Annotated in this window: 208 protein-coding genes, 2 tRNA genes and 1 pseudogene (2 of these 211 cut by a window edge); 142 read left to right on the forward strand and 69 right to left on the reverse strand. The window is 73.0% G+C overall.

Annotated elements, in window-relative coordinates; all coding sequences use genetic code 11:
* The 21 genes from K330_RS22445 to K330_RS0103785 all read right to left on the reverse strand — a co-directional run.
* Window positions 1-198 carry the start of a phage tail protein gene (locus K330_RS22445; RefSeq protein WP_022920509.1) on the reverse strand. It extends 1,116 nt beyond the left edge of the window, so only the first 198 of its 1,314 coding nucleotides appear in the window; its start codon is at window positions 196-198; its stop codon lies beyond the left edge, outside the window.
* Window positions 195-1,130 carry a hypothetical protein gene (locus tag K330_RS0103690; protein ID WP_022920510.1) on the reverse strand — a complete coding sequence of 312 codons (936 nt, stop codon included), beginning with the start codon at window positions 1,128-1,130 and terminating at the stop codon, window positions 195-197. The genes K330_RS22445 and K330_RS0103690 overlap by 4 nt, the downstream gene beginning before the upstream one ends.
* Window positions 1,127-1,909 carry a hypothetical protein gene (locus K330_RS0103695; RefSeq protein WP_022920511.1) on the reverse strand — a complete coding sequence of 261 codons (783 nt, stop codon included), beginning with the start codon at window positions 1,907-1,909 and terminating at the stop codon, window positions 1,127-1,129. The genes K330_RS0103690 and K330_RS0103695 overlap by 4 nt, the downstream gene beginning before the upstream one ends.
* Entirely contained in the window at window positions 1,906-4,152 is a 2,247-nt protein-coding gene (locus K330_RS0103700) for a baseplate J/gp47 family protein (RefSeq protein ID WP_022920512.1), read from the reverse strand. Before K330_RS0103700 ends, K330_RS0103695 begins: the two co-directional genes overlap by 4 nt.
* A 1-nt stretch (window position 4,153) precedes the next feature.
* Entirely contained in the window at window positions 4,154-8,410 is a 4,257-nt protein-coding gene (locus K330_RS0103705) for a hypothetical protein (RefSeq protein WP_022920513.1), read from the reverse strand.
* The gene (locus K330_RS0103710) at window positions 8,407-8,808 is read right to left on the reverse strand and encodes a GPW/gp25 family protein (protein WP_029202282.1); all 402 of its coding nucleotides are present in this window, start codon (window positions 8,806-8,808) and stop codon (window positions 8,407-8,409) included. Before K330_RS0103710 ends, K330_RS0103705 begins: the two co-directional genes overlap by 4 nt.
* Window position 8,809: 1 nt before the next feature.
* Window positions 8,810-9,088: a PAAR domain-containing protein gene (locus K330_RS0103715; protein WP_022920515.1), complete on the reverse strand. Its 279-nt coding sequence runs from the start codon at window positions 9,086-9,088 to the stop codon at window positions 8,810-8,812.
* A 34-nt stretch (window positions 9,089-9,122) separates the two neighbouring features.
* Entirely contained in the window at window positions 9,123-9,770 is a 648-nt protein-coding gene (locus tag K330_RS0103720; RefSeq protein ID WP_022920516.1) for a phage baseplate assembly protein V, read from the reverse strand.
* 10 nt (window positions 9,771-9,780) lie between these two features.
* A complete protein-coding gene (locus K330_RS0103725; RefSeq protein ID WP_022920517.1) occupies window positions 9,781-11,004 on the reverse strand; it encodes a phage late control D family protein in 1,224 nt (407 codons plus the stop codon).
* Entirely contained in the window at window positions 11,001-11,696 is a 696-nt protein-coding gene (locus K330_RS0103730) for a CIS tube protein (RefSeq protein ID WP_040657709.1), read from the reverse strand. Before K330_RS0103730 ends, K330_RS0103725 begins: the two co-directional genes overlap by 4 nt.
* Window positions 11,693-12,439, reverse strand: coding sequence for a hypothetical protein (locus tag K330_RS0103735; RefSeq protein ID WP_022920519.1), 747 nt, complete (start codon window positions 12,437-12,439; stop codon window positions 11,693-11,695). The genes K330_RS0103730 and K330_RS0103735 overlap by 4 nt, the downstream gene beginning before the upstream one ends.
* Complete coding sequence (locus tag K330_RS24470; protein WP_268238269.1) at window positions 12,439-12,567, reverse strand: DUF6760 family protein; 129 nt, start codon at window positions 12,565-12,567, stop codon at window positions 12,439-12,441. The genes K330_RS0103735 and K330_RS24470 overlap by 1 nt, the downstream gene beginning before the upstream one ends.
* Before the next feature lie 8 nt (window positions 12,568-12,575).
* Entirely contained in the window at window positions 12,576-12,962 is a 387-nt protein-coding gene (locus K330_RS0103745) for a hypothetical protein (RefSeq protein WP_022920521.1), read from the reverse strand.
* Window position 12,963: 1 nt separating this feature from the next.
* Window positions 12,964-13,398 carry a phage tail protein gene (locus K330_RS0103750; protein WP_022920522.1) on the reverse strand — a complete coding sequence of 145 codons (435 nt, stop codon included), beginning with the start codon at window positions 13,396-13,398 and terminating at the stop codon, window positions 12,964-12,966.
* Between the two features lie 18 nt (window positions 13,399-13,416).
* A complete protein-coding gene (locus K330_RS0103755) occupies window positions 13,417-15,381 on the reverse strand; it encodes a phage tail sheath subtilisin-like domain-containing protein (RefSeq protein WP_022920523.1) in 1,965 nt (654 codons plus the stop codon).
* Window positions 15,382-15,410: 29 nt separating this feature from the next.
* Complete coding sequence (locus K330_RS22450; RefSeq protein WP_022920524.1) at window positions 15,411-16,319, reverse strand: Pvc16 family protein; 909 nt, start codon at window positions 16,317-16,319, stop codon at window positions 15,411-15,413.
* Entirely contained in the window at window positions 16,316-20,524 is a 4,209-nt protein-coding gene (locus K330_RS22455; protein ID WP_022920525.1) for an eCIS core domain-containing protein, read from the reverse strand. The genes K330_RS22450 and K330_RS22455 overlap by 4 nt, the downstream gene beginning before the upstream one ends.
* Window positions 20,521-22,344, reverse strand: a complete 1,824-nt coding sequence (locus K330_RS22460; protein WP_022920526.1) for an ATP-binding protein — start codon at window positions 22,342-22,344, stop codon at window positions 20,521-20,523. Before K330_RS22460 ends, K330_RS22455 begins: the two co-directional genes overlap by 4 nt.
* A gap of 260 nt (window positions 22,345-22,604) precedes the next feature.
* Window positions 22,605-23,291, reverse strand: a complete 687-nt coding sequence (locus K330_RS22465; protein ID WP_051145445.1) for a LuxR C-terminal-related transcriptional regulator — start codon at window positions 23,289-23,291, stop codon at window positions 22,605-22,607.
* Window positions 23,292-23,950: 659 nt separating this feature from the next.
* Complete coding sequence (locus K330_RS0103780; protein ID WP_156875677.1) at window positions 23,951-24,574, reverse strand: hypothetical protein; 624 nt, start codon at window positions 24,572-24,574, stop codon at window positions 23,951-23,953.
* 151 nt (window positions 24,575-24,725) lie between these two features.
* Window positions 24,726-25,622 carry an SIR2 family NAD-dependent protein deacylase gene (locus K330_RS0103785; RefSeq protein WP_029202285.1) on the reverse strand — a complete coding sequence of 299 codons (897 nt, stop codon included), beginning with the start codon at window positions 25,620-25,622 and terminating at the stop codon, window positions 24,726-24,728.
* A 557-nt stretch (window positions 25,623-26,179) separates the two neighbouring features.
* Here K330_RS0103785 and K330_RS24475 point away from each other — a divergent pair.
* The 5 genes from K330_RS24475 (at window position 26,180) to K330_RS18985 (ending at window position 38,004) form a co-directional block, all read left to right on the forward strand.
* Entirely contained in the window at window positions 26,180-26,308 is a 129-nt protein-coding gene (locus K330_RS24475; RefSeq protein ID WP_022920528.1) for a hypothetical protein, read from the forward strand.
* 199 nt (window positions 26,309-26,507) lie between these two features.
* Window positions 26,508-29,081 carry a caspase family protein gene (locus K330_RS0103795; RefSeq protein WP_022920529.1) on the forward strand — a complete coding sequence of 858 codons (2,574 nt, stop codon included), beginning with the start codon at window positions 26,508-26,510 and terminating at the stop codon, window positions 29,079-29,081.
* Window positions 29,078-32,746 carry a caspase family protein gene (locus tag K330_RS0103800; protein ID WP_022920530.1) on the forward strand — a complete coding sequence of 1,223 codons (3,669 nt, stop codon included), beginning with the start codon at window positions 29,078-29,080 and terminating at the stop codon, window positions 32,744-32,746. Before K330_RS0103795 ends, K330_RS0103800 begins: the two co-directional genes overlap by 4 nt.
* 11 nt (window positions 32,747-32,757) lie before the next feature.
* A complete protein-coding gene (locus K330_RS0103805) occupies window positions 32,758-36,210 on the forward strand; it encodes a CHAT domain-containing protein (RefSeq protein WP_022920531.1) in 3,453 nt (1,150 codons plus the stop codon).
* A gap of 478 nt (window positions 36,211-36,688) precedes the next feature.
* A protein-coding gene (locus tag K330_RS18985; RefSeq protein ID WP_229665756.1) for an IS3 family transposase occupies window positions 36,689-38,004 on the forward strand; the annotation gives its coding sequence in 2 pieces (ribosomal slippage) (window positions 36,689-36,971 and window positions 36,971-38,004; 1,317 coding nt in all).
* A gap of 987 nt (window positions 38,005-38,991) precedes the next feature.
* Here K330_RS18985 and K330_RS0103820 read toward each other — a convergent pair.
* Window positions 38,992-39,546 carry a cysteine hydrolase family protein gene (locus tag K330_RS0103820; RefSeq protein WP_202804494.1) on the reverse strand — a complete coding sequence of 185 codons (555 nt, stop codon included), beginning with the start codon at window positions 39,544-39,546 and terminating at the stop codon, window positions 38,992-38,994.
* A gap of 258 nt (window positions 39,547-39,804) precedes the next feature.
* On the opposite strand from K330_RS0103820, the gene K330_RS23845 reads away from it, so the two are divergent.
* Window positions 39,805-39,951 (forward strand): hypothetical protein, encoded by a 147-nt coding sequence (locus tag K330_RS23845; RefSeq protein ID WP_169448457.1) that lies wholly within the window; start codon window positions 39,805-39,807, stop codon window positions 39,949-39,951.
* Here the strand turns inward: K330_RS23845 and K330_RS18990 are convergent.
* A complete protein-coding gene (locus K330_RS18990; protein WP_022920535.1) occupies window positions 39,929-42,691 on the reverse strand; it encodes a helix-turn-helix transcriptional regulator in 2,763 nt (920 codons plus the stop codon). The two genes, K330_RS23845 and K330_RS18990, sit on opposite strands and share 23 nt — an antisense overlap.
* A gap of 144 nt (window positions 42,692-42,835) precedes the next feature.
* On the opposite strand from K330_RS18990, the gene K330_RS0103830 reads away from it, so the two are divergent.
* From K330_RS0103830 to K330_RS19005, 5 genes are all read left to right on the forward strand, one after another.
* The gene (locus tag K330_RS0103830; RefSeq protein WP_022920536.1) at window positions 42,836-43,072 is read left to right on the forward strand and encodes a heavy-metal-associated domain-containing protein; all 237 of its coding nucleotides are present in this window, start codon (window positions 42,836-42,838) and stop codon (window positions 43,070-43,072) included.
* Between the two features lie 35 nt (window positions 43,073-43,107).
* A complete protein-coding gene (locus K330_RS18995) occupies window positions 43,108-43,905 on the forward strand; it encodes an ABC transporter ATP-binding protein (RefSeq protein WP_022920537.1) in 798 nt (265 codons plus the stop codon).
* Between the two features lie 5 nt (window positions 43,906-43,910).
* Window positions 43,911-46,451, forward strand: coding sequence for an FtsX-like permease family protein (locus K330_RS0103840; RefSeq protein WP_022920538.1), 2,541 nt, complete (start codon window positions 43,911-43,913; stop codon window positions 46,449-46,451).
* 125 nt (window positions 46,452-46,576) lie between these two features.
* Window positions 46,577-47,104 carry a GNAT family N-acetyltransferase gene (locus K330_RS19000; protein WP_022920539.1) on the forward strand — a complete coding sequence of 176 codons (528 nt, stop codon included), beginning with the start codon at window positions 46,577-46,579 and terminating at the stop codon, window positions 47,102-47,104.
* 107 nt (window positions 47,105-47,211) lie between these two features.
* Window positions 47,212-48,555, forward strand: coding sequence for an MFS transporter (locus K330_RS19005; protein ID WP_156875678.1), 1,344 nt, complete (start codon window positions 47,212-47,214; stop codon window positions 48,553-48,555).
* Window positions 48,556-48,607: 52 nt separating this feature from the next.
* Here K330_RS19005 and K330_RS19010 read toward each other — a convergent pair whose 3' ends face one another.
* Window positions 48,608-49,243 carry a GNAT family N-acetyltransferase gene (locus tag K330_RS19010; RefSeq protein ID WP_022920541.1) on the reverse strand — a complete coding sequence of 212 codons (636 nt, stop codon included), beginning with the start codon at window positions 49,241-49,243 and terminating at the stop codon, window positions 48,608-48,610.
* Window positions 49,244-49,637: 394 nt separating this feature from the next.
* Between K330_RS19010 and K330_RS0103860 the strand changes: the two genes are divergently transcribed.
* The 16 genes from K330_RS0103860 to K330_RS0103940 all read left to right on the forward strand — a co-directional run bounded on the left by K330_RS0103860 (window position 49,638) and on the right by K330_RS0103940 (window position 62,847).
* Window positions 49,638-50,144 carry a DUF2975 domain-containing protein gene (locus K330_RS0103860; RefSeq protein ID WP_022920542.1) on the forward strand — a complete coding sequence of 169 codons (507 nt, stop codon included), beginning with the start codon at window positions 49,638-49,640 and terminating at the stop codon, window positions 50,142-50,144.
* Window positions 50,144-50,374 carry a helix-turn-helix domain-containing protein gene (locus tag K330_RS0103865; RefSeq protein ID WP_022920543.1) on the forward strand — a complete coding sequence of 77 codons (231 nt, stop codon included), beginning with the start codon at window positions 50,144-50,146 and terminating at the stop codon, window positions 50,372-50,374. Before K330_RS0103860 ends, K330_RS0103865 begins: the two co-directional genes overlap by 1 nt.
* 9 nt (window positions 50,375-50,383) lie before the next feature.
* Window positions 50,384-51,610 carry an NAD(P)/FAD-dependent oxidoreductase gene (locus K330_RS19015; protein WP_084617146.1) on the forward strand — a complete coding sequence of 409 codons (1,227 nt, stop codon included), beginning with the start codon at window positions 50,384-50,386 and terminating at the stop codon, window positions 51,608-51,610.
* A 77-nt stretch (window positions 51,611-51,687) separates the two neighbouring features.
* On the forward strand, window positions 51,688-52,149 hold the full coding sequence (locus K330_RS0103875) for a MerR family transcriptional regulator (protein ID WP_022920544.1): 462 nt from the start codon (window positions 51,688-51,690) through the stop codon (window positions 52,147-52,149).
* Between the two features lie 144 nt (window positions 52,150-52,293).
* A complete protein-coding gene (locus tag K330_RS0103880; protein ID WP_156875694.1) occupies window positions 52,294-53,337 on the forward strand; it encodes an NAD(P)-dependent alcohol dehydrogenase in 1,044 nt (347 codons plus the stop codon).
* Between the two features lie 66 nt (window positions 53,338-53,403).
* Window positions 53,404-53,982: a DapH/DapD/GlmU-related protein gene (locus tag K330_RS0103885; protein WP_022920546.1), complete on the forward strand. Its 579-nt coding sequence runs from the start codon at window positions 53,404-53,406 to the stop codon at window positions 53,980-53,982.
* Between the two features lie 519 nt (window positions 53,983-54,501).
* Window positions 54,502-54,858, forward strand: coding sequence for a YciI family protein (locus tag K330_RS0103895; protein ID WP_022920548.1), 357 nt, complete (start codon window positions 54,502-54,504; stop codon window positions 54,856-54,858).
* Window positions 54,851-56,119, forward strand: a complete 1,269-nt coding sequence (locus K330_RS0103900; protein ID WP_202804495.1) for an RNA polymerase sigma factor — start codon at window positions 54,851-54,853, stop codon at window positions 56,117-56,119. The genes K330_RS0103895 and K330_RS0103900 overlap by 8 nt, the downstream gene beginning before the upstream one ends.
* A 159-nt stretch (window positions 56,120-56,278) precedes the next feature.
* Window positions 56,279-56,626, forward strand: coding sequence for a YciI family protein (locus K330_RS0103905; RefSeq protein WP_169448479.1), 348 nt, complete (start codon window positions 56,279-56,281; stop codon window positions 56,624-56,626).
* Between the two features lie 247 nt (window positions 56,627-56,873).
* The gene (locus K330_RS24585; protein ID WP_022920552.1) at window positions 56,874-57,068 is read left to right on the forward strand and encodes a YciI family protein; all 195 of its coding nucleotides are present in this window, start codon (window positions 56,874-56,876) and stop codon (window positions 57,066-57,068) included.
* A gap of 81 nt (window positions 57,069-57,149) precedes the next feature.
* Entirely contained in the window at window positions 57,150-58,403 is a 1,254-nt protein-coding gene (locus K330_RS19020) for a multidrug effflux MFS transporter (RefSeq protein ID WP_022920553.1), read from the forward strand.
* Window positions 58,404-58,491: 88 nt separating this feature from the next.
* Window positions 58,492-58,812, forward strand: a complete 321-nt coding sequence (locus tag K330_RS19025) for a UPF0158 family protein (RefSeq protein WP_022920554.1) — start codon at window positions 58,492-58,494, stop codon at window positions 58,810-58,812.
* A 62-nt stretch (window positions 58,813-58,874) separates the two neighbouring features.
* Window positions 58,875-59,090 (forward strand): ribbon-helix-helix protein, CopG family, encoded by a 216-nt coding sequence (locus tag K330_RS0103925; RefSeq protein WP_029202289.1) that lies wholly within the window; start codon window positions 58,875-58,877, stop codon window positions 59,088-59,090.
* A gap of 266 nt (window positions 59,091-59,356) precedes the next feature.
* The gene (locus K330_RS0103930; protein WP_022920556.1) at window positions 59,357-61,240 is read left to right on the forward strand and encodes a phage tail sheath family protein; all 1,884 of its coding nucleotides are present in this window, start codon (window positions 59,357-59,359) and stop codon (window positions 61,238-61,240) included.
* Between the two features lie 303 nt (window positions 61,241-61,543).
* On the forward strand, window positions 61,544-62,593 hold the full coding sequence (locus K330_RS0103935; RefSeq protein WP_022920557.1) for a permease: 1,050 nt from the start codon (window positions 61,544-61,546) through the stop codon (window positions 62,591-62,593).
* A 20-nt stretch (window positions 62,594-62,613) separates the two neighbouring features.
* Window positions 62,614-62,847: a thioredoxin family protein gene (locus K330_RS0103940; protein WP_022920558.1), complete on the forward strand. Its 234-nt coding sequence runs from the start codon at window positions 62,614-62,616 to the stop codon at window positions 62,845-62,847.
* Here K330_RS0103940 and K330_RS19030 read toward each other — a convergent pair.
* Both K330_RS19030 and K330_RS0103950 read right to left on the reverse strand, forming a co-directional pair.
* Complete coding sequence (locus K330_RS19030; RefSeq protein WP_202804496.1) at window positions 62,796-64,076, reverse strand: MFS transporter; 1,281 nt, start codon at window positions 64,074-64,076, stop codon at window positions 62,796-62,798. The genes K330_RS0103940 and K330_RS19030 overlap by 52 nt on opposite strands.
* Window positions 64,077-64,159: 83 nt before the next feature.
* Window positions 64,160-65,626: an NAD(P)-binding domain-containing protein gene (locus tag K330_RS0103950; protein WP_022920560.1), complete on the reverse strand. Its 1,467-nt coding sequence runs from the start codon at window positions 65,624-65,626 to the stop codon at window positions 64,160-64,162.
* A gap of 113 nt (window positions 65,627-65,739) precedes the next feature.
* Between K330_RS0103950 and K330_RS0103955 the strand changes: the two genes are divergently transcribed.
* From K330_RS0103955 to K330_RS0103980, 6 genes are all read left to right on the forward strand, one after another.
* On the forward strand, window positions 65,740-66,108 hold the full coding sequence (locus K330_RS0103955) for an ArsR/SmtB family transcription factor (protein ID WP_022920561.1): 369 nt from the start codon (window positions 65,740-65,742) through the stop codon (window positions 66,106-66,108).
* Window positions 66,109-66,222: 114 nt separating this feature from the next.
* Window positions 66,223-67,332: an ACR3 family arsenite efflux transporter gene (arsB, locus tag K330_RS0103960; protein ID WP_022920562.1), complete on the forward strand. Its 1,110-nt coding sequence runs from the start codon at window positions 66,223-66,225 to the stop codon at window positions 67,330-67,332.
* Window positions 67,313-67,960, forward strand: coding sequence for an arsenate reductase ArsC (locus K330_RS0103965; RefSeq protein WP_022920563.1), 648 nt, complete (start codon window positions 67,313-67,315; stop codon window positions 67,958-67,960). The genes arsB and K330_RS0103965 overlap by 20 nt, the downstream gene beginning before the upstream one ends.
* The gene (locus K330_RS0103970; RefSeq protein ID WP_229665754.1) at window positions 67,957-68,418 is read left to right on the forward strand and encodes an arsenate-mycothiol transferase ArsC; all 462 of its coding nucleotides are present in this window, start codon (window positions 67,957-67,959) and stop codon (window positions 68,416-68,418) included. Before K330_RS0103965 ends, K330_RS0103970 begins: the two co-directional genes overlap by 4 nt.
* Window positions 68,415-69,488, forward strand: a complete 1,074-nt coding sequence (locus tag K330_RS19035; RefSeq protein WP_022920565.1) for an ArsO family NAD(P)H-dependent flavin-containing monooxygenase — start codon at window positions 68,415-68,417, stop codon at window positions 69,486-69,488. The genes K330_RS0103970 and K330_RS19035 overlap by 4 nt, the downstream gene beginning before the upstream one ends.
* 4 nt (window positions 69,489-69,492) lie before the next feature.
* Window positions 69,493-69,903 carry an arsenate reductase ArsC gene (locus K330_RS0103980; RefSeq protein ID WP_022920566.1) on the forward strand — a complete coding sequence of 137 codons (411 nt, stop codon included), beginning with the start codon at window positions 69,493-69,495 and terminating at the stop codon, window positions 69,901-69,903.
* Between the two features lie 96 nt (window positions 69,904-69,999).
* Here the strand turns inward: K330_RS0103980 and K330_RS19040 are convergent, their stop codons facing one another.
* On the reverse strand, window positions 70,000-71,418 hold the full coding sequence (locus tag K330_RS19040; protein ID WP_022920567.1) for an MFS transporter: 1,419 nt from the start codon (window positions 71,416-71,418) through the stop codon (window positions 70,000-70,002).
* A gap of 143 nt (window positions 71,419-71,561) precedes the next feature.
* On the reverse strand, window positions 71,562-71,948 hold the full coding sequence (gene trxA, locus K330_RS0103990; protein ID WP_022920568.1) for a thioredoxin: 387 nt from the start codon (window positions 71,946-71,948) through the stop codon (window positions 71,562-71,564).
* A gap of 75 nt (window positions 71,949-72,023) precedes the next feature.
* Between trxA and K330_RS0103995 the strand changes: the two genes are divergently transcribed.
* The 7 genes from K330_RS0103995 (at window position 72,024) to K330_RS19055 (ending at window position 79,178) form a co-directional block, all read left to right on the forward strand.
* Window positions 72,024-73,442 (forward strand): NAD-dependent malic enzyme, encoded by a 1,419-nt coding sequence (locus K330_RS0103995; RefSeq protein WP_029202293.1) that lies wholly within the window; start codon window positions 72,024-72,026, stop codon window positions 73,440-73,442.
* 71 nt (window positions 73,443-73,513) lie between these two features.
* A complete protein-coding gene (locus K330_RS0104000) occupies window positions 73,514-73,852 on the forward strand; it encodes a hypothetical protein (RefSeq protein WP_022920570.1) in 339 nt (112 codons plus the stop codon).
* 19 nt (window positions 73,853-73,871) lie between these two features.
* On the forward strand, window positions 73,872-74,432 hold the full coding sequence (locus K330_RS0104005) for a YqgE/AlgH family protein (protein WP_022920571.1): 561 nt from the start codon (window positions 73,872-73,874) through the stop codon (window positions 74,430-74,432).
* A gap of 56 nt (window positions 74,433-74,488) precedes the next feature.
* Complete coding sequence (locus K330_RS19045) at window positions 74,489-74,827, forward strand: DUF3039 domain-containing protein (RefSeq protein ID WP_040657728.1); 339 nt, start codon at window positions 74,489-74,491, stop codon at window positions 74,825-74,827.
* 109 nt (window positions 74,828-74,936) lie between these two features.
* Window positions 74,937-76,688, forward strand: a complete 1,752-nt coding sequence (locus tag K330_RS0104015; RefSeq protein WP_022920573.1) for a DEAD/DEAH box helicase — start codon at window positions 74,937-74,939, stop codon at window positions 76,686-76,688.
* 73 nt (window positions 76,689-76,761) lie between these two features.
* Entirely contained in the window at window positions 76,762-77,439 is a 678-nt protein-coding gene (locus tag K330_RS19050) for an IclR family transcriptional regulator (RefSeq protein WP_051145473.1), read from the forward strand.
* 53 nt (window positions 77,440-77,492) lie between these two features.
* Window positions 77,493-79,178 (forward strand): ABC1 kinase family protein, encoded by a 1,686-nt coding sequence (locus K330_RS19055; RefSeq protein WP_022920575.1) that lies wholly within the window; start codon window positions 77,493-77,495, stop codon window positions 79,176-79,178.
* Between the two features lie 6 nt (window positions 79,179-79,184).
* Here K330_RS19055 and K330_RS0104030 read toward each other — a convergent pair whose 3' ends face one another.
* A complete protein-coding gene (locus K330_RS0104030; protein WP_022920576.1) occupies window positions 79,185-79,646 on the reverse strand; it encodes an Lrp/AsnC family transcriptional regulator in 462 nt (153 codons plus the stop codon).
* A 107-nt stretch (window positions 79,647-79,753) separates the two neighbouring features.
* Here K330_RS0104030 and hppD point away from each other — a divergent pair, with 107 nt between their 5' ends.
* Together hppD and K330_RS0104040 are read left to right on the forward strand one after the other, a co-directional pair.
* Window positions 79,754-80,974, forward strand: coding sequence for a 4-hydroxyphenylpyruvate dioxygenase (gene hppD, locus K330_RS0104035; protein WP_022920577.1), 1,221 nt, complete (start codon window positions 79,754-79,756; stop codon window positions 80,972-80,974).
* A 149-nt stretch (window positions 80,975-81,123) separates the two neighbouring features.
* Window positions 81,124-81,966 (forward strand): RDD family protein, encoded by an 843-nt coding sequence (locus tag K330_RS0104040; RefSeq protein WP_040657635.1) that lies wholly within the window; start codon window positions 81,124-81,126, stop codon window positions 81,964-81,966.
* A 28-nt stretch (window positions 81,967-81,994) separates the two neighbouring features.
* Here the strand turns inward: K330_RS0104040 and fahA are convergent, their stop codons facing one another.
* Window positions 81,995-83,206, reverse strand: a complete 1,212-nt coding sequence (gene fahA, locus K330_RS0104045) for a fumarylacetoacetase (RefSeq protein ID WP_022920579.1) — start codon at window positions 83,204-83,206, stop codon at window positions 81,995-81,997.
* A gap of 44 nt (window positions 83,207-83,250) precedes the next feature.
* On the reverse strand, window positions 83,251-84,153 hold the full coding sequence (locus tag K330_RS0104050; RefSeq protein WP_022920580.1) for a hypothetical protein: 903 nt from the start codon (window positions 84,151-84,153) through the stop codon (window positions 83,251-83,253).
* 103 nt (window positions 84,154-84,256) lie between these two features.
* Here K330_RS0104050 and K330_RS0104055 point away from each other — a divergent pair, with 103 nt between their 5' ends.
* Window positions 84,257-85,576, forward strand: a complete 1,320-nt coding sequence (locus K330_RS0104055) for a homogentisate 1,2-dioxygenase (RefSeq protein ID WP_022920581.1) — start codon at window positions 84,257-84,259, stop codon at window positions 85,574-85,576.
* Window positions 85,577-85,585: 9 nt separating this feature from the next.
* On the opposite strand, the gene K330_RS0104060 is transcribed toward K330_RS0104055, so the two are convergent.
* Window positions 85,586-86,161 (reverse strand): nicotinamidase, encoded by a 576-nt coding sequence (locus K330_RS0104060; protein ID WP_022920582.1) that lies wholly within the window; start codon window positions 86,159-86,161, stop codon window positions 85,586-85,588.
* Window positions 86,162-86,209: 48 nt separating this feature from the next.
* The gene (locus K330_RS0104065; RefSeq protein ID WP_022920583.1) at window positions 86,210-87,511 is read right to left on the reverse strand and encodes a nicotinate phosphoribosyltransferase; all 1,302 of its coding nucleotides are present in this window, start codon (window positions 87,509-87,511) and stop codon (window positions 86,210-86,212) included.
* A 38-nt stretch (window positions 87,512-87,549) separates the two neighbouring features.
* On the opposite strand from K330_RS0104065, the gene clpS reads away from it, so the two are divergent.
* The 7 genes from clpS (at window position 87,550) to K330_RS23170 (ending at window position 92,226) form a co-directional block, all read left to right on the forward strand.
* Entirely contained in the window at window positions 87,550-87,882 is a 333-nt protein-coding gene (clpS, locus tag K330_RS0104070) for an ATP-dependent Clp protease adapter ClpS (RefSeq protein WP_022920584.1), read from the forward strand.
* A 2-nt stretch (window positions 87,883-87,884) separates the two neighbouring features.
* A complete protein-coding gene (locus K330_RS0104075; protein ID WP_022920585.1) occupies window positions 87,885-88,469 on the forward strand; it encodes a DUF2017 family protein in 585 nt (194 codons plus the stop codon).
* A gap of 77 nt (window positions 88,470-88,546) precedes the next feature.
* A complete protein-coding gene (gene gltX / locus K330_RS0104080; RefSeq protein ID WP_022920586.1) occupies window positions 88,547-90,100 on the forward strand; it encodes a glutamate--tRNA ligase in 1,554 nt (517 codons plus the stop codon).
* A 7-nt stretch (window positions 90,101-90,107) separates the two neighbouring features.
* Entirely contained in the window at window positions 90,108-90,866 is a 759-nt protein-coding gene (locus K330_RS19060; protein WP_022920587.1) for an HAD family hydrolase, read from the forward strand.
* 88 nt (window positions 90,867-90,954) lie between these two features.
* Window positions 90,955-91,026, forward strand: a tRNA-Gln gene (locus K330_RS0104090).
* A 96-nt stretch (window positions 91,027-91,122) separates the two neighbouring features.
* A tRNA-Glu gene (locus K330_RS0104095) sits at window positions 91,123-91,195 on the forward strand.
* Between the two features lie 161 nt (window positions 91,196-91,356).
* Window positions 91,357-92,226 carry an HU family DNA-binding protein gene (locus tag K330_RS23170; RefSeq protein WP_022920588.1) on the forward strand — a complete coding sequence of 290 codons (870 nt, stop codon included), beginning with the start codon at window positions 91,357-91,359 and terminating at the stop codon, window positions 92,224-92,226.
* 8 nt (window positions 92,227-92,234) lie between these two features.
* Here K330_RS23170 and K330_RS0104105 read toward each other — a convergent pair whose 3' ends face one another.
* Both K330_RS0104105 and cofC read right to left on the reverse strand, forming a co-directional pair.
* Window positions 92,235-92,468, reverse strand: a complete 234-nt coding sequence (locus K330_RS0104105) for a hypothetical protein (protein WP_029202295.1) — start codon at window positions 92,466-92,468, stop codon at window positions 92,235-92,237.
* Window positions 92,469-92,478: 10 nt separating this feature from the next.
* Window positions 92,479-93,162, reverse strand: coding sequence for a 2-phospho-L-lactate guanylyltransferase (gene cofC / locus K330_RS0104110; protein WP_084617149.1), 684 nt, complete (start codon window positions 93,160-93,162; stop codon window positions 92,479-92,481).
* Between the two features lie 38 nt (window positions 93,163-93,200).
* Between cofC and K330_RS19070 the strand changes: the two genes are divergently transcribed.
* The 3 genes from K330_RS19070 (at window position 93,201) to K330_RS0104125 (ending at window position 96,187) form a co-directional block, all read left to right on the forward strand.
* Window positions 93,201-93,971 carry a lysophospholipid acyltransferase family protein gene (locus K330_RS19070; RefSeq protein WP_051145449.1) on the forward strand — a complete coding sequence of 257 codons (771 nt, stop codon included), beginning with the start codon at window positions 93,201-93,203 and terminating at the stop codon, window positions 93,969-93,971.
* On the forward strand, window positions 93,968-94,969 hold the full coding sequence (locus tag K330_RS0104120; RefSeq protein ID WP_022920590.1) for an NAD(P)H-dependent glycerol-3-phosphate dehydrogenase: 1,002 nt from the start codon (window positions 93,968-93,970) through the stop codon (window positions 94,967-94,969). The genes K330_RS19070 and K330_RS0104120 overlap by 4 nt, the downstream gene beginning before the upstream one ends.
* A 66-nt stretch (window positions 94,970-95,035) precedes the next feature.
* Window positions 95,036-96,187, forward strand: coding sequence for a D-alanine--D-alanine ligase family protein (locus tag K330_RS0104125; RefSeq protein ID WP_022920591.1), 1,152 nt, complete (start codon window positions 95,036-95,038; stop codon window positions 96,185-96,187).
* Between the two features lie 22 nt (window positions 96,188-96,209).
* Here K330_RS0104125 and K330_RS19075 read toward each other — a convergent pair whose 3' ends face one another.
* Both K330_RS19075 and K330_RS0104135 read right to left on the reverse strand, forming a co-directional pair.
* Window positions 96,210-96,632, reverse strand: coding sequence for a DUF3515 family protein (locus tag K330_RS19075; RefSeq protein ID WP_022920592.1), 423 nt, complete (start codon window positions 96,630-96,632; stop codon window positions 96,210-96,212).
* 38 nt (window positions 96,633-96,670) lie between these two features.
* Window positions 96,671-96,904 (reverse strand): Lrp/AsnC ligand binding domain-containing protein, encoded by a 234-nt coding sequence (locus tag K330_RS0104135; protein WP_022920593.1) that lies wholly within the window; start codon window positions 96,902-96,904, stop codon window positions 96,671-96,673.
* A 78-nt stretch (window positions 96,905-96,982) separates the two neighbouring features.
* Between K330_RS0104135 and thiL the strand changes: the two genes are divergently transcribed.
* Window positions 96,983-97,996, forward strand: a complete 1,014-nt coding sequence (gene thiL / locus K330_RS0104140) for a thiamine-phosphate kinase (protein WP_022920594.1) — start codon at window positions 96,983-96,985, stop codon at window positions 97,994-97,996.
* Between the two features lie 117 nt (window positions 97,997-98,113).
* Here thiL and rpmB read toward each other — a convergent pair whose 3' ends face one another.
* Window positions 98,114-98,299 carry a 50S ribosomal protein L28 gene (gene rpmB / locus K330_RS23175; protein ID WP_084617151.1) on the reverse strand — a complete coding sequence of 62 codons (186 nt, stop codon included), beginning with the start codon at window positions 98,297-98,299 and terminating at the stop codon, window positions 98,114-98,116.
* A 220-nt stretch (window positions 98,300-98,519) separates the two neighbouring features.
* On the opposite strand from rpmB, the gene K330_RS0104150 reads away from it, so the two are divergent.
* From K330_RS0104150 to K330_RS0104195, 10 genes are all read left to right on the forward strand, one after another.
* On the forward strand, window positions 98,520-100,295 hold the full coding sequence (locus K330_RS0104150) for a DAK2 domain-containing protein (protein ID WP_022920596.1): 1,776 nt from the start codon (window positions 98,520-98,522) through the stop codon (window positions 100,293-100,295).
* Window positions 100,295-102,568, forward strand: a complete 2,274-nt coding sequence (locus K330_RS0104155; RefSeq protein WP_022920597.1) for an ATP-dependent DNA helicase RecG — start codon at window positions 100,295-100,297, stop codon at window positions 102,566-102,568. Before K330_RS0104150 ends, K330_RS0104155 begins: the two co-directional genes overlap by 1 nt.
* Before the next feature lie 7 nt (window positions 102,569-102,575).
* Window positions 102,576-103,163, forward strand: a complete 588-nt coding sequence (gene rsmD / locus K330_RS0104160) for a 16S rRNA (guanine(966)-N(2))-methyltransferase RsmD (protein ID WP_022920598.1) — start codon at window positions 102,576-102,578, stop codon at window positions 103,161-103,163.
* Window positions 103,164-103,230: 67 nt separating this feature from the next.
* The gene (locus K330_RS0104165) at window positions 103,231-103,785 is read left to right on the forward strand and encodes a hemerythrin domain-containing protein (protein ID WP_022920599.1); all 555 of its coding nucleotides are present in this window, start codon (window positions 103,231-103,233) and stop codon (window positions 103,783-103,785) included.
* Between the two features lie 34 nt (window positions 103,786-103,819).
* A complete protein-coding gene (gene coaD, locus K330_RS0104170) occupies window positions 103,820-104,308 on the forward strand; it encodes a pantetheine-phosphate adenylyltransferase (RefSeq protein ID WP_022920600.1) in 489 nt (162 codons plus the stop codon).
* A 165-nt stretch (window positions 104,309-104,473) separates the two neighbouring features.
* Window positions 104,474-105,082 carry a YceD family protein gene (locus K330_RS0104175; RefSeq protein WP_022920601.1) on the forward strand — a complete coding sequence of 203 codons (609 nt, stop codon included), beginning with the start codon at window positions 104,474-104,476 and terminating at the stop codon, window positions 105,080-105,082.
* A gap of 1 nt (window position 105,083) precedes the next feature.
* A complete protein-coding gene (gene rpmF / locus K330_RS0104180; protein ID WP_022920602.1) occupies window positions 105,084-105,278 on the forward strand; it encodes a 50S ribosomal protein L32 in 195 nt (64 codons plus the stop codon).
* Between the two features lie 16 nt (window positions 105,279-105,294).
* Window positions 105,295-106,065 (forward strand): ribonuclease III, encoded by a 771-nt coding sequence (gene rnc / locus K330_RS0104185; protein WP_022920603.1) that lies wholly within the window; start codon window positions 105,295-105,297, stop codon window positions 106,063-106,065.
* Entirely contained in the window at window positions 106,058-106,951 is an 894-nt protein-coding gene (gene mutM / locus K330_RS0104190) for a bifunctional DNA-formamidopyrimidine glycosylase/DNA-(apurinic or apyrimidinic site) lyase (protein WP_022920604.1), read from the forward strand. Before rnc ends, mutM begins: the two co-directional genes overlap by 8 nt.
* Before the next feature lie 29 nt (window positions 106,952-106,980).
* Window positions 106,981-107,355, forward strand: a complete 375-nt coding sequence (locus K330_RS0104195; protein WP_022920605.1) for a VOC family protein — start codon at window positions 106,981-106,983, stop codon at window positions 107,353-107,355.
* A 12-nt stretch (window positions 107,356-107,367) separates the two neighbouring features.
* Here the strand turns inward: K330_RS0104195 and K330_RS19085 are convergent, their stop codons facing one another.
* A complete protein-coding gene (locus tag K330_RS19085; protein ID WP_022920606.1) occupies window positions 107,368-108,387 on the reverse strand; it encodes a Gfo/Idh/MocA family protein in 1,020 nt (339 codons plus the stop codon).
* Between the two features lie 23 nt (window positions 108,388-108,410).
* On the opposite strand from K330_RS19085, the gene K330_RS0104205 reads away from it, so the two are divergent.
* The 6 genes from K330_RS0104205 to ftsY all read left to right on the forward strand — a co-directional run bounded on the left by K330_RS0104205 (window position 108,411) and on the right by ftsY (window position 115,612).
* Entirely contained in the window at window positions 108,411-108,692 is a 282-nt protein-coding gene (locus tag K330_RS0104205) for an acylphosphatase (protein ID WP_022920607.1), read from the forward strand.
* A 277-nt stretch (window positions 108,693-108,969) separates the two neighbouring features.
* Window positions 108,970-112,698 carry a chromosome segregation protein SMC gene (gene smc, locus K330_RS19090; protein WP_022920608.1) on the forward strand — a complete coding sequence of 1,243 codons (3,729 nt, stop codon included), beginning with the start codon at window positions 108,970-108,972 and terminating at the stop codon, window positions 112,696-112,698.
* Window positions 112,695-113,237, forward strand: a complete 543-nt coding sequence (locus K330_RS19095) for a tetratricopeptide repeat protein (protein ID WP_022920609.1) — start codon at window positions 112,695-112,697, stop codon at window positions 113,235-113,237. The genes smc and K330_RS19095 overlap by 4 nt, the downstream gene beginning before the upstream one ends.
* Window positions 113,234-113,881: a pyridoxamine 5'-phosphate oxidase family protein gene (locus K330_RS0104220; protein ID WP_022920610.1), complete on the forward strand. Its 648-nt coding sequence runs from the start codon at window positions 113,234-113,236 to the stop codon at window positions 113,879-113,881. The genes K330_RS19095 and K330_RS0104220 overlap by 4 nt, the downstream gene beginning before the upstream one ends.
* An 84-nt stretch (window positions 113,882-113,965) precedes the next feature.
* Window positions 113,966-114,334: a hypothetical protein gene (locus K330_RS0104225; protein ID WP_022920611.1), complete on the forward strand. Its 369-nt coding sequence runs from the start codon at window positions 113,966-113,968 to the stop codon at window positions 114,332-114,334.
* 87 nt (window positions 114,335-114,421) lie between these two features.
* Window positions 114,422-115,612, forward strand: coding sequence for a signal recognition particle-docking protein FtsY (gene ftsY, locus K330_RS0104230; RefSeq protein WP_022920612.1), 1,191 nt, complete (start codon window positions 114,422-114,424; stop codon window positions 115,610-115,612).
* 71 nt (window positions 115,613-115,683) lie between these two features.
* Here ftsY and K330_RS0104235 read toward each other — a convergent pair whose 3' ends face one another.
* Complete coding sequence (locus tag K330_RS0104235; RefSeq protein WP_022920613.1) at window positions 115,684-116,607, reverse strand: oxygenase MpaB family protein; 924 nt, start codon at window positions 116,605-116,607, stop codon at window positions 115,684-115,686.
* Between the two features lie 82 nt (window positions 116,608-116,689).
* Between K330_RS0104235 and ffh the strand changes: the two genes are divergently transcribed.
* The 4 genes from ffh to K330_RS0104260 all read left to right on the forward strand — a co-directional run bounded on the left by ffh (window position 116,690) and on the right by K330_RS0104260 (window position 121,362).
* Window positions 116,690-118,330, forward strand: coding sequence for a signal recognition particle protein (ffh, locus tag K330_RS0104240; RefSeq protein WP_022920614.1), 1,641 nt, complete (start codon window positions 116,690-116,692; stop codon window positions 118,328-118,330).
* A 99-nt stretch (window positions 118,331-118,429) separates the two neighbouring features.
* The gene (locus tag K330_RS0104245) at window positions 118,430-119,461 is read left to right on the forward strand and encodes an LLM class flavin-dependent oxidoreductase (RefSeq protein WP_022920615.1); all 1,032 of its coding nucleotides are present in this window, start codon (window positions 118,430-118,432) and stop codon (window positions 119,459-119,461) included.
* 70 nt (window positions 119,462-119,531) lie between these two features.
* Window positions 119,532-120,761 carry a M4 family metallopeptidase gene (locus K330_RS19100; protein ID WP_022920616.1) on the forward strand — a complete coding sequence of 410 codons (1,230 nt, stop codon included), beginning with the start codon at window positions 119,532-119,534 and terminating at the stop codon, window positions 120,759-120,761.
* Window positions 120,754-121,362, forward strand: coding sequence for a mismatch-specific DNA-glycosylase (locus K330_RS0104260; protein ID WP_029202344.1), 609 nt, complete (start codon window positions 120,754-120,756; stop codon window positions 121,360-121,362). Before K330_RS19100 ends, K330_RS0104260 begins: the two co-directional genes overlap by 8 nt.
* On the opposite strand, the gene K330_RS19105 is transcribed toward K330_RS0104260, so the two are convergent.
* Window positions 121,323-122,015 carry an N-acetyltransferase gene (locus K330_RS19105; protein WP_156875681.1) on the reverse strand — a complete coding sequence of 231 codons (693 nt, stop codon included), beginning with the start codon at window positions 122,013-122,015 and terminating at the stop codon, window positions 121,323-121,325. The genes K330_RS0104260 and K330_RS19105 overlap by 40 nt on opposite strands.
* Window positions 122,016-122,104: 89 nt before the next feature.
* Between K330_RS19105 and K330_RS0104270 the strand changes: the two genes are divergently transcribed.
* Window positions 122,105-123,208 (forward strand): amidohydrolase family protein, encoded by a 1,104-nt coding sequence (locus K330_RS0104270; protein WP_022920618.1) that lies wholly within the window; start codon window positions 122,105-122,107, stop codon window positions 123,206-123,208.
* A gap of 62 nt (window positions 123,209-123,270) precedes the next feature.
* Here K330_RS0104270 and K330_RS19110 read toward each other — a convergent pair whose 3' ends face one another.
* Window positions 123,271-124,866: an aldolase/citrate lyase/malate synthase family protein gene (locus K330_RS19110; protein ID WP_169448485.1), complete on the reverse strand. Its 1,596-nt coding sequence runs from the start codon at window positions 124,864-124,866 to the stop codon at window positions 123,271-123,273.
* 62 nt (window positions 124,867-124,928) lie between these two features.
* A complete protein-coding gene (aceA, locus tag K330_RS0104280; protein WP_022920620.1) occupies window positions 124,929-126,245 on the reverse strand; it encodes an isocitrate lyase in 1,317 nt (438 codons plus the stop codon).
* A 119-nt stretch (window positions 126,246-126,364) separates the two neighbouring features.
* Here aceA and K330_RS0104285 point away from each other — a divergent pair, with 119 nt between their 5' ends.
* The 5 genes and pseudogenes from K330_RS0104285 to trmD all read left to right on the forward strand — a co-directional run.
* On the forward strand, window positions 126,365-127,858 hold the full coding sequence (locus K330_RS0104285; protein ID WP_022920621.1) for a helix-turn-helix domain-containing protein: 1,494 nt from the start codon (window positions 126,365-126,367) through the stop codon (window positions 127,856-127,858).
* Window positions 127,859-128,045: 187 nt separating this feature from the next.
* On the forward strand, window positions 128,046-128,543 hold the full coding sequence (rpsP, locus tag K330_RS0104290) for a 30S ribosomal protein S16 (RefSeq protein ID WP_029202300.1): 498 nt from the start codon (window positions 128,046-128,048) through the stop codon (window positions 128,541-128,543).
* 2 nt (window positions 128,544-128,545) lie between these two features.
* Entirely contained in the window at window positions 128,546-128,788 is a 243-nt protein-coding gene (locus tag K330_RS0104295) for an RNA-binding protein (protein WP_022920623.1), read from the forward strand.
* Window positions 128,789-128,909: 121 nt separating this feature from the next.
* Window positions 128,910-129,446: a ribosome maturation factor RimM gene (gene rimM, locus K330_RS0104300; RefSeq protein ID WP_040657739.1), complete on the forward strand. Its 537-nt coding sequence runs from the start codon at window positions 128,910-128,912 to the stop codon at window positions 129,444-129,446.
* Between the two features lie 2 nt (window positions 129,447-129,448).
* Window positions 129,449-130,147, forward strand: a pseudogene (trmD, locus tag K330_RS19115) (tRNA (guanosine(37)-N1)-methyltransferase TrmD); the annotation flags it as partial.
* A gap of 62 nt (window positions 130,148-130,209) precedes the next feature.
* Here trmD and serB read toward each other — a convergent pair.
* Window positions 130,210-131,088 (reverse strand): phosphoserine phosphatase SerB, encoded by an 879-nt coding sequence (gene serB / locus K330_RS0104310; RefSeq protein ID WP_022920626.1) that lies wholly within the window; start codon window positions 131,086-131,088, stop codon window positions 130,210-130,212.
* Window positions 131,089-131,346: 258 nt separating this feature from the next.
* On the opposite strand from serB, the gene rplS reads away from it, so the two are divergent.
* The 9 genes from rplS (at window position 131,347) to K330_RS24590 (ending at window position 138,497) form a co-directional block, all read left to right on the forward strand.
* Entirely contained in the window at window positions 131,347-131,712 is a 366-nt protein-coding gene (rplS, locus tag K330_RS0104315) for a 50S ribosomal protein L19 (RefSeq protein ID WP_029202302.1), read from the forward strand.
* 118 nt (window positions 131,713-131,830) lie between these two features.
* Window positions 131,831-132,598 (forward strand): signal peptidase I, encoded by a 768-nt coding sequence (gene lepB / locus K330_RS19120; RefSeq protein ID WP_022920627.1) that lies wholly within the window; start codon window positions 131,831-131,833, stop codon window positions 132,596-132,598.
* Window positions 132,595-133,323: a ribonuclease HII gene (locus K330_RS0104325; RefSeq protein ID WP_022920628.1), complete on the forward strand. Its 729-nt coding sequence runs from the start codon at window positions 132,595-132,597 to the stop codon at window positions 133,321-133,323. Before lepB ends, K330_RS0104325 begins: the two co-directional genes overlap by 4 nt.
* The gene (locus K330_RS0104330; protein ID WP_022920629.1) at window positions 133,320-133,640 is read left to right on the forward strand and encodes a DUF2469 domain-containing protein; all 321 of its coding nucleotides are present in this window, start codon (window positions 133,320-133,322) and stop codon (window positions 133,638-133,640) included. Before K330_RS0104325 ends, K330_RS0104330 begins: the two co-directional genes overlap by 4 nt.
* Before the next feature lie 136 nt (window positions 133,641-133,776).
* Window positions 133,777-134,154 (forward strand): YraN family protein, encoded by a 378-nt coding sequence (locus K330_RS0104335; RefSeq protein ID WP_156875682.1) that lies wholly within the window; start codon window positions 133,777-133,779, stop codon window positions 134,152-134,154.
* Window positions 134,154-135,683, forward strand: a complete 1,530-nt coding sequence (locus K330_RS0104340) for a YifB family Mg chelatase-like AAA ATPase (RefSeq protein WP_022920631.1) — start codon at window positions 134,154-134,156, stop codon at window positions 135,681-135,683. Before K330_RS0104335 ends, K330_RS0104340 begins: the two co-directional genes overlap by 1 nt.
* Entirely contained in the window at window positions 135,680-136,798 is a 1,119-nt protein-coding gene (gene dprA / locus K330_RS19125) for a DNA-processing protein DprA (protein ID WP_040657636.1), read from the forward strand. The genes K330_RS0104340 and dprA overlap by 4 nt, the downstream gene beginning before the upstream one ends.
* Entirely contained in the window at window positions 136,795-137,424 is a 630-nt protein-coding gene (locus tag K330_RS0104350) for a M23 family metallopeptidase (RefSeq protein WP_029202304.1), read from the forward strand. The genes dprA and K330_RS0104350 overlap by 4 nt, the downstream gene beginning before the upstream one ends.
* A gap of 17 nt (window positions 137,425-137,441) precedes the next feature.
* Window positions 137,442-138,497 carry a DinB family protein gene (locus K330_RS24590; protein WP_084617153.1) on the forward strand — a complete coding sequence of 352 codons (1,056 nt, stop codon included), beginning with the start codon at window positions 137,442-137,444 and terminating at the stop codon, window positions 138,495-138,497.
* 84 nt (window positions 138,498-138,581) lie between these two features.
* Here the strand turns inward: K330_RS24590 and K330_RS0104365 are convergent, their stop codons facing one another.
* The 3 genes from K330_RS0104365 to K330_RS0104375 are packed head-to-tail and all read right to left on the reverse strand — an operon-like array spanning window position 138,582 to window position 141,233.
* Window positions 138,582-139,490, reverse strand: coding sequence for a tyrosine recombinase XerC (locus K330_RS0104365; protein WP_022920633.1), 909 nt, complete (start codon window positions 139,488-139,490; stop codon window positions 138,582-138,584).
* Window positions 139,487-140,053, reverse strand: coding sequence for an RDD family protein (locus tag K330_RS0104370; protein WP_022920634.1), 567 nt, complete (start codon window positions 140,051-140,053; stop codon window positions 139,487-139,489). Before K330_RS0104370 ends, K330_RS0104365 begins: the two co-directional genes overlap by 4 nt.
* A 13-nt stretch (window positions 140,054-140,066) precedes the next feature.
* On the reverse strand, window positions 140,067-141,233 hold the full coding sequence (locus tag K330_RS0104375; RefSeq protein ID WP_022920635.1) for a pyridoxal phosphate-dependent aminotransferase: 1,167 nt from the start codon (window positions 141,231-141,233) through the stop codon (window positions 140,067-140,069).
* A gap of 245 nt (window positions 141,234-141,478) precedes the next feature.
* Between K330_RS0104375 and rpsB the strand changes: the two genes are divergently transcribed.
* Window positions 141,479-142,456 (forward strand): 30S ribosomal protein S2, encoded by a 978-nt coding sequence (gene rpsB / locus K330_RS0104380; protein WP_022920636.1) that lies wholly within the window; start codon window positions 141,479-141,481, stop codon window positions 142,454-142,456.
* A gap of 36 nt (window positions 142,457-142,492) precedes the next feature.
* Window positions 142,493-143,320, forward strand: a complete 828-nt coding sequence (tsf, locus tag K330_RS0104385; protein WP_022920637.1) for a translation elongation factor Ts — start codon at window positions 142,493-142,495, stop codon at window positions 143,318-143,320.
* Between the two features lie 227 nt (window positions 143,321-143,547).
* Here tsf and K330_RS0104390 read toward each other — a convergent pair whose 3' ends face one another.
* Entirely contained in the window at window positions 143,548-144,486 is a 939-nt protein-coding gene (locus K330_RS0104390) for an NUDIX hydrolase (RefSeq protein ID WP_022920638.1), read from the reverse strand.
* Window positions 144,487-144,625: 139 nt separating this feature from the next.
* Between K330_RS0104390 and pyrH the strand changes: the two genes are divergently transcribed.
* From pyrH to rlmN, 4 genes are read left to right on the forward strand one after another with little or no spacing between them, the layout of a single operon-like run.
* On the forward strand, window positions 144,626-145,363 hold the full coding sequence (gene pyrH, locus K330_RS0104395; RefSeq protein ID WP_022920639.1) for a UMP kinase: 738 nt from the start codon (window positions 144,626-144,628) through the stop codon (window positions 145,361-145,363).
* Window positions 145,364-145,411: 48 nt separating this feature from the next.
* A complete protein-coding gene (gene frr / locus K330_RS0104400; RefSeq protein WP_022920640.1) occupies window positions 145,412-145,978 on the forward strand; it encodes a ribosome recycling factor in 567 nt (188 codons plus the stop codon).
* Window positions 145,979-146,010: 32 nt separating this feature from the next.
* On the forward strand, window positions 146,011-146,892 hold the full coding sequence (locus K330_RS19135) for a phosphatidate cytidylyltransferase (RefSeq protein WP_040657743.1): 882 nt from the start codon (window positions 146,011-146,013) through the stop codon (window positions 146,890-146,892).
* 46 nt (window positions 146,893-146,938) lie between these two features.
* Complete coding sequence (rlmN, locus tag K330_RS0104410) at window positions 146,939-148,132, forward strand: 23S rRNA (adenine(2503)-C(2))-methyltransferase RlmN (RefSeq protein ID WP_022920642.1); 1,194 nt, start codon at window positions 146,939-146,941, stop codon at window positions 148,130-148,132.
* Here rlmN and K330_RS19140 read toward each other — a convergent pair.
* The gene (locus K330_RS19140) at window positions 148,129-148,710 is read right to left on the reverse strand and encodes a mycothiol transferase (protein WP_022920643.1); all 582 of its coding nucleotides are present in this window, start codon (window positions 148,708-148,710) and stop codon (window positions 148,129-148,131) included. The two genes, rlmN and K330_RS19140, sit on opposite strands and share 4 nt — an antisense overlap.
* A gap of 222 nt (window positions 148,711-148,932) precedes the next feature.
* Window positions 148,933-150,150 (reverse strand): LOG family protein, encoded by a 1,218-nt coding sequence (locus tag K330_RS0104420; RefSeq protein WP_022920644.1) that lies wholly within the window; start codon window positions 150,148-150,150, stop codon window positions 148,933-148,935.
* A 131-nt stretch (window positions 150,151-150,281) separates the two neighbouring features.
* Here K330_RS0104420 and K330_RS0104425 point away from each other — a divergent pair, with 131 nt between their 5' ends.
* The 9 genes from K330_RS0104425 to K330_RS19155 all read left to right on the forward strand — a co-directional run bounded on the left by K330_RS0104425 (window position 150,282) and on the right by K330_RS19155 (window position 160,096).
* The gene (locus tag K330_RS0104425) at window positions 150,282-152,198 is read left to right on the forward strand and encodes a propionyl-CoA synthetase (protein WP_022920645.1); all 1,917 of its coding nucleotides are present in this window, start codon (window positions 150,282-150,284) and stop codon (window positions 152,196-152,198) included.
* A gap of 111 nt (window positions 152,199-152,309) precedes the next feature.
* Complete coding sequence (locus tag K330_RS0104430; RefSeq protein ID WP_022920646.1) at window positions 152,310-152,615, forward strand: hypothetical protein; 306 nt, start codon at window positions 152,310-152,312, stop codon at window positions 152,613-152,615.
* Complete coding sequence (locus K330_RS0104435; protein WP_022920647.1) at window positions 152,612-153,751, forward strand: hypothetical protein; 1,140 nt, start codon at window positions 152,612-152,614, stop codon at window positions 153,749-153,751. Before K330_RS0104430 ends, K330_RS0104435 begins: the two co-directional genes overlap by 4 nt.
* Complete coding sequence (locus K330_RS24155; RefSeq protein ID WP_022920648.1) at window positions 153,748-154,638, forward strand: hypothetical protein; 891 nt, start codon at window positions 153,748-153,750, stop codon at window positions 154,636-154,638. The genes K330_RS0104435 and K330_RS24155 overlap by 4 nt, the downstream gene beginning before the upstream one ends.
* Window positions 154,635-155,876: a 1-deoxy-D-xylulose-5-phosphate reductoisomerase gene (gene dxr, locus K330_RS19145; RefSeq protein WP_022920649.1), complete on the forward strand. Its 1,242-nt coding sequence runs from the start codon at window positions 154,635-154,637 to the stop codon at window positions 155,874-155,876. The genes K330_RS24155 and dxr overlap by 4 nt, the downstream gene beginning before the upstream one ends.
* A complete protein-coding gene (locus tag K330_RS0104450; RefSeq protein ID WP_040657637.1) occupies window positions 155,876-157,195 on the forward strand; it encodes a M50 family metallopeptidase in 1,320 nt (439 codons plus the stop codon). The genes dxr and K330_RS0104450 overlap by 1 nt, the downstream gene beginning before the upstream one ends.
* 31 nt (window positions 157,196-157,226) lie before the next feature.
* Window positions 157,227-158,402: a flavodoxin-dependent (E)-4-hydroxy-3-methylbut-2-enyl-diphosphate synthase gene (ispG, locus tag K330_RS0104455; protein ID WP_022920651.1), complete on the forward strand. Its 1,176-nt coding sequence runs from the start codon at window positions 157,227-157,229 to the stop codon at window positions 158,400-158,402.
* A gap of 59 nt (window positions 158,403-158,461) precedes the next feature.
* Window positions 158,462-159,310, forward strand: coding sequence for a GNAT family N-acetyltransferase (locus K330_RS23850; protein ID WP_022920652.1), 849 nt, complete (start codon window positions 158,462-158,464; stop codon window positions 159,308-159,310).
* Window positions 159,311-159,379: 69 nt separating this feature from the next.
* On the forward strand, window positions 159,380-160,096 hold the full coding sequence (locus K330_RS19155; protein WP_022920653.1) for a nucleoside/nucleotide kinase family protein: 717 nt from the start codon (window positions 159,380-159,382) through the stop codon (window positions 160,094-160,096).
* A 9-nt stretch (window positions 160,097-160,105) separates the two neighbouring features.
* Here K330_RS19155 and glpK read toward each other — a convergent pair whose 3' ends face one another.
* Together glpK and K330_RS19160 are read right to left on the reverse strand one after the other, a co-directional pair.
* On the reverse strand, window positions 160,106-161,650 hold the full coding sequence (glpK, locus tag K330_RS0104470; RefSeq protein ID WP_022920654.1) for a glycerol kinase GlpK: 1,545 nt from the start codon (window positions 161,648-161,650) through the stop codon (window positions 160,106-160,108).
* Window positions 161,647-163,449, reverse strand: a complete 1,803-nt coding sequence (locus K330_RS19160; RefSeq protein ID WP_022920655.1) for a glycerol-3-phosphate dehydrogenase/oxidase — start codon at window positions 163,447-163,449, stop codon at window positions 161,647-161,649. Before K330_RS19160 ends, glpK begins: the two co-directional genes overlap by 4 nt.
* 145 nt (window positions 163,450-163,594) lie before the next feature.
* On the opposite strand from K330_RS19160, the gene K330_RS0104480 reads away from it, so the two are divergent.
* Window positions 163,595-164,440 (forward strand): GNAT family N-acetyltransferase, encoded by an 846-nt coding sequence (locus K330_RS0104480; RefSeq protein WP_022920656.1) that lies wholly within the window; start codon window positions 163,595-163,597, stop codon window positions 164,438-164,440.
* A 24-nt stretch (window positions 164,441-164,464) separates the two neighbouring features.
* On the opposite strand, the gene K330_RS0104485 is transcribed toward K330_RS0104480, so the two are convergent.
* A complete protein-coding gene (locus K330_RS0104485; RefSeq protein ID WP_022920657.1) occupies window positions 164,465-166,534 on the reverse strand; it encodes a prolyl oligopeptidase family serine peptidase in 2,070 nt (689 codons plus the stop codon).
* A 126-nt stretch (window positions 166,535-166,660) separates the two neighbouring features.
* On the opposite strand from K330_RS0104485, the gene K330_RS19165 reads away from it, so the two are divergent.
* The 6 genes from K330_RS19165 to K330_RS0104515 all read left to right on the forward strand — a co-directional run bounded on the left by K330_RS19165 (window position 166,661) and on the right by K330_RS0104515 (window position 174,210).
* On the forward strand, window positions 166,661-167,923 hold the full coding sequence (locus tag K330_RS19165) for an alpha-hydroxy acid oxidase (protein WP_022920658.1): 1,263 nt from the start codon (window positions 166,661-166,663) through the stop codon (window positions 167,921-167,923).
* A gap of 57 nt (window positions 167,924-167,980) precedes the next feature.
* Window positions 167,981-169,150: an ABC transporter substrate-binding protein gene (locus tag K330_RS0104495; protein WP_022920659.1), complete on the forward strand. Its 1,170-nt coding sequence runs from the start codon at window positions 167,981-167,983 to the stop codon at window positions 169,148-169,150.
* A gap of 4 nt (window positions 169,151-169,154) precedes the next feature.
* Window positions 169,155-170,030, forward strand: a complete 876-nt coding sequence (locus K330_RS0104500; RefSeq protein WP_022920660.1) for a branched-chain amino acid ABC transporter permease — start codon at window positions 169,155-169,157, stop codon at window positions 170,028-170,030.
* Window positions 170,030-171,733, forward strand: coding sequence for a branched-chain amino acid ABC transporter ATP-binding protein/permease (locus tag K330_RS0104505; RefSeq protein WP_229665753.1), 1,704 nt, complete (start codon window positions 170,030-170,032; stop codon window positions 171,731-171,733). Before K330_RS0104500 ends, K330_RS0104505 begins: the two co-directional genes overlap by 1 nt.
* Window positions 171,730-172,440 (forward strand): ABC transporter ATP-binding protein, encoded by a 711-nt coding sequence (locus K330_RS0104510; protein ID WP_022920662.1) that lies wholly within the window; start codon window positions 171,730-171,732, stop codon window positions 172,438-172,440. The genes K330_RS0104505 and K330_RS0104510 overlap by 4 nt, the downstream gene beginning before the upstream one ends.
* A 186-nt stretch (window positions 172,441-172,626) precedes the next feature.
* Window positions 172,627-174,210 carry a M20/M25/M40 family metallo-hydrolase gene (locus tag K330_RS0104515; protein ID WP_022920663.1) on the forward strand — a complete coding sequence of 528 codons (1,584 nt, stop codon included), beginning with the start codon at window positions 172,627-172,629 and terminating at the stop codon, window positions 174,208-174,210.
* Between the two features lie 86 nt (window positions 174,211-174,296).
* On the opposite strand, the gene K330_RS23855 is transcribed toward K330_RS0104515, so the two are convergent.
* Entirely contained in the window at window positions 174,297-175,283 is a 987-nt protein-coding gene (locus tag K330_RS23855) for a DMT family transporter (RefSeq protein WP_022920664.1), read from the reverse strand.
* Window positions 175,280-176,191 (reverse strand): alpha/beta hydrolase, encoded by a 912-nt coding sequence (locus tag K330_RS19170; RefSeq protein WP_051145450.1) that lies wholly within the window; start codon window positions 176,189-176,191, stop codon window positions 175,280-175,282. The genes K330_RS23855 and K330_RS19170 overlap by 4 nt, the downstream gene beginning before the upstream one ends.
* 59 nt (window positions 176,192-176,250) lie before the next feature.
* Here K330_RS19170 and larC point away from each other — a divergent pair, with 59 nt between their 5' ends.
* A complete protein-coding gene (gene larC, locus K330_RS0104530) occupies window positions 176,251-177,453 on the forward strand; it encodes a nickel pincer cofactor biosynthesis protein LarC (RefSeq protein ID WP_029202310.1) in 1,203 nt (400 codons plus the stop codon).
* Here the strand turns inward: larC and larB are convergent.
* From larB to gndA, 3 genes are read right to left on the reverse strand one after another with little or no spacing between them, the layout of a single operon-like run.
* Entirely contained in the window at window positions 177,417-178,118 is a 702-nt protein-coding gene (gene larB, locus K330_RS0104535) for a nickel pincer cofactor biosynthesis protein LarB (protein ID WP_022920667.1), read from the reverse strand. The two genes, larC and larB, sit on opposite strands and share 37 nt — an antisense overlap.
* Window positions 178,115-178,996 (reverse strand): ATP-dependent sacrificial sulfur transferase LarE, encoded by an 882-nt coding sequence (gene larE, locus K330_RS19175; protein ID WP_022920668.1) that lies wholly within the window; start codon window positions 178,994-178,996, stop codon window positions 178,115-178,117. The genes larB and larE overlap by 4 nt, the downstream gene beginning before the upstream one ends.
* A complete protein-coding gene (gene gndA / locus K330_RS0104545) occupies window positions 178,989-180,548 on the reverse strand; it encodes an NADP-dependent phosphogluconate dehydrogenase (protein ID WP_022920669.1) in 1,560 nt (519 codons plus the stop codon). The genes larE and gndA overlap by 8 nt, the downstream gene beginning before the upstream one ends.
* Before the next feature lie 94 nt (window positions 180,549-180,642).
* Between gndA and K330_RS19180 the strand changes: the two genes are divergently transcribed.
* Complete coding sequence (locus tag K330_RS19180; protein ID WP_022920670.1) at window positions 180,643-181,680, forward strand: LacI family DNA-binding transcriptional regulator; 1,038 nt, start codon at window positions 180,643-180,645, stop codon at window positions 181,678-181,680.
* Here the strand turns inward: K330_RS19180 and K330_RS0104555 are convergent.
* Window positions 181,629-182,960, reverse strand: a complete 1,332-nt coding sequence (locus tag K330_RS0104555) for a lactate racemase domain-containing protein (protein ID WP_022920671.1) — start codon at window positions 182,958-182,960, stop codon at window positions 181,629-181,631. The genes K330_RS19180 and K330_RS0104555 overlap by 52 nt on opposite strands.
* 169 nt (window positions 182,961-183,129) lie before the next feature.
* Here K330_RS0104555 and K330_RS0104560 point away from each other — a divergent pair, with 169 nt between their 5' ends.
* The 9 genes from K330_RS0104560 (at window position 183,130) to K330_RS19195 (ending at window position 194,320) form a co-directional block, all read left to right on the forward strand.
* Window positions 183,130-184,149 carry a TRAP transporter substrate-binding protein gene (locus K330_RS0104560; RefSeq protein ID WP_022920672.1) on the forward strand — a complete coding sequence of 340 codons (1,020 nt, stop codon included), beginning with the start codon at window positions 183,130-183,132 and terminating at the stop codon, window positions 184,147-184,149.
* A gap of 21 nt (window positions 184,150-184,170) precedes the next feature.
* Window positions 184,171-184,689, forward strand: a complete 519-nt coding sequence (locus tag K330_RS19185; RefSeq protein WP_022920673.1) for a TRAP transporter small permease — start codon at window positions 184,171-184,173, stop codon at window positions 184,687-184,689.
* A gap of 2 nt (window positions 184,690-184,691) precedes the next feature.
* Window positions 184,692-185,996, forward strand: coding sequence for a TRAP transporter large permease (locus tag K330_RS0104570; RefSeq protein WP_029202313.1), 1,305 nt, complete (start codon window positions 184,692-184,694; stop codon window positions 185,994-185,996).
* Complete coding sequence (uxaC, locus tag K330_RS0104575) at window positions 185,997-187,424, forward strand: glucuronate isomerase (protein ID WP_022920675.1); 1,428 nt, start codon at window positions 185,997-185,999, stop codon at window positions 187,422-187,424. It begins immediately after the preceding gene.
* Entirely contained in the window at window positions 187,421-188,803 is a 1,383-nt protein-coding gene (locus tag K330_RS19190; RefSeq protein WP_022920676.1) for a mannitol dehydrogenase family protein, read from the forward strand. Before uxaC ends, K330_RS19190 begins: the two co-directional genes overlap by 4 nt.
* Before the next feature lie 2 nt (window positions 188,804-188,805).
* Window positions 188,806-190,293, forward strand: coding sequence for an FGGY family carbohydrate kinase (locus K330_RS23575; protein WP_022920677.1), 1,488 nt, complete (start codon window positions 188,806-188,808; stop codon window positions 190,291-190,293).
* A gap of 55 nt (window positions 190,294-190,348) precedes the next feature.
* Entirely contained in the window at window positions 190,349-191,593 is a 1,245-nt protein-coding gene (locus K330_RS0104590) for a cysteine desulfurase-like protein (protein WP_022920678.1), read from the forward strand.
* Between the two features lie 104 nt (window positions 191,594-191,697).
* Window positions 191,698-193,494, forward strand: coding sequence for a proline--tRNA ligase (locus K330_RS0104595; protein WP_040657752.1), 1,797 nt, complete (start codon window positions 191,698-191,700; stop codon window positions 193,492-193,494).
* A gap of 13 nt (window positions 193,495-193,507) precedes the next feature.
* Complete coding sequence (locus K330_RS19195) at window positions 193,508-194,320, forward strand: TSUP family transporter (protein WP_022920680.1); 813 nt, start codon at window positions 193,508-193,510, stop codon at window positions 194,318-194,320.
* A gap of 75 nt (window positions 194,321-194,395) precedes the next feature.
* On the opposite strand, the gene K330_RS19200 is transcribed toward K330_RS19195, so the two are convergent.
* Window positions 194,396-195,700, reverse strand: coding sequence for a CapA family protein (locus K330_RS19200; RefSeq protein ID WP_084617159.1), 1,305 nt, complete (start codon window positions 195,698-195,700; stop codon window positions 194,396-194,398).
* A gap of 11 nt (window positions 195,701-195,711) precedes the next feature.
* A complete protein-coding gene (locus K330_RS0104610; RefSeq protein WP_022920682.1) occupies window positions 195,712-197,685 on the reverse strand; it encodes a thioredoxin domain-containing protein in 1,974 nt (657 codons plus the stop codon).
* A 102-nt stretch (window positions 197,686-197,787) separates the two neighbouring features.
* On the opposite strand from K330_RS0104610, the gene K330_RS0104615 reads away from it, so the two are divergent.
* Entirely contained in the window at window positions 197,788-198,168 is a 381-nt protein-coding gene (locus K330_RS0104615; protein WP_022920683.1) for a hypothetical protein, read from the forward strand.
* Between the two features lie 67 nt (window positions 198,169-198,235).
* Here the strand turns inward: K330_RS0104615 and K330_RS0104620 are convergent, their stop codons facing one another.
* Both K330_RS0104620 and K330_RS0104625 read right to left on the reverse strand, forming a co-directional pair.
* Window positions 198,236-199,204, reverse strand: a complete 969-nt coding sequence (locus tag K330_RS0104620) for an aminoglycoside phosphotransferase family protein (RefSeq protein ID WP_022920684.1) — start codon at window positions 199,202-199,204, stop codon at window positions 198,236-198,238.
* On the reverse strand, window positions 199,201-200,238 hold the full coding sequence (locus K330_RS0104625) for a ferritin family protein (protein ID WP_022920685.1): 1,038 nt from the start codon (window positions 200,236-200,238) through the stop codon (window positions 199,201-199,203). The genes K330_RS0104620 and K330_RS0104625 overlap by 4 nt, the downstream gene beginning before the upstream one ends.
* 94 nt (window positions 200,239-200,332) lie before the next feature.
* Between K330_RS0104625 and K330_RS19205 the strand changes: the two genes are divergently transcribed.
* The 10 genes from K330_RS19205 to K330_RS0104675 all read left to right on the forward strand — a co-directional run bounded on the left by K330_RS19205 (window position 200,333) and on the right by K330_RS0104675 (window position 213,103).
* The gene (locus K330_RS19205; RefSeq protein ID WP_022920686.1) at window positions 200,333-200,887 is read left to right on the forward strand and encodes a ribosome maturation factor RimP; all 555 of its coding nucleotides are present in this window, start codon (window positions 200,333-200,335) and stop codon (window positions 200,885-200,887) included.
* Complete coding sequence (nusA, locus tag K330_RS0104635; RefSeq protein ID WP_022920687.1) at window positions 200,887-201,918, forward strand: transcription termination factor NusA; 1,032 nt, start codon at window positions 200,887-200,889, stop codon at window positions 201,916-201,918. Before K330_RS19205 ends, nusA begins: the two co-directional genes overlap by 1 nt.
* Before the next feature lie 64 nt (window positions 201,919-201,982).
* The gene (locus K330_RS19210) at window positions 201,983-202,252 is read left to right on the forward strand and encodes a YlxR family protein (RefSeq protein ID WP_229665752.1); all 270 of its coding nucleotides are present in this window, start codon (window positions 201,983-201,985) and stop codon (window positions 202,250-202,252) included.
* A gap of 189 nt (window positions 202,253-202,441) precedes the next feature.
* Entirely contained in the window at window positions 202,442-205,375 is a 2,934-nt protein-coding gene (infB, locus tag K330_RS0104645; protein ID WP_022920689.1) for a translation initiation factor IF-2, read from the forward strand.
* A gap of 106 nt (window positions 205,376-205,481) precedes the next feature.
* On the forward strand, window positions 205,482-205,964 hold the full coding sequence (rbfA, locus tag K330_RS0104650) for a 30S ribosome-binding factor RbfA (protein ID WP_022920690.1): 483 nt from the start codon (window positions 205,482-205,484) through the stop codon (window positions 205,962-205,964).
* Window positions 205,951-206,919 (forward strand): tRNA pseudouridine(55) synthase TruB, encoded by a 969-nt coding sequence (truB, locus tag K330_RS0104655; RefSeq protein WP_022920691.1) that lies wholly within the window; start codon window positions 205,951-205,953, stop codon window positions 206,917-206,919. The genes rbfA and truB overlap by 14 nt, the downstream gene beginning before the upstream one ends.
* 10 nt (window positions 206,920-206,929) lie before the next feature.
* Window positions 206,930-207,889, forward strand: coding sequence for a bifunctional riboflavin kinase/FAD synthetase (locus tag K330_RS0104660; RefSeq protein ID WP_029202315.1), 960 nt, complete (start codon window positions 206,930-206,932; stop codon window positions 207,887-207,889).
* Window positions 207,890-207,951: 62 nt separating this feature from the next.
* A complete protein-coding gene (rodA, locus tag K330_RS19215; RefSeq protein ID WP_051145451.1) occupies window positions 207,952-209,133 on the forward strand; it encodes a rod shape-determining protein RodA in 1,182 nt (393 codons plus the stop codon).
* Window positions 209,134-209,150: 17 nt separating this feature from the next.
* Window positions 209,151-210,998 (forward strand): AMP-dependent synthetase/ligase, encoded by a 1,848-nt coding sequence (locus K330_RS0104670; RefSeq protein ID WP_022920694.1) that lies wholly within the window; start codon window positions 209,151-209,153, stop codon window positions 210,996-210,998.
* A gap of 131 nt (window positions 210,999-211,129) precedes the next feature.
* Window positions 211,130-213,103: a TIGR03960 family B12-binding radical SAM protein gene (locus tag K330_RS0104675; RefSeq protein WP_051145452.1), complete on the forward strand. Its 1,974-nt coding sequence runs from the start codon at window positions 211,130-211,132 to the stop codon at window positions 213,101-213,103.
* Window positions 213,104-213,125: 22 nt separating this feature from the next.
* Here K330_RS0104675 and K330_RS22470 read toward each other — a convergent pair whose 3' ends face one another.
* The 5 genes from K330_RS22470 to serC all read right to left on the reverse strand — a co-directional run bounded on the left by K330_RS22470 (window position 213,126) and on the right by serC (window position 218,711).
* Window positions 213,126-214,697: an HNH endonuclease gene (locus K330_RS22470; protein WP_022920696.1), complete on the reverse strand. Its 1,572-nt coding sequence runs from the start codon at window positions 214,695-214,697 to the stop codon at window positions 213,126-213,128.
* 164 nt (window positions 214,698-214,861) lie between these two features.
* Window positions 214,862-216,022: an MFS transporter gene (locus K330_RS0104685; protein ID WP_040657757.1), complete on the reverse strand. Its 1,161-nt coding sequence runs from the start codon at window positions 216,020-216,022 to the stop codon at window positions 214,862-214,864.
* Window positions 216,023-216,132: 110 nt separating this feature from the next.
* Window positions 216,133-216,342, reverse strand: a complete 210-nt coding sequence (locus K330_RS0104690; RefSeq protein ID WP_022920698.1) for a dodecin — start codon at window positions 216,340-216,342, stop codon at window positions 216,133-216,135.
* Between the two features lie 89 nt (window positions 216,343-216,431).
* Complete coding sequence (locus tag K330_RS0104695) at window positions 216,432-217,622, reverse strand: phosphoglycerate dehydrogenase (protein ID WP_022920699.1); 1,191 nt, start codon at window positions 217,620-217,622, stop codon at window positions 216,432-216,434.
* Between the two features lie 9 nt (window positions 217,623-217,631).
* Window positions 217,632-218,711, reverse strand: a complete 1,080-nt coding sequence (serC, locus tag K330_RS0104700; RefSeq protein WP_022920700.1) for a 3-phosphoserine/phosphohydroxythreonine transaminase — start codon at window positions 218,709-218,711, stop codon at window positions 217,632-217,634.
* A 178-nt stretch (window positions 218,712-218,889) separates the two neighbouring features.
* Between serC and K330_RS0104705 the strand changes: the two genes are divergently transcribed.
* The 7 genes from K330_RS0104705 to K330_RS0104735 all read left to right on the forward strand — a co-directional run bounded on the left by K330_RS0104705 (window position 218,890) and on the right by K330_RS0104735 (window position 228,107).
* Window positions 218,890-219,651, forward strand: a complete 762-nt coding sequence (locus K330_RS0104705) for a TIGR03936 family radical SAM-associated protein (protein ID WP_029202317.1) — start codon at window positions 218,890-218,892, stop codon at window positions 219,649-219,651.
* Between the two features lie 333 nt (window positions 219,652-219,984).
* Complete coding sequence (locus K330_RS19225; RefSeq protein ID WP_051145453.1) at window positions 219,985-223,098, forward strand: ribonuclease E/G; 3,114 nt, start codon at window positions 219,985-219,987, stop codon at window positions 223,096-223,098.
* A gap of 180 nt (window positions 223,099-223,278) precedes the next feature.
* Window positions 223,279-223,593 (forward strand): 50S ribosomal protein L21, encoded by a 315-nt coding sequence (rplU, locus tag K330_RS0104715; protein ID WP_022920702.1) that lies wholly within the window; start codon window positions 223,279-223,281, stop codon window positions 223,591-223,593.
* Window positions 223,594-223,623: 30 nt separating this feature from the next.
* Window positions 223,624-223,896 (forward strand): 50S ribosomal protein L27, encoded by a 273-nt coding sequence (gene rpmA, locus K330_RS0104720; RefSeq protein ID WP_022920703.1) that lies wholly within the window; start codon window positions 223,624-223,626, stop codon window positions 223,894-223,896.
* A 140-nt stretch (window positions 223,897-224,036) separates the two neighbouring features.
* Window positions 224,037-225,542, forward strand: a complete 1,506-nt coding sequence (gene obgE / locus K330_RS0104725) for a GTPase ObgE (protein ID WP_022920704.1) — start codon at window positions 224,037-224,039, stop codon at window positions 225,540-225,542.
* A gap of 61 nt (window positions 225,543-225,603) precedes the next feature.
* The gene (gene proB / locus K330_RS0104730; RefSeq protein WP_022920705.1) at window positions 225,604-226,734 is read left to right on the forward strand and encodes a glutamate 5-kinase; all 1,131 of its coding nucleotides are present in this window, start codon (window positions 225,604-225,606) and stop codon (window positions 226,732-226,734) included.
* An 89-nt stretch (window positions 226,735-226,823) separates the two neighbouring features.
* The gene (locus K330_RS0104735) at window positions 226,824-228,107 is read left to right on the forward strand and encodes a glutamate-5-semialdehyde dehydrogenase (RefSeq protein WP_022920706.1); all 1,284 of its coding nucleotides are present in this window, start codon (window positions 226,824-226,826) and stop codon (window positions 228,105-228,107) included.
* Here the strand turns inward: K330_RS0104735 and K330_RS0104740 are convergent.
* Complete coding sequence (locus tag K330_RS0104740; protein ID WP_022920707.1) at window positions 228,095-229,072, reverse strand: glycosyltransferase family 2 protein; 978 nt, start codon at window positions 229,070-229,072, stop codon at window positions 228,095-228,097. The two genes, K330_RS0104735 and K330_RS0104740, sit on opposite strands and share 13 nt — an antisense overlap.
* A 43-nt stretch (window positions 229,073-229,115) precedes the next feature.
* Here K330_RS0104740 and K330_RS0104745 point away from each other — a divergent pair, with 43 nt between their 5' ends.
* Together K330_RS0104745 and nadD are read left to right on the forward strand one after the other, a co-directional pair.
* Complete coding sequence (locus K330_RS0104745) at window positions 229,116-229,349, forward strand: hypothetical protein (protein WP_022920708.1); 234 nt, start codon at window positions 229,116-229,118, stop codon at window positions 229,347-229,349.
* Window positions 229,349-229,747 carry the 5' portion of a nicotinate-nucleotide adenylyltransferase gene (gene nadD / locus K330_RS0104750; protein WP_022920709.1) on the forward strand. The gene runs 189 nt beyond the window's last position, so 399 of the gene's 588 nt are visible here — the first part of the coding sequence; the start codon lies at window positions 229,349-229,351; its stop codon lies off the right edge, out of view. Before K330_RS0104745 ends, nadD begins: the two co-directional genes overlap by 1 nt.

The raw sequence follows: 229,747 nt of genomic DNA on the forward strand, positions 1-229,747 counted from the left end.
GACCACGACCCGGCGCCACCGGTCCGCCGTCGTCGTGTCGACCTGTGCCGGGTCGGGGCGGCCCGCCCGCAGCACCGCGACCCCGTGCCGCCCGTACCCGCCGTCGTGCTCCGCCAGGGCGAGCGCGCCCTCCTCCACGGCCGTGCCGTAGTGCTCGGCCCCTGCCCATTCGCGCGCGAGCCACCGGTAGGCGCTCATCGCTGGACCCCGATCCACTGGACCGACCACGCCAGGGTGGTCGCGACGACGTCGAGCAGGTCGCCGTGGCCGACGACGGCCGGCGGGTTGACGTCGACGGCGGCCGTCCCCGCCACGGAGACACCGGCGGGCAGCGGCACCAGAACCCGGAACCGGCCCGCCTCCGGCGCCTCCACGTGGGGCACGCCGTCGAGGACGCAGGACGCGCCGGTCGGCGACGCGGCGGCGCTGAGCAGGCGATCACCGCCGAGGTTGACGAGGTAGACCGGGACGTCTCCGAAGCCGGCCTCGGCGGTGTCGACCTCCGTCTCGACGGCCCACACTCGGCCGGCGTCGTCCTGCCTGGCCTGCCACGGCGTGTAGCCGGGCCACGTCGCCCCGCTCGCCGCGTAGGGGGTCGGCGGCGGGTTGAGCAGGCGGCGCGCCGCGGGGTCCGGCGGCTGGCTGAGCCGGCAGCCGTGCACCGCGACCTCGGCGAGGACGACGTCGAGGCCCTCGCGGACGGGGCCGTCGAGCCACCCGACGGTCGGGACGTCGGACCGGCGCACGGCGCCGCGCGTGCCGCAGGCGCCCGCACGGTCGACGACGACGGCCTCCTCGTCCTCGGTCCAGCGCACGACGAGCGCGAAGGGCACCGGGTCCCCGGCGGGGCCGGAGGCGACCGGCGGGACGGGCACGGTGAGCGGGTCGTCGACGACGAGCTCACGGCCCTCGGCGTCGAGCGCGTACCCCGCGCCGAGGGCGACCTCGGTCCCACCGCGCCACCCGGTCACGGTGAGGCCGCTCGCGATGCCCCAGCCGTGGAGCATCCGGTGGTGCAGCCGCCGCAGGCCGGTGTCGACGTCCTGCCCGGCGGACAGGTCCTCGGCAGTGAGCAGCTGGCCGGGGAAGAACTGCGGGCGGTAGGCCGGGAACAGCGGGTCGAACGTCATCGGAACCATTCCTCGGTGGGCAGGGTGGGACGGGGGGCCGGGACCAGCGCCAGCCACGACACGGCGTGCGGCGCGGTGTGGAGCGCGGCCGCCGCCGTCGTGCTCTGCGCGGGGTAGCGAGACCGGACGGCGAGGACGAACCCGGCCGCGTCCGCGTCCCGGACCTCGACCGTCGTGCCGAGCGTCCCGGCGGGCGCCGGCCCTGCGGGGGTGCCGACGACGACGGGGTCCGCCGGCAGGCGGTGCTCGCCGAGGTCGACCTCGACCTTCCACGCGGCCGCGCTGCCGGTGGCCGGCGCGCCCCGCGGGACGGTCCCGGCCAGCCGGCGGATCGGGCCGGGGCGGCGCAGCCACTGGCGGTGCCCGTCACCGTCCTCGACCTGCCACCAGTCGTCCTCGCTGTCGTCGTGCGGGGTGACGGTCGCCAGCGGGATGTCGAGGTGCGCGAGCCGGCCCGCCTCACGCACGGCGACGAGGCCCTGCGGTCCCTGCCCACGAGCGTGCAGCACGACGGCCAGCGGCCCGGTCGCCCTCACCGGGACCGAGTGGGTGGCCGCGAGGACGACGACGCGACCGCAGCGGTCGATCCCGAATCCCCGGGTGACAGTCACCCGCCCACCCCGCGCCACGACCTCGAGCCCGGCCGAGCAGCCCCAAGTCCGGTGGGCGGCGACCTGGTGCTGGGCCAGACGGGCCGCGGGCAGGTCGGGCGCGTCCCGCAGGTCCATGCTCAGCAGCCAGGCACCGGTCACGTGGCGCAGCCGGGTTGGGGCGGTCATCGTGGTCCTCCGGCGGTGAGGTCGAGCCGCCCGGCCACGACGAGGTGGGTGCCGCTCACGGGGATGTCCCCGCAGCCGTCCGGGCATCCCGGGGTACTGAGCGCGAGGTGCTCGACCCGGTCGACGGCGGCCAGCGCGTCGAGCAGCTGGAGCACCTCGGTGCGCCGCACGGTGCGGCCGAAGGGCCACCCGAGCCCGGCGGGGCCGCCCGTCACGGGGTCGAGGAAGGTCTCGAGCGCGCGGGTGGCCTCGGTGACCACCGCCGCGGCGCTCCTGCCGGGGCGGGTGACGAGGTGGGCACGCACCCCGACCTCCACGTAGTCCGGCCCGACGACGAAGACGCGGGTGCCGAGCGTGCGCGCGGCGGCGAGTCGGCCGCGGACCCGGGCGAGCAGGCCGGCGGACGGGGTGGGCCGGCCGACCGGGAGCCCGGGGACGACGACGACGGTGACGCACCCGTCGGCGCGCACACCCGGCAGCCGGGGGTCCACCTCCGGCAGGGCCCGGGCCCGGCGCAGTGCGGTGCCGGCGGTGGCCAGGGCGATCCGTTCGAGGTCGAGGGCGGTGACGCCGCGCTCGGGGACCCCGAGCTGCCGCACCGCCGCGAGGGGCAGGTCGTCCAGGCTGCGTCCGCCGGTGAGCTCGACCGCCGCGCGGAGCCGGTCGTGGACCATGAGCGTGGCCTCGGCGCGGGCGGCGGCCTGGCGGGTGCCCTCCGCCGGTGCCCCGGACTCCCGCCCGGCGACGAGGGCGGCGTGGGTGGCGCCGACGTGGCCGCCGAGGAGCACGGCGGTCCGGTCGTCGTCCGTGAGCCGCACGCCCGTCGGCGGGGTGAGCCCGCCCAGGCCGGGGGCCGTCGTCCACCGTCCGGTCGCCAGCACCGTCGCGCCCGGCGTGAGCGTGGCGCCCTGGCGGCCGTCCCCGAAGCGCAGGCTCAGCCCGTCGGGATCCGGCGCGGCGGCGTACTCGGTGGCGTGCGCGACCGCGAGGTCGGGCAGGACGCGGACCGGGGACGTCGTCCCGTCCGGCTCGGTCACCCAGAGCGCCGGCGGCTGCCCGCACCACGGATGCGGCAGCCGGAACGTCTCCTCCGGCACGCCGGTGGCGACGCCGAGGACGGCGAGGTCGGCGACGAGTCGTCCCGAGGTGCCGGCCGTCGGGGCCACCCAGCGGACGACGTCGACCACCGGCAGCCCCTCCGTGCCGCCCGGCGGGTCGAGGCTCAGCGCGAGGACCCGGCCGTCGGCCGAGCAGACGAGCCCGACCACGGCCCGCGGGAACGGCTGGCCGGCGGAGGGCGCCCCCGAGACGGTGGCGTCCGAGGGCACGGTCACGCTCGTGCTGTACGGCGCGGTCGCGACCGCCTCGCCCACGTCGACGTGGAGCGCCGCGAGCGCGGGGGCGACGTCGTGCCGGCCGGCGTCGATCCGGCACCGTACCCACGCGCACGAGTGCCCGGCGAGGACGCCGGTGGCCTGGTCCCCGAGCACCGTCACGGGCACCATTGGCAGCTCGAGGCGGACCCGTCCGGGAGCGGTGAGCGCGGCGGTGTCGTCCTCGGCGTCGAGCGCCTCCCACGCGGTGCCGTCCCACGCCTCCCACCCGGTGCGCGCGTCGTGGTGGCCCGGGCCGGCGGCGGCGCGCTCGGGGCCGCAGAGCCCGGCCTCCGGGACGAGCCACAGGTCGAGCGTGCCGGACAGGGACCCGCCCGGGGGGAGCAGCCCGAGGACGACGGCGTCCCCGGGCCGGGGGTCGGTGCCGAACGGGTGCACGGTGCGGCCCGCCGTCAGCGCGCGCGTGAGGTCGGTGGCACCGCTGCGGTACTCCTCGTCCCCTGCGCCCGGGGCCGCGTGGGCGACGACCGCGAGCGTGGCCCCGGTGAGCGCCACGTCGTCGAGCAGGGTGAGCGGCGTCTCCTCCTCCTCGAGCAGGCCGGAGAGGCCCAGACCCGCCGGGATGCGCGCCGCGGTCGAGGAGAGCCCGAGCAGGCAGGTGGCCGGCCGCGGTGCCCGGGGTGGCATGCCGACGAGGGAGAGCAGCAGCCGCCGCTCGCGGTCGGTCACGGCGCTGGAGCGGTAGCTGTCGGCCTCGACCGACCACGCGAGGAGCTCGAGCGCGGCGATGCCGGGGTCGCTGACGTTCTGGTCGGTCCACGCCGGTGCGACGATCGGCAGCTGGGCACGTCCCTGCCGGACGAGGTCGCGCCAGCGCAGCGTGTCGGTGACGGGCGGGAAGAGCGGCATGTCAGCGCTCTCTTCCGAGGCGCACGGTGAGCGGTCCGGCGCAGGCGACGTGGTCGGGCGGCACCGGGACGACGTCGCCCGTCGGCGTGCCGTCGCGCGCGAGGACGAGGTCGGTGACGGCGTCGACGCCAGGCACCCCCTCGAGGACGCGCGCTAGGTCGGATACGTGGACGTCGGTTCCGAAGTCCCACCCCGTCCCGGAGTCACCCCCGTGGAGCGGGTGGAGGAAGGTCTCGAGGGCGCGGACGACGCGCTCGCGCACCTCGCCCGCCTCCCGGGCCTCCCGCGGCAGGACGCTCACCGCGACCCCCACCGGCACGTAGACGGTCCCCTCGACCGTGACGCGGGCGGCGGCGACGGCCGGTGAGGCGCCCGCGACCGCGGCCCGGACGGTGGTGAGGAGCACCGGACCGGGCTGGGGCTGGGCCGCGGTGTCCCTGGGGACGACGACGACGCGGACCGCGCCGGGCAACGGGCGCCCGTACCGGTCGACGGCCCCCAGGGCCCTGGCCCGGACGACGGCCGGGGAGGCCTCGAGTGCGATGGCCTCGACGTCCTGCTCGGTGAGGGCAAGGCGGCGGTGACGCAGCAGCCCCGGCCCCCGGGTGAGCGCGTCGGGGAAGGCCTCGACGTCGGCTCCGCCGGAGGCCGCCTCGGGGTTGGTCACCTCGCTCACGGCGACCGCGCTGAGCAGGGAGGTGATGGTGTGCGGGCCGACGTTCCCGGCGGAGCCGGCGCTCGTCCGGTAGGTCCGCAGCCGGACGTTGTCCCGGCCCTCGGGCAGCGGGCGGCCGTGGCCGCCGCCGCCGAAGATCACCCGCCCGCTGGCGTTGTCGAGCACGAACACGCGGTCGGTGGGGCCGGCCGAGCCGAGGGAGGTGACCGACCGCCACGGCACCCACACGGCGGTCACCTGCCCGGTCCGCGCGTCGCGCTCGACGCGGACCGCCTGCGGGTCCACGTCCTGCGTGCGCAGGGTGCGGGTGAGGACGTCGGCGTCGAGGTCGGCGCGCCGCCCCTCGAGCTCGCGGACCTCGAGCGAGACGTCCCCGGCGACGGGGAACCGGCGGGTCTGGAGCACCTGGTCCGGCGACCCGTCCCCGGAGCCGAGCACCTCGTCGTGCAGGGTCTCCACCTGCGCCACCTCGACGGCGTGCGCGGCGAGGCCGGTGATGCCGACCCGGGGCAGGGGCTGCGTCGCGTCGAAGACCGCCCGCAGCCACGTCCGGGGCCGGCCGAAGCGGGCCGGGGGCGCCGCCGCGAGCCGCGCCCCCGAGTAGGCCCGGGTCAGGGGGGCGCGCACCGTGACGGTCTCGGCGGTGACGGCGTCGACGACGACCGGCTCCTGGCTCTGGACGTCGGTGAGCATGAGCAGCTCTCCAGGCCGGTACCGCAGGCCGGCGCCCCGGCCCTGGAGGGTGATCGTGCGGCCGAGAGCCCCGCGGACGGCGGCCCCGGCGTACTCCTCCGTGCCGGGCCACACCACGCCGACGACGCCGCTGCGGCGCAGCCCGTCCGTGCCGTCGTCGGTGGTGAGGTGCACCCACTCCCGCCCGGTGAAGCCCTCCCACACCGGCCGGTGGGGCTCGGCCCAGGGCGAGGGGTCGGTGAGCTGCAGCCACAGCCCGACGCGGTCCGCCGGCAACGGGCCGTCGAGCCCGAGGTAGAGCGTCGGTGCCTGCTCGGTCATGGGGGTGAACGGTGTGCCGCCGGGACCTGGCCAGGTGACGGCCGCGGTGAGGTCGCGCCATGCGTGGTTGTCGTGCGCGACGACGGCGCCGGCGTCCCGGGGCGTCGACTCGTGCCGGTAGAAGACCTCGATCCGGTCGACCATCGGCGCGCGCGGCTCGACGACGGGGAGGTAGTTGATCCCGCCCTTGGTGTCGGTCCAGCTGACGAAGCGCAGGTTGGAGAACGAGCCCTCGGCCAGCCGTGCGCGCAGCCACCGGCGCACGTCCCCGTCGACGTCGACGTCGGCGATGTCGTCCGGCACGGTGAAGCGGATGGAGCCCGACGCCGACAGGGACAGCACCTGGGGGTCGCCCTCGGCGCCGAGAGCGCGCCACCGGTCGCCGTCGTGGTACTCCCAGGCGACGACCGGCTGGACCAGCCGCGTCGAGGCCTCGGGCACGATCGCCGCGACGAGGTTGGCCGCGTTGATGTCCTTGAGCGTGCCGACGGCGGTGGCCAGCCGGGTGCTCGCGGCGGCGACCGAGCCCTTCGCGGCGGTGAGCCGGCTCGTCACGGTCGCCACGTAGGAGGAGGGGTCGGTGTCGAAGATGGGCGGCAGCGAGCCCGCCGGCAGCCAGGGCTGGGCCGTGGCGAGCAGCGCCGTCAGGGCGGTGCGCAGCACGGTCTCCGCCGCGGCGACGGCGACCGGGTCGCCGCCCTGGACCGCCGCCGCGAGGCCGGCGCGGGGCCCGGCGAGGGAGGAGGGGTCCTGCGCGAGCTGGCCGACGGCGTCGGCGATGTCGACGAGCACGGAGGCGAGGGTGGGCCGCGCCTGGCGGAGGTGGGTGCCGGCCTGCGCGACGTTCGTCGCGTTCCCGCCGCTCTGGAAGGCGGCTATCTGGCCCCGGGCAGCGTCGACCTGGGCCGCCGTCGTGCCGTGGGACGCGACGGCTGTCCGCAGCTCCTGGAGGGTGGCGGAGATGCGCGACCGGACGCCGGGGTACCACCCGGCGGCGGCCGGGCTCAGCAGGGTGGGCAGGCTCTGCGCGAGCGTCGCGTCCGCCTGGGACAGTGCCGTCGAGACGCCTCCCGCGCCCTCGAGGGTCGTGAGGGCGGTGGCGAGGAGCTCGGCGGCCAGCTGGACGGCGCCCGCCTGCGACCCGCCGAGCTGGTCGGCCTCCTCGGCGGCGGTGACCGGGCGTTCGATGGTGAGTGTGACGCGGGTGCCCGGTCGCGCGGTCGCGGTTGCCGAGGCGAAGAGGAACGTCGTCCCGCGCACCGGCGAGGGGCCCAGCGGCGCGAACGCCTTGGACAGGTCCGCGGCTCGCTGGTCGGCGATCGCCTTGTCCAGGACCAGGCCCCGCTGGACGCTGACGTCGAGGTGGGTGCCGGTGTCGGCGAGGACCGGCGCGGTGAGGTTGTCCGGGTGGTCGTGTGCCACCGGCTGCGGGTGCCCCTTGGCGGGGGGCGTCGACCCCTCGGCGCGCGCGCCCTTCGGGCTGACCCCGATGCGGATGCTGTGGCCGGTGTAGGCCGTGAGCGACTGGGCCGCGGCGAGGGGGGCGGGCCCGGTGCCTGAGGTGCCGCTCGTCTCGTCGACGAGGTGGCGGTCCGCCTGCCCGCCCGGCGCCTCGGGCCACCACACCCGCAGCGTCGGGCCGCCGCTCGTCGTCGTGCGGCGCACGCGCAGCCGGCCGTGCTCGTTGACGACGACGAGCCGGAGCCGGTCGATGGTCGGCAGCGGCGCCGCCGGGGGAAGGTCGAGCGGCGCCGTCAGCCGCCCGCGGACCCAGTGGGTGCTCCGGCCGTCGAGCTCGAGGGGTGCGGAGGTCGCGCACGGGGCGACGAGGCGCACGGTGCCCGACCGGGTGAGGCCAGACGTCGCGTCGTAGGAGTCGTCGTCCCCGGCCGCGAGGGCCGAGTCGGCGAGGGGCGCGAAGGCCCGCCAGCCGGTGCCGTCCCACCACGACCACTCCAGGACGAGCGGCCACGGCGCCGGGACACCGACGCCGAGCTCGAGCTGGACGACGGCCCGCCCGTCGAAGGCGAGCAGCTCGTCGTGGCCCACGTACAGCTCGCGGTCCGCCGCTCGCAGGTCGCCGAAGAGGGTGAGGGGCCGGGAGGCGAGCACGTCGGTGGAGTGGTCCTGCTCGCTGTCGGCCTCGGGGTGGACGCTGTGGACCTCGACGATCGCGGCCGGTGAGATGGCGACGGGGTCGACGGTCTCGAAGACGACCGGGTCGTCCCGCCCCGCGACGGTGGCGCCGATGCGGGTGCCGGCCGGGACGCGGCCGCCCGGTGACCGGGGCACGGCGGTGAGCACGACGTGCGTGCGGGCGCCCTGGGCCGGACGCAGGGAGACCCCGAGCAGGTCGAGGAGGACTGCCAGGCGGTGCGCCGGCACCTGCGCGAGGCGGGCCTGGAGCAGCTCGAGGTGCCCGGCGACGATGTCCGCCAGGCCGTGCCCGGCGCCGCCCCGCGCGGGCAACCAGTCGGGCGCGTAGGCGGTCCGCGTCGCGAGGATCTCCGCGAGGATCGCGGCGCGGTCCCGGCCGAGGAGGCGGTCCGATGCCGGAGGCAGGGTCATGTCGCTCGCCCCTCCTGGAGGAAGAACGGGTAGACGAGGTTGTAGAAGGTGTTGGTGGCGCGGACGCGGTAGGAGATGGTGATGTGCAGCCGGCCGCTGCGGCGGTCGGCGACGTCGACGGCGACCTCGTGGACGTCGATGCGCGGCTCCCACACGATGAGCGCGGTCTCCACGCGCTGACGGATGAGGGCCGACGTCGTCGTCCCGACCGGCTCGAAGAGGAAGTCCTCCAGCCCGGCGCCGAAGTCGGGTCGCATGACGCGCTCCCCCCGGCGCGTGTCGAGGATGAGCCGGATCGCCTGCCGCACCTTCTCCGCCCCGGCCTCCAGACGCACCTCGCCCTGCGCGTCCAGGGTCACCGGGGTGGCCCACCCCTGGCCCAGCACCTGCTCGCTCACCTCACCCACCCACCATCACGGTCATGCACCCGACGACGATCGGTGCCCCGCACCCGGCCATGTCACCCATCCGCACGGCCGGCCGGCCGCCGATGAGCACGGTGGCGCTGCCCTTGGTGAACGGCGTCGGGGGGTGGCTGGCCGGCGGTGGGAAGGCGCACGCGTGCATGTCGCCCATGACGACGGCGGGCATGCCGCCGATGAGGACGGTCGTGACACCGGGGCCGGTGACCGTGCCGGGGTGACCGGTCGTGTCACCGACGCGGGCTGCGGGTGGCATGGGCTTCCTCCTTCGGGTGCTGGCGGGTGGCGGGTCAGTTGATCGTCACGAGGCCGCCCGTGACCTTGCAGGTGGTGTCGCCGGTGAGGCTCGTCGTCGTGCCGGACAGGTCGAGGGTGGCGTCGCCCTTGACGCTCGTCCTGCCCGCCTTGACGTCCGCCGACACCTTCGCCGAGACCTCCGCCCGGCCGGGCAGCGACAGCGTGACCGAGCCGACCCCGCCCTTGAGCTCGATGCTCACCTCGTCGACCGACATCGTGATGGTGTGCCCGGCGACGTGCGTGATCGTCACCGTCGCCTCGAGGTCGTCGAGCACGAGCTCGTGCCCCATCGGCGTGCGCAGCACGCGCTTGGTCACCGCGTCGGTGGGCAGGTCGACCGGCGGCCGGTTGCTCGAGTCCCACACGCTGCCGACGACCAGCGGCCAGTTGAGGTCGCCGTTCTCGAAGGCGACGACGACGACGTCCCCGACCTGCGGCATGCACCACAGCCCGTAGCCGTCACCGGCGAACGGGGCGCAGACGCTGGCCCACGGCTCGATACCCGGGATGGTGGGGAACTTGACGCGCACGCGCCCCTGCATGGTGAGGTCGGTGTTCTCGGTGACCTCGCCACGGACGACGCCGAGGCGGCGGCTGTCGGTGGCGCGGTCGTCGTCGCCGAGCAGGTCCAGCAGTCCCATGACGTCCTCCTCATCCTCCGGCGGGCAGCGAGAGCAGCCCGCCCTGTACTCGCACCGCGCCCTGGGAGGCGGGTGGGACTGACCCGAACCAGATCTCCTTGCGGAGCTCGACGTCGGTGCGCCAGCCACCGCTGTCGATGCGCTGGGTGACGGAGGTGACCCGCCACAGCCCGCCGTAGGTCTCCCCGACACCCTCGATGCGCAGGACGTGGCCCGCGCGGATCGCGGTGGTGCCGACGCAGGTGGCGCGGGCCGTCAGCCGCTTGTTGAGGACCGGCAGCAGCTTGCCGAGGACGACGCGGGCGGCGTTGGCGGGGGAGAGGGGCTCGTCGACCAGCGTGACGGCGGTCCCGCCGCCGACGGGGATGCCGAAGCCGGGCGTGACCTCGAGCTCGAGGGACTGGCGGTCCCAGTCGTAGCCGACGGTGATGGTGAGCTCGAGCCTGATGGACGGCTGCCACACGCGGGCGCTGACCTTGGCGACCTGGCCGACCGAGCTCACCCGCGGCTGGAACTCGATGAGCGAGTGTCCGTAGCGCAGGGTGACCTCCGGGGCGATGTGCGCCGCCGGGGACATGAGGCGCAGGACGAGCCCGCCGGGGCTGGCCTCGTGGTCGATGACGATCTCCCAGGCGTTCTCGGCCGCGATGCGCTTGAGGAGGTCGAGGGAGGTCTCGTCGGCCTGCTTGCGCACGATCCGCTGCCGCAGGGTGGGATCGTCGATGGACAGCACGGCCTCGACGGCGCCGAGGGCCGCCGAGAGGAGGCCGCCGAGCGGGTCGATGCTGGGCAGCAGCCCGTGCTCGAGGGCGAGCAGCGGCGCGACGGCGATGTCGGGCAGGGGCATGATGCCCAGCGTCGGCACCGGGATCCCGAACCACCGGGAGGGTTGCGCGGCCGCGAGCCGGGTGCGCCGGTCCTGGGCGACGACCGTGAGTGTCGGCATGCCGCTGCTCGGGAAGGTCGCCTCGCTGCCGACCACCTCGCCGGCGAAGATCCGCTCGGGCTGGTCGGGGGAGTATCCGAGCCACAGCTCGGCCGTGGTGTCCAGGCGCAGCAGGTCGTGGTCGAGCCAGCGCAGCGCCTCGTTGGCCAGCGCGACCTCCAGCCGGTCGGCGTCGCCGAAGCCGCACGTCGCGCTCACCGACGTGATGGACGCGCGCAGCGTCGCCGGCACCGGCCGGCCGTCGAGCAGCAGCCGGATCTCGGGGGCGTAGCTCGGGGTCGCACTCACGACTCCTCCCGTCGCGCGTCGGCGGTGTGCACGACGCCGCTCGGGTCGGTGTAGGGCAGCCGGGGGACGGACAGGACGGCGGCGGTGGCCAGCCGCCGCGGGTCGGTGATCCCGTTGCGGATGGCGATGGCGCGCCACGCCGTCGGGTCGGCGAGCTCGCGGTACGCGACGAGCGGCAGGGTCTCGCCCTCGGCGACGACGTGGACCTTGGTGTAGTCGACCGTCTGCCGCTTGACCTGCTTGGCCTCGAGCTCGGCGTTGCGGTACTCGCTGAGCCCGACGGTGAGCCGGGCGCGGACGGGGGTCCCGTCGGCCCGGAAGAGGACGTACTTCTGGGCGACCCGGGTGACGACGCAGGTGAAGGTGAACTTGCCCCAGGCGAAGATCACCGGTGGCGGGGCGTGCAGGCCGGGGTCGATGTCCATGAGCGCGGTGACCTGGCCGACGAGCGCGCGCACGTCGGAGCCCGGCCCCCCGGCCGGGGAGTCCACGGTGGTGTCGACGAGCAGCTCGAGCTCGACGGTCTGCGCGTTCCCCGCGACGAACTGCACGATCGGTGCGGACAGCCCGGGCACGGTGAGCTGGGCGAAGGAGGACTCCCGGTTGAGCGTGTACTCCTCGGGGTTGAACTGCACCGTGGTCCGCCTGCCGGTGACGGTGTTGGTCAGGGTGGCGCGCTCGAGCCCGGTCATGCCGTCCACCCCTTGCGCTCGCGGGCGGCGGCGACCCGCCGGTCGATCTCGGTGACGACCCGCTCGACGACCCCGGGCAGGTCGGCGAGCGTCATCGGGGTCGCGCCGGGCGCCGGCGGGGTGGGGGCCCTCGTGCCGGTCGGGTCGGCCCAGTGGACCGAGAGCCCGGGTGGCGCCGGCTCGACGCGTGGCGCGGGGGAGGCCGACGACGGCGTGGGGGCGCGGTGGACCATCGCCACCGGCCGGGCGCCGGGGGCCGACGACGGGACGTGCCCGCGCGGTGGCTGACCGCTCACGGCAGTCACCCGAGCCCGCGTCCGCCGCACCGGGTCGCTCGGCCGGCTGTTCTGAGCGCGGGCGAGCGGCTGCCCGGCACCGGCGGGGGAGCCGCGCAGCGAGCGGAGCACGAGCCGCGTCGTCGGCACGGGCCGGGCGGGCGCCGGAACGGCGTGGCCCGCCTGGCCGGGGCGCGTGGTCCCACGGGCCCCACCCGCCGCCGGCGCGGTGGCCAGGGTGAGCGCGAGGCCGACCCGCACGTCCCAGCGCCGCGCGGCAGCGGTGTGCCAGTGGTGACGTTCCCTCGTCCCCGGGTGGCGCCGGAGGACGAGGTCGGCCGAGGGGGGCGCGTCGGTCGCCCGGGCCGGGCCGGGCGCGCGGCGGTCCGGCCGGTGGCGCCGCCGGACCGCGGCCGCGAACCTCGCGGCACGCTCGACCGGCGACCTCCGGGGCCGGGACTGGCGCATCACGCCTCCTGGGCGTTGAGGGTGGTGTTGATCGCGGAGACCTCGTGGACCCAGGCGCGGCGCTCGCGGTGCGGCAGGTCGAGCAGCTCGGCCAGGGGCCAGTGCAGGTGGTAGGCGAGGAAGGCCATCTCGGCCCTCAGCTCGCCGACGGGGTAGGCACGCGTTCCCCCAGGCGTTCGAGGTCGTCGGCCAGCTCCTCCCCGCACGAGGGGCACCGGCCGCGGGGGGCGGGGTCCTCGACGTCGTTGATCCGGTCGTAGAGGCGCTGCAGGTGGGTGAGGTCCGCGGCGAAGAGCGACTCGATGGTCGCCGGCGTCACGCGCTCGACGCCGTCGAGGGCGGTGACGACCCGGCTGAGCAGGATGACCGTGAGGTAGGCCGGGTTGCGCTGCACGCGGGGGTCCTGGAGCGGCAGGATCTCGTCGGCCGCCGTCGCAAGCCGCATGGTGCCCTGCCGGTGGAGCCCGCCGTCCTGTCCGAGGAGGCCGACGGGGAGCGTGAAGTCGTGCTCGATCTGGAGCATGTCAGCTCACCCTGTCCAGACCCTCGTGGACGAGCTCGACTGACTCGATCGCGACGTCGGAGCCCTCGGCCGAGAGCGTGGGAGCCGTGTACTTCGTCGGCCACGCACGCACGAAGTTCCAGCGGGCCACCTCGGTGCCCCGGCGGTCGAGCAGGACCACCGAGCCGTTGCGGCGGTCGATGGAGCCGTCGACGACGCTGCGGTGCCACTGGAAGAGCTGGTTGTCCAGCGTCATGCCCCAGCGAAGGACGATGTTGCTGTACTTCGTCTGGCCGGCGAGCTTGTGCGGGGTCGCGTTGGCCCCGCCCTCACGGTGCTCGATGACGTCGATGGTCGAGTCCAGGCCGCTGACCTCCTGGAAGGCCCCGCGGGCGATGCCGTCGATCTCGACGAGGTAGTTGTAGTTGACGAACGGGTCTGGCGTGGCGGCGGTCATGGTGCTTCCTTCCTATGGTCAGGACTCGGCGGCCTCGGCGCCGCCGTCCCAGATCCCGATGCGGACGATGATGAACTCGGCCGGGTAGACCGGCTGGACGCCGATCTCGATGTAGAGCCGGCCGAGCTTGCGCGTCGCCGGCGGGTTGAGCACGTCGTCGATGCGGACGAAGAACGCGTCCTTGGCCGTCTCACCGAACAGCGCCCCGTCCCGCCACGTGCGGGTGAGGAACTCGGTGACCGTGCGCTTGACCCGCTCCCACAGCCCCGTGTCGTTGGGCTCGAAGACGCTGCCGCGCAGACCCTCCTGGATGGACTCCTCGAGGTAGAGGAAGAGTCTGCGGATGTTTACGTACTGCCAGTTGCGGTTGCCCGCCGTCGTCCGTGCGCCCCAGACGACCGGTTGCCCGCGCCCGGGAAGGACGCGGATCGCGTTGGTGCCGTCGAGGTTGATGACGCCCTGGTCGGTGTCGGTGAGGCGACGCTCGACCCCCGAGGCCCCGGCGACGCCGACGTTGGCCGGGGCCTTGTGGACGCCCCGGCGCGCGTCGGTCTGGGCGTAGATCCCGGCGATGTGACCCGACGGCGGCTGGAGCACCTGGTCCTTGCGGGAGGGGTCGAACACCGAGATCCACGGGTAGTACAGGGCCGCGAAGCCCTTGTCGAGGGTGCCGGTGAGGGCGGCTCGCTGGGTCTTGACGGTTATGAGGTCGCTGCCCTTGGCGGCGTCGAGGACGGCGACCCTGTCGAAGAGCAGCTCGCAGTGCTCGACGACCGCCTGCTGGGCAGGGATGTCGGTGAGGCCGGGGACGGTGACGATGCTGATCTCGTCGATCGGGGCGAGGAGGGCGAGGTGGGCGGTGATGTCGGTACGCACCTTGGTCCAGGACGCCGCGGGCTGGTCGAGGACCGCCCCGGTGACGGACGTCGTCCCCGCCGCGGGTCGCGGGTCTCCGGTGGGGAAGACGTCCGGGATGACTGTGAGCCGGGCGTAGGGGTTCTCGACGGCCGAGCCCCACCAGGCCTGGTGGAGACGCGACGTCGACAGGCCGGGGTAGCTGCGGGTGGTGCCGCCCGGGTCGGCGATGTCGAGGGTGAGCTCCGCCGTCGCCACGGTCGTCTGGGTGATGTCGTAGGACTTGGTGAGCGGCTGCGCCAGGGTGATGCCGTCGGCGCGGACCTCGGTGACCGTTCCCCACTCGGTGTCCGTCCCGTCGGTGATCATGACGACGGATCCACCGGGGACCTGGGCACGGAGGCTGACGGCCGGGGGGACGGTCAGTCGCACGACGGTGGTGCCGGGCTGGAGGTCCGCGGTCGTGAGCGAACCGCCGTTGAAGTCGACGATCCCCGCGGCCGAGGAGGTGAACCGGACGATGCCGGGTGTCACGCTCGCGACCGTGAGTGACGCGGTCTTGGTGGGGTCGGCCGCGTCGGTGAGGACGACGGCGTCACCGGGCTGGAAGCCGCTGGAGTCGTTGACCTGGACCTGGCGACGGGTGGCGTCGATCTTGGCCTTGACCGTGGTGCTGGCACGGTGCGCCTTCGCGGCGGTGCCCGCGCCGGCCGCGGTGAACGCGTCCGCCAGGGCACTCGTGTGGGTGACCGTGACGGAGCCACCCTCACCGGCGGGGCCCTCCTCGACGGCGTGGAGCCTGGCGAGGAGCGTTCCGGGGGCCCCGGCGGTGGACAGCTCGGCCTTCGCGGGGCTGCCGGTGCCCACCCGCAGGACGAACGCCGTGGTGCCGCCGTTGCGGAAGAAGCCCTCGACGGCGAGCGGCATGAAGTAGGGCGTGGCTGCGGCGACCGGCCCGCCGAACAGCGCGGTGAAGGCGTCCAGACTGGTGACCAGCCGGGGTTCGCCGATGGGGCCGCGCTCGGCGATCCCGATGAAGGCGGCGATGCTGGTGGAGACGCCCTCGATCGGTGCTGCCGGTTCGTACTCGTCGATGTAGACGCCGGGATAAGAGACCTGGATCGCCATGGTGGACTGTCCTTTCGGGGCTGGGCCGGTCAGGTGAACGTGAGCGTGACCGGCCCGTCGAGCTGGGCCGGAACGGTGAGCGTGCTGCGGGAGAGCGCCGGCAGGCCGGCTGCCCGCGCCGTCAGGCGGACGGTGCCGGGCGGGACTCCGGCGAAGACGAAGCGGCCGTCCCGGCCCGTGGTGCTGTGTGCCAGGAGGTGGCCCGCGCCGTCGGAGAGCGTGACGGTGGCCTCGGGGACGGCCAGGGGTGAGGCGGCGTGCGTGCCCGTGGCGTCCAGGACGACGCCGCCGACGTCGAGGAGCGTCTCCGTCGGTGCGTGTGGTGGGCGGGTGCTGCCGAGGAAGGAGCCGACGATGCTCGTGACGACGCCGTCGACGGTGGTGGGGGCGGGGCTGACGGGGACGGTGACCGCCAGCCACGCGACCGGGCGCCAGGGTGACGTGCGGCCCATGGTTCCCCAGTACTCGGCGATCTTGGGGAACCCTTCGGGTGGCAGCAGCTCGGTGTCGAAGGAGGTCTCTCGCCACGCCACCGGCAGCGTGGCGAGGTCCCCGGGCAGGAGCACCTCGGCGGGCGTCAGGGGCGAGCGGTCGAGGAGGGCGGCGATGACGCGGCCCAGCAGCGCGTGCTCCTGCACGCTCGCCTCGACCGCGTCGGAGTCCTTGGCGCTGTTCCAGGCGCTGAGGAGGTAGTGGCACTGGAGGAGGAACGGTGGACGCACCCGGCGGACCGGGTCGCGTTCGACCCTGACCCCCGTGGTGCGCCGCTCCCTGTTCTCGCGGAGGTCGACGAGGGCGCAGTTGAGCCAGACCCCGGTGCCCGCGCCGACGCGTTGGCGCCAGGCGTCGTCGGGCGGCTGGAACCCGACCTTGCCGGACAGCTGCGGGAGCTCGGCGACGACGGTGGCGCGGATGACGGCGTCGAGGTGCTCGATCACGGGGACACCTGCTGGAGGTTCTCGATGTACTCCCGCAGAGCGTCCTGCTCGGCGTCGGTACGCGACATGTGCAGCTGGTGGAACTGGGTGACGTCCCGCGGGGTGAGGCTCGGGGCGTCCGCCTCGTTCAGCACCTGGAAGCGAAGCTCGGTCAGCCGCCGACGCTCGGCGGCGGCCGTGTCGAGGAGCCCGCCCGGGCCGTGGCACTGCTCGCAGAACGGGTTGCGCCCCGCGTCGAGCGCCTGCTTGGTAAGAGCCGGGTTCTGCGGGAAGCCGCCGCGCGGGGCCGTGAGGTCCCACACGGTCGTGACGATCGCACCCGCCAGGGTGAGGCTGACGACGTCCTTGGCGACGGCCCCGGCGATCTCGAAGCCGTCGGCGCCGCGCAGGATGGCGTCCGCGGTGTTGGCGGCGGGGTTGAGCGTCTGGAGGGCGGCACCGACGTCGCCCGTCGCGGCGTAGGTCCCGCCGGCGATCAGCGCGGCCAGCTTGCCACCGCCCTTGCCCCGGCCGCCCTTCGTCGGGTGCGGACCGTGCGGCGAGGGCACGTCGAGGCGCGGGTGCGGCGTGTGCGAACCGGTCGGGACCGGGACGTCAGCCACTTTCGGGACCGCTGCGGTGGGGAGGTCCGGGGCGAGCGCACCGGTCTTCGTCGGGACGGACGCAGCGCCTGTCTTCGGGACGGCGGGCAGGTCGGTCGCGAGCGCACCGGTCTTCGTCGGGACGGACGCAGCGCCTGTCTTCGGGACGGCGGGGAGGTCCATGGCCGCGGGTGCGACGTGGCCGTGGCCGTGGGTCGGCGCGGGCGAGGGAGCCGCGCCCGACGGTGGTGCCGGCGTGGGGTCGGGGCCCTTCCAGCGGTCCTGGGCATCCTTCACCCACCCGCTCAGCTTCTTCCCCGCCTCGCTGTCGAGGTCGACACCGGGCTTCTTCAGGGCCGCCTCGATCGCCGCGAGCTCCTCCTTGGTGGCGCTGCCGAGCGGCAGGCGCTTGCGCTCGTCGAGGACGTCGTAGGGCCCCTTCTTCTTCGCGTACTGGTCGACGACGGCGTGGAACTCGCGGTGGGTGGGCAGGAGGTTGCTCTTGTCGGTGAGCTTGCTCAGGCGGATGGCGTCCTGGACGGGGACGCCCGCCTTGACGAGCTCCTTGGCGACGCGTTGCGGGATGCGCGCGTGCTCGATCTGCGCCTCGAGCCGCTTGGGCATCTTCCCGGTCTTGGCGACCTTCGCCAGCTCCTTGGGGCTGAGGTCCTTGATCGGGTCGACGAGGTCCTGGGGAAGCTTGGGCTTGCCGAAGTCCTGCCACGGCTTGGGGTTGGTCTTGTCCCAGTCCTGCGGCCCGGGCACCCACCCCTCCGGCGGCTTGACGGTCTTCGGCTTCGGCGCGGGGGTCTTCTTCGCCGCCGCGCTTGGTTTGGGCGGTTGTGGCGTCTTCTGTCGCAGCGCCAGCTCCTCGAGGGCCTTCTGCTTCCAGATCGTGGCCCGCTCCTTCGCGAACGCGTACTCCAGCTGGCCCAGTGCCTTGGCCACCCCGGTGCGCTTCACCCGGGGCTTCTTCGGCGACGTCGACTTGGGCTTGCTGGGCGCCTTCGGCTTGCTCGCCGGCTTCGGCTTCGTCGTCGCCTTGGGCTTGGTCGCCGCCTTGGGCTTGCTGGATGCTGTCGATGTGCCCGGCGCCTTGGGTGCGGCCGTCGCCTTCGCCGCCGGAGCACCTGCCGTGGACGCCGCCTTGGACGCGGTCTTGGGCTTGCCGGCGGTCTTGGGCTTCGTCGCCGGCTTCGGGCTCGCCGCGGTCTTCGGCTTGGCCGCCGCCTTGGGCTTCGCGGGCGCCTTGGAGCCCACCGTCGCCTTCGGCTTGGTCGCGGCCTTGGGCTTGGCCGGCGTCTTGGGCTTGCCCGGGGCTGCGGGCTTGACCGCGGTCGTGGGCTTGGCGGGGCCCGCGGGCTTGGCGGCCGTGCTGGGTTTGGCGGCGATCGTGGGCGGGCTCGGCGTCTTGGGCTTGGAGGCCGGCTTCGGCTTGGTCGTCGTCGTGGGCTTGGCCGCGGGGGCTGTCGGCGTCGTGGGCCGGGCTGCGCCCTTCTTCGTGGTCGCGCCCGTCGCCGGCTCCGCGGCCGGCGCGGTGGACGTCCCCGGCTTCGCGGGTGCCCTCGTCTTGCCGGCCGGGCGCGCCGGAGCCGTGGGCTTGGTGACGGGAGTGCCCGCGGCCGTCGGCTTGGAACCGCCCTTCCCGGCATCACCCACCTTCGGCCGCGCCGGTGCTCCCGACTGCCGACGCGGCTCGGCCGGCTTGGTGCTGGTGCGTCGTCTCGTCTTCGCCCCACCCGGCTTCCGGGCGGCTGCCGCGGCAGGCTCCGGTATGGATGCGCTGGGCGGTGGGCCCTGCGGCAGGGCGGTGACCGGGGGCGTCGCCGTCGCAGGCGCCGGCTTCGCGGTGGACTTCGCCGGCGCGGCGGGCTCGACGAGCGCGGCTGCGGGCGTGGGCGTGGGCGTGGGCGTGGGCGTGGGCGTGGTCGTGGTGGACGCTGCGCGCTTGGCTGCCGGCTTGGCGGCGGCGGGCTCGGCGACAGCAACTGCGGGCGCGGCAGCCGGCTTCGGAGCCGCGGACTCCGCGACCGTGACTGCCGGCGCGGCGGCGGGCTTGGCTGCGGTGGGCTCAGCGGTGGTCGGCTTCCCGGGCGCGGGCTTCGCTGCGGCGGGCTCTACGAGTGCGGGTTTGAGCGTCACGGCCGGCGCCGGGGCAGCGATGGCTCCGGGAGGCGAGGATGCTGCGGTGTCTGTCGTCGGCGCGGGTGCCTTCGGGACCATCGCCTCCGGCGTGGTGCCCGGCACCTTGGGGGCGTTCGCGTCTGGCCCGGTGGCCGGCGTCTTCTGCGGCGTCCCCCCGCTCGGCGGCGTGTTGCCGCCCTTCTGGGCGTGGTGGCTGATGGCGTCCTGGACGGCGCTGGCGAGCGCCTTGACCAGCCCGGCCACCGCCTGCTTGACCGCCGCGTCGCGCGCCTCCCCGGCGGGCAGCGCCAGAGCCGTCCGCAGGTCGGCGATCTGCGACCCCGTCGACAGGACGTTGGTGCCGATGGTCACCGCGAGGGCGAGGAGCTTCTGCCCCGACGTGGCGGCCTTGAGGCCGATGAGGTGGAGTGCGCCCTGACCGACAGCCACCCAGAAGTCCTTGCTGAGCGCGAAGCCCTCGGGGTTGCGTTCGTAGGCGTCGGTGATGGCCTTGACCGCACCCGCGCTGCCGAGCACCTTGAGGAGGGCCTTGACCTCGGTGACCCCCACGGTCGCGAGGGCGGCCTGGGTGCCGATCGAGCCCTCGATCTGACCGAGCTCTCGCTCGGTGAGGAACCCGGTCTCGGCCGGCGCGTCGGCGAACACCGATGCCTTCGCCTTCTTCTCCACGGCGGTGAACGCGTCGGTCACGGCCGAGGAGACGGTGATCGCTCCCGTGTCGGGGTCGACCATGCCCTTCTCGGCCGCCGCCGCCCGGAGCCGCTTGTAGTCCGACCCCTGGAAGGACTTGACGGCCGCCGTCGTCGACTTGTCCAGGCCGACGACGTCACCCGCGTAGTCGATGCCCTTGTCGATTAGGTCGACCTTCTTGCCCTCCAGCCAGAGCAGCGTGTCGACGATCTGCCCGCCCTCCAGGGCGACTCCCTCGACCGTACCGAGGGCGCGCATGGTCTTGTCGCGGGCGACCGTCAGCGCCTGCTCCTTGACCCTCTGGTACCAGGACTTCTCCTCGGCCTTGTCCTGGCGTGCCACACCGACGGCCGCCACCCCCGACACCGGGGCCGCGTGCCCGAGAGCTGCCTTGCCCGCGCTGTCGTTCGCGTGCGTCTCTGCCGGCCATGTGTGCTGGGGAAGGGCGCCGGCCGGAAGACGCTCGCCCGCGTCGGGGTCGCCACCTCCCCGGCGCTGCTGGATGACGTGCGCGAGCTCGTGCGCGAGCAGGGTCCGCCCTCGCAGGGACGCGGGGTCATACCCGCCCGGCCCGAAGACGACGTGCCGGCCGACCGTGAAGGCCGCCGCTCCCAGCTGCCCGGCGGCGGCACCGCTCGCCGTCCCGGCATGGACGACGACGTCGCCGAAGGAGCCCCCGAGCGCCGCCTCCATCTCGGTGCGCACGTGCGGTTCGAGGTGGCGGCGCTCCTCCCGGAGCGGGTCGAGGAATGCGACGTCACCGCCGCTGCTGCGCTGCGAGCCGCTCATGGGACCGGCTCCGGGACCACGTCGGGGAGCTGGCCGAGCTTGGCGTACTCGCGGTCGATGGCCTCGAGCAGGCAGGTGGTGTCGACGACTCCCAGGCGACCGTGGGCCAGATGCGTCGAGGCGAGCGCGACGTTGCGGATGTGCCCGCCCGAGAACGGGTGCCGGGCGGCGATCTCGTCGAAGTCGATGGCGTCGTCGAGCTCCACCTGCGGTGGCCAGACGGCCCGCCAGATCCGTGCCCGCTGCGCCTCGTCGGGGTAGGGGAAGTGGAGGCAGAAGGACAGCCGGCGCGCGAAGGCGTCGTCGAAATGCCCTAGGAGGTTGGTCGCGAGGATCGCCACGCCCTCGTACCGCTCCATGCGCTGGAGCAGGAAGGATATCTCGAGGTTGGCGTACCGGTCCCGGGCGTCCTGCACCTCGCTCCGCTTGCCGAACAGGGACTCCGCCTCGTCGAAGAGCAGCACCGCGTCGGTCTTCTCCGCGGCAGCGAACAGGGCGTCGAGGTTTCGTTCGGTCTCCCCGATGTACTTCGACACGGTGGCCGCGAGGTCGACGGCGTAGAGCGGGAGACCGAGGTCGCCGGCCACCAGCCGCGACGCGAGGGTCTTGCCCGAGCCGCTCGGCCCGGCGAAGACGGCCGTGACGCCACGCGGTTGCCCGGGCAGGTCACCGAAACCGCACTCGTCCAGGACCGCGGCGCGGCTCGCCGCCTGCTCCACGAGCGCGGTGAGCTCGCGTCGCAACGGCGCAGGCAGGACCAGCTGGCTCCAGTCGCGCGAGGTCTCCAGCGGCGTGGCGAGGCGCGCGAGGTCGTTGCCCACGACGCGGACCGCGACGTCGCTGAGGTCGTCGGCGGTCACGGCCAGGGCGTCGTCCGTCGGCCCCCGCCCGGCGGCGCGGGCGCTGAGCGTGGCCACGAGGTGGCCGATGTCCTCGTGGCGCAGGTGCCGCCAGCCGCCGATGCGGCGCGCCTCCGGCGCGGAAACACTCAATCCGTGGTCCCGGAGCACGTCGACGAGATGGCCGCCGAGCGAGGTGGACGCGGGACGCTCCAGCGTCAGGGAGCTCACGAGTCGCGAGGTGTGGTCCCCCAGGACGGGGTGGGACCCGACGACCACCACCGTCGCCAGGGTCTCCCACCGCGAGGGTGGCACTGTAGTGGTGTCGCCGGTGACGACGACGACGGCGTCGCGCAGGAGGGATTCCGTCGCTACACGGGCCGCGAGGCTGGCGTCGACGAGCGCGTCGGCGGTGGTGGATAGCACTACCCGGCCGGACCGTGCGGCCGCGTACAGGGCGGTGGCCTGAGCGTCGCCCGGCCGGCCACCGACGAGCGATATGAGGCTGGGGACAGGGTCGGACAACACACTCGTGAGCGCCTCGGCGACGCGGGCGTCTGGCGGGTGCTGCGGGGCTAGGAGGTCGTCCCGTACCCGGGGGAACAGCGCGGGGTCGAGCCGGGTGACCCCGAAGGTCCACCGCAGCAAGCCCGCGCTGGGGGCGCAGGTGGCGACCAGAGATGGTCCTCTTGGGACACCGCCGGGGCAGAGCGGTGACATGACGTGGAGCAGGCCGAGGCGCGCCAATGGCCCCGCGTCGCACAGGCGCACCGCTAACTCCACCCGCTGCGTGCCGTGCGCCCCGACGAGGTCTCCGATGAGGGCGGCCGTCGGGTAGGGGGTCCCGAGTCCGACGGTCAGGGCGGTAAGGGCCTGCGCGAGGACTGGGTCGAGCTCGGGCGCGAGCGCGAGCGCGATGATCGTCTCGTCCAGAGCATCGAAGCCGCCGCGCCGCAGGGGTGTGCGCAGGTGCTGGGGCATCGGTGGTCCGGCGGCCACGGCGCCCTCACGGTTTCCGTGGACCGCTCGGTGCAGGGCTTCTCCGCACCAGACGGCGAGGGGGTCCAGGTTCAGGCTGTCGGGCGACCACCGGTGACCCGAGGCGCGACCCGGTTCGGCCGCCGACGAGTCGGCACTGCAGCGCTCTGCGCCCTCCACCTCTCCACGATCTCGACCAGGGTGGGAGAGGCGCCTCCACCGTGGCGAGTGACGCGGGATGGAGGTAGGGGGCGGAGCAGTGTCTACATCTCCACTCCACCGGGTGAGGTCGTCCCGCCAAGTAGGAGGGCACCGCTGAGGACGATCTCGTCTCGGCTCCGCAGCCCAAGCTTCGCGAGGATGGAATGGACGTGGGTCTTTACTGTCGACTCACCAAGAACGAGGCGGGCTGCGATCTGACGGTTCGTCAGGCCGCAGGCTGCCAGCTCTGCCACGACTTGCTCGCGTGGGGTTAGGGCGGGTGTCTTGTTCGCCATTGCTAGCGGCCACGCTGGGGGCGCCGGCCGACGCTGAAGTGCTTGGAGCAGCAACGCAGCGATGCGTGGGCTGCACGACGACTGTCCTCGCACGACGAGCCTCACGGAGGTGACCACGTCGCTCAGTGGCTGGTCGGCATCGACGAATCCGCAGACGCCCGCCTCGGCCACCCGCACGACGGCCTCCGCCTGCGTGGCTTCGAACCCTATGCCGAAGCACACTAGCCGCATCGTGGGCGCTGTGCGGCGCAACGCGGGCACCAGACGAACGAGGTCGTCGACTCCGAAGTCGAGCAAGGCTACAGCGGGTTGGCATGGCGTGACGCAAGCCAAGGCCTCTGCGCCCGAGCCTGCATGAGCCACAACCGAGACTTCTTGGTCTGCGCTCATTGCCGTGGCGAGAGCATCGCGGTAGGCGCGCACCGGCGCGACAAGCACAACGTCGATCCCCAAGGCGACCTCCCCTCCACCAGCCTGGGTGAGGTGGACGAAGTCGGTGTGTGGTGAGCCTGATCTTGACTTATCCCGATGCCCGACCCCCAGGATTGCCGACTTGGGGTCCGGTGTCCAGGGCGAAGCCAGTGGAGTGGTGGGCGAACGCGAGCGGCCGGCGAGCGCTTGGAAGGCCATCTTGGCGCGTCTCTGCGCCGTTTCGCACGTCTATCGCAAAGAAGAGGGTCTGGGACCTGTCGACGGCGGTTGAGATTGGACAGTGACGGCGCGGCGGAGCTGTTGAGTTTCCGAGCGCCAGCGACGGGCCCGACGCGTCAGGGCCGCAACCCGGGTATGAGTGCCTCGCGTCAAGATGCCGGCAAGGGCCGGGCCACGCTTTGCGATGGGTAGGAACAGTTCCGATGCGGCCCGGTCCGCGACTCAATCTGGACAGCGAGGAGCCCACGGCGTTCTTGCGCCTGCCGCCTACCACCAGCTGGTACGTCAGGGTCCGCAGTGGCCTGACGGAGGAACGCTGGTGGCGAAGACGCGGTGATGCACTCGTCTCGGTTAGTGGACGACCCGACGAAGAGGGACCTGCGCGTCTGGTTGGGTCGCCGGGGGTGCGCAACCGCAAGTTCCTCTCAACAATTCGCCTGCGTCCGAGCACGGCGGGGCAGCTACGGGATCCCATACCTTCTGCGGACCACATCGGCCAGGGCGGACGAAGTGTGGTTCAGGTGGTTCTGGGGAACCGACTGCACCGCCTCCTGTGGTGCATCCGGGGTGTGGCCCTCGGCGAGGCGATGCTGCAGGAGCTCATGACGCAAACCGACTGCGTCGATGACCACTTGGTAATCAGCGCCGAAGTGGTCCCGTAAGCGCGCCATGACCCCCCCGGTGGGGCTGCTCGGTACTGCGGTTGGCAGATCCTCCCTCCTCAGGTCGTGCTCGAGCAGAGCCAGGCAGGTGAGCAGAAGGTCGGCATACTTGTCCTGCTCGGTCAGGCACCGCAAGTGTTCTCCCACCTCGTGCGAACTCGGCCGGAGGGACAGTGCACTGATCCGGGAGATCAACGGCTCGACGAAGCCTTCGGGCCATAGCGACATGTCCGCGGGACGGATCACAGACTGCATGCCGTTTCCCAGTGGTCTGTCGAGCTGTGCCCGTGCTGGAGGAGCTTCGACGATGACAACGGGACCGACGCCTCGGATGGTGAGGACATAGTCTAGGGGGAGGCGGCTGCCGAAGCTGCGGTCGTAGACCACGACTGCAGCCTTTCGGAGGGTGATGTCGTTGGCCATGGGGGAGCTTTGTGACAGTCCAGCCCTGATGTCGTCCAAACCACTGGGCAGCAGTCCCGTGCGAGCCGGCACGGACGGGAAAACGAACTCACGGTACAGCGCCAGCTCGGCTCGCCCTGCGACGAAGAGAGCTAGTTGGGGGGCGAAATTTTCAGCCACGGCGCAGTTCCGCCGTCGAAGCATCGGTCCTGAGGCTGACGTGCCGGGCCGCTCGCCGCTCCCACTCGGTGAGGAGCTCCGTGAAGAAGACTTCCAAGACCTCGCCCCGGTCTGCGTCGGGATTGTCGTCCAGAACTATGGCCCGCAGGCCACGGCGAGCGAACTTCGCACTGGTGCGGCCATCGGCGTCGACGGGCAGGATGGCCCAGCCAGCCCGTGTCATGCGGCCGAGCCGGTCACGTAGGACAGCGAGTACCTCACGCAGGTCCACGTCGTCGAGGCTATAGCCGAACAGCACCGGTTCGCGGGTAAGAAGCCACCATGAGATGTAGGTTGTGAGCAGTGGCTTTCGACGCAAGAAACCGTCATAGTCCTCCTCAGTCATGATGAGGTCGCCGGGGTGGCGAAGGTCCCCGTGGAACTTGAGCAGCTGTGTGGCCTCCGGGCGACGGGCGAGCGATAGCTGGGACTCACCCAACAGCGGGACATACGGACGGCGCTGACGCTCATATGCTCGTTCCAGGAGGAAGTCGGCGTTCGTCGTCAGCACAATGTCGAAGGGCATTCGGGTGAAAGCCAAATGTGCCTGGCTGGGCTCCAGTGCATCGATGAGCAGGAGCTCACTGAGTCGCTCGACCAGGGCCGAACGGCCATATACGTCCGCGAAGGCGGAGATCGCATCGATGGGGGAGGTCGCGTCTGCCGCAGGCGTATCGACCGCGAGGAGTCGCCCCAGCTCACCCCACAAAGGAGCCCGACGTCCATCGTCTGTGACGGCGTTCCGGCTGAAGCCCGCACCAATGACGGGCAGCCACCGGCCAGCGAAAAGCGAGCGAAGTAGCCCGCCAGGCAGGCGGTCGACGTACCTACGCCCAGAGGGCTGCACCACGAGTGTCCTCCGCCCGGCGGCCAATGGCTGGCTAGGTCAAGGATGCACCCGCCAAGGCGGAGAGACAAGAGCTGTCAGCGCATCTCACGTCGGGTGTGTGCGGAGACGTAGTGAATCGCCCCGGGTTTCGTGGAGGCTCGGTTAGTTGGTTCCGGCCCCCGCCGGAGCCGGAGTTGTCAGGGTAGTGCTCTGGCGTGGTGGTTGCCCAGTGGTGGTCCTCGTACTCAGCGGGTGGGACTTGGCCGATCCCGCCGTGAAGCCGTCGGTGGTTCAACCAGGCGACGTACTCGGACTTGCACGAGCCTCTGCTGCAGTTGGAGTTGCGACCTGGAGCGATGACACCACTCGGAGCGTTGTAATAAGGGCCGCGGCCGGCCGCCTGAATAGCACTGCCTCTGACTAGCGGCCGATCGCTGCGCGCCGATCCTGCGCCGCCGGCGACCCTGTCGCTGGAGCACGGGGGAGACGCCCGCGCCGCGGCCGACGACCTTGCTGCCACCGTCGCGACGGCGGCGGAGCAGGGCGCCGTCGTCTAGCGGCTACGGGCAGCCGTCGCCATGGCCGACCTGCCCGCCGAGCACCGACCCGCCGCGTGGCTGGACGGGTTGCGGGAGGCCCGGCTGGCCGTGCCCCCGTCCCTCGCCGCACACGAGACGGCGGCCGTCGACCGGCTCCTGCGCGGATGAGCGGCCGGGACCGCGTCGTAGTCCTCGCGTACGAGTCTCATCGCGGCACCGCGCTGGGCTCGATCGGCCCCGTAGTTACATACTCGGTACAGGGATATGAACCGCGAGCGTCGGGTTCTGGCTCGTCCCGCCACGTGTTCTCCGGTGGGGTGGCGCGACCGACGGAGCTGCAATAGCCTACGGTCTCAGATGCGGTGAGGTGGCCGACACGATGACAAAGCGCGCTCTGCTGATCGGAAGTCAGACCTTCGGTCTGACCGGGGTGAACGCCGACGTGGAGCTGATGGCGGAGAGCCTTTCCGGGCGTGGATTCCAGGTGACGGTGAAGCTCGACGGCGGGGCGACGCGAGCGGGGATCCTCGACGCCTACGAACAGCTGATCACGGACACGCGGCGGGGCTCGACCGACCCCGTCGTCGTCTACTACTCCGGTCATGGTGGCCGCGACCCGTTCGACGACTGGGCGGACCGGCAGCGTCGCGGGGAGCAGTCCCACCTCCACTACATCGTTCCGTTCGACATGGCGGCGACTACCGAGTCCGACTACCGAGGCCTTCTCGCCCAAGAGCTGAGCGCGCTGCAAGCCCGCCTCACCGAGCGGACGCACAACGTCACGACAATCCTCGACTGCTGCCACTCAGCCACGATGTCGCGCGGCGCGACCCTGACGCCCAAGGCTGCGCCCCGCGGCTTCCCGACGGCAGGTGCCCTGTCGGTACTCGAGCGCCTCGCTCCCTCGCACGACGGCTGGGACACGTCCAACCGCCTCGCCGTCCGGATCGTCGCTTGCGACCCGACTCAGTCCGCCTACGAGCGCGACAGCGTGCTCGGCGGCCGGCACGGCGCGCTGACGGAGCAGCTCGTCATCGCCCTGCGCGACCTCGGCGATCGTCCAGTGAGCTGGCATTGGATTGGCGACCGCGTGCGCACGAGGGTGAGCGCCGAGCTTCCGATGCAGCGCCCCGAGGTCGAAGGGCCGAGCGACCGTGTGGCCTTCTCCCTCGACAGCCGTCCGCGCGCCGGTGCCGTGCCGGTATCAAGACAGGGCGCGGCCCTCACGATCGAGCCCGCGGGCCTCTTCGGGGCGTCGCAGGGCGACACCTACCATCTCGTCGAGGCCGGCGGCGCCACGGTGGCAGGGGCCACGGTTACTGAGGTCGCGGACGACCGTGCGAAGCTGACAACGAAGCCACCGCTCCCCGATGGCGTCTCCGCAGAACTGATTGCGATCCCGGTTCGCACGTCGTCGCCGCGCCCCGTGCGTCTGGCTGTTGCCGAGAATGTCGCCGAACCGCTGGCAGAGAAGATTGCCGCATCGCCCCTGCTCCGTGTGCTTGACGACGGCGACCAGGGCGACGGCAAAGACGAGGGCGAACCGCCGGCTGTCGCGATAGTCGGCGAGGCGAAGCTCGTCATTCACGACGGAAGCGGATTGTCGATCAACCGTGACGCACTGCCGACCGACGAGGCGGGCCAGAAGACGGCCATCGCGCTCGCCGAGCGCGTCGTGAAGGCCGAACGCCTTCGTCGTCTGCGTTCAGCCAGCGCAGACGGCCAGCGGGACAGGCTCATCTCCATCGAGTTCTTTCAGCACGACGACACCGGGCGGTCCCCGAGGGATCTCGCGGGAGTTCGACTTTATCCCGGAGACAAGATAAGCGTCGCGATCACCAACACCACGGACACGCCCGTCTACGTCGGACTCTTCGACATCGAGCTCGCCTCAAAGATTGTGCTGCTGAGCCGGGATCAGCCGTCCGGATGGCGGCTGGAACCCGGCGAAACAAAGGTGGCCGGCGGCACCGACGGCGTCGCCCTGTCCTGGGACGACACGGTTCCCGATAACGAGGAGCGCCTCGAAACGCTGGTCGTCATCGCCGCGACGGAGCCGCAGGAGTTCTTGCTGCTCGAAACGGCGAGGGACGTGGTCACGCGACGCGGCGTGCCCTCATCCGAGCTCGAGTCGCTCCTCACCGAGGCAGTCACGGGAACCCGCAACTGGAACGCGGGCTCATCCACGACCGGCGCGCCGCCTCGCTACTCGGTCGACACCATCGATTTTTTCCTCTCGCAGGGCTCGAAGATCGATCTGCATGAGCCCGCGTTCGCGATCACAGAGCTGCCGCCGCTATCCGTGCGCACCGCGCAGCCGCGAGGGTCGATCGACGCACCCTCACGCGCGGCTGTCCGGCTGGTCGCGCTCAAGGTGCAAAACAACAAGGCGCTGTTCCGGGCGACGGTGCGCGTCGATGCGCTCGTCATGACCCTGCAGAGCGACGGCCAGGTCGTCGCCCAGCCGTTCACCTTCCGATTCCCCGGCATCCAGGACGGCGACCTGCTGCCCATGGACAAGCTGCAGCTGTACCTCGGCGACGTCAACGAGTTCGTCGACATCGCAATCTGGGTGAACCGCGATGACACGAACGGCGTGGACCTCGCGAAGCTGTTTGAAGAGGCTGTAAATGACAACGTGACGCAGGGCGCCCTCACCGTGATCGGCGGACTGGTGCTCGCGGCACCACAGGTCGCCGTCGCCATAGGCACAGTCGCAGCCGCGGCGACCGTGATCCGGGTCGGCAACCAGCTCGTGCAGGCGGCCGTCGGCAAAGAGATCGGGCTGTACCGTACTAGCTTCCTCGCGTTCGAGGACTTCGGCGTGGGGCGCCAGCCCGCGGAGGGGCTGCGCCAGGCGCAGGGGATCGAGTTCGCGTACGAGATCGTCGATATCTCGGGCGACGGCAGGGAAAGGCAGAGGTCGGGCGGCAAGCTATGACGAGGGCTCCGGGTCGCAAGGCACCGGATCGGGAGCGCAACGTCGGCCCGCTGCCGGTCGGCAAGCAATACGGGGCTCACGCGAACCGGTGGGCGATCCTGGTCGGCATCTCGAACTACGCGGATCCCCGCTTGAACCTGAGGTGGGCGAACCGTGACGCGCAGGAGCTGTACGAACTCATCCAAACGCCTGCGGGTGGCGGCTTCGAGTCCGAGCGCATCCAGCTGCTCATCGATGGCGAGGCGACGACCGCCGCGGTCACCAAGGCGCTGCGCAGCTTCTTGAAAAAACCCGCCCGTGAGGACGTGGTGCTGCTCTACTTCGCCTGTCACGGCACGCCCGACGTCGACCGACCCAGCATCACGTACCTGCTGACACACGACACGGATCCCGACGACGTGTCGGGCACCGCCCTCCCGATGCGCGAGATCGACCTGTCGCTGCAGGAAAACCTGCTTGCGGAAAAGGTCGTCCTGATCGCGGACACTTGCCACAGCGCCGCGATCGGCAACCGTGTCGGGCGACGCGATGGTGGCGACGATGCCACCGCGATCAACGCCTACCTCGAGCAGGTGAGCCGGTCGAAGGGGGGAGTCGCGCTTCTCACCTCGGCCGAGTCGAACGAGACCGCCCGTGAGGGGAAGGAGTGGGGCGATGGGCACGGTGTATTCACGCACTTCCTCCTGCGTGGGCTGAAGGGCGAGGCCGATGGATACGGCCGCCCCAAGGACGGTGTGGTGAGCGTCGGCGAGCTGTTCGACTATGTGCGCGACAACGTCAAGCGAGAGACCGGCGACCAACAGCACCCCGCGATCGGGACCACCCCATTCGACCGCAACCTGCCGATGGCGATCACGGGGGGAGTGAACGCTCGTGAGCACCTCGACCTCGGTACCCGGCTCCTGACCCTCGCGCGTCGCCTGGACGAGCGCGAGCGCTACCTGGCGGCGGCAGGTCGCTTCACCGAGGCTCTCTCGCTCTCGAACATGGCACGCGCGGATCTTCCGCAGGCGGCCGTCGGACTCGGCTACGCGCTGCTCGGAGCCGGGGAGATCGCAGGGTGCCTCGCGGCCGTACAGCCGCTGGCGAGTCAGACGCCACCGCCGGCAGATGCGACCGAGGCGCTCTTGCTGCACGGTGTCGGCTCCGCCAAAGTCGGCGATCCCGACGCGGCCCGCAGCTCGCTGCGACGATTCGTCGAGCTCGATCCGGAGCACGAGTACGCCGGGTGGGCGCGAAGCTACCTCGGCCGCCCGTCGCGGGCGGTGGGGCGACGACGGGCGCTGGTGATCGGTATCGACACCTATCTCCATGGAGGCTGGGGCAACCTCAGCGGCTGCGTGACCGATGCCGAAATCATGGCGACCGAGCTGACACGGCTGGCCGGGTTCGACGCGGTCACCCTTACCGATTCGTACGCCACGAAGCTCGGCGTGCGGGAGGCTTTCATCGACCTCGCCGAGTGGACGGAGCCCGACGACACCGTCATCGTGCACTACAGCGGCCACGCGGTGGGGGATTCGGAGGAGGCGTCGAGCGACGCGGACGAGCTCTACCTCGTCGTCCACGACACGACCGAGGCGCAGCCCGGCATAACGGCACAGGAGCTGCACGACTGGCTCACCGCGATTCCCAGCCGCCACAAGACGCTCATCATCGACAGCCACACGCGCCGCGCGTTCATGGACCTGGCCCAGCAAGGCGGCGACTACAACGTGCTGTTCGCCTCGGACTCCGCCCAGATGGCCCAGGAGACCCGGATCGAACGCGATGGGTTCCTCGTGGCCGCGGGCCTCTTCACCACCGCTCTGGTGTCGCAGCTCGCCGATTCCAACCCAGAGACGCTCACTCTGGGAGAACTCCTCGATGCCGCAATCCGAAAAATCGTCGAAGACCGAGCATCAGTGGGCTCCCTTGCGGCACAGGTCCCGGTGCTCGTCGGCGACCGTGACGAACTCGTGTTCGGCGCCATCGACCGCCACCTGTGGGCGTTCGAATTCTCGCTGCGTCGCACTTACCCCCGGGAGTCGCACGAGACTCTGCGCGCTCACCTGCGCCGGCTACCGGGTGGCCTCGACCTGTCGTTCGCGCCGCTCTCGCTGAGCTTTGGGTGCGCCTTCCTCGCGCACGGCGCGTACGACGACGCGGTGTCGGTGCTCGCACCGCTCGCGACCAAGGAGGGTCTTCGGCGTCGAGAGGTGCTGCGGCTGCTCTCTGCAGCGCGGCTCGGCAGCGGGTCGCCACAAGACGCGGCAGCGGACATCACGTCGCTGGCCGGGCTCGTCGATGATCCGCTGCGGGCGACCCTCGAAAAGCAGGCCGCGCACATCACCTCCGCACGACGCTTCGCGCTGGTGGTCGGCGTCGATCGTTATCAGCACGAGAGGATGCTGCAGCCCCAGGGCGCGGTTGAAGACGCGCGTCTATTTCAGACCGCTCTCACCGAACGGTGCGGTTTCGCCGCAGAAGACGTCGTGGTCCTCGTCGACGAAACGGCGACAAGGGCGGCGATCGTCGATACCTTCCGCGCGCTCGCGGAACGGTCGCGCACCGACTCGACCGTCTTCTACTTCGCTGGAACCGGATCGCGAACCCTCGACGGTGCTCCCACGATCGTAAGCGCGAACGGGCGCACCGGTGATGTGCCGGACATCACCCTTGCCGAGCTCGACGCGATCGCACGCAGCTGCGACGCCCAGAATCTCGTGACCATCCTCGACAGCAGGTTCACCGCGAGCTCCGAAACGGGGAGCAGGTCCGCGTTCGGGGGTACCGGAGATGGATCCGGTCTGCGTGCCCTTCTGCCGCTCAGTCCTGACGCCGTCGGGCCCCACGCCGCGGGCGTCAGCCCGGTCACGCTCATCAATGAGATGGGTCTGGGCGGTGCCGGGTCACGCAGCTATCAGGGTTCCGAGATCGAGCGTGAGCACGACGCGGTTCTGGGGGCGGCCGCGGGAGTCCGCGGCGACCTGACCCACGGACTGGTGCAGGCGCTCGTGGTGGCGGACACCGCGGGCATGACTTATCGCTCGTGGCGCGACCGCGCTCGCGAGGCAGGCGCGCCCGTGCAAGTCATTGCGGACGAACAGCGCCTTGAAGAGCCGATCTTCAGCAACCACCGGCTTCGCATGAGCGTGAAAGCCGTACTGCAGCAGGTGTACTTGGAACCGATCACCGAGGCGGTGAACACCCTAAAGCGCCTGATCGCGCAACGGCATGACCAGGGCGACCCCGACCCGGCGGACCGGCTCGACCTCGGCGTCGCGCTCGCCGAAACAGCGGACTTCACCGCGGCGATCGAGGCGCTCGACAGCGCGACCTCGCGGTACCACGACCCCTCAGTCATGACGCGTGAGCGTGAACGCGATCCCCGTGCTGACGACCGCCTGAAGGAAGCTCACTACCAGTTCGGCCGCGTGCTGTACCAGAGCGGGACCGACTACTCCAGGGCCGTGAGCGAGCTTGACCGGGCGGCGCAGCTCGACCCCGAGAACGGGCGCATCCGCTACTACCTCGGACAATCGATCCGGGAGATGGTCGAGCGCGAGACGCTCGCCAAAGCGACAGACGCCCTACATGCCTACTTGACGCTGGGCGCGCCGCTCGGCGACGAGGACAGGATCCGCGAGTTCCTCGCCGTGCGGCGCGCACGGCAGACGAAGTGAGGGGAGAACCGATGGAGTCGGTGGCTTTGATGCTCCCGTTCGTGACGAGCGGGCAATGGCTGGGCGTCTCTCTCGGCTTTGACGCAGAGTCTGCCGGCGTTCCCCAAAGCGAAGCACCGTTCGTCGCTGCTGCCGCCGCGCTCGCCGCGGGCGAGCCCAAGCGCGCGCTTTCCATCCTGGATGACATTGCTGCGGCCGGTTATGACGACGGCGATCGCGCAGCGGTCGAACGCACCCTCCGGCGGCTCGCCCTCACGCTGGAGCACAACTGGTTCCCTGGCGGCGCCGCCGCGGTGCTGGATCCGGGCGAGACCGCCCAATTCGCGCTTTCCCCTTTGCAGGCGTCGTCGAGCAGCGTCGCCATCTTCGTTGACATCGTGGACTTCTTCTCGTCCCTGTCGACTCTGCGCACCGTCGCCGCGGGCACGCGACGCGGTTTCGCGGTGCCTGCGGAGCAAGACCCGGTGGTGATCGCCGAGTCCCTGGTCGGGCGCCTCCGAGAGATGCAGCCCTCGGTGGCGCTGGGCGCGGTGGCACTAGCAACGGCGGACCTTTACGTCCGCTCAGGCCGGATCTTCCAGGCCGGCATGCCGTTGGGGTTGGCGTTGGAATCGGCGGGAGCTCTCCAGGACGTCGCCGGCGTCGCGTCCTGTGCGCTGGTCCAAGGAGACTTCTCGGCGCAGCCCCTGTCGACCCCCGAGCTGCTCGGAGAAGACCTCGAAGGCTCCGCGCCGGGACCGCCGATGGCCGAGCCCGACGTCGGCTTCGCGGCACAGCGTTACCAAGAGGCTCGAGTGCGCTTCAGCGCCGCAGGCTCCGCGCGCGGCCTCGCGGCGCTGGAGCTCCGGACGGCGGGCCTGGCGGCAGCATCCGGCGACTTCACCGCAGCGCAAGAGATGCTCAGGCGCTGCGGCGACCTGGCTGCCGACGCGGGTGACGGGGCGCTGACGCAACTCGCCCTCGTGCACGATGCGCTGATCCGCATCGAGGCGGGCGCATCCGCCAACCTTGGGGTCGTCGCCGGGCGGATCGTAGAGTGGGGCACGACCGTCGGCAGCCGGAGCTACGTCCGCGGGCTCGCCCGCCTGTGTCATGCTCGTGCCCAGCGGTTGCGGAACGACGCCCTCCGCGCACGGCGGGCGCTTCTCCTCGCGGAGGCCCTCAACGACGGGATCGGCGCGATCACCGAACCCGCCCTCGTGCGTCGCGAACTGGCGGAGCAGTACGCGTCCGCGAACTACCGGCGCGCGGCATTCGTGCTCGGTGCGCTCGACCTGCGGGAAGCCGAGTCGGCGAGCGCGCCGACCGGGATGGAATGGATGCGGCTCGCCGACCTCGCGTTGCGGCTGTACTCCGACGCCAACGCGCTCAAGGACTCGGATGCGATCGAGCGCACGCTGCAGCACATGAAGAGGGTGCTCGAACTCGAGCCTGCGGAGGATCCGGCCACAGCAATGTTCCGCCTGATGCTCCAGCGGTCCACGGAGGAATCCGCCGTTCTGGCCGAGCTGTATCGCGGAGTCGAGGCGCGCGCCGCCGGCGACGACGAAGCCGCGGAGACCCACTTCGAGGAGGCGTTGACCCGGAGCGGTGCGTTGGGCGCCGACGGTGCGCTCGTACGTGCTGTCGTCCTCGGCACCGCGCGCCGCACCTCCGCCGCGCGCGACCTCGTCGAAGACCTGGTGGCGGCCGGACGGCTCTCGCCCGACCTCGCGGCGAACTTCTTCTCCCGCCTCGGGGCGTACCACCTCGCCGAACAGCAGCTCGACCAGTTCGAGGCGATCGCCCTGGAGCCTCCATCGAATGAACGACCGTGGGAACGCCCGGCCCTGCGCGCCGAGATCCTCGCGGGCAGTGGCCGTGCGCGCGAGGCGGTGGGCGTCGCGGAAACTGCGCTGGCGTCGTTCGAGGAGCATCTGGCCAACCTGTCGCGCGATGTGCTTCGGACGATGGCGAGCGACAGCCCGGTCGCGGCCGGCCTCTACACGACGGCCGTGCGCGCGCACTCCGACCTCGCACAAGAAGCGAATGCCGTCGCCCACGTCGGCGCCAGCTTTGTGCTATCCGATCGCAGCCGGGGTGTGGCGCTGACCGACCTCATCGACCTTGATCGTGCTGCTGGCGACGATCGCACAACGGTCAGGGCGGTCAGGGCCTGGCTGAAAGCCGGGGCCTCATTGGCTCAGACGATCGAAGTGGTCGGACGGGACGACTCGAGCAGCGGCGATACCGACGTCCGGGCGCGGATTCGGGCGGCCGAGTGGGAGCTCGACAACTCCGAAGCTGCCCTCGCGGCCACAGCACCGGCGCTCCTCGCCGGGCGTCGCCGCCTTCCCGCCTCGCGATCGATGGCGGAGACGCGCGAGCAGCTGGATCCCGACACCGTGCTCATCCAGTACCACGCATACGACGACCGGCTGGTCCTATGGGCGATCACTGCAGACTCGGCCAGGGTCTTCAGTCGTGAGAGCATCACGCCGGTGCTGGGATCCCAGGTGCGTCGATACCACCGCGGGATCTCCGATCCCGGCTCGCCTGAGTCCGTCCGCAGCGAGTTGGCGGACCCCCTCGCTGCGTTGCTCCTCGCTCCTGTCGCCGACGAGCTGTCGGCGCATCGCCGTGTGGTGTTCGTGCCGCACGGCCCGCTCGCGGTGTTGCCATTTCACGTGCTGCCCTTCGCCGGCTCCGACCTTGCCGCAACGCACGAGGTGTCGTATCTGCCCGCGGTCAGCGCCGCGCGCCCAACGGCCCCCCGGCGGATCGGTCACGACGCGCGTACGCTCATTGTCGGAGATCCCGACTACGGCCCGGCCAGCCCGTTCCGACCGTTGCCCGGAGCCAGAATTGAAGCGATGGCCGTTGGTGGCCTGCGGAAGACCGCGCCACTGATCGGCGCTGCCGCAAACCATGCCGACGTGCTTCGCGAGCTTGAAGAGGCCGACGTCGTGCACTTCGCCACGCACGGTGTGCTCGTTGAGGGTTCACCCTTCAGCGCGGAGCTCGCGCTGGCGCAGGGAGTCGGGCTGACCGTTCCGGACCTCATGGGTCTCGACACGTCGATCTCGCTGGCGGTGCTGAGCGCCTGCGACAGCGGCCGTGGGCGGTCAACGGCGGCAGGCGACGTCATTGGGCTGACACGCTCCCTTATTGCGGCCGGCGCTGCCGAGATGGTGGTTTCGCTGTGGCCCGTCGATGACATGGCGGCGTGCCTGACGATGGTGCGGTTCCACGCTGCACTCCTCGCTGACGAGAGCCCTGCTCGCGCCTTGCGCACCGCGACCGGCGCTACCCGGACGTTGTCTAAGTCGGCCGCGGTCGAGGCCTACCAAGACTTGACCGCCGGTGGCGCTGCAGTCGACACCATACGGACCGCGCGCAACGTCACGCTTTCGCACGCCAGCGCGCCAAACACGGACCTCAGCCACCCGTTCTACTGGGCACCCTTCGTTCACGTCGGTCTCTGACTCAGCAGTCAGAAAACCGGAGCGCCGAGTCTCACCGCCACCCACCCATGTTCAGCGGACAGTGTCCAAGCCTGCGTCGGAGTCTTGACAGTCGTGTGCTGGCGGTGCCGTACTGGCACCAGGTGATCTCACTGGTTGCCCTATGGGTGCGGGTCCAGGGGTGTCGCGTGTGGAGGGTGCCGTGACGGTGGTCGACGATCGTCGGGTTCGGCTTCGGGTGACGCACACTCAGGGATTGAGCGTCGCGATCGAGCAGCCGAGCGTGCGCGTGCCGTTGGGTCGTCGGCACGTGCAGGTGCACGTCATCGACGGGCCGTCACTGCAACTGCGTGGACGGTTGTGTACCGAAACTCATCCGCAACACACTGAACAGGCTCCGTGCCAACGAGTGGTCTTCGGGGCGGCCAACGGAGAACCCTCCTGGGTCTGAGCCCTCCCGGGATGTCCGGAGACCTGATCCGTTGGGAGGATGCAGGTCATGGCACGACCGTCGAAGTACAACCAGGAGTTCCGCGAGCGGGCGGTCCGGCTGGTGCTGGAGCAGCGTGAGGAGTACGCCTCGGAGTTCGAGGCGATCAAGTCGATCGCGGCCAAGCTGGGTGTTGGCTCAGCCGAGACGTTGCGCAAGTGGGTCCGCCGCGCAGAGATCGACTCCGGCGCCCGGCCCGGGCTGACGTCCGCCGAGCACGAGCAGATCATGGCGCTGAAGCGGGAGAACGCCGAGCTGCGCCGCGCGAACGAGATGTTGAAGGCCGCAGCGGCTTTCTTCGGGGCCGAGCTCGACCGGCCCGGGCGCAAGTGATCGCCTTTATCACCGAGCACAAGGACCACCGCGTGGGCGACGGGCTGCGGTGGGGCGTCGAGCCCTTGTGCGCCGTGCTGACCGAGCACGGCATCCCGATCAGTCCCTCGACCTACTACGAGTGGGTGACGCGCAAGCCCTCGGCACGGGCGCTGCGTGACGAGCAGGTCACCGAGCTCATCCGGGCCGAGCGGGCCTCCTCGAAGCTGGTCGCCGGCCTCGGGTCCCCCAAGATGTGGTTGCGGCTGCGCGGCAAGGGTCACGACGTGGCCCGTTGCACCGTCGAGCGGCTCTACCGGGCCAACGGCTGGGAAGGCGCCCGGTACGGACGCAAGCCGCGCACCAAGATCCCGGACGAGCGGGCGGCCCGGGCGGCGGACCTGGTCAACCGCGACTTCGACCCGGTCGCGCCGAACCGGCTGTGGGTAGCGGACTTCACCTACGTGCCGACCTGGCTGGGCATGGTCTACGTCGCGTTCGTGATCGACGCGTTCTCCCGGCGGGTGATCGGCTGGCGCGCGGCCACGTCGATGAGCACGCCGCTGGTGCTGGACGCCCTGGAGCACGCGCTGTTCACCCGCGCCCAGGAGGGCGTCACCGACCTGACCGGGCTCGTGGCGCACTCGGACGCGGGCTCGCAATACACCTCGATCGCCTTCACCAGCAGGTTGCTCGAGGCTGGCGTCGACGCCTCGGTCGGGTCCGTCGGGGACGCCTACGACAACGCCCTGGCGGAGAGCACGATCGGCTCGTTCAAGACCGAGCAGATCAACCGCAACGGTCCGTGGCGGGACGTCAACCACGTCGAGGTCGCCACCTTCGAGTGGGTGGACTTCTTCAACACCCAGCGCCCGCACGAGTCCCTCGACGACCTCACCCCGGCAGTCGTCGAGCAGATCCACTACGCTCACCGAACCCCCTCACCCGGGCTGGGTGAGACACATAACCGAGTCTCCGGACATCCCGGGAGGTCTCAATTTGCCATTACGTGACGACTCCGAGGTTTCGATAAGCGATGACACCGTGCAGAAGTGAGCAGAAGCACCCACTGGACCTGTCACAAAACTGGCACACGCCGCGGGGTAGCCGCATCGCCGCTGGTCAGAAGCGTGGCGGTGCGTTTCCCGCCGCCTCCACGATCGTATCTCACGCTGTGCAGTGCCCCTTGAGTAGGGCCGAGATCCGCGCAACGGCGCGGATGTAGCCATGTGTCTAGGTCAGCGGTGGCTGACGCAGAATCGACGAAGATGTCCGGTTCCACCTGACGCACCTGGCACACAGCTGTCACGAGATGCTGGGCTTCGGCCAGTGGGTAACCTGCGCGCCAAAGAACACGGCGGACCGCCGTGCAAGGCACTGCCGGTATGGCTCGCACCAACGGCAGGGTGCCCTCGCCCACCCACGGCGGCAGCTGCGGTTTCCAGAGGGCGGCGGATGCTGGCGGTGGGGGATTAGCCCCCTTGAGGCGGCGGGCGGGTGCCGCTCGTCGCTCCAGGTCACTGTCGCAAGGGCGCCAAAGCGCAGCGTCTCCCACTCGTGGTCGATCACCTCGTCGTGGCGGCCGCCATCGCGCCGCGGATGACTGCTGCCTGGGGGTCGTGACATCACGACTCCGCCGACGATTGCGCAGTCATCAGGGATATGTCGGTGATCGGCGCGCGCCGAGGTGCGGTACATCGCTGTACCGCCGAGAGTCGGAAGAGCCGCTATGGCCCTGGCGCAGGCCGGGTCACCGAAGCGGTCCGAGGTCGCTCGTGGCGGCGACACGCACTTCGTGCTCGACCTCCAGGGCTCACGTGAACCCTGGAGGTCGGACGGACCGGGCGAGTCGCGACCGATAGAGCCCGGAAGCACGCGGATCTGCGGCACCAGGCGTGTGAAAGCTGGAGCTGAGGGGTGTTCGTTGGGGGACCCGATGAGCTGAACAGCATCCCAGCCTGATGACCGTTCGCCCCCGACCCTAGGGTGGCAAAGTCCCGCTACGACGAAGATGCGAGCCCGCGCAGGCCTGTGATCGCTTCGGCTGTAGTCATGACGCGGGCGAACTCCCCGTCCAGGCTTGCGAGGGCAGTCCGGTGCATCGTCTCGGCGTCGAAGCCGGCCCGGGCGTGGGTCGCAGTGGCGTCTGCGACGAACCATGTCTCAAACCCGAGGTTGCTGGCCATTCGGGCCGTCGTTGAGCAGCAGTGGTCGGTTGTCAGGCCGACGATGACGACGTGGTCGGCCTCTGCGTTCCGCAGATGCTTCTGGAGGCCGGTGCCGATGAACGCGCTGTTGACCCGCTTGTCGAGGACCATCTCGCCCGGTAACGGTCGGGCTTCTGGCTTGAACTCGAATGCTGCTGTGCCGCGGCGGAAAAGCCCGGCGGGCGAGGCGCTTTCGTGGCGCACGTGTACGACGGGTGCGCCGAGCTCCCGCCATACGGCCAAGAGCTCACCAACGTGGGTCTCGGCATCAGGGTTGTTGCGTTCACCCCACGCGGAGTCGTCGAAAGCCTGCTGCACGTCGATCACGAGCAGGGTTGGAAGCGGCACGTCCCTGATCGTACGTGGCGGCAGCACCAAGCAGTCGCGTTCTCGTTCATGGGCGGCTGTGTTCAGTTCTTCTCCGTGTGGCGGTAGGGGCGCGCCAGCAGGGTGTGGCGTGTTTTCGCCGAAGGAGCCGCGTGGGAGTTTGGTTCTGGGCGTGGGCGGGCGAACCCGGCGGTCCTGCCGGCGCGAACGACGGTTGGTGCGGGCGACCGTAAGAGGACGGCCGGAACCCTCCGGGCGTGTGCCCATCAAGGAGTGACCATGCACGTTCTGGACCACCTGGCCCTGCAGCACGCCGAGCACGAGCGGCTCGTACTGGAGACCCACCGTTCCCGTCAGGCCGGGCGCGGCGGGCGAGGTCAGCCTCAAAATCGCCCGCGCATGATCACCTTGAAGTTGTGGCGCTGACCGGGTCGTCGGCGACCGCTGTCTTCTGGCTCGAGAAGACGTGAGCGAGCTCGGCCCGGGAGGTGAGGCCGAGCTTGGCGAACACGTTCCGCAAATGGAAGTCGACGGTTCGCGGGCTCACGAACAGCGTGGTGGCCACGTCACGTGTCGGCATGCCCCGCGCCACGAGAGTGGCGACCCGCAGCTCGGTCGGGGTGAGGTGGACGCCTGGGTGATCGCCCGAGGAGCGCGCGCGGGCTCGTTCGCCGGTGCCACGCAGCTCGCCGGCGGCCAGCTCGGCCCAGCGGCGGGCACCGATGTCCTCGAACGTGTGCAGCGCTGTGCGCAGGTGCGGTCGGGCGTCGACCCGGCGTCGTGCTCGGCGCAGCCATTGACCGTAGGCCAGGTGGGTGCGGGCAGCGTCCACGCGGCGTGGGGACTGCTCGTGCAGGGAGAGCGCCCGGGCGAAGTGTGCCTCCACCTCACCGGGGCTGTCTGACAGCAGGGCTCGTGCGTGCTCCGTCACGGCACCGGCCCAGGGTGAGCCGGTGCCGGTCGCGAAGCGGGCCAGGTGGAATAGCCATTTTTCGGCGAGGTCACGCCGGTCGGCGTTGATAGCCGTCTCGATGCGTTCCAGGGCGACCAGGCGCTCGGCGAAGCCGTGGCCCATCTGCTCGTAGTGGTGGAGTGCCGCGGCGGGTGTGTCCGCCAGGACGGCCCGGGCCCACGACACCTGGTCGATAACCGAGGCCCCGGTGGACCCGAGGGGCCCGGTCGCGACCACTTGCTCCAGCTCACGGAGCCGGAGGTCTGCGTCGTCCTCGCCTCGCAGGGCACCGACGAGTGCCACCCAGGCCCGGGGCATCGCCTCCAGTGCCGGTCGACCTGTGGCCTGGGCGAGGTCGAGAGCTTCCCGGGCGCCCGCGGCGAGCATGCCCCATCGGCCCAGGGCGAGGTCCAGACCACCCCGTCGAGTCAGGGCGTAGAGGGTCATGATGAGCGATCCCTGCTCCCGTGCCCGCTCCAGCAGATGCTCATGCAGGGGAAGGGCGACGTCGTCGACCGCCAGGTGCATCGCGGCGAGGGCCAGGTTGGGCAGCGGCCCGTCCAGGGACGCCTCGATGTCGCCGGCGTCGGACCCGGCGGACCTGACCGCCTCGACCGCCTCGCCCCACTCCTGCCGGGAGATGTGCACGAAGGCCTTCAGGACGTCGGCGATGCACTGTTGCTGCGGGTCGTCGGGTGTGCCGACGAGAGCCAGCGGGTCGGTGTAGGGCTCGACGTGCCCCATGGCCTGCAGGGACGCGGCGAACATCGCCATCCGCCTGGCTCGGGCGGGGTCGTGGACGGCGACGGCGGCCGCCTCGTCGAGCAGACCGCGGTGTGCCAGGCCCACGGATCCGGTGTTCCATTCCACCCGTGCGCGCAGCAGCGCGGCGTCGGCCCGCTCGAGCGGGTCAGGCAGGGACAGGAGCGCGCCCTCGACCAGGCTGGCCGCACGGTCGGGGCGTCCGGCGGTCCACGCCTCGGCTGCCGCCCGGTGCAGGCGCCGTCCGCGTTGGGTCGGGTCCAGCGTCAGCTCGGCGGCACGTTCCCAGGCGGCGCAGGCGGCTTCGTGACCACCGACGGCGACCGAGCGTTTCGCCGCGGCCTCCAGCTCGGCCACGACTGTCTCGTCGGGGCGGTCGGCCGCAGCGGCGAGGTGCCAGGCGCGGCGGTCCGCGTCCTGCGGGGGGAGCTGGGCGGCCAGGGCAGCGTGGGCCTGGCGGCGTTCGGTCGTCGTCGCGCCGGTGTAGACGGCCGAGCGCACCAGGGGGTGGCGAAGCTCGACCCGGGGGCCGTCCCGGTGGAGCAGTCCGGAGCGCTCGACGGCGTCGAAGGCCGCGTCGTCGGCTCCGAGGCGGCGGGCCGTGTCACGGATGAGCGTGAGGTCTCCGGAGTCGTCCGTGGCCGCGACGAGCAGGACGGTGCGGGCTGGGGGGTCCAGGAGGCGGTAGCGGCTCAGGAAGGCTGACTCCACGCCGTGGGTCAGCGGTAGGGGACTGGGGACGGGTGCGCCACCGCCCAGCACGTCTGCGCCGAGGCTTGAGGCCAACTCGGCCAGGGCGAGGGCGTTGCCGGCCGTCGCGGTGTGCAGGTGGTCGGCCACGCCGGGCTCGACCGGGACGCCGGACAGGCGCTCGAGCAGCGAGCGCGTCTGATCTCGAGTGAGGCCGCCCACGTCCACCGAGGGCAAGTCCTCGGGCTCGGCAAGGTCGTCCTTGCGTGCGGCCAGCAGCACGACCAGGCGCTCACCCGGTGTGCGGCGAGCGAGGAACAGCAGCGCCTCCCGGGAGGCGGTGTCCACCCAGTGCAGGTCGTCCACCACGATGAGCGTCGGTGCCGCGGTCGCTGCCTCGGACAGCAAGGTCAGGACTCCCAGGTACACCAGGAACCGGTCTGCGGTGCCGGGGCCGGACTCCTCGGTGAGGCCGAGCGCGTGGCGCAGCGCCTGGCCCTGGCGGGCCGGCACGGTATGCAGCTCGCGCAGCAGCGGGCGCAGCAGCCGGTGCAGGGCGGCGAAGGCCAACGGTGACTCTGACTCAACCCCCCGCACCCTGAGCACGCGCATGTCCGCGGCCAGGCTCACCGCGTGCTCCAGCAGCACGCTCTTGCCTGCCCCCGGCTCCCCGCGCAGCAGCAGTGCGGCGCCCTCGCCGACCCGGGCAGCCTCCAGCGCCGCGGCGAGTCTTTTCTGCTCGGCGCCCCGTCCGACGATCACGCGTCGAAGCATAGGGGCCCGGCGTCGTGCCTGGTGGGGAAGCGGCGCTGCGTGATCCCGGTGGTTTTGCCGGCGCGACCCCGGCAGCGGGCCGAGCACTCTCGAGAGACCAGCACCACCGCCTACCTCGAGGAGCAACCAGTGATGTCGTCCACCCCGCGGAGCTTCGTCGGCGCCGCCACCGTCCGCGTCGCCGGTGCCGTCTGCGGCCACTGCCTGGACGCGGTCCAGGCGTCCGTGCGTCAGGTCCCCGGCGTCCGCTCGGTGACCGTCGACCACGTCGTCGGCACGGTGACCGTCGTCGCCGACCAGCCCGTCGACCTGACCGACATCGACGCTGCGGTCTCGCACGCCGGCCACAGCACCGTCCCCGTCCGCTGACCACTCCACCCATCACCACACAGAAGGCAGGAACCATGACCACCACACCCACCACCACGGCCTCCTCCATCGAGGCACCGACCATGCGGCCACCGGCAGCGACCGCCACCGGCCTGGTCAAGGTCTACGGCCGCGGCGACACCGAGGTCCGCGCCCTGGACGGCGCCTCCCTGGTCGTTCCGGCCGGACAGCTCACCGCGATCATGGGCCCCTCGGGTTCGGGCAAGTCCACGCTCATGCAGACCATGGCCGGCCTCGACCCGGTCGACCAGGGCTCCATCCGCCTGGGCGACACCGAGGTGACGACCCTGTCGGAGAAGCAGCGCACCCTGCTCCGCCGCGAACGCATCGGCTTCGTCTTCCAGAGCTTCAACCTCGTGCCCTCGCTGACGGCCCGGGAGAACATCACCCTGCCGCTGCGGCTGGCCGGACGGTCCGCCGACACCGCCTGGTTCGAGGAGCTCGTCACCATCCTGGGCCTGGGCGACCGCCTGACCCACCGCCCCACCGAGCTGTCCGGCGGCCAGCAGCAGCGGGTGGCCGTGGCACGCGCACTGGTCACCCGACCGGACATCGTCTTCGCCGACGAGCCCACCGGCAACCTCGACTCCCGCCACGGCCAGGCCCTGCTCGCCTTCCTGCAACGGGCAGCGGGCGAGCTCGGGCAGACGGTGGTCATGGTGACCCACGACCCGACCGCGGCCTCCTACGCCGACCGCGTCGTGTTCCTCGTCGACGGCCGGGTCGTCAGCGACCTGGCCGGCCCCACCGTCACGACCGTCCTGACCCGGATGGCCGAGCTCGAGCAGCCCGCCTCGCGGGCGGGGCGGTGAACAGCATGTGGCACCTGACCCTGCGCAACCTGCTGGCCCACCGCGGCCGGTTCGCCCTGACACTTCTCGCCGTCGTGCTGTCGGTGACGTTCATCTCCGGCAGCCTGATGCTGACCGACACCTCCGAGCGCCTGCTGGAGGACCAGTTCCGCACCGCCAGCGCCGGCGTCGACATCACCATCCGTGACGCCGCCGCCTTCGACTCCGCCATGGGCGTCGAGGTCGAACGGGACCCGCTGGCGGCCGGCCTGCTCGATCAGGTGGCCCAGGTCCCCGGTGTGGGACAGGCCCACCCCGTGGCCGACGGGCAGGGCGTGCTCGAGGTCGGCGGTGAGGCCGTCGTGCCCGCGGGTGCCTCGCTGCTCTCGTCCTACTCACCCGAGCCGCTCGGCGCGTTCACCGTCCGCCAAGGGCGCGCGCCCGAGAACGACGGAGAGGTCGCCATCGACCTCGCCACCGCCCGCACCGCCGGCGTCGCACCGGGCGACACCGTCGCCGTCCTCACCGACCACCGAACCATCCTGAAGGTCGTCGGCCTCGTCGGCTTCGCCGAGGCGGACGGCATGCCGGGCGCCACGGTGGCGCTCGTGCCGCTGCACGAGGCCCAGCGCATGCTCGGGACGACCGGTGGCTACTCCGAGATCCTCGTGACGACCACCGACGACGCCTCGGTGCAGGACGTGCTGGACCAGCTGAGGACGAGGCTGGGGGAGCGGTATGCCGTGTCCTCCGCGCAGGACTCCGCGGCCGCGAGCGCCTCGGCAGCGCAGGAACAGATCGGCTCACTCACCATGGTGCTGACCGCGATGTCGGCGGCGGCGCTGCTGGTGGGGGCCATGCTCATCGCCAACACCTTCGCCATCGTCACCAACCAGCGGCGCCGCGAGATCGCGCTCCTGCGCGCCGCCGGGGCCACCACCGGCCAGGTGAGCAGGTCCATCCTGGGCGAGGCGCTGGTCATCGGGCTGCTGGGGTCGGCCCTCGGGGTCGGCATGGGTGTGCTGGCCGCGGACGGCCTGCGCACGCTGGGCGCCGCCTTCGGGACCGACCTGCCCGACGGTCCCACCGTCCTGTCAGCCTCGACCGTGGTGATCTCCCTGCTCCTGGGCCTGGGGGTCACCCTGGTCTCGGCGGTCGGCGCCGCCCGGCGGGTCGCCCGGGTCGCCCCCGTGGAGGCGCTGCGCGACTCCGCCGAGGCCTCCCCGGCCACCCGGGCCCGCGGCCGCAAGCGGTCCGCGCTGCGGCTGCTGCCGCTAGGGGCGGGCCTGGCCGGGACCGCGGCCGTGCTGGCGGGTGCACCCGCGCTCGTGCTCGTCCCCGCCGCCCTGGCCACCGTGGCCGGCATCGCGCTCCTGGGCCCCGCGGTCACCCCCGTGCTCGCCCAGGTCGTCGGGGCGCCGCTGGCCCGCATGGGGCTGCCCGGCCGCCTGGCCCGCCAGTCCGCAGCCCGAGCCCCCCGGCGCACCACCGCCACCGCCATGGCGTTGGCCCTGAGCCTGGCGTTGATCGCCTTCATGACCGTGGTCGCCACCTCGCTCAAGGAGGGACTGTCCGGGACCTACCGGGAGACGGTCACGGCGGACCTGGTCATCGAGAGCTCTCGCGCCGAGATGCTCGGCGGCCTGTCCCCGCACGTGGTTCAGGAGGTGGACGGGCTGGCCGAGATCGCGACGACCTCGCGCGTGCGCTACGGGCACTGGCTCGACGGCGGCACCACCAGCGCCCTGACGGCTCTCGACCCGGACACGGTGACAGAGGTGACCGACCTGGATCTCGTGGCCGGGTCCCTGGACGCCCTTGACAGCGGAGGGGTCGTCGTCGCTCAGTCGGTCGCCGCCGAGCGCGGCCTGGCAGTGGGGGACACCGTTGAGATGACCTTCTCCTACACCGGTGACCAGCAGCTGGAGGTGGTGGGGATCCTGGAGTCGCTCGACGCCCAGGCACTGTCCACCAGCTGGTTCGTCTCGCTGGAGACCTACGCCGAGCACTTCACCGAGGACATGGACGCCAGCGTCCTGCTCCGGGTCGCCGACGGCGTCGACGTCGAGGAGGCAGCAGCCGCGGTCGAGGCCGCGCTGGTGGACCACCCGACGGCCGACGTCCGGGACCAGGCGACCGCCGCAGCCGCACGAGGAGCCACGGTGCAGCAGGTTCTCGGCCTGGTGACCGTGCTGCTCGTCCTGACGGTGATCATCGCCCTGCTGGGCATCACCAACACCCTCGCGCTGTCGGTGTCGGAACGCACCCGGGAGATCGGTCTGCTGCGGGCGGTCGGAGCGTCGCGCGCGCAGGTCGCCTGGATGATCCGTGCCGAGGCGGTCCTGGTCGCCGCCCTCGCCAGCCTCCTCGGCCTCGGGCTGGGGGTCGGGCTGGGCGCGGCCACCGTCCGGGCGCTGGGCCAGCAGGCGCCGTTGGCCGTGGCGCTGCCGACCGGACGGCTCGCCCTGGTCGTGGCCGTCGCCCTGGCGGCCGGGCTGCTCGCCGGCCTGCTACCCGCACGCAGGGCCGCCCGCATCGACGTCCTGCGGGCGATCACCACCCATTAGGACACACACCGTCCCGCCGCTGCCGGGGCGCGACCCCGGTGATCTCACCGGCGCGAACGCCCGGTCGGCGGCGGGACGGTGGTTCCACGCATCCACCCTCACCGCACCACCAAGGAGACTCAGCCATGTCCACCCCACCCGTCCCGATCACCGACAGCACCCAGACGTCCCTGACGATCCGTCCCGCCATCCCGGCCGACGCGGCCACGGTGCACTCCCTCGTGCTCGACATCGCCGAGCTGGAGGGAGACCTCGAGCACGTCCACGTCACCGTCGAGGGCTGGGCCAGGATCCTGGGCCGCAGCGACGTCACCGTCCTCCTCGCCGAAGGGCACGGGCAGGTCCTCGGCTACGTCTCGGCCACCCGTCGCCTGCACCTGTGGAGCGGGCAGGACCTGCTGGCTGTCGACGACGTCTTCGTCCGCGAGCACGCGCGCGGCAGCGGGATCGGCAGGCAGCTGCTCGTCGCGATGGCGACCACCGTGGCAGCCGAGCAGCTGACCATCGCGTGGGGCATGGGACCGGAGAACACCAGCGCCCAACGCTTCTACCGCCGCCTCGGTGCCACCCTGCGGCCCAAGATCATGGCCGGGTGGACGGCCACGGCATACCTGCCCCTGGTGCGCGCGCAGACCACCCCGGAGATGCCGTGAGCGCCGCTGCGGCCGCAGTCCGCCCCCGCGAGAGCCAACGTGACAACGCCCCTGCCCGGGGCCTCGGGAGCGCCCCGCTTCGTCGCCGGGCCGCGGCGGTGCTGCTCGTGTCTGCGCAGTTCGTCGTCATGCTCGACACCTCCATCGTCAATGTGGCGCTGCCCTCCATCCAGAACGACCTCGGGCTCAGCCCTGCCGGGCTGGCCTGGGTCGTCAACGCCTACGTCCTCGCCTTCGGGGCCCTGCTGCTCCTGGCGGGCCGGGCCGCCGACATCGTCGGGCGTCGCACCATGTTCATCGTTGGTGCCGCGGTGTTCACGCTCGGCAGCCTGCTCGCCGGCTCCGCCAGCGGCGAGGGGGCGCTGGTGACCGGGCGGGTCGTGCAGGGCATCGGGGCGGCGGCCCTCAGCCCGGCCGCGATGTCCCTGCTGCTGCTCACCTTCCCGGGCACCAGTCGGGCGCGTGCGATGAGCGCCTGGGGCGCCGCCTCGACCCTGGGCGGTGCCACCGGCGTGGCGGCCGGCGGTGCGGTGGCCGAGGCCCACGGCTGGTCCTGGATCTTCTTCGCCACCGTCCCGCTGACGGTGGCCGCGGCGCTGCTCGCACCGCTGGTGCTGGACGCCTCCCCGGGTACCGGCGCGCACCGGCGCTTCGACCTGGTCGGTTCGGCCACGATCACCGCTGCGGTGCTGGCCCTCTCGCAGGCAGCTCTGAACCTGCCGGTCCACGGCTGGTCCTCTCCGCAGGTCCTCGCTGCCCTGGCCCTCGGTCTGGGCCTGCTGGTCCTCTTCGTCCGGGTCGAGAGGTCCGTGCCCGACCCGCTCGTCCCCCTGGACATCTTCGGCGTCCGGGCGGCCTCCTCCGGCCTCGCCGTCGCGGTGCTGGGCGGCGCCGCCCGGGCCTCGACCTTCGTCCTCATCGCGCTCTACCTGCAGCAGGCGCTGCTGATGGCACCCGCTGCCGCAGGCCTCGCCATGCTGCCCACCTCGGTGACGGGGTTGGCGGTCTCCGTCCTCGTCCTGCCACGCGTCCTGCGCAGCCTCGGTCCGGAGCGCAGCATGGTGGTGGGACTGGTGTTGCTGGCCCTGGGCCAGCTGTTCCTCATGCGCGGCCCCTCCGAGATGATGTATGCCCGCGATGTGCTCCCGGGGCTGCTTCTGGTCGCCACCGGCGTCGCGCTGAGCTTTACCCCCACGACGATGGTCATCGCCGCCGCGATGCCGGCGGAACGGTCCGGGCTCGCCTCCGGGCTGGCCAGCTCCAGCACGCAGATCGGGGCATCGCTCGGCCTGGCTGTCTTCACCGCTATCGCCATGCACACCAGCCGGCCAGGACCTGACGCGACGGGGCTCGTCTCACCCGAGGGGTTCTCCGCAGCCTTCCTGGCGGCGGCGGTCGTGGCGCTCACCACCGCCGGCACCGCGTTCGTGTTCCTTGTCCGGCGAACCTGAACCAGAGCCGACCGGGCCGAGGCTCAGAGCTTGCTGCCCGGTGAGCCTGGGCTCAGGCTCGTGCCCCGCGACGCATCGCCCACACGTACGGACCTCCGCCAGGGACCTCCACCTCGCCGCTCACGCTGAACCCAGCCTGCCGGTACAGCGCGACGTTGGCTTCCGAGGAGGTCTCGAGGTAGGTGGTTACCCCCAACCGGTCGGCCAGTGCCACGACCGGCTTCAGCAGGTCGCGGGCCACGCCGAGCCGGCGATGGGCGGGATGGACACCCATCGTGGCGACGTTCAGGTGCGGCCCGGTGGGCCGAAGGACGCCGCACGCAGCCTCGGCCTGGTTGGCGACTTCCAGACGTTCCCCGAGGACCTGCGCCTCCGCCCTGCCGACTGCGTCCCACACGTGCGCGGGGACCGGGCGGTCTGGTCGGAGCACCACGACCCCACCGACGACGGTCGCCTCGGGTTCGGGACCACGAGCCACCCAGACGTCGCCGTGCGGCAGCGCCACGTCCGAGACCGTCAGGGCAAACAGGGCGCCCAGCCGTTCCTCGTGCTGCTCGGCCGGCACGATCCACGACGTCCAGGCATAGCCCTGGAAAGACTCTGCCAGGACCTCGACAAGGGCGGGACCGTCGGACGCCGTTGCGGGCTCGACGCGGTAGCGAAACCGAGGTGCCGACTGGCTCACCATGCGGGCGCGTCCCGACCGGGGAACACCAGATGGCCGGGCATGGCCCCGATCTTAGGACGCGCAGTTGGTCGCGAGCGACGCCCTCCTTGTGCGACCGGGCGACCGCCCCTCCTGCCGCTCGGTGCAGGGTGGGCGCGAAAGGCGACAGTGGCGACCAGGTCCATGAGCGCAGTCGGTGGACTCGGGCACCGCGCCATGGTGCCCCAGATGCTGACCCGGGGCGTCCGGACGACGACGTCAGGACCCGAGGCAGTGTCCACTCGGGGCCGCCGTCGAGGCCTGGAGGTGCGGCACGGGCACGCGCGCCCACGCCACCCTCGGCGACTCTCGTTGGACGTTCTGAATCTATCGTTATACGATGCCTGTGCGTTGTTTTTCGATGAGGGAGATGGCTATGAGCAAGTGGGTCGTGCTGACCCTGCGGGTGGTGCTCGCGATCGCGCTGGTGGGCTCGCTGGTGGTGCAGGTTCTGATCGTCGCGCTGCTGTGGTCGAACATGGAGGACGCGGCCGAGGGGGTCGGCATCTCACTGGCGGTGATCGCCGTGCTCGGCATCCTGTGCCTGCAGGTCATCGCCGTGTGCGTGTGGCGGCTGTTGACGATGGCCGCGCGCGGCACCGTGTTCTCCCCGGCCAGCTTCCGTTATGTCGACATCGTCATCGGCGCGATCGCGGCGGGCTCGGTCCTCGTGCTCTGCGTCGCCGTGGTGGCCAGGTTCGCCAACCACGCGGTCGAGGGTGACGCCGTGGCTCCCGGGATGGTGGGGATCATCTGCGGGCTCGCACTGGTGGCCGCAGGGGTCGCCCTGCTCGTCTACGTGATGCGCACCCTGCTCGCGCAGGCGGTCGCCCTCGACGTGCAGACCCGTCAGCTGCGCTCCGAGCTCGACGAGGTGATCTGATGCCGATCGTCGTGGACATCGACGTCATGCTGGCCCGGCGCAAGATGGCCGTAGGCGTGCTCGCCGACAAGATCGGCATCACGCCGGCCAACCTCTCCGTGCTCAAGAACGGCCGTGCCAAGGCGGTACGGTTCACCACCCTGGAAGCGCTGTGCGAGGCGCTGGACTGCCAACCGGGGGACCTGCTGCGCTGGGAGCCGGACGGCGACACCCCGCCCGGCACCGGCTGACCTGCTGCCATGGCTGAGCCCTCGGTCACCGTCCACGTCGACGTCCTGGTGGTGGGCGCCGGCCTGGCAGGACTGCGCACCGCCACCCGGCTGGCGGAAGCAGGCCACGAGGTGCTGCTCGTGGAAAGCCGGGCCTCGTTGGGCGTGGGGATCCGCACCACCGGCATCTTCGTGCACCGAACCCTTCAGGACTTCCACTTTCCCCAGCACACGCTCGGCCCCGCGATCCGGCGCGTGGTGCTCTACCCGCCGAGCCACCACCGACCCGTGGATCTTCGCAGCGAGCGGGAGGAGTTCCGCGTGGGCCAGATGGCCGAACTGTGCACCTGGGCTGGGGAGGAGGCCGAGCGGCACGGGGTCCAGATCATGCTCGGCACCGCCTACCAGGGTCGGGTGGGCCCGGCCTACCACCTGCAGGGACCGCACGGAGCGGTCCGGGTGCGGGCCCAGCTGGTGGTCGGCGCGGACGGGGCCCGCTCCCGCGTGGCCAGGGACCTCGGACTGGACACCAACCGTGCCCTGCTCGTGGGTGCTGAGGAGACCTACCCGGTGCACGACCCGACCGATCCGCCACCGACGTTCCACTGCACCCTGGACCCGCGGATCGCCCCCGGCTACCTGGCCTGGGTCGTGCACGACGGTGCCCACGTCCACGTCGGGACGGCCGGGTACCCCGCCCAGTTCCGTCACGGCCTGCGCCACAGCCTCGAGGGGTTCCGCGCCCAGGCGCCCGGGCTGTCCACCGTCACCCGCACCGGACCGGTCGAACACCGCGCCGGTCCGATCCCTGTGGGCGGGCTTCTCCGCAGGATCGGCAACCGGGACGGTCTCCTGGTCGGGGACGCCGCCGGGGCCGTGTCCCCGCTGACCGCCGGAGGCCTCGACCCGTGCCTGCGCCTGTCGGACCACGCAGCGCAGATCCTCGACGAGGCACTGAGGACGGGACGGCGCGAGACGCTGGACCGCTATGACGCCGCACCGTTGCGCCGTCGGCTCGGGGGCCGCATGGCCCTCCGGGCCGCGCTCGCCCGCACGAGCTCGCCCCGTCTGGTGGAAGCCGCCTTCGTCGTCCTTCGCACGACCCCCGGTCGCGCTGCCGCCCGCCGGATCCTGTTCTCCGACATGTCCTTCCCCATCGATGCACCGTCGGTCGGTCCAGCTCCAGCTCTGCGCGTTCCGCGGCGCCCGTGTGGGTCACCACGAGCGGGTTGGCGGGGATCTGGTGGAGGCGTGTGAGTGTCGTGGGGACTGCGGCGATCCTGCACGCTGGGATCCTTTGACTTGAAGTACTTGAAGTTCCTAGCGTGGTGCGTGTGAGGACACGAACCGCTGGGCAGGCGTACACGATCCGGGAAGCAGCCGCGCTGACCGGGCTGCCGGCCAGCACGCTGCGCTACTACGAGACGGTCGGGGTGATCGGGCCTGTCAGCCGCGGCGAGACCAGCGGCCACCGGGTCTATGACGAGGAGGACCTGGACCAGCTGATGTGGGTGGCCTGCCTGGCTGCCACCGGTATGTCGGTGGCCGACATGCGCACCTACGTCACCAACGGCCAGCTGGGAGTTCAGGCCGCCCAGGAGCAGATCCAGCTGCTCACCGAGCAGGAGCGTCGCCTGGCCCTGGAGGCCGAGCGCGTCGCTCTTCGCCACCGGTACGTGCGCCTGAAGATCGACTACTGGCACGCGGTTGCCGCCGGCGACTCGGCGCGCACCCAGCAACTGTCGAAGCAGGCCGCAGCACTGGCCGCTGAGCTCACCGGCACCACCCAGCAGTAGCTCGATCCTCCCTCCGGCCCGAGGCCTGCTCCGCTGCCTTGGTCGACGTCCACGACGGCGACCACGAACGCACCCGCGACGGTGGCCTCAGCCTGCCCGGCCGTCCCCACAACCCCGCACGACCCGACGAGACGAAGGAAGATCATCATGCGCGTCAACGCCTACGCCGCACCCGCCGCCGGACAGCCCCTGGCCTCCACCACCATCGAGCGCCGCGACGTCGGACCTCACGACGTCCTCATCCAGATCCAGTACGCCGGCATCTGCCACTCCGACATCCACACCGTCAACGGCGACTGGGGTCCCCAGCCCTTCCCCCTCGTCCCCGGCCACGAGATCGTCGGCGTCGTCAGCGAGGTCGGCTCCCAGGTCACCCGCCACGGTGTCGGGGACCGCGTCGGCGTCGGCTGCATGGTCAACTCCTGCCGGGAGTGCACCAACTGCCGCAACGGTGACGAGCAGTACTGCACCCAAGGCTCGGTGCCCACCTACGCCGGGACCGACCGTGACGGCACCACCACCCAGGGCGGCTACGCCACCCACGTCGTCGTGGACGCCGACTTCGTCCTGTCCGTGCCCGAGAGCATCGACCCGGCGGCCGCGGCGCCGCTGCTGTGCGCCGGGATCACCACCTACGCCCCGCTGCGCCGCTGGGGCGCCGGACCGGGCCAGAAGGTCGCCGTCGTCGGCCTCGGCGGGCTGGGCCACATGGCCGTCCAGATCGCCCACGCCCTGGGGGCCGAGGTCACCGTGCTGTCGCAGTCGCTGAAGAAGCAGGAGGACGGGCTGCGGCTGGGCGCCGACCACTACCACGCCACCAACGACCCGGCCACGTTCGAGGAGCTCGCCAGCAGCTTCGACCTCATCCTCAACACCGTCAGCGCCAGCATCGACCTCGACGCCTACCTGGGCCTGCTCGCCGTGGACGGCACCCTCGTCAACGTCGGCGCACCCGCCGACCCGCTCAGCGTGAACGTCTTCTCCCTGATCGGCGGCCGCCGCTCCTTCGCCGGGTCCATGATCGGCGGCATCGCCCTGACCCAGGAGATGCTCGACTTCTGCGCCGAGCACCGCATCGGCGCCGAGGTCGAGATCATCCCGGCAGACCGGATCAACGACGCCTACGAGCGCGTGCTGGCCTCCGACGTGCGCTACCGCTTCGTGATCGACACCGACACCCTGACGTGAACCACCGGCAACGCCCGCCCCACCACACCGGGCGCGGGCGCTGCCACCTGAACCGAGAGGACGCCCATGGACCTGGAGGACCTTCTCCGTGCACTGAGGGCCGGCGAGACGATCACCGGAGGCTCCCCGTTGCACGAGGTCATGCACCGGACCAGCCAAGAAGCCCTGCGCATCACGGCAGAACTCAACAACAGCTACCACGGCCCCGCAAGGGTTCGGGAGCTGCTAGGACTGCTCACCGGCACATCGATCGACGAGTCAGTGACGCTCTTCCCACCCTTTCGCACCGACTTCGGCAGGAACATCACGCTCGGCCGGCGGGTCTTCATCAACTCCGGCTGCGTCTTCCAGGACCAGGGCGGGGTGAAGATCGGCGACGACTGCCTCATCGGACACAACACCGTGCTGGCAACGCTCAACCACGACCTCGATCCCAGCCGCCGCGCCGACATGCACCCCACTCCCATCGTCATCGAAGACAACGTCTGGATCGGGTCCAACGTCACCGTCCTGGCAGGAGTGCGGATCGGCGCCAACGCCGTCGTCGCGGCAGCCTCAGTAGTCACCAGAGACGTGCCCCCGGACACCGTGGTCGCCGGAACACCGGCACGAGTAGTCCGGTCCATCACCGCTCAGGACAACTGACGGCCGCGAGTTTCAGCTTGACCATTGCCACGCCCGCGAGTCGATGAGCCCAGCCCCAGCAGGAGGAGAGAATCGGACCGGGCCCGCGACGCAGCCACTGCGTTTCCCCGGGAGTGACCCAGGGCAGCCGTCCTGACGCTCCTACCGCTGTGTCCTTCAGGCTGGTGAGTCGTCACCCCCGGCGAACGTCACGTTCATCCACGAGAAATCCACGACTGCCAGGTGCCTGAGCAGGCCCTCGAGGGAGAGCGCGCTTCCTAGCAGCATCGTCTCTCCCTCAGCTACCACAGGCGGCGGGGCGCGTTCCGTAGGATCCAGGATCGTCGTCACCGCTCGGCCGTAGGGGGAGATCCATGCGGATCCTCGCCGCCGCATACAGTCGCGGCAGCGGCATATCCATGAGCGTGTGCTGGTGTCTGCCCGCGGCTTGGTTGTCGGATCGGTGACGGGCCGCTCGTCGTCCTGTCGGACCCGCCTTCCGACCGGTGGGTTCTCCCACGACAAGAGAGGGTGTCTTCCATGAGGTATCTGATGCTGGTCTGTCGCGACGTCGATGACTCTCCCGCCCCGCCCACGCAGGCCGACCGTGACGGCGCGCCCGACGTCGGCCGGTGGTGGCAGGAGGTGAGCGACGCCGGCAAGTATGTGACGGGCGACCGGTTGCGTCCGGCCGCGGAGGCGATGACCGTGCGTGTGCGTGGGGGCGAGGTGCTGGTCACGCAGGGGCCGTTCACCGAGACCAGCGAGGTCGTGGCCGGGTTCGACGTCCTGGAGTGCGCCTCCATGCAGGAGGCCGTCGACATCGCCTCGGGGCACGCGATGGCCCATGCCGGCGCCATCGAGATCCGGGCGATGTGGCCCTTCGAGGGTGAGTAGACCACGGCCCACGGTGGGCGCGGGCCTTGAGTCCTCGCTCGAGGCGGCCGTGCGGACCCAGTGGTCGGTCATCGTCGCGGGACTGCTGCGCACGACCGGTGACTGGGACCTTGCCGAGGACTGCGCGCAGGACGCGACCGAGCGGGCGCTGCTGACATGGCCCCGGGACGGGGTCCCGGACAACCCCGCCGCCTGGCTGACGTCGGTGGCTCGGCGGCGCGCCCTGGACCTGCTGCGCCGGCGGAGTACCGAGTCCAGAGCGCTGCAGGCGTGGACGGCCATGACCGAGGCCACCGCTCCAACGTTCGATTTCGGTGGCGGGTATGCCGACGACCGGTTGCGGCTGCTGTTCACGTGCTGCCACCCCGACCTCGCTCTTCGTGACCGGGTGGCGCTGACGCTGCGGACCCTGTGCGGCCTGTCCACCCGTGACGTGGCACGCCTCATGCTGGTCAGCGAGCCGGCGATGAGCCAGCGTCTGCTGCGGGTGCGCAAGCAGATCCTGCGGCAGGGGCTGGTGATGAGCGTCCCACCGGCGGACCAGGTGCAGGACCGCGTCGCAGCCGTGCTGGCGGTGATCTACCTGCTCTTCACCGAGGGGTACTCCGCGACCGAGGGCACCGGGGTGCGCGACGAGCTGGCCGAGGAGGCGCTCGCCCTGGCCCAACTGGCCACGTGGCTGCTTCCCGGGCACGGGGAGGCGCACGCCCTGCGGGCCCTGATCCTGCTGCAGCACGCCCGCCGGCCGGCCAGGACGGCCTCGGACGGCACGCTGGTGCCGTTGGAGGAGCAGGACCGCACGCGCTGGGACTCGCCGTTGCTGGCCGCCGGTATGGAGTCGCTGCGCCGGGCACGCGCGGCACCGGACTCCACGGACGGGCTGGTCGGCATCTACCGTCCCCAGGCCGAGATCGCCGCTCTGCACAGCACCGCCCCCACACCGGCGGAGACCGACTGGGAAGGGATCGTCGCCTGGTACGACCTGCTCCTGGACGCCACCGCCTCGCCCGTCGTGGCGATGAACCGGGCCGTGGCCATCGGCCTGCGCGACGGACCGGTGGCCGGTCTGGCCGTTCTCGAGGAGGTGGTCGATCAGCACCGTTTGGACGGCGCCCCGGAGGTTCCGGCGATCCGCGCCGACCTCCTGCGCCGTGCCGGGGACCGGGCGGCTGCGCACGAGGCCTACCAGACCGCGCACGATGCCGCCCGCACCGAGGCCGTGCGCGGTTACCTGCGACGCCGCGCCGCCGAGCTGGGCTGACGACGCACTATCGCGCGACGGCGACCCTGGGACGGCTCGGACCTCCGAGCCGGTCCGCTTTTGTCGGATCCGTTGCACGTTGTTCGTCGTGTCGGTGGGCGAGCCACCCGGCTCACGTCCGAACGCGAGGAGAAGGAGAAGGTCCGAATGGTGAGGTTCATGCTGCTGATCAACGGCGACCGCCAGGCGTGGGCGGACATGTCGCCCGAGGAGGAGGCCCGCATCACCGAGGGGCACCGGGCCTTCCTTGCGGTAGCCGGGGCGGCCGTCCTGGACGGAGGTGAGTTGGACGCGCCCGAACGGGCGGCCTCGGTCAGGTCACGTCACGGCGTGGCCCCGCAGGTCACCGAGGGTCCGTTCACGGGGAGCGCTGAGGCGGTAGGCGGTTACTACATCCTCGAAGCGGCCGATCTCGACGAGGCGGTCCGTCTGGCTTCGCTGCTGCCGGAGACGAGCGCGCCCTACCGTGCCGGCGTGGAGGTCCGGCAGCTGCTCAACGGAGTGTGAAGGCCCTCCCAGCCGGCCACGACCACCACGGCGGGCACGGCGCCCGTGGGATACGTTCGTTTCCCCACCGCAGCACCCAGGAGGCTCGCATGGCGCAGTCGCAGTCCTGATCTACGACGTCGACTCCGCTCACGTACCCGGCTCGACCGCCAAGACCTCGCCTGAGGTTGCCAGGTGCGACGAGCACGCCCAGACCCTGGCCTCCACCGCGGTCATGACGGCCGCATGGGCCTTCACCCCTCGAACCATGGCCACATCAGTCCGCGCCGAGGGCATCACGCCCGGCCCGTTCCACGACAGCCGTCAGGTGGTGGCCGGGATCTACTTCCTCGAAGCTCGCGACCTCGACACCGCGCTAGCCATGGCCTCGACCAACCCGATCCTCCACCAGGGTGGAGGCCTCGAGGTCCGCCCGATCCACAGCGGTGGCCCGACGGCTTAACGCGAGCCAGTCCCGGCGACCGGTTGACCAAGACCCACGCGCCCAGCCGGGAATATCGAGGAGGGCATCCACCTTGGTCCCGTGGTGAGATCAGCCTCCGTCGCAGCACCACCCGCATCCCTCCGGCCCCGCACCGAACCCTCCCCGCTGGGCCGGCTGCTGCTGTTCGGGGCGCTCGTCGCGATCGGCCCGCTGACGATCGACATGTACCTCGCTGCCTTCCCGGCCGTCGTGGACGACCTGTCCACGACCGAGGCCACGGTGCAGCTGACCCTGACCGCGACCCTGGTCGGGCTCGCCACCGGCCAGCTCCTGATCGGGGCGTTGTCGGACTCCTTCGGCCGGCGCCGACCGTTGATCGCGTCGCTGATCCTCTACGTCCTGGTCTCGGCGGCGATCGCGGTCTCCTCCTCGATCGAGGTGCTGCTGCTCCTGCGCTTGGTGCAGGGCCTGGCCGGTGCGGCCGGGATGGTGCTGTCCCAGGCCATGGTCCGCGACCTCTACAGCGGCTCCCGGATGGCGACCTTCATCTCCCGGCTCTTCCTCGTGGTCGGCGTGGCTCCGATCCTGGCGCCCACGCTGGGCGCACAGTTCCTGATCTTCGGCAGCTGGCGGACCATCTTCTGGGCGCTAGGAGCCTTCGGGCTGCTGCTGGCGGTGCTGGCGGTCGTCTTCGTCAAGGAGACCCTGCCCCCGGAGCGACGGAGCCACTTCGGTCCGCGGACCCTGTGGGCCAGCTACCGGGTGCTGCTCTCGGACCGGCGCTACGTCGGTCTGGTCCTGACCGCGTGCACCGCGATGGGCTGCCTGTTCGCCTACATCTCCAGCGCGACCTTCGTCTTCCAGGGGCTGTACGGGATGACCACCCAGCAGTACGCCCTGGTCTTCGCCGCCGGCGCAGGGGCGCTGACCGTCACCAGCCAGGTCAACGGGTCTCTGGTGCGCACGGTGCACCCGGCCGCGGTGCTGCGGGTGGCGCTGCCCTCGATGCTGGGCATCGCCCTGGCCCTGCTCGCCGCCGCGCTGGTGGATCTCAGCGTATGGGCCATCGTCGGCGGCATTGTCCTGCTGATGGGCTCGGTGGGCTTCGTCATGCCGAACAGCCCGAGCATCGCGCTGGCCGACCACGGGGAGCGGGCCGGAGCGGCTGCCGCCCTGCTCGGGGCGGCAAACTTCGTCTTCGGCGCGCTCATCTCCCCGGTCAGCGGGCTGTTCGGGGTCGACTCGGCGGTGCCGATGGCGGCCATCATGGTCGTCTGCGCCGCGGCGTCGTGGTTCTTCTACACCGTGCTGGCCCGCCCGCACCACATCCTGCGGGACATGCCCTGGGAGTAAGCCCCCACCGGCGGGCGGGTGGGACCACGTGCCGGTGGCCTCAGCCTGATCACCTCGCGAGCGCGAAAAAGCGTGTGATCAGCCATCGATGGTCGTAGTCGGTCTGGTCGTCGACCTCACCCCGATCGATCCGCTCCCGCCGTACGTCTGGTACCAAGACATGGCCGACCGGGTGAGCGATGAGTCCGCGGGACGCCGACTCACGCGAGCCATCGCAGGCAAAGGCGCCTTCCGGCGGTTCACGAACGCGCTGTACGAGGAGTTCCCCGAGCTCCTACCGGCCTGGCACGCCTTCCGAGAGGCCCGAGCCAACAGGCGAGCCGTCGAGTGGCTCGCGGATGAAGGCCTCGTCCCCGAGGACGACGCCGACCGGTACCGAGAGGACCACCCCGACCCCGACGTGCCCTGACCACGGAGGTCGCTCAGCGCCCAGGACACGCACTCAGTTGCCGCGGGTCGCCCGCTTGTCAGATCCAGAAGTGGGCTGACCAGGCCGAGGCCGGGTATGACGTCGAGGAGCTCAAACGCCGCGGGCGAGGACGCCCCGGGCGCGGAGCCGAGCCGATGCAGGTGATCGCCGTGCGCCTCACGGCCGAGAAGATCTCGGCGCTGGACGCGTTCGCAGCGCGGGAGCACCTGTCACGCTCGGAGGCGATCCGACGAGCGCCTGCCGGCTACGCCGCGTGAAGGTCCACCTTCTGGAGACCGATGTGCTGATCTTCCGTAGCCAGCGAGGAGAGGGTCATGCACGCGATGCCGCCTCGTCGTCAGTACTGGGAACTTCTGCCCTGATCAACAAGCGGCTCTGCCGTCGGTCGCAAGGTGCGGGTTCGTGATCTCAACCCCCGGGGTCTCGGGACGGTAGTCTGCTCGAGTGGCCTTACCTGGCGGTGTCGGACTCTTGGTGCGGCTGGTAGGACGATTGTTGCCGGTGCCCACTTTGGGGAGGGGGCGTGCCTGAGTACATCGCTCCCGGCGTGTACGTGGAGGAGATCAGTTCCGGGTCGCGGGCGGTCGAGAGCGTCGCGACGAGCACCGTTGGGATGGTTGGCGCCACCCAGTACGGACCCGTTCCCTATCCGGCCGACGTGTCCTTCCCGGTTGCCGGGGGTGGCGTGGTCCCTGCCCGTGCTCGGCTGCAGGGTGGACCTCATCTGGTGAGGAGTCTGGCCGAGTACGAGCGGCTCTACGGTGGGCTCGACATCCACGGGCAGCCGTGCCAGCTGGCGCTGGCCGCGCGTGGCTTCTTCGCCAACGGCGGAGACCGCTTGTTCGTGCAGCGCGTCTACCGATACCCGTTGACGAGCCCCGCCCAGGGAAGTACGGACGTCGCAGCGTCCTTCGCGAGCCTGGACCTGCTGACCGGCCCCACTGCACCGGTGCTGCAGTGGCGGGCACGCTGGCCCGGTTCGGTGGGGGAACGCATCAGGGTGGTGGTCCGACTGAGACGCAGCGAGAACATCCTGGTCGACGGACACCTCACCGATGTCACGGCCGGCGCGGTCGTCGAGACAACCCCCCTCGCGCGTGGTCGTTCCTCCCCGATTCCGGACACGAGGGCACCGGTCCTGGGCAACGTCCGCCTCGTCGCCCGCAACGGCGCTGGCGAGCTCGGTTACGGTGACGGCGCCGGAGGCTTCACCCCGGTCGACCCCGGCGAGGCGGCGTTCCACCTGACCCTCGACGTCGAGGTCCACCTCGATGACCGAGTCGACACCCGCACCGGCATCGAGCTCGGCCGCGACCACCCCCGTTCCATCTTCACGGCCTTCTCCCTGGAGGATCCTGCGGACAGGGACTGTCTCGTCTGGCTGCACCAGCCGCCACCCACCAGCGCGGCACCCAGCGTCGGTGAGCTGCTGGCCGCTCTTCTCACGCTGCGGGACGGCGCCTACCTGAGTGGGGGCGGTGATGGCGACCCGCCCACCGGTGGCGACCTCCGGGGTAGGCCCGTGGACCCTGATGATGACCTGCTGCCCCCGCTCGGCCTGGGCGCCATGGAGACCGAGGGCGAGATCGCCCTCATGGCGATGCCGGACACCGTCAACCTGTCACGGTCTGCCCAGTCCGATGCCGTGGCAGGCCTGATCAGCCACTGCGAGCGGATGCGCCACCGATTCGCCATCGTGGACCCTCCCAAGGACTGTTCCCATTCTGAGGTGCTGGCCTTCCGGGAAGAGTTCGACACCTCACATGCCGCCCTGTACTACCCGTGGCTGCAGATCGTCGACCCCATCCTCGTCTCCTCCCCCGGGACCTCGCCGCCTGCTCTCGACCTGCCCCCGTCGGGATACGTCGCAGGTGTCTACGCCCGCACGGACAGGGACCGTGGCGTCCACAAGGCACCGGCCAACCAGAACCTGCTAGGCGTCACCGGGTTCGTCAGCACGCTCACGGACACCCATGGGGAAGCGCTCAATCCCGTCGGCGTCAACGTCCTGCGCTCCATTGACGGACTGGGGGCCAGGGTGTGGGGAGCACGCACCATGTCCTCAAACCCGGAGTTGAAGTACGTCAACGTCCGCCGCCTGCTCACCTACATCCAAGCCTCCGTCGAGCAGTCCACCCACTGGGTCCTTTTCGAACCCAACAACGAGCGGTTGTGGGGCTACATCCGGCAGAGCGTCGAAGGCTTCCTTATGGCCCTCTGGCGCTCCCGGGCGTTAGCGGGCCCAGACTCTCAGCAGGCGTACTTCGTGCGCTGCGACCGCACGACCATGACGCAGGACGACCTGGACAACGACCGACTCGTCTGCCTCATCGGGGTTGCCCCGGTCAAGCCCGCCGAGTTCATCATCTTCCGAATGCAGCAGCGAACCGCAGCCGCACCCCCCTGATCCTGATGCGAGCACCGAGAAGACCACGAGCGTGAGCTCGATGCCGAAGAAGGTGACGAAGAGACCTCGCGCAGCGAGGCCGCCCAGGCCGAGGAGCTGGCCGAGCACCGCGTCCACTCGGAAGCACAAGGCACCCACCGTCTGCATCGGCAACATTCGCAACGGCACCCGCCCCAAGAGGGCGCTGTGCCGTAGAGGGGTCGTCGGCGTGATCGTTCTCACGCTGCAGAGGGCTCCGGGCCTGCACCTTCGCAGTATCATATTGATAAGTGTCCATGCGACTTGGCAAGGTGGTGAGCGTCGGTGGCCCTTTTCGACATCCGCCCGGTCAGCACCACCCCGCCCGCGCAGGTCGCCGCGGCACTGGGCGCTGGCGTCGTGGCGTGGGTGGGTGCGTACTGGCTCAACGAACGGGTCTGGGACCGGGCCTTCGAGGGTCTGGGGATCGACCGGGGGACGCCGCTGGGGGGTGCGGTGCACTTCTTCCTCTACGACACCGCCAAGGTGCTGCTGCTCCTGGTGGGGATGATCTTCCTCATCGGGATGCTGCGCACCACCATCCGTCCCGAGACCGTGCGCACCTACCTGCTGGACAAGCCGTTGCCGGTCGCTCTCGGTCTGGCCGCCCTGTTCGGGGCGATCACCCCGTTCTGCTCCTGTTCCTCGATCCCGTTGTTCATCGGCTTCGTCGCGGCCGGGGTGCCGCTTGCCGTGACGCTGACCTTCCTCATCGCGTCCCCGCTGGTCAACGAGGTCGCCGTCGTCATGCTCGGCGAGTCGTTCGGGTGGGGCCTGACCGCGGCATACGTCACCGCAGGACTGGGCCTGGCCATGGGTCTGGGCGCGGTCTTCGCGCGGATGGACCTGGACGACCAGGTGGCTGACTTCGTCCGCAGCACCCCCACCTCACTTCTGCACGTCGGCGGGGCGAGGCCGACCCTGGCCGACCGGGTCCAGGCGGCCCGGCAGGAGACGGCCGAGATCGCGCGCCGGGTCTGGAAGTGGGTCATCCTGGGTGTGGCCGTCGGCGCGGGCATCCACGGGTGGGTGCCGGCGGAGACGCTGGCCACCTATGCCGGGCCGGACAACCCGCTCGCCGTCCTGGTCGTCACCGTCGTCGCGGTGCCGCTGTACTCCAACGCCGCCGGAGTCATCCCGGTCGCCGAGGCCCTGTGGGTCAAGGGCATGGCGACCGGGACCGTCCTGTCCTTCATGATGGCCACCGTCGCCCTGTCGGTGCCGGAGTTCGTCCTCCTCAAGCAGGTCCTCAAGACTCGCCTCCTGGCCCTCTACTTCGGTTCGGTCGCCGCCGGGATCATGGCGATCGGCTTCGCGTTCAACCTCCTTGCCTGACCTCGAAAGGAAGCGCCGCCATGCATATCAAGATCCTCGGCCCCGGTTGCCGCAACTGCGAGGCGCTGGAGAGGGAGACCCGCGCCGCGCTCGACCAGCTCGGCGTACAGGCCAGCATCGAGAAGGTCACCGCCTACCCCGACATCGCCGCATACGGGGTCATGTCCACCCCGGGGCTGGTCGTCGACGAGGACGTGCTGGTCTACGGACGCGTCCCCAGGCGCGACGAGATCGCCCAGCTCCTGAGCCCCTGACGCGCCGGCTTCGCCAGTCCGGAGAGCGCTGGCCGTGCGTCGTCCTGGGCGCTGACGGGTGTGCGGGAGCGGCCTGCTGAGGCGAGGGCGAGGGCGGCGGCCACGGCACAGGCCGCCACGGCGGCGAACATCGGCGCGTAGCCGGCGACCGAGATGATGCTGCCTGCGGTGACCGGGGCGGCGACCCGTCCCACGGTCGCGACGAGAACTTGTCGTCCGGAGGTGGAGGCGAAGGCGCGGCGGGGGACGAGCTCCCCGAGCAGGGCGGCGCGCGCGATGGTCATCACCCCGAACCCGGACCCGAACAGCAGCACGAACAGCACCACGCCCCCGGTGCCGGGCACGGTCAGAAGTACCAGGACGCCCAGGGCCTGGCCGCCGACGATCAGGGAGGCGGTCGCCGCGAGGCCGAGGCGCTGTGCGACGCCGGTGAAGACCAGTCGGCCGGTGACGGACATGACCCCGAGCGAACCGGCGGCCGTGGCGGCTCGCATCCCGGACATGCCCGCCTGGACCAGGTATCCGACGAGGTGGACCGCGACCACGGTGACGGCGATGGTGTGCATGAGGTGGGCGAACGTCAGCCGTCGCACCGCAACCGCCACGACGGGGCCGGCGGGGGACGAGGACCCGTCGTGGCCTCCGGTGGGCTCGGAGACGTGCTCAGGGCAGCGCAGGGTCCCGTCGGGGCTGAGGCCGTGGTCCGCCGGGGCACGCCGGAGAACCACGGCGTGCGGGATGGCGCAGGCACCGACCAGGCCCGCGAGGACCAGAAGGGCCCCGCGCCAGCCCAGGCGGTCCACCAGTGCCTGGGCGAGCGGGAGGAAGATCGTGGAGGAGAACCCTGCCACCACGGTCATGGTCAGCAGGGCGGCACGGCGGCGCCGGTGGAACCAGGTGTTGATCACGGCGAACGCCGGCTCGTAGAGCACCAGGGCGCTGGCTACACCGATGACCACGAACGCGGCGTACAGCTGCGGCACGGTGCGGGCCTGGGACCAGGCCAGCACACCGGCCCCTGCCACGATGCTGCCGCCGGTCATGACCATCCGGGCGCCGTGCCGGTCGACGTAGCGGCCGACCGCAGGGGCGGCTGCCCCGCTGACGGCGATGCCGAGGGAGAGCGCCCCGGAGATGACGGCCGTGCTGGCACCGAGCTCGGCGCGCATGGGCGCGACCATCACGGCGAAGCAGTAGTAGAGCGCGGCGTAGCTGACCGTCTCGGTCACTGCCAGAACCCGCACCACGCGCCAGCCGGGGAACGCGGTGCGCCGCCGCTGCCGGGGAGCGGCGGCGCGTGGCAGGGCAGACGTCACGCGCCGGTGCAGCACCGGCCCGATCCGCCAGGGCTGGTGGTCACGAGCTCGGCCAGCAGGCCTCCACCACCGGCGCCGGTGGCGAAGCCGAGTGCCGGAACCCCGGCCGGTCGTTCGCGGTGCGCCTCGATCGGCACGTGCAGGTCCGAGGCCCCGGTCGAGGTTCCGCAGCAGCCGCCGGTGGCAGCGGTGTCCTGGCCCTTGTCGTCGACCGAGCAGACCCCGGTCTCGGGCAGGACGAGCTGGACCTCGTCGGCCGCCGCGAGGTCACCGGCGAGTGCCGCGACCACCGAGCGGACCTGCTCGTTGCCGGTGGTGATGAGGAAGGTGGGGGCGCGGCCGTAGGACTTCATCCCGACGATGTACAGGCCGTCGTCGGGCTGGGCCAGGTCGTTGTGGCCGTGGGGTGGCACCGTGCCGCAGGAGTGGTACTGCGGGTCGACCAGCGGTGCGAGCCGGGTCGGGGCCTCCAGCGCCGGGTGCAGGTCCAGCTGGGTCTCGGCGAGCATGGCCAGGTCGGGCCGGAACCCGGTCGCCGCCGCGAGGTTGTGGATGCCCTCGAGGCTGAGCGGACCCTGGGCCGTCTGCCCCCGGACCGTCAGGGTGTCCTGCCCAGCCTCCAGCGCGGTGATCGAGAAGCCCGTGACCAGCTGCACGGCTCCGGAGTCCACGAGCGCGTGCAGGTCGGTGCCCAGCTGCCCGCGGGCGGGCAGCTGGTCGGCCGCCCCACCGCCGTAGACCTTCGCCGGCGACCCGCCGCGGACGGCCCAGACGATCTCGGTCCCGGGCTCCTGCTCGGCCAGGCGGGCCAGGTTCAGCAGCGTGTTGGCGGCGGAGTGCCCGGCGCCGACGACCAGTGTGCGGCGGCCGGCGAAGCGGGACCGGTCCCGGCCGAGGACGTCCGGCAGCGGTCCCACCAGGAAGTCTGCGGCCTCGTCCTCGCCGAGCGCGGGGAGACCCGACGCGCCGAGAGGGTTGGGCTGGCCCCAGGTGCCGGAGGCGTCGATGACGGCACGGGCGTGCAGCTCTTCCACGGTTCCGTCACCGTCGCGCACGCGCAGCACGAACGGCCGGTCCGCCCGACCGATGCTGCGGGTCTTGTCCATCCCCGCCCGGGAGACGGCCAGCACCCGCGTCCCCATGCGCACCCGGGCGGCGAACAGCTGGCCGAGCGGGCGCAGGTAGTGCTCGACCAGCTCCGCACCGGAGGGCGGGACCGGGGTGGAGGGGCGGGCCCAGCCGGTCGGCGCGAGCAGCTTCTCCGCCGTGGCGTCGACGATGTACTGCCACGGGGTGAAGGTGCGGATGTGGCCCCACTCGGAGACGGCGGCACCGACCTCGCCCCCGGCCTCGAGGACCATGAACGGCAGTCCCCGGTCTGCCAGGTGTGCGGCGGCGGCCAGCCCCACCGGTCCGGCGCCGATGACGATGACGGGAAGGTCCTCACGAGTCGCGGTTGTCATGATGATGTGCTGCCTCCTGGCGGCTCCGCCGGTCGATGCCTTAGTATCGACGTTTGTCGATGGAGTGCATCGTGCACCCAATATCGATCGGTGTCAATAGAGGAGCGTGAGCCATGTCTGTTCCCATCTCGGTCTCGCCCGTCGTCCCCGCCCAGCCGCAGGTGGCGCAGTGCTGCGCGCCGCTGCAGACGACGACGCTGGGCGCTCAGGAGGCCGCTGAGCTCGCCGCCCGGTTCGCGGCACTGGGCGACCCCGTGCGCCTGCGCCTTCTGAGCCTGCTGGCGACCAGCACCCACGGTGCCGTGTGCGCCTGCGACCTGGTCGAGCCGGTCGGCAAGAGCCAGCCCACGGTCAGCCACCACCTCAAGATCCTGCGCGAGGCGGGGCTGGTCACCAGCGAGCGGCGAGGCACCAACGTCTGGTATGCCGCCGTCCCGGCAGCCATCGAGTCCCTGCGCCAGACGCTGGCCGCAGGATCCTGACCGGGCGCCGGTGCCGGGCGCCGCGCGGGGAGCCAGGCACCCACGTCAGATTGACATTCGTCTATGTGGAAGCCACGATGGCCGCATCGATCTTCGTCCAGAGATTGGATCACGATGAGCAGGGCCACTCCCACGGCGCGCAACGAGGTCGCGAACCCGCCCGCCGCCCACCTGTCCACCACCGACAAGTACCTGCCCGTGTGGATCGGCGCGGCGATGCTGGTGGGGCTGCTGCTGGGCCGGCTGGTCCCGGGGCTGGACTCCTGGCTGGGGGCGGTGGAGGTCGACGGCGTCTCACTGCCGATCGCCCTGGGCCTGCTGGTCATGATGTACCCGGTGCTGGCCAAGGTCCGCTACGACCGGCTCGACTCCGTGGTCGCCGACCGCCGGATGCTGCTCAGCTCCCTGGTGCTCAACTGGGTCGTCGGTCCGGCGCTGATGTTCGCCCTGGCCTGGATCTTCCTGGCCGACCTGCCGGAGTACCGCACCGGGCTGATCATCGTCGGGCTGGCCCGGTGCATCGCGATGGTGATCATCTGGAACGACCTGGCCTGCGGCGACCGTGAGGCGGCCGCCGTGCTGGTGGCGCTCAACTCGGTCTTCCAGGTGATCGCCTTCGCCGGTCTGGGCTGGTTCTACCTGTCCGTGCTGCCCGGCTGGCTGGGCCTGGACCAGGCCGCGCTCGATGTCTCCGCCTGGCAGATCGCGAAGTCGGTGCTGATCTTCCTCGGGATCCCGCTGCTGGCAGGCTTCCTGTCGCGGGTGTGGGGGGAGAGGGTCAAGGGTCGCACCTGGTACGAGGAGCGCTTCATCCCTGTGGTCAGCCCGTGGGCGCTGCGCGGGCTGCTCTTCACGATCGTCCTGCTCTTCGCCCTGCAGGGGGACCGGATCACCTCCCAGCCGCTGGACGTGGCCCGCATGGCGGTGCCGCTGCTGCTCTACTTCGGCCTCATGTGGGGCGTCGGCTTCGCCCTCGGCAAGGCCCTGGGTATGTCGTACGCGCGCACCACCACCCTCGCGTTCACCGCGGCCGGCAACAACTTCGAGCTGGCCATCGCCGTCGCCATCGCCACCTTCGGGGTCACCTCCGGCCAGGCCCTCGCCGGGGTCGTCGGACCGCTCATCGAGGTGCCCGTCCTGGTCGGCCTGGTCTACGTCTCCCTGGCCCTGCGCGACCGCTTCTTCTCCTCGGAGGTCCCCGCCGATGTCCGCTCCCACCCCTGAGGCAGCCACGGGCGCCGGCGCGCACACCGACGCCGTGTCCCAGATCGTCGAGGACCTGGGCTACGCCTTCGAGAGCACGTTCACCGGTCAGGAGGTGCGCCGCGCGGTCGAGGTCGCCTGGTCCGAGCTCGCCGCGGTCTCGCGCATCCCGACCTACCTGCCGGTGCTGACCGCTCGCCTGGCCCGCCAGCGGCTCACCGCCGCCGCGCAGGCCGATGGCCGGATGGTCAAGACCGTGCCCGAGCTGCTGTTCGTGTGCGTCCACAACGCCGGCCGCTCCCAGATGGCCGCCGCCCTCGCCGCGCACCTGGCGCCGGGCAGGGTGCACGTACGCTCCGCCGGCTCGGCACCCATCGGCCAGATCAACCCCGTCGTGGTGCAGGTGCTCGCCGAGCGCGGGATCGACCTGCGTGAGGCGTTTCCCAAGCCCCTGGCCGACGACGTGGTCCACGCCGCCGACGTCATCGTCACCATGGGTTGCGGCGACGCCTGCCCCGTCCTGCCCGGGAAACGGTACGAGGACTGGGACGTGCCCGACCCGGCCGGACGGCCGGTCGAGGTCGTCCGTGACATCCGCGACCAGCTCCAGGCCCGCGTCACCGCCCTGCTGCGCGAGCTCGACCTGTGACACCTCCTGCCCACGTCCCGTCCGGAGAGGCCGCCCCCGTGCCCGAGGTCCCCACGGTGCTGTTCGTCTGCGTCAAGAACGGCGGCAAGTCGCAGATGGCCGCCGCCCTCATGCGGCAGCGCCACCCAGGTGGGGTCCGGGTGCTGTCCGCGGGCACCAGGCCCGGAGCGGCGCTGAACGCCGAGTCGGTCGCGGCGCTGGAGGAGGTCGGCGCGAGCACCGCGGGCGAGCACCCCAAGCCGGTCGACCCCGCACTGGCCCAGGAGGCCGACCTCGTCGTCCTCCTGGGTGAGGAGGTCGAGCTCGAGACCGGCCCCACACCGGTCCAGCGGTGGGTCACCGACGAGCCGTCCCGCCGCGGGGTCGAGGGAGCCGACCGTATGCGGCTGGTGCGCGACGACATCGCCGCCCGGGTCGCCGCCCTGGGCGAGCAGCTGGGGCTGCGGCCGCAGGCATGACCGACCGCTCTGGGCGGCACGTCCGTGCACTGGTCGTCGGCGGCGGTCAGGCCGGGCTGGCGACCGCGTTCTACCTGCGCCGCCGGGGCGTCGAGCACGTCGTGCTCGACGACCAGGCCCGCCCCGGCGGGGCGTGGCTGCACACCTGGGACTCCCTGCGCCTCTTCTCACCGGCCGCCTACTCCTCCCTGCCCGGATGGCCCATGCCTCCGACGGCCAGTGACGACTACCCGGATGCTGCGCACGTGGTCGACTACCTCACGCGCTACGAGCAGCGCTACGACATACCGGTCCGACGAGGGGAGCGGGTCACCGCGGTCGAGCACGCCCAGCACGGCTTCACGGTGACGACCTCCCGTGGCACCTGGCAGGCCGAGGCCGTCCTGAACGCCACCGGCACCTGGTCCCGACCCTTCGTCCCCACCTGGCCCGGCGCCGAGGCGTTCGGCGGCGACCAGGTGCACTCCGCCCGCTACCGGTCGCCAGAGCGCTACGCCGGGCAGCGCGTGGTCGTCGTCGGCGGGGGCAACTCCGGAGCCCAGCTCGCGGCCGACCTGGCCCCCCACGCGCACGTGACCTGGTGCACCCTGCGCCCGCCGCGCTTCCTGCCCGACGACGTCGACGGCCGCGAGCTCTTCCGGGTGGCCACCCTGCGGGCCCGTGGCCAGGGCGAGGGCGTCGGCGGGCTCGGCGACATCGTCGCGGTGCCGCCGGTCCGTGCTGCCCGCGACGCCGGGCAGCTGCGGCGCACGCCGATGTTCGAGCGGTTCACCACCGGCGGCGTCGCCTGGGCCGACGGCACCACCCGGGAGGTCGACACGGTCATCTGGTGCACCGGTTTCCGGCCCGCGCTGGGTCACCTGTCCACGCTGCGGCTGCGCCGCACGAACGGGGTCCCGGCCACCGACGGGCCGGTGGCAGAGGTCGACCCCCGCCTCGCCTTCGTGGGCTACGGCGACTGGTGCGGCCTGGCCTCGGCCACCCTGATCGGCGTCGGCCAGTGGGCTCGCCAGGCCGTCCACCGCGCCTTCCCCGAGGACCACGACACCACCCACCGACCGAGAGGCTGAACCCATGTCCAACGCGCCCACCGTCCTGTTCGTCTGCGTCCACAACGCCGGCCGCTCACAGATGGCCGCCGCCTACCTGCAGCACCTGTCCGGCGGTGCCGTGGAGGTCCTCTCCGCCGGCTCCGCCCCCGCTGACCAGGTCAACCCCGCCGCGGTCGCCGCCATGGCCGAGGACGGCATCGACCTGTCCGCCGGGCAGCCCAAGCTGCTCACCGACGCCGCCGTCCGCTCCTCCGACGTCGTCATCACCATGGGCTGCGGCGACACCTGCCCGATCTACCCGGGCAAGCGCTACGAGGACTGGGAGCTGGAGGACCCGGCGGGCCAGGGCCTCGAGGGCGTGCGCCCGATCCGCGACGAGATCCGCCGACGGGTGGGCGAGCTCCTCGACTCGCTCGGCGTCGATCGTGCATGAAACGGTCGGCTCACCCTGCGGGCGCCCCGTCGGCCGAGAGGCACGAGGTAGCGGGCCGGCCTCGACCGGATCCTGGGCCTGGCGCTCGCCTGGATCTCAACCGGAGGTCCGGGGCGGCGCGTCCGGGGCCTGCGGGTCGTCCTCATCCCCGGGCGCGGCGTCGGGTCGAGGACCGGGGGCGGCCGGCCGCGACAGTCCGGGCAGCAGCGTCTGGCCCTCACGCAGGGCCTCCATGGCGCCCGGGTGCTGACCGATGAGCGCGCGGCCCTTGTTGCGGTAGCGCCACAGCTGGAAGGCCCCCAGCGCCCAGAACGGGAACTGCACGGCCATGGCCACCCGGAAGTCGGCGGAGGTGTAGGTCGACGGGCCACCCGGTGCGCGGTAGTCCAGGATCAGCCCGATCAGGCCGATCGTCATCAACGAGGCGACGAACCCGCCGATGTTGATCATCCCGTTGGCGCGCCCGTAGCGCTCCGAGGGGTGGAAGGTGCGCGCCAGGTCGAAGCTGACCATCGACCCGGGCCCCCCGACCGCCGTGACCATCACCATGACGACCAGCAGCCAGAGCGGCGCCGGGCCCGGCCACAGCAGCACCACCGCCCAGACGGTGGCGATCGCGGCCACCAGCACCAGGACCAGGGTGGAGCGGTGGTAGGGCATGCGGCTCGTCAGCGAGCCGACCACCGGGCCCGCCGCCATCGCGGTGACGACCATGACGATGAGCAGCCCGCTCGCGCTCGTCGACGTCAGGCCCTCGGCGATGAGGAACGGGTAGCCCCACAGCATGGTGAACACCGTCGGGCCGAACTGGGACGAGAAGTGGACCCACAGGCCCAGGCGGGTGCCGGGGTTGCCCCATACCTCGGCCATGCTCCTGGCCAGGGCCCGGACCTTGATGCGCTCGACGACCTCCCCGGTGTAGGGGGAGTCCCGCACCAGCAGCAGGAGGGCGACGCCGAGGACGACACCGACCCCGGCGGCCACGCCGTAGGACCACCCCCACCCGAACCGTGACAGGGCGGCCGCCAGGGGAGTGGCGGCCGCGACGGCCCCGAGCTGTCCGACCATGCTGGTCAGCTGGGTCACCATCGGTGCCTGCTTGACGTGGAACCACAGCGCGATCAGGCGCAGCAGGCTGGTGAAGACCATCGCGTCGCCGATGCCCAGCAGGACACGTGCCGCGACGCCCGCCTCGAAGGTGCCGGCCAGGGCGAACCAGAACTGACCGGCGGTCATCAGCGACAGCCCGACGAACATGAGTCGCTTCGAGCCGTAGCGGTCGATCAGGACGCCGACCGGGATCTGCATCGCGGCGTAGACGGCCAGCTGCAGCACCGTGAACGTGGACAGCTGGCCCGCGGTGATGTCGAAACGTTCTGCGGCGATGATGCCCGCGACGGACAGCGATGTGCGGTGGAAGACCGCGAGGGTGTAGATCGACAGGCCGACCAGCCAGATCACCCAGGCGCGTCGTCTCCCGATGTTGTGCACCTGACGCCGCAGCTCAGCGCCCATCAACCCCGCCCATCTGTGTCCTTCCTCTGGCGCGTGACCGGTCGGCCGCCGTACGACCATGCGCGGTCCGTACGGCGGTCACCGTACCGAACGACGGCCCCGGTACCGGCGGGACGGCGGGGCGGTTGCGCCGAGGGCCGGGATCAGGCCGTGCCGGACGGGTCGTCCTGGGCCGACTGCGCGGCGACCTTCGCGCGGACCTCGTCCATGTCGAGGTCCTTGATCTGGGAGATGACGGACTCCAGGTCACGCGCAGGAAGGGCGCCGGCCTGACGGAAGACGAGCATCCCGTCCTTGAAGGCCATGAGCGTGGGGATGGAGGTGATCTGGGCGCCCGCTGCCAGCGCCTGCTGGGACTCGGTGTCCACCTTGGCGAAGACCACGTCCTCGTGCTGCTCGGCGGCCTTGTCGTAGACGGGCGCGAACATCTTGCACGGACCGCACCAGTCGGCCCACCAGTCGACCAGCACGATGTCGTTGCCGGTGACGGTCTCCTCGAAGTTCTCCACGGTCAGCTCACGTGTGCTCATGGTCCTCTCAACGTCTCGCCCCCGGGATTCCTTCCGCCGACGGGGTGGCGTGGGTCATGCAGGACAATGAGGCGCATGAGTCCCGTGCCCTCCGTCTCCAACTCCATCACCGTGCGCCTCGAGCTGCCCGCCCGGGTCACCGCGGTGAGCGAGATCACCACCGCGGTCGCCGACGTGGGTGGCATGGTGACCGCCGTCGACATCAGCGAGTCGGGAACGGAGCGGCTCCAGGCCGACCTCACCATCGCCACGCACGGCACGGACCACGCGGCCGAGGTGGTCGAGGCCATCAGCACGGTGGACGGGACGGAGATCGGGCGGGTCAGCGACCGCACCTTCCTGGCCCACCTCGGCGGCAAGCTGGAGGTCACCTCACGCCTGCCCATCCGCAACCGGGACGACCTGTCCCTGGTGTACACGCCCGGCGTCGCCAAGATCTGTCAGGCCATCGCCGAGAACCCGGCCGACGCCCGGAGCCTGACCATCAAGCGCAACACGGTGGCGGTCGTCACGGACGGCACCGCGGTGCTCGGGCTGGGCAACATCGGACCGCTCGCCGCCCTGCCGGTCATGGAGGGCAAGGCGGCCCTCTTCAAGCGGTTCGCCGACATCGACGCCTTCCCGATCTGCCTGGATGCGCACGACGCCGACGAGATCGTGCGCATCGTCAAGGCGCTGGCGCCAGGCTTCGCCGGGATCAACCTGGAGGACATCTCCGCGCCGCGCTGCTTCTACATCGAGGCCCGCCTGCGCAAGGAGCTGGACATACCGGTCTTCCACGACGACCAGCACGGCACCGCGATCGTCGCCCTCGCCGCGCTGAAGAACGCCTTGCGGGTCGTCGGCAAGGAGCTGGCCGAGGTCAAGATCGTCATGTCGGGCGCCGGGGCCGCAGGTTCGGCCATCATCCGGCTGCTGCTGCGGGCCGGCGCCCGGGACGTGGTCGTCGCCGACGTCGACGGGGTGGTCCACGCGCGCCGGCCGGACGTGGTGCGGGGGGACAACGGCAACCTGGCCTGGATCGCCAGCCAGACGAACCTGGCCCTCGAGACCGGCACGCTCAAGGACGCGCTGGTCGGTGCCGACGTCTTCATCGGCGTGTCGGCCGGCAACATCCTCACCGGTGACGACATCGCCACCATGAACGAGGACGCGGTCGTCTTCGCGATGGCCAACCCGGTGCCGGAGGTCGACCCGGTCGAGGCCGGACGGCACGCGACCGTGGTGGCGACCGGCCGGAGCGACTTCGCCAACCAGATCAACAACGTCCTCGTCTTCCCCGGGGTCTTCCGCGGGCTGCTCGACGCCCGCAGCCCCCACATCGACGACGACATGCTGCTGGCGGCCGCCTCCGCGCTGGCGGACGTCGTCCACGCCGACGAGCTCAACCCCACGTACATCATCCCGAGCGTCTTCAACCCCGAGGCCACCACCGCGGTCGCCCGGGCGGTGGAGTCCGCGGCGCGGGCGCGCGCCGCGGAGGCCGCGTCCTGAGCCGGCCGGCCCCGGGTCCGGCCCCCTCGCCCGTCGGACCCGGACCAGGACCCGGTCTGGACCCGGTGCGGATGATCGGCTGGCTCGTGCTCGTCGTGACGCTCGTCGTGCAGGCCGTCGGCCTCTACTCGCCGACCGTCCCGGGGCCGCAGGACGGGCCGCCGGGACTGGACAAGGTGGGCCACCTGGTGGCGTTCGCGGTGCCGGCGGCCGTGGCCGCTCTGCTGGGTGCCCGCTGGGTCGTGGTGGCCCTGGTGGTGCACGCGGTGGTGAGCGAACCTCTCCAGTCGCAGCTCGCCCCGTTGCGCCAGCCGGACGTGCTCGACGCGCTCGCGGACCTCGCGGGGATCGCGGTCGGGGTGGCGGTTGCCCGTGCGCTCAGGCGCCGGTCGGTCATCATGGGGGGATGACGTCGGCGGAGGAGGTCGCATGGACGACGACCTGACCGGCCGGTTGCTGGTGGCGACGCCGCTGACGGGTGACACCTTCGCCCGGACGGTGATCCTGGTGCTGCATCACGGGGACGACGGCGCGCACGGGCTCGTCCTCAACAAACCCCTGGAGGCGTCGGTGGACGTGGTCCTGCCGGAGTGGCAGCCCTTCGTGACCGCGCCGGGGGTGCTCTTCCAGGGCGGTCCCGTCGGGATGGACACCGCGATGGGTCTGGTGAGCGTGCCGGGGCACGAGAGCGGCGACTCGCCGCTGGGGACCCAGCTGCTCTTCGGCGGCATCGGTCTGGTCGACCTCGACGCCCCTGCGCCGCTGGTCGTGCCCGAGCTCGGGGCCTTTCGCATCTTCGTCGGCTATGCCGGGTGGACCGTGGGTCAGCTGGAGGGCGAGATCGCGCAGGGAGCCTGGTACGTGGTGGCCCGCGAGCCGCGCGACCCCTTCCACGAGAACGCCGAGGACCTGTGGCGCGAGGTGCTGCTGCGTCAGCGCAACAGCCTGTCGCTGGTGACGACCGCGACCGACCACCCCGAGCTCAACTGACCTCTGCCCCGGCCGGGGAGCCCGCGCCTACACTGGAGGGCATGTCGACCGTCCGCATGTCCGACCAGCCGCTCGACGCGCCGGAGGCGCCCAGCGCCCCGCAGACCCAGACCGCGTTGCTGGAGCGCACGGACACGCGGGCCGAGCCGGACCTGTCCGAGCCCGGCGACCACGAACGGTTCTCGCACTACGTGCGCAAGGAGAAGATCCTCGAGAGCGCCATGTCCGGGAACCCGGTGATCGCCCTGTGCGGGAAGGTCTGGGTGCCCGGGCGGGACCCGCAGAAGTTCCCGGTGTGCCCGATGTGCAAGGAGATCTACGAGGGCCTGCGGGAGCCGCAGGACGGGGGCGACGGCGGCGGTTCCGCCGGCGGTGGTGGCGGCGGGTCCGACTGACGCGGTGCCGTAGGTACGGCCGCCACGCCATACCACGGCTGGTCGGGCGCTGCGGCGCGTCGCGCACCCGGGTGAGTCGCCCTCGGCAGCGACCTAGACTGGGCCGGCCATGTCGACGTCTGCTGCCTCGCACCTTCCTCCCGCCTACCCCGGACGCGCAGCGTGGGGCACCGCCGGCAAGCTGCGTGCCTGGCAGGCCGCAGCACTCGACCGCTACCTGACCGAGCGGCCCCGGGACTTCCTGGCGGTGGCCACACCCGGTGCGGGCAAGACCACCTTCGCCCTGCGGGTCGCCACCGAGCTGCTCGACCGGGGCGAGGTCCAACGGGTCACGGTCGTCGCCCCCACCGAGCACCTGAAGGTGCAGTGGGCGGAGGCCGCCGCCAAGGTCGGCATCCGGATCGACCCCAGGTTCGCCAACGCGCAGGGCCGCCACGGCCGTGACTTCGACGGCATCGCCGTCACCTACGCCGGGGTCGCGAGCAAGCCGCTCCTGCACCGGGCGCGCACCGAGGCCGCCCGCACCCTGGTGATCCTCGACGAGGTTCACCACGGTGGTGACGCGCTCTCCTGGGGGGAGGCGATCCGGGACGCCTTCGAGCCCGCGACACGGCGGCTGTCGCTCACCGGGACACCCTTCCGCTCCGACACCGCGGCCATCCCGTTCGTGCGCTACGAGATGGACCACGAGGGGGTCCTGCGCTCCTCCGCCGACTACACCTACGGCTACGCCGACGCCCTCCGGGACGGCGTCGTGCGGCCCGTGCTCTTCCTGTCCTACGGCGGGACGATGCGCTGGCGGACGAAGGTCGGGGACGAGCTGGAGGTCCGGCTCGGGGAGCCCCTCACCAAGGACGTGACCAAGCAGGCCTGGCGCACGGCGCTCGACCCCGCCGGTGACTGGGCGCCGGCCGTCCTGCGAGCGGCGGACAAGCGGTTGACCGAGGTCCGCCGCCACGTCGACGACGCCGGTGGCCTGGTCATCGCGACCGACCAGGCCTCGGCCCGCGCCTATGCCCGGCAGCTGCACGACATCACCGGCGAGAAGCCCACGGTGGTGCTCTCGGACGACGCCGGCGCCTCAGGTCGCATCGAGGAGTTCGCAGCAGGCACCTCCCGCTGGATGGTCGCGGTCCGCATGGTCTCCGAGGGGGTCGACGTGCCCCGGCTCTGCGTGGGCGTCTACGCGACCTCGACCTCGACCCCGCTCTTCTTCGCCCAGGCCGTCGGTCGCTTCGTGCGCGCCCGGCGCCGCGGCGAGACCGCGTCGGTGTTCCTGCCCAACGTCGCCCACCTCCTCGCGCACGCCGGTTCCATGGAGCAGGAGCGCGACCACGCGCTCAACAAGAAGGCCACCGTCGACGACGAGTCGGTGTGGTCCGAGGAGGAGGGCCTCCTCGCCGCGGCCAACGCCACCGAGAGCGCCTCGGGCGAGCTGGACGGCGCCTTCGAGGCGCTGCACTCGGCGGCAGAGTTCGACCACGTCCTCTTCGACGCGGAGCAGTTCGGGCTGGGCGGGATGCCCGGCTCGGAGGACGAGGAGGACTTCCTCGGTCTCCCGGGGCTCCTGGAGCCCGACCAGGTGGCCCACGTCCTGCGCGAGCGGCAGAAGAAGCAGGTCGGCCGCGGTGGCGGTCGTGAGCGCGCCGAGGCGGTGTCCGCTCACCGGGCCCTCGCCGAGCACCGCAAGGAGCTGAACAAGCTCGTGTCGGCCTACGCCCAGAAGAAGGGACAGCCGCACGCGGTCGTGCACGCCGAGCTGCGCCGCGTCTGCGGGGGGCCCGAGCTCGCCACCGCCAGCGCCGAGCAGGTCCAGGCTCGCATCGAGAGGATCCGCAACTGGTTCGTCGGTCGACGCTGAGCACCCGCCCCCGGGCGCCCCGACGGATCCTCTGCCGGCCCACCCCCTGCCGCCGGGTGAGATGCTGCGGGGCATGACCGCGCCGCAGCACCCGCGCCCGGAGACCGCGCAGACGCTCGACCGGGGGCTGCAGGTGCTGCTGGAGCTCGGCCGACCCGGGGGAGCGGGCGGGCTCACCGTCAGCGAGCTGGCCGTGCGCCTCGAGGTGAGCCGCGCCGTCGTCTACCGGCTGGTCACCACGCTCGAGCACCGCGCCTTCGTCAGCCGCTCCGAGGACGGTCGTTACCGCCTGGGTCTGGGGGTCGCCCGGTTGCAGTATGCCGTCCGCCCGGTCCTGGTCGACGTCGCCCGCCCGGTGCTGCAGGAGCTCGCCGACCGGACGGGCGCGACGGCGCACCTCACGGTCGCCGAGGGGGACCAGGCGGTCGCGCTGCTGGTCACCGAGCCGAGCTGGACCGACCTTCACGTCGCCTACCGCGTCGGGAGCCGGCACCCCCTCGAACGTGGGGCGGCGGGCCGGGCGATCCTCGAGGGTCGGCACGGCCACCCCGACCGGGCCACGACGACGACGGGTGAGCTGCAGCTGGGCGCCCACGGCGTGGCCGCGGCCGTGCCCGCCGTCCCGGGTCTCGAGGCGTCGGTCGGGGTGGTCACCATGGGACCGCCACCGCCCGTGGAGGAGCTGGTGCTGGCGGCCGCGAGAAGCCTGGGGAGTCGTCTGACCGGGGGCCCGGCCGACTCGGTAGGGTGACGCACCACCAGCCCGCGCAGCCCCCGCCGGGCGATTCTGCGACGGAGGCCCGTGTGTCCCAGCAGGCAGCCGGCTCGTTGAGCCGCTACGCCGACCTCGTCCGCCTGCTCCTGCGCTACGGCAGGTCCGACCTGGTGACGGGCAGCGGGCTCGGCGACGTCGAGCTCGGCACCCCCGCCGGTGCGGAGGGCGACCCCGCCACCGCCGAGTCGTTCGCCGCCGACCTCGAACGGATGGGCCCGACGTGGGTCAAGCTGGGGCAGCTGCTCTCCACCCGGCACGACCTGCTGCCCCCGGCCTACACGGAGGCGCTCGCGCGGCTCCAGGACCACGTGGAGCCCTTCGACGGGGACCTGGCGGTGGCCATCGTCGAGGAGGAGCTGGGCGCCCGCCTGCGCCACCTGTTCGAGGAGTTCGAGTGCACCCCCGTCGCGGCGGCCTCCCTCGGGCAGGTGCACCGCGCGCGGACGCGCAGCGGCAAGGAGGTCGTCGTCAAGGTGCAGCGGCCCGGGGTGCGCGAGACGGTCGCCGGGGACATGGAGGTCCTGGCACGCCTGGCGGCCACGGCCGACCGGCACACCGAGCTGGGGCGCCGCTTCGGCGCGGCCGACCTCCTCGAGCAGTTCCGTCGCTCGCTGACCGGTGAGCTGGACTACGTGCAGGAAGCGCGCAACCTGCAGCTCTTCGGCGAGCTCACCGCAGGCGACGAGCATCTCTTCGTGCCCCAGCCCCTGCCGGACTACACCACCGGACGGGTGCTGACCATGGAGCGGGTCTCCGGCCGCAAGGTGACGGACATCGGCGAGCTGGGGATGCTCTCCGTGGACGGGGAGGCGATCAGCGAGGAGCTCTTCCGCGCCTACCTGCGGATGATCCTGGACGAGGGCGTGCTGCACGCCGACCCGCACCCGGGCAACATGATGCTCACGGACGACGGCCGGCTGGCCCTGATCGACCTGGGGATGGTGGCCACCGTGCCCCGCCGGGTGCAGAACCACGTCGTCAAGCTGCTGCTGGCCATCTCGGACGGCGACGGCGAGGAGGCGGCCCGCGTGCTCGCGGAGATGGGCCATCCTTTGGAGGACCACGACGCGGCCCGCTTCCGGGACGACGTGAGCCACCTGGTCTCCGCGGCCGTGGCGGCCGGTGGCGACCTGGACGCCGGCAGCATCATGGTCGAGCTCTCCCGCCTCTCGGGCGCGCACGGGCTGCGGCCGCCGCCGGAGATGGCGATGATCGGCAAGGCGCTGCTCAACCTGGACCAGGCGACGATGCACCTGCATCCCGGGTTCTCCCCGTCGGAGGCCGTGCGGCGCAACGTGGACCAGATCCTGCGCGGTGGCCTGCGCACGGAGCCGGGCTCGGTCATGGCGGCAGCGATGGAGGCCAAGGAGTTCGCGGCACAGCTGCCACGGCGCGCCAACCGGTTGCTGGACGCCCTCGGCGACGGCGAGCTGACGCTGCGGGTCAACGCCTTCGACGAGGAGCGGCTGCTGCGTGTCGCCCAGCACCTGGCGACGCGTCTCGTGGTCGGCCTCGTGCTCTCGGCGATCATCATCGGCGCCGCCCTGACGATGCGGGTGGAGAGCAGCGTCACCCTCTTCGGCTACCCGGCCGTCTCGATGGTCTTCTTCCTGCTCGCCGCCGTCGGGGGCCTCGTCCTCGTCGGATCGGTCGTCGTCACCGACCGTCGCGACGCCCGTCGCCGGACCGAGCGCCCCGGTGGCGGCCTGCGCTGACCCGGCTCAGCCCACCAGCGGGCGGGTGCGGAACGGGATGGGCGTCGAGAGGCAGATGACGGTGGCCGACCTGGCGACCAGCGGGTGGCCGTCGATGAGGTCGATCACGCGCTGCAGGTCGCCGTTGTCCCGGGCGACGACGCGCAGCATCACGTCCCCGGACCCGGTGATCGTGTGCGCCTCGAGCACCTCGGGGATGTCGCGCAGGTGCTCCATCACCTGTCCGTCGCGCGTGCCCTGTCGGATCTCGAGCGTGGAGAACGCCATCACCGGGAAACCGAGCCCGGCGGGGTCGACCTGGGGGGCAAAGCTGCGGATGACTCCCCGGGCCACCAGCTTGTCCAGCCGGCTCTGCACCGTGCCGCGCGCGACGCCGAGAGCGCGGGAGGCACCCAGGACCCCGACGTGCGGGTCCTCGTCGAGCAGGTGCAGGAGCTTGGCGTCCAGATCGTCGATCGTGACAGTCATGCACACAGTGTGCAACGGAGCAGGCAAGACATAGGTCAATGTGTGCAGTCTGACCATCGCGTCCCGGTCTGCTTGCGGGCTGTGTCCGCAGCAGGGACCCTCGGTCCATGACCGACACCGATGTCCGTTTGACCGACCAGGAGCGCGAGGCCGAGCTGGAGCTCGACCAGCTCAAGCAGCTCGTGGGCCTCGTGCCCTACGACGAGACCACCGACGTTTTCCCCGTCACCGGCTGGGACGCCATCCACTTCGTGGTGGGCAACGCCACCCAGACGGCACACTTCTACCAGTCCGCCTTCGGTATGGAGCTCATCGGCTACTCCGGCCCCGAGACGGGCAACCGCGACCACAAGGCGTTCGTGCTCAAGTCCGGGTCGATCCGGTTCGTCATCAAGGGTGGTGTCGACCCGCAGAGCTCCCTGCACGACCACGTCCGCCGGCACGGCGACGGCGTCGTCGACATCTCGCTGGAGGTCCCGGACGTGGACCGTTGCATCACCCACGCGCGCTCGATCGGGGCGACCGTCCTGCAGGAGCCGCAGGACCTCACCGACGACCACGGCACGGTGCGGGTGGCGGCGATCGCCACCTACGGCGAGACCCGGCACACCCTGGTCCAGCGTTCCGGTGACGGGTGGTCCTACGACGGCCCCTACCTGCCTGGCTTCGAGGCGCGCACGTCCTCCTACGTCAAGCGCGACGGTGAGCCCAAGCGCCTGTTCCAGGCGCTGGACCACATCGTGGGCAACGTCGAGCTGGGCCGGATGGACGAGTGGGTCGCGTTCTACAACAAGGTGATGGGTTTTGTGAACATGGCCGAGTTCATCGGTGACGACATCGCCACCGACTACTCCGCCCTGATGTCCAAGGTGGTCGCCAACGGCAACCACCGGGTCAAGTTCCCGCTGAACGAGCCCGCCGTCGCCAAGAAGAAGTCGCAGATCGACGAGTACCTCGAGTTCTACCAGGGTCCGGGCGCCCAGCACCTGGCCCTGGCGACCAACGACATCCTGTCCACGGTCGACCACATGCGTGCCAACGGGATCGAGTTCCTCGACACCCCGGACTCCTACTACCAGGACCCCGAGCTGCGCGCGCGGATCGGCCAGGTGCGCGTGCCGATCGAGGAGCTGCAGAAGCGCGGCATCCTGGTCGACCGGGACGAGGACGGCTACCTGTTGCAGATCTTCACCCGGCCGGTGCAGGACCGTCCCACCGTCTTCTTCGAGCTCATCGAGCGGCACGGCTCGCTCGGCTTCGGCAAGGGCAACTTCAAGGCCCTCTTCGAGGCCATCGAGCGTGAGCAGGAGCGTCGCGGCAACCTCTGAGCACCGAGCGGCCCCGTGCTGAGGGCGGCGTGCCCGGGCCCGGCCCGGGCGCGCCGCCCGTTCGTGGGCACGAGGTGCTCCGCCCGGTCGGCGCGTCGCCGGCGGAGGGGCGTCGTGGCGCCGGGCCCCTGACGTGGGAAGGTGGTGCCATGAGTCAGCAAGCAGGGTGGTACGACGATCCGCAGGCACCCGACAACCTCCGTTACTGGGACGGGGTGCAGTGGACCAACCACACCAGCCCCAAGCAGAAGCCGAACCTCGAGCAGGCGGGCCGGGCGATCCGGGCCGAGGAGGGCTGGGGGGCGGCGGCCCCGGGGCAGCAGACGGGCCAGCACGGGCAGCAGGGGTACGGGCAGCAGGGTCGCGGCTGGCAGGGGCAGGGCCAGGAGCCGGCCAACCCCTACGCCGGCGGCACCCAGGCGCCCTACCAGGGTCAGTGGCAGCCGATGCCGGGAGCCGGGCAGCAGCTGCAGGCCACCCGGGCCACCACGCCCGACGGTCAGCCCTTGGCGGGCTGGTGGCACCGCGTCGGCGCGCGGCTCGTCGACGGGCTGCTGCTGGCCGTGATCGGCTCGTTCGTCGCCAACCTGGTCGTCCCCGGGGTCTGGGGCGACTACATGGACTGGGTGCTGAACGCGACGGAGCCGGGGGCGGCGGCCGGCGCGGGCTCGCTGGAGCCTCCGGCCGACCTCGTCGGACGGCTCTCCACCTGGTCCGCCGTGGTCGGCGCTGTGGGCCTGGTCTACGAGATCGTGCTGGTGAGGCTCCTGGGCGGGACCCTCGGCAAGCTGGCCACGGGGCTGCGCGTCAGGCTGCGTGAGGAGCCGGGCAACGTCGGCTGGGGCACCTCGATCCTGCGGGCGCTCGTCTACCAGCTGTGCGGGCTCTTCGCCCCCGCCTACGTCCTCAACGTGCTGTGGCCGCTCTGGGACGACAAGCGGCAGGCGCTGCACGACAAGGCTGCCCGGACCAACGTCGTCCGCAAGCGCTGACGGACCGCGGCAGCACCACGCCCGGCGGTCAGGCCGCCGGGCGCACCGTGCCGCGGACCTCGGCCAGGCCGACCGTCGTCCCGTCGGGCCCGGGGGCCGAGGCGGTGATCGTGACGGTGTCCCCGTCCTGGAGGAACGTGCGCGTCGTGCCGTCGGGCAGGCGCAGCGGCCGAGCCCCGGACCAGGTGAGCTCGAGCAGGCTTCCACGGGTCTGGCTCTCCGGTCCTGACACGGTGCCGGAGGCGAAGATGTCGCCGCTGCGCACGCTCGCGCCGTTGACCGTGAGGTGGGCGAGCATCTGCGTGGGCGACCAGTACATGGTCCGGTAGGGCGGTCGGGACACCACGGCGTCGCCGAGGTGCACCTCCATGGTGATGTCCAGCCCGAAGAGCGCCCGGCCGGACCCACGCAGGTAGGGCAGCGGCTCGGGGTCCTGGACGGGCAGCGGCACCCGGGCGCGCTCCAGCGCCGCCATCGGGGTGATCCACGCCGCGATCGACGTGGCGAACGACTTGCCGAGGAAGGGACCGAGCGGGACGTACTCCCACGCCTGGAGGTCACGTGCGGACCAGTCGTTGAGCAGCGCGACGCCGAAGAGGTGGTCCTCCGCGGTGTCGACGTCCACCCGCGACCCGACGTGCGTGCTGCCCCCGACGACGAACGCGAGCTCGGCCTCGATGTCCAGGCGGGTGCTCGGGCCGAACACGGGGGCCGGGTCGTCCTTGCCCTTGCGCTGGCCGGTCGGTCGGACGATGTCGGTGCCGCTGACGACCACGGTGGAGGACCGGCCGTGGTAGCCGATGGGCAGGTGCTTCCAGTTGGGCGTGAGCGCCTCGCCGTCCGGGCGGAAGATTCGCCCGACGTTGGAGGCGTGGTGCTCGCTGGCGTAGAAGTCGACGTAGTCGCGGACCTCGAGGGGCAGGTGCGTGGTCATCGTCCCGAGCGGGTGCAGGTGCCGCCGCAGCTCTGCCTGCCCCTCCTCGTCCGCGATCATGGTCTGCAGCCAGGCGCGCACGGCGCCCCAGGTCGTCGGGCCCGCCTCGAGGAAGGCGTTGAGGGTCGGGCGTGACAGCACCGCAGCCCACTCGGTGCCGGCCGCGGCCCCCCGCAGGTCGATCACGTGGTCGCCGAGGCGGACGGCCAGGCGCACGTCGCCACCCTCCTGCGGGCTGACCGCGCCGTAGGGCAGGTGGTGCGGGCCGAAGGGGTGGTCGGCGGGCAGGTCGAAGGGTGCGGTCACGACGGGCTCCTCGGTGTCGGGGTGGCCGATGGTGCGGGCCTGGGTCAGGGGGTCAGCAGCGTGAGGTCGACGAGCTCGCCCACGGGGTCCATGACACCGCAGCATCCGAAGGAGAGGAAGCGGGCACGGAGCTGGTCGACGTCGCGCTCCGACAGGCCCCGGACGAGCGAGGTCAGGGCCGCGGTCTCACGCAGCTCCAGCGTCGCGATCAGGTCGCGCAGGGTGGCGCCCTGCTCGAGGTGGTGCGCGGCGACCACCACGTTGAGCACGCCGTGCTGCTCCTCGGGGGACGGGTCGGCGGTGAGCTCGGTGTGCGCCACGGCGTGGTGCAGGCCGCCCGTGAGCTTGAACGGCAGGTCCCGGTCGCGCGCACCGTGCATGAACTCGGCCAGCTCGCGGGGTGTCGGGACCGGAGCCGTCGGCGTGGACTGGGTGCGCAGCTTGGCGACCACCCGTTCCGTGCCCCGCGAGGCGCCCGCCGCCAGGTCGTCGAGCGCGTCGTGCTGGTGGCCCAGGTCCCGGGTGACCTCCACCGCCACGCGGGCGCCCAGCCCGAGAGCCTCCCGCCACGCGCCGGCGGTGTCGTGGGGCAGCTCGACGGACACGACGCGCAGGTGCGGGCTGGCTCGCAGGGCTGCGACGGCGGCCCGCAGGTCGCGGAGCGAGGTGCCGGCTCTCGCCACGACACCGACGGCGACGGGCGCCGGCCGCAGCCCCGCCGCGGTCTCGTGGTCGGTCACGGGCGGGTGGGCGGCGGCCGCCTCGACCAGGACGTCCGCGCCGGCCGCACCGATGAGCAACGGCCCGAGCACGTCGCCGTACCGTCCCGAGCGCATCGCCAGGTGCTCGGCCCACGCCACCGGGACCGGGGCGTTCCCCGGCGGGAAGACCGCAGCGTCGTCCACGAGCCGGTCGAAGAGCGACCGCGGCGCTGGCAGCGTTGACATGCGTGGCACGGTACTGCATCGTGACGGGCAGAAGGACGCAGGTGTCCGCATACCGGACGCCGCGTCGTGCCGTCGCCGTCCCCCCGCCACGATCGGAGCGCCCATGGCCCACTACCGATGCCTCGGCCACGTGCCGCCGAAGCGCCACACCCAGCACCGCGACGAGCGGGGAGACCTCTACTCCGAGGAGCTGATGGGTGAGGAGGGCTTCTCCTCCGACTCCTCCCTGCTCTACCACCGCAACATCCCCTCGGCCATCGTGGACGCCCGGGTCTGGGACCTCGGGGACATGACGACAGTGGCCAACCACCCCCTGCTCCCGCGCCACCTGCGGCTGCACGACCTGTTCGTGCAGTCCCACGGCGAGGACGGCACCCCCGTGCTGGAGAAGGGCGTCGACGTCGTCACCGGGCGCCGGCTGGTGCTGGGCAACGGCGACGTGCGCCTGCTCTACGTCGTTGCCGACGCCCCGAGCCCGTTCTACCGCAACGGGATCGGCGACGAGTGCGTCTACGTCGAGCGCGGCGGAGCCCGGGTGGAGACGGTCTTCGGCGCCTTCGAGGTGGGGCAGGGCGACTACATCGTGATCCCGAGGGCGACCACCCACCGGTGGATCCCGAAGGTCGAGGGCGACGAGGGTTACGTCGAGCCGCTGCGGGCCTACTGCATCGAGGCCAACAGCCACGTCGGCCCGCCGAAGCGCTACCTGTCGCGCTTCGGCCAGCTGCTGGAGCACGCCCCCTACTGCGAACGCGACCTGCGCGGACCGTCCGGCCCGCTGCTGGCCGAGGACGTCGGTGCCGACCGCGGCGAGCACACCGAGGTCTACATCAAGCACCGCGGCAGCGGTGAGCACAGCACCGGCGGGATGGTCGGCACCGTCTACACCTACCCGTACCACCCCCTCGACGTGGTCGGCTGGGACGGCTGCCTCTACCCCTACGTCCTCAACATCTGCGACTTCGAGCCGATCACCGGGCGGGTGCACCAGCCGCCGCCGGTCCACCAGGTCTTCGAGGGCTCCAACTTCGTGGTCTGCAACTTCGTGCCGCGCAAGGTCGACTACCACCCGCTGGCGATCCCGGTGCCCTACTACCACTCCAACGTCGACTCCGACGAGATCATGTTCTACGTCGACGGCGACTACGAGGCGCGCAAGGGCTCGGGCATCGGGAAGGGCTCGATCTCGGTGCACCCCGGCGGCCACGCCCACGGTCCGCAGCCCGGCGCGACGGAGAAGTCGATCGGGGTGGAGTACTTCGACGAGACCGCGGTCATGGTCGACACCTTCCGGCCGCTCGAGCTCGGGGAAGCGGGCCGCGCGGTGGACGACGGGGTGTATGCCGCGTCCTGGGGCCGGGGGCTGGCTGCAACCTCCTCGGAGGGCCGGCCCGGGGAGGACGAGGTCTTCTCGACCAGCTGAGGGCGCCGGTCAGCTCCGGAGGATGACGCCGGCGGCCTGCAGCTCCTCCAGGGCCGCCTGCGTCGTCTCCGGGGCCACGCCCGCGACCAGGTCGAGCAGGACGGTGGTGCCGAAGCCCTCGCGCACGGCGTCGAGCGCGGTGGCGCGCACGCAGTGGTCCGTGGCGATCCCGACGACGTCGACCTCGCGCACCTCCCGCTCGCGCAGCCACGCGGCCAGCCCCGTGCGCCGCCCGTGCTCCTCGGTCGTGCCCTCGAACCCGCTGTAGGCGGCCTCGCGCTCGCCCTTGCGGAAGACGGCCCGGACGTGGTCCAGCGCCGGACGCAGCTCCTCGCTGAACTCGGCACCGGGAGTGCCGGCGGCGCAGTGCACGGGCCAGGAGGTGCGGTAGTCCGGCTCGTCGGACCAGTGCTCGCCGGGGTCGACGTGCCAGTCCGCCGTGGCGACGACGGTGGAGTACTCCTGACCGTGTTCGCGCAGGTGCTCGCCGATGCCGGTCGCGACGGCCCTGCCGCCGTCCACCGCGAGCGAGCCACCCTCGCAGAAGTCGTTCTGCACGTCCACGATGATCAGCGCCCTGCTCATGTCCCGAGCCTAGGCCCTCGGCCGTGCCGGGCGCCCCCCGCGTGCTCTTCAGCTCCAGTCGTCGAGGTAGGTGGTGGGGATCGCCGGGTCGCCGTGGGAGAGACGCAGCGCCCGCTGGGGAAGCTCTGCGCGGGCCGCGGCGTGGTGCTCGCGGGCGGTGCGGACGTCGGTCGGTGCCACGACCTCACCGCGGCTGACGAGGGGGACGAGGAGGTCGCGGTCGTCGCCGTCGTCGGAGGGTCGCTCGTCGATGCCGATGATCTCGGCCTGGGCCAGCCCGTCCGCCCCTCGGCGGCGGAGGGCGAACTTCCGGCCGCCCACGGAGGCCTTGTCCGTGCTCGCCTTGGCCACCCCCTCCATGACGCCGGCGTCGCTCTCGCGGCTCACGAGCTTGTAGACCATGCCGGCCGCCGGGTGCCCGGAGCCGGTCACCACGCTGGTGCCCACGCCGTAGCTGTCCACGGGCGCCGACTGCAGCGCGGCGATGGCGTGCTCGTCCAGGTCGGAGGTGACCACGATCCTGGTGCCGGTCGCGCCCAGCGCGTCCAGCTGGGCCCGGACCCCGTGCGCCTGGCCGAGGAGGTCCCCGGAGTCCAGCCGCACCGCCCCCAGAGCAGGACCGGCCAGCTCCACGGCCAGCCGGACCGCTGCGGTCACGTCGTAGGTGTCCACCAGCAGCGTGGTCCCCGCCCCCAGGCTGGCGAGCTGGTTGGCGAAGGCGTCGCGCTCGTCGTCGTGCAGGAGGGTGTAGGAGTGTGCCGCGGTGCCCGCCGTGGGGATGCCGTGCCGGCGCCCGGCCTCGAGGTTGGAGGTCGAGGCGAACCCGGCCACGTAGGCGGCCCGCGCCGCGGCGACCGCAGACTCCTCGTGCGTGCGCCGCGACCCCATCTCGATGCAGGGCCGCTCACCGGCCGCCGCCGTCATGCGGGAGGCCGCGGACGCGACCGCCGAGTCGTGGTTGAGGATGGAGAGCACGAGGGTCTCGAGCACCACGCCCTCGGCGAAGGTGGACTCGACCACGAGCAGGGGCGACCCCGGGAAGTAGACCTCGCCCTCGGCATACCCCCAGATGTCGCCCGTGAAGCGGTAGTCGGCGAGCCAGTCCAGCGTCCGGCCGTCGACCACGTCGCGCTCGCGCAGCCAGGCCAGCTCGGCGTCGCCGAAGCGGAAGTCGGGCAGGGCCTGCAGGATCCGGCCGGTGCCGGCGACGACGCCGTAGCGCCGGCCGTCGGGCAGGCGTCGGGCGAAGGCCTCGAAGACGCAGGGGCGGTCGGCGTGCCCGCTCTCCAGGGCGGCCTCGATCATCGTCAGCTCGTAGTGGTCCGTCAGCAGGGCGGTGCTCGGGTTCACGGTCCTCACCCTAGTTCGGCCCCCCTACAGTGGGAGGCGTGCCGACCGACACCCCGCAGCCGCCCGCACCGCCACCCGGCCCGCAGACGACGCCCGAGGAGGAGGGGCGCGTCGCGGTCCTCGACCGGCCGGAGGCCGACACCCCGTGGGTGACGCTGGTGTGGAACGACCCGGTCAACCTCATGTCCTACGTGACCTGGGTCCTCCAGACCCACTTCGGCTACCCCCGGGCCAGGGCGGAGGCGCTGATGATGGACGTGCACACGAAGGGCCGCGCGGTCGTCTCCACCGGCACCCGGGAGAAGTGCGAGGCGGATACCGAGGCCATGCACGGCTACGGCCTGTGGGCCACCTTCCAGAAGGACGACTGAGGATGGCGACCGCGTTCCGCAGGAAGGGTGGTCGGCTCGTGGCCTCCTTCGAGGCCGACGAGATCACCGTGGTGACGCACGTGCTCGAGCTGACCCGCGCCTTCGTGGCCCCCGAGAGGCCGGAGACCGGCGACCCGTTCCTGGACCTCGTGGCAGGCCTCGGGGACGAGATAGACCCCGAGGAGCCCAGCGACCCTGCACTGGCCCGGCTGCTGCCACCCGCGTCGCGGGACGACGCCGAGCAGGCCGCCGAGTTCCGGCGGCTCACCGAGCACGGCCTGCGGCAGCGGAAGGCGGCGACGATCAGCACGGCGATCGCCGCGCTGGAGGCGGCGGTCCCGCCGCGGGTCGAGATCGACCTCGACCAGGCCCGTGCCCTCGCGGTGGCGCTGACCGACGCCCGCCTCATCCTGGGCGAGCGGCTGGGACTGCGGACCGACGAGGACTCCGACCGCCTCCATCGCCGGCTCGAGGCAGCCCTGGCCGGCCAGGAGGAGCTGGAGCCGGCGACGGTGCAGAAGATGGCCTACTACGACTTCCTCTCCTGGCTGCAGGAGTCCGTGACGTCGGCGATGCTCGACGGCTGAGCCCCCGCCACCGGGGGGTTGACGGTCCGGGAGAGGCGCGGGCCGGCGGGTCGCCGGCCAGTAGGCTGACCCGCATCATGACGACTCACCCTGCCCCCGCGTCTGCGACCGAGAACTCCGAGGCGACCGGCGCCGACGTGCGCGTCCGCTTCTGCCCGAGCCCGACCGGCACCCCGCACGTCGGGATGGCCAGGACGGCGCTGTTCAACTGGGCCTTCGCCCGCCACCACGGCGGCACCTTCGTCTTCCGCATCGAGGACACCGACGCCGCGCGCGACAGCGCCGAGTCGGCGGAGCAGCTGCTCGACGCCCTGCGGTGGCTCGGGCTGGACTACGACGAGGGCCCCGGGGTCGGCGGACCTCACGGGCCCTACCGTCAGAGCCAGCGGCGCGAGATCTACGCCGACGTGGCCACCCGGTTGGTCGAGGCGGGCCTGGTCTACGAGTCGTTCTCCACGCCCGAGGAGGTCGAGGCCCGGCACCGGGCGGCCGGCCGTGACCCCAAGCTGGGCTACGACAACCACGACCGCGACCTCACCGAGGAGGAGCGCGCCGCCTACCGTGCGGAGGGCCGGGAGCCGGTCCTGCGTCTGCGGATGCCCGACGAGGACATCACCTTCGTCGACCTGGTCCGCGGCGAGGTGACCTTCCGGGCCGGCTCGGTGCCCGACTTCGTCGTCGTCCGCGGCAACGGCCAGCCGCTCTACACGCTCGTCAACCCGGTCGACGACGCGCTGATGCGCATCACCCACGTCATCCGCGGGGAGGACCTGCTGTCCTCGACCCCGCGACAGATCGCCCTCTACCGTGCCCTCGTGGAGATCGGTGTCGCCGAGCGCGTGCCGGTGTTCGCCCACCTGCCGCTGGTGCTGGGCGAGGGCAGCAAGAAGCTGTCCAAGCGCGACCCGCAGTCCGACCTCTTCCTGCACCGCGAGCGCGGCTTCGTGCGCGAGGGCATGATCAACTACCTGGCGCTCCTCGGCTGGGCCATCGGCCCGGACCGTGACATCTTCACGCCGGAGGAGCTCGTCTCCGCCTTCGACGTCCGGGCGGTCAACCCCAACCCGGCGCGGTGGGACCAGAAGAAGGCCGAGGCCATCAACGCCGACCACCTCCGGCTGCTCCCGCTGCCGGAGTTCACCTCCCGGCTGCTGCCGGTGCTGCGCGAGGCCGGGGTGCTGGGGCCGCAGAGCGGCATGGGCGAGCTGGCGCGTCTGGAGCAGGTCGCCGAGCTCATCCAGACCCGGATCCAGGTCCTCGCCGAGGCGGTCCCCCTGGTCGCCCCGTTCTACGTCCGGGGGGCCGAGCTGGAGATCGCCGACGAGGCCCGGGCCCAGCTCAAGGACGACGCCGGGGCGGTGCTCGACGCGGCGCTGGACGCCCTCGAGTCCATCTCGGGGGCCTTCCCCCAGCCGCTGGGCGGGGGAGTGGAGTGGACGGCCGCCCGGATCGAGCAGGCGCTGCGCGAGGCGCTGGTCGAGGGTATGGGGCTCAAGCCCCGCTTCGCCTTCGGCCCGCTGCGGACCGCCGTCTCCGGCCAGCGCATCAGCCCGCCCCTGTTCGAGTCCATGGAGATCCTGGGCAAGCACGAGACCCTGGAGCGGCTGCGCCGGCTGCGCGCCGAGGTCTGAGCGGCCCATGACCCACGTCGTGCCGCCGCCCGCCGGGCTGCGTGGGGTCCTGCTCGACGTCGACGACACGCTGCTGGGCACCCGCGAGGCGATGCACCTGGCGGCCACCCGTGCCGCGCGGCAGCTGTGGCCGGACGCCGACCCGGACCGGCTCGAGCGGGCCGGACACCGGTTCCGCGACGACCCGGGCGGACACTTCCGCGCCTTCACCCGCGGCGAGCACGACTTCGCGACGATGCGCGCCCTGCGCGTCCGGGACCTGGGCCGGTGGTTGGGCCGGGCAGCCTCCCCGGAGGACCTCGCGCGGTGGGACGAGCTCTACGAGGATGCCTTCACGACGGCGCTTCGGGCCTTCGACGACGTCGTGAACACGCTGCAGGAGTGTCACCGGCGGGGCCTGCGGGTGGCCCTGCTGACGAACTCCTCCGGCGACTACACCCGTGCCAAGCTGACGCGGGCGGGCCTGGCTGACGTCGTGGAGCGGCTCACGGCCGGCACGGTGACGAAGGACACCCTGGGCATCGGCAAACCCGCGCCGGAGGTCTTCCACCACGGGTGCGGCCTCCTCGGGCTGGACCCGGGCCAGGTGGTCTACGTGGGTGACGAGCTCGACGTCGACACCTGTGCGGCGCTCGGTGCGGGCCTGGGCGCGGCGTGGCTGCGCCGTCCGGGCTACGAGCGGGACCCCGACGAGGTGTCGCACGCGGCCACCCACGGCCTCGTCGCGGCCGAGACGCTGCGCGAGGTGCTGGACGCACTCGGCTGACCGGGGCGGATTTGGGTCCGGACCGGGGGCACGGTAAGGTTTCTCCTCGGTTCGCCGCCGAAGGGAAACCTGGAGCGGGGATACCCCTTGGGGTATGGTGTAATTGGCAGCACGACTGATTCTGGTTCAGTTAGTCTAGGTTCGAGTCCTGGTACCCCAGCGCGAAGACGCCGCTCGCAGGAGCGACCGGCCGATTTCGTGGAGAGCATGCCGATCCGGTAAGGTCTCTCCTCGGCGCGACACGCGCCGGACGCACGGCCCCGTTGTGTAGTGGCCTAGCACGCCGCCCTCTCAAGGCGGTAGCGCGGGTTCGAATCCCGTCGGGGCTACGCCGTGACAAGGCCCCCACCACGACCGTGGTGGGGGCCTTGTGCTGTCCCGGGGACGGGCGGGTGCCGGGCCGGTGCGGGTGCGGCGCATCGCCATCGCCGCCTCCTCGGCCGTAGCGTGAGGAGCACAGCAGCCGCCGCACCGACCTTCAGGAGCCAAGGTGAACAAGAACGACCTGATCGACGCGCTCGCCCCCCGCATGGGTGGCCGGGCCGCGGCCGCCCTCGCCGTCGAGGCCCTCGTCGACGTCGTGCTCCGACAGGTCGCGGGCGGGGGCAGCGTCTCCATCACCGGTTTCGGCACCTTCGAGCCGGTGGACCGCGCTCCGCGCACCGGCCGCAACCCGCACACCGGGGAGGCGGTCCCGATCCCCGCGACCACGACTCCTCGGTTCCGCCCAGGCAGCTACTTCCGGACGGTCGTCGCGGACCCGACCCTGCTGCCCTCGGAGGGACTGGCCGGGGCCCGGGTGGGCACCGCGGACGAGGAGGCGTCCGGGTCGGGCTCCCGGGCCGACGCGTCGGGTCGCGGGGCAGCGGACGGTGCGCCCGCGCCCGGTGCCCCCGCCACGATCCGGCGACCGTCGGGCAGGGTGGGCGGCAGGCCGGCCGGGGCGAGGACGTCGGGCAGGCAGGCGGAGGAGCGGGCACGCGCACGCCGCCGGACGGGCACACCCGCGACCGTCCGCGCCGAGCAGCCGGGCCCGGCTGCCGCGACCCCGGCCGCCGAGCCCGCCCGGGAGCCTGGGTCGGCGGGGCGCCTGTCCATCGGTGGCGAGCAGATCACCCGAGAGATGATCACCGCCAAGAAGGCACAGCTCGCCCGCGCCAAGCACGACGAGGACACGCCGCGCCACGGTGCTGGCGCAGAGGGCGCGAGCGCCGGACGCTCCAAGAAGGGCAAGGGCAAGAAGGGCAAGGGCAAGGGCAAGAACGGCAAGGGCGAGAAGAAGGGCGCGAAGGCGACGGGGGAGAAGGGCACGAAGGCCGGAGGCACGAAGGGGCGGGGCAAGAAGGGCCGCACCTCCTGAGCGGCCGGTCAGCGGATGCGCTCGCCCGGCCCCACGCCCACGATCCACAGACGCGTCAGGTGCGCGTCGGCAGACTCGGGGTCCTGCGGCTCGACCTCGACCGAGACCCGCTGGCCCGTCCGCAGGTGCCGCAGCCCGCTGGCCTCGAAGACGGCGGGGTCGAACGGCAGCATCCGTCCGGTGTCGAGCAGCACCGTGCCGCTGCCGGACTCCAGGTCGAAGGTGTGGACGCTCGCCTGCATGCCGGCCACTCTAGGCGCCCCGACGCACGGCGAGCAGGGTGTGTCGCCCGGCGCCCAACGCCAGCGCGGCCCGCAGGTCCTGGGCGAGGTCCACGTCCCGGCGCAGGCGGGGCAGGTCGAGCTCGAGGCTGACAGCGCCCGCGGCGCGGTGACGTGCCGCCGAGCCGGGCCCGAACAGCGGCAGCGGAGGGGCGACCGTCGACGTCAGCAGGACGGTGCCCGTGCCCTCGGCGTCCGGCACGAACGCCGCCGGATGCCGGCCGCAGCGCTCCAGGGCGGCGCGGAGGTCCTCCGGCCGCAACGCCGGCAGGTCACCCAGCAGCGCCGCCCAGCCGACACGCTGACCACCCGGGTCGGGCAGGTCGGGCCAGCCGGCCGAGACGGCGGCGTTGAGCCCCGCACCCGGGTCCGCCACGACGCGGGCACCGAGCGAGAGGGTCACCTCCCGGATGGCCGCGTCGGAGGTGACCACGGTCAGCTGCCCGGCGCCCACGGCCGCGCAGGCGGCCTCGACGGTGTCGTGCGCGACCGCCCGAGCCAGGTCGCTGCGGCGCAGCGGACGGGGCGCCTCGAGCCGGCTCTTGCCCAGCTCCGCGTCCTTCACCGGGACGACGAGGTGCCACCGGACCGGCTCATGGCGTCGGGGTCGTGGGGGCGGTGCGGTCGTCGCCGGCGGGGCCGTGTCGCTGCTCACCCGGGCATCCTCGCTCACCGCCCCGGGTGGGTGACAAGATGACCCCCGTGACTCGTCAGCCGATCAACGACCCGATCCCGTGGTCCTACAAGGCGGTGATCGCCACCGTGCGGCCGCTGCTGATCGCCATCTCCCGACGCTCCTGGTCCGGGGCCGAGCACATCCCCCGCAGCGGCGGTTTCATCGTCGCCAGCAACCACTACTCCGAGGTGGACCCGTTCATGCTGGCCCACTTCCTGGTGGACCAGGGCCGGCCCCCCTTCTTCCTCGCCAAGTCCTCGCTGTTCACCGTGCCCGTCCTCGGGGCCGCGCTGCGGCACCTCGAGCAGGTCCCGGTCTACCGCGCCACCTCCCGGGCGCACGACGCGCTCGACGCAGCCCGGGAGGCGCTGGCCGGGGGCAAGCCGATCGCGATCATGCCCGAGGGCACGCTGACCCGCGACCCCGACATGTGGCCGATGAAGGCCCGTCCGGGCGTGGGGCGGCTGGCGCTGACCAGCCGCGCCCCCGTCGTGCCCGTGGGGCAGTGGGGGGCGCAGGAGGTGCTGGGCCGCTACGCACGCCGCCCCGGCAACGTGCTCCGGCGCCCGGTGCAGCACATCAAGGCCGGTCCGCCGGTGGACCTGTCGGACCTCTACGGCCGCGCCGAGGACCCCCGCGCGCACGCCGAGGCGACGGCACGGGTGATGCGGGCCGTGACCGAGCTGGTCGCCGACCTGCGCGGCGAGACCCCGCCCGCGGTGCCCTACGAGCTCAGGCCGGGGGAGATGGACACGCGGGAGACCAGACGGAAGAAGGGGGCCACGTGACCCGGGCCGCCGTCTTCGGGGCGGGCAGCTGGGGCACGGCGTTCGCGCAGGTCCTTGCGGACGCGGGCGTGGACCGGGTGACGATCTGGGCGCGCCGCGAGCCCGTCGCCCGCTCGGTCGCCGAGCAGCACCGCAACCCGGACTACCTCGAGGACGTCGACCTGCCCGCACAGATCACGGCCACCACCGACCCGGGGGAGGCGGCGCGCGACGCCGACGTCGTCGTGCTGGCCGTGCCCTCGCAGACGCTGCGGGACAACCTCCAGGACTGGAAGGACCTCATCCCCCCGCAAGCCCTGGTGGTCTCCCTGATGAAGGGGATCGAGCTGGGCACGGGGCTGCGGATGAGCGAGGTCATCGAGGCCGCCGGGATCGACCGCGACCGGATCGTCGTGGTCTCCGGCCCCAACCTCAGCCGGGAGATCGCCGCCCGCCAGCCGGCGGCCAGCGTGGTCGCCTGCACCGACATCGCGGCGGCCGAGCGGGTGGCCGCCATGACGGCCACGCCCTACTTCCGCCCCTACACCCAGACCGATGTCGTCGGCGCCGAGATCGGCGGCGCGGTCAAGAACGTCATCGCTCTGGCGGTCGGGATGGCGGAGGGCCTGGGCTACGGGGACAACACCAAGTCCTCCCTCATCACCCGAGGCCTCGCCGAGGTGGTGCGCCTGGGCCAGGCGCTCGGGGCGGACCCCGCCACCCTGACCGGGCTCGCGGGGGTGGGCGACCTCATCGCCACCTGCATGTCACCGCTGTCGCGCAACCACCGCGTCGGGGTGGCCCTGGGCCAGGGACGCACGATCGCCGAGCTGCTGGCGCTGCCGCACCAGACGGCCGAGGGCGTCAAGTCGTGCCGCTCGGTCGTCGGGCTGGCGGCGCGCAACGGCGTCGACATGCCGATCTGCCAGGGCGTCACCGCGGTCGTCGACGGCCGGGTGACGCCGGAGCAGCTGACCGGGGCCCTGATGTCCCGGGCGCGCAAGCACGAGCTGGCCTGACCGCGACCGACCCGACGGGGCGCGCCATACCCGCGCCGCACCCGGGCCCGGTTAGGCTCGGGCGCGATGAACACCGACCCCGCCCCGCACCTGTCCGACGCCGCTGCGACGGCCCCCCGGACCCGCGTCGCCATCGTCTTCGGCGGTCGCTCGGACGAGCACGCGATCTCGTGCTCGACGGCCGCCAGCGTGCTGCAGGCGATCGACCGCGACCGGTATGACGTGCTCCCGGTCGGCATCACCCGTGAGGGTCACTGGGTGCTGGTCGAGGACGACGCCGCGGCGCTGCAGATCCGCGACGGGCGCCTGCCGGAGGTGCCCGGCACGGGCCGCCAGGTGATGGTGCCCCTGGGCGGCGTGGACCACGTGCTGCGCGTGGTCGAGCGGGACGGGTCCACGAGCGAGCTGGGCGTCGTGGACGTCGTCTTCCCGCTGCTCCACGGACCGTTCGGGGAGGACGGCACGATCCAGGGCCTGCTCGAGCTGGCCGACATCCGCTACGTCGGGTGCGGGGTGCTGGCGTCCGCGGCGATGATGGACAAGCACGTCATGAAGGTGCTGTTCGCCTCGGCCAGCCTTCCGGTCGGCCCCTACACCGTGATCACCGACCTGGAGTGGCGTCGGGACCGCACCGCCTGCCTGGACGCCGCCAACGCCCTGAGCTTCCCCGTCTTCGTCAAGCCGGCCCGGGCCGGCTCCTCGGTCGGCGTCTACAAGGTCGAGGCACCCGAGGAGCTCGAGGCGGCGATCGAGAAGGCCCGCTCCCACGACCCCAAGGTGCTCGTCGAGGAGGCCATCGCCGGCCGCGAGGTCGAGTGCGGGGTGCTGCAGGGCCGGGGCTCCGACGCGCCGCGGATCAGCGTCCCCGGTGAGATCGCGGTCGTCGGCGGGCACGAGTTCTACGACTTCGAGGCCAAGTACCTCGACGAGGGCAACGTGCGGATCACGGCCCCGGCCGCCGTCGGCGACGAGGTCCGCGAGCAGATGAGCCAGATCGCTCGCACAGCCTTCGAGGTGGCCGGCTGCGAGGGCCTGGCCCGGGTCGACTGCTTCGTCACCGACAGCGGCGAGGTCCTGATCAACGAGATCAACACGATGCCGGGGTTCACCCCGTTCTCGATGTACCCGCAGGTCTGGGCCGCCAGCGGGGTCACCTACCCCGAGCTCATCGACGAGCTGGTGCAGCTCGCCCTGGATCGGCCGCTCGGCCTGCGCTGACGGCCCGTCCCGGGCGACGACCTCAGCCGGTGACCGAGGAGCAGGCGCCCAGGGTCTGCTCGACCTGGCGCACGGCCTCGCCGAACGCGGGCAGCCACAGGGGGGCGGTGTCGTACTCCGCCGGGACCAGCACCTCGACGGCGGGGGAGCGGCCGTAGGTGGTGAACATCGTGCCGTCGTCCAGCTCGGTCGCGACCCAGTCGACCCCGTCGATGTCGATGCAGGGGTCGGTGGTCGGGGCCGGGGCCTGCTTGCCGCACCGGGCGACGACGGGTGGGTCACCCCAGGCCGCCACCCCCCTGGACTGCACGGCGGTCACGCGCGGCTGCAGACCCCCCACCGTGTCCGGCCAGCGGTCGGCCACCGCCTGGCAGGCGGGAGAGTCGGACTCGTCGAAGGGGACGGCGCGGACGGCGTCGTCCCCGCACGCGCCGAGGAGGAGCACGAGGGGTGTCAGGGTCAGGAGTGCGCGCCGGCGCAGGCTCAGAACTCGACGACCGTGCACGTGGTGGTTCGGGTGATGCGCGGCACGGCCTGGACGCGCGCGATGACCTCACGCCCGAGGCCCTGCACGGTGGGCGACTCCACCAGCGCGATGACGTCGTAGGGGCCGGCGACGTCCTGGGCGGAGATGACGCCCGGCAGCTCCCGGACGGCACGGGTGACCTGCGCCGACGCACCGACCTCGGTCTGGACGAGGATGTAGGCCTTGATCACGTCGCACCTCCTGATGGCTGTGCTGAGAGGCTACCGTGCTCAGGTGCACGTCGGGCGGGCGTGCGGAGGAGGACAGGTATGCAGCAGGACGGCGCGACGCTCGGTGGGCTCGGTGAGGAGGGGGTGCTGGGCGAGGTCCTCGACGCCTACGCGGACCTTCCGGCGCAGGACCTGCTGGTCGGGCCGGGCGACGACACCGGCCTGCTGGCGGTGCGCACGGGTGCCGTCCTGGCCACCACCGACACGGTGGTGCGCGACCGGGACTGGCGCGACGACTGGTCGACCGCCCAGGACGTCGGCATCAAGGTGGTGACCCAGAACCTCGCCGACCTCGCGGCGATGGGCGGCCGGGGGACCGGTGTGCTGGTGGCCCTCGTCGCCCCCGACAGCCTGCCCCGGGCGTGGGTGCGTGGTCTGACGGAGGGGATCGCGCACGCGGCCGGCCGCGCGGGGGTGCCGGTCGTGGGAGGTGACCTGTCCTCGACCCCGGGGGACACCGTCATGGTCGCGGTCACGGCCCTCGGCGAGCTGGACGACGGGGTCGGCGCCCCGGTGCTGCGCTCCGGCGCCCGGCCGGGGGACCTGCTGGCGGTGTCCGGTCCGCTGGGTCGCTCCGGCGCCGGCCTGGAGCTGCTCTCGAGCGGCCGGTCGACCGCCCGGGACGAGCAGGAACGGGCGCTGCTCGATCATCATCGCCGGCCGCTGACCGACCTCGGACAGGGCCCGGCGGCCGCCCGGGCCGGGGCCACGTCGATGATCGACGTCTCGGACGGGCTCGTGCGGGACGGGGACCGGGTCGCCAGGGCCAGCGGCGTGCGTCTCGTGCTGGACGGGGCCGCGCTGGACCGGCTGGCGGCGGCGCTGGTGCCTGCCGTCGACCCGGAGGAGGCCCTGCGCCAGGTGCTCAGCGGGGGCGAGGAGCACGAGCTGCTCGCGACCTTCCCCGCCGGCGCGGACGTGCCGTCCGGCTGGACGGTGCTGGGGGAGGTGGTGGCCCTGGGCGCCGACGCGCCCGCCGACCGCCCGGGCGTCTGGTGCCGCGAGGAGCGGCTGGACCCTGCCCACGGCGGTTGGGACCACTTCGGCGGCTGAGGACCACCGCGCCCGCCGCCGACGTGACGCCGCCCCGCACGCACAAGAGCCGACACGCACCCTCCGAGGATGCGGCCGGCTCGCGTGCTCGACCGGGCCGACGGCCCGGGCGTCAGGTCAGCGGGTGACCTTGCCTGCCTTGAGGCAGGAGGTGCAGACGTTGAGACGCTTCGGGGTCGCACCCACCATGGCGCGGACGCGCTGGATGTTGGGGTTCCAGCGGCGCTTCGTGCGGCGGTGGGAGTGCGAGATGCTGTGACCGAAGCTCGGTCCCTTGCCGCAGACGTCGCAAGTGGCAGCCACGGTGTTCTCCTGGGGTCGGTCTGGTGCGGTGGTCGTCGTGCCCGGGTCCGGCGGACGCTCGTCGCGAACCGGTCACCAGGCAACCTCGCTAGCGTAGCGGACCCCGCGCCGCGCTCCCAAATCAGCGCCGGCCGGCCACCACGGACGGACGGAGGGCCTCCGGCGCACCGGTCTGTGGACGTCCTGCCTGACCGGGGGCGGTGGAAGATAGGTTAGCCCCGTGTCCCGCCCAGCCCTCGACCTCGTCACCGCCCGCCGGTGGGCGGTGACGGCCAGGGTCATGCTCGCGGGGGCCCGGGAGCAGATCGACGCCCTCAACGTCTTCCCGGTGGCCGACGGCGACACCGGTACCAACATGTACCTGACGATGGACGGGGCCCTGGAGTTCGTCCGCGGCCAGTTCGAGCTCGGCGCGGGCACCGAGAGCCTGGACGAGGGGCTGGCGCTCATCGCGCGGGGCATGCTGCTGTCGGCCCGCGGCAACTCCGGCGTCATCCTCTCCCAGCTGACGCGCGGGCTGTCGGACTCGGTCGGCCCGCAGGTCGCCGGCGCCGGGCCCGAGGAGCTCGCTGTCGCCTTCGAGACCGCGGCCCGCACGGCGTGGGACGCCATCGCGGCCCCCGTGGAGGGCACGATCCTGTCGGTGGCCCGGGCCGCGGCCGAGGGTGCCCGTGCCGCGGTGGAGCGCGGGCGGCCCCTCTACGGCGACGAGGAGGAGCTGGGGGCGCTGCACGTGGTGCGCGAGGCGCTGGAGGCGGCGCGTCAGGCGCTCGCGCACACCCCCGAGCAGCTGCCCGCGCTGCGCCACGCGGGCGTCGTGGACGCCGGGGGCGCGGGGCTGGTCCTCGTCATCGAGGCGCTCGAGGCGGTGCTGGAGGACCGGCCGCACCGCGCCGTCACCGAGCTGCCCGCCTGGTGGGAGCTGCCCGCCCGGCGGAGGGGCGGGGCCGCCCCGAGCACGTGCGCGGCGGGTGAGCCGGACGCCGGCGCCGGCAGCATCGAGGTGATGTACCTGCTCACCGACAGCGACGACGAGCGCGCCGGTCGGCTCCGGGCCCACCTGACCCGCCTGGGCACCTCGGTCGCCGTCGCGGGCGGCCCTGCGGACTACCGCGTCCACGTGCACCTCGACGACCCGCGGCTCGCGGTGGAGGCCGGCACGATGGCCGGCGCCGTGCACGACGTCCGGCTGACCTCCCTCGCCGACGGTCGCGAGCTCGAGCCGCTCCCCGGCCCGGCCGCACCCGGCGAGCGGTCCACGGGGCAGGCAGCCGCCGCGGGACAGGGATATGCGGTGGCCTCCTGCGGGGGAGACGCGGCGGGCGGCCGCGACGCCCGGTTCGGCGTCGTGGCCTGCGGGCTGGGCAAGGGCGTCGAGGGGCTGCTGGCCGGTGCCGGGGCCCAGGTCGTGCCCTCCGGGCCGCGCCGGCGCGCCTCGGCCGGTCAGCTGCTGGCGGCCGTCTGGGCCTGCGACGCCTCCCGGGTCGTGCTCCTGCCCAACGACGGTGACACGGTCATGGTCGCGATGGCCGCCGCCGAGGCGGCCGCCCGCGAGGGGGTCCGGGTCGACGTGGTGCCGAGCCGCACGCTCGTCCAGGGCCTGGCCGCGCTGGCCGTGCTCGATCTCGAGGGTGACCCTGACCGGGCGGTGGCCGCGATGACCGAGGCGGCGGAGGCCGTGCGGCCCGGCGCCGTCACCCGTGCCGAGCGCCCCGCCGAGACCGCGGCGGGTCCCGTCGCCCCGGGGCAGTGGATCGGCATCGTCGGCCAGGACGTGGTGGCCGTCGACGACGACCTCGACCCGGTCGCCGCGCGCGTGCTGGACCTGCTGTGGCACGACGGAGCCGAGGTGCTGACGGTGCTGTCCGGGACCAGGGCCCAGGAGGGCGCCCTCGACGCGGTGCTCCAGGACCTGCTGTCGCGCCACCCGGGGACCGAGGTGACGCGGATCGAGGGCGGTCAGCCGACCTACCCCTACCTGCTCGGGGTCGAGTGATGGCCGTCGACCTGGACTCCCGGCTCCGCTCGATCGTCGGGGCCGGTGCCAAGAGGCTGGAGACCGCCCGTGGCTTCACGACCGTGCGGGACATGCTCGACTTCCTGCCGCGCACCTACCTCGACCCGGCCCGGCCGGCCGCCTTCCGCGACCTGCCGCACGGTGAGGACGTGGTCGTCGTCGGCACCGTGCGGTCGGCCACGACGCGGGCGATGAGGTCGCGCCGCGGTCGGATCCTCGTGGTCGACGTCGAGGACGAGGCCGGCGGCGGCACGCTGCAGCTGACCTTCTTCAAGCCCTTCGGCCACCAGGACCGGCTCGTGCCCGGGGCGCGGGTCGTCTGCTCGGGCCAGATCGGCACCTACGGGCACCAGCTGCAGCTGACCCATCCCGACTACGCGGTGCTCAACGACCCCTCGGGCTCTGCCTCCGGCGGCTGGCTGCTGGGCGGGCTGGTGCCCGTCTACCCGGCGACGCCCAAGCTCTCGCCCATCGTGCACGGCGACCTGCTCGACCTCGTCCTGCACGCGCTCGTGGAGCTGCCCGACCCGCTGCCCCAGGAGGTGCGTGAGGCGCACGGGCTGCCCGGCCTGCTCGAGGCCTACCGGATGGTCCACCGCCCGCAGTCGGAGGCGGAGCACCGGCGGGGTCGGTGGCGGCTGAAGTTCCAGGAGGCCTTCGTCATCCAGGCGGCGCTGGCCCGGGCGCGGCTGGCGAGCGACGCGGTGCCGGCGGTCCCGCGCGAGCCCGTGGAGGACGGGCTGGTCGACGCCCTCCTCGGACGGCTTCCGTTCGAGCTGACCGCCGGCCAGCAGACGGTCCTCGGAGAGCTGCGCACCGATCTCGCGCGGCCGGTGCCGATGCACCGGCTGCTGCAGGGCGAGGTCGGGTCCGGCAAGACCGTGCTGGCGCTGCTGGCGATGCTGGCGGCCGTGGACGGGGGCGCGCAGGCGGCGCTGCTCGCGCCGACGGAGGTGCTCGCCGCCCAGCACTACCGGGCCATCACGGCCATGCTCGGCCCCATCGCCGAGGGCGGCATGCTCGGTGGCATGGAGGGCGGCACCCGCGTGGCGCTGCTCACCGGCAGCCAGTCGGCGCCCGAGCGCCGGACCAACCTGCTCGCGGCGGCCTCCGGGGAGGCCGGTGTCGTCGTCGGGACGCACGCCCTCATCCAGGAGCACGTGCAGTTTGCCGAGCTCGGTCTCGTCGTCGTCGACGAGCAGCACCGGTTCGGGGTCGAGCAGCGTGACGCGCTCCGGGCCAAGGCGGGCATCGCCCCGCACGTCCTGGTGATGACCGCCACCCCGATCCCGCGCACGGTCGCGATGACGGTCTACGGCGACATGACGACCTCGACCCTGCGCGAGCTGCCCCGCGGTCGTCAGCCGATCACCACCCATGTCGTGACGGGGGACCGTCCCGCCTGGCTGCAGCGCACCTGGGAGCGCGTCGCCGAGGAGGTCCGCGGCGGCGGCCAGGTGTATGTCGTGTGCCCCCGGATCGGGGAGGAGGACGACCCCGACCTGCCCGGCGGGGACACCACCGGCCCCGGCGGGCCCGTGCGCGGTGGCGCGGAGGCCGACCCGGGCCACGGGCCCGACGACGGTGGGCAGGACGATGGCGAGGAGCTGGCGGGGGCCGGGACGGACGGCGGCCCCCAGCTGCACGGGGTCCACCAGGTGACCCGCGCCCTGCGCTCGCTCCCGGCCACCCGGGACCTGCGGATCGAGACGCTGCACGGCCGGATGGGCGCGGAGGAGAAGGACTCGGTCATGCGCCGCTTCGCCTCCGGCGACGTCGACGTCCTCGTCGCCACGACCGTCATCGAGGTCGGGGTGGACGTGCCGGACGCCACGACCATGGTGGTGCTGGACGCCGACCGCTTCGGCATCTCCCAGCTGCACCAGCTGCGGGGACGGGTGGGGCGCGGCGGCCGGCCGGGCCTGTGCCTGCTCGTGACGCAGGGCGGGTCCGGCGACGAGGGCGCCGGGCAGCGCCTGGAGCAGGTGGCCTCGACCACCGACGGCTTCGAGCTGGCCCGGCTCGACCTGGAGACCCGCCGTGAGGGCGACGTGCTGGGCGCCAGCCAGAGCGGCGGCCGCAGCGGGCTGCGCCTGCTGCGGCTGGCCCGCGACGAGGACCTCATCGTCACCGCCCACGAGGCGGCGTGGGGGACCGTCGAGTCCGACCCCGACCTCGCCGCCTCCCCCGCGCTGCGCCGCGAGCTGGACCTGCTCGACGCCGAGCGCGCCGCGTTCCTGGAGCGGGGGTGAGCCGGGCGTGACCCGCATCATCGCCGGCCGCGCCGGGGGCAGGAGCATCGCCACCCCGCGGGGGTCGGGCACCCGGCCCACGACAGACCGCGTGCGCGAGGCGGTCTTCTCCCGGCTGCAGGCGCTCATCGACCTGGAGGGGGCCCGGGTGCTCGACCTCTACGCGGGATCGGGCGCGCTGGGGCTCGAGGCGGTCTCCCGCGGGGCCGCCCACCTGCTGGCCGTCGAGAAGCACCGAGCGACCGCCGCGCTGGTGGAGCGCAACGCGCGCGACCTCGGCCTCGCCGACCGCGTCCGCGTCCGGGCCGCCTCGGTCACCACCGTCCTGCGCGAGGGGCCGGCCGGCGAGGACGACCGCTACCACGTGGTGCTGCTCGACCCTCCCTACCCCCTGTCCGAGCCCGACGTGGCCGAGGTGCTGGGCCTGCTGGTCACGCAGGGCTGGCTGGACCCCGAGGCGGTCCTGGTCGTCGAGCGCAGCTCGCGCTCGCCGGAGCCGACGTGGCCGTCCGGGCTGGCCCACCTGGGATCGCGCACCTACGGGGAGACGGCGGTGCACGTCGCCGAGGTGAGCCCGCCGCATACCGGGTCCTGAGCCCGCGCCGCGTGCCCGGCGCCCCGTCCGACGTGCGGTGGCGTGACCGCGGTGCCACCATCTGCCCATGACCGACTACGTGATCCCCCGTCCCGTCTCCGGCGACGTCGTGGACCTCATCCTCGAGGACCACCGGCTCTTCGAGACCCTCATGCGCGAGATGCGCGACAGCACCGCCGACCGGGAGGCGGCGCGCGAGGCGTTCGCGCACGTCCTGGTGGCCCACGGCGAGGCCGAGGAGCAGAACGTCTACCCGCGGCTGGAGAAGAAGACCGAGGACGTCGACGCCGAGGAGGTCCACCACGGCGAGGAGGAGCACGCGCAGATCAACGAGGCCCTGCTGGCGCTGCTCGAGTGCAGGGGCACCGACACCCAGAAGTTCGACGACGCGGTGGAGAAGATGAACGAGGTGCTCCAGCACCACCTCACCGAGGAGGAGCTGACCATCCTCAACCCCGCCCGCGAGGAGGTCGGGGACACGGAGCGGGCCACGCTGGGCGAGGCCTTCCTCGCCGCCCGCAGCGAGCATCTCGACGCCCGCGCCGGCTCGCTGGACAACGTGCGCCGCCTCGTCAAGGAGGCGCACGACGCCGGCCTGCTGCCGGCCGAGGAGGAGGAGTGAGCCGGCCGGCACCGCGTCCCGAGGCTGCTCCGGTATGACGTCACCCACCCGCCGCTGCGTGTGCCCCGGGTCCTTCGACCCGGTCACCAACGGCCATCTCGACGTGATCGCCCGCGCGACGACGCTGTTCGAGGAGGTCGTCGTCGCGGTGCTGCACAACCCCGCCAAGCGAGGCACCTTCCCGGTGGAGCGCCGGCTCGCCATGGTCAGAGAGGCCCTGCCGGCCGGCGTGGCGGACCGGGTGCGGGTCGAGGCGTTCGCCGACCGGCTCCTGGTCGACGTCTGCCGCGACCTGGACGCCGGGGCGATCGTCAAGGGCCTGCGCGGCGGCACGGACTTCGCCTACGAGCTGCCGATGGCCCGCATGAACCGCCACCTCACCGGCGTCGAGACGGTGTTCCTGCCGGGCGACCCGTCCCTGGAGCACGTCTCCAGCTCGTTGGTCAAGGAGGTGCACCGCTACGGCGGGGACGTGACCGGGCTGGTGCCGCAGGGGGTGCTCGAGGCGCTGCGCGCCCTGTGAGGTGTGCTGACGTGCCGCGCGTGGCGGCCACCTCCCCCTCACCCTCGGTTTGAGTCGGGGGTCACCGCTCGGATACTCTGGTGCGTCGGTTTGTGTCCCTGCAGCGTCTCGCCACGGACACCGGCCGTCCCCACCGACGCGAGTGCAACGAGGATGAGAAGAACCATGGCTGCTCACGAGCAGGAGAGCCCCTGGGTGGTCGACACCCGGGAGCTGATCCGGCGACCGGGCTCCATGCGCGAGCTCACCCGCACCGTGACGGTGCCGGAGCGCATCGGCACCGACGTCATCGCCATCCAGCCCGGCCGCCCGGTCGAGCTGGACGTGCGGCTGGAGTCGGTCGTCGAGGGCGTGCTGGCGACGGGGACGGTGCAGGCTGCGGCGAGCGGGGTGTGCGTGCGGTGCCTGGAGGACGTCGAGGTCGACCTCGAGGTCGGCTTCCAGGAGCTGTTCGCCTACCCCGAGCGTGCGGCCCACCACTCCAAGGTGGCGGCGCCGGGCTCCCGCAAGGGCGGCAAGGACGCGGAGACCGACGAGGACGAGCAGCACGTGCTCGACGGCGACCTGATGGACCTCGAGGAGGTCGTGAGGGACGCCGTCGTCACCGCCCTGCCCTTCCAGCCGGTGTGCCGGGACGACTGTCCGGGTCTGTGCCCCGAGTGCGGGGCACGCCTGGAGGACGACCCGGACCACCACCACGACGTGATCGACCCCAGGTGGTCGGTGCTGAGCTCCCTGAGCGTGCCGACCGACGACGACGAGAAGAGGAACTGACGTGGCCGTCCCCAAGCGGAAGATGTCGCGCTCCAACACCCGCAGCCGCCGGGCCAACTGGAAGGCGGCGCCCATCGCGCTGTCGACCTGCCCGCAGTGCGGCTCGGTGCGCACCCCGCACCAGGCCTGCACCTCCTGCGGCACCTACGCCGGCCGGCACTACGCCGCCGCCGAGCGCACCGAGCACCAGGACTGAGCGCGGCACCCGCAGCATGCGTCCTGCCGCCGAGCTCAACGACTACCTCGAGGGGGTCGTCGGGGCCCGTTGCGACGAGGCGCTGCTGCAGCGTGCCCTGACGCACCGGTCCTACTCCTACGAGAACGACGGGCTGCCGCACAACGAGCGGCTCGAGTTCCTGGGGGACGCGGTCCTGGGGATCGTCGTCACCGACACCCTCTACCGCGAGCACCCGGACCTGCCGGAGGGCAAGCTCGCCAAGCTGCGTGCCGCCGTCGTCAACTCCAGGGCGCTGGCCGAGGTCGCCCGGGTCATCGACCTGGGCGACTTCGTGCTGCTCGGCAAGGGTGAGGAGTCGACCGGCGGCCGGGACAAGGCCTCCATCCTCGCGGACACGACCGAGGCCGTCATCGGGTGCGTCTACCTCTCCTCCGGGATGGGGTCGGCCGACACCTTCGTGCACCACCTGCTCGACCCGCTGCTGCGACGCAGCGCCGCCCTCGGGGCGGCCCTGGACTGGAAGACCAGCCTGCAGGAGGTCGCGGCCACCGGTGAGCTCGGCTCGCCGCACTACGACGTCGTCTCCGAGGGGCCGGACCACGACAAGACGTTCACGGCCAACGTCCTCATCGACGGCCGCACGATGGGCACGGGCGTGGGCCGCTCCAAGAAGGGCGCCGAGCAGCGCGCCGCCGAGGACGCCTGGCGCGCCCTGACCGAGCGCGCCGCCAGGGTCGCCGAGGTGGAGCCGACCGCGGAGGCGCGGGCGGGGGCCTCCGCCGACACCACGGCCGCAGGTGCCTGAGCTCCCCGAGGTCGAGGTCGTCCGCCGGGGCCTGCAGGACCACGTCGTCGGCCGCACCGTGGAGCGCGCCGTCCTCACCGGAGCCCGCGTCGCCCGGCGCCACGGTGCCGGCCCCGCCGACCTGGCCGCGCGGGTCGCCGGCAGCCGCGTGCGCGCGGTCGACCGGCGCGGCAAGTACCTCTGGCTCGTCCTCGACCCGCCGCACGACGACCCCCAGGCGCTCGTCGTCCACCTGGGGATGAGCGGGCAGCTGCTGGTCGAGCCGCCCGACGCGCCGCGGGAGAAGCACCTGCACGCGGCCTTCGACTTCGCCGACGACGGGCCCCAGCTGCGGTTCGTCGACCAGCGCACCTTCGGCGGGCTGGCGCTGGCCGGGCTCGCGCCGGACCGGCACGGGCCGCGTGCGTACGGCATACCCGAACCGGTGCTGCACATCGCCCCCGACCCGCTCGAGCCCGCCTTCGACCGGGCCGCGACCGTGCGTCGGGTCAGGGCGAAGGACACCGAGCTCAAGCGGGTGCTCCTCGACCAGACGGTGGTCAGCGGAGTCGGCAACATCTACGCCGACGAGGCCCTGTGGCGGGCGGGGGTGCACGGCCGGCGGCGCGGGGCCGCCCTGACCGGACCGACCATCGGTCGCGTGCTGGACCACGCCGCGGACGTCATGCGCGAGGCGCTGGGCCAGGGCGGCACGAGCTTCGACGCGCTCTACGTCAACGTCAACGGGGCCAGCGGCTACTTCGACCGGTCCTTGGCCGCCTACGGCCAGGCCGGCCGGCCGTGCCCCCGGTGCGGGACCGCGATCGTGCGCGAGGAGTTCATGAACCGCTCCTCCCACTTCTGCCCCCGCTGCCAGCCCCGTCCCCGGGTCCGCAGGCCCGGCTGAGGCCCCCCCGGCCCCGATACCCTCGGGCCATGAGGATCAAGATGTGCAGCATCCACGTCCACGATCCGGCCGAGGCCTACCGCGTCTACACCGCCACGCTCGGCTTCACCGGGGTGCTGGCCGTCCCGGAGGCGGACCTGTTCATCGTCGCGGCGCCCCAGTCACCCGAGGTGGGGCTGCTGCTCGAGCCCAGCGACGACCCCGCGGCGGAGCGCTACCGGCGCACCCTCTACGCCGAGGGGCTCCCGGCCATCGTCCTGGGGGTCGGCGACGTCGCCGCCGAGCACGCGCGGCTCACCGGCCTCGGCGTCAGCTTCCGCGGGGAGCCGATGACCGACGCGTCGGGCACCAGCGCCGTCTTCGACGACGGCTGCGGCAACTACGTCCAGCTGCACCAGGACTGACGGCGCGGGCGGTCAGGTGCGCAGCGGCTCCTGCTCCTGCGGGTAGCGCACGCCCAGCTCGCGACGGATGCTCTCCAGCACGGTCATGATCGCCACCGTGTCCTCGTGGGGGACCAGCGCAGACTCCACGAGCCCCTCGCGCAGGCACCGGTGCACCTCCTCGACCTCGTGCTCGAAGCCGCGGCGCTCGCCCGTCACGTGCTCCTCGTCCTCGCCGGTGCGGTGGACGGTGAACGACTCCGGGTCGTTGACCGGGCCGTGCACCTCGATCCACCCCCGCGTGCCGCGCAGGACGGTCCGCGAACCGCCGTGGCTCTGGGAGTCGCAGACGACCTGCACGAGGACGCCGGAGTCGCTGTGCCACTGCACGGCGACCTGGTCGTCCGCGCCGGTAGGCACGGTCGTGCCCAGCACCTGCACGTCGGTCGGGTGCCCGGCCAGCAGGTGCGCCAGGGTCACCGGGTAGATCCCGATGTCCATCAGCGCCCCGCCCCCGTTCTCGAGGTCGAAGAGCCGGTGCTTCTCGTCATACCCGAACGGCACCGTGAAGGCCGCGGAGAACGAGCGCAGCCTCCCGATGTCGCCGCCCGCGACCCGGGCGGTCAGCTCCCGCACGACGGGCAGGCAGCGGGTCCACATCGCCTCCATCGCGAAGAGCCCGCGCGCCCGCGCCCGGTCGAGCACCCGCTCGGTGTCGCGCACGGTCAGCGCCAGCGGCTTCTCCACCAGGACGTGCTTGCCGGCGTCGAGGCAGTCGAGGGCCTGGGCCGCGTGGTGGGGGTGCGTGGAGGAGATGTAGACGACGTCGACCTCGGGGTCGGCGCACAGCTCGGCATAGCTGCCGAAGGCGCGGGGTATGCCGTGCTCCGCGGCGAAGGCGCGGGCCCGGTCGGCGTCCCGCGCGGCGACGGCGACCACCTCACCCCCGCCCACCCGGGCCACCGTGCGGGCCATGGCGTGGGCGATGTCGCCGGCGGCCAGCAGGCCCCAGCGGATCGGGCGGTCAGGGACGGGCGCGTATGCCGTGCTCACGGCTCCACCGTAGTGTCACCGCCATGGAGCGCGCACTGATCTTCGTCCGCGGCCGCGTGCAGGGGGTGGGCTTCCGGTGGTGGACCCGTGCCCGGGCCCTGGAGCTGGGCCTGGTCGGGCACGCCCGCAACCTGCCCGACGGCAGGGTGGAGGTGTGCGCCCAGGGTGCGCCGGAGGCGGTCGAGGCGCTCGTGCGCCTGCTGCAGGAGGAGCCCTCCGTGCGCTCGCGACCGGGACATGTCGCCGGCGTCACCGTGCAGCGGCACGCGCCGCGGGAGGGGCTCAGCGGTTTCGTGGAGCGCTGAGCGGGGCGCGCGCCCGCACGACAGTGTCGGGAAGGGTCGCCAGGGTCGTGGCCGCGAGGATCCGGGCGGCCGCGGCAGCGACGGGACGAGCGCTCGCTCACCACCCGCTTCCTCCCTCCGCCGGCGTACCCGCACCCGTCACCCCCGGCAGACCTTCGTGGCGGCCGCCGAGGCCCTGGGCAGGACTCCGGACCCGCCGCGGCCTGCGCCGGATCGAAGGACAGCACGGGTAGGGTGACCCGCATCACCCGATGCCGACCGTGAGAAGCCCGCCCGCGTGTACGTCAAGAGTCTGACCCTCAAGGGGTTCAAGTCGTTCGCCTCCGCGACGACCATGCGCCTGGAGCCGGGGATCACGTGCATCGTCGGGCCCAACGGCTCGGGCAAGTCCAACGTCGTCGACGCGCTCGCCTGGGTGATGGGGGAGCAGGGGGCCAAGAGCCTGCGCGGCGGCAAGATGGAGGACGTCATCTTCGCCGGCACCTCCGGGCGTCAGCCCCTGGGCCGCGCCGAGGTGTCGATGACGATCGACAACAGCGACGGCGCGCTGCCGATCGACTACACCGAGGTGACGATCACCCGCACCATGTTCCGCTCGGGCGGGTCGGAGTACGCCATCAACGGCACGTCCTGCCGGCTGCTCGACGTCCAGGAGCTGCTGTCCGACTCCGGCATCGGGCGGGAGATGCACGTCATCGTCGGGCAGGGCCAGCTCGACAGCGTCCTGCGGGCCACCCCGGAGGAACGGCGCGGCTTCATCGAGGAGGCGGCCGGCGTCCTCAAGCACCGCAAGCGCAAGGAGCGGGCCCTGCGCAAGCTGGAGACGATGGAGGGCAACCTCACCCGTCTGGCCGACCTGACCACCGAGATCCGCCGTCAGCTGGGGCCGCTGGGCCGGCAGGCGGAGACCGCCCGGCGGGCGGCCTCGATCCAGGCGGAGGTGCGCGACGCCCGGCTGCGGATCCTCGCCGACGACCTCGTCCAGCTGACCAGCGCGCTGGAGCAGGAGATCGCCGACGAGCAGGCGCTGGTCGCCCGGCGCACGGCGGTCCAGGAGGCGGTGGAGGCGGCCGACCGGTCCGTGGCAGAGCTCGAGCGGGAGCGTGCGGAGGCCGCGCCCGCGCTCACCGAGGTGCAGGACCGGTGGTACTCCCTGTCCTCGGCCCTGGAGCGGATGCGCGCCCTGCGCGACCTCGCCGGCGAAAGGGTCCGGCTGCTGGGGGCCGAGGAGGAGGAGCTGCGCGCCGAGGAGCGTGGGGGAGGGCGTCCGGGAGGTGCGCGCGACCCCGAGCAGCTGCGCGCGCAGGCCGAGCAGGTCCGTGCCGAGGAGTCGGCGCTGCTGGCCCGGGTCGGGGACCTGACGCGGGCGCTGGAGGACGCGGAGGAGGAGCGGGTCGCGGCCGAGCAGGCGCACGCCGAGGAGCAGAACCGCCTGCAGCGGCTCGCGCGTGCCGCGGCCGACCGGCGCGAGGGCCTGGCCCGGCTGGCCGGGCAGGTGGCTGCGCGGCGCTCGCGGATCGAGGCCGGCGAGGGGGAGATCCAGCGCCTGCAGGCCGGTGCCGCAGCCGTGCTCGAGCGCGCCGCGCGGGCGGAGCAGGAGTTCGCCGCCCTGGAGGGCACGGTCCTGGACGTCGAGGAGGGCGAGGAGGGCCTGGACGCCGAGCACGAGGCGGCCGAGGAGGCGCGGGTGACCGCCGAGGCCGAGGTGGTCCGGCTGGTCGAGGAGCTGCGCGCCGCGCAGGCCGACCAGGCCACCCTGCAGGCGCGCATCGAGGCGCTGTCGCTGAGCCTGCGACGCACCGACGGGGCCAGCGCGCTGCTCGCCGCCGAGGAGGTCACCGGCCTGCGCGGGACCCTCACCAGCCACGTCCACGTCGAGCCGGGGCGGGAGGCGGCCGTCGCCGCCGCCCTGGGCTGGGCCGGGGAGGCCCTCGTCACCGACGGCGTCGAGCCCGCCCGCCAGGCCCTGGGCTGGTTGCGGGAGCAGGACCAGGGCCGGGCCGGGCTGCTGGTCCCTGAGTCTGCCGTCGACGTCGACCGCTCGGCCTGGCCGCAGCTGCCCGGGTATGCCGTGTGGGCCGCCGACACGGTCGGCGCCGAGGACCCCGGGCTGGTCCGCGCGGTCACCGGTCTGCTCGCCCGCGTCGCCCTCGTCGGGGACGCCGACGAGGCGGCCCGGCTCGTCGGTGAGGTGCCCGGGGTGACGGTGGTGACCGCCGACGGCGACGTCTACGGGCCCGGATGGGCCCGCGGTGGCTCGAGCGCGGCCCCGTCCCTCATCGAGCTGCAGTCGGCCCTCGACGAGGCCCGGGCCGGCGCCGAGGCCGCGACGGCGCTCGCCGAGCGCCTCACCTTCGAGCTGAAGGGGGCCCGGACCGCGCTGGAGGAGGCCGAGGGCCGGGCGGACGCCGCGCTCGACGCCCTGCACGACTCCGACGCCCGGATGACCGCGGTGGCCGAGCAGCTCGCCCAGCTCGGGCAGACGATGCGGGCGGCCCGCTCCGAGCACGAGCGCACCACCGCTGCCGTCACCACCGCCCAGCAGGGGCTGGAGGCCACCCGGGCCGAGCTGGCCGAGCTCGAGCAGCGGCTCGCCGACGCGGAGTCCACGGCCGCCGAGGCGGGGGAGACCGCCGAGCCCGACACCGGCGAGCGGGAGCGCCTGGCCGAGGCGGCTGCCCGTGCCCGCAGCGCCGAGACCGAGGCCCGGCTGGCCCTGCGAACCCAGGAGGAGCGGGCTCGCGCGCTGTCCGGGCGGGCCGAGGGCCTGGAGGCGGCAGCCCGCAACGAGCTGGCCGCCCGCGAGCGCGCCGCCCGGCGCAGGGCGCGCCGGGCCGAGGAGCGCCGCGTCGCGGACGCGGTGGCCACCGGTGCGGCATACCTCGCCCGGCGCGTCGAGCGGCTCGTGGCCGTCGCGGCGCAGGAGCGGGAGGCCGCGCGTGCGGAGCAGACCCGGCGCGACGAGCAGCTCGCCGGCGCCCGGGCCCGGGCCGCCGAGCTCGCCGCCGAGCTGCGCGACCTCACGGACTCCGTGCACGCCGACGAGATCGCCCGCGCCGAGCAGCGGCTGCGCATCGAGGCGCTGCAGACGCGCGCGATGGAGGAGCTCGGCGTCGACCCGGGCACCCTCGTGGAGGAGTACGGCCCGCACCTTCCCGTGCCCCACATCGCCGGGCCCGACGACGACCCCGACGACCTGCCGGAGCCCCACCCCTTCGTGCGCGACGTCCAGGACAAGCGGCTGCGCTCGGCGGAGCGCAAGCTGGCCCAGCTGGGGCGCGTCAACCCCCTCGCGCTGGAGGAGTTCGCGGCGCTGGAGGAACGCCATACCTTCCTCACCGAGCAGCTCGAGGACCTGCGCCGGTCCAAGGCCGACCTGCTCGAGATCGTCAAGGAGGTCGACGAGCGCGTCGAGCGGGTCTTCGCCGAGGCCTTCCACGACACCGCCGAGCAGTTCGAGCGGGTGTTCTCCCGGCTGTTCCCGGGCGGAGAGGGCCGCATCACCCTGACCGACCCCGGCAACATGCTCACCACCGGCATCGAGGTCGAGGCCCGGCCCCCCGGCAAGAAGATCAAGCGCCTGTCGCTGCTGTCCGGCGGCGAACGGTCGCTGACCGCGGTCGCCCTGCTGGTCGCGATCTTCAAGGCCCGTCCCAGCCCCTTCTACATCATGGACGAGGTCGAGGCGGCGCTCGACGACACCAACCTCGGCCGGCTCATCACGCTCTTCGAGGAGCTGCGCGACTCTTCCCAGCTCATCGTCATCACTCACCAGAAGCGCACGATGGAGGTGGCCGACGCCCTCTACGGCGTGTCCATGCGCGGCGACGGGGTCACCACGGTCGTCAGCCAGCGGGTGCGCGACGTCGCGCCGGCCGGAGCCAGGGGACCGGGGGCCGGGCCCCTGGCCCCCGACGGTGACGGGTCGGGCGAGGGGACCGCGCCCGGGCCCGACCGGGCCGGCGAGGACGACCAGGTCCGCTCGCCGCAGGATGTCCACGCATGATCCAGGTCTACGGCGGCGGGGAGTACCCGGCCTACGTCATCGACGACGACACCCTGCGGGAGGAGCTGCTCGACCCGCTCGAGGCGCGCGAGTGGTGCGAGGGCACGCCGGACCACCCGGACGCGGTCTCGTTCTGGCGGATGCTGGGCGAGCTCGACCGCGCGCTGGGGTCCGGGCAGCGGGCCCTGCACGTCCTCGAGCCGGGCACGCCACGGTGGGCTGCCGCGGCGGTCCGGCTGGCGCACGTGCACCACTGGCGCGGTGAGTACGAGGAGGCCCACGACCTCCTGGACGCGGCGGAGGACGTGTTCGCGGGGGCCGGCGAGGGCGGTGGCCCGCACGGGCCGATGCTCGCCTTCGTCCACCAGCACCGGGCCAAGGCGCTCTTCGACGAGGGCCGCCACGCCGAGGCGGCCCAGCAGGCCAGACGCGCGCTGCAGCTGCGCGAGGGACATGCCGCGACCGCGCTCGTGGCGTCGACCAGGCAGACGCTGGCCCGGATCCTGCAGTCCCTCGGCGACGAGGAGCGGGTGCGATGACCGCGCCACGGGAGGTCCGCCGTCTGGCCGAGAGGTCTCGTCCCGGGCGTGCCGACCTGGACGCGGTCCTCGACGCCGGGCTCGTCGGCACGCTGTCGACGGTCGTGGAAGGGGCGCCGTGGGTCGTGCCGATGCTCTACGCCCGCGACGGCGACCGGCTCCTGCTCCACGGGTCCACCGGTGCCGGCGCCCTGCGGCACGTGGCGGCCGGAGCCCCCGCGGCCCTGAGCGTCGTCCACCTCGACGGCATCGTCGTGGCCCATACCACCTTCGACAGCTCGGCGAACTACCGCTCGGCGGTGGTCTACGGCACGCTGCGGCCGATCACCGACCCCGAGGAGAAGCGCGCCGCGCTGACCCGCGTCTCGGACGCGGTGCTGCCGGGCAGGGACGCCGAGGTCCGGCCGATGACGGGCCGGGAGGTCGCGGCCACGCAGGTCATGGCGATGGAGGTCCGGGACGGTGACTGGGTGGTCAAGGTCCGCACCGGCGGTCCGGGAGAGCCCGACGAGCCGACCGACGCCTGGACGGGGGTCGTCCCGCTGCGCACCGTCGCCGACGAGCCGCTGCCGGATCCTGGCGGCGGCCGCCCGGTGCCGCCGTCGGTGCGCGAGCGGGTCCGGCGCGGTGCCTCTGCGGTGTGAGTCCCGTCACGTCGTCGCGTGTCCCCCCGGACACGCCGTCGTCCCGATTCGCCGCCGGGGTCCGCGTGGCGCCACACTGGTCACATGCTCGCACTCATCCTGGCCATGCTCTTCTGCGTCGCGATCGGCGCGGGTGTCGTCGGGTACGTGATGCTCGAGGCGCGACGGGAGGGGCGCGGTGGCTTCTGGACCCCAGAGGGTGAGGAGCTCATCGCGGGCGCGCGACGCACCGGTGAGAAGGTGCGCACCCGCGGCGAGCAGCTGAGCCGCACCGCCGCCGAGCGCACCAGGGGCCTGACGTCCCGGCGGCCCGAGGGCGACGCCCGTGAGCCCGGCGTCGACGCGTCACCGCAGACGGCCGCGGACTCGACCCACGCAGCCGCGGGGCCGCGGTCCGAGCCGACCGACCTCAGGGACCGGCCCGGCACGGGCGGCTACCGCGCCGCCAGCTGAGGCTGCGCAGACCGGACGCCGACGGCCGGGTCCCCGAGAGGGGCCCGGCCGTCCGTCTGCCCGTCGTCCGTCTGGGAGACTGTGCGCGTGGGACCGATCGATGAGCTCTGGGAGATCCTGACCGTCGTCACCGTCGTCGCGCTGGGGGGCCTGGCCCTGCTCGTGGCGCTCGTGCGGGGTGGCGGGGGCAGGACGAGGACCGCACCGCGCCCGCCGCGCGCCGACACCGGGCGCGAGGCCGCCGGTGACGTCCTCGCGCCCGAGCGGCCGGACGGTGAGGTCGACAACCGCGGTGGCGGTGTCCTGGTCGAGGAGGACCTGGGAGAGCCGAGCGCCCCCACCCTCGAGCGCCCCGAGTCCGCGCGCGGACGCCTGCAGCGTCTCCGGGCCCGGCTCGCGCGCTCCAACTCGGCCATCGGCAACGCCCTGCTCGCGCTCCTGGCGCGCGGGGGGCTGTCCGAGAGCGACTGGGAGGACGTCGAGGACACGCTGCTCGCCTCCGACCTGGGGGTCGAGGCGTCCGAGGAGCTCGTCTCCGCGCTGCGCACGCAGGTGAAGGTCGACGGCACCACCGACCCCGAGCAGGTCCGCCAGTGGCTGCACGACGACCTGCTGCGCCTCGTCGACCCGACGATGGACCGCCGCATCGCCGCCAGCCGCGAGGGCGGCCACCCCGCCGTCATCCTGGTGGTCGGGGTCAACGGCACCGGCAAGACGACCACCGTCGGCAAGCTCGGCCGGGTGCTCGTGGCCGAGGACAAGGACGTGGTCCTGGGCGCTGCCGACACCTTCCGGGCGGCGGCCGCCGACCAGCTGCAGACCTGGGGCCAGCGGATCGGCGTGCCGACCGTGCGCTCGGACCGCGAGGGCGCCGACCCCGCCTCCGTCGCCTTCGAGGCGGTCTCGGCCGGGGTCGAGATGGAGTCCGACGTGGTGATCATTGACACCGCGGGACGGCTGCACACCAAGCGCGGGCTCATGGACGAGCTCGGCAAGATCAAGCGTGTCGTCGAGAAGGTGGCGCCGGTGGGCGAGGTGCTCCTGGTCCTCGACGCCACCACGGGCCAGAACGGCATGCGCCAGGCCGAGGAGTTCGCCCGCGAGGTCGACATCACCGGCATCGTGCTGACCAAGATGGACGGCACGGCCAAGGGCGGCATCGTCGTCAACGTCCAGCGCAAGCTGGGGGTGCCGGTCAAGCTGATCGGGCTCGGCGAGGGACCGGACGACCTGGCGCCCTTCGACCCGGAGGCGTTCGTCAGCGCGATCGTCGGCTGACAGGCCCGCGAGGACACGAGCGTGCGAGGCCCGCGTGTCCCGGCGGCGCCCTCACCCGCCCCCCGGGCGGCTCACCCGGTGACGAAGGAGCTGTCCGGGGCGTTGCGCAGCTCGGTCGGGTCACCCAGCGCCCACTCGACCGCACGGGTCCCCGCCACGCCCAGCGGGCCGGCGACCGACCGCAGCGCCACCGCCTCGACGCCGCGCAGCGGTCGCGGCGGCCGAAGGCCGAGCATCTCCCGCGCGTAGCCGGGCAGCAGCTCCACGGCGCCGGCGGCCAGCATCCAGAAGCCCGGGCGTGCTGCCCACGGCAGCGGCGGCTCCGCGAGCAGGAAGCGGACGACGTCCAGGGCGCCCCGGCTGGTCTCCAGCTCGGGCCGGTAGGAGGCCAGTGCACGCTCGAGCTCGGCGACCGTGCGCGGCGGCTCCGGGACACCCAGGCGGGTGGCGACGTAGGCGGCCTGGTCGACGTAGGTGTCCGCCTCGGCCGGGGTGAGCGGGGTGCGGGAGTAGCGCTGGTGGGCGACCAGGAAGCTGTCGATCTCGGCGATGTGCACCCACTCCAGCAGGTGCGGGTCCGTCGCAGCGTAGGGACGCCCGTCACGCGTCGTCCCGGACACGGTCTCGTGCAGGCGGTTGATCCGGTCGATCATCCGCTCGGCGGCCTCGACGGGGCCGAAGGTGGTCATGGCCAGGAACTCGCTGGTGCGCTGCAGCCGGCCCCACGGGTCGTCGCGGTAGCCGGAGTGCTCGCCCACACCCGCCATCGCCAAGGGGTGCAGGGCCTGGAGCAGGAGGGCCCGCATGCCGCCGGCATACATCGCCGCGTGTCCCTGCACCCGGCAGACGGGGTCGGTGGGCGCGAACCGGCGCTCGCCGGGGGCCAGCCAGATCGCGTGGGCACGACGCTCCGCGTCGGGGCCGGCGACGCGGTCGCGCAGGGCCGTGGCCAGCCGGCTGCGCAGGGAGGCGGTCAGGGCGCTGGGGGAGGGCACAGGACCAGTATGCGGCCGCCCGCCGGGCAGGGCCTCGCGGAGGCGGCTGGGGTGCAGGCTGCGCGGCACGTATCCTTGCCGGGTGTTCACCAGCCTTTCCGACCGTCTGACGCTGACCTTCAAGAACCTCAAGCGCAAGGGCACCGTCACCGAGTCCGACCTCAACGCGACGATCCGCGACATCCGGGTCGCGCTGCTCGACGCCGACGTCGCGCTCCCGGTCGTCAAGCAGTTCACCGGTCGCATCCGGGACCGGGCGCTCGGTGCGGAGGTGCACCAGGCGCTCAACCCGGCCCAGCAGGTCGTCAAGATCGTCAACGAGGAGCTCGTCGAGATCCTCGGCGGGGCCACCCGGCGGCTGCAGCTGGCCAAGACGCCGCCCACCGTCATCATGCTGGCCGGCCTGCAGGGGTCGGGCAAGACCACCTTCGCCGGCAAGCTCGGCCACCTGCTCAGGAGCCAGGGGCACACCCCCCTGCTCGTGGCGGCCGACCTGCAGCGTCCCAACGCCGTGACCCAGCTCGAGGTCGTCGGTGAGCGCGCCGGCGTGCCGGTCTTCGCCCCCGAGCGTGGCAACGTCTTCGGCCACGACGCGGCGCTGGAGACCGGTGAGGGCACGCGCTCCTTCGGAGACCCCGTGGACGTCGCGGTGGACGGTGTCGAGGAGGCCCGTCGCAAGGGCAACGACATCGTCATCATCGACACCGCCGGCCGTCTCGCCGTGGACGTCGACCTGATGCGTCAGGCCAGCGACATCCGCATCGAGACGGACGCCGACGAGGTGCTCTTCGTCATCGACGCGATGATCGGCCAGGCCGCGGTCGAGACCGCCCGGGCCTTCGCCGACGGCGTCGGGATCACCGGCTCGGTGCTGACCAAGCTCGACGGTGACGCCCGCGGCGGTGCGGCGCTCTCGGTGGCGACGGTCACCGGCCAGCCGATCCTCTACGCCTCCACCGGTGAGGGCGTCAAGGACGTCGAGCTGTTCCACCCCGACCGGATGGCCTCGCGCATCCTGGACATGGGTGACGTGCTGACGCTGATCGAGCAGGCCGAGAAGGCCTTCGACCGGGTCCAGGCGCAGGAGATGACCCGCAAGTTCCTCGCCGACGAGGACTTCACCTTCGACGACTTCCTCGAGCAGATGGCCGCCATCAAGCGGATGGGCAGCCTCAAGCAGATGCTGGGGATGATGCCGGGCATGCAGGGGATGCGTGCCCAGCTCGACGCTCTCGACGAGCGCGAGTTCGACCGGGTCGAGGCGATGGTCCGCTCGATGACCCCCTTCGAGCGCAACCACCCCAAGCTGATCAACGGCTCCCGCCGCGCCCGCATCGCGCGCGGCTCCGGCGTGCAGGTCTCGGACGTCAACCAGCTGCTGGAGCGGTTCGCGGACGCCCAGAAGATGATGCGCCAGCTCAAGAAGGGCGGGGGCATGCCCGGGATGCCCGGCATGCCCGGGATGGGTGGCCCCGGGGGCGGCAAGCGCGGCAAGCAGGCGCCCAAGAAGAAGGGGAAGTCGGGCAACCCCGCCAAGCGCGCCCAGCAGGAGCGCGACGCGGCCCAGAAGGCGCAGGCCGCCCGGGAGGCGTCGCTGGAGAGCGCCTTCGGCGGTGGTGCCCTGGGTCAGGACGTGCCGCAGGGCGACGGCGGCGCCGACGCGCTCTCCGGGCTCAAGCTGCCGCCCGGCTTCGAGAAGTTCCTCGACCAGGGCAAGAACTAGCCGCAGCGCACCGTGCGGGCCCTCATACCCGGAGGGAATGCGCCATACCCCGGAGGTTGTTGACGCATCAACGAACAACCGCGTGCGAGAGGGACGACCGTGACCGTAGAGCTGGGCCTGGACACCTTCGGCGACATGACGCTCCGCGACGACGGGACCCCCGAGACCGGCGCCCAGGTCCTGCGCAACCTCGTGGAGCAGGGGGTCCTGGCCGACCAGGTGGGGGTGGACTTCATCGGGGTGGGGGAGCACCACCGCTCCGACTTCGCGGTGAGCGCCCCCGACGTCGTGCTGGCGGGCATGGCGACCCGCACCGAGAGGATCCGCCTGGGTTCGGCCGTCACGGTGCTCAGCTCGGACGACCCGATCCGGGTCTTCGAGCGGTTCTCCACGATCGACGCGCTCTCCGGCGGGCGCGCCGAGGTGGTCCTGGGCCGCGGGTCCTTCACCGAGTCCTTCCCGCTGTTCGGCTTCGACCTGCGCGACTACGAGGTGCTCTTCGCCGAGAAGCTCGACCTGTTCAGCCGCCTCCTCGACGAGACGCCGGTGACCTGGGAGGGTACGACCCGGCCGCCGCTGGTCGACCAGGAGGTGTGGCCCCGGACCGAGTCCGGCCGGCTGGCGGCCTGGATCGCCGTGGGTGGCTCGCCGCAGAGCGTGGTCCGCGCGGCGTCCTACCGGATCCCCCTGATGCTGGCCGTCATCGGCGGCCCGGCGCAGCGCTTCGTGCCGTTCGCCGACCTCTACCGCCGCGTCCTCCAGGAGAGCGGGGCGCCGCAGCTGCCGGTCGCGGTCCACTCCCCGGGTCACGTCGCACAGACCGACGAGCTGGCCCGCGAGCAGCTCTACCCGCACTTCAAGGCCAACCGCGACCGCATCGGTGCCGAGCGCGGCTGGGGGCCGGTCGGCCTGGAGGAGTTCCACGGCGAGATCACGCACGGTTCCCTCTACGTCGGCTCGCCGGAGACCGTGGCGCAGAAGATCGCCACGACCGTGCGCGCGCTGGGCCTGTCGCGGTTCGACCTCAAGTACGCCAACGGGCCGATGCCCCACAGCCAGCTGATGAGCTCGATCGAGCTCTACGGCACCCAGGTCGTGCCCCGCGTCCGGGAGCTGCTCGCCCAGGGCTGACGCCGGACCACTCCTGGGGACGCGCGCGCCGGGCGACCAGGGTGTCGGTGCCCCGTGCGACAGTGCGGGTATGACGCACCGGCACTGCTCCATCGTCCCGCCCTACGTGCTGCGCCAGCTGGTGCAGGCGGAGCCGGACCTGGCGCCGGCCGTCGAGTTCGCCCTCTCCGACGGGGCCCAGGTGCGGCACCGCCGCGAGGTCACCGCCACACGGTGGCCCCCGGGCGAGCCGGCACCCGGGCAGGGCATCATCGCCTGGCCCATGAGGGAGCGGGCCGAGGGGCGCACGCCGCGGACGGGGGAGGACCGACCCGGGCCGGCGGCGGAGTCGGCACCGCGGCGCTCGGTCCACGACGCCCAGCACCTGACCGAGCTGCCCGGCCCGCTCGTGCGCGGAGAGGGGGACGGCCCCTCGGGTGACGCCTCGGTGGACGAGGCGTTCGCCGGCCTGGGCGCCACGTGGGAGGTGCTCGCCCGGGTCTACGGCCGCGACTCCCTCGACGGCCGGGGTCTGGGGCTCGTGGCGTCGGTGCACTACTCCCGCGACTACGACAACGCCTTCTGGGACGGGCGGCAGATGGTCTTCGGCGACGGCGACGGCGTCTACTTCGCCGGCTTCACCCGCAGCATCGACGTCGTCGCCCACGAGCTCGCGCACGGGCTGACCCAGTACACCGCCGGCCTGACCTACGTCGGTCAGCCCGGCGCCCTCAACGAGTCGGCCTCCGACGTATGGGGCGCGATCGTGCGCCAGTGGACGCGCGACGAGACCGTGGAGCAGGCGGACTGGCTCATCGGCGCCGAGCTGTTCACCGACCGCGTCGAGGGCCGCGCCCTGCGGTCGATGGCCGAGCCCGGCACCGCCTACGACGACCCGGTGCTGGGGCGCGACCCCCAGCCCGGCCACATGGACGGCTACGTCGTCCTGCCGCACGACGCGGACAACGACAACGGCGGTGTCCACATCAACTCCGGCATCCCCAACAAGGCCTTCCACCTGTTCGCCACCGCCCTCGGCGGGCGCGTGTGGGACCGGGCCGGACTGGTCTGGTACGACACCATGACCACCCGGGGTCTCATCCCGCGCGACGTCACCTTCGCGGGCTTCGCCGCGGCGACCGTGGACCGGGCGGTGGCCAGGTTCGGGGCCGGCTCGGAGGTGGAGCGGGCGCTGCGGTCGGCCTGGGCCGGGGTCGGGCTGGAGGTCCCGGACGAGGTGGCGGTCGGCGGAGCACCCGACGTGGCCGAGGCGGGCCGGGCGGCGGCCCGGCCCGGGGGACGGGCCGCCGGGGATGGCTGAGCCTGCGCGGAGGCGCCGCTTCACGCGGGAGGAGCTCGAGTCCTTCCGGGACGCGGAGGTGCCCGACCTCCTGCCGCCCGACGACGCGGCGGGCGCGACGCCCGTGCGGCTGCTCTTCGTGGGGATCAACCCGGGGCTGTGGACCGCCGCGACCCAGACCCACTTCGCGCATCCGGTCAACCGGTTCTACCCCGCCCTGCTGGAGGCCGGCATCATCCGGCGCAGGATCGACCCCTCGGCGGGGATGACCGAGGCCGACCGCGAGCACCTGCGGTCCAGGGGCGTCGGCATCACCAACCTGGTTCCGCGGGCGACGGCGCGTGCCGACGAGCTCACCGCGGCCGAGCTGCGGGAGGGCGGTGCGCGGCTGCGGGCCACCGTGCGCCGGGTCTGCCCGGCCGTGGTCGCGGTGGCGGGGGTCACCGCCTACCGCACCGCCTTCGGCGTGCGCGGCGCACGGGCCGGCGAGCAGCCCGAGCCGCTGGAGGGCGCCCGGTTGTGGGTGGTGCCCAACCCCAGCGGGCTCAACGCCCACGAGACGGTCGCCTCCCTGGCCGTGGCCTACGCCGAACCGGCCCGGGCGGCCGCCGTGGTCCGCTGACCCCGGCGGGGCTGCCACTGCTGCACCGAGCCGACCGGCACGAAGCCGCGGCGCAGGAAGAACCGCAGCGAGCGCGCGTTGCCGGGGGTGACCGAGGCCACGACGACCTCCCCGTCCTCCAGCAGCGCCAGCACGCCGTCGAGCAGGAGGTCCGCGGAGGCGTCCTGCGCGTGGATCCCCACCTCCGGCAGGCCGGCGATGCCCCGCGAGAGCGTCGCCAGGGCCGCGGTCGAGCGGTCCGGCAGGCCGTAGACCCGCACCTCGTCACGCCACTGCGCGGCGTGCCGGGCCCGCTCCGTGGATTCGAGGTCGGACCTGGCCACGAGACCACTCCCGGCACCGGTGCCGCGACCGAGCAGGAGCACGTCGAGCACCCCGACCTGGCCCCGGCCGGCCAGCGCCAGCGTGACGCGCGGGTCGTGCGCCCCGCCGAGCCCATGGACCCCCAGGGCGTGCAGCTGCTCGTCCGTCACGTCCTCGCCCACCGCCATGACCGCGTGGCCGGTGAGCGCGACGGCGGCCTCCACCCCGGGCCGCCAGGGCAGCGCACGGGAGAAGCCGCCGTCGACCGCCGGGAACCGTCCGTCCGCGGCCTCGCGCAGGATCCGGCCCAGGTCGGCACGCGGCACCCGGCCGGCGGGGGGAGGGCTCACGCGGGGAGTCTACGGAGGTCCCGGCGGGCGCACGGGGCACCCGGTAGCCTGACCGCACCCCATACCCCCGACGATGCGAGGAACCGAAGATGAGCGCGCCGGTGCTGCACGTGCGAGGCACGGTCCTGGTCGGGCCGCAGGAGGTGCTCGACGAGATCTGGGTGGTCGACGGGGTCGTCAGCCTGACGCCGCCGGCCGGGGGAGAGGTCGAGACGATCGAGGGGTATGCCGTGCCCGGCCTCGTGGACGCGCACTGCCACGTCGGGCTCGAGGCGCACGGGGCCGTCGAGGACGCCCGCGCCGAGGAGCACGCGCTCGCCGACCGGGACGCCGGCGCGCTCCTGCTGCGCGACGCCGGCAGCCCGCTGGACACCCGCTGGGTCCAGGAGCGGGAGGACCTGCCGCGGCTCATCCGTGCGGGACGCCACATCGCCCGGACCCGCCGCTACCTGCGCAACTTCGCCTGGGAGATCGAGCCCGAGGACCTCGTGGAGTACGTCCGCCAGGAGGCGCGCAGCGGCGACGGCTGGGTCAAGCTGGTCGGGGACTGGATCGACCGGGAGACCGGTGACCTGGGGGTGTGCTGGCCGGTGGACGTGCTGACCGAGGCCATCGCGGCCGCCCACGAGGAGGGCGCGCGGGTGACCGCCCACTGCTTCGGCGAGCAGTCGCTGGTCGACTTCGCCGCGGCCGGCACCGACTGCATCGAGCACGCGACGGGTCTGACCGACGACACGATCGAGATCTTCGCCCGCCAGCAGATCGCCATCGTGCCGACCCTGGTCAACATCGACAACTTCCCGGCGTTCGCCGAGGCGGGGCGGGGCAAGTTTCCCACCTACGCCGACCACATGATGGACCTGTACGAGCGGCGTTACGAGACGGTCGCCAAGGCCCGGGAGGCGGGAGTGCCGGTCTACGTGGGCACCGACGCCGGCGGGCAGCTGCCGCACGGCCTGGTGGCCCGGGAGGTCGAGGCGCTCACCCGGACCGGCATGTCCCCGCTCGAGGCGATCGGCGCGGCGACGTGGGGGGCTCGCGCGTGGCTGGGACGCCCCGGCATCGCCGAGGGGGAGTCGGCGGACCTCGTGGTCTACCGCGACGACCCGCGCGAGGACGTCCGGACGATGGCCGACCCCCACCGGGTCATCCTGCGGGGGGTCGCCCGCGAGCGCTCGGGAGCGCGGGGCTGACCGACCGCCTGCCGCCAGCCGCCCCCTGCAGCGGCTGGCGACGAGCCGGCGCGCCGCCTCGGTCAGGCCGCGGGTGCCCCCTCGGTGGCGTCGTCCAGCGAGACCAGCACCTCGTAGGCCAGGACGGACAGGAACGGCGGCGCCTCCTCGGCGACGACCGAGTCGCGCAGCAGGCGGACCGCGTGCGCCAGCAGCTCCTCCCGGGCGCCGCGTCGACGCAGCAGCGCGATCTCGTCCTCGAGCATGCGGTCCAGCAGGCGGGTGGACATGGTCGGGCCCTCCGCGAAGCGCTCGCTGTGGGCCATCCACTGCCACAGCTGCATGCGGCTCAGCTCGACCGTGCCGAAGTCCTCGATGTGGCCGGCGATGGTCACGGTGCCCTCGCCGGCGAGCCACCCGGTCAGGTAGGTGAGGGAGGAGCGCAGCGCGGTGCGCATACCGGTCAGCGTCGCCGTGCCCGGCAGCGAGCTGACGTCACGCAGGGCGAGCGGGTCGACGACGACCTCGGGGCGTGGCGCGTCCCGGTCCTGGAGCCGGTCCTCGGCGCCGGTGCCGACCCGCTCGTCGCGCGCCTCGAAGGGGGCCCGCACCACCGGCACCAGCGCGGGGTGCAGGGTCCACGCCCCGTCGAACCCCTGGGAGGCCTCGCGGGCCTTGTCGCGGTGGACCCGGGCGTGGGTCATGGCGACCGACTCGTCGAAGGGGCCGCTGGCGGACAGCGAGATCGGGCCGCCGATGGCCTGCACCCCCCGCCGGTGGCAGGTGCGCACGATGAGCTCGGTGTAGGTGCGCAGGAAGCGGGTGTTCATCGTGAACGCGTCGACGTCCGGCAGCGCGTGCTCGGGGCGGTGGCCGTAGGTGCGCAGGTGGGAGAAGACGTAGTCCCACCGACCCGCCGTCAGCCCCGTGACCCGGTCCCGCACGGCGTGCAGGATCTCCTCGAGCTGGTAGGCCGCCTGGACGGTCTCGACGAGGATGCTGACACGGGTGCACCCGGCGGGCAGCCCCAGCAGCTCCTCGGCGCGGGTCAGCAGGTGGTCCCACCACCGTGCCTCCTGCCACGACTCCAGCTTGGGCAGGTAGAGGTAGGGGCCGGAGTCGTTGTCGACCAGCCGGCGGCCGCTGCGGGCCAGGAAGCAGACGACGTCCACCACGGACGCGCTCGCCGGGATCCCGTCCACGAGGACGTGGGCCTCGGGCAGGTGCAGCCCGCGGGGGCGCACCATGAGCGTCGGCACGCCCGGTGCGGCGTCACCGGTGCGCGTGGCGGCGGTCTCCTCGATCACCTGGTGGGCGGCGAGCAGCCTGGCCGGCGTGGGCACCAGCATGTCCTCCAGATCGGCCACCCACACGTCGGCACCGACGGAGAGGGCCGACTTCGCCGCCTCGGCGGTCGCCGGGGTCGCCAGCTCCACCAGGCGGTAGGTGAGGTCGGCCGGAGGCGGGGCCACCCGCCAGGAGACGTCCTCGCGCACCTCCCGGGTGTCCGGGAGCAGGTCGAGGTCCTCCCCGGCGCGGACCCGGCGGGCCAGGTCCTTGCGCGCCTGCAGGAGCGTGGTGCGTTCCTCCCGGGTGGCCCGCTCCAGCTCCTCGAGCGCGGCCAGGTGGTCGTCGTCGAGCAGGCGGGTGACGAAGCTGGGGCTGCTGGGGGTCTTCACGAGGTCCATCCTCCTGGTTCGGCAGGCGGTCGGCGAGCCGTCCGTGGTCGCGCCGGTCGTCCTCAGTGGTGGAACTGCTCGGTCTCCGTGGAGCCGGTCAGCGCCGTCGTGGACGAGTCGGGGTTGACGGCCGTGCTGACGGCGTCGAAGTAGCCGGTGCCGACCTCCGCCTGGTGGCGGACCGCGGTGTACCCGCGCTCGGCGTCGGCGAACTCGGCCTCCTGCAGCTCGACGTAGGCCGTCATGCCGGTGCGGGAGTAGCCGTGCGCCAGGTGGAACATCCCGTGGTTCAACGAGTGGAAGCCGGCCAGCGTGATGAACTGGAAGGCGTAGCCCAGCTCGCCCAGCTTGTCCTGGAACTGCGCGATCTCGGTGTCCGACAGGGCGGCCTTCCAGTTGAAGGACGGCGAGCAGTTGTAGGCCAGCTTCTGGCCCGGGAACTCCCGGTGCAGCTCCTGGGCGAACTCGCGCGCCAGGCCCAGGTCCGGCGTGCCGGTCTCGACCCAGATGAGGTCGGCGTAGGGGGCGTAGGCCTTGGCCCGGGCCAGCACCGGCTCGATGCCGTTGCGCACCCGGTAGAAACCCTCGGAGGTGCGCTCGCCCGTGGTGAACTCCTGGTCGATCTCGTCGACGTCGCTGGTGAGCAGGTCGGCCGCCAGGGCGTCGGTGCGGGCGATGACGACCGAGGGGACCCCGAGCACGTCGGCCGCCAGGCGGGCCGAGCTCAGCGTGCGGACGTGCTGGGAGGTCGGGACGAGCACCTTGCCGCCGAGGTGACCGCACTTCTTCTCCGAGGCCAGCTGGTCCTCCCAGTGCACGCCGGCGGCGCCGGCGGCGATCATCGACTTCATCAGCTCGAAGACGTTGAGGGGGCCGCCGAAGCCCGCCTCGGCGTCGGCGACGATCGGCACGAAGTAGTCGGTGTCGGTCTCGCCGTTCATCCAGGCGATCTGGTCGGCCCGCTTGAGCGCGTTGTTGATGCGGCGGACGACGGCGGGCACCGAGTTGGCCGGGTAGAGGCTCTGGTCGGGGTAGGTCTCGCCGGCCAGGTTGGCGTCGGCGGCGACCTGCCAGCCGGAGAGGTAGATGGCCTCGAGGCCGCCCTTGACCATCTGCACGGCCTGGTTGCCGGTCAGGGCACCCAGGGCGCGCGTGAACGGCTTGGTCTCCAGGGCCTCCCACAGGCGCTCGGCGCCCCGTCGGGCCAGGGTGTGCTCCTCGACGACCGAGCCGCGCAGGCGGATGACGTCCTCGGCCGAGTACCGGCGCTGCACGCCGGCCCAGCGCGGGTCGGAGGCCCACTGCTGCTCGAGCTCGACGGCGAGCTCGGCCGGCGAGAGCGGGGTCTGGCGGGTCTGCGGTGCGGTGGTGGCAGTCATCGAGGGGTCCCTTCCCTGGGTGGTGCGACGGGCTGTGTTGACAACTGTGGCGGAGGATCTGCCCGGAGAAGGCCGTTGGGCCTTGTCAAGAAACGCGGAATTTTCGCTATTGTGCACCTATGACGATCGTCCACGACCGGGTGCTGCCGTTCTCGCCCACGCCGCACCTCGAGGGCACGGCGACAGCGGGCGGCGGCACCGACGCCGTCGCCCTCGGCCGGCGCCTGCGCCACCACCGCCGCGCCGCCGGCCTGACGCTGGCCCAGCTGGCCGCCCGCGTCGGTCTGTCCGCCTCCGCCCTCTCGCTCATCGAGAACGGTCGCCGCGAGCCCCGGGTGTCCACGCTGTCCGGGCTGGCGGCGGCCCTCGGCGTCGACGTCCAGCAGCTGCTCGACGGGGGCCCGCCGAGCAGGCGCGCGGCGCTGGAGGTGCGGTGGGAGCGCGCGCAGCGCTCGCCCGGCTTCGAGAGCCTGGGGATCCCTGAGGTGCGGGTGGGTCCGGGCCTGCCGGACGACGCCCTCGAGGCCCTGGTCGGCCTCTACGAGACCGTGGTCGGCGTCCAGCAGCAGCGGGCTGCCACCCCCGAGTTCGCGCGGGCGGCCAACGCCGAGCTGCGCCGGCTCATGCGTGAGGCGGACAACTACTTCCCCGAGATCGAGGCGCGCGCCGCCGAGCTGGTGCGGGCGGTGGACCACGGGCAGGGGCCCGTGACGCGGGAGGCGGTCAACCGCATCGCGCGGCACGCCGGCTTCGAGATCGAGCCGGTGGCGGACCTGCCCGCCTCGACCCGCACCGTGACCGACCTGGAGAACCGCCGTATCTACGTCCCGGTGCGCGGCGGGCACGACCTGCGGGCCACCGCGCTGCAGGCGCTCGGCCACGTGGTGCTCGAGCACCAGGCGCCCCGTGACTACGCCGAGTTCCTCGCCCAGCGGGTCGAGATCAACTACTTCGCCGCCGCGGTGCTGCTGCCGGAGGCCAGCGTGGTGCCTTTCCTGCAGCGCGCCAAGGCGGCACGCGACATCGCCCTGGAGGACCTGCGCGACGCGTATGCCGTCTCCTACGAGACGGCCGCGCACCGCTTCTGCAACCTCGCGACCCGCCACCTCGAGCTGCCCGTGCACTTCATGCGCACGAGCGCCGACGGGGTGATCTACAAGGCCTACGAGAACGACGGCGTGCGCTTCCCGATGGACGCGACGGGGGCGATCGAGGGGGCACGGGTGTGCCGCTCCTGGACGGCGCGCGTGGTCTTCGACCAGCCGACGGGAGAGGTCTACCACCAGTACACCGACACCGGGCGGGGGACGTTCTGGTGCACGGCGGTCGCGGAGCAGACGCCCAACGGGCGCTTCTCCGTCAGCATGGGCGTGCCGTTCGACCAGGTGCGCTGGATGCGCGGACGTGACACCACGCAGCGCCGGGTGTCGCGGTGCCCTGACCCGCGCTGCTGCACCGAGCCGCCCCCGGCGCTGGCGCGCCGGTGGAAGGGCAAGGTGTGGCCCAGCGCCCGGGCGCACTCGCACCTGCTCGCCGTGATGCCCCCCGGCGTCTTCCCGGGGGTGGACGACACCGAGGTCCTGGGCTTCGTGGCCGAGCACGCCCCGGACTGACGCCCCGGGGACCGACGGGCGGCCGCCCGGAGGTTGGGGATGGCGCCGCAGGTCTGGCACAATGGACGGCTGTACCCGTCCGGTCGCCCCGGCTGGACCGGACGCCTACGCACCGGGCCACGACTCCCCGCAGCGATCCGCCTGCGGTCTCGCCGTGCCCTCAACACCAGAAGGAGACACCGCACACGTGGCTGTCAAGATTCGCCTGAAGCGCATGGGCAAGATCCGTGCACCGTACTACCGCGTCGTCGTCATGGACTCGCGCACCAAGCGCGACGGCCGGGCGATCGAGGAGATCGGCAAGTACCACCCCACCGAGGAGCCCTCGGTCATCGACATCGACTCCGAGCGCGCGCAGTACTGGCTCGGCGTCGGCGCGCAGCCGACCGAGCAGGTCGCCGCGCTGCTGAAGGTCACCGGTGACTGGCAGAAGTTCAAGGGCGAGCCCGGCGCCGAGGGCACCCTGAAGGTCAAGGAGCCCAAGCCGGACAAGCGGGCTCTCTACGAGGCGGCCCTCGCGGCCGCGGACGGCGACGGTGCGGACGACGCCCCGAGCGCCCGCCGCAAGCCCGCCAAGAAGGCCAAGGCCGAGGAGGCCCCCGCCTCCGAGGAGACCCCGGCCGAGGCCGGCGCCGACACGGCCAGCAAGGACGCCACCCCGGCCGAGCAGACCGACGAGGCCTGACCGTGCTCGAGGAGGCCCTGGAGCACCTGGTCAAGGGCATCGTCGACCACGACGGTGACGTCGTGGTGCGCAGCAAGGGCGCGCGCCACGGGGACGTCCTCGAGGTCCGCGTGCACCCGGACGACCTCGGCCGGGTGATCGGCCGTCGCGGGCGCACCGCGAGCGCGCTCCGCACGGTCATGGGCGCCCTCGCCGGAGGCCAGAAGGTCCGGGTCGACATCGTCGACACCGACCGGCTGCGCTGAGCACCAGCAGATTCCGTCACCACGGCCCGCCCGGCGCACCGCGCCCGGCGGGCCGTGCTGCGTCCGCGCCCCGCCCGGGCGCACCGCATACCCTGCAACAGACACGACCCCGGAGGTGAGCATGGCGAGCGGTCAGGATCCCGCCGAGGGCTTCGTCGCCGCCCGCGTGGGCAAGCCCCACGGGCTGCGCGGCGAGGTGACCGTCCAGGTCCACACCGACGACCCCGAGCGGCGGTTCGTCCCCGGGGCGGTGTTCCCCACCGAGCCCTCGGAGCGCGGACCGCTGACGCTGCGCAGCGTGCGCGTGCACCAGGGGACCTACCTGCTCGCCTTCGACGGGCGCCCGGACCGCACCGCCGCCGAGGCCCTGCGCGGCACCCGGCTGCTCGTCACCGACGACGACCCCGACGTGGACGACGACGGGTGGCGCGAGGAGGACCTGCTCGGGTTCGAGGTGGTGCTGCCCGACGGGAGCCCGCTCGGCACCGTCTCGGCGCTGCACCTGCGTCCGGTCCAGGACCTGCTCGAGGTCCGCACCGTCCGGGGTGAGGTGCTCGTCCCGTTCGTCGAGGAGCTGGTGCCGGAGGTGGACGAGGAGCAGCGACGCGTGGTCGTCGACCCGCCTCCAGGCCTGCTGGAGCTGGGGGAGGGGACGTGACGCTGCGGGTCGACGTCCTGACGATCTTCCCCGACTATCTGGCGCCCCTGGACCTGTCGCTGATCGGCCGGGCACGTCGCCTCGGGCTGCTGGAGGTCCACGTCCACGATCTGCGGGACTGGACCCACGACCGGCACCGCACCGTCGACGACACCCCCTACGGTGGTGGTGCGGGCATGGTCATGCGCCCCGAGCCGTGGGGCGAGGCGCTGGACGAGGTCTGCGAGGCGCTGCCCGGGCGCACGCCCCACCTCGTCGTCCCCGGCCCCGGCGGGGACAGGTTCACCCAGCGGGTCGCCGAGGACCTGGCGTCGCGGGAGGACTGGCTGGTCTTCCTGTGCGGCCGCTACGAGGGCATCGACGAGCGGGTCTACGAGGAGTTCGCCGGGCGGTACCCGCTGTCCGTGCTCAGCCTCGGCGACTACGTGCTCAACGGGGGCGAGGTCGCGGTGCTGGCGATGACCGAGGCTGTCGCGCGGCTGGTGCCGGGCGTCATCGGCAACACCGAGTCGCTGACCGAGGAGTCCCACACCGGCGGGCTGCTGGAGTATCCCGTCTACACCAAGCCCCCCGTGTGGCGGGACCGCGAGGTGCCCGGCGTGCTGCTCTCCGGCGACCACGGCAGGATCGCGGCCTGGCGGCACGAGCAGCGGCTCGAGCGCACCGCGCGGCGGCGGCCCGACCTGCTGCGCGACTACCAGGCGCAGCAGGGACCGGGCGCGGCGCAGGGCTGGGACGCCTGAGCCCCGCGCCCCTCGGGCGCTCAGGGACGCACGACGTCGTGCGCCGCATACCCCTGCAGGTAGAGCAGCGCCGTGAGGTCGCCGTGGTTGACGCGCACGTCGCACCGCTCGGCGACCACCGGCTTGGCGTGCAGCGCCACACCCGTGCCGGCCAGGTGCAGCATGTCCAGGTCGTTGGCCCCGTCACCCACGGCGATCACCTCTCGCGGCGTGAGCCCCAGCCGGGCGGTGATCTCGCGCAGCGCGGCCACCTTCGCCTCCCGGCCGACGACGGGCTCCACGACGCGACCGGTGAACCGGCCGCCCGCGACCGCCAGCGTGTTCGCACGGTGCTCGTCGAACCCGAGCGCCGCGGCGACCGCCTCGGTGAAGGGGGTGAAGCCACCGGAGACGAGGGCGGTGTAGGCGCCCTTCGCCCGCATCGTGGCGACGAGCTCGGCTCCGCCGGGGGTGTAGGTGATGCGCTCGGCCAGCACCGTCCCGACCACCGAGGTCGGCAGGTCCTGGAGCAGGGCGACGCGCTCGTGCAGGGCCTCGGCGAAGTCGAGCTCGCCGTTCATGGCCCGGGCCGTGATGCCGGAGACGAGGTCACCGACCCCTGCGTGCGCGGCCAGCTCGTCGATGCACTCCTGCTGGACCATGGTCGAGTCCATGTCCGCCAGCAGCACCTGCTTGCGGCGGCCCCCGGCAGGCTGGACCACCAGGTCGTGCCCGCGGTCCTGCCAGGCCCGCCACTGCTCCCACAGGTCGGGTGGCGTCGAGGCCAGGTCGGCCTCGACCGCCACCCCCGGCGACAACCAGCGGGCCTCGCCCAGCGGCCAGACGGCGCCGAGGTCGGACAGCGCCGAGTCCGTCAGGTCGGCGCGGTCCGGGGCGGCCAGCAGCGTGAGCGTCAGCACGCCGCGATCGTATGCCGCACAGCGCCGCGGACCGCACGGGCGGGCGTCGACTTGGCCGTCGACGTCGGCGTCTGGCAGACTTGATCCTTGCGTCCCGACGCCGGACCATCCCCTCACGCCCCTGCCACAGGGGGAGCTGCGTGAGCGACCGGCGCCGCGGCACGACAGCCGAGACAGTGCCCGGTCACCCGCGCGTGCGCGGACGGGCACCAGACCGCCGTGGGTGACCTGTGGCAGCCACCGGTGAGGAGAACGACAATGCACAAGCTTGACGACATCGACGCGGCCAGCCTCCGCACCGACATCCCGGACTTCCGCGCCGGCGACACCGTCAACGTCCACGTGAAGGTCATCGAGGGCACCCGCTCCCGCGTCCAGATCTTCAAGGGCGTCGTCATCCGCCGCCACGGAGGCGGCATCGGTGAGACCTACACCGTCCGCAAGGTCTCCTTCGGCGTCGGCGTCGAGCGCACCTTCCCGGTGCACTCGCCCAACGTGGAGAAGGTCGAGATCGTCACCCGTGGTGACGTCCGTCGCGCCAAGCTCTACTACCTGCGCGAGCTGCGCGGCAAGGCGGCCAAGATCCGCGAGCGTCGCGAGACCACGCCGGCCAAGCAGGGCTGAGCCCGCACACCCCATACCTCTCGATCCCCCGTCGGCACGTCCGGCGGGGGATCGGTGGTCTCCCAGCGTCGCGGGATAGTGTCTCAGTCGGCGACGACGAGAGAACAGGACGGCACAGGTGAGCGATCCCACCAGGGGCGAGGTCTCCCATCAGGACCGGGGGCCGCGGCACCGCGGGGAGGGCTCGGGGGAGGACGGACCCCGTCGCGGCGGCGGGCTGTGGCACGCGGTGCGCGAGATCGCGATGATCGCGGTGACGGCGCTGGTCATCTCCTTCGTGGTCAAGACGTTCGTCGCCCAGGCCTTCTGGATCCCGTCGGGGTCGATGGAGAACACCCTGGTCTACGGCGACCGGGTGATGGTCAGCAAGATCCAGGCCGGGGCGCTGGACGTCGACCGGGGTGACATCGTCGTCTTCGAGGACCCGGGCGGCTGGCTGACGCCGGCGCCGCAGGTCAGCCGCGGCCCGGTGATGGACGGGGTGCTCTCCGTGCTGGAGTTCATCGGCGTGGCGCCGGTGACCGAGGGCAACCACCTCATCAAGCGCGTCGTCGGCCTCGGGGGCGACACGGTCGCCTGCTGCGACGACGACGGCCTGCTGACCGTCAACGGAGAGCCGATCGAGGAGGACTACCTCTATCCGGGCGACTCCGCGAGCACCGTCGACTTCGAGGTGACGGTGCCCGAGGACCACATCTGGGTCATGGGCGACCACCGCTCCAACTCGCGCGACTCCCGCGCCAACGACGACGGGACCGGCGCGACCGGCTCGGTGCCGCGTGAGAACGTGGTCGGCCAGGCGTTCGTCCTGCTCTTCCCGCTCGATCGGATCACCTGGTTCTCGGTGCCCGAGGCCTTCGCCGACGTGCCTGAGGAGGCGCCGTGACCACGACCACGGAAGCACGGCGCAGGATCGCCGCGCGACGCCCCGGTCCGGGGGCGCCCAGCCTGCGGGTCGAGCGGGCCCTGCAGCGCGAGGGGTATGCGGTGCTCGTCGGCATGGACGAGGTGGGCCGCGGAGCGCTGGCCGGACCGGTGACCGTGGGCGTGTGCGCCGTCGACCCGACCTGCCGCAGCGCCCCGCAGGGCGTGCGCGACAGCAAGCTGCTGACCCCGGCGGCCCGGGAGCGGCTGGTGCCGCTCATCCGGCGGTGGAGCCTGGCCCACGCGGTGGGGCACGCCTCGCCGTCGGAGATCGACGAGGTCGGCATCATGGCGGCGCTGCGGCTGGCGGGCGAGCGCGCGCTGGCCCAGCTGGGGCTGACGCCCGACCTGGTCCTGCTCGACGGCAACCACGACTGGCTGACCGACCCGGGCCGGGAGGGCCTGCTGGGCCTCCTCGCCGACGGCCCGCCGTGCCCGCCGGTGCGCACCATGGTCAAGGCGGACCTGCGCTGCTCCTCGGTGGCCGCCGCGTCGGTGCTGGCCAAGGTCACCCGCGACGCGCTGCTGGTGCAGATGGCCGACGAGCACCCGGCCTACGGTTGGCAGCACAACAAGGGCTACGCCGCGCAGGAGCACCAGGACGCCCTGCGCGCGCACGGGCCGAGCCCCTACCACCGCCGCAGCTGGCGGCTGGCGGGGACGGCGGAGGAAGGAGCAGCGCAGTGAGCGCCGAGGACCTGGAGAAGTACGAGACCGACATGGAGCTCGCCCTCTACCGCGAGTACCGCGACGTCGTCGGGCTCTTCTCGCACGTGGTGGAGACCGAGCGGCGGTTCTACCTGGCCAACGAGGTCGACGTGCAGGTGCGCAGCGGTGGGGGAGAGACGTGGTTCGAGGTCACCATGTCCGACGCCTGGGTCTGGGACGTCTACCGGCCGGCCCGCTTCGTCAAGAAGGCCCGGGTGATCACCTTCAAGGACGTCAACGTGGAGGAGCTGGCCAAGAGCGACCTGGAGATCCCCAAGGGCCCCTTCGGCGGCTGACCCCGGCCGTCCACATCCTCGACCCGACCCCCGCCCGCGTCCACAGGGCGGGGGTCGAGCCTTGCCCGGGCCGGTCGGCCGCGGTTGCCTCGGGGGTGCACCGCCGCACGGGCGGCGGGCGAGCGAGGAGGGACTCATGGGGAGGGGTATGCCGTGGCGCGAGGCCCGCGCGGTGGGTGACCGGGGCGAGGACCTGGCGTGTGCGCACCTGGAGCGGATGGGCTGGCAGCTGGTGGAGCGCAACTGGCGCTGCCGCCAGGGGGAGATCGACGTGGTGGCCAGGGACCCCGACGGGGAGCTCGTCTTCTGCGAGGTCAAGACCCGCCGCTCGGCCCGCATGGGGCTGCCGGTGGAGGCGGTGGGGCACGCCAAGGCCAGGCGGCTGCGCGTCCTTGCCTGGGCGTGGCTGGCCGCGCACGAGGAGCGGCCGGGCCGTTTCCGCATCGACCTGATCGGCGTGCTCACGGTCCCCGGCCGGGCCCCCCGGCTCGAGCACCTCGAGGCCGTGGCCTGATGGGCTTCGCCCAGACCCGCGGGGTCACCCTCTCCGGGGTGGAGGGCCACGTCGTGACGGTCGAGGCCCAGTGCAGCTCGGGCCTGCCGGTGTTCGTCATGAGCGGGCTCGCCGACACCGCCTGCCGCCAGGCGCCCGACCGGGTGCGCCCCGCGATCCGCAACCTGGGTGTGACCCTGCCGCAGGGGCGGTGGACGGTCAACCTCTCGCCCGCGGGGCTGCCGAAGGTCGGCAGCGGCCTCGACCTGGCCGTCGCCGCGGCGCTGCTTGCCTCGGAGGGTCACCTCGACCGGGACCAGGTCGCGCGGACCGTGCACATCGGGGAGGTGGGGCTCGACGGCACAATAAGGCCCGTCGCCGGCGTCCTGCCGATGGTCGCCGCCGCGGCGGCAGCGGGCGTCCAGGACGTCATGGTGCACGCCGCGGGGGCTCGGGAGGCCGCCCTCGTCTCCGGCGTGCGGGTGCACCCCGTCCGCACGCTGGAGGAGGTCAGGCACTTCTACGAGGCGCGGTCGGCCGGGGTGGACGCCGTGCTGCCGATGCCCGACCCGGCGCCGTGCGACCCGCCCCGGGTCGCCGACCTGGCCGAGGTCGTCGGGCAGGCGGTCGCGCGGTCGGCCGTCGAGCTCGCGGCCGCAGGCGGCCACAACCTCATGCTCGTCGGGCCACCCGGTGCGGGCAAGACGATGCTCGCCGAACGGCTGCCGGGCATCCTGCCACCGCTGACGCAGGACGACGCGCTCGCGGTGACGGCGGTGCACTCGGTCCTGGGGCTGCTGCCCGCCGGCGACGCGCTCCTGACGACACCGCAGTTCGTCGCGCCGCACCACAGCGCCTCGATGGCGGCGGTCATCGGGGGCGGTTCCGGCTCGGTCCGTCCCGGGGCCGTGTCGCGCGCCCACCGCGGCGTGCTCTTCCTGGACGAGGCCCCGGAGTTCCGCCGTGACGTCCTCGACGGCCTGCGCCAGCCGCTGGAGTCGGGGGAGGTCGTCATCGCACGGGCCGACCGGCACGTGCGGCTGCCCGCACGGTTCCAGCTCGTGCTGGCGGCCAACCCGTGCCCGTGCGGCGGGGGCAACGGCCGGTGCGTGTGCGCACCAGCGCGGCGGGCGCGCTATCTCGCCCGCCTGTCCGGGCCGCTGCTGGACCGGGTCGACATCAAGGTCGCGGTCCACCCGGTCGCCCGGGCCGACCTGGCCCTGGCACGGGGTGAGGCCTCCGCCACGGTCGCGCAGCGCGTCGACCGGGCGCGGCAGCGGCAGCGCGTGCGGTGGCGCGACCGGCCCTGGTCCCTCAACGCGGAGGCGCCGGGCTCGGCGCTGCGGCAGGGACCGTGGCAGCTGGCGCCTCGTGACCGCAGGCCGCTGGACGACGCCCTCGACCGTGGCACGCTGACCCTGCGGGGCCTGGACCGCTGCCTGCGGGTGGCGTGGACGCTCGCCGACCTGGAGGGTGCCGACCGACCGACCCACCCGCACGTGCACCAAGCCCTGACGATGCGCGACGCGCAGGGGGTGAAGGCCGCATGAGACCGCCCGCAGCCCTGCTCGGTGAACGGGACGCCCGGCTGCTGCTGGCACGCATCGCCGAGCCCTACGACGACAAGGTCCAGGAGCTCGTCGCGGCGCACGGGGTGGTCGATCTCGTCGGGTACGCCGTCCGGGACGGCCGCACCCCGGACGGAGCGAGCCTCGAGCGGCTCCGCGCCCGGCTGCCCCGTGCCCAGGGCGTGGACGACGCCCAGATCTGCCGGGCCCTGGGGCTGACGGTCCTGGTCCCCGGGGACGAGGGGTGGCCGTCCTCCCTGGACCACCTGCCCGACCCGCCCTGGTGCCTGTGGGTCCGTGGCCCCGTGCCGCCCCAGGAGTGGTGCGGCCGCGCCGTGGCGATGGTCGGCGCCCGGGCCAGCACCGCCTACGGCGACGAGGTCGCGGCGCGCATGTCCTACGAGCTCGCCGAGCGCGGGTTCGCCGTGGTCTCCGGTGCCGCCTACGGCATCGACGCGGCGGCCCACCGTGGGGCGCTGCGGGCGGGCGGCACGACGGTGGCCGTGCTCGCCGGCGGGGTGGACGTGCCCTACCCCCGTGCCAACACTGACCTGCTGGCGAGCATCGCCGGCAGGGGTGCGGTCGTCAGCGAGACGCCCCCGGGCGGGGCACCGGCCCGGATGCGGTTCCTGGCCCGCAACCGCATCATCGCCGCCCTCGGCGACGGGACGGTCGTGGTGGAGGCCAACGTGCGCTCCGGGGCCCGTACCACGGCCAAGGTCGCCAGGGAGCTCGGTCGCCACCTGATGGCGGTGCCCGGGCCGGTGAGCAGCGTCATGTCCTCCGGCTGCCACGAGGAGATCCGCCTCGGCGCGACCCTGGTGACCGACGCCGCCGAGGTCGCCGAGCTGGTCGGACGCATCGGGGAGGACCTGGCCCCGGTCCGTCGCGGCGAGGTCCGCGACGAGGACGCCCTGCCCGCCGAGACCAGGAGGGTGTGGCAGTGGTTGCGGCCGCGCAGGTCGGCCAGCGTGGACGAGCTGATGGTGCGGTCGGGTCTGGCTCTGGGCGAGGTCCTCGTGGCCCTGTCCGAGCTGGAGGAACGCGGGATGGCCGAGCAGCTGCTCGACGGCTGGAAGCGCAGGTCGGTGCGGTGACCGGTGACCCGCTCGCCGGTCTCGCCGCACGTCGGTCGGCCCTTCCCGTGGTGGCCGCGCTCCTGCTGCTGCTCCCCTCCGGTGCTGCGTCCGCGACCGAGATCCGTCCTGCGGCGCCGGAGGACGGCAGCGTTGTCTCGATGGTCCTCGGCACCAGGACGCCCGCCGAGCGTGCCGTCGGCGACCGTGAGCGCACCGCGGTCTGGGGCTGGCCCCTCGCCGGGCGGCCCGACGTCGCGCGGGGGTTCGACCCGCCCGAGCGGCGGTGGCTGGCCGGGCACCGCGGCATCGACCTGGTCGGGGTCGCGGGGGAGGCCGTGCTGGCGGTCGACACCGGGGTGGTGGCCTGGAGCGGCACCATCGCCGGGGTGGGCATCGTGTCGGTGGACCACGCAGGCGGCCTGCGGAGCACCTACCAGCCGGTGACCGACCGTGTCGGGCGGGGCGAGCGGGTCGCACGTGGGCAGCGGCTCGGGCGGCTCGACGCCGGAGGCCACTGCGTCGTGGCGGACTGTCTGCACCTGGGTGCACGCCGAGGCGCCGACCGCTACGTCGACCCGACCCCGCTGCTCCAGCCCGCAGAGCTCTCGCTGCTGCCGGTCACCTCCGGGCGCGGGCATCCGTGACGTGGTTGCATGTGCGGATGGACAGCCCCGAGCACGACCAGCGGATCGTCAGCGCCTCCCGGGAGATCGCCGCGCCTGCCGAGGTGATCTTCGAGCTCATCGCCGACCCCTCCCAGCAGCCCCGGTGGGACGGCAACGACAACCTCGCCGCCGCCGAACCCGGCCAACGGGTGAGCGCCGTGGGCGACGTCTTCACCACCGTGCTGACGCACACGGGGTTCGTCCGGGAGAACCACGTCGTGGAGTTCGACGAGGGCCGGCTCGTCGCGTGGCGGCCGGCCGAGCCGGGCGGGCGGCCCCCGGGGCACCTGTGGCGCTGGGAGCTGGAGCCGGTGGACACGGGGCGCACCCGGGTCACCCACACCTACGACTGGTCGTCGCTGGACGACCCCGGCCGCCTCGAGCGCGCCCGCTCCACGACCTCCGAGCGGCTCCTCGCCTCGGTGGAGCGGCTGGCCGCGCTCGTCGAGGGACCGGGACGGCACGGGGACGGGACGGAGCCCCTCGACCTGCTGCGCCACCTGCACGAGCAGCTGGACTGGCACTGGCAGGTGCAGGCCCGGCCGCGGCTGGAGGGGCTCACCGACGAGGAGTACCTCTGGGAGCCGGCGCCGGGGACCTGGAACGTGCGTCGTGGTCAGGATCCCGTCCCGGGCACGGTGACCCGGCGTGCCGGGGCGGGGGAGTGGCTCCTCGACCTGGGAGACCCGCAGCCGCAGCCGGCGCCCGTGACCTCGATCGCCTGGCGTCTGGCGCACGTGACCGTCGACGTGCTCGGCGCACGCGCCCACGCTCACTTCGGGGGTCCGGCAGCGGACCAAGAGTCCTGGAGCTACGCGGGAACCGCCCAGGAAGCCCTGACCCAGCTCGACGCGGCCTACGAGGCGTGGTCGGCCGGTGTCCGGGGCCTGGACCTCGACGACCTCGCCACCCCGGTCGGGTCGGCGGAGGGGTCGTGGGCGGAGCACCCCATGCTCGGGCTGGTGCTGCACATCAACCGCGAGACGATCCACCACCTGGCCGAGGTCGCCCTGCTGCGCGACCTGTGGGCCAACCGGGGCACCATGGCCTGACCCGGCCGCAGCGAGGGTTCCGGGCCGCACCCTTGGCAGGGGGCGCCGGTCCACGTCCGGCGGCGGACCCTGCCACCGGCGGTGTCAGGCGCGGGGGTGGGCCTGCTGGTAGGCCGCACGAAGACGGTCCACGGAGACGTGGGTGTAGATCTGCGTCGTCGCCAGGCTGCTGTGGCCCAGCAGCTCCTGCACCGTGCGCAGGTCGGCGCCGCCCTCCAGCAGGTGCGTGGCGGCGCTGTGGCGCAGCCCGTGCGGCCCCAGGGCCGGGGTGTCGGGCAGGTGCTCGAGCAGCCGACCCAGGGAGGACCGCACCTGGCGCTGGTCCAGGCGGCGTCCCCGGCGCCCGAGGAAGAGAGCCGGACCGGACTGCGGCGTGACCAGCGCCGGGCGGGCCGAGCCGAGCCACGCCCGCAACGCGGCTTCGGCCGGCCGGCCGAAGGGCACGATCCGCTCCTTGTCGCCCTTGCCGAGCACCCGCGCGGTCCCCGCCGACAGGTCGACGTCGTCGACGTCCAGCCCGGTCAGCTCGCCGACCCGCATCCCGGAGGCGTAGAGCAGCTCGAGCACGGCCCGGTCGCGGACGGCGACGGGGTCGGCGTCGTCGGAGGCGACCGCAGCCAGGGTCATGAGCTCTTCGGCCTGGCCCTGGCGCAGGACCCCGGGAAGGTGCTTGTCCTTGCCGGGGGCGGCCAGTCGGACCGAGGGGTCGGCGGTCAGCCGCCCGGTGCGCACCGCCCAGCGGAAGAAGGTCCGCACCGCCGCCGCCCGGCGCGAGACCGTCGACCGGGAGGCCCCGGCGCTGCCCTGCGCAGCCAGCCAGGAGCGCAGGTCGGCCAGCCGCACCTCCGACAGGTCGCCCACGCCCTGCCCGTGCAGGTGCGCGAGGAGCCCCCGCAGGTCGCCCAGGTAGGCCCGCACGGTGTGGGCCGAACGGCCCTTCTCCACCGCGAGGTGCTGCTCGAAGGCGCTGAGCGCCTCCTCCGCACCGTTCACCGGTCGACCGGCCCGGACCGGGACGCCCGCTGCACGCGGGTCCCCGCGACCCGGTCGTGCAGTCCACGGCCACCGACAAGCGACGGGACCATGCAGGCTGCGGCGAGCACCAGCGACAGGACGACGAGGGTCATCCCGATCGGCAGCTGCACCTCGAGGACGGCACGACTCACCCCGAGATGGGCCACCTGCCACGGCAGGGCCTTGACGACGTTGCGCGCGAAGACCTGGCCGGTCCGGGCCGGTCCGCCCGTGGCGCCCGCGACCACCAGACCCGCCCACCGCTTGCCCAGGCTCGCGGAACGCGGTGAGGACTCCGTCACAAAGAGGTAGAGGACGTAGGGCACGACCGTCACCAGGCTGATGGCGAGGTCCGCGGCGAGCACCCTACGCGGACCGGGAGCACCAGCCGGTCCGGGGACGTCCAGCAGCGGGCGGACGAGCACACCCAGGAGGGTCAGCAGGGCCAGCCAGCCTGCCACCACCAGCCAGTCACCCAGCCACGAGCGCACCCGGGCGGCCGGCGAGGGGCGCCACGTGGTGAGGGCGGGCGCGGACGGCATACCCCCGAGGCTGTCACGCACGCCCGAGGGCGTGCAGGCGGCGCGCCGCCTCGCGGAGCACCTCCTCCTTCTTGCAGAACGCGAAGCGCACGAGGGAGGCGACCGGCGCCGGGTCCTCGACGAAGACCGAGACCGGGACGCCGACCACGCCCAGCTCCTCGGGCAGACGGCGGCAGAAGTCGACGGCGTCGCTCACCCCGTGCGGGGCGAAGTCGGCGATGACGAAGTAGGTGCCCTGGCACGGTGACACCGGAACCCCCACGTCGCTCAGCGCCTCGACGAGGACGTCCCGCTTGCCCTGCAGCTCCTGGGCGAACCCGGTGAAGAACGACTCGGGCAGACGCAGGCCGTGGGCGACCGCCGGCTGGACGTGGGTCACGCCGACGAAGGTGAGGAACTGCTTGACCGCCGCCACCGCGTCGACCAGCTCGGCGGGGCCGGTCACCCACCCGGTCTTCCACCCGGTGAGGGAGAAGGTCTTGCCGACCGAGGAGATCGTCAGCGTCCGCTCGGCCATCCCGGGCAGCGTCGAGAAGGGGACGTGGGAGAGCCCGTCGAAGACGAGGTGCTCGTAGACCTCGTCGGAGACCACCCACAGCCCCTCGCGCTCGCGGACGATCTCGGCCAGCCCCTCCAGCTCCGCACGGCTGAAGACCTTGCCGGTGGGGTTGTGCGGGGTGTTGATCATCAGCACCCGGGTGCGGTCGGTGACGGCGTCCCGCACCGCGTCGAGGTCCAGGTGCAGGTCGGGGAAGCGGAGCGAGACGGCCCGGCGCGTCGCGCCGGCCAGCGCGATGGAGGCGTCGTAGGAGTCGTAGCTCGGCTCGATGACGACCACCTCGTCGCCCGGCCCGGCGAGGGCGAGGAGCGCCGCGGCGATGCCCTCCGTGGCACCCACGGTCACCAGGACCTGGGCGTCGGGGTCGAGAGGTATGCCGTAGAAGCGCCGCTGGTGCTCGGCCACGGCCTCGCGCAGCACGGGCAGCCCGCGCGCCGGGGCGTACTGGTTGAGGCCCTCCTGCAGGCCGTGCGCGGCCACCTGCAGCATCTCCGCGGGGCCGTCGGTGTCCGGGAAGCCCTGCCCGAGGTTCACCGCGTCGAAGCGCAGCGCCCGCTGCGTCATCTCGGCGAAGACGGTCGTGCCGAAGGGCTGCATGCGGGGGACGAGCGGGGAGGTCATGTGCGCCACCGTAGCGAGGGAGGGCGATTGGGTCGCAGCGGCTCGGCTGACGTAAGATGTGCCGCACGTGTGGTGTGCCTGCCCTCCGGCCCGCCGGGGAGAAGGTCGCCGCACGAATTCGCGCCCGGGCCAGGTCGGCTCGCTCGACGGCGTCCTCCGCAGTCCCGCCACCGTGAGGGTGACGGGTGGAGGGTGTCCCCGGGCCAGGACCCAACTGCACCTTCCACAGAAAGCGAGACCACGGCATGGCCGTCGTCACCATGCGCCAGCTCCTGGAGAGCGGCGTCCACTTCGGGCACCAGACCCGTCGCTGGAACCCCAAGATGAAGCGCTTCATCATGACCGAGCGCAACGGCATCTACATCATCGACCTGCAGCAGTCGCTGACCTTCCTCAACGAGGCCTACGACTTCGTCAAGCAGACGGTCGCCCACGGCGGCACCATCCTGTTCGTCGGCACCAAGAAGCAGGCGCAGGAGTCGATCGCCGAGCAGGCGACCCGCGTGGGGATGCCCTACGTCAACCACCGCTGGCTGGGCGGCATGCTCACCAACTTCCAGACCGTCTCCAAGCGCCTCACCCGCATGAAGGAGCTTGAGGAGATCGACTTCGACGACGTGGCCGGCAGCGGCCGCACGAAGAAGGAGCTCCTCATGATGAGCCGCGAGTACGAGAAGCTGAGCAAGACGCTCGGCGGCATCCGCGACATGCAGAAGGTGCCCTCGGCCGTGTGGGTCGTCGACACCAAGAAGGAGCACCTGGCGGTCACCGAGGCGCGCAAGCTCGGCCTGCCCGTCATCGCCATCCTCGACACCAACTGCGACCCGGACGAGGTCGACTACAAGATCCCGGGCAACGACGACGCGATCCGCTCCGTCACGCTGCTGACCCGCGTCGTCGCCGACGCGGTCGCCGACGGCCTGATGGCCCGTTCCGGCGGCGGGTCCAGCGAGGGCGCCGCCGAGGCGGAGCCGATGGCCGAGTGGGAGCGCGAGCTCCTCGCCGGCGCCGAGGTCGAGCAGGCCGCCGGCACCGACGACGCGTCCGCGCAGACCGAGCCCAAGGCTCCCGCGGAGGAGACCGAGACCGCCCCCGAGGCCGTCGAGTCCCCGGCCGAGGCCGTCGGCACGACCTCCGAGGAGACCCCCGAGGTCGAGGCCAAGGGCGAGGAGACCGTGTCCGAGCAGTCGCCGGCCGCGGACGACGAGTCCGTCCAGTCCTGACCGCCACCGCATCCCCGAAGGAGCGACACAGCACTTATGGCGAACTACACCGCCGCTGACATCAAGGCCCTGCGCGAGTCCACCGGCGCCGGCATGATGGACGTCAAGAAGGCCCTCGACGAGGCCGAGGGCGACCTCGGCAAGGCCACCGAGATCCTGCGCGTCAAGGGTCTGAAGGGCGTGACCAAGCGTGAGGGCCGCTCGGCCTCCAACGGTCTGGTCCGTGCCCAGGTCGACGGTGGCGTGGGCACCCTCGTCGAGGTCAACTGCGAGACGGACTTCGTGGCCAAGAACCCGAAGTTCGGCGAGCTGGCCGACCGCATCCTGTCCCAGGCCGTCGCGGTCGAGGCCGCCGACGCCGAGTCCCTGCTGGCTTCCGAGCTCGACGGCAAGACCGTCAAGGAGGTCCTGGACGAGGCCAACGCCGGGCTCGGCGAGAAGATCGAGGTCCGCCGCGTCGCCCGGGTGACCGGTGACCAGGTCGTGAGCTACCTGCACAAGACCAACCCCGACCTGCCCGCGCAGATCGGCGTCCTGGTCGCCACCTCCGGCGGGGACCAGCAGGTGGCCCGTGACATCGCGATGCACGTCGCGGCGTTCTCCCCGACCGTGCTCTCGCGCGAGGAGATCGACGCCGAGACGGTCGAGAACGAGCGGCGCATCGCCGAGCAGACCGCCCGCGAGGAGGGCAAGCCCGAGCAGGCCCTGCCCAAGATCGTCGAGGGCCGGGTCAACGGCTTCTTCAAGGAGAACGTCCTGCTCGACCAGTCCTTCGCCAAGGACGCGAAGAAGTCGGTCGGCCAGGTCGCCAAGGAGGCCGGTGCCACCGTCACCGGGTTCGCCCGCTTCAAGGTCGGCGTCTGAGCGCCTGACGCCCAGCACGTCGGGAGGGCCCGTCGCAGCCATCGGCTGCGGCGGGCCCTCCCGCTTGTCCTGCCGGCCGCCGGGCAGGGGGCGCTCAGCCCCGTCGTGCACGCCGGGAGGTGCAGGACCGGCGCGCTGTGCGTGGCCGGCACGCGGTGCAGGACCGGGTCAGCCGTCGACGTGGTCCAGCCCCAGGTCGAGGACCCGGGGCGCTGTGCGTGGCCGCGTCAGCGGGTGCGCGGCAGCTTGGTGCCCGCGACGCCGCGCTCGTCGAGCACCCCGCGCCGGAAACGGTAGAGCCGGGCAGGGCGGCCGCCGGTGTCGCTGTCGGTCTCGCCGGTGGGCTCCACGAGGTCCTGCTGGGTCACCAGGCGACGGAAGTTCTGCTTGTGCACCGCCTGGCCGGCGATCGCCTCCACCGCCACCTGCAGCTGGCCCAGGGTGAAGGTGTCGGGCATCAGCTCGAAGACGACGGGGTGGTACTGGATCTTGGCCCGGAGGCGGGCCAGGCCGGTGGACAGGATGCGCCGGTGGTCACCGGCCATCCGCTCGCCGGGCACGCCGGGACGGTCCTCGCCGTCACTCCCGGGCGCCGGGTCGTCGGTGGTGGCGCCACCGCTCTCCGGGAGCAGGCCGGCCTCGTAGAGCAGCTCGTAGCGCTGCAGCACCAGCTCGGGGGCCCACGGGCGGCCGTCGAGGGCGAAGCACACGTCCGTGCGCAGCTGGCGCCGCTCGCGCTCACCGTCCGACCGCGCGCCGCGGGCCCAGGCGTCCAGCAGGGGGGTGACCGTCTCCTGCAGGACGGTCGGGCCGGGAGAGCCCGGCCGCCGGTCCTCCCAGGGGAAGAAGGCGTACCAGTCCCGCCATCCGTGCCCGGCGTCGCCGGCGGCCCGGGTCAGGCCGAGGTAGGAGACCGAGACCACCCGCCCGCCGGCGACCGAGCGGTCGGGGTCGGCGAAGGTGTAGAGCTGCTCCACGTAGCCCAGGTGGTGGCCGGTCTGCTGCTCGACCCAGGCCTGCAGCCCGGCCTGCATCGAGCGGTGCTCGGTGCGCAGGGGGCCGGAGGGCAGGCTGCGGCCCTGGTCTGCGGTCAGGACCAGCGGGCGGCCGTCGTCGACGGCGGTCAGCACCGCCACGAGCTCAGCCCTCACGCGCTCACCGGTCACCGGGCCATTCTGCCCCGGGCGACCGCCCGTGCCCGCCAGGGGCCGGGTGTGGCAGGATCGACCGACCGCCCCACGCGACCCCTCGGAGGTTCTCCGCATGCCGACGTCCGCGCCCAGCCCTGCCACCCTTCCCACCCCGATGTCCCCCGCAGCCCCCGACGAGCCGCACACCGGCCGCCGGGTGCTGCTCAAGCTCTCCGGGGAGGCGTTCGGCGGCGGCAAGGTCGGCCTGGACCCCGACGTCGTCAGGGGCATCGCGCGGCAGATCGCCGCCGGCCAGCGGGCCGGTGTGCAGGTGGCCGTGGTGATGGGCGGAGGCAACTTCTTCCGCGGCGCGCAGCTGCAGCAGCGGGGGATGGAGCGCGCCCGGGCGGACTACATGGGCATGCTCGGCACCGTCATGAACTGCCTGGCGCTGCAGGACTTCCTGGAGAAGGAGGGCGTGGACACCCGCGTGCAGACGGCGATCACGATGGGGCAGGTCGCCGAGCCCTACATCCCGCGCAAGGCGATCCGGCACCTGGAGAAGGGCCGGGTCGTGATCTTCGGCGCCGGTGCGGGTATGCCCTACTTCTCCACAGACACCGTCTCGGCGCAGCGTGCCCTGGAGATCAAGTGCGACGCGGTGCTGATGAGCAAGCACGGGGTCGACGGCGTCTACACCGCCGACCCCCGCACCGACGACACGGCCGTCAAGCTCGAGGAGCTGACCTTCACCGACGCGCTCACCGGCAACCTGCGCGTGGTCGACGCCGCGGCCTTCAGCCTGTGCATGGACAACGACCTGCCGATGCTCGTCTTCGGCATCGACGGCGAGGACGCCATCACCCGCGCCATCCGGGGTGAGAAGATCGGGACACTGGTCACCGCCGGCTGAGCCGGCGCGACCACCACGCACGACGCGACGAAGGAGCGATTAGCAGCGATGTCCGAGCTCATCGAGATGGCCCTCATGGAGGCCGAGGAAAAGATGGACAAGGCCCTGGAGGTGGCGCGCGAGGACATGGCCTCGATCCGCACCGGCCGGGCCCACCCGGGCATGTTCGCCAAGATCGAGGTGGACTACTACGGCGCGCCGACGCCGATGCAGCAGCTGGCCTCCTTCACCGTGCAGGACGCCCGCACCCTGCTCATCACCCCCTACGACAAGAGCGCCATGAGCGCGATCGAGAAGGCGCTGCGCGACTCCGACCTGGGGGCCAACCCCAGCAACGACGGCAACGCCATCCGGATCGTCATGCCGCAGCTGACCGAGGAGCGCCGCCGCGAGTACATCAAGCTGGCGCAAACCAAGGGTGAGGACGCCAAGGTGTCGGTGCGCCACGTGCGCCGCCATGCCAAGGACGCCATCGACCGGGCCGTCAAGGACGGGGAGGTCGGCGAGGACGAGGGCACCCGCGCCGAGAAGGAGCTGGAGGCGCTGACCAAGCGCCACGTCGAGGCGGTCGACGAGGTGCTCAAGCACAAGGAGACCGAGCTGCTCGACGTCTGAGCGGCTCGAGATCGGTGTCGGGCGTCGGGGCCATGGCCGAGACGACGGGGGAGAGCACCGGGTCCCGGCGTGCCTACCGTGCGCGTCGGGGGAGCTCGCCTGCCCCGGGTGGCCCGGGTCGTGCGGGACGCAACCTGCCGGCAGCGGTCGTGGTGGGGCTCGTGCTCATCGGCCTGGTCGTCGCCAGCCTGCTGATCTACCGCCCGCTCTTCGTCCTGCTCGTGCTCGCCGTGGCCGTCGTCGGCGTCTGGGAGCTCGACCACGCCCTGCGCGTCGCGCGGTACTCCATACCCCTGCCCCCGCTGCTGGCTGCCACGGGACTGGTGCCCCTGGCCTACTACGGCGGGCCGTCCGCGCTCGCGGTCGGCTTCGGGGCCGCGGTGGCTCTGGTGTTGCTGTGGCGCTCGGTCGGACCTCCCGAGAACTCCCTGCGCGACGTGGCAGGGGGGACGTTCATCGTCGCCTACGTGCCGCTGCTCGCCGCCGTCCCCGCTCTCATGGTCGCCGAGCCGGACGGTGCGCTGCGCGTGCTCACCTACGTGCTGGTCACCGTGGCCAGCGACACCGGCGGGTATGTCGTGGGCGTGCTGCGGGGGCGCACGCCGATGGCGCCGTCCCTGTCGCCGAAGAAGTCGTGGGAGGGCTTCGCCGGCTCGGTCGGGCTGAGCTCGGTCGTGGGGCTGCTCGCGTTCGTCCTGCTGCTGGACGGCCCCTGGTGGGGCGGGCTGCTGCTGGGGGCCGTGGCGGCCTGCTTCGCCACGGTCGGTGACCTGGCCGAGTCCTCCATCAAGCGCGACATCGGCATCAAGGACATGGGCACCCTGCTGCCCGGCCACGGCGGGATCATGGACCGCCTCGACTCGCTCCTGGTCACCGCGCCGGTCTGCTGGGCGCTGATGCGCCTGCTGGTCTGAGACCACGGGGACGCCGACCCGGCCGGAGGATGGGACACTGGCAGGGATGAGCACCGAGCTGCCGACCCCGACCACCCGCCCCGAGCCCGGCAGGCTGACCTTCAGCGCGCCCCGGCGCGGCAAGCCGCCGACCCACCTGGCCGACCTCGACCCGGCGGGCCGCAAGGCGTGGGCCGCGGAGCTCGGGGTGCCCGGCTTCCGCGCCGACCAGGTCTCCCGTCACTACTTCGAGCGGTTGACCACCGACCCCGAGCAGATGACCGACCTGCTGCGCACCGGCCGTGACGAGCTCGTGTCCACGCTGCTGCCGCCGCTGCTGACCCCCGTGCGCACCCTGTCCACCGACGGAGGAGCCACCCTCAAGCAGGTCCACCGCCTCCACGACGGCGCCCTCGTGGAGTCGGTGCTCATGCGCTACCCCGGACGCGTGACCATGTGCATCTCCAGCCAGGCCGGCTGCGGGATGAACTGCCCGTTCTGCGCCACCGGGCAGCAGGGCCTGACCCGCAACCTGTCCACGGCAGAGATCGTCGAGCAGGTCATCGCCGCGGCCCGGGCCCTGCGCCACGGTGACCTGCAGGCGGGCACGGCCGTGGAGCACGGCCACGACCCCGCGGCCGAGACCACCGTCGAGCAGGCGCTGCGGGTGAGCAACGTGGTCTTCATGGGGATGGGTGAGGCCCTGGCCAACTACAAGGCCGCCGTGGGGGCGATCCGCCGCCTGGTGGAGCGACCGCCCGCCGGGCTGGGCATGTCCGCGCGCGGCGTGACGATGTCGACCGTGGGGCTGGTGCCGGCCATCGACAAGCTGGCGGGCGAGGGCATCCCGGTGACCCTGGCCCTGAGCCTGCACGCCCCCGACGACGAGCTCCGCGACGAGTTGGTGCCGATCAACACCCGGTGGAAGGTCGACGAGGCGCTCGACGCCGCCCGGCGCTACTTCGACACGACCGGTCGCCGGGTCAGCATCGAGTACGCCCTCATCCGCGACATCAACGACCACGCCTGGCGGGCCGACCTGCTGGGGGAGAAGCTCAACGCGCGCGGCCGCGGGTGGGTCCACGTCAACCCCATCCCGCTCAACCCGACGCCGGGCAGCAAGTGGACCGCCTCCCGCCCCGGCGTCGAGCAGCAGTTCGTCGAGCGGCTGCGGGCGCACGGCATACCCACGACCGTGCGTGACACCCGCGGCTCGGAGATCGACGGCGCCTGCGGGCAGCTGGCCGCCGTCACCGCCTAGACCGGCGTTGCCGCCGGGACCGGCGGCAGCATCGGCCAGTCCGGCGGCGGGTCCTCGCCGACACGACCGTCGACGGCCTCGCGCAGCAGGTCCATGTGTCCGGTGTGCCGGCCGTACTCCTCGATGATGTCGTGCAGGTGCCGGCGCAGCGACGGACGCGCGTCCTCGAAGACCAGGTGGCCGGGCCGGTCCAGCCCATCCTCGGCCAGCAGCGCACCCAGGCGGGTGCGGGAGCGTGCGACGGCGGCCTCCCACAGCCCGTAGACGTCCTCGGCGGTCTCGTCCGGGTCGACGGTGAACTGCCAGCGCGCCACGTCCTCCTCCGGCACCGAGAGCCAGGTGACCGGAGGCGCCCCGGCCATCCGCCAGCAGAAGACGTCGTCCTCGCAGACCGCCAGGTGCTTGAGCAGGCCACCGACGGTCAGCGCGGACGTGGGGACGGCTCGCCTGCGCAGCTGCTCCACGGTCAGGCCGTCGGCCTTCCAGCGGAAGGTGGCGCGCAGACGCTCGAGCGTCCCGACCAGGTGCTCGACGTCGGTGCCGGCCAGGGGTGGCTCCCAGGGTGGGTCGGTGGTCATGGCGCTCCTCGGTCCGTGTGGGTGGTGCTGCTGACGCTAGGCGCCCGACCTCGCGTCTGTCAGGGTCCCGGGCGCGACCTGCGGACAGGATCGGACCGCGTCAGCGGGTCGCTCACGAGGCGCTGGAGCGCCAGCCGGGTGACCTTCTGCGCTGGGAGCCCGACCACGAGGGCTCAGGACCCTGCGTCGTGAGCGAGCGGTCCCCGGCCGACGGGTGCCCGGTCAGCCGGGAGTGACGACGTCCGCCGCCTCGTCGACCGTGTCGACGAGGTGGAGGGAGCGCGCCATCGGGCGGTCCCTGCCCAGCGCCTGCAGGAGCTGCCACACGGGAAGGTGGGAGGTCCAGTGCTCGCGTCCCACCAGCACCAGCGGGGTCGGCGGCGTGCCGGGGCCCCCGGCCTCCACCTCGTAGTAGAGCCTGGTCGCCATCTGGAACACCTCCTGGACCGTCCCGGCCGCGCCCGGGAGGACCACGAGGCCGTGGCGGGCGTGCGCGAGGAGCAGGTCCTCGCGCAGGGCGTTGGAGAAGAACTTGGCGACGAGCTGGGCGAACGCGTTCGGGGGCTCGTGGCCGTAGTACCAGGTGGGGATCCCGACGCTGCGCAGGCGGCGTGGCCCGTGCGTCGAGGCACGCGTGCGCAGCGCCGGACGGACCCAGCCGGCGATGTCCGGGGCGAAGTCGGGGACGGTGGCCACCTCCTCCAGCGCCGCGGCCAGCACCTCCTCGTCCGGGGCCCAGGCGCCCAGGTTGGCGGCCTCCATGGCGCCGGGACCGCCGCCGGTGACGACCAGGGCACCGGACCCGGCGATCCGGTGGCCCAGGAGCGCGGCGGCGGCGAAGTCCTCCGTGCCGCGCCGCAGCGCGTGCCCGCCCATGACGCCGACCACGCGGCGTCCCTCCAGCAGGCCCGCGAGCGCGTCCGACATCGCGTCGTCGTGGACGGCCCGCAGCGCGGTGACGTAGGCGTCGTGGCGCACGGTCGCGTCCTCGAACCACCGGTAGGCCCTGGCGTCGACCGTCGCGGCGTAGCCGTCCTCCTCGATCCCGGCGTACAGCTCCTGGGGGGTGTAGAGCCGGGCCCGGTAGGGATCCACCGGGGCCCGCGGGTCGGTCGGGAAGATGATCGCGCCGTGGCGGCGCAGGTGGTCCTCGACCTCCTGGTCCAGGTCGCCCCCGAGGACGACGATGTCGCCCAGGTCGTCCCGGCCCAGGAGCAGCTCGCGGTCCCGGGTCAGGTCCAGACCCTGCAGGCGCAGCGCGTGCAGCGGCTCGGGCGAGGCCAGCAGCCGCGCCCACGTCGTGCGGTCCTCCACCTCCCGGACGGGCACGGTCCCGACGCTCTCGGCCCGGGGGTAGCGCACCTCGGGGCCCTCCTGCCTGCCGGACCCCACCCGGGCGGAGGAGACACGGGCGCTGACGGGGTGCTGGGCGTGCGGCATACCCAGACCCTATGCAGCGGGCCGCCCACCGGTCGGCGGGCGGTCGCCGCCCGTCGCACGATCCGCGCCGCCGGTCGGGCGGTCCTGCTCCCTGCCGCCCGCGGCCGGGCCCGCGGGTGTTGACTAGGGCCATGAGCAACGACGCCCAGCAGAGCTACCGCGACACCGTGGCCGCGAGCATCGCCGACCCGGCCGGCTTCTGGGGGGAGGCCGCCGGGCTGGTCGACTGGATCACGCCGCCCCGGCAGGTCCTCGACGACAGCGACCCGCCGTTCTACCGGTGGTTTCCCGACGGCCGTCTCAACGTGTGCTTCAACGCCCTCGACCGGCACGTGGTGCACGGGCGCGCCGACCAGACCGCGCTCGTCTACGACAGCCCCGTCACCGGGACGCAGCGGAGCTACACCTACGCCCAGCTGCTCGACCTCGTGGCCCGCTTCGGCGGGGTGCTGCGCGACCTCGGCGTCGGCAAGGGCGACCGGGTGGTCATTTACATGCCGATGATCCCCGAGGCGGTGGTCGCGATGCTGGCGTGCGCGCGCATCGGGGCGGTCCACTCCGTCGTCTTCGGCGGGTTCGCCCCCGCCGAGCTGGCCGCCCGGATCGAGGACGCCGAGCCCACCGTCGTCGTCTCGGCGTCGTGCGGGATCGAGCCGACGCGCACGATCGCCTACAAGCCGATGCTCGACGAGGCGATCCGGCGCTCGGCGCACAAGCCCGAGCACTGCGTGATCGTCCAGCGCGAGCAGCAGACCTGCGAGCTGGGCGAGCGCGACCTGGACTGGGCCCGGGTCATGCACCCCGACGCCGCCGCCCCGGCGGCGTGCGTGCCGGTCGCCGCGACCGACCCCCTCTACGTGCTCTACACGTCCGGGACCACCGGCAAGCCCAAGGGCATCGTGCGCGACAGCGGGGGGTATGCCGTCGCCCTGCGGTGGTCGATGACCAACCTCTACGGCGTCCGGCCGGGGGAGGCGTGGCTGTGCGGCTCCGACGTGGGCTGGGTCGTCGGGCACTCCTACATCGTCTACGCGCCCCTGCTCACCGGGGCGACCACCATCCTGTTCGAGGGCAAGCCCGTCGGCACGCCGGACGCCGGCACCTACTGGCGCCTGGTCGACCAGTACGACGCCGTGGCCGCGTTCACCGCGCCGACGGCGATCCGCGCGATCAAGAAGCAGGACCCGCGCGCGGAGCTGGTCAAGGAGCACGACCTGTCCTCGCTGCGCACGCTCTTCCTCGCCGGCGAGCGCCTCGACCCCGACACCTGGCAGTGGGCCACCGACCACCTCGGCGTGCCGGTCATCGACAACTGGTGGCAGACCGAGACGGGCTGGCCGATCGCGACCAACCCCGTCGGGCTGGCCCTGTTCGACATCAAGCCCGGCTCCCCGACCCTGCCGACGGTGGGCTACGACGTGCGGGTCCTCGACGAGAGGGGCGAGGAGGTGGCCCCGGGCACGGAGGGGGCCATCTGCATCAGGCTGCCGCTGCCTCCGGGGACGCTGCCGACGCTGTGGCGCGACGACGACCGCTTCGTCGCCTCCTACCTGTCGGCGCACCAGGGTTACTACCTGACCGGGGACGGTGGCTACGTCGACGAGGACGGCTACCTCTACGTGATGGGGCGCACCGACGACGTCCTCAACGTGGCCGGTCACCGGCTCTCGACGGGCTCGCTGGAGGAGGCCCTCGCAGGACACCCCTCCGTGGCCGAGTGCGCCGTCATCGGCGTGCGCGACGCGCTCAAGGGGCAGGTGCCCCGGGCCCTGGTGGTGCTCAAGGCGGGCATCGACCTGGACCAGGCGCAGACCGACGCCCTCGAGGCCGAGCTGGTCCAGCGGGTCCGCGACGAGGTGGGGCCGGTGGCGGCCCTGCGCCAGGTCGACGTGGTCGACGCCCTGCCCAAGACCCGCTCGGGCAAGATCCTGCGCAAGACGATGCGCCAGATCGCCGACGGGCAGGAGGCCCAGGTCCCGTCGACGATCGAGGACGTCGGGGTGCTCGACGCGCTCGCCCCCGTCCTGCGTGCGGGGTCGCCCTCCTGAGCCTCCCGCGCCTGCCTGTGGATAACCGGCGCGCCGGCTGAGGCGCCTTTCCTACCCTTCTCCGAAACAACGCTCCGGCCGCCGGCCGGGAGCATCGGGGAGGGAGGACCCATGGGGTATGCCGTGCGGGCGGACCCGGACGCCCTCGTCGGGGGCGCGAGCCGGCTCGTGGTGGCGGCGCAGACCCTCGACGCCGTGGCGGGCCGGGTGGTCGCGCTGTGCGCCGCGGCAGGGTCGGCCGTGGCCGGCACCGAGCTGGCCCTCGCGCTGGAGGAGACGGGGCGGGAGACCGCGCGTGCCGTCGCCGGAGCGGCCGGCGGGCTGACCGACCTGGGCACCGGCACACAGCTGGCGGCCGAGGGCTACCTGCGGGTGGAGCGGGCGCCGGAGGGCGACCCGGACGTGGGCGCGCGATGAGGTCGGTGCTGACGGTCGACCCCGACGAGCTGGACGCGGCCGCAGCCGGTCTGCGACGCGCCGCCGCCGAGCTGCAGGTCGTGGCACGCGACGTCGCCGGCTGGGACGACGCGAGGTGGGACGGGCCGGCCGCCCGGCAGCAGGCGGCCCGGCGCACGGAGGTGTCCACCGCGCTGGGTCACCTCGTTCCGCCGCTGGAACGGGTGGCCGACGGTGTCGGCGAGGTGGCGTACGCCGCCCGGGAGCACGCTGACACGGTCCGCAGGCACACCCGGCTCCAGGAGGACCTGGCGCTCGAGCGCTCCAGGCTGCTGGCGCTCGGGGCCCCGCCCGAGCCGGCGGCCGCTGCGCTCTGGGCCGAGCGGCTCGCCGTCCTGGAGCAGGAGAGCGGCTGGCACCGGCGGATGGCCGAGGAGGCGGAGCATGCCTTCGAGCGCGTCCGCCACCGGGCCGAGGCCCTGCTCGCGCAGGTCCGGGCGTCCGTCCCCCAGATCGTCTGGGACCTCGGGCTGACGTTCATGACGGCCGAGAAGGCGGCGAAGGGCTGGCGACAGGTCTCCGCCGTCGCCGCCATGGCCGACACCCTGTGGCGGGTGCACCGGATGCCGGTCCCCGGCGGCGAGCGCACCCTCCACCGGATGAGGAGACGCGTCGACGACCACCTCCGGACGCTGAAGCTGCACCCGCCCCGGTGGATCTCCAGGATCCCCGGCGGGGCGACGGTCGCCGGCCGTGCGGTCCCGGTGGTCGCCATGCTGGACGCGGGCGGCTCTGTGCTGACGGCAGGTGGCTACGACGGCTGGCGGGCAGGAGTGACCCGGGGGGTGGCGGGGGTGGCGGTGGTCGGCCTGGTCGCCGTCGTCGCCGCGCCGGGCAGCGTGGTGGTCGGTGCGGCCGGCCTGGGGGCCGCGGCGGTCTACCAGGCGTGGATGACCGGCAACTGGATGTACGACAACCGGGGCCGGATCGCCGGCACGGCGGCGCGCGGCTGGGCCGGTGCGACCCGGGTCGGGCGGCAGGCCTGGGCGGGCGGGCGCGGCCTGCTGTCCCGGGCCCGGGAGCGGGCTGCCTCCGGCCTCCGACGCCTTCGTGGGTCGTCCCCGCGCGCCGGGGCGACCGCCGGGGTCCAGGCATGAGCGAGCAGCCCGGAGCGCTGGGGCCGGTGGTCGTCACGCAGACGGAGCTGACGCTGCTGGAAGCGGCCCACCGGCGGCTCCTGGGCGAGGACCCGGACGTGGCCGCGGGGCCGGCCCACGTCGACGCCGCCGTCGTCGACGCCGACCCGGCCGCGGGGGCTGGGGCAGCCCGGGAGGCTCGGCTGTCCCTCGTCGCCCGCGGTCTGCTCGACCGTGCCGGTGACCTCCTCGAGGACGACGAGGCGGCCCTGCTGGTGACCACCCTGCTGGACCTCCGCCTCGCCGCAGACCGTGTCCTGGTCGTCGACCGGGTCGTCGCGGGGGCCGGGCCTGCCGCCGGGGCGGGCGACGACGACGGCGACCACGTCCCTGGCCCCGGCCCCCGGCACAGCCACGGCACCCGTCTGGTTCATGTCCTGGGGGACGGGGCCTGCGTCGAGGACCTGCTGCCGGACGGGGCCCGCCACCTCTACCTGCTCCTCGACGCGGAGGAGGTGGTGCCGTGGGTGACCGACGTGACGGTGCCGCCCGACGCGGCCCCGGCCACCGGCCCGCCACGTGCCGTCCGGCCCGACCGTCCGGAGGAGATCGCCGAGGTGCTGGGTCGCCCCACCGTGCTGGCCGAGCTGTCGGTGCTCACGCCCGGGGACGGCGCCCCGGCGGCGTGGACGGGCCAGGAGGCCCCACCCACCCGTGCGCTCCTGGCACTGGGCCCCGCCGGATGCTGGGTCACCGAGGTCCGGCGGGGGGAGGACCTGCCCGGGCACGTCCTCTTCCGCCCCGTGCACCCCGGGTGGGTGGAGGAGTGGGTGCGGTCGGCGGCGCGCCCGGCACCGACCGCCGGCCGCCCGGAGGGAGGTGGTGGGCAGGGCACAATGTCCGGGTGACTCAGCGCTCCGTGACCATCCTGGGCTCCACCGGGTCCATCGGGACCCAGGCGATCCAGGTCGTGCAGTCCCACGCCGGCCGCTTCCGCGTCCGTGCCCTGTCGGCGGGCGGCTCCGACGTCGCGCTCCTGGCGCGGCAGGCCGTCGAGCTCGACGTCGAGCAGGTCGCGGTGGCCCGCGACGACGACGCGACGGTGGCCGGGCTGCACGAGGCCCTCGACGCCGCCGCGCGCGAGGTCGGGCGCACCGCATACCGCCCCGAGGTCCTCACCGGCCCCGGGGCCGCCGAGCAGGTCGCGGGCAACGGGGCCGACGTGGTCCTCAACGGCATCACCGGCAGCATCGGCCTGCGCCCGACGCTCGCCGCCCTCGCCGCCCGGAGCACCCTCGCGCTGGCCAACAAGGAGTCGCTCATCGTGGGCGGGCCGATCGTGCGCGCCGCGGCGGCGCCGGACCAGATCGTGCCCGTCGACTCCGAGCACAGCGCGATCGCCCAGAGCCTGCGCGGCGGGCGCCGCGAGGAGGTGCGCCGCCTGGTGCTGACCGCCAGCGGTGGGCCGTTCCGCGGCCGCTCGCGCACCGAGCTGGCCCGGGTCACGCCGCAGGAGGCCCTGCGCCACCCCAACTTCGCGATGGGCCAGGTGATCACGACCAACTCGGCCACGCTGGTCAACAAAGGTCTGGAGGTGATCGAGGCGCACCTGCTCTTCGACGTCGGCTTCGACCGGATCGACGTGGTCGTGCACCCCCAGCAGCAGATCCACTCCATGGTCGAGTTCCACGACGGGTCGACGATCGCCCAGATGGGCCCGCCGCGCATGCTCGTGCCGATCGCCCTCGGGCTGTCCTGGCCCGAGCGCCTCGTCGGCGTCGACGAGCCGTGCGACTGGAGCCGGCCGAGCACCTGGGAGTTTCAGCCGCTCGACCACGAGGCCTTCCCCGCCGTCCGCCTCGCCGAGCACGTCGGTCGGGAGGGCGGGACCTTCCCCGCGGTCTACAACGCCGCCAACGAGGAGTGCGTCGCGGCCTTCCACGACGGGCGGATCGGCTTCCTGGACATCGTGGACGTCGTGGCGCAGGTCGTCGACGACCACGCGGGCGCGGGCGGGAACGGAATCCGCGGCTCGTCGGTTGAACTGACCGTGGACCAGGTGCTCGCGGCCGACACCTGGGCCCGGACCACCACCGCCGCCCGGATCGACGAGGCAGCGCAGCCACGCAAGGAGACCGTCCGGTGATGTACCTGCTCGGCGTCCTCGTCATCGCCCTCGGCATCGCGGTGTCGATCGCGCTGCACGAGGTCGGCCACCTCCTGCCCGCCAAGAAGTTCGGGGTCAAGACCACCCAGTACATGGTCGGCTTCGGCCCGACCCTGTGGTCGACCCGGCGCGGCGAGACCGAGTACGGCCTCAAGGCCGTCCCGCTCGGCGGCTACGTCCGCATGATCGGCATGTTCCCGCCACGGCCGGCCGACGGCGGCCGGCTGCGCCGGGCCACCTCCAACCCCTTCCACCAGATGATCGAGCAGGCGCGCCAGGACTCCCTCGACGAGGTGGAGCCCGGTGACGAGGACCGCGTCTTCTACCGGCTGCCCGTGTGGCAGCGGCTGGTCATCATGGCCGGCGGCCCGCTGATGAACCTGGCCATCGCCGCCGTGCTGGTCACGCTGCTGCTGACCGTCCACGGCATCGGCACCCTGACCCCGACCGTCTCCCAGGTCGCGGCGTGCGCCAACACCGACGTGGTCGACGCCGACTGCGCGGGCCAGGACCCCTCGCCCGCGCTGGCCGCCGGCTTCCAGGAGGGCGACACCATCGTCTCCGTCGACGGGCAGGCGGTCACGAGCTGGCCGGAGACGACCTACGCCATCCAGAACGCCGGCGACACGGCGACCTTCGTCGTGGAGCGCGACGGGAGCCAGGAGACGCTCACCGCCGACCTCGTGCTGCGCGAGCGGCCGCTGGTGACCCCCGAGGGGGAGTACCAGCTGGACGGGGCCGGCGAGCCGGTCTGGGGCGAGGTCGGCTTCCTGGGGGCCACCCCCACGTTCGTCTACGAGCCGCAGCCGGTCAGCGCGGTGCCCGGCTTCGTCGGTGACATGTTCACCCAGACCGCGCGCATCGTGCTCACCCTGCCCCAACGCCTGGTGGACGTCTCCCAGGCGGCGTTCGGCTCCGAGGAGCGCGACCCCGACGGCCCGATGTCGGTCGTCGGCGTCGGCCGCGTCGCCGGTGACGTGGCCAGCGGCGGGCTGGGCGACCTGACGCAGACGACGGCAGACCGGATGTGGGTGCTGCTGTCCCTGATCGCCTCGCTCAACATGGCGCTGTTCGTCTTCAACCTCATCCCGCTGCTGCCGCTGGACGGCGGCCACATCGCCGGCGCGCTCTGGGAGGGCCTGAAGAAGGGGTGGGCGCGGCTGCGCGGCCTCCCGGTGCCGGGGCCGGTGGACACCGCCGCGGCGCTGCCCGTGGCCTACGGCGTCGCGGTCACGCTGCTGGGGATGACCGCCCTGCTGATCTACGCCGACATCGTCAAGCCGATCACGCTCGGCTGATGCTCAGGCTGAGGGTGGGATACTGGCACGCATGACTGCTGGCACCCCCATCTCCCTCGGTATGCCGTCCGCCCCGCCGCCGGTGCTCGCGCCGCGGCGCAAGACCCGCAAGATCCGGGTGGGCAAGGTGGAGGTGGGCGGTGACGCCCCGATCTCCGTGCAGTCGATGACCACGACGCCGACGACCGACGTCAACGCCACCCTGCAGCAGATCGCCGAGCTGACCGCGACGGGCTGCGACATCGTGCGCGTCGCCTGCCCGAGCCAGGACGACGCGGAGGCCCTGCCGGCGATCGCCCGCAAGTCGCAGATCCCGGTGATCGCCGACATCCACTTCCAGCCCAAGTACGTCTTCGCCGCGATCGACGCCGGCTGCGCCGCCGTGCGCGTCAACCCCGGCAACATCCGCAAGTTCGACGACCAGGTCAAGGAGATCGCCCGCGCCGCCAAGGACGCCGGCGTCTCCATCCGCATCGGCGTCAACGCCGGCTCCCTCGACAAGCGGCTGCTGGACAAGTACGGCAAGCCCACGGCCGAGGCGCTCGTCGAGTCGGCCGTGTGGGAGGCCAGCCTGTTCGAGGAGCACGACTTCCACGACTTCAAGATCTCGGTCAAGCACAACGACCCGGTGGTCATGGTCCGCGCCTACGAGATGCTCTCCGAGCGCGGCGACTGGCCGCTGCACCTGGGGGTGACCGAGGCCGGTCCGGCGTTCCAGGGCACGATCAAGTCCTCGGTCGCCTTCGGCGCGCTGCTGTCCCAGGGCATCGGCGACACCATCCGCGTGTCCCTGTCGGCCCCTCCGGTCGAGGAGGTCAAGGTCGGCAACCAGATCCTGCAGAGCCTCAACCTCAAGCCGCGCAAGCTCGAGATCGTCTCCTGCCCCAGCTGCGGCCGGGCCCAGGTCGACGTCTACACCCTCGCCGACGAGGTGACTGCCGGGCTGGAGGGCATGGAGGTGCCCCTGCGCGTGGCAGTCATGGGGTGCGTCGTCAACGGCCCCGGCGAGGCCCGGGAGGCCGACCTCGGCGTCGCCTCCGGCAACGGCAAGGGCCAGATCTTCGTCAAGGGCGAGGTCATCAAGACCGTCCCGGAGTCGCAGATCGTGGAGACCCTCATCGAGGAGGCCATGCGGATCGCCGAGGAGATGGAGGCACGGGGCGAGCTGCCGGAGGGCAGCGGCACCCCGGACGTGACCGTCGGCTGACCGGGGCCGGTGCACCGACCGGGTGCACGGGGGAGGACCCCGCACGGTAGCGTCGGACCATGGCAGCGGAGCCGATCAGTCCCGAGACGGCTCGCCGTGCCACGTGGGACGACGAGTGCACCGCCTACTACCTCCTGGACCGCTCGGACCTGTCCGTGGTCCAGGAGCTGCTGCCCCCCGGCGCCCGCAGCCGGGCCCACGCGCACGACCGGTCCCGGCAGTTCTTCTACGTGCTGCGCGGCGACGCGACGATGATGCTCGGCCCGAGGACCGTGTCGATCCCGGCGGGGTCGGGGCTGGAGGTCCCGCCCCGGGTGCGCCACCAGCTGCGCAACGACGGCGACGAGGACCTCGAGGTCATGGTGGTGTCGACGCCGCGCGTGTCGGGCAGCCCGCACGGCCGCCCGCGGCCGCAGCGCCGTGACACCCGCAACCTCGTCGTCGGCTCCTACGTGCGTCGCACGCGGGCCGGCGACCTCGACACGGTCGTGCGCATCGAGGAGGGGTCGGACACGAGCCGATGGCTCGGGCAGGGCGGACGGGGCTGGCACGAGGAGGTCCTCGGGGACCCGGACATGGAGCACTGGGTGCTCGTCGACCGGCTCGACCGTGTCCTGGCCTTCGGCATCCTCGCGGGGCTGCAGGAGCCCGGAGCGGTGGAGCTGCGCCGCATGGTGGTGGCCAGCGAGGGTCGCGGGCAGGGGCTGGGTCGCCTCCTCCTGCGCCACCTGCTCGAGCAGGCGCTGGCCCGCCCGCAGGTGTCGACCGTCTGGCTGGACGTGGGTGCCGACAACCTGCGCGCCCGCAGCCTCTACCGCAGCTTCGGCTTCGAGGAGCGCCCCGCGCCACCCGGGGCGGTCCTGCTGGACAACGGCCTCTACCTGGAGTGGTCGGCCCGTCGCCACTAGCCCGTTCCCGGACCCTGCCGCCCGGTGCGCGTGCGGGCGGCAGGAGCTGCTCTGCATACCCTGATCGGTATGACGTCCCCCGGCTTCCTCCCGACCCGGCAGCTGGTCCTGGTCGACCTGCTCGCGATGATGTGCGCCACCGCCCCCGGCGAGCGAGCCCTGGTGGCCGTCGACGGCCCGGACGGGGTCGGCAAGACCCGGCTGGTGGGCGAGCTGGTGGCCCTGGCCCCCCACGTCGCCGGGCGCCAGGTGCTCAGCGTGTCGGTCGACGGCTTCCACCACCCGCGTGAGCGGCGCTACGCCCGCGGGCGGACCCCGCAGACCTACTACGAGGACTCCTTCGACTACGAGGCCTTGCGGGCTCGCGTGCTGCGGCCCTTCCGCGCGGGGCTGGAGATCGTGCCCGCCGTCCACGACGTGAGCAGCGACCGCCCGGTGCACCCGGACCCGGTCGAGGCCGACGACGACGCGCTGCTCGTCGTCGAGGGGGTCTTCCTGCGCCGGCCCGAGCTGCGGGGGGAGTGGGACGCCACGTGCCTGGTGACGGCACCCCTGCGGGTCACGGTGCCGCGCGGCAACGCGCGCCTGGCCACCGGCAGGGTTCCCGGCGACGACGACCCGGAGCACCCCGCCAACGCCCGGTACGTCGGGGGGCAACGGCTCTACCAGCAGCAGGCGCGGCTCTGGCAGCCCACGTGGATCGTGGACAACAGCGACCTGCAGCGACCCGAGCTGATCGTGCCGGACCCCGAGGAGCCGCAGTGGTTCGGTGACGAGCCCGCCTGAGCCGCGACCTCAGGCGTGCGCCGCCGGGGGCTCGGCGGCCTCGGTGTCCTCGTCGACCCAGTCGAAGGTGCGCCGGACCGCCTTCTTCCACTGCCGGAAGAGACGCTCCCGCTCGACCTCGTCCAGCTGCGGGGTCCACCGCCTGCCCTCGGTCCAGCTGTCGACGACGGCCTGCTCACCGTCCCAGAAGCCCACCGCGATCCCGGCGGCGTAGGCGGCGCCGAGCGCGGTGGTCTCGACGATCTGCGGGCGCACGACGTCGATGCCCAGGATGTCGGCCTGGAACTGCATCAGCGTCTCGTTGACCACCATGCCGCCGTCGACCCGCAGCTCGGTCACCTCCACGCCCGAGTCGGCGTTCATCGCCTCCATCACCTCGCGCGTCTGGTATGCCGTGGCCTCCAACGCCGCGCGTGCGATGTGGTTCCTGTTCACGTAGCGCGTCAGCCCGACGATGGCTCCCCGTGCGTCGTCCTTCCAGTAGGGGGCGAAGAGCCCGGAGAACGCCGGCACGACGTAGCAGCCACCGTTGTCGTCCACGCGGCGCGCGAGGTCCTCGATCTGGGAGGCGTCCGTGATGAGACCGATGTTGTCGCGCAGCCACTGCACCAGGGAGCCGGTGACGGCGATCGAGCCCTCGAGGGCGTAGACCGGGTCCTGCTCCCCGAGCTGGTAGCAGACGGTGGTGACCAGGCCGTGGTCGCTGCGCACGATGTCCGTGCCGGTGTTGAGCAGCATGAAGTTGCCGGTGCCGTAGGTGTTCTTGGACATGCCCGGCTCGAAGCACGCCTGGCCGAAGGTCGCGGCCTGCTGGTCGCCGAGGATCCCGGCGATGGGTGCGCCCAGGCGGGTGCTGTGCCCGTAGACCTCCGAGGAGGACCGGATCTGCGGCAGCATGGCCAGCGGCACGCCCAGGTCGCGGGCGACCTCCTCGGACCAGGTCAGGGTGCGCAGGTCCATGAGCATGGTGCGTGAGGCGTTCGTGACGTCCGTGACGTGGACCCCTCCGTCGGGTCCGCCGGTGAGGTTCCACACCAGCCAGGAGTCCATCGTGCCGAAGAGCAGCTCGCCGGCCTCGGCCCGCTCCCGGGCGCCCTCGACGTGGTCGAGGATCCAGCGCAGCTTGGGCCCGGAGAAGTAGGTGGCCAGCGGGAGCCCGCAGACGTCCTTGAACCGGTCGGCCCCGCCGTCCCCGTCGCTGCCGAGCCGGGCCACCAGCGGCGCCGTGCGCGTGTCCTGCCACACGATGGCGTTGTGCACGGGTCGTCCGGTGCTGCGCTCCCACACGACCGTCGTCTCGCGCTGGTTGGTGATGCCGATCGCGGCGATGTCCCCGGCGGTGCGGTCGGCCTTGCCCAGCGCCGTGCCGATGACCTCGCGTGTGTTGTCCCAGATCTGGACCGGGTCGTGCTCCACCCATCCCGCGCGGGGGAGGATCTGGTCGTGCTCCTTCTGGCCCACGGCCAGGATCTGCCCGTCCCGGGTGAAGACGATCGCCCGGGTGCTCGTGGTGCCCTGGTCGATCGCCAGGACGCAGCGCTCGCTGTCCCTCATCGCGTGCGGACCTCCTCGTCCTCGCCGGTCTGTCTGTCGCCGTCCCGTCCGGTGGGCGGCACCGGGGCACGGTCGGGGACCTCTCCGAGGAGCACCCGGTCGCGGGCGGCGGCGGCGGAGGCGTCGTCCACCTCGAGGGCCGCCGCCTCGTCGGCCAGCACCCGTCGCTCGTAGTCGGCGATCTCCTCGGCCTCGTGCTCCTCGCCCCAGCCCAGCCACTGGACCGCGATCTCGGCGATCTCGGGCACGGCGCCGAGCCCCTTGCGCCGCTCCTCGTAGTAGAGCCGGGTGCGCCGCATCATGATGTCCTCCAGGCGCAGCACACCCTCGCTGATGCAGGCGTAGGCGATCTCCACCCGCAGGTAGGCGGGCGCGTGCTCGAGCGGACGGGCCAGGGAGGGGTCCTCGACGATGAGGTCGAGCAGCTGCTCGACGAGCGAGCCGTAGCGGTGCAGCAGGTGGTCGGTCAGCTGCTCGGACCAGCCGAAGCGGTCGCGCAGCGCGGGCATGCGGCGGCGCATCGCGGCCTCGCCCACCGCCCCCAGCAGCGGGATCTGGTCGGTGATCGAGGGCAGCTCGGCCGCGCGGTCGCCGAGCGCGAAGTCGACCGCGTCCTGCGCCATCACCCGGTAGGTCGTGAGCTTGCCACCGCCGACGACGGTGAGCCCCGGCAGCGGTGCCGCCACGGTGTGCTCGCGGCTGACCCGCGCCGAGTCGGTGCCCGACTTGGTCCCGGGCTGCAGGAGGGGCCGCAGACCGGCATACCAGCCGATGACGTCGTCGCGGGTCAGGCGGGTGGTCAGCACCTCGTTCGCGTGGTCGAGGACGTAGTCGATGTCCGTGGCGGTGGCGACGGGGTGCCCCAGGTCGAGGTGCCAGGGGGTGTCCGTGGTGCCGAGGATCCAGTAGCGGGACCACGGGATGAAGAAGAGCACCGAGCGCTCGGTCTGGAGGAAGAGGCCGCTCGTGCCCTGGATCCGGTCGCGGGGGACCACGAGGTGGATCCCCTTGGACGCCTGCACGCGCAGGCCGCCGTCGGTGTCGGCGAGGTCGGTGACCTCCTCGGTCCACACGCCCGCGCAGGAGACGACGTGCTCGGCCCGGGCGTGCAGGACACGGCCGCTCATCAGGTCCTGCAGGACCGCCCCGACGACGCGACCGTCCTCCTTGAGCAGGCCGACCGCGCGGGTGCGGCTCGCCACGGAGGCGCCGTAGGTGTGGGCGGTGCGCACCAGCGTGGACACCAGCCGGGCGTCGTCGACCGTGGCGTCCCAGTACTTGACCGCCCCGATCGCCCGGCCCTCCTGCAGGTCCGGGAACTCCGCGTGCAGCCCCCGCCGGCCCGTGTGCTGGTGGACGGGCAGGGCGCGGTGCCCGGGCAGCGCGTTGGCCAGCAGGTCGTAGAGGGTGACGCCGGCGCCGTAGTAGGCCCGCTGCCAGACCCGGTGCTCCAGCGGGATGAGGAAGGGCATCGGCTTGACCAGGTGCGGGGCCAGCCGGCGCAGCAGGAGCCCGCGCTCGGTCAGCGCCTCGTGCACCAGCCCGAAGTCGAGCATCTGCAGGTAGCGCAGCCCGCCGTGGACCAGCTTGGTCGACCACTGCGAGGTGCCGGATCCCCAGTCCCCGGCCTCGACGAGCGCGGTGGACAGTCCGCGGGTGGTCGCGTCCAGGGCCGTCCCGGCCCCCGTCACGCCACCGCCGACCACCAGCACGTCGAGGACCGGGCCGCCTGCCCCGCTCTCCTGCAGGACGCGCAGCGCCTCGTCCCGGTCCCGCCCTGTGAGCGCCTTGGGTTGCATCGTCGCTCGCGCCCCTTCCCCTGCTCCGTGGTGCACCGACCGTGGTGGACTGCTGCAAGCCTCTCACTCCCTGTCCCGCCCCTCTCGCGCGGCCGTGCGGCAGGCCCCTGTCGACGGCGGGGGACGGGTGGGGCAGGCTGGGCCTATGCTGCGCAGCCTCGGGACCGTGCGGGCCCTCGGCATGCAGGACGTCGAGGACGCCCTCGAGGTGTGCCGGCGCGACCCCGTCACCAACGTCTTCGTGGCGGCCCGCATCCTCGAGAGCGGTCTGGCCGGCACCCGGGGCCCGCTGTTCTCCTACGACTCCGGGGGCGAGCGCGCGCTGTGCTGGTGCTCGGCCAACGTCGTCCCGGTGGAGGCCACCAGCAGCCGGGCCATCGGCGCGCTGGCGGCCAAGGTCGTCAGGCGGCGCGCCTGGGCCAGCTCGGTCTTCGGCCCCGCCGACCAGGTGCTCGACCTGTGGGGCCGGCTCGTGCGCCACTGGGGCGTGCCGCGGGAGATCCGCGACAACCAGCTCGTGATGACGATGCGCGAGTCCCCGATGGCCCTCGGCCAGGTGGTCGACCCCGGGGTGCGCGTCGCCCGCCGCGACGAGCTCGACATCGTGCTGCCGGCCGCCACCGCGATGTTCACCGAGGAGATCGGCTACCCGCCCTACCAGGGCAGCGGGGTGGCCTACCGCCAGGGCGTGGCGACGCTCATCGAGCGCGGTCACTGCCTGGTGCGTGTCGAGGACGGCCAGGTCGTCTTCAAGGCCGACCTGGGCTCGGTCGCCCTCGGTGTCGCCCAGGTGCAGGGGGTGTGGGTGCACCCGCGGTGGCGCGGCCAGGGTCTGGCGGCCCCCGCGATGGCGGCCGTCGTGGAGCACACCCTGCGCCACGTCGCCCCGGTCGTCACCCTCTACGTCAACGACTTCAACGAGCCCGCCGTGGCGACCTACCGTCGTGTCGGCTTCGTCCAGACCGGCACGTTCGCGACCGTCCTGCTCTGAGCCGCGCGGTGTCCCCGGCGCGGGTCAGCGGGTCAGGCGCTCGTGCAGGAAGCTCCACGCGAGGGCGTGCCAGGTGGCCCACTGGTCGGCCGTGCTGGCGCCCCCGTGGCCACCCTCGGTGTTCTCCCAGTAGGTGACGTCCCGGTCGTGCTCCTCCAGCAGGGCCGCCATCTTGCGGGCGTGCCCCGGGTGCACCCGGTCGTCCCGCGTCGAGGTGGCCAGGTAGACGGGGGGAGTCGGCCGCTGCGGGTCGAGGCGCTGGTAGGGGGAGTAGGTCTGCAGCCACTCCCACTGCTCGGGGTCGTCCGGCTCGCCGTACTCCGCCGTCCACGACGCTCCCGCCAGGAGCAGGTGGTAGCGCCGCATGTCCAGCAGCGGCACCTGGCACACGACCGCCCCGAAGTCCTCGGGATACCCGGTGACCATGTTGCCGACGAGCAGCCCGCCGTTGGACCGGCCGGTGCACCCCAGCCGCTCGACGGAGGTCACCCCGCGGGCCACCAGGTCGCGCGCCACGGCGACGAAGTCCTCGTAGGCGCGGTGCCGCCGGGGCCCGAGCGCCGCCTGGTGCCAGCGGGGCCCGAACTCACCGCCGCCGCGGATGCCCGCGACCACGTGCACGTGCCTGTCCGCGAGCCAGGCGCGCCCGACGATCGGGTCGTAGGCGGGGGTGAGCGCGTGCTCGAAGCCGCCGTAGCCGTGCAGCACCGTCGGGGTGGACCCGTCGGCCGGCAGGTCCGCCGGGCCGACCTGCCAGTAGGGCACGCGGGTCCCGTCGGCGGAGGTCGCCCAGTGCTGGGAGACCTCCAGGCCGCCGGCGTCGAAGCGGTGCGGGGCGCTGCGCAGCGGCTCCGGCGACACCTGGTCCTCGAGCCGGGCGACGGACAGCGCCATCGGCTCCAGGTAGCCGGTCGTGACCAGCCACAGGTCGTCGCTGTCGTGCCGGTCGACCGCGCTGATGCTCACCGTCTGCAGCCCCAGGTCGAGATCGTCGGTGAGGTCGCGCGTGTCCCACGTGCCGTCGGGCCCCGGGGAGTGCACCTGCACGGTATGCCGCACGTCCACCAGCGCGGTGGTCACCAGGTGGGAGGCGGTCCAGGTCAGGTCGACCAGCGCCGAGCGCTCGTCGGGCACGAAGACGGCCGCCCAGTCGGCACGTCCGGCCAGCAGGTCACCGAGGCGGGCCACGAGCAGGCTGCCGGCGGCCCAGCTGCGTCCGGCGCCCCCCGGTGCGGTCGTCGTCCACGGCTGCCGCAGGCGCACGGCCACCAGGTCGCCGTGGACGGAGCAGTCGGCGCTCTCGGGCACCGGCAGCGCGACCAGGCCCTCGTCGGTGAGCACGAGGGTCTGCTCGGCGTAGAAGGCGATCGCGCGCCGCAGCAGGGTCTGCCCGGTGTGCTGGTCGTGGTCGACGAACAGCCCCAGGTCGGTCTCGTCGACGGTGTGCACGACCTCGGCCTCGGTGACCGGCGTGCCCCGCCGCCACAGGCGCGCGGTGCGCGGGTAGCCCGAGCGCGTGGCACCGGTCGGGTCGTCGGCGGTCACCAGGAAGACGTGGTCGCGGTCGCGCCAGCCGAGCCTGCCCTTGGCCTCACCCTTGGCGAAGCCCTCGGGGGCCGGGACCCACGCGCCCGTCGTCAGGTCCAGCTCGCGCGTGGTCCCCGCGTCGGCACCACCTCGGGACAGGTGCACCAGAGCGCGGTCGTGGGTGGGCCGCAGGACGGAGGCGCCCTGCCACACCCAGGGGACGTCCTCGTCCCGCGCCAGCGCGTCGACGTCGACCAGCACCTCCCACTCCGGCGCCTGCGTGCGGTAGGAGTCCCAGGTGGTGCGACGCCATACGCCGCGGGGGTGCTCGGCGTCGGTCCAGAAACCGTAGAGGTGCTCACCCACCTGGGTCACCAGCGGGATCCGGTCGGGCGCCTCGAGCGCCTCGCGGATGGCGGCGTGCCGTCGGGCGTGCCCCTCCACGGCGGTGAGGCGCTCCTCGGCCCGGCGGCTCCGCTCGGACACCCAGCCGAGGGCGTCGGCGGACCCGACGTCCTCCAGCCACAGACGGGGGTCCTGCTCGGCGGCCGGCGGCGTCGTCGTCATGGGCACCACTCCATCACAGGGGCGGGCCGCGCCGGGAGCCACCCTTGGACGCACCGACGGGCGGGGGTACGCTGCGTGAGCATCCGCCCTCACGCATAACCATCCACACATCTCGGAGGAACCCCCGTGTCGCCCCTGCGCCGCCGCGTCCCGACGTGGTCCGAGCTGCGCCCGCTGGTGCGGCTGGAGCCGCCGACGCTGGCCCGGGTCGCAGCCGCCCTGCGGCGGGCGCAGACCATCGAGGACCTGCGCCTGCTGGCCCGACGCCGCACCCCGCGTGCGGTGTTCGACTACGTCGACGGCGCCGCGGAGGGGGAGCTGTCGCTGGCGCGCTCGAGGCGGGCCTTCGCCGACGTGGAGTTCCGCCCGCGGGTGCTGCGCGACGTCCGGCAGGTCGACTCGCGCGTCGAGCTGCTGGGCGTCACGAGCCCCGTGCCCCTGGTGCTGGCGCCGACCGGTTTCACCCGGATGATGCACACCCAGGGCGAGTGGGCCGTGGCCCGCGCCGCGGCGGCCGCGGGCGTGCCCTACACGCTGTCGACGATGGGCACGGTCTCGGTCGAGGAGCTGGCGGCCGACGTGCCGGACGTGCAGCGCTGGTTCCAGCTCTACCTGTGGCAGGACCGGGAGGCCTCGCGCGAGCTGATCCGCCGGGCGGCGGGAGCGGGCTACGGCACGCTGGTCCTGACCGTCGACACCGCCGTCGCCGGCCAGCGGCTGCGCGACGTGCGCAACGGTCTGACGATCCCGCCCGCCCTGACGGCCCGCACCCTCGGCGGTATGGCGCTCCACCCCCGCTGGTGGGTGGACCTGCTGACCAGCGAGCCGATCGAGTTCGCCTCGCTGCGCACCTCCGGCGGCACCGTGGCCGACCTGGTGGACCGCATGTTCGACCCCGGTGTGACCACCGACGACCTGGCCTGGCTGCGCCAGGAGTGGCCCGGGCAGATCGTCGTCAAGGGCGTCCAGCACCCGCAGGACGCCGCCCAGCTGGTGGCGCTGGGCGTGGACGGCATCGTGCTGTCCAACCACGGCGGCCGGCAGCTGGACCGCGCCGTCGCACCGCTCGACCTTCTCCCCGAGGTCCGGGCCGCGGTCGGACCCGACGTGCCCCTGCTCGTCGACGGCGGTGTGCTGCACGGCGCCGACGTGGTGGCCGCCCGGGCGCGGGGGGCCGACGCGGTGATGGTGGGCCGTGCCTACCTCTACGGCCTGATGGCCGGGGGAGAGGCCGGGGTGGCCCGGTCGCTGGAGATCCTCGTCACCCAGGTCCACCGCACGCTGCGCCTGCTGGGCGTCTCCCGGCTGGCCGACCTGGGTCCGGAGCACGCGCCACCGGCACGCCATACCCGCGACGTCCTCGACGCAGGGCTGCCGCCCACCCCCTGACCACCGGCGCCGCGCCGGTCCCGCACCCACCGAGCACCACCACGAGAAGGAACACCGATGAACACCACCGTCAAGACCCTCGCCCTGGCCGGCTCCCTGGCCCTGATCCTCTCCGCCTGCGGCGAGAGCGGCGACGACAACGCCTCCGGCGGCGGTGAGCTGGCCGGCAGCGGCAGCGGGGACTCCTGCGTCATCGAGGCGCCCGTGCCGGTCGGCGCGGCCCTGTCCCTGACCGGCGCCGCCGCGTCCTACGGCGAGTCCCAGCGCAAGGGCCTGGAGCTGGCCGCCGAGCAGCTCGCCGAGCAGGAGGGCGTCACCTACGAGCTGACCGTCGAGGACGACGCGACCGACCCGCGCCAGGGCATCACCGTCTTCGAGCAGTTCGCCGAGGACCAGAGCGTCATCATCGGCCCCACCCTGTCCAACGGCGCCTTCCAGGCCCAGCCGATCGCCCAGGAGGCCGGGGTGCCGGTCGTGGCGATCTCCAACACCGCCTCCGGGATCACCGAGCAGGGCGACTACATCTTCCGGGTCTCCCTCACCGAGGCCCAGGTCATCCCGCAGACCGTGGAGATCTCCAAGGAGGAGTTCGGCCTGGAGAAGGTCGTCGTCATGTACTCCAACGACGACGCCTTCACCGAGTCCGGCTATGACGTCTTCGCCTCCGCCCTGGAGGAGCAGGGTGTCGAGGTCCTCGACACCCTCACCTTCTCCAAGGCCGACACCGACTTCCGGGCCCTGCTCACCGAGGCCCGGGCCGCCGAGCCGGACGCCATCGTGGTCTCCGGTCTGATCGAGGCGGCGATCCCGCTGGTCACCCAGGCGCGCGAGCTGGGCATCGAGGTCCCGATCATCGGCGGCAACGGCTTCAACAACCCCCAGCTGATGTCGGAGACGGGCGACGCGGCCGAGGGCGTCGTCGTCGGCGCCGCCTGGAACTCCGCCTCCGAGGGCGAGCTCAACACCGCCTTCCTGGCCGACTTCGAGGAGAAGTTCGGCCACCAGCCCGACCAGTTCGCCGCGCAGGCGTACGCCGGGATGACGGTCATCGACCACGCCGTGCGCGCCGGCTGCTCCGGCGAGCGCGAGGCCATCAAGGAGAACCTCGGCGCCGTCTCGGACGTGGAGACCGTCCTGGGCACCCTGTCGATCAACGCCGACCGCGACGCCGAGCACCCCGCCGTGGTGCAGGTCGTCGAGGGCGGCTCCTTCACCCCCCTCAACTGAGCCGATGCAGCAGCTGCTCAACGGGCTCTTCCTGGGGTCCATCTACGCGCTCTTCGCGATCGGGTTCACGCTCGTCTTCGGCATCCTGGACCGGCTCAACCTGGCGCACCCGGCGGTGTTCGCCGCCGCCGCCTTCGTCGGGATCGAGCTGGTCGCCGTCGGAGGGCTGTCGATCTGGGTGGCGCTGCCGCTGGTCGCCGTCTTCGGCGCGTTCCTGGGGCTGGTGATCGAACGGGTGGCCTTCCGGCCGCTCAGGGGCAGACCGGACGCCCACTTCGCGGGGCTCATCGGCTCGATCGGGCTCGGTGGCATGTTCATCGCGCTGCTGCTGTGGCGCTACGGCCCCGACACCCGCCGCTTCCCGGTCGAGGCCTTCCCCAGCACCGCCTTCGACCTCGGGCCGGCGCGGGTGACCCTGCTGCAGGTGGCCATCCTGGTCATCTCCGTCCTGCTCATGGCCGGGCTGACCTGGCTCGTCGCCCGCAGCCGCCTCGGCCGGGCCATGCGGGCGGTCGCCGAGAACCCGCGGGCGGCCACGGTCCTCGGGCTCAACGTGGACCGCGTGACGGCGACCACCTTCGCCCTGTCGTCCGCGCTGGGCGCCGTCGCCGGGGCGCTCTTCGCGCTCAACGTCAACTCCGCCCAGCTCGGCATGGGCACCGCGATCGAGCTCAAGGGCCTCGCCGTCATCATCGTCGGGGGTATGGGGTCGCTGCCGGGCGCGCTCGTCGGCGGCCTCATCCTCGGGCTGGCCGAGGTCTTCGCGGTCCAGTACGTCGGGTCCAGCTGGCGCGACCTGGTCGCCTTCGGCCTCCTCTTCCTCCTGCTCGTCGTCCGGCCCCAGGGGCTGTTCGGCAGCAGGCGCGTGCGGGAGGTGTGATGAGCGAGTCCGTCCTCGTCTTCATCGCGCTCAACGCGATCCTGGCCTACTCCTTCTACGCGGTCCTCGTGGCCGGGCAGCTGAGCCTGGGCCAGGCCGGCTTCGCCGCGCTCGGCGGGTTCACCGCCGCGGCGCTGGCCCCCGCCCCCTCCGAGGTGGGCGACCTGCCCGCCCTGCTCGTCGCGGTCGTCATCGGGATGGTGGTCGGCGCGCTGGCCGCGGTGGTCCTCGGGCTGCCGACCATGCACCTGCGCGGCGTCTTCCTGGCCATCGCCACGCTGGGCTTCGCCGAGGCGGTGCGCATCCTGCTCATCAACGCCGAGTGGACCGGCGGCGCCAACGGCATGTCGGTGACCAAGGTCGTCACGCCGGTGATCGCCTGGGTGTGCCTGGCGCTGGTGGCCTACTGGTTCTGGCGTCAGGGCCCCAGCAGCTACGGGCGCGCCCTGGCGGCGATCCGCGAGGACGAGCTGGCCGCCCGGGCCATGGGCATCGACGTCGGTCGCCACCGGCTCTCGGCCTTCGTCACCGCCGGGGCGGTCGCCGGGCTCTACGGCGTGCTCTGGGCCTACTACGTGCGGCTCCTGGCGCCGGAGGACTTCGACTTCGCCCGGGCCATCGACGGCCTCGTCATGGCCGTGGTGGGCGGCTCCACCGTGTGGCTGGGACCGCTGCTGGGCGGGGCCTTCATGACCTCGGTCCCGGAGGTCCTGCGCTCCATCGGGGTCGAGGCCGGCTGGATCCGGCCGTTCATCTCCAGCGCCCTGCTGCTCGTGGTGATCATCTTCCTGCCCGGCGGCCTCGGCTCCCTGCTGCCGCGGGTGGGCGCGAGGGCACCTGCCGACCTCGCAGAGGGTGGTGAGGGCCTGGCACCGCGGTCCGGCCGGGCCCTGCCCTCGCCGGGCGAGACGGTGGTGCGGGTCAGCGGCGGCAACAAGGACTACGGCGGCGTGCACGCGGTGCGCGACGTCGACCTGACGATCGCCTCCGGCGAGGTCGTCGGGCTGATCGGGCCCAACGGCGCGGGCAAGACCACCCTGGTCAACATGATCAGCGGGCTCGTCCCGCCCTCCTCCGGCACCTTCGAGGTGCTCGGCACGACGCCGGGGAGGACCGCGGTCCACAAGGTGGCCCAGGCCGGCGTGAGCCGCACCTTCCAGCACTCCAAGCTCTTCCCGCGCCTCTCGGCGCTGGAGAACGTGCTCGTCGGGGCGCACGTGGTGAGCCGGCCGACCTTCCTGCGCCGGCTGCTGTGGCTGCCCGGCGCGCGGCGTGACGAGTCGCAGGTGGTCGTCCACGCGGCCCGCTGCCTGGAGCGGGCCGGGCTCGGTGACCGTTCCCGGGAGGACGCCGGGTCGCTGTCCTACGGTGACCAGCGGCGTCTGGAGATCGCCCGTGCCCTGGCCGCCGAGCCCTCGCTGCTCATCCTCGACGAGCCCGCCGCGGGCATGAACCACGTCGAGGCCGACGCGCTCTCCCGGCTCATCGGCTCGCTGGCGGCCGAGGGCCTGACCATCCTGCTCATCGAGCACAACGTCGGCATGGTGATGCGGACCTGCGACCGCATCGTCGTCCTGAACTTCGGCGAGGTGATCGCGGCCGGCACCCCGGAGGAGATCGTGAACGACCCGGCGGTCGTGGAGGCCTACCTGGGTGGCGACGACGCGACACCGCCGGGGACCGAGACGGAGGAGGTGCGATGAGCGAGCCGATCCTGACGGTCGAGGACCTGACGGTCTCCTACGGCCGCGTCCACGCCGTGCGCGGGGTCAGCTTCACCGTCCCGCGCGGTGGGCTGGTCACGCTGGTCGGCGCCAACGGTGCGGGCAAGAGCTCGATCATCAACGCGGTCAGCGGGGTCGTGCGGCCCTCCGGCGGACGGATCTCCTTCGAGGGCGCGGACGTCACCCGGACGGCGGCGCACTCCCTCGTGCGCCGCGGGCTGGTCCAGGTCCCCGAGGGGCGCCAGATCCTGGCCTCGATGACGATCGAGGAGAACCTCCAGCTGGGGGCCTGGCACACCTCCGGGGCCCGCACGCAGGAGGTCTACGACCGGTTCCCGGTGCTGGCGGAGCGGCGCCGGCTCCTCGCCGGCAGCCTGTCCGGGGGCGAGCAGCAGATGCTCGCGATCGGCCGGGCCCTGGTGGCCGAGCCGGCGCTCATGCTGCTCGACGAGCCCTCGATGGGCCTGGCGCCGAAGGTCGTCGACGAGGTCTTCCGCGTCATCGAGGACATCCGCAGCAGCGGCACCAGCGTGCTGCTCGTGGAGCAGAACGCCCGCCGGGCGCTGCGCGCCGCGGACCACGGCTACGTCCTGGCCAGCGGCGAGGTGGCCCAGTCCGGCCCCGGCCGCGAGCTGCTGGCCGACGAGGGCATCGTCGCCGCCTACCTGGGACTGGAGCGCGACTGACGAGGCCTGTGGGTCTCCACGGACCGCCCGGCACGCATGTGACCGGGCGGTCCGCTATCTCTCGGGAGACTTGACCAAACCTTGACGTGATCTATATCACCCCTTGACCTTTGCGGCGCTACCTTGCCCGAGGAGGGCCACCCGGCTCCCCGTCGCTCAAGACAAGGAAGTCACATGCCAAGGATCATGCGTAGCAGGCGTGCGCTGGGCATCGCCGCCGCCGGTGCTGTGATCGGTTCGACCCTCGTCGCCGCGCCGTCAGGGGCCGCGCCGGCGCAGAAGGGGTGCGACACCCGCACGAACAACACCTACGACAAGCTGCTGGAGTGCGTCCGCCTCGAGGGCGTGATGGACCACCTGGAGGCGTTCCAGGCCATCGCCGACGCTAACGGCGGCAACCGGGCCGACCAGACGCCGGGCTATGAGGCCAGCGTCGACTACGTGGTCGAGACGCTTGAGGCGGCCGGCTGGTCGGCCGAGGTGGAGGAGTTCACCTACCCGGGGACGGACGTCACGCTGCAGCAGCTCACCCCGGTCTCCGCGGACTACGCCTCCGAGGACTTCGCCGGGACAGGGGCGGGTGACGTGACGGGCACCGTGGTGCCGGTCGACATCAACCTCACGGGCGACCGCGTCAACACCAGCGGGTGCGAGGCGGCCGACTTCGCCGGGCTGGACCTCTCGGGCCCTCACGACATCGTGCTCATGCAGCGCGGCACCTGTGGCTTCACCGACAAGGCCAACAATGCTGCGGCGGCCGGGGCCGAGGCGGTCGTGATCTTCAACCAGGGCAACACCCCGGAACGCGAAGGTCCGCTCACCAACGTGACGGCGGAACCGTTCCCGTACCCTGACGTGCCCGTGGTGTCGGCGTCGTTCGCCGCGGGAGCGGCCTTGGCCGAGCCGGGCTCGACGGCACGGGTCGCCGTCGCCTTCGTGGAGCGCACGTCCTTCAACGTCATCGGCGAGCTGGCCGGAAAGACCGACGGCAACGTCGTCATGGCCGGCGCCCACCTCGACTCCGTCCCGGCCGGGCCGGGTTACAACGACAACGGAAGCGGCTCGGCCGCCCTGCTCGAGGTCGCCGAGCAGATGGCCAAGTCCCGTCCGCACAACACCGTGCGCTTCGCGTGGTGGGGCGCCGAGGAGCTCGGGCTCATCGGCTCGACCGAGTGGGTCGCCCAGCGCACGCAGGAGCAGCTGGACGAGATCGCGCTCTACCTCAACTTCGACATGATCGGCTCACCGAACTACTACTTCGGGGTCTATGACGCCGACGAGTCGAGCTTCGCGGCGCCGGTCGTCGTGCCCGAGGGCTCGGAGCACATCGAGGAGACCCTCGAGTCGTTCTACACCCTGCGGGGCGAGCCCTACGACGACTCCGCGTTCAGCGGTCGCAGCGACTACCAGGCGTTCATCAACAACGGCATCGCCTCCGGTGGCCTCTTCACCGGCGCCGAGGTCGTCAAGACCGAGGAGCAGGAGGCCATCTGGGGCGGCACCGCCGGCGAGCAGTTCGACCCCTGCTACCACCTGGCCTGCGACTCCTCGGGCAACATCTCCGAGCACGCCCTGGAGGTCAACTCCGACGCGGTCGCCTTCGCGGTCTTCACCTACGCCGCGTCCACGGAGGCCGTCAACGGGGTGCGCGGGGCGAAGATCCCGGGCAACCTCCGGATCCCCGAGCCCGCCGGCCCGGAGCACACCTTCGCCGGCCCGCTGGGCGGCGACGACCACGGCCACGACCACGAGCACCACGAGAGCCGCTGACCTGGCCTGAGGCTCGACGGCGGGGCGGGTGGACCGGCACGGTCCGCCCGCCCTGTCCGTGCGTCACCCGGCGGTGTGAGCGCTGGTCACTCCTCCGCAACCGTCTCGGTGCCGCGCAGCGAGACCACGATGCCGGTCATCACGAGCGCGCAGCCGAGCAGCATCCGACCGCTCATCACCTCGCCCAGCAGCAGCCACCCGCCGAGGGCGCCGAAGACCGCCTCCAGGCTGAGCAGCAGCGCCGCGTGCGAGGCCTTCGCGTGCCGCTGGGCCACCACCTGGAGGGTGTAGGCCACGCCGACGGCGAACAGGCCGCCGTAGAGGACCGCCCACAGGGCGGGACCGAAGCCGGCGAACGGGCGGTCCTCGACGACCAGCGCGACCCCGGCCGACAGCAGCGCGCACGCCGCGAACTGCGCGGCCGAGAGGCGCAGGGCGTCCACCGTCCGCACGAAGTGGTCGATGACGAGGATGTGCACGGCCCAGAAGACCGCCCCCGCCATGACGAGCAGGTCCCCGGGGGCGATCGTCAGCTCGTCGGTCATGCTCAGCAGGTACAGGCCGAGCACCGCCAGTCCGAGGCCGACCCAGACGGCGGTCGTGGCACGGTGCCCGACCAGCAGCCCGAGCACCGGCACGAGCACGATGTAGAGCCCGGTGATGAAACCCGCCTTGCCCGCGGTCGTCGTCTCCAGCCCCAGCTGCTGCAGCCCGGCGGCGGAGAAGAGCACGGCGCCGGCGACCAGCCCGGGCAGCAGCGGGGAGCGACCCTCGTCCGGGGCCGGCGGGGTCTCGTCGTAGACCTCGCCCGCCGGCGGCTCGGGCACGACCAGCGGGACGCGCTCCCGTCGCCGCGAGAACCACCAGATCAGCGGCAGCAGGGACACCGCACCGATGGCGAACCGGGCGGCGTTGAAGCTCATCGCGCCCATGTGGTCGGCGCCCAGGCGCTGGGCCACGAAGCCCAGGCCCCAGATCGCGGCGGTGAGGACGAGCAGCAGGTTGGCGCGGGTGCGCAGCGCCGTCCCGGCCCCGGCCTCCCGGGCGGGCCGGACCACCGGGTCGTGCGTCACGCTCCGGCCCCGTCGGCTGGCGCGGCCCTCGCGTCGCGCTCGGCCAGGTCCTGCTGCACGTAGGGCGGCGGCTCCACGGCATACCCGCGCAGCAGCCACGCCGCGGCGGCGGGGAACCGCTCGGCCCAGGCCGTCTCGAAGTGGTAGCCGGCGGAGTCGAAGACGTAGCGCAGCGGCACCCCGGCCTCGCGCAGGCGACCGGCCAGCCGCTCGGCACACGCGACGTAGTGCTTCCGGACGTCCTCGTCCAGGTGGTGCTCGCGCCCGCCGACGTCGAGGTAGACCCGGCCGGCAGGTGGCCCCTGTGCCAGGGCACGCTCCACGTCCTCCAGGCCCCGCTCGCCGACCTGCGTGTCCGGCCACCACCAGGCGGGGGAGAAGACGCCGGCGCCGCCGAAGACGTCCGGCCGGGCGCTCCACAGGTAGGCGCTGACCACCCCGCCCAGCGAGCTGCCGGCGGTGAGCGTGTGCTCGGGCTCGGGCCTGGTCCGCAGCACGGCGTCCACGGCCGGCTTGAGGTGCTCGGCGAGGAAGGTGGCGTAGCGGTCCGCGCGGCCGCCGCCGACGCCGGGCAGGTGGTGGGGGGTGTACTCCTCGCCGCGTTCGGTGGGGTGGCAGGGCACCGCCACCACGATCGCGGGTATGCCGTCACGCGCGAGCGCGGTCATGGCGCGGTCGACCTGCCAGGTCGCGCCGCCGAACGCGCGTCCGGGCAGGAACATGTTGTGGCCGTCGTGCAGGTAGAGGACGGGGTAGCGGGCCTCACCGTCGTCGTAGCCGGGTGGCAACCACGCGTAGACCTCCGCGCGCCGGCCCAGGCCGGGCAGCTCGACGTCGCGCCACGAGCGCAGGTCACCGTGCAGCGTGTCGTGACGGAGGGGGGTCAGGTCGTCCGTCGAGAGCCTCATGCGGCCGAGCCTACGGTCGTCGTGGGGGCGTCCCGGCGGGCAGGGGTAGGGTCGAGGACGTGAGCCGACACGCGTGGGTGGACGCCTCGGCCGGTGTCGCCGGGGACATGCTGCTGGGTGCCCTGCTGGACGCGGGCGCCGGCCTGGACGCGGTGCGCCGCGCCGTCGCCGAGGTGCTGCCCGAGGAGGTCGAGGTCGGTGTCGAGCGGGTCACCCGTGCGGGTCTGGGGGCCCTGCACGCGACGGTCCGGCACACGGCTCCCTCCCCGGTGCGGGCGTGGTCGGACCTGCGCGACCTGCTCGGTGCTGCCCGGTTGGACGAGCGCGTCCGCACCGACGCGCTGCGCACCTTCGGGCTGCTCGCGCAGGCGGAGTCGCGCGCCCACGGCATACCCGTCGACGAGGTCCACTTCCACGAGGTCGGGGCCTGGGACTCCGTCGCCGACGTGGTCGGGGTGTGCGCGGCGTTGGCCGACCTGGAGGTCGACCGCCTCACGTGCGGGCCGGTCGGGCTGGGGTCGGGGACGGTGCGCACCGACCACGGCACGATGCCGGTGCCCGTGCCCGCCGTCCTCGGTGTGCTGACGGGCAGCGGGCTCGTGACGACCGCCGACGACACCTTGGTCGGGGAGTGCGCGACGCCCACGGGCGTCGCGCTGCTCGCCGCCCTCGCGGGCGGGCACGCCCGCGGGCCCGAGGGCCTGGTGGTCGCCGGCGGGACCGGGGCCGGGACCCGCGACACCGAGGGCCGGGCCAACGTGACCCGCGTCGTCCTGCACGAGCCGTCGTCGGCGCCGCACGAGCAGACCCTGGTGGAGGTCGGCGCGACGGTCGACGACCTCGACCCGCGGGTCTGGCCCGCGGTCGTCGAGGAGCTTCTGCTCGGGGGTGCGCTGGACGTCTGGACGACGCCGGTGCTGATGAAGAAGGGCAGGCACGGCACCGTCGTGACGGCGCTGGTCGAGCCCGGTGACCGGGCCACGGTGGTGGGGCTGCTGCTGCGCCACACCACCACGCTGGGGGTCCGGTGGCACGAGGTGCGCCGGACGGCGCTGGACCGGGTATGGCGTGAGGTCACCGTCTCCGGCGAGCAGGTGAGGGTCAAGATCGGCAGCCGCGACGGCAGGGTGCTGACCGTCACGCCCGAGCTGGAGGACTGCCGCGAGGTGTCGCTGCGTCAGGGCGTGCCGCTGCGGGTGGTGCTGCGCGCCGCAGAGTCCGCGGCTCAGGCGTCGGGCTGGGAGGTGGGTGCGGCGATCTGAGCGGCCAGGTGGCCGGCGCCGTAGCCGTTGTCGATGTTGACGACCGCCACCCCGGGCGCGCAGGAGTTGAGCATGGTCAGCAGCGCCGCGATGCCGCCGAGGCTGGCGCCGTAGCCGACCGAGGTGGGCACCGCGACGACGGGGGAGGGGACCAGCCCGGCGACCACGGAGGGCAGTGCCCCGTCCATCCCGGCCGCGACCACCACCGCACGGGCCGTGCGCAGCAGCTCCAGGTGGCCGAGCACGCGGTGCAGGCCGGCGACCCCGACGTCGACGACGAGCTCGGTGCGGCGTCCCAGGTAGCGGGCGGTCACCTCGGCCTCGCGGGCGACGGGCAGGTCGGAGGTGCCGGCGGACAGGACGACGACCAGCCCGCCGCTGGGGGCCGGGGGGTGGGGCGGCCAGACCACGAGGTCGGCCTCGAGCAGGTGGCGGGCGTCGGGCAGCTCGGCCAGGGCGGCCGCCGCGCGCTCCTCGTCGGCGCGGGTGAACAGCACGGCGCCGGTCGCCCGCTCGCGGCACTCCGCGGCGATGCGCCGGACCTGGTCCGGGGTCTTGGCGTCGCACAGGACCGCCTCGGGGTAGCCACGGCGCAGGGTCCGGGCGTGGTCCAGGTCGAAGTCGGCCAGGGGCGGGGCGAGCGGGTCGGTGCGGTCGCCGGTCACGACCCGGCCCTCGTCAGCCCGAGGGCGTCCAGGGTGAACAGACCCGACTGCAGCCCGGCCAGGTCGACGGTGACGTGGCGGAACCCCAGGCGGCGCAGCTCGGCGACCAGGTGGGTACGGGCGGCCAGCACGGTGGCCAGGTCGTCGGGCAGCACCTCGATGCGCGCGACGTCACCGTGGTGGCGGACGCGCACCTCCGCCACGCCCAGGGCCAGGACCGCGTCCTCGGCGCCCTCGACCTGGGCCAGCTTCTCGGCGGTGACCTCGGCGTGGTGCGGGATGCGGGAGGCCAGGCAGGGCGAGGCCGGGGTCTCTGCGGTCGGCACCCCGAGCCAGCGGCCCACCTGCCGCACCGCGGCCTTGTCGAGGCCCGCGTCCGCGAGCGGCCGCAGGACCCGGTGGGCGGTGGCCGCTCCCGCGCCCGGGCGGTCGGGCCGCAGCGCGTCGTCGGCGTTCTCGCCGTAGGCCACGGCGTCCAGGCCCTGGGCGGCCACGAGCTCGTCGGTGATGACGCTGAACAGCTCGTCCTTGCAGAAGAAGCAGCGGTCCGGGCCGTTGCGGCGGTAGTCCTCGCGCTCGATCTCGTGGGTGCGCACCTCCAGCAGGCGTGCGCCCAGGTGCTCCGCGACACCGGCCGCGCGGGCGCGGTCGCGGGCGGCCAGGCTCGGCGAGACCCCGGTGATCGCCAGCACCCGGTCCGGTCCGAGCTCGCGCAGCGCCAGGGCGAGCAGCACCGAGGAGTCGACCCCTCCGGAGAAGGCCACCCCGAGGCGGCCGACCCCCGCCAGCGCGCTCCGGAACCGCTCGAGGGACCCAGCCAGGTGCGCCGGTGCCGCTGAGGGTTCCGTCGGTCCGGGCCGTCCCGACGACTCAGACACGGAGCTCGGACCGGTCTCCCGACCAGTCGGTGTGGAAGGCGCCCTCGTCATCGACCCGACGATACGTGTGCGCCCCGAAGTAGTCACGCTGTCCCTGGACCAGCGCGGCGGGGAGACGTTCGGCCCGCAGCGTGTCGTAGTAGGCCAGCGCCGCGGAGAACCCCGGGGTGGGCACACCGGCCCGCGCGGCCGCGCCGACGACCCGGCGCCATCCGTCCTGGGCCTCGGTGAGGCCGGCGCGGATGCCGGGGGCCTCCAGCAGCGTGGTCAGGTCCTGCGCCGCATACTCCCCGCGGATGCGCTCCAGGAGTCGGGCGCGGATGATGCAGCCGGCCCGCCAGATCCGGGCGACCTCGGAGATGTCGATACCCCAGCCGTAGACGTCGGAGGCGACGCGGATGAGGTGCAGGCCCTGGGCGTAGGCGACGACCTTGGCCGCCCACAGGGTCTGCCGCACGTCCTCCACGAGGTCCGCGCCGCCCGCGTCGAGCGTGTCGCGTGCGGGTCCGGTGAGGGCCGCCCTCGCGGCGGTGCGCAGCTCGGGGTGGCTGGAGGCGGACCGGGCGAAGACCGACTCCGCGATCGCGTTGACCGGCACGCCGAGCTCGAGCGCAGCCTGGACCGTCCAGCTGCCCGTGCCCTTCTGCCCGGCCGCGTCGACGATCGAGTCCACGAGGGCACCGCCGGTGCGGGCGTCCCGCTGGGCGAGGACCTCCGCGGTGACCTCCACGAGGTAGGAGTCGAGGTCGCCCTCGTTCCAGCCGCGGAAGATGTCCGCCGCCGCGCCGGGGTCGACCCCGCCCGCCCGCAGCAGGTCGTAGGCCTCCCCGATGAACTGCATGTCGGCGTACTCGATGCCGTTGTGCACCATCTTCACGAAGTGGCCGGCGCCGTCGGGGCCCATGTGGGCGCAGCACGGCTCCCCGTCGACCGTGGCCGCGATGCTCTCCAGGACCGGTCCGAGCGCGGCGTAGGACTCCGGGGAGCCACCCGGCATGATCGAGGGGCCCTCCAGCGCGCCCACCTCACCGCCGGAGATGCCGGCGCCGACGAAGTGCAGGCCCTCCGCCCGCAGCCGCTGCTCGCGCCGGCGGGTGTCGGCGTAGTGCGCGTTGCCGCCGTCGACGACGATGTCGCCCTCCTCCAGCAGGGGCACGAGCGAGTCGATCACCGCGTCGGTGCCGGGCCCGGCCTGGACCATGACGATGATGCGCCGGGGCCGGGCCAGCGAGGCGACGAACGTGCCCAGGTCGGCGGCCGGCAGGAAGGTGCCCTCGGAGCCGTGCTCGGCCACCACGGCGTCGGTACGCGCCGGCGTGCGGTTGTAGAGCGCGACCACGTGGCCGTGCCGGGCGAGGTTGCGGGCCAGGTTGCGGCCCATGACCGCCATGCCCACCACGCCCACGGCTGCCTGCCCCGCGGTGGGCACCGACGACGGGACCGCAGCCGGGGCCTGCGTGGGGTCGACGGACTCGGCGGGACGCTCGGTCGCGGCCTCGGCGGGGGCGGCCGGCGGCTGCTGCGACGAGGAGGAGGTGGGGCGTGAGGTCATCGGGGGATCCTTCCGTGGCGTCCACCCATCGTCCCGAGCGGCGGGGTCGGCCGGAAGACTGTTGCCAGGTGTTGTCGCGGGATAGGGTGAGCCGGTGGCAGGCGAGGACGCCGGCAGGTCCGGCAGGGTGACGATCTACGACGTCGCCCGCGAGGTCGGGGTCAGCCCGTCGACGGTCTCGCGGGCCTTCTCGCGTCCCGGCCGGGTGAGCAGCGAGACCGCCCGGCGCGTCCACGAGGTCGCCGAGCGGCTGGGCTACCGGGCCGACCAGCCGCACCGGCTCCCCGGACCGGCGCGCTCGCGGGTCATCGCCCTCGCGGTGAGCGACATCACCAACCCGTTCTACTTCGGCATCATCCGGGGCGCCGAGAAGGCGGCGCACGACAACGACTTCACGCTCATGGTCGCCGACGCGCGCGAGTCCGCCGAGGAGGAGCGGCGGATGCTCGCCCGGCACCTGCCCCTGGTGGACGGGCTGATCGTCACCTCGTCCCGGCTGTCCGACACCGAGCTGCGGGGGCTGGCCCGCCGCCTGCCGGTCGTGGTGCTCAACCGGCGCGTCTCCGGGCTGCCGTGCGTGCATCCCGACAACGCCCGGGGCGTGCGCCGGGCGGTGGAGCACCTGGCCACCCTGGGGCACACCCGCATCGGCTACGTCGCCGGGCCGGAGGCGTCCTGGGCCGACGGGGCCCGGTGGCGGGCGGTGCGCGAGGCCTGCGACGAGCTGGTGCTGAGCGACGTGCGGGTGGGGCCGGTGGTCCCCACCCTCGCGGGCGGCCGGTCCGCCGCGGCCGCGGTGGTGGAGCGGGGCCTGACGGCGGTGCTCACCTACAACGACCTGGTGGCGGTGGGTCTGCTGCGCGGGCTGGTCGGGATGGGGGTGGACGTGCCGGGGCAGGTCAGCGTCGTCGGCTTCGACAACACCCTCCCCGCCGACCTCGTCAGCCCGGGGCTGACCACCGTGGCCCAGCCGGTGACCCTGCTGGGGGAGACGGCCGGGCGGCACGTCATCGCCCTGGTCAACGGGCAGGCCGAGAGCCGCGAGCTCACCTCGGTGCTGCCCGTGCACCTCACGGTGCGTCAGTCGACGGGTCCGGCCCCCGTCGCGGCGCCGCGGGGGCGCAGCCGGTAGAGCACCTCCCCGGCGTTGGGGACGACGGTGGTCCCCGGCTCGGCGGCCAGGGCCTCGAGGTCCACGGCGGCCGGGTCGAGGTAGCCCAGGTTGATGCGCTCGCACACCTCCCGGGGGATGCCCGTGGCCAGGGTCACCCGGATGCGCAGCCGCTCCTCGCCCGTCCGCGGGTCGTAGGTGCCCTGCCCGCGCAGGTGGGTGGAGTGCGCCAGGACGCCCCAGTGGATGTGCTCGAACCGTTCCCACTGCTGCACGAAGTAGTCGCGGCAGTGGTAGCCGATGTCGTAGATCTCGTGGTGCACCTCCGAGACCTCGGTGACGTGGGGGGCGTAGATGACCACCTCGCCGCCGTCGGCGATGGCGGGCTCGGTCTTGTAGCCGCCCTTGGCCGCGGTCCAGATGTCCTCGTAGCGGGTGGGCATCACGGCGATGACCCGCTGCATCGGCTCGTCCAGCCAGTGCACGTGCGTCTCGGCGGCGATCCGCGCGGTCTGCTGCCACGCCTCCTCGGGCGTGCCGAAGGCGGCCGCCTCCAGGTCCCCGCTGCCCGAGCGCACGACGCAGCACAGCGCCAGCCGGCGGGTGGGGATCATCTCCGAGCCCTCGTTGATCATGGCCCGCACGGGGGTGATGCCGGTGGTGCCGATGATCTCCGTGGAGGTGATCAGGGCACCGACCCAGTGGGTCATGTCGATGAACTCCTGGCTGGCCACCCCGGGGATGAAGTACTTGTTGCCGCCGGAGATGCCGACCACCTCGTGCGGGAAGACCGGGCCCACGACGATGGCGGTGTCGGCCTCCACGACCCGGCGGTTGATGACGATCGGCGCGTCCCGCTCGAGCCTGCCCTCGGACAGCTCGGAGATGCGGCTGGCCGGGATGGTGCCGACGTGGACGAGCATGTCGGGGTCGGCCCACTCGTGGTTGACCACCGTCAGCCCCGGGTAAGCCGTCTCCAGCGACTCGGGCTCCCCCTCGCCACCGACGCCGAGCAGCCGGTCGATCTCGTGCGGCTCCATGTAGGAGTGGGTGCCCAGCGCGATGACCGCGGTCAGGGAGGCCACCACCGGTGACAGGTGCCGGTGCAGGGTCCTGACCAGGAGCGGCAACGGGCACGAGCGGGTACCGTCGGGGATGACCAGCACCACGTCCTGGCCCTCCAGGCCGGCGTCGGTCACCGACGCGGCCACGAGGGCGTCCAGCTCCTCGGCGGACACGTTCTCGTGCGGCCCGCCCACGAGGCGGCAGGGGAGCGGAGGGGAGGCGGCGAGGCTCGTCATGGCACCGGAGCCTACGAGCCCCCCGACGGTCCTGCCAGCGGCCGAGACCGCGGCAACAGATGGCAACACCCGGCCCCCGTGCACGCTCTACCCCTCCAATGGATCTATCCCGACGTGCCCGCCGTCGCGCACCAGCGCCGGGCCCCCGACAAGAAAGCAGGTCTCTTCGATGAAGAAGCACACGCTCGCCGTCACCGCGGCGTTCTCCGTCCTGGCGCTCGCCGCGTGCGGCAACGGCTCCGACAGCTCCGGCTCGACCGCAGGCGGCGGAGGCGGCGGCGCCGACATGCGCCTCGCCCTCAACCAGACCGAGGAGCACCCCTCGTTCATCGCCCTCGACAACTTCGGCCAGAAGCTGTCGGAGGACACCGAGGACCGCTACAGCATCGAGGTCTACCCCAACGAGGAGCTCGGCGCCCAGGCCGAGGCCCTGCAGTACGTCGGCGACGGCTCCGTCGACCTGGCGATCGTCTCCGGCACCCAGCTGGAGAACCTCAACGCCGACTTCGCGGCGTTCAACATGCCCGGTGCCTTCGACAGCGTGGAGCACCAGATGGAGGTCATCCACGACGAGGAGATCGTCGGCGACCTCTACACCTCCCTGGAGGAGAGCAACAACGTCACGATCCTCGGCGGCTTCACCCAGGGCACCCGCAGCATCTACTCCGACAAGGAGATCCGCACGCCCGAGGACATGGCCGGGATGAAGGTCCGCGTCCAGGAGAGCCCCCTGCACATCGGCATGATCGAGGCCATGGGTGGCTCGGCCACCCCGATGGCCTTCGGCGAGGTCTACACCGCGCTGCAGTCGGGCGTCCTCGACGGCGCCGAGAACAACGAGGTGTCCTACTTCACCCAGAAGCACTTCGAGGTCGCGCCGGTCTACTCCCGGACCAACCACCTGGTCGGCCTGGACTACCTCATCATCAACACCGACGTGCTCGAGAGCATGAGCGAGGAGGACCGCCAGGCCTTCCTCGACGGCTGGACCGCGGCGCACCAGGAGCACACCCAGCTGTGGGCCGAGGCCACGGACCAGGCGATCGCCGACGCCGAGGCCGGCGGCGCCACCTTCGTGGACGTCGACGCCGAGGCCTTCGCCGAGGCCATCGCCCCGCTGCAGGAGGAGTTCCTCACCACCGACTCCCAGAAGGCGCTCTTCGACGCGGCCCGCGCCGCGGCGAAGTGAGCTGAAGGCGCGTCGCCCACCATGGCTGCCGTCAAGAGGGGTCTCGACAGGGTCCTGGCCGTCGCCTCGGTCGTCCTGTTCGCGGTCCTGGTCGTGATCGTGGTCTGGCAGGTCTTCAGCCGTCAGGTGCTCACCCCGAGCACCTGGACGGAGGAGGCCTCCCGGATGACGTTCGTCTGGCTCGGGTTCTTCGCCACCGCGCTCGTGTTCTCCGAGAAGGGGCACATCGCCGTGGACTGGCTGGTCCGCAAGCTGCCGCTCGCGGGACGCAAGGCCGTCGGGGTGCTCGTCCAGCTGGCGATCATCGCGATGTCGGTGCTGATCCTCGTCTGGGGTGGGTGGCGCGCCTCGCAGGGCGCCTGGAACCAGCAGCTGTCGTCCCTGCCCGGCACGCTCGGGCAGATGTACCTCGTGATGCCCATCACCGGGGTGCTCATCCTCGTCTACGCGCTGCACCACCTCGTGGACGCGCTGCGCGCAGACCCGTTCGCCCATGACGAGGACCTCGAGCAGGTCGTCGTCGAGAAGGGAGGTGAGTGACGGTGGACCCCTCCACCATCGCCGCCCTGATCCTGCTCTTCGGGATCCTCGCGGGCATCGCCCTGGGTATGCCGATCGCGGTCGGCATCGGGCTGTCCACCCTCGCCGCGGCCGTCGTCCTCCTGGGCCCGGACCGCGCCGTGCTCACCACCTCCCAGCGCATGTTCACCGGCATCAACAGCTTCCCGCTGCTGGCCATACCCCTCTTCGTGCTGGCCGGGTCGTTGATGAACTCCGGAGGCATCGCGACGCGCCTCATCGACGCCGCCAAGGTGCTCGTGGGCCGGATGCCGTCCTCGCTGGCCGCGACCAACGTCGTCGCCAACGGCCTCTTCGGGGCCGTCTCCGGTGCCGCCGTCGCGGCCGCCGCGGCCGTCGGGACCGTCACCCAGCCCCGGATGGTGCAGGAGGGCTACAACCGCCCCTACGCCGCCGCCGTCAACGTGGCCTCGGCACCGGCCGGGATGCTCATCCCCCCGAGCAACACCTTCATCGTCTACTCGCTGGTGAGCAGCACCTCGATCGCCGCGCTGTTCATGGCCGGCGTCGGCCCCGGCCTCGTCTGGGTCCTGGCCTGCATCGCGGTCGTCATGGTCATGCACAAGAAGTACGGCGCCCCGCCCGCCACGGAGCACCCGACCATCGGGCAGTCCCTGCTGACCGTCTGGCGGGCCGTGCCGTCCCTGTTCATGATCGTCATCGTCGTCGGCGGCATCCTCATCGGCTGGTTCACGCCGACCGAGTCCGCCGCCATCGCGGTGGTCTACACCCTGGTGCTGGGCCTGCTCTACCGCGAGATGACGGTCGGGAACCTGCCCAAGGTGCTGCTCGACTCGGCCCGCACGACGGCCATCGTCATGCTGCTCGTCGGCGTCTCCTCGGCGCTGTCGTGGGTGATGTCCTTCGCACGGATCCCGCGCCTGGTCTCCGACGCCCTGCTGGGCCTGACCACCAACCCCCAGGTCATCCTCATCCTGATGATGATCATCCTGCTGGTGGTCGGCACCTTCATGGACCCGACGCCGGCGATCCTGATCTTCACGCCCATCTTCCTGCCGATCGTCTCCGAGTTCGGCATCCACCCCGTCCACTTCGGGGCGATCATCGTCTACAACCTGAGCGTCGGGGTGATCACCCCACCGGTGGGCAACGTCCTGTTCGTCGGGGCCCGGGTCGCCGGGCTGCGGATCGAGCCGGTCGTGGCCAAGCTCGGGTGGTTCCTGCTCGCCCTCTTCATCGGCCTGCTGATCGTCGTCTTCGTGCCCTTCCTGTCGATGTGGCTCCCGACCACGCTAGGACTGATCTGAGTGAACCCCACGACCACCGCCTCCCGGCTCACGCTGCACCCCGACCGGCTCCTGCCGGTGGACCCGGGGACCCGCGACGTGGCCCGGCGGATCTACGCAGAGGTGGCCGGCCTGCCGATCGTCTCCCCCCACGGTCACGTGCCCCCGGCATGGCTCGCGCAGGACACCCCCTTCGCGGACCCCACCTCGATGCTCATCACGCCGGACCACTACATCACCCGGGTGCTGCACGCCAGCGGCGTCCAGCTCTCGAGCCTGGGCGTGGGGCGGGGCGAGCTGTCGCCTCAGGAGTCCCGGGAGGCCTTCCGCATCTTCTGCCGGCACTGGCCCGTCTACCGCGGCACCCCCATGCGGCTGTGGTTCGAGACCCAGCTGGTGGAGGTCTTCGGCATCGACCTGGTGCCGTCGGCCGGGACCGCCGACGCGATCTACGACGCGATCGCCGCCTGGATCGCCAGGGACAGCTCCCGGCCGCGGGCGCTCATGGACTCCTTCGAGATCGAGTTCCTCGCCACGACGGACGACCCCTGCGACGACCTCGCCCACCACCGGGCGCTCGCCGACGACCCGTCGTTCGCCCGGAAGGTCGTGCCGACCTTCCGCCCGGACAGGTACCTCGAGCCCGCCACCGCGGCGTGGGTCGGCCACGTGGACCGCCTGGCCCAGGTCAGCGGCCAGGACACCGGGACCTACGCCGGGTGGGTCGCCGCCATGGAGGACCGCCGTGCCTACTTCAAGGCGCACGGCGCGGTCTCCACCGACCACAGCCACCGCGACCTCGGGACCGAGCCCCTGGAGGGGCCGGAGGCCGAGCGTCTCTACGCCCTGGCACGGCGCGGCGAGATCTCCGCACCGGACGGCGACCGGCTGCGTCGGCACATGGTCACCGAGATGGTCCGGATGGCGACCGAGGACGGCCTGACCATGACGCTGCACCCGGCCGTCCACCGCAACCACCACACCCCGACGTTCGACACCTACGGGGCCGACGTCGGTGCGGACATCCCGATCGCGGTCGAGGTCACGCGTGCGCTGCAGCCGGCGCTGGCCCGCTTCGGCACGCACCCCGACCTGACCCTGGTGGTCTTCACCATCGACGAGACCGTCTACTCCCGCGAGCTCGCCCCCCTGGCCGGGTTCTACCCGAGCCTGCGGATCGGCGTGCCCTGGTGGTTCATCGACGCACCGGACGCCATCACCCGGTTCCGGGCCGCGGTCACGGAGTCGGCCGGCTTCACCCGCACGTCGGGCTTCATCGACGACACCCGTGCCTTCCTGTCCATCCCGGCGCGCCACGACATGGCCCGCCGCCTCGACAGCGGGTTCCTGGCCCGGCTGGTCGCCGAGCACCGCCTGTCGGAGGACGAGGCCGTCGAGACGGCCCGCTACCTCGTGCGGGACCAGCCGAGGGAGGTGTTCGGCCTGTGAGCTCGCCGCTGCGGCGCACGACGCCGGCCCCGCCCGTGCGCATGGTGCACCTGGGCCTGGGCAACTTCTTCCGTGCCCACCAGGCCTGGTACACGCACCGCGCCAACCAGGCCGGCGGCCCCGGTGACCGGTGGGGGATCGCAGCCTTCACCGGCAGCTCGACAGAGATCGCCGAGCAGCTCAGCGCACAGGACGGGCTCTACACCCTCGTCGTGGACGGCGCCGAGGGCGCCCGTGCCGAGGTCGTCGAGAGCCTGGTCGCCGCGCACGCGGGCTCCGACCTGCAGGCGTGGCACCGCTACCTCGCCGACCCCGTCGTGACCGTGCTGACCACCACCGTCACGGAGGCGGGCTACCGTCGGGGCGGTGACGGTGGTCTCGACCTTGAGGACGAGCAGGTGCGCGCCGACCTCGAGGACTGGCCCGCCGGCCGGCGGGACACGCTGCGCACGGCCCCCGTGCGGATCGCCAGCGGGCTCGCCGCACGGCGCGACGTCGGCGCGGGTGGACTGACGATCGTGCCCTGCGACAACCTGCCCGACAACGGTGCGGTCGCCAGGTCGGTCGTCCTCGGTGCGGCCGAGCAGCTGGACCCCACCCTGGCGGCGTGGGTGGAGGAGCACGTCTCGTTCGTCACCACCGCGGTCGACCGCATCACGCCGCGACCCACGGACGCCGACCGGGCGGCGGTGCCGGAGCTGACCGGCGTGGACGACCCGACCGTGGTCGTGACCGAGCCGTTCGTGGAGTGGGACCTGGCCGGGGACTTCGTCGGCGGCCGCCCCGCCTGGGAGACGGCGGGCGCGGTCATCACCGACGACGTGCGGCCCTACGAGACCCGCAAGCTCTGGCTGCTCAACGGGGCGCACTCCCTTCTCGCCTACGCCGGGAGCATCCGCGGCCACGAGACCGTCGCGGAAGCGATGGGCGACGAGCTGCTCGCCGGCTGGGTCCGGCAGTGGTGGGACGTGGCGGTGCCGCACCTGGAGCTGCCGGAGACCGAGCTGCGGGGCTACACCTCCGCACTCGTCGAGCGGTTCGAGAACCCCCGGATCCGCCACCTCCTCGCCCAGATCGCCGCCGACGGGATGCAGAAGATCCCGGTCCGGATCGTCCCCGCCCTGCGGGCCGAGCACGAGGCGGGGGGCGACGTCGACGGCGCGCTGCGTGCCGTCGTGGCCTGGGTGCTGCACGCGCGCGGAGCCGGCGCCCCCCTGACGGACGCCGCGGCCGACCGTGCCCGGGCGCTGGTGGACGGCGACCTGGCCTCGGCGGTGGGCCGCGTCCTGCAGCACTGGGAGATCGACCCTGGCCTGCTCGACCGTGCGCTCCACCTCGCCGCCGAGCTCGGTGGCGAGGCGCACCCCGACGAGGGCTGACGGTGGCCCGGCACCAGGTCCTCGGCTCCGTCCTCGGCCTGGATGTCGGCACCACGACGGTCACCTGCGCGGCCCTGGTCCCCGGCGGCACCGAGCCCGTTCCGGTGGTCAGCCGTCCGGTCCTGCGGGGCAGGGACGAGGACGGGCAGCCCCGTCCTGACCCCAGCTCCCTGCTGGACGCGTGCGACGAGGCGCTGCGGGCCTGCGTGGCTGCCGTGGACGGCCGGGTCACGGCGGTCGGGGTGTCCGCCGACCCCTGCCCCGTCGTGGGCCTGGACCGTGCGGGACGGCCGCTCACCGGTGTCCTGACCGGGACGCAGGCCCGCGCCGCCGAGCTGGCGGCCGGCCTGCGCCGGATGCCCGTGGGTCTGCACCTGCTGCGCGCCACCGGACGGCCGGTCCGGCCCGGCAGCCCGCTCGCCGCCCTGATGTGGTCGCAGGACCGTGACCCGGAGCTGTGCGGGCGGGTGCACGCGTGGGTCGGCCTCCAGGGGCTGGTCCTGCACCACCTGACCGGCCGGCTGCTGGTCGACCGCACCAGCGCCACCGCCAGCGGACTGCTCGACGTGGCCACCGGCACCTGGCACGAGGGCGCCCTCGAGCTCGCGGGGGTGGGCCCGGAGCAGCTGCCGCGCATCGTCGAGACCACCGAGATCCTCGAGGTGGACCCGTCCGCCGGGCACAGGACGGGCCTTCCCGCCGGGACGCCCGTCGCCGCCGGCGCCGCCTCTCACGTCTGCGGCGTCCTGGGCGCGGTCGGCGCGTCTCCCGGTGCGGCTGACCTGGCCCTGGACCGTGCAGGGAGGCTGCACGTGGTCTCCGCGGGCGACCCGCCCGCCCGGCTGCCCGACGGGCTGTCCGGGTCGGTGCTGTGGCAGGGGCGCTGGGTCGTCGGTGGTGAGCTGGGCGGAGCCTGGGGGCCGGTGCCCTGCACCGCCCCGGACGTGCTGGAGCGGGCAGGTCGGACGCCCCACGGCGCCGGCGGGCTGACCGTGCTGCCGCACCTGCCGGACGACGTCTCACCCGTGTGGGAGGGGTCGCTGCCCGGTGCCGTCCTGGGTCTTGCCCCGTACCACCGGGCCGAGCACCTGGCGCGCGCCGTGCTCGAGGCGCGGGCGCTCCAGGTCGCCGTGCTGCTCGAGGCGGTGGTGCGCCTGACCGGAGACGTCGGCCCGCTCGACGTCCGAGGCGGGCACCTCGAGCACCGCTGGCAGCTGGAGACGCTCGCCGCCGTGCTGGACCGGCCGGTGCGGACGCGGGCCGGCCCGCCGCCCCGCGCCGTCGGTGCGGCCGCCCTGGCGCTGCACGGGCTGGGTGTCGCCACCTCTCCCGAGGCGGCAGGTGCCCTGCTGACGGTCGCCCAGGAGCCACCGGTCACCGTCGAGCCCGACCCCGGGCTGGTCGACCTCCACGCCGACAGGCGGCGCCGCCTGGCGGACCTGGCCGGAGGGCTGGGAGCCGCGGCCGGACGCCTGGCGCACGTGCGCTGACGGGGCCGTCCTACCCCTGGTCCGACGTGCCGCCCGCCGCGGCTAGGTTGGCGCCATGAGGTATGACGTGTCCGCCGTCCGTGAGCACTTCCCGGCGCTGTCCTCCGGCACCGCCCACTTCGACGGGCCGGGCGGCTCCCAGACCCCCGCCGCCGTGGCCGAGGCCGTCGCCCGCACGATGACGAGCTCGATCGCCAACCGTGGCACGGTGACCGCGGCCGAGCAGCTGGCCGAGCGGACCGTGCGCGAGGCCCGCGCCGCCATGGCCGACCTGCTCGGCTCCGACCCCGCCACCGTGATCTTCGGACGGAGCATGACGGCCAACGCGATGGACCTGGGGCGCACGCTCGCGCGATGCCACCGGTGGGGCCCGGGTGACGAGGTCGTCGTGACCTCCCTCGACCACGACGGCAACGTCCGTCCCTGGGTGATCGCCGCCGAGGCGGTCGGTGCGACCGTCCGCTGGGCCGAGATGGACCCCTCGACCGGCGAGCTGCCGGTCGACGCCGTGCGGGCCGTGCTCTCCGACCGGACCCGGCTCGTGGCGGTGACCGCCGCCAGCAACCTCATCGGCACCCGGCCCGACCTGCCCGCGGTCGTGGAGGCCGCTCACGAGGTCGGGGCGCTGGTGCACGTCGACGCCGTCCACCTCGCCGCGCACGACCTGCTCGACCGCGAGGCCCTCGGCGCCGACCTGCTGTCGTGCTCGCCCTACAAGTTCCTCGGTCCCCACCTGGGCGTGACGACCGGGCGCGCGGACCTGCTGGAGGAGCTGCGTCCCGACAAGCTGCTGCCCTCCTCCGACGCGGTGCCGGAGCGCTTCGAGCTCGGCACGCTGCCCTACGAGCTGCTCGCCGGCACCACGGCCGCGGTCGACCTCCTCGCCGGCCTGGCCTGGCTCGGCGCGGGCGCCGGTGCCCACCCCTCGCCGGCGGGCCTGGGGCGGCGCGAGCGGCTGGCGGCCTCGTTCGCCGCGCTGGAGGAGCACGAGGACGCCCTCCGGGAGCGTGCCGAGGAGGGGCTGCGCTCGATCGACGGCGTGACGGTCTGGTCCCGCGCGGCCCACCGCACCCCCACGCTGCTGTTCACGCTCGAGGGCGTCGAGCCTGCTGCCGTGCACCGGCACCTGGCCGGGCTGGGGGTCAACGCCCCCGCGAGCCACTTCTACGCCTGGGAGCTGAGCCACCGGCTCGGGCTCGGACCGGCCGGGGGAGTGCGCGTCGGGATGGCTCCCTACACCAGCACCGACGACGTCGACCGGCTCCTGGAGGGCGTCGAGAAGATCGCGGCCGACCGGTAGGCTCTGACGGTCCGCCCGACCGGGGCGAGCCTGCGCGCCCGCGCGCGGCATACCTGCCCGGTCCGGGACCACCCGCCCGACGCGAGGAGTGCACCCACGTGGCCATGCGCCTGTCGACCCTGTTCCTGCGGACCTTGCGCGAGGACCCGGCCGACGCCGAGCTGCCCGGGCACAAGCTGCTCGTGCGCGCCGGCTACATCCGGCGGGCCGCCCCGGGCGTCTACACCTGGCTGCCGCTGGGCCTGAAGGTGCTGCGCAAGGTCGAGCAGATCGTGCGGGAGGAGATGGACGCCATCGGGGCCCAGGAGCTGAGCTTCCCCGCGCTGCTGCCGCGGGAGCCCTACGAGGCGACGAACCGCTGGACGGAGTACGGCGACAACATCTTCCGCCTCCAGGACCGCAAGGGCGCCGACTACCTGCTCGGGCCGACGCACGAGGAGATGTTCACCCTCGCCGTCAAGGACATGTTCAGCTCCTACAAGGAGCTGCCCCTGAGCCTCTACCAGATCCAGACCAAGTACCGCGACGAGGCACGTCCGCGGGCCGGGCTCCTGCGTGGTCGCGAGTTCGTCATGAAGGACTCCTACTCCTTCGACGTCGACGACGAGGGGCTGCAGGCGTCCTACGACGCGCACCGCGCGGCCTACGTCCGGATCTTCGACCGGCTCGGGTTCGAGTACGTCATCGTCGCCGCGATGTCCGGCGCCATGGGCGGCTCGGCGAGCGAGGAGTTCCTCGCGGTGAGCCCGATCGGCGAGGACACCTTCGTCCGCAACGACTCCGGGACGTATGCCGCGAACGTCGAGGCCGTGGTCATGCCCGTCGCGGACCCGGTCGCGCCCGAGGTCGTGGCTCTGACGCCGGCCGCGCACGTCGAGGACACCCCCGACACCCCCACGATCGAGACGCTCGTGGCCTCGCTCAACGCCCACCACCCGCGCCAGGACGGTCGTGGGTGGACGGCTGCCGACACCCTCAAGAACGTCCTGGTCGTGCTCGTCCACCCGGACGGCACACGTGAGCCGCTGGCCATCGGCGTGCCGGGCGACCGCGAGGTCGACGCCAAGCGGCTGGAGGCGCAGGTCTCCCCGGCCGAGGTGACGGCGTTCGAGGAGAAGGACTTCGCGGCCTACCCGATGCTCGCCAAGGGCTACATCGGCCCCGGGGTGCTCGGCGAGAACAATGCGGACCCGAGGAGCAGCCGCATCAGGTACCTGCTCGACCCGTCCGTCGCCGAGGGGTCCGCGTGGGTCACCGGCGCCGACGAGCACGGCAAGCACGTCCTCGACCTCGTCCACGGCCGGGACTTCACCGCCGACGGCACGATCCAGGCCGCCGAGATCCGCGACGGCGACCCGAGCCCCGACGGCGACGGCGTCCTGCACACGGCCCGCGGCATCGAGATGGGTCACATCTTCCAGCTCGGCCGCAAGTTCGCCGAGGCGCTCGACCTCAAGGTGCTCGACGAGTTCGGCAAGCTCGTCACCGTGACGATGGGCTCCTACGGCATCGGCGTCTCCCGAGCCGTCGCCGCGATCGCCGAGGGCACCCATGACGACATCGGTCTGTGCTGGCCGCGCGAGCTGGCCCCCGCCGACGTCCACGTGGTCGCCACCGGCAAGGACCAGACCGTCTTCGACCAGGGAGAGCTGCTCGTCGCCGACCTGGAGGCCGCCGGCCTGACGGTGGTCTACGACGACCGGCGCAAGGTCAGCCCCGGCGTGAAGTTCAAGGACGCCGAGCTGCTCGGGATGCCCACGATCGTGGTGATCGGCAAGGGCCTGGCCGACGGCACGATCGAGATCAAGGACCGGCGCACCGGCGAGCGCCGCGACGTGCCGGTCGAGCGGACCGTGGGCGAGGTCCTCGCCGAGGTGCGCGGCGACGCGCACCCCGCCTGACGGCATACCCGAGGTGGTCGAGAACCTCGACGCGAGCGTCCTGGTCTTCCTGGCCCTCGCCGGGCTGGCCGCCGGCTTCGTCGACGCCGTCGTTGGGGGCGGGGGGCTGATCCAGCTGCCCGCCCTCCTCGTCGGCCTGCCCGGCGCGAGCCCGGTGCAGCTGCTGGCGACCAACAAGCTGGGCTCGATCATGGGCACCACCACGAGCTCGGTCACCTACGTCCGGCGGGTCCGGCCCGACCTGCGCACCGCGGTGCCGCTCGCGCTGGCGGCGTTCGTCGGGAGCCTGGGGGGTGCGGCGCTGGCCTTCCTCATCAGCAAGGAGGCCTTCAACCCGATCATCCTCACCGTGCTGGTCGCGGTCGGCGTCTACACCCTCGCCCGGCCCTCGATGGGGCAGATGCAGGCGCTGCGCTTCGGGCATCGCCATCCCCGCCGGCACCTGGCCACGGCCCTGCTCATCGGTGCGGCGGTGGGGGCCTACGACGGCGTGCTCGGACCGGGCACCGGGTCGTTCTTCGTCTTCGCGCTGGTCAGCGTGCTGGGCTACGGATTCCTCGAGGCGAGCGCCAAGGCCAAGATCGCCAACGTCGCGACCAACCTGGCGGCGCTGGCGGTGTTCGTCCCCCAGGGAGCGGTGCTGTGGAAGGCAGGCCTGGTGATGGGTGCCTGCAACGTGGTCGGCGGCTACCTGGGCGCGCGCGTGGCCGTGGCGCGGGGCAGCGGCTTCGTGCGGGTCTTCTTCGTGGTCGTGCTCGCGGCGTTCGTGGTCAAGATCGGCTGGGACACCTGGGTGCAGCTCGCCGGCCGAGGCGGGGCAGCCTGACCCTCCCGCGGTCGACATCGTCCTGGTGGGCGAGGTCGACGCACGCCAGGTGATGCCGACGTCAGCGACGCGGGGTCAGGGGTGGACCGGCGTGGCCTCGCACCCGCCGAGCATGTCCACGGTGCTCGTGGTGCGCTCCCACGTCTGCGGGTAGGTCTGCGGCGAGACCAGCCGGACGATGTGCGGGCCGGGCTGGTTGGCGGGGTCGATCTCGACGCGCGTGGGCTGGTACTGCATCTGCGTGGTCACCGTGCCCTCCTCGTCGCGCCGCAGGGTGAAGGTGGCGACCATCCCCTCCTGCGTCGGCGGGCTCAGGGTGACGTTGGTGTCCGGCGACTGGTTGGACAGGAAGTTGCCCAGGCCGTAGGCCACGTGCTTGCCGTTGACACGCTCGCAGGGCTGGATGACGTGGACGTGGGTGCCCAGGATGAGGTCGACGGCGTCGTCCTCGAGCAGGTCGTGCGCCAGCTCCACCTGCTCGTCGAGGGGCTGCGCCTGGTACTCCCCGCCCCAGTGCATGCTCACCACGACGAAGTCGGCCCCCTCGTCCTTGGCGCGCCGGGCCTGCTCGAGGATGCCCTCGCTGCCGAGGTTGGGCCAGGAGCTCTCGATGAGCCACGGGGCCTCGCCGGGGACGTCGGTCGTCGGTCCACCGGAGTTGGGGTAGGTGTAGGTGTAGGCCAGGTGCCCTACCCGGGCGAGGCTCCCGTCGGCGGTGGGTACCTCGTAGACCTCGGCCGTCCCCGCGCGGTCCTCGTGCGCCGTGGGGCCGGCGTAGCCCAGGCCGACGTCCCGGAGCACCTGCTCGGTCGCGGCCACGCCGCTGATGCCGCGGTCCATCGTGTGGTTGGACGCGAAGTCGCAGCCGTCCACGCCGGCCCCGGCCAGCGCGTCGGCCATCTCCCGGGGGGTGTTGAAGGAGAGGGTGTCGGGCACCGACAGGTCGGTGTTGTCGGGCGACAGCGGCGTCTCCAGGTGGCACAGCGCCACGTCGGCGGCCGAGATGACGGGCGCCACGTCCGCGAACATCGGCGTGTAGTCGTAGGCACCCTCGACACCGCCCGCGTAGGCGTTGGCGGTCAGGTTGAGCCGCGAGTGGGCGAGGATGTCGCCGGTCGCCGCCACGGTGACCTCGAGGGGGCCCTCGGCGGCGGTCGGCTCCGCCGACGACGGCCCCTGCCCGGCGGAGGTCCGGGCCGCCTCGTCAGCCGGCGGTGCACCCGCCGTGGCGGTGCCGGGGGCACCGTCACCTCCTGGCCGCTCCCACTGCCCGCCGGGTGACTCCGGCGGCGTGGCCCGCGGGATCACCGCGCCACCGCAACCGGTGACCACCAACGACCCGACGAGCGCCAGCGCGGCCCCCGCCGCCTTTCCTCTCATGACTGGGCAGACTAGTCCCGGCCGGCGCCCCGCCCGGCCAGGCGCGTCGGCAGGTCGTCCGGTCGGGTCACCGGCAGGCCGCACACCGTGCCGTGGCAGACGGTCGCGGCCCGGAGCCCGTCGACCGTCGGCGTCTGCGGGTCGCCGTCGACCACGAGCGTGCCCACGGGGGTATGCCGCGCCGCCTCCGTCAGCGGGTCCTGCCCCGTGGCCCCGGGGGAGAGGCGGACCAGCACCGGGCCGGCGAGCAGCTCCTCGGCGGCGGTGAGCGCCCAGCCGGCGAACCGCGGCGCCTGCCGGGCGAGCGTCGCCATACCCTCCAGGGCCGTGCCGGCCAGCTCCAGGTGCGCGGCCTCGGCCGCCTGGGCGCCGTGCCGGGCCAGGGCGAGCGCCAGGGCGCTGGCCCCACCGGGCTCGGCGTTGTCGCCCTCCGGCCGCGGGGTCAGCACGAGCTGCTCGGCGTCGTGACCGGTCGCGCGGAAGGTGCCGTCCGGCTCGCCGAAGAGGTCGATCGCGCTGGCGAGGAGGCGGCCCGCCTCGGCGAGCCAGGTGCCGTCGCCGGTGGCGCGGTGCAGGGCGAGCAGACCGTCGGCGAGGTCGCCGTAGTCCTCCGCCACCGCGAGGGCGGAACCGACCGTGCCGTCCCGGGAGCTGCGCCGCAGCCGGCCGTCGACGACGTGGGTGCGCATCAGGAACCGGGCGCAGCGTGCGGCCACGTCCACCCAGTCCGGCTCGTCCAGGACCCACCCGGCGTGCGCGAGCGAGGCCACGAGCAGGCCGTTCCAGGCCGTGACGACCTTGTCGTCGCGGTCGGGCTGCGGCCGCAGGGTCCGGTGCAGGTGCAGCCGCTCCCGGGTGGCGCGCCACCACCGCGCGTCGTCGGGGTCGGCGCGCAGCTGCAGCGTGGAGGTGCCGTGCTCGAAGGTGCCGGAGGCGGTCACGCCGAGCAGCTCGGCGGCGCGGTCACCGTCCTCCTCCCCGAGGACCTGGCGCAGCTGCACGGGCGTCCACACGTAGGTGGCCCCCTCGACGCCCTCGGTGTCGGCGTCCAGGGAGCTGGCGAAGGCCTCCTGCTCGGTCCACATCTCCTGCAGCAGCCACTCCACGGTCTCGCGGACGACCCGTTCGGCCCACGGCCGCGACGTGTCGTCGGCACGGGCGAGGTCGGCGTAGACCCCGAGCAGCAGGGCGTTGTCGTAGAGCATCTTCTCGAAGTGCGGCACGACCCAGGCGCGGTCCACCGCATACCGGGCGAAGCCTCCGCCGACCTGGTCGTAGGTGCCCGACCGGGCCATCGCCTCGCAGGTGCCGCGCACCATCTCCAGGGCCCCCGGGTCACCGGTGCGCCCGTGGTGACGCAGCAGGAAGGCGAGCACCATGGACGGGGGGAACTTCGGGGCGCCGCCGAAACCGCCCCACTGAGGGTCGTGCTCGGCGGCGAGGACGCGCACCGCCGAGCCCAGGTCGTCCTCGGTCAGCGCCGGACCTCGGGCCCGTCCGCCGCCGGCGTCCCGCAGGGCCTCGACGATCCGTGCGCCGCCGTCCACGACCCGGGCGCGGTCCTCGCGCCACGCGGCCGCGGCGGCGTCGAGGAGCCGCAGGAAGGCCTCGCGGGGCAGGTAGGTACCCGCCCAGAACGGCTCGCCGGTGGGCGTGAGCAGGCAGGTCATCGGCCATCCGCCGTGCCCGGTGAGGGCGGTGGTGGCGGCCATGTAGACGGCGTCGACGTCGGGCCGCTCCTCCCGGTCGACCTTCACCGCGACGTAACCGGTGTTGACGGCCTGCGCGACCTGCTCGTCCTCGAAGGACTCGTGAGCCATGACGTGGCACCAGTGGCAGGCGGCGTAGCCGACGGACAGCAGGACCGGCACGTCTCGGCGGCGGGCCTCGGCGAAGGCCTCCTCACCCCACTCCCACCAGTCGACGGGGTTCTCCGCGTGCTGCTGCAGGTAGGGGGAGGTGGCGGTCGCCAGACGGTTGGCCATGGCCCCCACGCTACGGGGCGCCAGGCAGGGGTGTGACCTGGGCCACGAACCCTTCCCCGAGCCGTCGCGGAGGAGGACGATGGAGGTGAGAGGAGGTGTGAGATGAGACTGACCTTCCGGGACCTTCTCGCGACCATCCTGGTCGTCGCCATCGGCGTCCCCTACGTCGGCTACCTGCTCGACGGCTCCGTGCCGTTCGTGCAGGACGCCCGTGGGATGTCCGCCGTCGGACTGGTCCTGGGCGCCGCCGCGTTCCTCGTGCTGAGGTACGGCGACCCCTTCGACCGGTACGAGAAAGTGACGACGGCCGTGGCGGTCGGGGCGTTCGCCCTCGGCCTCGTGGCGCTCTTCATGGCGGAGACCACCGCGTCCGAGTGGCTCCTCGCGGCGTTCATGGCCTCGATCCTGATCGTGTGGGCGATGGAGATCGCCGACCACGCCGGACTGGTGCACCACGACGCCGGTGCGCCCGCCCACGTCTGAGCTGACCGCTCTCTCCCGGGTCACGCAGAGCCCGTCGCCGACGGACCCTGCGTGACCCTTCGACGTGTCAGCCGCGCTGCATCGCCTTGATGATCGCGACCGACCTGGTGATCTCGTCGGCGACGTCGTCGCGGCCGTGCCGCACCGACCACAGCGCGTTGTCGGCCAGGCGCACGATCGTCATCGCCCGGGCCCGGTCGGGGTCGAGACCGCCGGCCCCGCACACCAGCTCCAGGCGGGAGGTCAGGTGGCTGCGCAGGTCGGCGGCCGCCAGCGCGTCGTCCCAGCGGTTCCACATGGCCGGTGCCACCGCCCAGTGCGGGTCGCCGGCGACCGTCTTGGGGTCGATGGCGGCCCACTCGCCGGGCTGCGCCCGCCACAGCACGTTGGCCTGGTGCAGGTCGGTGTGCACGAGGCGCGCGTCGAGGCCCTCCTCACCGGCCAGGTCCGCGGCCAGGGAGGCGGCCTGCTGCAGCAGACGGCGCGGGAAGCGGTGCGCGAGGGCGGCGTCCGTAGCGGCCCGCTGCGCCTGGTCCCGGATCCTGACCAGCTGCCCGGACAGCGGCGGCGCCCAGGGCGGGGCCGGGCGGTCCAGGCGGGAGAGCAGCCCGCCGAGAGCCTCGCTGGTGCCCTGCACGCTGCCGATGGTCAGGTCCCGCCCGGCGTCGAGGCGCTCCAGCAGCAGCGCGCCGGACGGGGGGTCGGCGGCGAGCAGCTGGACGGCGCCCCGGCCGTGCCACGCCCGCAGCGCCAGGTGCTCGGTGTCGGACTCCTCGTGCGGCCACCCGATCTTGAGCACCCCGGGGTCACCCCGCGGCCGGGTCACCGGGACCACCAGCGCGGTGAGTCCGTGGCGCAGGGGCTCGCCGCGGTCGACGCGCAGCGACCAGCGGTCCAGGGCCTCGTCGACGAGCCGGGGCAGCGCCCGCAGCCACGTCTCACCGTCCACGCGCCCGGGCAGGTCGGTCCCGGCACGGTGCTGGCGCGCGGCCGTGAGGAGCCCGTGCGGCAGCTCCCCGGCCGGGACGGCGCTCACGGCAGCGTCATACCCGGGAATGCCCGGCGGCTCCCGCCGAGCAGTGCCCCCCAGGTCGCGGCCTCGGAGACGATCCGCACGACCCCCGTGAGCTGGGCCAGGTCGCCAGGGACACGCTGCGCCGCCTCGAGCGTGGCGGGACCGAGGTCGGCGACCAGCCGGCGGGCGAGGTCGCGCCTCTCCTCGGCCGTCTCCAGCGGTTCGGGCAGGTCGTAGCCGAGCGGTGCGACGGGCGCGGCCTGGCCCGCGAGCGTGGAGAGCTGGCGGGTCAGGCCGCGCAGCGGCACCAGGACGGCCTCGTAGTCGGCGCGCTCGTCGCTGTCCGGCGCGCTCCTGGCCGCGACCACCTCCAGCCCGAAGACCGCAGGACGGGCGGCCGCGAGGACCGGCACGGCGGCCGCGCCGGACGGGCCGGGCAGGGGGCCCCACTCGACGGGAGACCCCAGCCACGCGGCCGAGGCCACGTGCTGGGCGGTCAGCGAGGCGAGGAGCAACAGGTTGGTGGGGGTGGCGGTAGACAGGTCGCGGCAGGCCTCCGTGCGGTCGTCCCGCAGGACCCGGCCCAGGTCGGACGCGGTGGGACGGTCCTGCTCCTCGTCCTCCCCGTCATCTTCGTCCGGCGCGGCCGTGGTCGCGGCCGCACCGGTCGAGCCCGTCGAGCCCGTCGAGTCCGGCAGGGTCACCGCCGGGTCGTCCAGCAGGTCGGGCAGCGGGACACCGCCCAGGGTGATGAGCAGCTCCAGCCGCTCCTGCTGCTGGCGCCACAGGTCCTCCAGCTCGGCGGCGGTGCCCTCCTCGTCCCCCACGAGCCGCAGGCCGAGACGGTAGCCGTGGATCCGCTGGCGAGCGGCGATGAGCAGGGTGGTGTCGGCCGGCCAGGTGGCCGGGTCGTCCGGCTCGACGCCGTCGGTGGGCGAGACGACGCGGTCGGTCTGCAGGTCGTCGCACCCGGTCAGGACCACGGACCCGCCGGCGAGCGCGAGGGCACGCAGGAGGGCACGGCGGGACAGGGCAGGGGGCATGACGGGGTTCATCGTTGAGGGTAGGGTAGTCGCTTCCGGACCGGTGGTCGGGCGCCCCGTGCTGCCCGGCGACCGGCACACAGCAGAAGATGGCAGGAGGCACCCGATGGACGCCCGGGCCCGCACCGAGACGATCACCCGCCAGGTCTCCGAGTCCCTCGCCGGAAGCGGCGTCGTCGTCGACGACGTGAGCGTGCAGCAGGCCGGCCGGCGCCGCCTCGTGCGGGTGTTCCTCGCCCGCGACGTCTCCGGCCTGCCCGCCGACGACACCACGAGCGCCGTCGAGCCGCTGAGCCTGGACGAGATCGCCGACGCCACCCGGAGCGTGTCGTCCGCACTCGACGGCTCCGACGTCATGGGTGAGGCCCCCTACACGCTGGAGGTCAGCTCGACCGGGCTGGACCGCCTCCTGCTGACCCGCGACCACTTCCGCCGCAACGTGGGCCGGCTGCTGTCGGTGAGCCTGGGCGGAGACGACGACGGGCCGGACACGGCCACCGGTCGCCTGACCGAGGTGCGCGCGGACGGCATACGCCTGCGTCCCGAGGGCAGTGATCCCGCCGCCGACGGCGCGACGACGGGCACCGACATCCCCTGGGAGGACGTGACGCGGGCGACCGTGCAGGTCGAGTTCTCCCGACCCGACGGAAAGGACGACTGATGGACATCGACATGACCGCGCTGCGCCTGCTGGAGCGGGAGCGCGAGATCCCCATGGACATCATCGTCCAGGCGATCGAGCAGGCCCTGCTCTCGGCCTACCAGCGGATCGAGGGCCACTACCGGCGCGCCCGCGTCGAGCTGGACCGCAAGACCGGCCACGTGACGGTGTGGGCCCAGGAGGACCCGCCCGTGCTCGAGGACGGCACCCGGGGCGAGCCCGGGCCCGAGTTCGACGACACCCCGGAGGGCTTCGGAAGGGTAGCCGCGGCGACCGCGCGCCAGGTCATCACCCAGCGGATGCGGGAGCTGGAGGACGACGCCGTGCTGGGCGACTTCCGCGCCCGGGAGGGCGACATCGCCTCCGGCATCATCCAGCAGTCCAACGACCCCCGCTTCGTCCTGGTCGACTTCGGCACGGTGGAGGGCGAGCTGCCCACCGCGGAGCAGGTGCCGGGGGAGTCCTACGAGCACGGCCAGCGGATCCGCTGCTACGTCGTCAGCGCCAAGCGCGGGCCGCGGGGGCCGCAGGTCATGCTCTCGCGCACCCACCCCAACCTGGTGCGCCGGCTCTTCGCCCTGGAGGTGCCGGAGATCGCCGACGGCAGCGTGGAGATCGCCGCGGTCGCCCGCGAGGCGGGGCACCGCACCAAGATCGCGGTCCACGCCAAGGTGCCCGGCGTCAACCCCAAGGGCGCGTGCATCGGCCCCATGGGCCAGCGGGTGCGCGCCGTGATGGCCGAGCTGCAGGGCGAGAAGATCGACATCGTCGACTACAGCGATGACCCGGAGGAGTTCGTGGCCTCCGCCCTCTCTCCGGCCAAGGTCCAGTCCGCGCGCATCGTCGACCAGCGCACCCGGCAGGTGCGCGTGGTGGTGCCCGACTACCAGCTCTCGCTCGCGATCGGCCGGGAGGGCCAGAACGCCCGCCTCGCGCACCGCCTCACCGGGTGGAAGATCGACATCCGGGCCGACACCGAGGAGCAGGAGGCGGACAGGCCGGGCGACGGCCCGGGTGCCGCGAGCGTGTAGCATGGGTGGCGATGCCCGTCGCTGCGCCACGCCCTCCAACACGTCGGGGACGCACCCTCCACCGGTGCGCACCTGCGTGGGGTGCAGGCGCAGGGACGCTCAAGATGCACTGCTGCGCGTCGTCGCGGTCCGGGACCCCGACGTCACCACCCGGTGGCGGCTGGCCCCTGACGAGCGGCGGCGTGCGCCCGGCCGGGGCGCCTACGTGCACCCCGACCCCGAGTGCCTGCAGTCTGCGATCGCCCGACGTGCGTTCGGCCGTGCGCTCCGCCTCCCGGCGGGGTCCGAGGTCGAGGTCACGACGGTGCAGGAGCAGCTGCGGCGGTGGTCGTGACACGACCTGGTCACCGGACCAGGTCGAGGTAAGGGCGGGTCCGACCGGACCTGTCATCGAGGAACCGGAAGCGGGTTTGACGCTGATGAGCACCCGATGAGTACTCAGCGATGAGCACCCACCAGCACTAGTCGCGACTGTGCCCTGCAGGGCCCGGTCGTGGCGCAACCTTCAAGGAGACACCACACCGTGGCCAAACTCAGGGTCTACGAGCTCGCCAAGGAGCTCGGGGTCGAGAGCAAGGAGCTGCTCGCCCACCTGAAGTCGCAGGGAGAGTTCGTCCGGTCGGCGTCGTCGACCATCGAGCCCCCTGTCGTCCGCAAGATTCGCGAGAACCCGCCGGCGGCGGCGGGCGCGTCCGCAGCCAAGCCGGCGGCCGGCAAGCCGGCCGGCAAGCCGGCCGACAAGGCCCGCCCCGCGGGCGCCACCCCGGGCCCGGCGCGCAAGCCCGGCCCCAAGCCGGCGGCCCAGCCGGAGCGTCCGGCCGCACCCACCCCGGGCACGTCCGGCGGCGAGCGGTCCGCACCGGCCGAGCCGGCCCGCCCGGCGGCCAAGGCCTCGGCGGCGCCCGAGGCCAAGCCCTCGGCCACGCCGGAGCCGGCAGCCGAGGCCAGGCCCGCACCCGAGGCGGCCCCGCGCAGCGGCGCACGCCCCGGTCCTGCGCCGGCGGCTCCCGCCGACCCGCGCGCCACGAAGCCTGCCGCCGAGGGCCGCGGGTCCTCGGAGGCCGGCCCCCGCCCCGCACGTCCGGGTGCCAAGCCGGGCCCGCGTCCGGGCAACAACCCGTTCGCGCCGAGCCAGGGCATGGGCCGTGACCGGCGCGGCGGTGGCGAGCGCGGTGGTGAGCGAGGCGGCGGTGAGCGTGGCGGCGGCTCGCCCCGTCCCGGCAACAACCCCTTCGCGCCGAGCCAGGGCATGCCCCGTCCCGGCGGCAGCCGTGGCCGCGAGGCAGGCCCGGGTGGCCCCCGTCCGGGCGGCCCGCGCCCCGCGCCGCGTCCGGGAGGCCCCAAGCCGAGCATGATGCCCGAGCGCGCAGCCGTGCCCCGGCCCGGTGAGCGGCCGGCCCGGCCCGGTGGCGGCCCCGGTGGTCGTGGTCGTCCTGGTGGCGGCCCCGGCGGCGGCCCCGGCGGTCCCGGTGGCGGGTTCCGCGGCGGCCCCGGTGGCCGTGGCGGTGGCCCCCGCGGTCGCGGCGGCACGGCCGGCGCGTTCGGTCGAGGCGGCGGGAAGGTCCGCGGACGCAAGTCCAAGAGGGCCAAGCGCCAGGAGTTCGAGGCGATGCAGGCACCGACCATCGGTGGTGTCTCCGTCCCGCGCGGCAACGGCCAGACCATCCAGGTCCGCCGCGGTGCTTCGCTGACCGACTTCGCCGACAAGATCAACGTCGACCCCGCGTCGCTGGTGACCGTGCTGTTCCACCTCGGTGAGATGGCGACGGCGACGCAGTCGCTCGACGAGGACACCTTCGCCGTCCTCGGCTCCGAGCTCGGCTACGACATCCGCGTCGTCTCCCCGGAGGAGGAGGAGCGCGAGCTGCTCAGCGCCTTCGGTCTGGACCTCGAGGCCGAGGCGGAGGCCGAGTCCGACGAGGACCTGCAGGCGCGTCCGCCGGTCGTGACCGTCATGGGTCACGTCGACCACGGAAAGACGCGACTGCTCGACGCGATCCGTCGCTCCGAGGTCGGCGCCGGCGAGACCGGTGGCATCACCCAGCACATCGGTGCCTACCAGGTGCGGACGGAGCACGACGGCTCCGAGCGCGCGATCACCTTCATCGACACCCCGGGTCACGAGGCGTTCACCGCCATGCGTGCCCGCGGTGCCAAGGTGACCGACATCGCGATCCTCGTGGTCGCCGCCGACGACGGCGTGATGCCGCAGACGATCGAGGCGCTCAACCACGCCCAGGCGGCGGACGTCCCGATCGTCGTCGCGGTCAACAAGATCGACGTCGAGGGTGCCAACCCGGCCAAGATCCGCCAGCAGCTGACCGAGTACAACCTGGTCGCCGAGGAGTACGGCGGCGAGACGATGTTCGTCGACGTCTCGGCCAAGCAGGGCGAGAACATCGACCAGCTGCTCGACGCGGTGCTGCTGACCGCCGACGCGGCGCTGGACCTGCGGGCCAACCCCGACAAGGACGCCCGCGGTGTCGCCATCGAGGCCAACCTGGACAAGGGCCGCGGCGCCGTCGCGACCGTCCTGGTCCAGCAGGGCACCCTGCACGTCGGTGACGCGATCGTCACCGGCGCGGCCCACGGCCGCGTGCGCGCCATGCTCGACGAGCACGGCAACAACGTCACGGAGGCGACCCCGTCGCGTCCGGTGCAGGTGCTCGGCCTGGACACGGTGGCCCGCGCCGGCGACACCTTCGTGGTGGCGCCCGACGACCGGACCGCCCGTCAGATCGCCGAGAAGCGAGAGGCTGCGGACCGTCAGGCCGCGCTGGCCAAGTCCCGCAAGCGGATCAGCCTGGAGGACCTCAACCAGGCCCTCGCGCAGGGCAAGGTCGAGACCCTCAACCTCATCCTCAAGGGCGACGTGTCGGGCTCGGTCGAGGCGCTGGAGGACGCGCTGCTGCAGATCGACGTGGGCGACGAGGTCGACCTGCGGATCATCGACCGCGGCGTCGGTGCGATCACGATGAACAACATCAACCTCGCGGTCGCCTCCGACGCCATCATCCTGGGCTTCAACGTCCGGGCCGAGGGTCAGAACGCGGACTACGCCGACAAGGAAGGCGTGGAGATCCGTTACTACGGCGTGATCTACCAGGCCATCGAGGACATCGAGAACGCGCTCAAGGGCATGCTCAAGCCCGAGTACGAGGAGGCCGAGACCGGCTCTGCCGAGATCCGCGAGATCTTCCGCAGCTCCAAGTTCGGCAACGTCGCGGGCTGCCTGGTCCGCAGCGGCACGATCACCCGCGGGGCCAGGGCGCGCATCACGCGCCAGGGCGTCGTGGTGACCGAGAACCTCGAGATCGCGGGCCTGCGCCGTTTCAAGGACGACGTCACCGAGGTCCGCGAGGGCTTCGAGTGCGGCATCAACCTGGGGTCGTTCAACGACCTCCAGATCGACGACGTCATCACCACCTACGAGATGCGCGAGATCCCGCGCAGCTGACACGGGGTATGACGCACGGCCGGCTCCGCCCTCGGGCGGGGCCGGCCTCGTCGTCCCCACTCCCTAGGATGGGAAGCCGTCCCGTCCCCGACCCCAGGAGGCTGCCATGGCAGACAACGCCCGTGCCCGCAGGATCGCCGAGCGGATCAAGCAGCTGGTGACCCAGGGCCTGTCCCAGGTCGTCAAGGACGAGCGCGTGGGCTTCGTCACGATCACCGACGTCCGCGTGACCGGTGACCTGCAGCAGGCCAGCGTCTTCTACACCGTGCTCGGGACCGACGAGGACCGGACCACGGCCGCCGAGGTGCTCGAGGCCTACCGCGGCCGGCTGCGCTCCTTCGTCGGCAAGGGCCTGGGCATCCGGCTCACGCCGAGCCTGGAGTTCATCCTCGACGCCCTGCCCGAGGACGCCCAGCACATGGACGAGCTGCTGCGCGAGGTCGCGCGGCGCGACGCCGAGCTCGCCGCGGCCCGGGCGGCCGCCGGCTACGCCGGAGACCACGACCCCTACCGCAGGCCGCGCGCCGAGGACGGGAGCGAGACCGACGAGACCGACGAGGACGGCACGGGCGCGGATGCCCGCGGCTGAGCCACGTCCCGGCCCCGAGGTCGGCGACGGGCTGCTCGTCGTCGACAAGCCGCCCGGCTGGACCAGCCACGACGTGGTGGGCCGTGTCCGGAGGCTGTGCCGCACCCGGCGGGTCGGTCATGCGGGCACGCTGGACCCGATGGCCACCGGGGTGCTCGTCCTGGGCGTGAACAAGGGCACCAAGCTGCTCACCTTCCTCGTCGGTCACGACAAGGGGTATGCCGCGACGGTCCGGCTGGGCCGGTCCACGGTGACCGACGACGCCGAGGGGGAGGTCACCGGTGGCTGCGACGCGTCCGCCCTCACGGAGGCCGACGTGGCCCGGGCCGTGTCCGGGCTCACCGGTGAGATCCAGCAGGTGCCCAGCGCGGTGAGCGCCATCAAGGTCGACGGCCGGCGCTCCTACGCCCGGGTCCGCTCCGGGGAGGAGGTCGAGCTGGCGGCACGGCCCGTGACGGTGGGTCGGTTCGAGGTGCTGCGCCTGCGCCGTCCCGGGGAGGTGGACCCCTCCGGTGCCGTGGTGCCCGAGGGGGTCCTTGACCTGGACGTCGAGGTGGAGGTGTCCTCGGGCACCTACGTCCGTGCCCTGGCCCGCGACCTCGGCGCAGCGCTGGGGGTCGGCGGCCACCTGACCGCGCTGCGCCGCACGCGCGTCGGCGGGCTGACCCTCGAGCACGCGGTGAGCCTGGAGCGGCTCGACCCCGAGACCGGCCCGGGGCCGTCGGCATACCTGGTCGACCTCGCGGCGGCGGCGCGCGCTGCCCTGCCCGTGCGCGAGCTGGACGAGGCGCAGGCGCGGGCCCTCGGGTACGGCCAGCGGGTGGAGTCGGCCGAGCCCGGCCGGCGTGGGCCGGTCGCGGCGTTCGGGCCCGACGGCACCCTCGTCGCGATCCTCGACGAGACGCGGGCGCTGGCCCGGCCGCACGTCGTCCTCGCGCCCGCCGGCGGGAAGTAGAGTGACGCGCGTGCATCGCTGGAGCAGCCTGGAGGACGTCCCCGCCGACCTCGGCCCGACGGTGGCGACGCTGGGCAACTTCGACGGCGTGCACCGGGGCCACCGCGCGGTCGTGGACACCGTGACCCGCACCGCCCGCGAGCGCGGGCTGGCCTCCGTGGCGGTGACCTTCGACCCCCACCCCGTCGCCGTGCTGCACCCGGAGCGTGCCCCGGCGGCGATCGCCAGCCTCGAGCACCGGCTCGAGCTGCTGGAGGAGCTGGGCCTGGACGCCGTCGTCGTCATCGAGTTCACCCACGAGTACGCCCGGCTGACCCCGGAGGCCTTCGTGCGCGAGACCTTCGTCGACGGGCTGCGCTCGCAGGTCGTCGTCGTGGGGGAGGACACGCGGTTCGGCCTGCACAACACCGGCGACATCCACACCATGCGCGAGCTGGGTGCCCGCTTCGGCTTCGAGGTCGTCGTGCAGGGCACGGTCGGGGACCACCTGACGGACGGGCTGCGCAGCTGGTCCTCCAGCGCCCTGCGGACCGCGATCGCGGAGGGCAACATGCGGTCCGCCGCGGAGATCCTCAACCGCCCGCACCGGGTGTCCGGCCTGGTCGTCCACGGCCACAAGCGCGGGCGCGACCTGGGCTACCCGACCGCGAACCTCTCCGCCGACAGCGAGGGCCTGGTCCCCGCGGACGGGGTCTACGCCGGCTGGCTGGAGCGTCCCGCCCTGGACCCCGGCCACCCGGACCGCCGGCTGCCGGCGGCGATCTCGGTGGGCACCAACCCCACCTTCGGTGACGTCGAGCGCACCGTGGAGGCCTACGCCCTGGACCGCACCGACCTCGAGCTCTACGGCGAGGAGGTGTGGGTCGACTTCGTGCAGCGGCTGCGCGCCAACCTGCGCTTCGACTCCGTGGACGCGCTGCTCGAGCAGATGGCCACCGACGTCGACCACACCCGCGAGCTGCTCGCCTGAGGGCCCAGGAGGGCGGGTATGGCGTGCGCGTGCCCCAGCGCGGAGGGGTCCGGGTGCCCAGGATGAGCGCGCCGCCCTCCGGGGAGCGGCTCTCCGGGCTGCGGAGCCGCTACGCCCGCGCCGACTGGGGGCCGTTCGTGGCCGCGCTGGGCCTCTCGGTCGTCGGGGCTCTGCTCGTGTGGTCGGCCACCCACCGCGAGGTGGGGAGCGCGCTGGCCGTCCGGCACCTCGTCAACGCGGCGCTCGGGTGCGCCGGTGCCCTCGCGCTCGTGGCCGTGGACCTGCGCCGGATGCGCGCCGCCGCCCCGTGGGTCTACCTGGCGGGGGTGGTCGGCCTCCTGCTGGTGCTCAGCCCGCTGGGTCAGAGCGTCAACGGCTCCCGGTCGTGGCTGTTCCTGCCCGGCGGCTTCTCGCTGCAGCCGGCCGAGCTGGCCAAGATCGGGCTGGTCATCGGGCTGGCGATGATCCTGGCCGAGGGCCGTGACCCGCTGCGCCCGCCGCAGTGGCGGGACGTGCTCCTGGCGTGGGCACTCGCGGCCGTGCCGGTGGGTCTCATCCTGCTGCAGCCGGACCTGGGCAGCGCGCTGGTGCTCGGCATGCTGACGATCGGCGTGGTCGCCGCCTCGGGCGCCTCGTGGCGGTGGACGGCCGCCGCCCTCGCGGGCACGGTGACCGCCGTCGTCGCTGCGGTCCGTGTCCCGCTGCTCGACCCCTACCAGCTGGACCGTCTCCTGGCCTTCCGCGACCCGGCGCTGGACCCCGAGGGCATCGGCTACCAGACCCGGCAGGTGCGCCTGGCGATCGGCTCGGGCGGCTGGTCGGGCACGGGCCTGGGGGAGGGGCCCCAGACGCAGGGCGGCTTCATCCCCTACCAGGAGACCGATTTCATCTTCTCCGTCGCGGGGGAGGAGCTGGGCTTCGTCGGCGCGGCCGGCCTCCTGGCCCTCCTGGGCTTCCTCGTGGTGCGCGCCCTGCTGGTGGGCGTGCGCTGCGAGGACCCCTTCGGCCGGCTCGTGGCGGTGGGCGTGGCCTGCTGGTTCGCCTTCCAGGTCTTCGAGAACGTCGGCATGAGCCTGGGGCTGATGCCCGTCACCGGGCTGCCGTTGCCCTTCCTGTCCTACGGGGGGTCCTCGATGCTGGCCTGCTGGCTGGCGGTCGGCCTGCTGGCCGGCGCGCAGCAGGAGCGCCCCGGTGCTTGGCGCGGGGGGCCTGACCTGAGAAGATCTGCTCACCCGCAGGGATGACAACGAAGGAGTTGACGATGGGCGTGTCCGCCGCCGACGAGAAGGTCGACTGGAGCCGGATCGAGAACCGGGCGCCCAGCGTGGCCCACATGTTCCGTGACCGGGTCACCGCGCTCCCCGACGGGGAGGCCTTCCGCTATCCCGTCGGTGAGGACTGGCGCTCGCTGACCTGGTCGCAGACCCGTGACCGTGCCTACGCCCTGGCCGCGGGCCTGGTCGAGCTGGGCGTCGCCGCCGAGGAGCGCGTGGCGCTCATGTCGAGCACCCGCCTGGAGTGGGTGCTGTCGGACGTGGCCGTCATGTGCGCGGGCGCCGCGACGACCACGATCTACCCCACGACGATCCACGAGGACGTCGCCTACATCCTGGCCGACTCCGGCAGCCGGGTGGTCATCGCCGAGGAGGCTGCGCAGGTCGAGACGCTGCGGGCCCACCGTGCCGAGCTGCCCGACCTGCGCAAGGTGGTCGTCATCGACGGCGAGGGGGACGGCGACTGGGTGGTCTCCTTCGCCGAGCTCGAGGAGTCCGGCCGCGCCCGGCTCGCCGCCGAGCCGGGGGTCGTCGACGCGCGCATCGACGCGCTCACCCCCGACCACCTGGCCACGATCATCTACACCTCGGGCACGACCGGCCGGCCCAAGGGCGTGCGCCTGACGCACTCGGCGTGGACCTACGAGGCCGCCGCCGTGGACGCCATCGGCATCCTGAGCCAGGAGGACCTGCAGTTCCTGTGGCTGCCGCTGGCCCACGTCTTCGGCAAGGTCCTGCTGACCCTGCCCCTGCAGATCGGCTTCCCGACGGCCGTGGACGGCCGGGTCGACAAGATCGTCGAGAACGTCGGCGTGGTCAAGCCCACCTTCATGGGCGCCGCCCCGCGCATCTTCGAGAAGGCCTACGGCAAGATCACGACGATGATGCAGGCCGAGGGTGGCGTGAAGGCCAAGCTCTTCGGCTGGGCCGGCGGGGTCGGCAAGGAGGTGGGGCTGATCCGGGCCGCCGGCGGCGAGCCGGGCGGCATGCTGGCGCTGAAGTACCGCCTGGCCGACAAGCTCGTGCTCTCCAAGATCCGTGACCGCTTCGGCGGGCGGGTGCGGTTCTTCATCTCCGGCTCCGCGGCGCTCAACGAGGACGTCGCCCGGTGGTTCGACGCGATGGGGCTGCTCATCCTCGAGGGCTACGGCCTGACCGAGACCAGCGCCGCCTCCTTCGTCAACCGGCCCTTCGCCGGTGGCTACAAGTTCGGGTCGGTCGGCTGGCCGCTGCCGGGCACGGAGGTCAGGATCGCGGAGGACGGCGAGATCCTGCTGCGCGGCCCCGGGGTCACCTCCGGCTACCACCAGCTGGAGGAGCAGACCGCAGAGGCGCTGGCCGAGGACGGGTGGTTCGCCACCGGCGACATCGGCGAGGTGGACGAGCACGGGTTCCTGACCATCACCGACCGCAAGAAGGACCTGTTCAAGACCTCCGGCGGCAAGTACGTCGCGCCCTCGCTCATCGAGTCCATGTTCAAGGGCATCTGCCCCTACGCCAGCCAGCTCGTCATCGAGGGCGACGGTCGCAGGTTCGTCTCGGCGCTCATCACGCTGGACCCCGAGTCCATCACCGCCTGGGCCGCGAAGAACGGGATGGCCGGCGACTCCTACCGCCAGATCGTCACCTCCCAGGCCTGCCGCGACATGGTCCAGGGGTATGTCGACGAGCTCAACTCCAAGCTCAACCGCTGGGAGCAGATCAAGCAGTTCCACATCCTCGACCACGACCTGTCGGTCGAGGAGGGCGACCTCACGCCGAGCATGAAGCTCAAGCGCAAGGCCGTGACCACCAAGTACAAGGACGAGCTCGACAAGTTCTACGTCGAGAGCTGAGAGAGCCGACCGGGTTCACTGACGGCCCCGACCACGGCGACCGCCGGGGTCGGGGCCGTGACGTTGCCCCCCTCGCGCTCCCGCCCGCGACGATTTAGCGGAGCCCGGCGGCGCTGCATACCCTTGAGGGCATGTCAGTGCCCCACCCCCAGCCGACCACCCCGGCCCGCACGCCCGGCGCGTCCCTGCTGCCCGAGCTCGAGCCCCTGCTGGAGCAGGTCTCCAAGCCGGTCCAGTACGTCGGCGGGGAGCTGAACTCCCAGGTCAAGGACTGGGACTGCGGGGGAGAGCACACGGCACGCTGGGCGCTGATGTACCCGGACGCCTACGAGGTGGGGCTGCCCAACCAGGGCGTCATGATCCTCTACGAGGTGCTCAACGAGCAGCCTGACGTGCTGGCCGAGCGCACCTACTCGGTCTGGCCGGACATGGAGGCCGCGATGCGCGAGCAGGGCGTGCCGCAGTTCACCGTGGACGGCCACCGCGCCGTGGGCGACTTCGACGTGCTCGGCCTCAGCTTCTCCACCGAGCTGGGCTACACCAACATGCTGACGGCGCTCGACCTTGCCGGCATCCCGCTGCACGCCGCCGACCGCGGCGAGCAGCACCCGCTCGTCCTCGCCGGCGGGCACGCCAGCTTCAACGCCGAGCCCGTCGCCGACTTCATCGACGCCGCCATCGTGGGCGACGGCGAGGAGGCGGTCCTGCACGCCTCCCGGATCATCAACGCCTGGAAGGCGGCGGGGCGGCCCGACGGCAGGGAGGGCCTGCTGCTCGAGCTCGCCCGGACCGGCGGGGTCTACGTGCCGGCGTTCTACGACGTGTCCTACCTGCCCGACGGCCGTATCCAGCGCGTGGCGCCCAACCGGCACGGGGTCCCGTGGCGCGTCTCCAAGCACACGGTGATGGACCTCGACGCCTGGCCCTACCCCAAGAAGCCGTTGGTGCCGGTCACCGAGAGCGTGCACGAGCGGATGAGCGTGGAGATCTTCCGCGGGTGCACGCGCGGGTGCCGCTTCTGCCAGGCGGGCATGATCACCCGCCCTGTGCGCGAGCGCTCCATCACCGGCGTGGGCGAGATGGTCGAGCAGGGGCTGAAGGCCACGGGCCTGGACGAGGTGGGGCTGCTGTCGCTCTCGTCGGCCGACCACAGCGAGATCGCCGACCTGACCAAGGGGCTGGCCGACCGCTACGAGGGCACCAACACCGGGCTGTCGCTGCCCTCGACGCGGGTGGACGCCTTCAACATCGACCTGGCCAACGAGCTCACCCGCAACGGACGCCGCTCCGGGCTCACCTTCGCCCCCGAGGGCGGCAGCGAGCGCCTGCGCAAGGTGATCAACAAGATGGTGACCGAGGAGGACCTCATCCGCACGGTGGCTGCCGCCTACGCCGCGGGGTGGCGGCAGGTCAAGCTCTACTTCATGTGCGGCCTGCCCACCGAGACCGACGAGGACGTGCTGGCGATCGCCGACCTGGCGAAGAAGGTCATCGACACCGGCCGGGAGGTCTCCGGGCGTCGGGACATCAGGTGCACCGTGTCGATCGGCGGGTTCGTGCCCAAGCCGCACACGCCGTTCCAGTGGGCCGCCCAGCTGGGTGCGGAGGAGACCGACGCCCGGCTGGCGAAGCTGCGGGAGGCGGTGCGCTCCGACCGGCGCTACGGCTCGGCGATCGGCTTCCGCTACCACGACGGGCAGCCCGGCATCGTCGAGGGCCTGCTCTCGCGGGGTGACCGACGCCTCGGTGCGGTCATCGAGCAGGCCTGGCGAGACGGCGGCCGTTTCGACGGCTGGAACGAGCACTTCTCCTACGACCGGTGGATGTCCGCCGCGGAGCGGGCGCTGGCCGACCAGCCGGTCGACGTCGCCTGGTACACCACGCGCGAGCGCGGCGAGCACGAGGTGCTGCCGTGGGACCACATCGACTCCGGCCTGGACAAGGAGTGGCTGTGGGAGGACTGGCTGGACGCGCTCGAGGAGCGCGAGGTGGAGGACTGCCGCTGGACGCCGTGCTTCGACTGCGGCGTGTGCCCGCAGATGAACACCGAGATCCAGATCGGCCCCACGGGCAAGAAGCTCCTGCCGCTGTCCGTGGTGCGCTGACCCTGGTCACGGCCCCCTGCCCTCAGGCGGCCTCCGGGGGAGCGCGGTCTGCGATGAGGGCCGGGAGGACCGGCGGGGGTGGACGGTAGTCGTCGACCGACGGTGGTGCCGCGCGGGGACGCTCCCGCGCGTTGTTGCAGCGCTGGCACAGGCCCTGTCCGTTGGTGGCGCTCGTCGGCCCGTCGTCGCGGGCGCGCACCTTGTGGTCGACGGCCCGGACAGGTGCTCCGCACCAGGTGTTGCGGCAGGTCCTGTCGCGGGCGATCAGGGCAGCGCGCAGCGCGCCGGTGAAGAGGCGCCTGCGGGTGTCGCGGCCCGTGAGCACGCCGGTGGCGGGGTCGCTCCAGAGCCTGCGGAGCCAGACCTTGGCCGCACGGGTGGCCGCGTCCGTGGGTGGTCGCGCCGGCGTGCGCGGAGCCCGCGGGGTCGCCTCGGGCGAGCCGTGCAGGAGCGAGCAGCTCCAGCTGGTGCACCGAGCCCCGTCCGGGCACACGCCGGACGCGGCGGCGCGGTCGTCCGGGCGGGCTGCGTGCTGGTGGGTCGCGTCCTGTGCGGCATCTTCGTGCTGGGTCTCGTCCGGGCGGGTCTCATCCGGGCGGGTCTCGTCCGGCTGGGCCTCGTCCGGCTCGGCCTCGTCCGCAGGCCTCTGCGCGGCCCGGGCATCGCAGCGGTCACCCTCACCGTCATCTGTGTGCTCTTCCGGACGGAGAAGGTCACGGGCCATCTCGGCGGGCACCGGACCATAACCCACGAGGTCGGCCGCCTCGCTCGTGCCGTCGAACAACGCACTGTCGGTGATGACGACCCCGACCTCGACGTCGAGGCCGTCGACGACCGTGCGCCCCGTGAGGCGTGCGAAGAGCTCGTCTGCCATCAGCTGCGCCAGGCTGCGTGGGTCACCGGAGGCCCGCATCGAGACTGCCTTCTCCTTCAGCGCCGTGTGGCAGGCGATCGCCTGCGCCGCGGGGAGCCGTGCGCTGAGCAGGGCCATCACGTCCGGACACGGCCGGACGGAGACACCACGGTCCGCGGCCGCCTTGCGGGCGCGGTCGACGAAGCCCTTGGGGTCGACCTCGTCGACGAGTCCGCGCACCGTCGCGCCGATCTCGGCGGTCGAGGCGCCCGGGAGCGAGCCGGCCAGCCGCCGGTCGACCTCCGCACGGTCGGCAGGGTCCAGGGGTGCGGTCGCCTCCGTCACCACCCGGGACTGGTAGAGGCTGATGTCACCACTGCTGAGGGCGGCGAGGGTGCAGGGCATCTCGGTCACCAGGGCCTTGGCCGAGGTGAGCTCCCGGCTGCCCCAGTAGGGGGAGGTCCGCCGAGCCTGGGCGAGGTCGTCCGGAGCTGCCCGTCCGGCCCGCGACGGCGCGACCCCGCGCTGGACCTGCTCGGCGACCTGCGAGGCGTGGAAGGCGACCTGGGTGCGCACCGAGACGCCGGCCGCCGAACGGGTGAGGAGCTCGAGCTCGGACAGCAGCGCGAGACGCTCGTCGTCGGACAGGCCGGCCGGGTCCAGGCGGGCCAGCCGCGCCCGGACCTGACGCACGTCCTCCACGGGCGTCGTCACCGTGCCGGTGCTGTGCGTACGCGTCATCGCGACACCCCCTCCCCGGGCCTGTTCGGGTCGGCTGCCGCACTCCGGCCCTCCCCGGCGAACTGCGACGACCCGTTGACTGTGTTCGTACAGACACACTACCGAAGACCGAGCATGAATCGAACGTCTGTCCACAGCGTGTCGCCGGGTGGAGAGACCAGACGTCAGCTGGCGGTCGCGGACGGTCGCGCGGGCGGGGCACGCCAGGCCGACAGGGTGGCGGGGAGGGCGAGTGTCAGGGCCACCGCCGCCACGACCTCGGGGAGGTCCCACCAGAGGCTGCCGAGGCCGACCAGGCCCAGGGCCACGAGGAACCCGCCCTCGGCCACCACGCCCGCCACGGAGGTCACGGTCGCCCGGGCGTCACCGCTCATCGCGCTCTGCAGCCGGATGTCCCCGGCGACGTAGACACTGCTCGCCGCGGCATAGCCCACACCCAGCGCCCCGAAGCTCCAGACCCCGGTGCCGGACGCCCACGCGCCCCACGCCAGCAGCAGCCCCGCGCCCAGGACCAACGCGGCGTGCGCACCCCGGTCGAGCAGCGCCACCCGGTCTGCGAACCACGTGCCCACCGCCTCCGCCAGGACGATCCCGGCCATGACCCAGGCGATGACCGGCACGCTCGTCCCGCCCTCGGCGAGGACCAGGTTGAAGTACTCGTCGAGCCCGACCAGGGCCACGACCGCGGCATACGCGAGCAGCACCCGGCGCACCGCCGGCGCGGACGCAGCCTCGTGCACACCCGCCCGGAGGGTATGCAGCCACGCCGCCGCGGAGACCGGCTCCGGCGGTGGGACCACCTCCTCCTCCGGCGGGGGCTCGACCGGGGCGGCGCGGGGCAGCGACACGGCGACGAGCAGGTGCACCAGCGTCATCGCCACGCTGACCCAGCCGACGAGCGCGAAGCCGCCGGCCTGGTGCAGGGGTGCCGCCGCGGCGATCGCCAGCCCCATCACGACCACCCCGGCCGTCTCGGCGCGGGCCCGCACCAGCCCGTAGCGGTGCGTGCGCCCGGCGGCCGCCAGCTCGTCGTAGAGGAACGCCTCGAACGTCCCGGACTTCATCGCGTCCGACAGGGACCACAGCACGAAGCCGGCGAGGAACCCCCAGTAGGAGGGCGCGAGCAGCCAGGTGACGAACGCGGAGGTGTAGACGACGGCGGAGGCGATGAGCAGCCGGCGTCGGTCCAGCAGGTCGGCCCAGGCACCCGAGGGCACCTCCAGCACGAACGCCGTGACCGACCAGACCGCCAGCAGCGAGGTGATCTGGGCGGCGTCCAGGCCCTGCTCGGCGAAGAGGAGGGCGTAGACGCCGAACAGGGGCATGGCCTCGTGCGTGGCCCGGTAGGCCACCGCCCTGCTCTCGACGCGGGTTCAACCCTCCCCGGCGGGAAAACGACCCCGGGCCCACGTGAGGTGCGGCACGGTCGGTCGGCCTACTGCTCGACGCGGAAGCCGACCTTGACGCCGACCTGCCAGTCCGCGACCGCCCCGTCGACCAGGTGGCCGCGGATCTCGGTCACCTCGAACCAGTCCAGGTTGCGCACCGACCGTGCGGTGGTCGCGATGGCGTTGGTGATCGCGGCCTCCAAGCCGTCGGGCGAGCTGCCGACGATCTCGGACACGCTGTAGACATGGTTGCTCATGGTGACCTCCCGTTGTCGCGGGGGCCGCGCCGACCCCTGCCCGCACCCTAGCCCCGCGGGCAGGGCCGGCGCAGGGGTCGCCGGAGCCCTCAGCCCTCGATCTTGCGGGCCCGGATGACCCCGTCGATGGCCAGGATCCGCTCCTTCAGAGCGTCCTTGACCTCACCCTCGACGTCCACCAGCGTGTAGGCGTACTCACCCTTGGACTTGTTGGTGAACTCCGCCACGTTGAGCCCCGCCTCGGCCAGCGCCGCGGTGATCTGGCCGATCATGTTCGGCTTGTTCTCGTTGAAGATGCCGAGCCGGGTGGTGCCCGGGGTGCGGGCCATGACGACCTCGGGGAAGTTCACCGCGTTGCGGATGTTGCCGTGCAGCAGGTAGTCGGAGAGCTGGTCGACGGCCATCACCGCGCAGTTGTCCTCGGCCTCGCCGGTCGAGGCGCCCAGGTGGGGCAGCGCGATGACCTTGGGGTGGATGGCACCGGCCTCGCTGGGGAAGTCGTTGACGTAGGCGTGCAGGTGCCCCGAGTCGAGCGCCTCGAGCACCGCGGCCTCGTCCACGACGCCGCCACGGGCGAAGTTGAGCACCACCGAACCCTCGGGCATGAGCGCGACACGCTGGGCGTTGATCAGCCCGCGGGTGCCCTCCACCAGCGGCACGTGCAGGGTGATCATGTCCGAGCGTGACAGCAGCTCCTCGACGCTGGCCACCTGCTCGACCTGGGGTGAGAGCTGCCAGGCGGACTTGACCGTCACGGCGGGGTCATAGCCGAGGACCTTCAGGCCGAGCGACTGCGCCGCGTTGGCGACGAGCACGCCGATCGCGCCCAGGCCGATGACGCCCAGCGTCTTGCCGGGCAGCTCGAAGCCCGCGAACTGCTTCTTGCCGGCCTCCACCTGCTTGTCGAGGTCGGCGCCGGACAGGTGCTTGTCGGCGACGAGGTCCCGGGTGTAGTCCGCCGCGTGGTAGAGGTTGCGCGCGGCCAGCAGCATGCCGGCGATGACCAGCTCCTTGACCGCGTTGGCGTTGGCGCCGGGGGTGTTGAACACCGGGACGCCCAGTGCGGCCAGCCGGTCGACGGGGATGTTGTTGGTCCCCGCTCCGGCGCGGGCGACGGCATACAGGCTGCTGGGCACCTCCACGGAGTGCAGGTCGGCCGAGCGCAGCAGGATCGCCCGCGGGCGCCGGATGTCGGTGCCGACGTCGAAGACGTCGCGGTCGAGGCGCTGGAGCCCCACCGGTGAGATGGCGTTGAGGGTCTGGATGGCGAACTTCGTCATGGGGATGTCTCAGCCGTTCTGCTTCTCGAAGTCGGTCATGAGGTCGACGAGGGCCTGCACGCCCTCGAGCGGCATGGCGTTGTAGATGCTGGCCCGCATGCCGCCGACGCTGCGGTGACCGCCGAGGCCGGACAGCCCCGCCTCCGCGGCCGCGGCCAGGAACGGCTTGTCCAGGGCGGGGTCGGGAGCCAGGAAGGGCACGTTCATCCACGAGCGGGCGTCCGCGTCGACCGGGTTGGACCAGAAGTCGGAGGAGTCGATCGCGCCGTAGAGCAGCTCAGCCTTGGCCCTGTTGCGCTGGGCCATGGCCTCCAGCCCGCCCTGCTGCTCGACCCACTCCAGCACGAGGCCGACGAGGTACCAGGCCAGGGTCGGGGGAGTGTTGAGCATCGAGTCGGCCTCGGCCATCGCCTGCCAGTGCAGCACCGACGGGGTCTCGGGGCGAGCCCGCCCGAGCAGGTCCTTGCGGACCACGACCACCGTCAGCCCCGCCGGTCCCAGGTTCTTCTGGGCGCCGGCGTAGATCACGCCGAAGCGGGAGACGTCGAGGGGCCGGGACAGGATCGTCGAGCTCGCGTCGGTCACCAGGGGCACGTCGCCCGCGTCCGGCACGTAGGGGAACTCGACGCCGCCGATGGTCTCGTTGAGGGTGTAGTGCAGGTATGCCGCGTCCGCCGGGACCTCGAGGCTGCCCGGCGCCGGCACGGTGGCGTAGCCCGAGTCCTTCTCGTCGGCGACCACCCGCACGTCGAGGTGGTTGCGGCCCTCGGCGATGGCCTTCTTGCTCCACGCCCCGGTGTTGACGTAGGCCGCGGTGGCACCGACGGCCGCGAGGTTGAGCGGGACGGCGGCGAACTGCCCGGTGGCCCCGCCCTGCAGGAAGAGCACGGCGTAGTCGTCCGGCACGCCGAGCAGGGACCGCATGCGGGCCTCGGCCTCGGCGGCGATGGAGACGAACTCGGGGCTGCGGTGGGACATCTCCGTCACCGACATCCCGGACCCTCGCCAGTCGGTCAGCTCGGACTGGGCGCGCTCGAGCACCTCGAGCGGCATGGTGGCGGGTCCTGCGGAGAAGTTGTAGACGCGCACAGGTCTTCCTCGTCGGTGTCGGGGAGCGACCGCAGCACAGGCTGGTCCCGCGGCCGCGGGTCTCAGCTCTGAGTTGCTGGCGCCTACCGTACCGTCAACCGCGCGCCGTCCGGACACCCGCCCGGACGGCGGAACGCGGCGGGTCCGCACGTCCTCCGGCCCACTACGCTGTCGCCCCATGGCCGGCTCCCGACGCGTCCCCGAAGGACCAGCACCCGACCCCGCCGTCCAACGGCTGCGCATCCGCTACGCCAAACGAGGACGGATGCGGTTCACCTCGACCCGCGACTTCCAGCGCGCGCTGGAGCGGGCGGTGCGCCGGGCCGGCCTGCCGGTGGCCTTCTCGGCCGGCTTTCACCCCCACCCCAAGATCTCCTACGCCAACGCGGCGCCGACCGGCACCGCCAGCGAGGCGGAGTACGTCGAGGTCAGCCTGTCCCGTCAGGTCGACCCGGCCTCGGTCGCGCCGCTCCTCGACGCCTCGCTGCCCGAGGGGCTCGACGTCCTCGAGGTGGCCGACGCGGCAGACCTGCCCGGCGCCCTCGCCGACCACCTGCAGGGCAGCCTCTGGGCCCTGCGCTTCCGGGCGGGGCAGTCGCTCCCGGACCTCGCGGGTATGGAGTCCGCCGTCGCCGCACTCCTCGCGGCCCCCGAGGTGCTCGTGACCCGGATGATGAAGAAGGGTCCTCGCGACATCGACGTGCGCGAGGCGGTCCTCGACCTCACGCTGTCGTCCAGCCCCGTGGCGGCGGTGCCGGCCGGCCCGGGGGACGTGGTGCTGCTGGCGACGGTGCGGCACACCACCCCGACGGTGCGTCCGGAGGAGATCTGGGCGGCCTTGCGGCAGGTCGGTGGCGCCGACCTGCCGAGGCCGGTCAGCACGCGGTTGCGGCAGGGCCCGGTCGTCGGCGGCACCGTCGCCGAGCAGCTCTCCGGCTGACCGCGGGACACGTCGGAGCCGTGGGGTGGCCCCCTACGGGCCGTGCTGTGCGATACTCGCCGTGGACGGGCAGTAGAGCCACACCGCTGTCCGGCCCGGTGCGAGTCCCCTCGCTGTGCGGCAACCCTGCCGGCACGCGCGACGCCCAGCAACGGTGCGTCGAGCCGACTCCTGCCGGCCCACCGGTGCCGCGCCCACGCGCGAACCGTGCGGCAACCAGGACGACTTCCGTCCACGGCCGACCGGCCTGGACGACTGCACCCGCGCCGCGCGGGGGAGTGGGCCCCAGGCCCCGAGGTGTGGGCTCGGCCGCGCGGCCTGGAAGGACACACCGTGTCTGATGACAGCACCCGCAGCATCGACGGCGAACAGACCGACGAGGACCGCCAGCACCGAGCCGCCGAGCTGACCGCGCAGGCGCAGGCGCTCTTCAGCGCCGGGGGCCTCGACCTGCCTACCGTCGACGTCCCTGACGACGACGTCGCTCAGGCCGACGAGGACGAGGACGTCGACGACGAGAACGTCGACGTGCCCGTCGTCGCGGTGGTCGACGACGACGGCCGGCAGCCGCAGCCTGCTGACGACTCCGCCGGGCCGGCCCCGCGCACCGAAGGCGTGGAGGGCCCCGACGGAGCTGACGGTGCCGGGGACGCCCCCGAGCCCGTGGACGAGGACGAGCCGGGCCAGGAGGAGACCTCCGAGGAGCCCTCGGCGGCCTTTCCCTCCTTCGGCGTGGTCTTCCAGGCCCCCGACCTCAGCGACGTCCCGCGTCGCCGCTCCAGGCGGGCCACCTCGGCCGTCACCACGCCCGCGGAGCGCCCCGCGGAGCAGCCCCAGGAGCCCGAGCAGGCTGCCGACCGGGAGGACGGCGCCGAGGGCGAGGACACGGACACCTCCGGCGACGACGCGGGCAGCCGCTCGGGGCGGCGTCGCAGGCGTGGCGGCAAGGGCCGCCGTCGCGGCGCGTCGGGCGAGCAGGGCGACGACCCCGCCGACGCCGACTCCGAGGGCGGCTCCGACGACGCGAACCAGACCGAGGGTGGGACCGACGCCGACCAGACCGGCGGCGGCGGGACGGCCGCGTCCGGCCGTCGCAGCCGCCGCGGCCGCCGCAGCGGCCAGCAGGCCGCCGAGGAGGCGTCGACACCTGCCACCGCCCAGGACGACGGCGAGGACGGCAGCGACGCCGACGACGACACCGGCACCTCCGGTGGCACCCGCCGTCGTCGTCGCAGGCGCCGTACTGGCGAGTCGGGTGCGTCGGAGCGGCCCGCCCGCGACGAGGTCACCTCGGTCAAGGGGTCGACCCGCCTGGAGGCCAAGCGCCAGCGCCGCCGAGAGGGCCGCGAGGCCGGCCGCCGTCGCACGATCATCACCGAGGCCGAGTTCCTCGCCCGCCGCGAGAGCGTGGACCGCGTCATGGTCGTGCGCGGGCTCGAGGACCGCACCCAGATCGCGGTGCTCGAGGACGGGGTGCCGGTCGAGCACTACGTCTCCCGCTCCGCGCAGAGCACGATGGCGGGCAACGTCTACCTCGGACGGGTGCAGAACGTCCTGCCCAGCATGGAGGCAGCCTTCGTCGACATCGGCAAGGGCCGCAACGCCGTGCTCTACGCCGGCGAGGTCAACTGGGACGCCGCCGGTCTGTCCTCCGGCGAGCCCAAGCGCATCGAGAACGCCCTCAAGGCCGGAGCGAGCGTCCTGGTCCAGGTGACCAAGGACCCCATCGGGCACAAGGGTGCCCGCCTGACCTCCCAGATCTCCCTGCCGGGTCGCTACCTGGTCTACGTGCCGGGCAACTCGATGACGGGGATCTCCCGCAAGCTGCCCGACACGGAGCGCACGCGCCTGAAGAAGATCCTCAAGGAGGTCGTCCCCGCGGACGCCGGGGTCATCGTGCGCACCGCCGCCGAGGGCGCCTCCGAGGCCGAGCTGCGTGCCGACGTGGAGCGCCTGACGGCCACGTGGGAGCGGATCAGCAACGCCGCGAAGCAGAAGAGCTCCAACGCCCCCGCCCTGCTCCACGGCGAGCCGGACATGACCGTGCGGGTCATCCGCGACGTGTTCACCGAGGACTTCTCCAAGCTGGTCGTCTCCGGCGAGCAGGCCTGGACGGAGGTCAAGCGCTACATCGACGACGTGGCTCCGGACCTGGCCGACCGCGTGGAGAAGCACACCGGGACGACCGACGTCTTCAGCACCTACCGCGTCCACGAGGCGATCGCCAAGGCCATGGACCGCAAGGTGTGGCTGCCCTCCGGTGGGTCGCTGGTCATCGACCGCACCGAGGCGATGACCGTCGTGGACGTCAACACCGGCAAGTTCACCGGCTCGGGGGGCAACCTCGAGGAGACGGTGACGAAGAACAACATCGAGGCGGCCGAGGAGATCGTCCGGCAGCTGCGGCTGCGGGACATCGGCGGCATCATCGTCATCGACTTCATCGACATGGTGCTGGAGAGCAACCGCGACCTGGTCGTGCGGCGGCTCCTGGAGTGCCTGGGGCGCGACCGCACCAAGCACCAGGTCGCCGAGGTGACCTCGCTGGGCCTGGTCCAGATGACCCGCAAGCGCGTCGGCTCCGGTCTGATCGAGGTCTTCTCCGAGCCGTGCGCGCACTGCAACGGGCGCGGGGTCCACGTCCAGGCCGAGCCGGTCCAGCGCAGCGGCAACGGAGGCGGCGGCTCGGGGGAGGACTCCTCCGGCGGCAGCAGGCGTGGCCGTGGCAAGGGGCGCAGCGGCTCGTCGGCACCGTCCGGCGGCACCGAGCCCAAGAACGTCCTGCCCACCCCCAACCCCAACGGTCCCACCCCGGCCCAGATCGCGGCCGCTGCGCACGCGGCCGCGCTGCAGGCCGGTGCCAGCTCGGACGCCGCCAACGCGGCGGCCCAGGCGGCCGCGACCGAGGTCGCCCCGGAGGCGGCGGCCGCCGTGGAGAGCCAGGAGGGTGCGGTCGAGGTGCGCTCCGACCAGACCCCCTCCGGTGACGCACCGACCGCAGCTGCGGCTGCCCCCGCGGAGGACGTGGCCGGCAGCGGGGCGGACGGCGAGGCCGGGCCGCAGGCCGACGCGCCGGAGGCCCCCTCGACGACGGGACGTGCCCGAGGCCGCGCGGCCAAGGCCACCACCGCCACCAAGGCGGCCGCCAAGCGCGGCACCGCCAGGCGTGCCTCCAAGGCAGCCGCCGCGGTCACCGAGCCGGGCGAGACAGCCTCGGCGGAGCAGGCCGCCCCGGCGACCGCCGCCGAGCAGCCCGCGGCGGCCACCGCACCGGAGCAGCCCGCCCCGGCCCCCGCGACAGCACCGGAGCAGCCCGCTCCGGCCTCCCCGCCCGCGGCCGAGCAGCCCGCACCGGCACCCAAGCGCCGCCGCCGCGGCCGTGCCGTCGCTCCGGCCGGGCCCCCGGCCGCAGGGTCGGAGGGCGCCACCGACCCGGACGGCTCCTGACCGCCCGCAGGACCGACGTCCCGGCCGCCGGCCGAGTTTGGTCCGGACGGCCGGGGCACGGTAGGCTGGTGCGTCGGTTCGCCCCGTACCCGGGACGGGTCTAGAGACGACGCGACGCGGCGGCTCGACCCGGACCTGCGGGAGCTGCATACCCACCCATGACGAGGAAGTGAGTTCAACGTGTACGCGATCGTCCGTGCTGGCGGCCGCCAGGAGAAGGTGTCCGTCGGCGACGTCCTGACCATCGACAAGGTCGGCGGCAACGCTGCTGCGGGCGACACCGTGGAGCTCGCGCCGGTGCTGCTGGTCGACGGTTCCACCGTCACCGCCGACGCCGACGCCCTCGGCAAGGTCAAGGTCACCGCCGAGATCCTCGGCGCCACCAAGGGCCCGAAGATCATCATCCAGAAGTACAAGAACAAGACCGGGTACAAGAAGCGTCAGGGCCACCGCCAGCCGCTCACCCAGGTCAAGATCACCTCGATCGACGCCTGACGTCGTCGTCGCTACCAGGAGGCATCAGCCATGGCACACAAGAAGGGTGCGTCCTCGACCCGCAACGGTCGTGACTCCAACGCCCAGCGTCTCGGCGTCAAGCGGTTCGGCGGCCAGGTCGTCGGCACCGGCGAGATCATCGTCCGTCAGCGCGGCACGCACTTCCACCCCGGTGAGGGCGTGGGGCGTGGCGGCGACGACACGCTGTTCGCCCTCGTCCCTGGCGTGGTCGAGTTCGGCAGCAAGCGCGGCCGCAAGACCGTGAACATCGTCGCGGCGGACGCCGCGACCGTCGACGCCTGAGGCCCAGGCGCCGCACACTCGCGCACACGACGTTCCGACGCCGGTGGGGGCATCCCCACCGGCGTCGACGTGTCTGCCGCACGTGCCCGCGTGCCCCGCGGGCACCGCATACCCGTCCGACCCGGTGAGAGGATCACCCCATGGCCAACTTCGTGGACCGCGTCGTCCTGCACCTGCGCGCCGGCAACGGCGGCCACGGGGTGGCCTCCGTGCACCGCGAGAAGTTCAAGCCGCTCGGCGGCCCGGACGGCGGCAACGGCGGGCGCGGCGGTGACATCATCCTGCGCGTCGACCCGCAGGTCACGACGCTGATCGACTACCACCACTCGCCCCACCGCAGCGCCCCCAACGGCAAGCCCGGCGAGGGGGACGAGCGCAACGGTGCCCAGGGCCAGGACCTGGTCCTGCCCGTGCCCTCGGGGACGGTGGTGACCACCCGCACCGGAGAGGTCCTCGCCGACCTCGTGGGCGAGGGCGCCGAGTACGTCGCCGCCCAGGGCGGACGCGGCGGCCTGGGGAACAAGGCCCTCGCCTCGCCCCGCCGCAAGGCGCCGGGCTTCGCGCTGCTGGGGGAGCCGGGAGCCGAGACCGAGGTCGTGCTGGAGCTCAAGACCCTCGCCGACGTCGCGCTGATCGGCTTCCCGTCCGCGGGCAAGTCCTCGCTGGTGTCCGTGCTCTCCGCCGCCCGGCCCAAGATCGCCGACTACCCGTTCACCACGCTGGTGCCCAACCTGGGCGTCGTCACCGCCGGAGGGGAGCGCTTCACCGTCGCGGACGTGCCCGGCCTCATCCCGGGTGCCTCCGAGGGCCGCGGGCTCGGTCTGCAGTTCCTGCGCCACGTCGAGCGCTGCCACGTCCTCGTGCACGTCATCGACTGCGCCACGCTCGAGCCCGGCCGCGACCCGCTCACCGACCTCGAGGTCATCGAGGCCGAGCTGGCGGCCTACGTGCCGCACGGCTCGCTCGGCGGCATCCCGCTGGCCGAGCGCGTCCGCGTCGTCGTGCTCAACAAGGCCGACGTGCCCGAGGCGCGCGAGCTCGCCGAGATGGTCCGTCCGGACCTGCAGGACCAGGGCTATGAGGTGCACATCGTCTCGGCGGTCGCGCACCAGGGCCTCAAGGAGCTGACCTACGCCCTCGCGGCGCACGTGAAGAAGGCGCGCGAGGAGCACCTCGTGGTCGAGCCGCCGCGGGTGGTGCTGCGGCCCAGGGCCGTCGACGACAAGGGCTTCACCGTGCGGCGGGAGACGGCCGGAGACGGTGAGGTGTTCCGCATCGTCGGCGAGCGGCCGACCCGCTGGGTGCGCCAGACGGACTTCGCCAACGACGAGGCGGTCGGCTACCTGGCCGACCGGCTCAACCGCCTGGGTGTCGAGGACGCGCTGCTCAAGGCGGGAGCGGTCGCGGGCTCGACGGTGCTGATCGGCCCCGAGGACGACGCCGTCGTCTTCGACTGGGAGCCGACGATGGCCTCGGGTGCCGAGCTGCTCGGCGCGCGCGGCAGCGACCTGCGCCTGGACGAGCGGGAGCGGCCCACGCGGGCCGAGAAGCGCGAGGCCTTCCACGGCAAGATGGACGCGGCGGCCCAGGCGCGGGCCGAGCTCGAGGCCGAGCGGCGCGCGGGCCGGTGGACCGAGGACGACTGACCCGTCACCCGGCGACCGAGGCAATGCATGAGTATGTTGTCACGTGGATTAGTATTCGGCCATGGCGAAGTCTCCGAGCCTTGACCGCAGCGTCGTCCGCGACGCGCGCCGGCTCGTCGTCAAGGTGGGCTCCTCCTCGCTGACCGCGCCCCAGGGGGGCCTCGACGGCTTCCGCCTGCAGGCGCTGGCCACCACACTGGCCAAGCGTGCTCTCGACGGCGTGGAGGTGGTGCTCGTCTCCTCCGGGGCGATCGCCGCCGGCATGGGCCCCCTGGGGCTGACCCGCCGGCCCAAGGACCTGGCCACCCAGCAGGCGGCGGCCAGCGCCGGCCAGGGCGTGCTGATGACGGCCTACACCAACGCCTTCACGATGCACGGCGTCAAGGTGGGGCAGGTGCTGCTCACCGCCGACGACATGCACCGGCGCAGCCACTACGTCAACGCCTCGCGCACCCTCGAGCGGCTGCTCGAGCTGGAGGTGGTGCCGATCGTCAACGAGAACGACACGGTCGCCACCGACGAGATCCGCTTCGGTGACAACGACCGGCTCGCGGCGCTCGTGGCGCACCTGGTCAACGCCGACGCGCTGCTGCTGCTCTCCGACGTCGACGGCCTCTACGACGGGCACCCCAGCTCGGCCGGCACCCGGCGGATCCCGCACGTGCGCACGGTGGAGGAGGTCGCGCACGTGGACGTCTCCGGGGGCGGCTCGCAGCTGGGCACCGGCGGGATGGCGACCAAGCTGACCGCGGCCCAGATGGCGACGGCGGAGGGCATCAGCGTGCTCCTCACCAGCGCCGACCAGATGACCGCGGCCTTCTCCGGGGACGACGTCGGCACCTTGTTCACCCCCACGGGGGTCAAGAGCCCGGCCCGTCGCCGGTGGCTGGCCCACGCGACCAGCGCCGCGGGCCGGATCGTCCTCGACGACGGCGCCGTGGAGGCCGTCGTGCGACGGCGCACCTCGCTGCTGCCCGTCGGCGTCACCCGGATCGAGGGACGGTTCACCGCGGGGGACACCGTCGAGCTGTGCGCCCCCGACGGGCACGTGGTCGCCAGGGGCCTGGTCGGCTACGACGCGGCGGAGCTGCGGCCGCTCGTCGGCCGCCGCCTCGACCGCGCCGCGCGTCTGCGCACGGAGGCCCCCGCACCTCGTCCCGTGGTCCGCCGCGACGACCTCGTCGTGCTCTGACCACCGCCCGCCCCGCGTCCACCCCGGACCCGACCCGCGTCACCCCGTATCCGACCGCACCGTCACGAGCACAGCAGGAGCAGCAGAGCATGAGCACCCAGATCGCCCCCGACGTCGTCGAGCACGTCCACGAGACCGCCCGTCGCGCCCGCGTGGCGGCGCGCGAGCTGGCCCTGCTCACCCGTGCGCAGAAGGACAGCGCCCTCGTCGCCGTCGCCGACGCCATCGACGACGGTGCCGCGGACGTCGTCGCCGCGAACGCCGAGGACCTGCGGCGGGGCCGTGAGCGGGGCCTGGCCGAGAACCTGCTGGACCGCCTGACGCTGGACGAGGAGCGCGTGCACGCCGTGGCCGACGCCCTGCGCCAGGTGGCATCCCTGCCCGACCCGGTGGGTGAGGTCGTGCGCGGCTCCACCCTGGCCAACGGCCTGCAGATCCGCCAGGTGCGGGTGCCGATGGGCGTCGTGGGCATGATCTACGAGGCCCGGCCCAACGTCACGGTCGACGCGGCCGGCCTGGGCCTCAAGAGCGGCAACGCGGTCATCCTGCGCGGCGGCTCCGCGGCGTCGTCCACCAACGCCGAGCTGGTGCGCATCATGCGGGCCGCCCTCGAGGCGCAGGGCCGCAACCCCGACGCGGTCAACCTGCTCACCGAGGGCGGGCACGACGCGGGTCGCGCGCTGATGACCGCCCGAGGGCTGGTCGACCTGGTCATCCCTCGTGGGGGTGCCAGCCTGATCAGGACCGTCGTGACCGAGTCGACGGTGCCCGTCATCGAGACCGGCACCGGCAACTGCCACGTCTACGTCGACGCCTCCGCCGACACCGAGATGGCCGTGGAGGTGGTGCTCAACTCCAAGACGCACCGCACCTCGGTCTGCAACGCCGCCGAGTCGTTGCTGGTCCACCGTGAGGCCGCGGACCGGGTGCTGCCGCGGATCATGGAGCGGCTCGCCGCGGCCGGCGTCACCGTGCACGGCGACCGGGCGATGGAGGGGTATGCCGAGTCCGCGGGCGCCGCGCACGTGCCCGTCACCGACGAGGACGACGACACCGAGTTCCTCTCCCTCGACCTGTCCGCCCGCGTCGTCGACAGCCTCGAGGAGGCGATCGCGCACGTGCAGGAGCACACCAGCGGCCACACCGAGGCGATCGTCACCGCCGACCGGGCCGCAGCGCGGCGCTTCACCGCCGAGGTGGACGCCGCGGCGGTCATGGTCAACGCCTCGACCCGCTTCACCGACGGGGGCGAGTTCGGCTTCGGCGCCGAGATCGGGATCTCCACCCAGAAGCTGCACGCCCGCGGCCCGATGGCCCTGCCGGAGCTGACCACCACCAAGTGGGTGGTGGAGGGCGACGGTCAGGTGCGCTGAGCGGGGGAGCCGGCCCGGTCGCTGCCGTCGTGCAGCGAGTCGTGCGCGACGTAGTAGGTCGGCCGGCGCTGCAGGGTGGCGTAGATGCGCCCGACGTACTCCCCGAGCACGCCGAGGCAGAGCAGCTGGAGGGCGCCGAAGGCGGCCACGATGACCACCGTCGAGGTCCAGCCGGCCACGGTGGCCCCGGTGAGCTTGGCCACGAGCGCGTAGACGAGCAGCGCGACGGCCAGCACGAAGCCGCCGAGCCCGAACCAGGTGGCCAGGCGCAGCGGGGCGCTGGAGAAGCCGGTCACCGAGTCGACCGACAGGCGGACCATCGTGGCCAGCGGGTACTTGCTGGAGCCGGCCGCCCGCTCGGCCCGGACGTAGCCCACCGTCGTCGAGGGGAAGCCCAGCGCGGGCACGACCAGGCGCAGCACCCGGTGGTCCTCGGGGAGGGCGTTGACGGCGTCGACCGTCGCGCGGGACATCAGCCGGTAGTCGCCGGCGTTGTCCGGGGCGCCGGTGGCGCCCATCATCCGCATCGTGGCGTAGAAGGCGTGCGCCGAGCGACGCTTGAAGGCGCTGTCGCTGGAGCGGTCGGTCCGCACGCCGTAGACGACGTCGACCTGCTCGGCGCGGGCCGCCTCGAGCATCCCGGGGATGACCTCCGGCGGGTCCTGCAGGTCGGCGTCCAGGGTGACCACCCAGTCGCCGCGGGCCGCCGCCAGGCCGGCCGAGATCGCGGCCTGGTGACCGGCGTTGGCGCGCAGCCGCAGCACCCGCAGCTGCGGCCAGGTGCGCCGCGCCGCCTGCAGCAGCACGGGGGTCTGGTCCTTGCTCCCGTCGTCGACGGCGAGGAGCTCGTAGGCCTCGTCCAGCCCGTCGAGGACCGGCCGGAGGCGTGCGACGAGCATCGGCAGGACGTCGGCCTCGTTGAACATGGGGACGACCACCGACAGCACGGGGTGAGGGGCGGGCATGGCACCACTGTATGTCCGCCAGGGCCGGGGTACAGTGACCCCCATGACGTCTGCGCTGTCCCAGTTCATCGTGGCCTCCGGCGAGCACGCCGAGGAGGGCGGCCACGCGATCGTCAACGAGCTGCCCTTCGAGCCGATCTGGTTCGGGGTGATCGCCCTGGCGGCCTTCGCCGCCCTGCTGCTGCTGCTCATGACCTTCCGCAACACCCTGGCGCTCGACCCGCACGCCCCCGAGGCGCGCAGCACGTCCGACGTCCACGGGACCCGCACCTCCTGATGCGCCTGGGGGTGATGGGTGGGACCTTCGACCCCATCCACCACGGGCACCTCGTCGCGGCCAGCGAGGCCGCGCACCTGCTCGACCTCGACGAGGTGGTCTTCGTCCCCACCGGGCAGCCCTACCGCAAGGACGTCAGCGAGGTCAGCCGCCCGGAGCACCGTTACCTGATGACGGTCATCGCGACGGCGTCCAACCCCCGGTTCACGGTCAGCCGTGTCGACATCGAGCGCGCCGGCCCGACCTACACGCGGGACACGCTGCGCGACCTGCGGACGCAACGTCCCGACGACGAGCTGTTCTTCATCACCGGCGCCGACGCCCTGGGGCAGATCCTGTCCTGGGAGGGCGTCGAGGAGCTCTGGGAGCTGGCGCACTTCGTCGGCGTCACCAGGCCC

The sequence above is a fragment of the Ornithinimicrobium pekingense DSM 21552 genome (assembly GCF_000421185.1).
Classification (GTDB): Bacteria; Actinomycetota; Actinomycetes; order Actinomycetales; family Dermatophilaceae; genus Ornithinicoccus; species Ornithinicoccus pekingensis.

Bases quoted from the DNA above. Each gene is read 5' to 3' on its own strand.
- K330_RS0103690 (WP_022920510.1), bottom strand. From the start codon at position 1,130: ATGACGTTCGACCCGCTGTTCCCGGCCTACCGCCCGCAGTTCTTCCCC.
- K330_RS0103695 (WP_022920511.1), bottom strand. From the start codon at position 1,909: ATGACCGCCCCAACCCGGCTGCGCCACGTGACCGGTGCCTGGCTGCTG.
- K330_RS0103700 (WP_022920512.1), bottom strand. From the start codon at position 4,152: ATGCCGCTCTTCCCGCCCGTCACCGACACGCTGCGCTGGCGCGACCTC.
- K330_RS0103705 (WP_022920513.1), bottom strand. From the start codon at position 8,410: ATGACCCTGCCTCCGGCATCGGACCGCCTCCTCGGCCGGGACCGCGCC.
- K330_RS0103715 (WP_022920515.1), bottom strand. From the start codon at position 9,088: ATGCCACCCGCAGCCCGCGTCGGTGACACGACCGGTCACCCCGGCACG.
- K330_RS0103720 (WP_022920516.1), bottom strand. From the start codon at position 9,770: ATGGGACTGCTGGACCTGCTCGGCGACGACGACCGCGCCACCGACAGC.
- K330_RS0103730 (WP_040657709.1), bottom strand. From the start codon at position 11,696: ATGACCGGGCTCGAGCGCGCCACCCTGACCAACACCGTCACCGGCAGG.
- K330_RS0103735 (WP_022920519.1), bottom strand. From the start codon at position 12,439: ATGCGCCAGTCCCGGCCCCGGAGGTCGCCGGTCGAGCGTGCCGCGAGG.
- K330_RS24470 (WP_268238269.1), bottom strand. From the start codon at position 12,567: ATGGCCTTCCTCGCCTACCACCTGCACTGGCCCCTGGCCGAGCTGCTC.
- K330_RS0103745 (WP_022920521.1), bottom strand. From the start codon at position 12,962: ATGCTCCAGATCGAGCACGACTTCACGCTCCCCGTCGGCCTCCTCGGA.
- K330_RS0103750 (WP_022920522.1), bottom strand. From the start codon at position 13,398: ATGACCGCCGCCACGCCAGACCCGTTCGTCAACTACAACTACCTCGTC.
- K330_RS0103755 (WP_022920523.1), bottom strand. From the start codon at position 15,381: ATGGCGATCCAGGTCTCTTATCCCGGCGTCTACATCGACGAGTACGAA.
- K330_RS22455 (WP_022920525.1), bottom strand. From the start codon at position 20,524: ATGAGCGGCTCGCAGCGCAGCAGCGGCGGTGACGTCGCATTCCTCGAC.
- K330_RS22460 (WP_022920526.1), bottom strand. From the start codon at position 22,344: ATGCCCCAGCACCTGCGCACACCCCTGCGGCGCGGCGGCTTCGATGCT.
- K330_RS0103780 (WP_156875677.1), bottom strand. From the start codon at position 24,574: ATGGCCAACGACATCACCCTCCGAAAGGCTGCAGTCGTGGTCTACGAC.
- K330_RS24475 (WP_022920528.1), top strand. From the start codon at position 26,180: ATGGCCGACCTGCCCGCCGAGCACCGACCCGCCGCGTGGCTGGACGGG.
- K330_RS0103800 (WP_022920530.1), top strand. From the start codon at position 29,078: ATGACGAGGGCTCCGGGTCGCAAGGCACCGGATCGGGAGCGCAACGTC.
- K330_RS0103805 (WP_022920531.1), top strand. From the start codon at position 32,758: ATGGAGTCGGTGGCTTTGATGCTCCCGTTCGTGACGAGCGGGCAATGG.
- K330_RS23845 (WP_169448457.1), top strand. From the start codon at position 39,805: ATGCACGTTCTGGACCACCTGGCCCTGCAGCACGCCGAGCACGAGCGG.
- K330_RS0103830 (WP_022920536.1), top strand. From the start codon at position 42,836: ATGTCGTCCACCCCGCGGAGCTTCGTCGGCGCCGCCACCGTCCGCGTC.
- K330_RS18995 (WP_022920537.1), top strand. From the start codon at position 43,108: ATGACCACCACACCCACCACCACGGCCTCCTCCATCGAGGCACCGACC.
- K330_RS0103840 (WP_022920538.1), top strand. From the start codon at position 43,911: ATGTGGCACCTGACCCTGCGCAACCTGCTGGCCCACCGCGGCCGGTTC.
- K330_RS19000 (WP_022920539.1), top strand. From the start codon at position 46,577: ATGTCCACCCCACCCGTCCCGATCACCGACAGCACCCAGACGTCCCTG.
- K330_RS19010 (WP_022920541.1), bottom strand. From the start codon at position 49,243: ATGGTGAGCCAGTCGGCACCTCGGTTTCGCTACCGCGTCGAGCCCGCA.
- K330_RS0103860 (WP_022920542.1), top strand. From the start codon at position 49,638: ATGAGCAAGTGGGTCGTGCTGACCCTGCGGGTGGTGCTCGCGATCGCG.
- K330_RS0103865 (WP_022920543.1), top strand. From the start codon at position 50,144: ATGCCGATCGTCGTGGACATCGACGTCATGCTGGCCCGGCGCAAGATG.
- K330_RS19015 (WP_084617146.1), top strand. From the start codon at position 50,384: ATGGCTGAGCCCTCGGTCACCGTCCACGTCGACGTCCTGGTGGTGGGC.
- K330_RS0103885 (WP_022920546.1), top strand. From the start codon at position 53,404: ATGGACCTGGAGGACCTTCTCCGTGCACTGAGGGCCGGCGAGACGATC.
- K330_RS0103895 (WP_022920548.1), top strand. From the start codon at position 54,502: ATGAGGTATCTGATGCTGGTCTGTCGCGACGTCGATGACTCTCCCGCC.
- K330_RS0103905 (WP_169448479.1), top strand. From the start codon at position 56,279: ATGCTGCTGATCAACGGCGACCGCCAGGCGTGGGCGGACATGTCGCCC.
- K330_RS24585 (WP_022920552.1), top strand. From the start codon at position 56,874: ATGGCCACATCAGTCCGCGCCGAGGGCATCACGCCCGGCCCGTTCCAC.
- K330_RS19025 (WP_022920554.1), top strand. From the start codon at position 58,492: ATGGTCGTAGTCGGTCTGGTCGTCGACCTCACCCCGATCGATCCGCTC.
- K330_RS0103940 (WP_022920558.1), top strand. From the start codon at position 62,614: ATGCATATCAAGATCCTCGGCCCCGGTTGCCGCAACTGCGAGGCGCTG.
- K330_RS0103950 (WP_022920560.1), bottom strand. From the start codon at position 65,626: ATGACAACCGCGACTCGTGAGGACCTTCCCGTCATCGTCATCGGCGCC.
- K330_RS0103955 (WP_022920561.1), top strand. From the start codon at position 65,740: ATGTCTGTTCCCATCTCGGTCTCGCCCGTCGTCCCCGCCCAGCCGCAG.
- arsB (WP_022920562.1), top strand. From the start codon at position 66,223: ATGAGCAGGGCCACTCCCACGGCGCGCAACGAGGTCGCGAACCCGCCC.
- K330_RS0103965 (WP_022920563.1), top strand. From the start codon at position 67,313: ATGTCCGCTCCCACCCCTGAGGCAGCCACGGGCGCCGGCGCGCACACC.
- K330_RS19035 (WP_022920565.1), top strand. From the start codon at position 68,415: ATGACCGACCGCTCTGGGCGGCACGTCCGTGCACTGGTCGTCGGCGGC.
- K330_RS0103980 (WP_022920566.1), top strand. From the start codon at position 69,493: ATGTCCAACGCGCCCACCGTCCTGTTCGTCTGCGTCCACAACGCCGGC.
- K330_RS19040 (WP_022920567.1), bottom strand. From the start codon at position 71,418: ATGGGCGCTGAGCTGCGGCGTCAGGTGCACAACATCGGGAGACGACGC.
- trxA (WP_022920568.1), bottom strand. From the start codon at position 71,948: ATGAGCACACGTGAGCTGACCGTGGAGAACTTCGAGGAGACCGTCACC.
- K330_RS0103995 (WP_029202293.1), top strand. From the start codon at position 72,024: ATGAGTCCCGTGCCCTCCGTCTCCAACTCCATCACCGTGCGCCTCGAG.
- K330_RS0104000 (WP_022920570.1), top strand. From the start codon at position 73,514: ATGATCGGCTGGCTCGTGCTCGTCGTGACGCTCGTCGTGCAGGCCGTC.
- K330_RS0104005 (WP_022920571.1), top strand. From the start codon at position 73,872: ATGGACGACGACCTGACCGGCCGGTTGCTGGTGGCGACGCCGCTGACG.
- K330_RS19045 (WP_040657728.1), top strand. From the start codon at position 74,489: ATGTCCGACCAGCCGCTCGACGCGCCGGAGGCGCCCAGCGCCCCGCAG.
- K330_RS0104015 (WP_022920573.1), top strand. From the start codon at position 74,937: ATGTCGACGTCTGCTGCCTCGCACCTTCCTCCCGCCTACCCCGGACGC.
- K330_RS19050 (WP_051145473.1), top strand. From the start codon at position 76,762: ATGACCGCGCCGCAGCACCCGCGCCCGGAGACCGCGCAGACGCTCGAC.
- K330_RS0104030 (WP_022920576.1), bottom strand. From the start codon at position 79,646: ATGACTGTCACGATCGACGATCTGGACGCCAAGCTCCTGCACCTGCTC.
- hppD (WP_022920577.1), top strand. From the start codon at position 79,754: ATGACCGACACCGATGTCCGTTTGACCGACCAGGAGCGCGAGGCCGAG.
- K330_RS0104040 (WP_040657635.1), top strand. From the start codon at position 81,124: ATGAGTCAGCAAGCAGGGTGGTACGACGATCCGCAGGCACCCGACAAC.
- K330_RS0104050 (WP_022920580.1), bottom strand. From the start codon at position 84,153: ATGTCAACGCTGCCAGCGCCGCGGTCGCTCTTCGACCGGCTCGTGGAC.
- K330_RS0104055 (WP_022920581.1), top strand. From the start codon at position 84,257: ATGGCCCACTACCGATGCCTCGGCCACGTGCCGCCGAAGCGCCACACC.
- K330_RS0104060 (WP_022920582.1), bottom strand. From the start codon at position 86,161: ATGAGCAGGGCGCTGATCATCGTGGACGTGCAGAACGACTTCTGCGAG.
- K330_RS0104075 (WP_022920585.1), top strand. From the start codon at position 87,885: ATGGCGACCGCGTTCCGCAGGAAGGGTGGTCGGCTCGTGGCCTCCTTC.
- gltX (WP_022920586.1), top strand. From the start codon at position 88,547: ATGACGACTCACCCTGCCCCCGCGTCTGCGACCGAGAACTCCGAGGCG.
- K330_RS19060 (WP_022920587.1), top strand. From the start codon at position 90,108: ATGACCCACGTCGTGCCGCCGCCCGCCGGGCTGCGTGGGGTCCTGCTC.
- K330_RS0104105 (WP_029202295.1), bottom strand. From the start codon at position 92,468: ATGCAGGCGAGCGTCCACACCTTCGACCTGGAGTCCGGCAGCGGCACG.
- K330_RS19070 (WP_051145449.1), top strand. From the start codon at position 93,201: ATGACCCCCGTGACTCGTCAGCCGATCAACGACCCGATCCCGTGGTCC.
- K330_RS0104125 (WP_022920591.1), top strand. From the start codon at position 95,036: ATGAACACCGACCCCGCCCCGCACCTGTCCGACGCCGCTGCGACGGCC.
- thiL (WP_022920594.1), top strand. From the start codon at position 96,983: ATGCAGCAGGACGGCGCGACGCTCGGTGGGCTCGGTGAGGAGGGGGTG.
- K330_RS0104155 (WP_022920597.1), top strand. From the start codon at position 100,295: ATGGCCGTCGACCTGGACTCCCGGCTCCGCTCGATCGTCGGGGCCGGT.
- K330_RS0104165 (WP_022920599.1), top strand. From the start codon at position 103,231: ATGACCGACTACGTGATCCCCCGTCCCGTCTCCGGCGACGTCGTGGAC.
- coaD (WP_022920600.1), top strand. From the start codon at position 103,820: ATGACGTCACCCACCCGCCGCTGCGTGTGCCCCGGGTCCTTCGACCCG.
- K330_RS0104175 (WP_022920601.1), top strand. From the start codon at position 104,474: ATGGCTGCTCACGAGCAGGAGAGCCCCTGGGTGGTCGACACCCGGGAG.
- rnc (WP_022920603.1), top strand. From the start codon at position 105,295: ATGCGTCCTGCCGCCGAGCTCAACGACTACCTCGAGGGGGTCGTCGGG.
- K330_RS0104195 (WP_022920605.1), top strand. From the start codon at position 106,981: ATGAGGATCAAGATGTGCAGCATCCACGTCCACGATCCGGCCGAGGCC.
- K330_RS0104205 (WP_022920607.1), top strand. From the start codon at position 108,411: ATGGAGCGCGCACTGATCTTCGTCCGCGGCCGCGTGCAGGGGGTGGGC.
- K330_RS19095 (WP_022920609.1), top strand. From the start codon at position 112,695: ATGATCCAGGTCTACGGCGGCGGGGAGTACCCGGCCTACGTCATCGAC.
- K330_RS0104220 (WP_022920610.1), top strand. From the start codon at position 113,234: ATGACCGCGCCACGGGAGGTCCGCCGTCTGGCCGAGAGGTCTCGTCCC.
- K330_RS0104225 (WP_022920611.1), top strand. From the start codon at position 113,966: ATGCTCGCACTCATCCTGGCCATGCTCTTCTGCGTCGCGATCGGCGCG.
- K330_RS19100 (WP_022920616.1), top strand. From the start codon at position 119,532: ATGACGCACCGGCACTGCTCCATCGTCCCGCCCTACGTGCTGCGCCAG.
- K330_RS0104260 (WP_029202344.1), top strand. From the start codon at position 120,754: ATGGCTGAGCCTGCGCGGAGGCGCCGCTTCACGCGGGAGGAGCTCGAG.
- K330_RS0104270 (WP_022920618.1), top strand. From the start codon at position 122,105: ATGAGCGCGCCGGTGCTGCACGTGCGAGGCACGGTCCTGGTCGGGCCG.
- aceA (WP_022920620.1), bottom strand. From the start codon at position 126,245: ATGACTGCCACCACCGCACCGCAGACCCGCCAGACCCCGCTCTCGCCG.
- K330_RS0104285 (WP_022920621.1), top strand. From the start codon at position 126,365: ATGACGATCGTCCACGACCGGGTGCTGCCGTTCTCGCCCACGCCGCAC.
- rimM (WP_040657739.1), top strand. From the start codon at position 128,910: ATGGCGAGCGGTCAGGATCCCGCCGAGGGCTTCGTCGCCGCCCGCGTG.
- rplS (WP_029202302.1), top strand. From the start codon at position 131,347: ATGCACAAGCTTGACGACATCGACGCGGCCAGCCTCCGCACCGACATC.
- K330_RS0104335 (WP_156875682.1), top strand. From the start codon at position 133,777: ATGGGGAGGGGTATGCCGTGGCGCGAGGCCCGCGCGGTGGGTGACCGG.
- K330_RS0104340 (WP_022920631.1), top strand. From the start codon at position 134,154: ATGGGCTTCGCCCAGACCCGCGGGGTCACCCTCTCCGGGGTGGAGGGC.
- dprA (WP_040657636.1), top strand. From the start codon at position 135,680: ATGAGACCGCCCGCAGCCCTGCTCGGTGAACGGGACGCCCGGCTGCTG.
- K330_RS24590 (WP_084617153.1), top strand. From the start codon at position 137,442: ATGGACAGCCCCGAGCACGACCAGCGGATCGTCAGCGCCTCCCGGGAG.
- K330_RS0104370 (WP_022920634.1), bottom strand. From the start codon at position 140,053: ATGCCGTCCGCGCCCGCCCTCACCACGTGGCGCCCCTCGCCGGCCGCC.
- K330_RS0104375 (WP_022920635.1), bottom strand. From the start codon at position 141,233: ATGACCTCCCCGCTCGTCCCCCGCATGCAGCCCTTCGGCACGACCGTC.
- rpsB (WP_022920636.1), top strand. From the start codon at position 141,479: ATGGCCGTCGTCACCATGCGCCAGCTCCTGGAGAGCGGCGTCCACTTC.
- tsf (WP_022920637.1), top strand. From the start codon at position 142,493: ATGGCGAACTACACCGCCGCTGACATCAAGGCCCTGCGCGAGTCCACC.
- pyrH (WP_022920639.1), top strand. From the start codon at position 144,626: ATGTCCCCCGCAGCCCCCGACGAGCCGCACACCGGCCGCCGGGTGCTG.
- frr (WP_022920640.1), top strand. From the start codon at position 145,412: ATGTCCGAGCTCATCGAGATGGCCCTCATGGAGGCCGAGGAAAAGATG.
- K330_RS19135 (WP_040657743.1), top strand. From the start codon at position 146,011: ATGGCCGAGACGACGGGGGAGAGCACCGGGTCCCGGCGTGCCTACCGT.
- rlmN (WP_022920642.1), top strand. From the start codon at position 146,939: ATGAGCACCGAGCTGCCGACCCCGACCACCCGCCCCGAGCCCGGCAGG.
- K330_RS19140 (WP_022920643.1), bottom strand. From the start codon at position 148,710: ATGACCACCGACCCACCCTGGGAGCCACCCCTGGCCGGCACCGACGTC.
- K330_RS0104420 (WP_022920644.1), bottom strand. From the start codon at position 150,150: ATGCCGCACGCCCAGCACCCCGTCAGCGCCCGTGTCTCCTCCGCCCGG.
- K330_RS0104425 (WP_022920645.1), top strand. From the start codon at position 150,282: ATGAGCAACGACGCCCAGCAGAGCTACCGCGACACCGTGGCCGCGAGC.
- K330_RS0104430 (WP_022920646.1), top strand. From the start codon at position 152,310: ATGGGGTATGCCGTGCGGGCGGACCCGGACGCCCTCGTCGGGGGCGCG.
- K330_RS0104435 (WP_022920647.1), top strand. From the start codon at position 152,612: ATGAGGTCGGTGCTGACGGTCGACCCCGACGAGCTGGACGCGGCCGCA.
- K330_RS24155 (WP_022920648.1), top strand. From the start codon at position 153,748: ATGAGCGAGCAGCCCGGAGCGCTGGGGCCGGTGGTCGTCACGCAGACG.
- K330_RS0104450 (WP_040657637.1), top strand. From the start codon at position 155,876: ATGTACCTGCTCGGCGTCCTCGTCATCGCCCTCGGCATCGCGGTGTCG.
- ispG (WP_022920651.1), top strand. From the start codon at position 157,227: ATGACTGCTGGCACCCCCATCTCCCTCGGTATGCCGTCCGCCCCGCCG.
- K330_RS23850 (WP_022920652.1), top strand. From the start codon at position 158,462: ATGGCAGCGGAGCCGATCAGTCCCGAGACGGCTCGCCGTGCCACGTGG.
- K330_RS19155 (WP_022920653.1), top strand. From the start codon at position 159,380: ATGACGTCCCCCGGCTTCCTCCCGACCCGGCAGCTGGTCCTGGTCGAC.
- glpK (WP_022920654.1), bottom strand. From the start codon at position 161,650: ATGAGGGACAGCGAGCGCTGCGTCCTGGCGATCGACCAGGGCACCACG.
- K330_RS19160 (WP_022920655.1), bottom strand. From the start codon at position 163,449: ATGCAACCCAAGGCGCTCACAGGGCGGGACCGGGACGAGGCGCTGCGC.
- K330_RS0104480 (WP_022920656.1), top strand. From the start codon at position 163,595: ATGCTGCGCAGCCTCGGGACCGTGCGGGCCCTCGGCATGCAGGACGTC.
- K330_RS0104485 (WP_022920657.1), bottom strand. From the start codon at position 166,534: ATGACGACGACGCCGCCGGCCGCCGAGCAGGACCCCCGTCTGTGGCTG.
- K330_RS0104495 (WP_022920659.1), top strand. From the start codon at position 167,981: ATGAACACCACCGTCAAGACCCTCGCCCTGGCCGGCTCCCTGGCCCTG.
- K330_RS0104500 (WP_022920660.1), top strand. From the start codon at position 169,155: ATGCAGCAGCTGCTCAACGGGCTCTTCCTGGGGTCCATCTACGCGCTC.
- K330_RS0104505 (WP_229665753.1), top strand. From the start codon at position 170,030: ATGAGCGAGTCCGTCCTCGTCTTCATCGCGCTCAACGCGATCCTGGCC.
- K330_RS0104510 (WP_022920662.1), top strand. From the start codon at position 171,730: ATGAGCGAGCCGATCCTGACGGTCGAGGACCTGACGGTCTCCTACGGC.
- K330_RS0104515 (WP_022920663.1), top strand. From the start codon at position 172,627: ATGCGTAGCAGGCGTGCGCTGGGCATCGCCGCCGCCGGTGCTGTGATC.
- K330_RS19170 (WP_051145450.1), bottom strand. From the start codon at position 176,191: ATGAGGCTCTCGACGGACGACCTGACCCCCCTCCGTCACGACACGCTG.
- gndA (WP_022920669.1), bottom strand. From the start codon at position 180,548: ATGACCTCACGCCCCACCTCCTCCTCGTCGCAGCAGCCGCCGGCCGCC.
- K330_RS0104555 (WP_022920671.1), bottom strand. From the start codon at position 182,960: ATGACGAGCCTCGCCGCCTCCCCTCCGCTCCCCTGCCGCCTCGTGGGC.
- K330_RS0104560 (WP_022920672.1), top strand. From the start codon at position 183,130: ATGAAGAAGCACACGCTCGCCGTCACCGCGGCGTTCTCCGTCCTGGCG.
- K330_RS19185 (WP_022920673.1), top strand. From the start codon at position 184,171: ATGGCTGCCGTCAAGAGGGGTCTCGACAGGGTCCTGGCCGTCGCCTCG.
- K330_RS0104590 (WP_022920678.1), top strand. From the start codon at position 190,349: ATGAGGTATGACGTGTCCGCCGTCCGTGAGCACTTCCCGGCGCTGTCC.
- K330_RS0104595 (WP_040657752.1), top strand. From the start codon at position 191,698: ATGCGCCTGTCGACCCTGTTCCTGCGGACCTTGCGCGAGGACCCGGCC.
- K330_RS19200 (WP_084617159.1), bottom strand. From the start codon at position 195,700: ATGAGAGGAAAGGCGGCGGGGGCCGCGCTGGCGCTCGTCGGGTCGTTG.
- K330_RS0104610 (WP_022920682.1), bottom strand. From the start codon at position 197,685: ATGGCCAACCGTCTGGCGACCGCCACCTCCCCCTACCTGCAGCAGCAC.
- K330_RS0104615 (WP_022920683.1), top strand. From the start codon at position 197,788: ATGAGACTGACCTTCCGGGACCTTCTCGCGACCATCCTGGTCGTCGCC.
- K330_RS0104625 (WP_022920685.1), bottom strand. From the start codon at position 200,238: ATGAACCCCGTCATGCCCCCTGCCCTGTCCCGCCGTGCCCTCCTGCGT.
- K330_RS19205 (WP_022920686.1), top strand. From the start codon at position 200,333: ATGGACGCCCGGGCCCGCACCGAGACGATCACCCGCCAGGTCTCCGAG.
- nusA (WP_022920687.1), top strand. From the start codon at position 200,887: ATGGACATCGACATGACCGCGCTGCGCCTGCTGGAGCGGGAGCGCGAG.
- rbfA (WP_022920690.1), top strand. From the start codon at position 205,482: ATGGCAGACAACGCCCGTGCCCGCAGGATCGCCGAGCGGATCAAGCAG.
- truB (WP_022920691.1), top strand. From the start codon at position 205,951: ATGCCCGCGGCTGAGCCACGTCCCGGCCCCGAGGTCGGCGACGGGCTG.
- rodA (WP_051145451.1), top strand. From the start codon at position 207,952: ATGAGCGCGCCGCCCTCCGGGGAGCGGCTCTCCGGGCTGCGGAGCCGC.
- K330_RS0104670 (WP_022920694.1), top strand. From the start codon at position 209,151: ATGGGCGTGTCCGCCGCCGACGAGAAGGTCGACTGGAGCCGGATCGAG.
- K330_RS0104675 (WP_051145452.1), top strand. From the start codon at position 211,130: ATGTCAGTGCCCCACCCCCAGCCGACCACCCCGGCCCGCACGCCCGGC.
- K330_RS22470 (WP_022920696.1), bottom strand. From the start codon at position 214,697: ATGACGCGTACGCACAGCACCGGCACGGTGACGACGCCCGTGGAGGAC.
- K330_RS0104685 (WP_040657757.1), bottom strand. From the start codon at position 216,022: ATGCCCCTGTTCGGCGTCTACGCCCTCCTCTTCGCCGAGCAGGGCCTG.
- K330_RS0104690 (WP_022920698.1), bottom strand. From the start codon at position 216,342: ATGAGCAACCATGTCTACAGCGTGTCCGAGATCGTCGGCAGCTCGCCC.
- K330_RS0104695 (WP_022920699.1), bottom strand. From the start codon at position 217,622: ATGACGAAGTTCGCCATCCAGACCCTCAACGCCATCTCACCGGTGGGG.
- K330_RS0104705 (WP_029202317.1), top strand. From the start codon at position 218,890: ATGGCCGGCTCCCGACGCGTCCCCGAAGGACCAGCACCCGACCCCGCC.
- rpmA (WP_022920703.1), top strand. From the start codon at position 223,624: ATGGCACACAAGAAGGGTGCGTCCTCGACCCGCAACGGTCGTGACTCC.
- obgE (WP_022920704.1), top strand. From the start codon at position 224,037: ATGGCCAACTTCGTGGACCGCGTCGTCCTGCACCTGCGCGCCGGCAAC.
- proB (WP_022920705.1), top strand. From the start codon at position 225,604: ATGGCGAAGTCTCCGAGCCTTGACCGCAGCGTCGTCCGCGACGCGCGC.
- K330_RS0104735 (WP_022920706.1), top strand. From the start codon at position 226,824: ATGAGCACCCAGATCGCCCCCGACGTCGTCGAGCACGTCCACGAGACC.
- K330_RS0104740 (WP_022920707.1), bottom strand. From the start codon at position 229,072: ATGCCCGCCCCTCACCCCGTGCTGTCGGTGGTCGTCCCCATGTTCAAC.
- K330_RS0104745 (WP_022920708.1), top strand. From the start codon at position 229,116: ATGACGTCTGCGCTGTCCCAGTTCATCGTGGCCTCCGGCGAGCACGCC.